We start from the raw sequence: 227,152 nt of genomic DNA, 5'->3' as shown, positions 1-227,152 counted from the left end.
TCCTTGACGGCGCGGATCGCCTGGTTGCCGATGTTGTCGGGATCCCAAGCGCGTTCGCAGCCATCCGTGCGCAGGTCGCTGTCGGAATGCGGGAAGATGCAGATGGCGGGGATGTTCAGCCGTGCCGCGCGTTCTGCGGCGCGCTTGACGCCGTCGATGGTCAGGCGGTCCACGCCGGGCATGGATGCGATCTCGCCCTCGGCGCCCTGCACCTCGGTGACGAAGATCGGCCAGATCAGGTTGGCGGGCGTCAGGTTCACCTCGGACACCATCGCGCGGATGTTGGGGCTGCGGCGCAGGCGTCGCAGGCGGCCTGCGGGGAACGGGGCGATGATCGGGTTGGCCATGGGGGCCTCCTGCCTTGGGGTGGGACAACCGGGCGGCTTTCCCTTGCTTGAAACCCGATCTAAGGTCACGCGCAGCCAAGGACAAGGAACTGCTCGTGCCGCAAGTCAACAGCCTGATCGGGTTTCTGGACAGCCGCTCATTCATGACGATCTGGTATTGGCTGGCGCTGGTCGGCCTGTGGTCGGCCACGGGCCGGACCATCATGGGTATCCCTTCGGATGTCGTGGCGCGTGCCCGCGCGGCGCTGGCGGCCGGGCAGGGCGATGATCCGGCGGTGCTGGGGCTGCTGGACTGGCTGTCGCTGGTGCTGCCACGCTGGCGCCTTGGACCGACCGAGGGCGCGGTCTTTCTGGGCCTGACATCCTTCGGCCTGACATCATTGGCAATGCTGGGCTTTGCCTTCTGGTTGGAACTGGCGCAGGCGATGTTCCTGCTGCTGATGCCCTTCTGGGTGTTGTTCTGGATGCGCGTCCGGTTGGCCCGCAATCTGGTGCCGCTGGTCGGCGACGCGCAACTGGGCCGGATCACCCCGGATCAGGCGGCACAGAAGGCCGCGCGGATGATGATCTGGCACCGTCGGTGGGTGACGGTCCTGTCGATGGTCTCGGTTCTGGCGACGGTGCTGTGGGGATCGGCATGGGCGATCATGCATCCCAATGGCCTGTGACGCGCTTGACTTCACGTTCCCGCAATATACCTGAGCACCCATGTCCCAGCAGTTGATCCTTTCCGGCGCCCCCGAAGGCTATGACGCGGCGCTGATCGCCCGCGAGGCCGCGCGCCCCGAAAACCACGGCGCCCCCGTGATCCATGTGGCCCGCGACGACCGGCGGATGGCCGCGACCCGCGCAGCGCTGGCCTTCATGGCCCCCGGTCTGGTCGTGCTTGATTTTCCGGCATGGGACACGACGCCCTATGACCGCGTCTCCCCCGCCCCCGAAGTGCAGGCCGCGCGCATGGCCACGCTGGCCGCGCTGGCGCAGGGGGCCATCAAGGGGCCGTTCGTCTTGCTGACGTCGCTGAATGCGGTGCTGCAACGCGTGCCGCCGCGTGATCTGGTGCGCGCGACGGCCTTCACCGCCCGCGTCGGCGACCGCATCGACGAAGAAGCGCTGCGCAATTTCCTGGTCCGCATGGGCTTCGTGCAAAGCCCCACCGTGACCGAGACGGGTGATTATGCCATCCGCGGCGGCATCATCGATATCTTCCCGCCCGGCGAAAGCGGCCCAATCCGGCTGGATCTGTTCGGCGACGTGCTGGACGGGGCGCGGCGTTTCGACGCGGTCACGCAGCTCACCACCGAGAAGCTGACCCGGATCGAGCTGGCCCCCATGTCCGAGGTGGTGCTGGACGAAGACGCCGTCACCCGCTTCCGCCAGAACTATCGCGCCGAATACGGGCTGGGAACCAACGACCCGCTGTATGAAAGTGTCAGTGCGGGTCGCAAGACCAGCGGCATGGAACATTGGCTGCCTTGGTTCCACAACCGGATGGAGAGTTTGTTCGACTATATGCCCGATGCCTCGGTCGTGCTGGACGATCATATCGGGCAGGTGGTCGATGCCCGCCGCACGATGATCCGCGAACAGTTCGAGGCCCGCTGCGCCGCCATGAAGGCCAAGGGCCGCAGCGACACCGTCTATAAGCCCGTGCCGCCGGATGCGATGTTCCCCACGGACGCCGAATGGAACGAATGGCTGTCGCCGCACCGGGTGCTGCGCCTGTCGGTCCTGAACCAGCCCCCCGGTCCGGGTGTGCTGGATGCAGGCGGCCGATCAGGGCGGAATTTTGCCCCCGAACGGCAGGCGGAATCCATCAACCTGTTCGGCGCGCTGGCCGATCACATCAAATCGCTGCGCAAGACCCACCGCGTGGTGCTGGCCAGCTTCTCAGACGGGGCGCGGGAACGTCTGGCGGGTCTGCTGAAAGACGAAGGGCTGACCGATACCATTTCCATCGGTGATCTACGTGACCTGCCCGACCGCAAGGGTGCATTGGGCCTGACCGTCTGGCCGTTGGACGAAGGCTTTGTCGCCAAGGGTCAGGCGCTTGGCGATATCGCGGTAATTTCCGAACAGGACGTGCTGGGCGACCGGATGATCCGGGGCGCCAAAAAACGCCGCAAGGCCGACAACTTCCTGAAAGACACCCAGACCCTGTCGCCCGGCGATCTGATCGTCCATGTCGAACACGGCATCGGGCGCTATACCGGGATCGAGACGATCACCGCCGCCAAGGTGCCGCATGACTGCGTGGCGCTGGAATATGCGGGCGGCGACCGGCTGTATCTGCCGGTGGAAAACATCGAGCTGCTGTCGCGCTATGGCCACGAAGAGGGCCTGCTGGATAAGCTGGGCGGTGGCGCATGGCAGGCCCGCAAGGCCCGCCTGAAGGAACGCATCAAGCTGATCGCCGACAAGCTGATGCGCATTGCTGCCGAACGTCTGTTGCGTCCCGCCCCGGTGCTGGAACCCGAAGAACACGAATGGCAGCAATTCGCCGCACGCTTCCCCTATAGCGAGACCGACGATCAGGCCTCTGCCATCGAGGACGTGCAGGAAGATCTGGCTGCCGGTCGCCCGATGGACCGTCTGGTCGTGGGCGACGTGGGTTTCGGCAAGACCGAGGTCGCCATGCGCGCCGCCTTCATCGCCGCCAGCCAGGGGATGCAAGTGGCCGTGGTCGCCCCGACGACGCTGCTGGCGCGCCAGCATTACCGCAGCTTTGCCGAACGCTTCCGTGGCACGGCCATCAATGTGCGCCCATTGTCGCGTTTCGTCACCGCCAAGGATGCGACGGCCACCCGCGCCGGTCTGGCCGATGGCAGCGTCGATATCGTCGTCGGCACCCATGCGGTGCTGGCCAAGCAGGTGCGGTTCAAGAACCTTGGCCTGCTGGTCATCGACGAAGAACAGCATTTCGGCGTCGCCCATAAAGAACGCCTGAAGGATCTGCGCAGCGACATCCACGTGTTGACGCTGACCGCAACGCCCATCCCGCGCACCCTGCAACTGTCGCTGACCGGCGTGCGTGACCTGTCGGTCATTGGCACGCCGCCGGTGGACCGTCTGGCCATCCGCACCTATGTCAGCGAATTCGACAGCGTTTCCATCCGCGAGGCGCTGCTGCGCGAGAAATATCGCGGCGGGCAAAGCTTCTTTGTCGTGCCGCGCCTGACCGATCTGCCCGATGTCGAACATTGGCTGACCGAAAACATGCCGGAGACCAGCTATATCGTCGCGCATGGTCAGCTGGCTGCGGGCGATCTGGATCAGCGGATGAACGCGTTTTACGACGGCAGCCATGATGTGCTGGTCGCCACGACAATCGTCGAAAGCGGATTGGACATTCCAACGGCGAACACGATGATCGTCTGGCGGTCGGATATGTTCGGCCTGTCACAGCTGTACCAGATCCGTGGTCGCGTTGGGCGGTCCAAGACGCGTGCCTATTGCTATCTGACGACGAAACCGCGCAGCCCGCTGACCCCGCAGGCCATGCGGCGGTTGAAGTTCCTTGGGTCCATCGACAGCCTTGGGGCGGGGTTCAATCTGGCGTCGCAGGATCTGGATTTGCGCGGTGCGGGCAACCTGCTGGGCGAGGAACAATCCGGCCACATCAAAGAGGTCGGGTTCGAGCTGTATCAAGCCATGCTGGAAGAAACGATCGCCAAGCTGAAATCCGGCGAGATCGAGGGCACGCCGGATGATGAATGGGCACCGCAGCTGAACCTTGGCGTCCCGGTCACAATTCCCGAAAGCTTCGTGCCCGATCTGGACGTGCGGCTTGGCCTCTATCGTCGTCTGGCCGAACTGACCACCAAGGTCGAGCTGGAGGGTTTTGCCGCCGAGCTGATCGACCGCTTCGGGCCGCTTCCGCGCGAGGTGAACACGCTGCTGCTGGTCATCCGCATCAAAGCGATGGCCAAGCGGGCCAACATCTCGCGGCTTGATGCCGGGCCAAAGGGCGCGACGATCCAGTTCCATCAAGACCGCTTCCCGAACCCCGCCGGTCTGGTCGATTTCCTGACCGATCAGCAGGGTCAGGCCAAGGTCACCGACAACAAGATCTTCGTGGGCCGGACCTGGAGTTCGGATGCCGAACGCATCAAGGGTGCCTTTGCCATCGCGCGTGATCTGGCGGCCAAGGCGAAGGCCGCTAAGTGAGCGGGCTTGTCCGGTTCGACCACGGGCCTTTGACGGGCGGCACGGCGTTTGTCGCACCGCAAACGGTGATCCGGGCCGATACCATCGCGGGTGTCGGCCCTGCGCTTGCCGCCATGCAGGCCGCGCAGGCGCGGGGGGCGTGGCTGGCGGGTTATCTGTCCTATGAACTGGGCTATGCGATGTCGCCCAAGCTGGCCCCGCTGATACCCGATGACCGGCAGATGCCACTGATCCTGATGGGGGTCTTCGACCACCCCCGTCCCGCCGATCCGCTGCCCGAACCGGCGGGCGTGACCATCGGTGCGGCGCAGCCCCTGTGGGACCGGGCGCGTTATGATGCTGCGATTGCGACCGTGCATGACTACATCACCGCGGGCGACACCTATCAGATCAATCTGACCTTCCCGGTCGAGGCGCAGGTCACCGGCGATCCGCTGTCCATCTATGCCGCCCTTGCCGCCCGCCAACCGGTCCCCGAGGGCGCATTCGTCGATCTGGGCGGACCGCAGATTTTGTCGCGCAGCCCCGAGCTGTTCTTTGCGATCGACGATCGGGGCGTCATCCGGACGAAGCCCATGAAGGGCACCGCCGCGCGCGGGGTGACGCCGGAATTGGACACTGCTGCCGCCGCAGGTTTGGCCGCATCCGAAAAGAACCGTGCCGAGAACCTGATGATCGTCGATCTGCTGCGCAACGATATCAGCCGCATCTGCCTGCCCGGCAGCGTGCGCGTACCGCAGCTGTTCCACATCGAGGAATATGCGACGCTGCACCAGATGGTCTCGACCGTCGAAGGGCAGCTGGCCCCCGGTGTGGGTCTCGCGCAGGTCTTGGGGGCGCTGTTCCCCTGCGGATCGATCACGGGTGCGCCCAAGATCCGGTCGATGCAGATCATTGCCGAATTGGAGGCCGCGCCCCGCGACGTCTATTGCGGGGCGATCGGCTGGATCGATCCCGCCGGACCCATGCGGTTCGGTGTGGCGATCCGGTCGCCTTGGATGATTGCAGCCGACCGGTTGCGTCTGAACGTCGGCGGCGGCATCGTGCACGACAGCGAAACCGGATCCGAATGGGAGGAGGCATTGTGCAAGGCCGCATTTCTGGACCTGTCCCCCAAGGGCTGACCCTGTTCGAAACCATGCGCGCCGAGCCTGATGGTACCATCCGCCGTTGGCCGCTGCATCTGGCGCGTCTGGAGCGGAGCTGTGCTGCGGTAGGGTTTCCGCTGAATGCGGATGAGGCGAATGCGGCAGTGGCGAACCTGCCGCAAGGACAGGCGCTGCGCGTTCGGCTGGTCGTGGATGGCAGCGGTGCGATCAATCTGACCCATGCCTCGGCCCCCGAAGCGCCCTCGGAGTGGCGAGTTGCGATATCGGCGGAAAGACTGCAGGCGGGCGATCCTTGGCTGGGCATCAAAAGCTCGGCCCGCGGGGTCTATGACGCAGCGCGCGCGGCGATGCCCGCCGTGGCCGATGAGGTGATTTTGCTGAATGACCAGGGGCAGGTCTGCGAAGGCAGTATTACCAACCTGTTCCTGCTGCGCGCCGGTAAGATGCTGACCCCGCCGGTCGCCTGCGGTCTGTTGCCGGGCGTCTTGCGTGCGGAACTGCTGGCAAGCGGCATGGCGCGCGAGGCGGTGCTGATGCCCAAGGATCTGTCCAATGGACGGCTGTTCTGCGGCAACGCCCTGCGCGGCCTGATCCCGGCACGCTTGATCTGAAGAGGCAGCGCGGACGACCCCCATCGAAGGGGTCATCCGCGCTTTGGTACAGGCCGCCGATGTCGCAAGAAAAACGCCCCGTCCCATTTTCAGGGGCGGGGCGTTTCAGGTTCATTCGGCGGTCAACAGCGGCGTCTTGGACTTGCCGATGCGGGGCGCTTCGGGGCCGGTGATGTCGAAGGCGGGCTTGTCGTCTTCGATTTTCACCCGCACGAAGCCACCCTTGGTCAGGCGTCCGAACAGCAGCTCTTCGGCCAGCGGCTTCTTGATGTGTTCCTGGATCACGCGGCCAAGCGGGCGGGCGCCCATTCGGTCGTCGTAGCCTCGTTCCGCCAGCCAATCCGCGGCCTGCGGGGTCAGTTCGATGTGGACGTTGCGGTCCATCAGCTGGGCTTCCAGCTGCAGGATGAACTTTTCGACCACATGGATGACCACCTCGCGTCCCAAGGCGGCGAAGCTGATGATCGCATCCAGACGGTTGCGGAACTCGGGCGTGAAGGTCCGCTCGATGGCGGCGGTATCCTCGCCCTCGCGGCGGTCGCGACCAAAGCCGATGGCCGCTTTCGCCTGATCCGCGGCACCTGCGTTCGAGGTCATGATCAGGATCACGTTGCGGAAATCGACTTGGCGACCGTTATGGTCTGTCAGACGGCCCGCATCCATGATTTGCAGCAGGATGTTGAAGACGTCCGGATGCGCTTTTTCGATCTCATCCAGCAGCAGCACGCAATGCGGGTGCTGGTCGACGCCGTCGGTCAAAAGACCGCCTTGGTCGAACCCGACATAGCCCGGAGGCGCGCCGATCAGACGGCTGACGGCATGTTTCTCCATGTATTCCGACATGTCGAAACGCAGCAGTTCCACACCAAGGGTCGAGGCCAACTGCTTGGCAACCTCGGTCTTGCCGACGCCCGTGGGACCGGCGAACAGATAGTTGCCGATAGGCTTTTCTGGTTCGCGCAGACCTGCCCGTGCCAGCTTGATGGCCGACGACAGGGTGGTGATGGCGGTATCCTGACCGAAGACCACGCGCTTGAGCGAGCTTTCCATGTCACGCAACACTTCGGCGTCGTTCTTGCTGACATTCTTGGGCGGAATGCGGGCAATCTTGGCGACGACAGCCTCGACCTCTTTCGGGCTGATGGTTTTGCGACGTTTGCTTTCGGCGACCAGATGCTGTGCGGCGCCAGCTTCATCGATGATGTCGATGGCGCTGTCGGGCAGCTTGCGGTCGTTGATGTACCGCGACGCCAGTTCCACCGCCGATTTGATCGCGTCATTGGTATAACGCAGGTCGTGGTGCTTTTCGAAATGCGGCTTCAGGCCCATCAGGATCTTGATGGCGTCCGGAACCGAAGGTTCGTTCACGTCGATCTTCTGGAACCGGCGCGACAGGGCGCGGTCCTTTTCGAAGTGCTGACGATATTCCTTGTAGGTGGTCGAGCCCATGCACCGAAGCTTGCCCCCGGCCAAGGCCGGTTTCAGCAGGTTTGAGGCATCCATCGCCCCACCCGAGGTCGCACCCGCACCGATCACGGTGTGGATTTCGTCGATGAACAGGATGGCATCGGGATGCGCCTCCAGTTCCTTGACGACGGCCTTCAGGCGTTCTTCGAAATCACCGCGATAGCGGGTCCCGGCCAGCAAAGCGCCCATATCCAGCGAAAAGATTGTCGCACCCGAAAGCACGTCGGGGATTTCGCCCCGCGTGATCTTCAGCGCCAGACCTTCGGCGATGGCGGTCTTGCCCACACCGGGATCGCCCACCAGCAGCGGGTTGTTCTTGCGGCGACGGCACAGAACCTGAATGGCACGCTCGACCTCGGAGTTGCGGCCGATCAAGGGATCGACGTCGCCCTTCTTGGATTTGACATTCAGATCGACGCAATATTTGCCAAGGGCGGTTTCATCCTTGGCCTCGGGGGCGTCTTCGGCCTTTTCGTGGTCGATAGGATCATCCGAGCCTGCGACATTGCGCGGTTCGTTGAAGGACGGGTTCTTCGCCACACCATGCGCGATGAAGTTGACCGCGTCGTAACGGGTCATGTCCAGTTCCTGCAGGAAATAGGCCGCGTTGGATTCGCGTTCGGCAAAGATCGCCACCAGCACATTGGCGCCGGTCACCTCGGAGCGACCCGAGCTTTGGACATGGATGGCCGCGCGCTGGATGACGCGCTGGAAGGCCGCCGTCGGAACGGCTTCCGAGCCTTCGACGTCGGTGATGAGGGTGGACAGGTCATCTTCGATGAACTCGGTCAGCGACTTGCGCAATTCGTCCAGCTCAACGTTGCAGGCCCGCATGACCTTGACCGCTTCGGGTTCCTCGGTCAGGGCCAGCAGCAGATGCTCCAGCGTTGCAAGTTCGTGGCGGTGTTCGTTCGCCAGCGCAAGAGCCTGGTGAATCGCCTGTTCCAGAGAGGTCGAGAAACTTGGCACGGTCGTCTCCTGTCAGTCGGCTGGCGGTATGGGCCCATCAACGGCCCACCTGCCCAGACTGTCACGATACAGTTAAGATTTGGTGGAATCCGGTCGGCATCAAGCCCTTTTTCGAAAAGATGCCAAGTTTTTCCCACGGTTGAGGCAAATGTGATGTCACGGTCGCCCGTTTTCAAGCACAAGGCCCCGACTGCGTCATTCGGTCTTGGCGCAGCGGGACGATGGCCCTAGAATTCGTCCTTCATCTTTCGCAGCCGTGCAAAGACCTGCGCATCATCCGCGCCCTGCATGTCCAACCGGCCGCGCAGGGCATTGACCCGCAGGAAGGGATTCGTCGCCTTTTCCAGCTCCAGCGTCGCGGGTGCACAGGGCGTGCGTGACGCCTGTACGTCGGACAGACGCTGCTGCAGTTCGGCATTCTCCGGATCGACCGACAGGGCAAAGGCGCCATTGGCCGCGCAATAGTCATGTCCCGAACAGATCAGCGTGTCGTTGGGCAGGGCGGCAAGGCGCGACAGGCTGGCCCACATCATGTCGGGGTCGCCTTCGAACAGGCGTCCGCAGCCCATGGCCATCAGACTGTCGGCGGTAAAGGCATGACCCGACTGCGGGAAATAAAAGGCGACATGGCCGACGGTATGCCCCGAGACGTCGATCACATCGATCTGCTGGCCCAGCAGCTGCAGGGACTGGTCGGGGCGCACCTGCTGGTCAAGGTGGGGCAGGCGGTGGGCGTCGGCCTCGGCGCCGATGACACGGGCACCGGTCTTGGCGACGATGGCTTCAACGCCCTGAATGTGATCGTCGTGGTGGTGGGTCAGCAGGATGGCGTCCAGACCCCAGCCCCGCGCCTCCAGTTCGGTCAGGATGGGCATGGCCTCGGGGGCGTCGATCAGGATCGTGCCTTCCGGTCCGTGCAGCAGATAGGCATAATTATCCCGCAGGCAGCGCAGCGTGACCAGTTCCAGCGGCATTGGCAAATCCCTTCGCGTGTGTTCACCTGAACCCTGACAAAAGCCGGACGCCTGCACAATGCACCATGACATCCACCAGCTGCGACGCTTCTATTACCAGAGGTCCTTGGGGCGGGTGGTGCAGCGTATTCTGCGCGACCGCCTGACAACGCGATGGTCCCCCGAAGGTTGCAGCGGCATGACCATTGCGGGCTTCGGCTTTGCGGCGCCCATGCTGCGGCCCTATCTGGCGCGGTCGCGGCGGGTGACGACGCTGATGCCCGGACCGCAGGGCGTCATGGCATGGCCCGCCGGAATGCCCAACCACAGCGTGTTGTGCGACGAAACGGCATGGCCCATCGAAACCGGCAGCATCGACCGGTTGGTCATGTTGCACGGGCTGGAAACCAGCGAACATCCGCGCGAACTGATGGCCGAGGCCTGGCGCTGTCTGGGGCCGGGGGGGCGGATGATGGTGATCGTGCCGAACCGGGCGGGCCTTTGGGCCGCGACCGACCGCACGCCTTTCGGCTTTGGCCGGTCATACACCACGGGGCAGCTGAACACCCAGATGCGGGCTGCGGGCCTGATGCCGGAATGGAGCGGGTCCGCCATCTACATCCCGCCCTCGGACCGCCGGTTCTGGTTGCGCAGCGCGCAGTTCTGGGAACGCACCGGCGCGCGGATCAGTCGCGTGCTGGTCGCGGGCGTGATTCTGGTCGAGCTGTCCAAGCAGACCCGCGCGCCGATCGGACCCGGCGTCAAGATCCACGTCCCCAGCCCGCTGGAGATCCTGGACGGTGTCGCAAGGCCCCGCCCGGCAGGTCCACAGCTGAACCGGGCAGGGGGTGTGCATGGGGCCGATCGCCTTGGCGACATTACGAAAAACCGCCATTGATCGGTGGTGACGGTCATCGCGTACGCGACTGTCGTTGCCGGCATGCGACAAGTTGCCACCTTCCGGGCAAGATGCACGGAACCGTGACCTTGAAGGTTGCCGCGCAACAAACGACCTGCTAGAGACAGCCCAGATTTGCGCACGACCCTCCATAAGCCGTGCGCCGCGACCCGCACCCCGTGACAGACCGGATGGAAATCCGGCCCGCCAACGGGGTTTGCGCAAACGTAAAGGATGACCGTGGCCAACTCTGTTTCCATGTCCCAGAGCATCGCCGGACGCTATGCGCAGGCCGTCTTCGAAATTACGAAGGACGATGGGGGGCTGGATGCCCTGGCCCAGCAGACCGCCGATCTGGATGCCGCGCTGAACGACAGCGCCGAGCTGCGCGATCTGATCGCCAGCCCCATCTATTCGCGCGACCAGCAGGTCCGGGCCATCGTCGGCATCGCCGACAAGATGGGCCTGTCCGCGGTCCTCAAGAACACGCTGCAGTTGATGGCGACCAATCGTCGCCTGTTCGTGCTGCCGCAACTGATCCACGCGCTGTCGCAGATGATTGCGGACCACCGCGGAGAGATGACGGCCGACGTCACCAGCGCTGTCGCGTTGGATGATGCGCAGCTGGAGCGTCTGAAGACGACCCTGGCCGATAAGACCGGCAAGAAGGTCAAGCTGAACACGCGCGTCGATGAGACCCTCATCGGCGGCATGATTGTCAAGTTGGGCTCGCAGATGATCGACAGTTCGGTCCGCTCGAAGCTCGCTTCCCTGCAGAATGTCATGAAAGAGGTCGGATAATGGGAATCCAGGCTGCCGAGATTTCGGCGATCCTCAAGGAGCAGATCAAGAATTTCGGTCAGGACTTCGAAGTTGCTGAAGTCGGCCAGGTGTTGTCGGTCGGCGACGGTATCGCTCGCGTCTACGGTCTGGACAAAGTCCAGGCCGGCGAAATGGTCGAATTCCCGGGCGGCGTCCGCGGCATGGTGCTGAACCTCGAGATCGACAACGTCGGTGTCGTGATCTTCGGCGACGACCGTCAGATCAAGGAAGGCGACACCGTCAAGCGCACGCGCTCGATCGTGGACGTTCCCGTCGGCAAGGGCCTGCTGGGCCGCGTCGTTGACGGCCTTGGCAACCCGATCGACGGCAAAGGCCCGATCGAGGCGACCGAGCGTCGCGTCGCAGACGTCAAGGCCCCCGGCATCATGCCGCGCAAATCGGTTCACGAACCGATGGCGACCGGCCTGAAGTCGGTCGACGCCATGATCCCGGTCGGCCGTGGCCAGCGCGAGCTGATCATCGGTGACCGTCAGACCGGCAAGACCGCGATCGCACTGGACACCATCCTGAACCAGGCGAACTACAACGGCCGCGAAGCCGAAGGCATGAAGACCCTGCACTGCATCTATGTCGCAGTCGGTCAGAAGCGTTCGACCGTCGCGCAGCTGGTGAAGAAGCTGGAAGAAACCGGCGCGATGGCCTATACGACCGTCGTCGCGGCCACCGCTTCGGACCCCGCGCCGATGCAGTTCCTGGCCCCCTATTCGGGCACGGCCATCGGCGAATACTTCCGCGACAACGGCATGGACGCCCTGATCATTTATGATGACCTGTCCAAGCAGGCTGTTGCTTACCGCCAGATGTCGCTGCTGCTGCGCCGTCCCCCCGGACGCGAAGCCTATCCGGGCGACGTTTTCTACCTGCACTCGCGCCTGCTGGAGCGTTCGGCAAAGCTGAACGAAGAATACGGTGCCGGTTCGCTGACGGCTCTGCCGATCATCGAAACCCAGGGCGGCGACGTGTCGGCCTTTATTCCGACGAACGTGATCTCGATCACCGACGGCCAGATATTCCTGGAAACCGACCTGTTCTTCCAGGGCATCCGCCCTGCCGTGAACACCGGTCTGTCGGTGTCGCGTGTTGGTTCGGCAGCCCAGACCAAGGCGATGAAATCCGTCGCGGGTCCGGTCAAGCTGGAACTGGCGCAGTATCGCGAAATGGCGGCCTTCGCCCAGTTTGGTTCGGACCTTGATGCCGCGACTCAGCGCTTGCTGAACCGTGGTGCGCGCCTGACCGAGTTGATGAAGCAGCCCCAGTACAAGCCGCTGACCAACGCCGAGATCGTCATCGTCATCTATGCCGGTACCAAAGGCTATATCGACAGCGTGCCGGTCAAGGAAATCGTCGCGTGGGAAGATGGCCTGCTCCAGTTCCTGCGCAGCCAGAAGTCGGACCTGCTGGACGACATGACCCGCAACGACCGCAAGGTCTCGGGTGACCTGGAAAATGCGATCAAGGCGGCGCTGGACGAATACAACCGCACGCGCGCCTGAGGGGGGATAGATGCCCAGTCTCAAGGATCTCAAGAACCGGATCGGAAGCGTCAAGAACACGCGGAAGATCACCAAGGCGATGCAGATGGTCGCCGCAGCGAAACTGCGCCGTGCGCAGGAAGCTGCGGAGGCTGCCCGCCCCTATGCCGACCGCATGGCCGCAGTGATGGCCGGACTGACCGCGAATGCCGCGGATCAGGCCGGCGCACCGCGCCTGCTGGCCGGTACGGGTGACGACAAGCGCCACCTGCTTGTGGTCATGACGGCGGAACGCGGCCTTGCCGGCGGCTTCAACAGCTCGATCGTCAAGCTGGCACGCCAGCATGCCGAACGGCTGCGGGGCCAGGGCAAGGACGTGGCCATCCTGACCGTGGGCAAGAAGGGTCGCGAACAGCTGAAGCGTGAATACGGCAGCCTGTTTGTGCATCACGTCGATCTGTCCGAGGTCAAGCGCATCGGCTATGAGAACGCGCGCCAGATCACCGATGAAGTCCTGTCGCGCTTCGACGGCGGCGACTTCGATGTGGCGACGATCTTCTACAACCGCTTCGAATTGGTGATCAGCCAGATCCCGACCGCCAAGCGGGTGATCCCGGCAGAGGCGCCTGAAAGCGCACCCGCCGCGAATGCGCTTTACGACTATGAGCCCGGAGAAGAGGCCCTGCTGGCCGAGCTTCTGCCGCGGTCGGTGGCGACGCAGATCTTCGCGGCGCTTCTGGAAAATGCAGCGTCCGAGCAGGGCGCGCGGATGAGTGCCATGGATAACGCCACGCGCAATGCGGGTGACATGATCGACCGACTGACGACCGAGTACAACCGCTCGCGTCAGGCTGCGATCACCAAGGAACTTATCGAAATCATTTCGGGCGCCGAGGCGCTTTGACCGTAACGCAGAGGTAACAACATGGCAGAGGCCACTGGTAAAATCACGCAGGTGATCGGCGCCGTCGTTGACGTGCAGTTCGAAGACCACCTGCCCGCGATTCTGAACGCGCTGGAAACCCACAACAACGGCAAGAAGCTGGTGTTGGAAGTTGCTCAGCACTTGGGCGAAAAAACCGTCCGCACCATCGCCATGGACGCGACCGAAGGTCTGGTCCGCGGCGAGGCTGTCACCGATACCGGCGGCCCGATCACCATTCCCGTGGGTGACGTCACCCTGGGTCGCATCCTGAACGTTGTGGGCGAGCCCGTCGACGAAGGTGCACCGCTGGAAGTGAGCGAGCGTCGCGGCATCCACCAGCCTGCGCCGGACTTTGCGGCACAGGCCACCAGCTCGGAAATTCTGGTCACCGGCATCAAGGTCATCGACCTGCTGGCACCCTATTCCAAGGGCGGTAAGATCGGTCTGTTCGGCGGCGCTGGCGTCGGCAAGACCGTTCTGATCATGGAACTGATCAACAACATCGCCAAAGTGCACTCGGGCTATTCCGTGTTCGCAGGTGTTGGTGAACGGACCCGTGAAGGCAACGACCTTTACCACGAGATGGTTGAATTGGGCGTCATCAAGCCGGACAACCTGGCCGAGTCGAAAGTGGCTCTGGTTTACGGTCAGATGAACGAGCCTCCGGGGGCACGTATGCGCGTTGCACTGACCGGCCTGACCTTGGCTGAACAGTTCCGCGACGCTTCGGGCACGGACGTTCTGTTCTTCGTGGACAACATCTTCCGCTTCACGCAGGCCGGTTCGGAAGTTTCGGCACTGTTGGGTCGTATCCCGTCCGCCGTGGGTTACCAGCCGACGCTGGCCACCGACATGGGCGCGATGCAGGAACGCATCACCTCGACGAAGAATGGCTCGATCACTTCGATCCAGGCCGTCTACGTTCCGGCCGATGACCTTACCGACCCTGCACCGGCAACGACCTTCGCCCACCTTGATGCCACGACCGTTCTGTCGCGCGCCATCTCGGAACTGGGCATCTACCCGGCTGTTGACCCGCTGGATTCGAACAGCCGTATCCTCGATCCGGGTGTCGTCGGCGAAGAGCACTATCAGGTCGCACGCGACGTGCAGGGCATCCTGCAGAAGTACAAGTCGCTGCAGGATATCATCGCGATTCTGGGCATGGACGAACTGTCGGAAGAAGACAAACTGACCGTGACCCGTGCGCGCAAGATCCAGCGCTTCCTGTCGCAGCCCTTCGACGTGGCCAAGGTCTTCACCGGCTCGGACGGCGTTCAGGTTCCGCTGGAAAAGACCATCGCGTCCTTCAAGGCGGTCGTTGCCGGCGAGTATGACCACCTGCCGGAATCGGCCTTCTACATGGTCGGCGACATCGATGACGTGAAAGCCAAGGCCGAGCGTCTGGCTGCCGAAGCCGCGTAAGGGGGCATCATGGCCGATACCATGCAGTTCGACCTCGTGTCGCCGGAGCGGAGCCTGGCTTCCGTTCCCGTGCGCGAGGTGCGCCTGCCGGGCACCGATGGCGATCTGACCGCCATGCCCGGCCACGCGCCGACGATCGTGACCCTTCGTCCCGGCATGGTCATCCTTGTCGGTGCCGATGGATCGCAAAGCGAATTCGCCGTCACCGGCGGCTTTGCCGAGATCAATGCCGATTCCGTCAGCCTGCTGGCGGAACGGGGCCACCCGCGTGAGGAAATGACGCAGGATGTCTTCAACGACATGATGCGCGATGCCCACCGTGAACATCGCAATGCACAAGAGCGTCGTGAACATGTGGGTGAAGAATTCGTCACTGCGACCGTCAAGATGCTTGGCGACATGCAGGCGATCGGCACCCACATCGGCTTGGACCCGAACCAGTCCACCGTGCCCGATTGATCACGGCTTGTGCCTGACCTTCACGATTGGACAGCCCCGGCGATCAGCCGGGGCTTTTCTTTTGCGGGCTTGGGCGGCTATCAATGTCCCGCCAAGAGGAACGTAAGACATGCTCAGATTTACCGCCAATGAAGTCGGCATCGATCAGGGAGAGCTGACGCTGGTCACCGATTTCGACACCCAGGGCCCGATGTGGACCGAGCAGGGCGAACGGACCGTCCGCCAGCGGATCGAATTCTCCGAACGGTTCCTGATGCCGCCCGTGGTCCATCTGTCGCTTGGGATGTGGGACCTTGACGTTTCTACGAACCAGCGCGGTGATCTGCTGGTCGAGAACGTGACATCGGCGGGTTTTGATTTGGCCTTCCACACCTGGGGCGACACGCGCGTCGCGCGGATGCGGGTGCAATGGATGGCGATCGGCGCGCTGCCGGATGATCAGGATTTCATTCTCTGACCATCCGACCCGATCGTGCTTCAGGCGCGATCCAGATTGACCGCAATCAGCCCTGCCACCTGTTCGGGGTGCGTGATGGGCAGCATATGCCCGGCACCCGGCACCTGCGCGCGTCCGACATCGGGCAGCCGCGCCGCCAAGGCATCCGCAATCGCGCCAATCACCGGCGGACTGTCCTGCCCCGAGATCAGCAGCACCGGCGCGTCGATCGCCTCCAGCCTGCCATCGCGCAGGGTGTTGGCGCGATCGTGGCGCAGCGTCGGACCGGTATCGGCCACCAGCCTGATCTGCCGTGCAACGACGGCTTGGGCGGACGCGGGCAGGGCGCTGACACCCTGACTGCCCCAGACCGACAGGAAGGCCTGCGCGGCGGCCAGATCGTCGCCGGCGTCCAGCGCGGCCTGCATCTGGGCGTCCAGCGCATCCTGCGCGGCGTCGGGGGCTGCGGCAAACAGCACCGGCTCGATCAGGGTCAGGCTGCGGACGGCCTCGGGGGCGGCGACGGCGATGCGCAGGGCGATGGTCGCGCCGATGCTGTGGCCGATCAGATCCAGCGGCCGCTCGATAAAGCTGGCGGCAAGGCGGGTGACGGCGGTGTGGTAATCCGGGTCGCCATCAGCAGGCAGCCAGTCGTCGCTGCGCCCGTGGCCCGGCATGTCGAAGCCCTGCAGATCGACCGCGCCGCCAAGCGCCGCCGCGATCGGCCCCCAATAGGACCCGCTGGCCATCATGCAGTGCAGCGCAAGGGCCGGGCGGTCGGGGTCGCCCGGCCAATGGCGCTTGTACAGGCCGCTCATGTGCGGGCCAGATGCCGGTCCAGCATCTCCAGCCGGTCCTGACCCCAGAAGCGTTCGTCGCTGTCGGTGACGATATAGAAGGGCGCGCCGAAGGCCCCCGCGGCCACCGCCTGTTCCAGGTTGCGGCCATAGATTTCGGCCCCGGTGAACAGCCCGCTGTCGGCCAGCTTGGGATCGAAGCCGTTCTTGGACAGCAGGTCGCGGATGACGTCGTCTTCGGCGATGTTGCGGTCCTCGACCCAGCAGGCGCGCAGGAAGCCCTGCACCAGCCCCGCCAGATCGCCGCCGCCCGCCGCCTGCGCCGCGATGATGGCATAGGACGAGGGTGCCATGTTCGTCGGGAAATGCGCAGGCTTCAGGTTGATCGGCATGTCCAGGTAGTCCGCCCAACGCGGCAGTTCCTGGTTGCGATAGGCCGTGCGGTTGGGGTGGCGCTGTGCGGGCGGCAGGCCGCCGGTGCGGTCGAACAACTGCATCAGGTCCAGCGGTTTGTAGGTGATCGTCGCGCCATGACGGGCGGCGATCTGTTCCAGCCGATCGCCCGCAAGATAGCACCAGGGGCTGATCGTCCCCAGATAATAGTCGATATTCGGCATGGGTTCGTCCTTCTAGGTTTGCCCGCAGGCTAGCCCGGTGCTAAGGCGTGTGCAATCTGACGCAACCCGCCAAAGGCCATTCCCACATGCCCGTCATGACCGAACCCAAGCTGATCTCTGGTAACTCCAACCGACCGCTGGCCAAGGCCATCGCACGCCGCATGTCCATGCATCGCGGGATGAGCGTCAGCTTGTTGGATGCCCGTGTCGAACGTTTCAACGATCAGGAAATCTTCGTCGAGGTCTATGAGAACGTCCGCGGCGAGGATATGTACGTCATCCAGCCGACTTCGAACCCGGCCAACGACAACCTGATGGAGCTGCTGGTCATCACCGACGCGCTGCGCCGGTCGTCGGCAGCGCGCATCACGGCCGTGATCCCCTATTTCGGCTATGCCCGTCAGGACCGCCGTGCCAAGGCCCGCACGCCGATCAGCGCCAAGCTGGTCGCGAACCTGCTGACCGAGGCGGGCGTCGACCGCGTTCTGACGCTGGACCTGCACGCGGCCCAGATCCAGGGGTTCTTCGACGTGCCGGTGGACAACCTCTATGCGGCACCGGTCTTTGCGCTGGATGTGCAACATCACTTCAAGGGCCGCATGGACGACCTGATGGTCGTGTCGCCCGACGTTGGTGGCGTGGCCCGCGCCCGCGAACTGGCCACCCGGATCGGCGCGCCGCTGTCCATCGTGGACAAGCGTCGCGAGAAGGCGGGTGAGATCGCCGAGATGACCGTGATCGGTGACGTGGCGGGCAAGGCCTGTATCATCGTCAACGACATCTGCGACACGGCCGGCACGCTGTGCAAGGCGGCGCAGGTTCTGACCGACAATGGCGCGACCGAGGTTCACGCCTATATCACCCATGGCGTCCTGTCGGGGCCTGCCGTGGAACGCGTCAGCAAGTCGGTGATGAAATCGCTGGTCATCACGGATTCGATCCAGCCGACCGAGGCGGTGAAGAACGCGCCGAACATCCGCATCGTGCCGACCGCGCCGATGTTCACCCAAGCCATCCTGAACATCTGGAACGGCACTTCGGTCAGTTCGCTGTTCGAGACCGATACCCTGCTGCCGATCTATGAGGGTCTGTACCAGACCGACTGACGGTCGCTTCCGTCGGGCAGGGCAGGTGCCTCCGGCGGGGTATTCGGAAACGAATGAAAGGGACCGGCGCGCCAGGGGTGCGCCGGTCCCTCTTCGTTCAAAGCGCGCGCCAGCCGATGTCGCGGCGGCAGAAGCCCTGCGGCCAGTCGATGGCATCGACCAGCGCATAGGCGCGCTCATGCGCCTCGGCCAGGGTGGCGCCGCGACCGGTGCAGCCAAGGACGCGACCGCCGGTGGCGACGATCTGGCCGTCTTTTTCGGCGGTCCCGGCATGGAAGGTCATCTGGAAGCTGGTCTGGGGCAGGTCGGACAGGCCCTTGATGGCGGTGCCTTTGACATAGCTGCCGGGATAGCCTTCGGCGGCCATCACGACGGTCAGGGCATGATCGTCGGCCCAGTTGGCGCTGACGCTGTCCAGACGGTTTTCCGCGCAGGCCAGCAGCAGATCAAGGATCTGCCCGCCAAGACGCATCATCAGCGCCTGACATTCCGGATCGCCGAAGCGGACGTTGTATTCGACCAGACGCGCCTGACCGTCCTTGATCATCAAACCTGCATAAAGCACGCCCTGGAACGGCATGTCCTGGCGCGCCATTTCGGCGATGGTCGGACGGACGATGCGGTCCATCACTTGATCTTGCAGGGTTTGGGTCAGCACGGGCGCGGGGCTATAGGCGCCCATGCCGCCGGTATTGGGGCCGGTATCGCCATCGCCGACGCGCTTGTGGTCTTGTGCAGTGCCGACGGGCAGGCAGTTCACGCCGTCGCTGAGGATAAAGAAGCTGGCTTCCTCGCCGTCCATGAATTCCTCGATGACGACGGACATTTCACCGAATTCGCCGTCGAAGATCAGGTCGATGGCGGCATGGGCCTGTTCGACAGTCTCGGCGACGGTGACGCCCTTGCCAGCGGCCAGACCGTCGGCCTTGACCACGATGGGCGCGCCTTGGGCGGTGACGTAATCGCGGGCCGAGGGGCCATCGGTGAAGCGTGCCCATGCGGCGGTCGGGGCACCGCAGGCGTCGCAGATTTCCTTGGTGAAGGTCTTGGATGCCTCGAGCTGGGCTGCGGCCTGACTGGGGCCGAAGACCAGAAAGCCCGCATTGCGTAGTGCGTCCGAGACACCTGCTGCCAAGGGGGCCTCGGGGCCGATGACTACGAAATCGATGGCGTTTTCCTGGGCGAACTCCAGCACCTCGGCGCGGGACTGGATGTCCAGCGCGGCGCATTCGGCCACCTCGGCGATGCCCGCATTGCCCGGCGCGACGATCAGCCGGTCGCATTTCGGGTTCTGTCGAATGGCCCAAGCCAGCGCATGTTCGCGCCCGCCACCGCCCAGGATCAGGATATTCATCTGCCGCCCTTTCGCTTGATCTTGCGGCGTTCTAGTCTGGCAGGCGAAAGGGAACAAGCCGCATGGATCTGATCGACGACGACCCGCAGCCCGGCAGCAACGCGCATGAGTTCACCGTGTCGCAGCTGTCAGGTGCCGTCAAACGCAGTATCGAGGACCAGTTCGGGCGCGTTCGCGTCCGCGCCGAGGTGGGACGTGTGTCGCGTCCATCCTCGGGGCACCTGTATTTCGACCTGAAGGATGACCGCGCGGTTCTGGCCGCCGTGACGTGGAAAGGTCAGGCCGCCAAGCTGGCCCAACGTCCCGAAGAAGGCATGGAGGTGATCGCCACAGGTCGCCTGACGACCTTCCCCGGCCAGTCGAAATACCAAATGATCGTCAACCAGATCGAACCCGCCGGTGAAGGCGCGCTGATGGCGATGCTGGAAAAGCGTCGCAAGGCGCTGGCCGCCGAAGGGCTGTTCGATCAGGACCGCAAGCGCGCCTTGCCGTTCCTGCCGCGCGTGATCGGGGTGGTGACCTCGCCCTCGGGGGCGGTGATCCGCGACATCCTGCACCGGCTGCGCGAACGTTTCCCGACGCGGGTGGTGATCTGGCCGGTCGTCGTTCAGGGCGATGGCTGTGCGCCACAGGTGACGGCGGCCATCGAGGGGTTCAACGCCATGCAGCCGGGCGGGCGGATCCCGCGCCCCGATCTGATCATCGTGGCGCGCGGCGGCGGGTCCTTGGAGGATCTGTGGGGCTTCAACGAAGAATCGGTCGTGCGTGCCGCTGCTGCCAGCCAGATCCCGCTGATCTCGGCGGTCGGGCATGAAACGGATACGACGCTGATCGACTTCGCCTCGGACAGGCGGGCGCCGACGCCGACGGCTGCGGCGGAAATTGCGGTGCCGGTGCGGGCCGATCTGTCCGCGCGTCTGGCCGAAACCGGCATCCGGATGATGCGGGCCAACGCCCAAGCCATCGACCGGCCCCGCCAGCGACTGCGCGATCTGGCCCGCGCCATGGGTCGCCCCGCGACGCTGACCGATGGGGCGCGGCAGCGGCTGGACCTGTGGGGCGTGCGGTTGGAACCGGCGCTGCGCAATCTGGTGCGCGCGCGGCGTCAGCATCTGGCATCGCGGCCCATGCCCGCCGCCACCCTGCGCCAGTTCACCGCAACCAAGCGTCATGACATGGACCGGCTTGGCACGCGCCTCGCCTCCGCCCGCAGCCGCCGGTTGGAGCGTCCGCGTGACCGGCTGACGCATCTGCAGGAACGGCTGGACAGCTCGATGAAGCGGGTCGAGGCGACGACCCGCCGCGCCATCGCCCAGCAGACCGACCGTCTGACGGACCTGCGCCAGCGGATGGATCGCGCCATGCAGCGGCGCGTAAAGCTGCGCCGCGAGGCGTTGAACCAGCTGGACCGCATGCGCCTGACGCTTGGGTATGAGGAAACGCTGAAGCGTGGCTATGCCGTCGTGCATGGGCCGGAGGGGCTGCTGACCTCGGCGCAGGATGCGCAGACCACCGCCCGCTTCGAGGTTCAGTTCAGCGATGGCCGCGTGGTCGTCCACCCCGAGGGGAAAGCCGCCAAGCCCAAGGGCCGCAGCCGCCCCAAGGACCCGCAGCAGAAATCGCTGCTATAGCGCCTTGGCGCTGCGGTCGCGCAGCGCCAGCCAGATCAGCGATGCCCCTGCCAATGCCAGCAGGGGCAGCATGGCCAGATTGACCGCGCTCCACCCGTCCTGGGCCGAGCCTCCGGCGCAGTTCATCAGCCCGCCGGACGACAGGGACGCCACGAAGACGCCGCCGAAGACCACAAGGTCGTTCATGCCCTGAACGCGACCGCGTTCTGCGGCGGTATGGGCGCGGGTCAGCATGGCGGTCGCGCCGATATAGCCAAAGTTCCAGCCAACCCCCAGCAGCACCAGCGCGCCGAAGAACTGCGGCAGTTCGGCCCCCGACAGCGCGACGCCACCCGCCGCCGCCAGAATCGCCAGACCGATGGCCACGATCCGCGTCGCGCCGAAGCGTGCGATCAGATGGCCGGTGAAGAAGCTGGGGCCGAACATGGCCAGCACATGGGCGCTGACGATATTGGCCGCGTCGGTGGGCGCATAGCCGCAGCCGACCACCGCCAAGGGCGTCGAGGTCATCACCAGATTCATCAGCGCATAGGAAACCATGCCGCAGATCATCGCGACGATGATGACCGGATTGCGCAGGATCTGTCCCATGGGGCGGCCCTGATCATCGCCGGGTTTGGGCACTGGCGGGCGCGGAATATCAAGGAAGGCGAAAAGGAACGGCCCCAGCAGGTTCAGCCCGATGACGGCGACATAGCTGGCCAGAAAGGGCACGGCCGTCAGATCGCTGGTCATGCGCACGATGGCCGGGCCGATGATGGCGGCGGCCAGACCGCCCGCCATGACCCAGCTGATGGCGCGGGGGGCCATCTCGTCGGATGCGGTGTCGGTGACAGCAAAGCGATAGAAGCCCTGCGCCGACATATAGATGCCCGTCAGCAGCGATCCCGCCATGAACAGCAGGAAAGACCCCGACCACAACCCCGCCGCCGCGATGGCCGCACCCAAGCCCCCCGCGCAGACCGCCAGCAGGAAGCCCGCCCGTCTGCCTCGCGTCTGCATGAAGCGCGCCAGCGGTCGCGCCGACAAAGCCGAGCCGAGGATGATCATCGACAGCGGCAGCGTCGCAAGGCAGGGGTTGGGGGCCAAGATCTGGCCCGCCAACCCGCCGATGATGAAGATGACCGACATCTGCGCGCCAAGAATGGCCTGCGCCGCCACCAGAATGATGACATTGCGCCGTGCGCGCGCCAGATCGCCGGTCATCCCGGGTCAGCCGCGCGGAAGGGCGGCTGCGGTGCGGGCGCGATCCTCGATCGCCTGCCAGTTGCCTGCGGCGACATCGGCGTCGGTCACGATCCAGCTGCCGCCGACGCAGATCACGTTGGGCAGCGACAGATAGCTGTTGGCGTTCTGGGGCGAGACGCCGCCCGTGGGGCAGAAGCTGACCTTGGGCAGGGGACCTGCCAGCGATTTCAGCGCGGGGGCACCGCCGACAGCCTCGGCCGGGAAGAACTTCAGCATGTCGAAGCCCGCGTCGGACGCGCGCATCACCTCGGATGCGGTGACGGCACCCGGCAGCAGCGGCAGGTCAAGATCGGCGCAGGCCTGGATCAGCTGGTCGGTCAGGCCCGGGGCGACGGCAAAGCTGGCGCCGGCATCCTTGGCGCGCTTGGCGTCATCGGGGGTCAGCACGGTGCCGGCACCGACATGGCCGCCTTCGATGCGGCTCATGGCGCGGATCGAATCCAGCGCGGCGTCGGACCGCAGGGTCACCTCCAGCACGGGCAGACCGCCGGAGACCAGCGCGCGGGCCAGATCGGCGGCATGGGCGGCGTCCTTGATGACGATCACCGGAACGACGGGGGCCAGTTGGCACAGGGCACGGGTTTTCTGCGACTGGATTTCGGGGGTCATGGCGCACCTTCGATATGTTGATTTGGGCCCGAACCTGAACCCGCGGCCCCCTTGATGCAAGCGAAACAGACAGCACGAGGGGCGTGATGTTACCGCTATCGTCCCCGAAGCCACAGCGCGGGGTGTGAATCCCCTTGCAATCGGACGGGGCAGGGGCTAATGCGCGCTCACTTCACAGGCAGGGGCGGGCCATTGCGGGAACATCCGCAAAGGTCCACCGGTTGGGGCATCCGCCCCTTGATCCCCTGCCAAGGCGCAAACCGGAAAGGAACTCCTCATGGCGCTTCCCGAATTCTCGCTGCGTCAGCTTCTTGAAGCTGGCGTGCACTACGGTCACCAGACGCAGCGCTGGAACCCCCGCATGGGTGAATACATCTATGGCGATCGCAACGGCATCCACATCATGGATCTGACGCAGACGCTGCCGATGTTGGACGCTGCCCTGCAGGTCGTCCGTGACACCGTCGCAAAAGGCGGCCGCGTTCTGTTCGTCGGCACCAAGCGCCAGGCACAGAAGTCGATCGCCGAAGCCGCTGAAAAGTCGGCTCAGTTCTACATGAACCACCGTTGGCTGGGCGGCACGCTGACCAACTGGAAGACCGTCAGCCAGTCGATCAATCGTCTGAAGGCGATCGACGAGACCATGGGCGGCGGCGCCGAAGGCCTGACCAAGAAAGAGCGTCTGCAGCTCGAGCGTGAGCAGACCAAGCTGCAAGCCAGCCTGGGCGGCATCCGCGACATGGGCGGCCTTCCCGACCTGCTGTTCGTCATCGACGTCAACAAGGAAGACCTGGCCATCCTGGAAGCCAAGAAGCTTGGCATCCCGGTCGTCGCCGTGGTCGACAGCAACTGCTCGCCCGAAGGCGTGGACTATATCATCCCGGGCAACGACGACGCTGCACGCGCCATCTCGCTGTATTGCGATCTGGTCAGCCGCGCCGCTCTGGACGGCATGTCGGCACAGATGGGCGCCGCTGGCGTCGACCTTGGTTCGCTGGAAGAAGCGCCCGAGGAAATGCTGGACGAAGCAGCCGCCGAAGCCTGATCCGCAGGGATCCGCGATTTCATGGAATTGTCGTCAGGCGGGGGTATGCCCCGCCTGACGCGTTGATCACAAGGAGATGAACATGGCAATCACCGCTGCGATGGTGAAAGAGCTGCGCGAAACCACGGGCGCAGGCATGATGGACGCCAAGAAGGCGCTGACCGAGAACGACGGCGACATGCAGGCGTCGATCGACTGGCTGCGCACCAAGGGTCTGGCCAAGGCCGCCAAGAAATCGGGCCGCGTTGCCGCCGAGGGCCTGGTCGCCGTCGCCGTCAAGGATGGCAAGGGCGTCGCCGTAGAGGTGAACTCGGAAACCGATTTCGTTGGCAAGAACGAAGAATTCCAGAACATGGTCCGCAAGATCGCGCATGCCGCGCTGAACGTGGACACGGTCGAGGAACTGCAGAACGAGCAGATCGACGGCAAGCCGGTTTCGGAAATCCTGACCGACGCCATCGCCAAGATCGGCGAAAACATGACCCTGCGCCGTATGGTCGTCGTGAACGCACCGCTGGTCGTCAACTATGTCCACAATGCTGTCGCTGACGGCATGGGCAAGATCGGCGTTCTGGTCGGTCTGGAAGGCGGCAACGAGGACATCGGTCGTCAGATCGCCATGCACGTCGCGGCCACCGCGCCCGCATCGCTTGGCGAAGCCGATCTGGACCAGGCCCTGGTCGAGCGTGAAAAGCAGGTCCTGACCGAGCAGGCACGCGAATCCGGCAAGCCCGAGGCCGTCATCGAGAAGATGATCGAAGGCCGCATGAAGAAGTTCTTCGAAGAGGTCACGCTGACCGGCCAGAAGTTCGTCATCAACCCGGATCTGACCGTGGCGGAAGCTGCTAAGGAAGCCGGCGCGACGATCACCGGCTTTGCCCGCGTCGCCGTCGGCGAAGGCATCGAGAAGAAGGAAGAAGATTTCGCAGCCGAGGTCGCCAAGACCCTCAGCGGCGCCTGATCTTCGATTTCTTTCGAAAAAACAAATGCCGGTCCTTTGGGGCCGGCATTTTTCGTTGCGGTCTGGAATATTCTGGGACGGCGCCGACCAAGGCAACCCGATCGGGCGCCGCCTGTTCCTGACACTTGCGTGCCACCACTCACGGAACCGGATGATGTGACCCAAGTCGGGGCCAAGATGAAACGGTGGAAAACCTTACCCTGACGGCAGGTGCATGGTCATCGGATAATAGGCCGGGTGGAACAGCTGATCGGTCACATGCGCCTTGAGCACCGCCTGCGGGGTCGTGTCCACGCCAAGCGCCTCGCGCGCAAGGCGCATGTGCTTTTCGACCGTGGCGGGGGTGATGCCAAGGATGGTGCCGATCTCACTGACGGTCTTGCCTGCAGACCGCCAGCCCAGAACCTCGCGCTGGCGGGAGGTCAGGGTCGTGATGCCATGATCGCGCGGCAGCGTCGCCACGCGCATATGCACCGTCCGCGCCAACAGCCACATATCGGCACCGTGCCGTTCCCACAGCTGCGCAAGATGGTCTTCGTCCAGATCACGCCCCGGCACCAACATGATCGCCCCGACGCTGTGGGTGACGATGTTGCGCAGGCTCAGCAACTGCACCGCCTGCATGCCGTTGCGCGCCGCCATCGCCAGCGATGGCGTCCTGTCGGCGCCGACCTGTGCGATCAGCTGGGCCGCATTGATGTCGCCGTCATTCTGCAGCACCCATTCCACCCAGGCATCACGGTTGATACCGTAGAGCCCTTCATTCTGTTCCAGCAGGTCGGCGGGCAGGTTGTTGAAGGTGACGGGCACGTCGCGCATGATGGACCGCGGCACACTCAGCGAAAAGCGCCCCGCATAGAAGGCATGGGCAAAGCCCGCCTGCTGCGTCGCTTGCAGGAATGTATCGCGAACATTGGCGACGTCTTTGCTGTCGACGATGGCTTTGATAAAATCGTTCATGAAACCGGTACTGTAAAAATGCTCTCGTTATATTGAGAATCAATTGCATGCATATTCCAAGCTTAATCTGTTTCGAATATTTAATATGTCAAACAAGGTAAATGCCCGCGTTGGTCCACGGACAGCGGATGCTGGACCTTCCGGGGGGGAATATGCCAAGGGTTGCCGACCTCATTCACGTCAGACCGGAAGAACCGCCATGCCCTTCATCATCGCCATCGATGGACCTGCCGCCTCGGGGAAGGGAACGATCGCCCGGGCCCTGTCATCGCATTTTGGCTTTCACCACTTGGACACGGGGTTGCTGTATCGCGCCACGGGTGCCAAGGGCGGCGATCCGGTGCTGGCGGCGCAGGGGCTTTGCGCGGATGACCTTGCCAGCCCCGATCTGCGCAGCGCCGAGGCGGGGCAGGCCGCCAGCCGCATTGCCGCCATCCCCCAGGTTCGTGCCGCGCTGGTCGAGTTCCAGCACCGTTTCGCCGCGCAGGAACCGGGTGCGGTTCTGGACGGGCGCGACATCGGCACGGTGATCTGCCCGCATGCGCAGGTGAAGCTTTACGTCGTCGCTTCGGACCGGGTGCGGGCGGAACGGCGGGCCGCGGAACTGGGCGCCGATCCGGCCGAGATGCTGGCGCAATTGCAGGAACGCGATCGGCGCGACAGCGAACGTGCCACCGCCCCCTTGCGTCCTGCCGATGATGCCGTCGTGCTGGATACCAGCACGCTGAGCGTCCAGCAGGCGATCGAACAGGCCATTCAGGCGGTCGCCAAGGCCCGCTGATCAGCGGGCGATGATCTCAAATTTCGTGACATCCACCATGCCGCGATCGGTGATCTTCAACGCGGGGATCACCGGCAGGGCCAGGAAGGCCAGCTGCAGGAAGGGTTCCTCCAGCGTCACATCCAGACTGCGGGCGGCGTCGCGCAGGACGACCAGACGGTCACGGACATCCTCGAAGCTTTCAAGGCTCATCAGGCCGGCGACGGGCAGGGGTAGCTCGGCGATGATCTGGCCGTTCAGGGCAACGACGAAGCCGCCCTCGATTTCGGAGAGGCGGTTCGCCGCCAGCGCCATGTCGGCGTAATCGGCCCCCACCACGGCGATATTGTGGTGGTCGTGGCAGACGGTCGAGGCGATGGCCCCGCGCGCAATGCCGAAGCCCTTTACGAAGCCCGTGGCGATATTGCCGTTCCTGCCGTGCCGCTCGATCACCGCGATCCGCATCAGGTCGCGCGCCGGATCGGGGCGCTTGTCGCCGTCCTGCGGGTCGATATCGATGGTCAGATGTTCGGTGATGATCTTGCCTTCAAGGATGCCGATCACCGGCGTTTCCGTGCGGTTGCCGGTATAGCGGAAATCCTGCGCGGCGACCTGCGGGGCTTTGACCGACTGCCGTGCGACCGGGGCGACATGGCCACGTGCGGCGAAGGCAGCATCATCGACGACGCGGCCCGCCGTCAGGACCAGTTGCGCGTTGCAGCCTTCAAGGCTGTCGATGGCGACGATATCGGCGCGCAGGCCCGGCGCGATCAGCCCGCGATCCTTCAGGCCGAAAGCCTCGGCGGCGGAGAGGCTGGCGGCGCGATAGGCGGCAAGGGGTTCGGTCCCCAGTGAAATCAGGCGGCGGATCATGTAGTCCAGATGCCCGTGTTCGCCAATATCCAGCGGATTGCGGTCATCGGTGCACAGGCACAGATAGGCGCTGGTGGCGGGCGTCAGGATGGGCTGCAGCGCGTCCAGATCCTTGCTGACCGAGCCTTCGCGGATCAGCACGCGCATGCCCTTGCGCAGCTTTTCCAGCGCTTCGTCGGCGGTGGTTGCCTCATGCTCGGTCCGGATGCCGGCGGCGATATAGGCGTTCAGATCGCGCCCCGACAGCTGCGGGCAGTGGCCGTCGATATGGCCGCCCTCGAACAGGCGCAGCTTGTCCATCGCCGCCGGATCGCGGTGGATGACACCGGGGTAGTTCATGAACTCGGCCAGACCGATGGCCGAGGGGTGGCCCATGACGCGGGCGATGTCATCCGCCAGAATTTCCGCGCCCGAGGTCTCCATATCGGTCGAGGGCACGCAGGAGGACAGCTGCACCCGCAGGTCCATCAGCAGATGTTCGGATGCGGCCTGGAAATAGCGGATGCCATCCAGACCGATGACATTGGCGATCTCATGCGGGTCGCAGATGGCGGTGGTGACGCCGCGGGGCGTGACGCAGCGGTCGAACTCGAACGGTGTTACGAGGCTGCTTTCGACGTGCAGATGCGTGTCGATGAAGCCCGGCACCAGCGTCAGGCCGGTGACGTCGATGATGCGTTCAGCCTCATAGCTGGCGCCGATGCCCACAATCCGGTCGCCGCAGATCGCGACATCGCCGCCGATCATTGCTCCCGTCACCAGGTCGAAGACCTGACCGCCGCGCAGGACCAGATCGGCCGGCATGTCGCCGCGTGCCTGTGCAATCCGCCGTTCAAACTGGTCCATTCTGCCGCTCCGATCATTTTTGGTGCGCCACATGACAGCAAAGCGGGGGTGGCGTCCAGAGGTGCTTGCCCTTGGGCGGGGCGCGTGGTTGCCTGCGACCCTCAAGCAGGGAGGTTACCCATGTCGAACGCCAGCGCCCAGAGCTATGCCCATGACGACCGCAACGATCGGGTGTTGGTGCATGTGAACGGCCAGCTTGTGCCGCGCGATCAGGCACGGGTGTCGATCTTCGATGCGGGCTTTGGTCTGGGCGACGGCGTTTGGGAAGGGCTGCGGCTGGTGCGCGGGCGTATCCTGTCGCTGGATGCGCATCTGGACCGTCTGTACGAGGGCGCACATTCCATCAGCCTCGATATCGGCATGGATCGTACGGCGCTGACCGGCTGCGTCATGGAGCTGCTGGCGGCCAACGGGATGCAGGATGGCGCCCATATCCGCCTGATGGTGACGCGCGGGGTCAAAACGACGATCAATCAGGACCCGCGTTTCACGGTCGGTGGGGCGACGGTGGTGATCCTGGCGGAATACAAGCAACCCAATGCGGCGCTGAAGGCGCGGGGGCTGCGGCTGATGACCTCGGCCATCCGCTGTTCGACGCCGGATGTCTTCGACCTGCGGCTGAATTCGCACAGCCGGCTGAACTTCATCCAGGCGCTGAACCAGGCGATCGGCATGGGTGCGGATGAGGCGCTGATGCTGGACGACCGCGGTTTTGTCGCCAGCTGCAATTCGACCAACTTCTTCATTGCGCGCGGGGATGAACTTTGGACCTCGGACGGGGCGTGCTGTTTCAACGGGATCACCCGGGCGACGGTGATGCGGTTGTGGCGGCAGGCGGGCGGGGTGCTGCGCGAGGGGAACTTTACGCTGGCGCAGACCTATGGCGCGGATGAGGCTTTTGTCACCGGCACGCTGGGGGGCATCACGCCGGTGGCCAGCATCGACGGGCGCGCCATGCGTGGCGGCGTCGGCGGGCCGGTGACGGCGCGGGTCGCAGCGCTTTACGGGGATTACGTCAGCGGCTGAGGTCGGGGTGGGGGGCTTCCGCCCCCATCCGGCCGGGGCCGGACTCCCCCGAGGGTATTTGCGGCAACCGAGACGCCCTTAGGGGTTCCAGCGCAGGAAGTTGGCGATCAGGCGCAGGCCGATCTGTTGCGACTTTTCGGGGTGGAACTGGGTGCCGATGATGTTGTCGCGCCCGACGACCGCCGTGACCGGACCGCCGTATTCCACATGGGCCAGGCGATGCGCCGGATCGGCGACCTCGAATTGCCAGCTGTGGACGAAATAGGCGTGATCGCCGGTGGTGATGCCGTCAAGCACGGGGTGGGGGTGGTCGATGACCAGATCGTTCCAGCCCATGTGCGGGACCTTCAGGCCGGGGGCGGCGATGGCTTGGACCTGACCGCCGATCCAGCCGAGGCCGGGGGTGGGGCGGTATTCATGCCCGGTGGTCGCCAGCATCTGCATGCCGACGCAGATGCCCATGAAGGGGATGCCGCGGTTGATGACGGCGTCCTGGATGGCCTCGGCCATGCCGTTGACCTCGCCCAGGGCGGTGCGGCAGGCAGGGAAGGCGCCGTCGCCGGGCAGCACGATGCGGTCGGCGCGGGCCGCCACCTCGGGGTCCGAGGTGACGATGACATCAGCGCCAGCGTCGCGGCCCATCAGCTGGAAGGCCTTTTCCGCCGAATGCAGGTTGCCGCTGTCGTAATCGACCAATGCGACCCGCATCACAGCGCGCCCTTGGTCGAGGGCAGGACGCCGGCCATGCGGGGGTCGGGTTCCACCGCTTCGCGCAGGGCGCGGGCGACGGATTTGAAGGCAGCCTCGGCGATGTGGTGACTGTTCAGCCCGTGCAGGCGGTCGACGTGCAGGGTGATGCCGCCATGGGTGGACAGCGCCTGGAAGAACTCGCGCACCAGTTCGGTGTCGAAACTGCCGATCTTTTCCGATGGGAAATCGACGTTCCAGACAAGGAACGGGCGGGCCGACAGGTCCAGCGCAGCGCGCACCAGCGAATCGTCCATCGCCAGCAGGAAGTTGCCGTAGCGGCGGATGCCCTTTTTGTCGCCAAGCGCCGCGACCAGCGCCTGACCGATGGCGATGCCCGTATCCTCGACCGTGTGGTGGTCGTCGATGTGCAGATCGCCCGTGGCGCGGATGGTCATGTCGATCAGCGAATGGCGCGACAGCTGGTCCAGCATGTGATCGAAGAAGCCCACGCCGGTCTGGTTGTCGTAGGTGCCGATACCGTCGAGGTTCAGTGTCACCTCGATCTGCGTTTCGGCGGTATTGCGGGTGATCGTCGCTTGGCGCATGGGATGTCCTTTCGTCGCGCGGGCCTTATAGGCCCTGCGGGGCGGTCAGCCAAGGTGAACCTGACCGGCGGGATAGCGCACCCGTGGCGTCGTGCGGGTGGCAAGGAAGAAACCAAGCGTCAGCGGACCAACACGGCCCAGGAACATCACCACCATAATGACGAGGCGCCCGAAGTCCGACAGCTGCCCGGTATAGCCGCGCGACAGGCCGGTGGTGCCGAAGGCCGAGGAAACCTCGAAGGCGATGTTGACGAATTCGCCGTCATGGCTGATCAGCAGCGCAAAGATCGCCGTCAGGATCACGCCCGATGCGATGGTCATCAGCGCCATGACCTTCAGCACGTCGCCCAAGGGGATTGACCGCCCGAAGGCCGTCACTTCGGTCCGGCGGCGCAGGAAGGCCACTGCGGCCAGCAGCATGACGAAGACCGTCGTGACCTTCAGTCCGCCCGCCGTCGATGTCGGGCCCGCGCCGATCACCATCAGCACCATATACATCAGCGAGGTCGAATCATGCAGCCCGCCGATGTCGGTCGAATTGAAGCCCGCCGTCCGCGTCGTGACGCCTTGGAACCACGCCACCGTCAGGCGTGCGGTGGTGCTGTCGAACTGGCCCAGCGTGCGGGGGTTGTTCCATTCAAGGAATGCGGTCATGCCGACGCCGCCCGCGATCAGCACCGCCGTGCCGATCATCATCATCCGCGTATGCAGCGACCAGCCGCGCCACACCGGCTTGCGCCAGATATCAGCGATGACGACATAGCCGATGCCCCCCGCAATGAACAACGCCGGGATGACCGTGTTCACAACGGGGTCCAGCGCGTAATCCGTCAGCCCCGCCGAGAATGTCGAAAACCCCGCGTTGTTGAAGGCCGAGACGGAATGGAAGATCGCGTGCCACAGCCCCTGCGCCAGCCCGTGGCGCGGCATGAAGGACAGGCACAGCAGCATGGCGCCTGCGACCTCGGCCATGATGACGATGCGCAGGATGGTCCAGACCAGTCGCGTCAGCCGGACATAGGAGGTCTGGTTCAGATCCTCGCGCAGGTAGTTGCCTTGCGTGATGCTCATGGGCAGGCCCAGCATCGACCACAGCAAGACGGCGAAGGTCATCAGGCCCAGCCCGCCCAGCTGCACAAGGCAGGCGATGATCAGCTCGCCCCAGAAGGTGAAGGTCAGTTCGGTATCGACCACCGCAAGGCCCGTCACCGTCACGGCCGATGTCGAGGTGAACAGCGCGTCCATTAGCGTGATCGGCGCACGTGCCATGGGCGGCAGCATCAGCAGCAGCCCGCCGACCACGATCAGCGTCAGATAGCCGACCGCCAGAACGGCAGGGGGTGGAGTGCGTGACAGCCAGCGACGCAGCGCGCGCTGGGGGGCCCGGGGGCGTTTCACAGCTTATCGCCGAAATTCGTCAGATCGACACGCTTGCCCAGCAACAGCAGGCGGTCGTTGGTTTGCAGGACCGGATCGTCGGATTTGACACAGCGATATTCGGTGCCGCGCATCATGCCCAGCATCTGGACCCCCGGTCCGGCATGCAGGTCGGACAGCTTGCGACCGGCCAGATGCTGGGGGATCATCAGGTTAACGACCGAAAACCCGTTGCCCAGACTGACATAGTCCTGAACGGCGGGGTTGTTCAGCATCTGCGCGGTGTGGCGGCCCATCTCCAGCCCCGGCATGATGACGCGATCCGCGCCGATCTTGGACAGGATGCGGTGATGCGTGCGGCTGTCGGCCTTGGCCCAGATATGGCCAACGCCGATCAGGCGCAGGTTCATGGCCGCGATGACGTTGCTTTCCAGATCGTTGCCGATGGACACCAGCCCCACGTCATAACGGTCGACCCCCGCCTCGCGCAGGGCGCCTTCGTCGGTGGCGTCCAGAATGACGGTGGCGGGCAGTTGTTCGGCAAGAGCCGCGACGCGGCGGGGGTCCTTGTCGACGCCCAGCACCTGGTTGCCGAAACGCGCCAGTTCCGCGGCCACGACGCTGCCGAATGCACCCAGCCCGATGACGACGAAACTGCGACTTACCTTGCCCATGAGATCCCCGTGAGATGGCAAAACCCGCGGATGCTGTAGCTTTGCGCAGGCCAAGGTCAAGCGATCTTTTGGGGGGACCGGCGGGGAACCTTTGCTGTCTGGTGGTCATTCTCATGAGATTGTGAGAAAACAAAAGTCATATGGCGGAAACCCGCCAAGGGTCCAAGGACCTCCACCCGATCGAAGATAATCAGAAAGGGACAGATGTCACAGACACCTCCGAAACCCCCCGGATCAAAGGGGACGCCCCGCGATCTGGCGCGCGAACGCGACGCCCTGCAGGGGCGGCTTGACCGTGAAAAGCCGAAACCCGCCCCCGAGCCCGTCCAGCAGGACCAGACTGAGGAGGGCGCCGAGCCGATCCCCGAACCCGAAGGTCCGACCGAGATCATCGAGACGGATTACACCATCGGCCAGGACAACATCGAAGGGCGCGCACCCTTCGCCTTCGACGTCCACAACCCGGTCTTCGGCATCTCGGCGTTGGCCGTGGTGGCCTTCACCGTCGTGACCATGATCTTCCCGACGCAACTGCAGCCGGTCTTCGAGGGCCTGCGTGATGCGATGACGGGCAATCTGGACTGGTTCTTCATGATGGCCGGCAACATCTTCGTGCTGCTGTGCCTTGTGCTGATCGTGCTGCCGCTGGGTTCCGTCCGTCTGGGCGGCCCCGATGCGACGCCGGACTTCAGCCTGACGGGCTGGTTCGCGATGCTGTTCGCCGCCGGCATGGGCATCGGTCTGATGTTCTATGGCGTCAGCGAGCCGCTGGGACACTTCCAGGCCGCGCTTGGCGGTCAGGTGGTCGAAAACGGCATCCGCACCGATTGGGCGCCCCTGGGTGCCGCCTTGGACGACCCCGAGGCCGCGCGCCGTCTGGGCATGGCCGCAACAATCTTCCACTGGGGTCTGCACCCTTGGGCGATCTATGCCGTGGTCGCGCTGGCGCTGGGGCTGTTCGCCTATAACAAGGGTCTGCCGCTGACCCTGCGCTCGGTCTTCTATCCGATCTTCGGCGAACGCATTTGGGGCTGGCCGGGGCATGTCGTTGACATCACCGCCGTGCTGGCGACGATCTTCGGTCTGGCGACCTCGCTTGGTCTGGGTGCCGAGCAGGCGACCGCCGGTCTGAACCACCTGTTCGGCCTGTCGGACGGCAACACCACCAAGATTGTGCTGATCGTGCTGATCACCATGGTGGCTGGCGCTTCGGTCGTGCTGGGCGTGGAAAAAGGCGTCAAGCGCCTGTCCGAGTTGAACATGATCCTGGCCATCATCCTGCTGGTCTTCGTCATCATCGTCGGCCCGACCATCGCCATCTTCACCGGCTTCTTCGGCAATCTGGGCGCCTATGCGCAGGAACTGATCCCGCTGTCGAACCCCTTCGGTCGTACGGATGACAACTTCCGTCAGGGCTGGACGGCCTTCTACTGGGCTTGGTGGATCAGCTGGTCACCCTTCGTCGGCATGTTCATCGCCCGCGTGTCGCGCGGTCGGACCGTGCGCCAGTTCCTGATCGCGGTGCTGATCGTGCCTTCGGTCATCTCGGTCCTGTGGATGACGGCGCTTGGTGGCACGGCCATCGACGAAACCTTGGGTGGTTTCGCAGGCATCACCGATGCGGCGCTTGAACTGAAACTGTTCGAGATGCTGGGTCAGCTGCCCCTGTCGGCCATCACCAGCTTTGTCGGTATCGTGCTGGTCATCGTGTTCTTCGTGACCTCATCGGATTCGGGATCGCTGGTGATCGACACGATCGCGGCAGGCGGCAAGGTCAACGCGCCCGTCCCGCAGCGGATCTTCTGGGTCAGCATCGAGGGGCTGGTTGCCATCGCCCTGATGCTGGGCGGGGGGCTTGCGGCGGCGCAGGCCATGGCGGTTTCGACCGGCTTCCCCTTCACCATCGTGCTGCTGGGGGCCTGCTATGCCCTTGTCAAAGGCCTGCAGGCCGAAAAGCGCGAACTGAAATGATGCACAAGGAACGGGCAGGGTTTTCCTGCCCGTTCTTGTCTTATCGCCCTCGGGGTGCGAAAACCGTTGGAATGACACCAAAGGACCGACGCACATGAGCGATATCTCTGCCAGCGAACGCCGGCTCAGCGCCGCGCTTGACCGTCTGGACCAGTTGCTGGACAGCCAGCCCGCACCCGCTTCCAGTGAAGATGCCGGTCAGATCCGTGACCTGACCCGCCAGCTGGAACAGCTGCAGGGCGAAAACGAACGCCTGCAACAGGCCGGCGCGGTTCAGCCGGAACGGGAACAGCCCCAGCCGTCGCAGGACATGGACGAAACGCGTCGGCAGCTGGATGAAGCCACGCAGCGCAATGCGGAAATGGCTGCTGCCAACGATGAATTGGCCAATGCCAACCGCAATCTGATCGAGGCGCAGGAAACCGGCGGCATCGGGGCCGATGAGGTTCGCGACGCCTTGGAAGCCGAGGTCAAGGCTCTGCGCGCCGCCCGTCAGGCCGAGATCGCCCAGATGGCCGAGATCATGGCCGAGCTGGAACGTCTGCTGAGCGATCCGCAGACCCCGGAACAGAACCTCGAACCCGCACCAACCCAAGAAGGGATCTGACATGGCCGAGGTCGAATTCACCATCGGACACAAGGAATACCGCGTCGGTGCCCAGGACGGCGAGGAAAACCTGCTGAAGCGCGCCGCCGCTATTCTGGACGGCGAGGCGCGCCAGATCCTGGAACAGGCGGGCCGCGTGCCCGAGCCGCGCCTGCTGCTGCTGGCGGGGCTGATGCTGGCCGATCGCTTTTCCTCGCTCGAGGATCGGGCCGAAAAGGCCGAGCGTCTTGCGGCGCGCTTGCAGTCGAACCCGCCGCGGGTCGAGGTTCCGGTCATCCCCGATGATCTGAAAGAGGCAATGGCCGAAATGGCCGCCCGGGCGGAATCGCTGGCCGACCGTCTGGAAGAACAGCGCAGCGGCGAGCCCGCATCTTAACGAAGCGTTAAGCAGTTTCAGGCCATTCTTCGGGAATGCGCCTGATTCTTCCTCTTTTCCTTGCCCTTGCGGGCTGTGCCTCTCCCTCGGTCGATTTCATGGGGGCCGCGCGCCGTGATGTGACCATGGACGGACTGCGATTCGCGGTCTTCCAACGCGATACCGAAGCCCAGATCATCCGGCTGGACCGTGTGTCGCGCAAGGATCGGGACGATCTTCCGATGCAAATGGTCCGCGCCGCCGAACAGGCGACCGGCTGTCAGGTCATTCCGGCCAGCATGACGACGCAGGCCCACGCGGCATCCGCCGTCGTCCGCGTCGATTTGCGCTGCCGCGATTAATCGCCGGTTCCGTCACCCAGAAATGCAGCCAGCGTCTCTGACACCGCCTCGGGGGCATCGGCATGCAGCCAATGGCTCGCGTTTTTCAGCGTCACGATGCGCACCTGCGGGAAGTGATGGCGCAGGGCGTCCTCTCCGGCGTCGGTGACGTAATCGGAAAGGGCGCCGCGCAGGGCCATGACCTTGCCGCTGAAATCGCCCGCAGGCAGGTCGTCGGGCCATCCGACGATCTGCGGCATGTATTCGCGCAGTGCGTTCAGGTTCAGCTTCCAGCCGTGCGGATCGGATTTCAGATCAAGGTTCTGCAACAGGAAGGCGCGGATTCCGGCCTCGGGGACCGATTCGGTCAGCGCGGCATCGGCCTGGCTGCGTCGGTCGATCCGCGACAGGTCCAGCCCCTGCATCGCGTCGATGTATCGGGTCTGGTCGTGAGCATAGGCGGTGGGCGCGATGTCCATGATCGCCAGCCTGCGAACCATCTGCGGATGGGTCAGCGCCAGCATCATCGCGGCCTTGCCGCCCATCGAATGGCCAACCAGGTTGACGCGGCCGCCCAGATCACGGATCAGCTGCGCCAGATCGCCCGCCAGCGCGGCATAGCTTGCGTCGGGGTCATGCGGGCTGTCGCCGTGATTGCGCAGATCGATGGTGACGACGCGACGGGTGGCGGCCAGCCTGCGGGCCTGCGCGCCAAGGTTGCGACCCTGCCCATAAAGGCCGTGGACCAGTAGGACGGGTGGGCCGCCGTCGGGCCCGATGATTTCGTGATGCAGCTTCATGCGATGCATCCTAGAGCGTCTGGCGCGTGGCTTCCATCCCGTCTATTCTGCGCGCCATGACCCGAACGCCCAGCAGTTTCGAAGATATCCCCGACATGGCCGATGAGGTCGCTGTCCTGATGGCATCCCGCTTTGGCGGTGCGCGCCGGGGCGAACGCCCGCCGCTGGTGCAGATGATGCGCCGCCGGGGCGGCGCCCTGCCTGCGGGACTGCGTCGTCGCGCAGCACGTCTGGCCGAGGCGGGCCGCATGTCCGCCCAGCCCAAGGTCGCGCGACAGCTGTCGCTGGATGATGTCGCCCGCGACCACGCGGCGCTGGTTGCCCATCTGCGCCCCTTGGGCGAGATTTCACGCTGGCAGGGGCGGGCGATCGGCTTTGCGGCCTCGGTGGTGCTGGGGTTGCTGGTGCTGGGGGGCGTCGCGCTGTGGGTGATGGTGCGTCGGGGGATGCTCTGAGGGCACATGCACGTGGTGCAACCCTGACCTTCGCAGCCCGCGTCTTGCCAAAGCCCGCCCAAGCTGTTTCGTGGCGTTGAAACCCAATCGCGCGCAGGACTGTCCGATGACCCAGAAATCAGAATTCCGCGCGGCGATCCTGTCGCTGTCGCTTGGCGCATTCGCCATCGGCACGTCAGAGTTCGCGGCGATGGGGCTGTTGCCCTTCTTCGCCTCGGATCTGGGCCTGTCGGACCCGCAGGCGGGCCATGTCATCAGCGCCTATGCGCTTGGCGTGGTGGTCGGCGCACCGCTGACCTCGATCCTTGGGGCCAAGCTGCCGCGGCGGCGGTATCTGGCGGCGCTGATGGCCTTTTATGGACTGGTGAACATGCTGGCGGCGATCATGCCGGGGCTGGCCAGCCTGACGGGCATGCGCTTCCTTGCCGGTCTGCCGCATGGCGGTTTCCTGGGGGTGGCGATGCTTTATGCCGCCGATGCGCTGCCACCGGGACAACGGGCACGGGGCGCTGCGCGGGTGCTGCTGGGCCTGACCATCGCCAATGTCATCGGCGTGCCGCTGGCGGGCTGGATGGGTCAAAGCATCGGCTGGCGGTGGGGCTTTGCGCTGCCGGGTGTGCTGGCGTTGGCTTCGGCCTGGGCAATTCTGCGCTTTGCACCGCGCGTGGGCGGCAACCCCGATGCGCGCCCTTGGGATGAACTGCAGGCGCTGCGCAATCCCCGCGTTCTCTGGGTGCTGGCCGTCGGTGCCATCGGCTTCGGCGGGCTGTTTTCGGTCTATGCCTTCCTGACGGCGGCGATTCTGGCGACGACCGATGCTCCTGCCTATGTGGTTCCGTTGACGCTGGCGGTCTTTGGCGTCGGCGGCACGCTTGGCACCTGGGGCGCGGGCCGCATGACCGAGGCGCTTGGCATCGACCGCGCCGCCTATGTCAGCCTGCTGGCGATGGCGTTGACGCAGGGCTTTGCCGCGCTGGCGGTGGGCAACTGGCCGCTGATGGTGCTGTCGTCCTTCCTGATCGCGGCGGGCGCGGGTCTGGTCATCCCGCTGCAGACCCGGCTGATGGATGTCGCCGGATCGGCGCAAAGCATGGCCGCCGCCATGAACCACGCGGCTTTCAACGCCGCCAACGCGCTTGGGCCCTTCCTTGCGGGGCTGGCGCTGACGGCGGGCTGGGGCTGGCGTGCGCCGGGGATCGTTGGCGTGCTGCTTACGATTGCGGGGGCTGTTGCCTGGACGCTGGCGCTGCGTCACGGCCGGAGAGCACAGGCGGCGGCAGCGACCGCAGGATGACCTGCCGCGAGGTGGAGGCGAATTCGCGCCTCCATGTCACCCACAGCACAATGGCGGTTCCCGCCAGCAGCCCCCATGACCCCGCCAGCCATCCAAGCGAGCCAAGGGCGAAATAGACGCTGCGCAAACCTGCGTTGAAGCTGCGGGCGGCGGTGATGTTCAGATCGCCCGCCTGCATCGCGCGGTCCATCGCATCGGGATGGTCGGGCTGATTGGGCACCGATGCCATCAGCACCGCGCAATAGCCGAACAGCCGGTGCGCCCAGACGAACTTCAGGAAGGCGTTGACGATGAAGAACATCGTCACCAGCAGGCGCAATTCCCAGCCTGTCTCGGCGGTGGGGTCGAACTCGAATTCGGCGGCAATGCCGCGCAGGCGTTCGGCGTTGCCGATCAGCGCCAGCAGGCCGCCCGTGGCGATCATGCAGGCCGATGCGAAAAAGGCCGTGCCTTCGCGCAGGCTGGACAGGATGTTGCCGTCGAAGATGCGCGGGTCGCGTTCGACGAACTGGCGCATCCATTCACGGCGGAACCGCGTCATCAGCACCGATACCGACGGGATCCCGGCAGGCGGTCGTTCGGTGAACCAGCCGATGCCGAACCAGGCCGTGAACAACAGGATCAGCGCCAGAAGGTCGGGCAGCGCCGGGGGATGGGTGATGATCAGGTCGATGGGGTTCATGCCGCGACCTTAGGACGAGGTCACGGCGCTTGAAAGCCCCCGGACAGGCTCCTATCGTCAAAATCGAACAGGCAGGTAGGGGAGGACCGGCCATGATGCAAATGCCCATACCCAATGCATCGGTGATGGCACGGCGGGGCGACATTGTCGCAAGGCTGCAGGCCGCCTTGCCCGGTGCCGTCATCGACGATCCGGCAGAAACCCGCGCCTATGAATGCGATGCGCTGTCGGCCTATCGCTGCGCGCCCTTGGCGGTGGTGCTGCCCGAAACCACGCAGCAGGTGTCGCGCCTGCTGGCGATCTGCCACGAATTGCGCGTGCCGGTGGTGCCGCGCGGGGCGGGGACCAGCCTTGCGGGCGGGTCCATGCCCACGGCGGATGCGGTGGTGATCGGGCTGTCGCGCATGACGGAGGTGCTTGAGGTGTCGTCTCAGGACCGCCTGATCCGCGTGCAGGCGGGGCGCACCAACCTGTCGGTATCGGCCGCGGTGGAAGGCATTGGGTTTTTCTATGCGCCCGACCCCTCCAGCCAGTTGGCCTGCGCGATCGGCGGCAATATCGCCATGAATTCGGGCGGGGCGCATTGCCTGAAATACGGGGTGACGACCAACAACCTGCTGGGCGTCACCATGGTCCTGATGGATGGCAGCGTGGTCGAACTGGGCGGGCCGATGGGCGAAAGCGGTGGTCTGGACCTGCTGGGGGTGATCTGCGGGTCCGAGGGCCAGATGGGCATCGTGACCGAGGCGACCCTGCGCATCCTGCCCCGTCCGGCGGGCGCGCGTCCCGTGCTGATCGGTTTCGACAGCAGCGAAACCGCAGGGGCCTGCGTTGCGGCCATCATCCGTGCGGGCATCATCCCCGTGGCCATCGAATTCATGGACAGCCCCTGCATCCGCGCGACCGAGGCACATGCCCATGCCGGCTATCCCGACGCCGAGGCGCTGCTGATCGTCGAGGTCGAGGGCACCGCCCCGGAAATCGACGAACAGCTGGCGCTGATCCGTGACATCGCCATGCGCTTCGATCCCGTCGAATTCCGCGAAAGCCGGTCCGAGGATGAATCCCGCCGCATCTGGCTGGGCCGCAAGTCGGCCTTCGGGGCGATGGGGCAGATGGGCGATTACATCTGTCTGGACGGCACGATCCCCGTAACGGCGCTGCCCAAGGTGCTGGCTGGCATCGGCGATCTGTCGCGGCAATACGGGCTGGCCGTCGCAAACGTCTTTCACGCGGGCGACGGCAATATGCACCCGCTGATCATCTATGATGCGAACGCGCCCGGCGATCTGGACCGGGCCGAGGCGCTTGGCGCCGACATCCTGCGCCTGTGCGTGCAGGTCGGCGGCTGTCTGACCGGTGAACATGGCGTCGGCATCGAAAAGCGCGACCTGATGAGTGCGCAGTTCGATCCCCCCGATCTGGAGGCGCAGATGCGCGTCAAGGATGCCTTTGATCCGCATTGGCTGCTGAACGCGGCCAAGGTCTTTCCCCTGGACGTCTCGGCCCCGCGCCGCGACCGCCGCCTGAACAGCAAGGCACCCGATGCGGCCTGAAACCGAAGACGAACTTGCCGCCCTGATCCGTGACGCAACCGGCCCGTTGTCGGTCATGGGGGGCGGCACGCGGCTGTGGCCCGGCGAAGGGCAGGGTGCGCGGCTGGACATGACGGCAATGACCGGCATCACGCTTTACGAACCCGAGGCACTGACACTGGTGGTCCGCGCGGGCACCCCCTTGCGCACCGTTCAGGACGCCTTGGCCGCCGAAGGGCAGATGCTGGGGTTCGAACCCGATGATCTGCCCGGTTCGACCATCGGCGGGGTGGCAGCGACCAATGCCTCAGGGCCGCGGCGGGTCCTGTCGGGGGCGGCGCGCGATGCGCTGATCGGCGTGCGTTTCGTGGACGGACAGGGGCAGATCGCCCGCAACGGCGGGCGGGTGATGAAGAACGTGACCGGATACGATCTGGTCAAGCTGATGGCGGGCAGCCGTGGCCAGCTGGGCGTCCTGACCGAACTGGCCTTCCGCACCACCCCCATTCCGCAGGTCACTGAAACATTGCAGATGCGCGACCTTGATCCCGTGACGGCGATCGCGGCGTTTTCGACGGCCCTTGGCGGCCCATTCGATGTCAGTGCCGCGCGCTGGACGCCCGACCACGGGGCGCTGTTCCGGCTGGAGGGGCTGCAGGCCTCGGTCGCCAGTCGCGCAACGGATCTGGGTCAACGGCTGCCGGCATTCGGGCAGGTTTCGCAATTGCCCGATCACCCTTGGGTGCAGACGGCGCGGCCCTCACCGGACGGCGATCTGTGGCGCATCATCTGCCGTCCGTCCGAGACACCGACCCTGCTGGCGCAGCTGCCCGCGCCGCTGTCGCTTGAGTGGGGCGGCGCGCTGATCCACGTCGTGATGCCCGTGGGGCAGTCCCCGGAATTGCCGCGTTTTTCAGGGAACGCGCGACGGATCACGGGCGCAGCGGGGCAGATCCTGCCACCCCCTGATCCCGTCACCGCGCGCCTGCAGGACGATCTGCGCGCGCGTTTCGATCCGCGTGGCATATTTCAGGGGAACAGCTGATGCAGACCAGTTTCACGCCAGAGCAGCTGTCCGATCCGGCCACGGCACATTCCAATGCCATCCTGCGCAGCTGTGTGCATTGCGGGTTCTGCACGGCGACCTGCCCGACCTATCAAGTGTTGGGCGATGAATTGGACAGCCCGCGGGGGCGCATCTACCTTATCAAGGACATGCTGGAATCGGGTCGCCCGGCGGATGAAAAGACGGTCAAGCATATCGACCGCTGCCTCAGTTGCCTCAGCTGCATGACGACATGTCCATCAGGGGTGAATTACGCCCATCTGGTCGATCACGCCCGCAGCCATATCGAGGCGACCTATCGCCGCCCCTGGCGCGACCGCGCGCTGCGCTGGCTGCTGAAATCGGTGATCCCCTATCCGGGGCGGTTCCGGCTGGCGCTGACGGGGGCGAAGCTGGCGCGGCCCTTCAAACGGCTGATGCCTGATGCACGGCTGCGGGCAATGCTGGATATGGCGCCCGCCAAGGTGCCTGCCGTCAGCCGCAACGATACGGGCCAGACATTTCAGGCCATCGGCCCACAGCGCGCCCGCGTCGTTCTGATGATCGGCTGCGCGCAGCGGGCCCTGAACACCGATATCAACGATGCTACCATCCGGCTGTTGCGCCGCGCGGGATGTCAGGTGGTGATCCCGCCGCAATTCGGCTGCTGCGGCGCGCTGACCCTGCATATGGGGCAGGAAAACGACGCGCGCGAACGGGCACGTGACAGCATCGCCCGTCTGCTGGCAGCCGAGGTCGAAGGGGCGTTGGATGCCATCGTTATCAACACCTCGGGGTGCGGGACGACCATCAAGGATTACGGGCATCTGTTCGCAGGCGACCTGATGGAGGATGACGCCCGCCGTGTCGCCGGTCTGGCCCGCGACGTTACCGAGTTTCTGGACCAGCTTGGTCTGCCGGATACTGTCGCGCCAGCGGGGCAGGGGATGCGGGTGGCCTATCATTCCGCCTGTTCGTTGCAGCATGGCCAGCAGATCAAATCGACCCCCAAGGATCTGCTGACCCGCGCGGGCTTTCAGGTGGTCGAGCCGACCGATCCGCATCTGTGCTGTGGATCGGCGGGGACCTACAACCTGTTGCAGCCCGAACTGTCGGCCCAGTTGAAGTCGCGAAAGGTTGCATCGTTGCAGGTGCTTGAACCGCAGGTCATCGCCGCGGGAAACATCGGCTGCATGATGCAGATCGGTGGTGGCACCGCGATTCCGGTCGTCCACACGGTCGAACTGTTGGACTGGGCAACAGGCGGGCCAAAACCTGCGTCATTAGGGTCTTGAACGGCGTCGGGGCGATCCTAGATCAGCAGTACCGGCGGCCATGATGGCGTCGGTATCTGCCCGCCCGGCATACGGGGGGCAAATGTTGACATCGCTTTGACGTAAGGATGTGACCTATGCGTAACTTTGACCTGACCCCGCTTTATCGCGCCTCGATCGGTTTTGACCGACTGGCCGACGTGATGGACCGGACCCTGTCTGCCGATGTGGCAGCCCCGACCTATCCGCCCTATAATATCGAAAAGACTGGCGAGGATGCCTATCGCATTTCCGTCGCCGTGGCCGGTTTCGGTGCCGACGATCTGAATGTCGAGGTCCGTGACGGCTCGGTCATCGTGTCCGCCCGCAAGGCGGATGAGGATGAGACCCGCACCTATCTGCATCGCGGCATCGCCACCCGTGCGTTCGAACGCAAGTTCACGCTGGCCGATCATGTCCGCGTCGAGGGTGCCAGCCATCTGGACGGCATGCTGCACATTGATCTGGTGCGCGAGATCCCCGAGGCGCTGAAACCCCGCCGGATCGAGATCGCCAAGACCGCAACCAAGATCGAGAAACTGGACGCCTGATCCTGCGTCCCGCGACGGCCGGGGGCTGACTGCCCCCGGACCCCCGTTCGCGTTCCGCCGATGTCGGGCGGCGTCTTGTCTAAAGGCGCCGTCTGGCGCGCAGGGCGGCGCTGATCGTGCCGTCATCCAGATAGTCCAACTCCCCGCCGATGGGCACGCCCTGGGCCAAGCCGGTGACCGAGATGTCGCTGTCCACCAGCGCGTCGGCGATATAATGCGCAGTCGTCTGGCCATCGACCGTCGCGTTCAGCGCCAGGATCACCTCGGAGATGTTTTCGCCGTGAATCCGGGCGATCAGCGCTGGTATGCCCAGCTCATCGGGGCCGATTTCATCCAGCGCTGACAGGGTTCCCCCCAGCACATGATAGCGGCCCTTGAAGGCCTGACCGCGTTCCAGCGCCCATAGGTCGGCCACATCCTGCACGACGCAGATTTCGCCAGTAGCGCGGGCGGGATCGGTGCAAATGGCGCATTCATCGCGGTCGGTGATGTTCCCGCAAATGGTGCATTCACGGGAATTTATTGCAACACGGTCTAGCAGCTGCGCCAGTTGCGTCATGTGCTGGCTGCGCTTGCGCACCAGTTGCAGCACGATGCGCCGGGCCGAGCGTGGCCCAAGCCCGGGCAGCCGCGCCATCAGCGCGATCAGCGCCTGAATGTCGTCGCTGCCCTGAGCCATGGATCAGAAGGGCATCTTCATGCCGGCGGGCAGGCCCAGACCTTCGGTCATCTTGCCCATTTCGGCCTGCATCTTTTCTTCGGCGGCGCGCTGCGCTTCCTTGATGGCGGCAAGGATCAGATCCTCGACGACCTCTTTTTCGGACGGCACGAAGATCGAGGGATCGATTTCCAGCGCGGTCAGTTCGCCTTTGACGGTGCAGGACGCCTTGACCAGACCCGCGCCGGATTCGCCGGTGACGGTGACGCTGGACAGGTCTTCCTGCATCTGCGCCATTTTCTCCTGCATCTCCTTGGCGGCTTTCATCATCTTGGCCATATCGCCAATGCCGCCCAAACCCTTGATCATATCTTAGTCCTCATCTTCGAATGGATCCCATTCTTCAACTTCGGCCACGGGGCCTTGGGTTGCATCATGGGGATTTGCTGCGCCTTCGGCCAGATCCTCGACCACGGTCGGGGGCGGGGCGGCGCGGGTGATATTGGTCAGGGTCGCGCCCGGAAAGGCGGCCATGACTTGTTGAACGATAGGCAGGGCCAGCGCGCGGTCGCGGGCGGCCTTGGCCTCGGCCGCGCGGGTTTCCGCGATGGTGGGGGCGCCGCCGGAATTGGTGACGGTCACGGCCCAACGCTGACCGCCGGTCCATCCGCGCAGGCGTTCGGCCAGACGCTGCGCCAGTTCGCGCGGCGGGTCCAGCCGCGGTTCGAACTCGATCCGGCCCGGGCTGTATTTCACCAGCGCGACATGGCGTTCGACCATGACCAGCAGGGTCATGTCACGCATGCGGCGGATCAGTTCCAAGACCGATTCGAAATCCGGATAGCCTTGCAGCACGTCGGGCGACACGGCCAGCGCGGTCGCCGCACCGGACGGCTGGACCACGGGGGCGGGTCGCGCGCGGCGCATGGCCTGCGGGGCGTGGTCTGGCACCTGTCCCTGAACGGCGGGGCCGCGGGCGAATTCGCCGGCATTCTGGGCCTGCTGGACGCGGCGGATCAGCGCCTCGGGGTCGGGTAGGTCGGCGACATGGGTCAGGCGGATGATCGCCATTTCCGCCGCCATCATGGCGTTCGGGGCAGCAGAGACTTCCTCTAACGCTTTCAGCAGCATCTGCCACATGCGCGACAGGACCCGCATCGGCAGGTTTTCCGACAGCTCCTTGCCGCGGGCGCGTTCGTCGGGGGAAATGGTCGGGTCGTCCAGCGCATCCGGTGTGATCTTCACGACCGAAATCCAATGCGTGATCTCGGCCAGATCGCGCAGCACGGCAACCGGATCGGCGCCGTCGGCATATTGCGATTGCAGTTCGGTCAGCGCACCCGCCGCGTCGCCGCGCAGGATCATCTGGAACAGGTCGATGACGCGGCCACGGTCGGCCAGACCCAGCATGGCGCGGACCTGATCGGCGGTGGTTTCCCCCGCGCCGTGGCTGATAGACTGGTCCAGCAGACTGGTCGCGTCACGGGCCGAGCCTTCGGCCGCGCGGGTGATCAGCGCCAGCGCGTCGTCGTTGATCTGGGCGTTTTCCGCGCCTGCGATGCGCTTCAGCAGATCGATCATCACCTCGGGCTCGATCCGGCGCAGATCGAAGCGTTGGCAGCGCGACAGGACCGTCACCGGAACCTTGCGAATTTCCGTGGTGGCAAAGATGAATTTGACGTGCGGGGGCGGTTCCTCAAGCGTCTTCAGCAGCGCGTTGAACGCGCTGGTGGACAGCATGTGAACCTCATCGATGATATAGATCTTATAGCGGGCCGAGGCCGCGCGGTAATGCACCGATTCGATGATCTCGCGGATGTCGCCGACGCCGGTGCGGGATGCGGCGTCCATCTCCATCACGTTAACATGGCGGCCTTCGCTGATGGCCACGCAATGTTCGCAGGTGCCGCAAGGTTCGGTCGTTGGGCCGCCTTCGCCGTCGGGGCCGATACAGTTCATGCCCTTGGCGATGATCCGTGCTGTGGTGGTCTTACCGGTCCCGCGGATGCCGGTCATGATGAAGGCCTGTGCGATGCGATCGGCGGCAAAGGCGTTCTTCAGCGTGCGCACCATCGCGTCCTGACCGACAAGATCGGCGAACGTCTCGGGCCGGTATTTGCGGGCCAGAACCTGATATGCGTTTGTCGTGTCGGTCATCGATCCCCCGGGCGTCGCGCCACCTTAGCGGCGCGTCCCATCTGCCACAACCGGATCACGTCAGGCGGCCAGCAATCCGATGCCGCGCGCACCCGCGATCAGGTCCTCGGCCATCAGATCGGCGTGATCGCCCGACAGCGGCGTCATGTCGGGCACCTGCACCACGGTCATGCCCGCCGCACGGGCGGCACGGGCGCCGATATCGCTGTCCTCGAAAGCCAGACAACGGGTCGGGTCGATGCCAAGGCGCTTTGCGGCCAGCAGATAGACGTCGGGCGCCGGTTTCGGGTCTGGCACGTCGCTGCGGGTCACCACGATGTCAAAGCTGTCGGTCAGGCCGGCGGCGGCCAGCTTTTCACGCGCCTGATCGCTGGTGCTGGACGTGGCGATGGCAAAGGGCAGGCCCATGTCGCGCAGTGCCGCCAGCAGATCGGCCACGTAGGGGCGCAGCGGAATGCCGTCACGGTCGCGGCGTTCGACCAGAGCTTCGGACCACAGGCGGTCCAGCTGGTCAAAATCGAAATCCGCGCCGATATGGTCGCGCAGGATCTTGCGGGCGCTTGGTTCATCCATGCCGACCAGCGAATGCAGCAGGCCCTCGGGGGCGGTCCGTCCCATGCGGTGCAACGCGGCCTCTTGCGTTTCGATGCCCATCTGTTCGGTGGCCAGCAGCGTTCCGTCCAGATCGAAGATCACGGCGTCGAAGCGGGGTTGCGTCATGGGGGGTCCTTTCTTCATGTCCGCCGCTAACATGGGGGCGGTCGCGGCATGTCACAAGTCGCATGGCGACATGACAGCTTTGCGTCGAAAGGAGGGCTGGGTGAGAGGCTGGACAGCGACCCAAGTGGATCCTGTTACGGCTGCTTCCTTCCGGACCTGACCGAGTTGGCAAGACACCTGCCCGCGCCAACCTCTCGACGCGACAAATAGGCAAAGCAGCGGGCGGATGCAAGCCCGCGCATGCGCATCACAGCGAAAGCCGCATCACCGCGAAACCCGCGTCATCCGTGCCCAGATGATCCAGCGGGACGGGAAGGGGGCGCGTCAGGGCGACGGGGGCGGTGGGGAACAGGACCGTCGTGCCGGGCATCGGGGCGAATCGCCAGTTGGGCACCTGCGGCACGCGGATCCTGCGCCGCGTCCGGACATAGCGGCGCAGCACGTCGAGGCTGAGGGCATCGCGGTCCAGCACGACCTCGTTCTGGTTGACCAACGGGCTGAACAACCCGCAGCTGGCCAGACGATAGGAATTGGTCGCCAGAATGAAATGGTCGCCATCCCCCACCGGACGCCCCCGCCAGCGCAGGTCGTGGATGCGGCGGGACGATGCATCGGCCAGACCGCCCTGCGGGGTGAATCGCGCCGGGGCCGACAGGTCGATGCACCATGTCACCCCGTCGATGACGTCGAAATTATAAGTGGGGAACTGCGGGTCCAGCAGGGCCGCGTCATGCGCGCCGGGGGTGATGGTGGCAAAGATGCTAGCCGAACGCTCCAACCATGCGCGCAGCTGCTGGCCGGTGATGCGGATCGCCGTGATCCGGTTGGGATAGGTATAGAGATCGGCCAGATGCCGCATCGCCAGCCGCCCCGCAGGCACGTCGGTATAGGCAGCAGGCCCGCCGCGCCCGCCAGCGCGATAGGGCGCGCTGGCCGACAGCACCGGCAGATCGGCCAGCGCCGTCCCTTGCAGCCGGTGCCGGACATGCCAGCGCTGCGCCATGTTCACCAGCCGCAGCCCGGCGTCATGGCCGATCACCGCGAAATGGCTGTTCAGCGGCGTCTCGGTCCGCCCGATCCGCGTCCCCAGCTGGCGCAGCGTGTCGCGATGGGCACGTGCCAACGGACGCGCCACCAAGGGCAGGCTGGGCGTGCTGGCGGCAATGGGGCGACATTCGACGTTGAAATTACGGATCGCCGGTCCCTGAGCGCCGATCTGCAGATCCAGGTCGATCACCCCCAGATGCGACCCGCCATAGCCCGGCATAACCGCGGGCTTGCCCATCAAGGTGCCGCGCGTGCCGTCCGTTCCGGGGTGGTTCTGCCAGCCGGGACCGGGGAAAACCTCATGCGTGTGGCCGGCGATGACGACATCGATCTGGGGCAGGGCGGCCAGGGCGGTGGCCGCATGCTCCATCCCCGGTTGCGGATCGGGACTGCCGATGCCGCTGTGGGCCAGCGCGATGATCAGATCCGCCCCTTCGGCCTTCAGACGGGGCAGCAAACGGCGCGCCGTTTCAATGATGTCATGGCTGCGCATCACCGGGCGCAGATCCTGATCCCATTCCTCGGTCTTGGGGGGCAGAAAGCCGACGACGGCGATTTGCAGCAGGTGGTCATGGCCCAGATCGTCGGTCAGCCAGCGGTCCAGCATGCAGTATCGGGCGAAATCCTGCCCGCGCGTCATGGTCAGATTGGCCGCCAGCACCGGAAAGCGCGCCTGTGCGACGCTGCGCCGCAGGAAAGGCAGGCCAAAGTTGAAATCATGGTTTCCAAGCGCCACCGCGTCATAGCGCAGCGCGTTCATCGCCGCGATGGCCGGGTGTGTCGCGCCTTTGGTGCCCTGCCGCGCGACGACGTCGCCCATCGGGGCGCCTTGCAGGAAATCGCCGTTGTCCAGCAACAGGCACTGACGGCCCTGCGACCGCAGCTGCTGGATCAGATCGGCCGTGCGCGACAGTCCAAGCCGGTCGCAGGGGCGGTCCGCCAGATAATCATGGGGCAACAGATGCATGTGCATGTCGCTGGTCGCCAGAATGCGCAGGCGCAGGCCGGTCGCGGTCCCCTGTCGGGGGCCGTCCGACCTGTCGGGCAGATGTCCGCCGTCAGGCATTCGCGTGGCTGGATGGGCGATAAGACAAGACGTCCGTCCCCTGTGTGCATGATGGGTCTGTCGCCCTTGGATAGCGCATCGGCGGATTATCGCACAATCAAAGATTGTTCTTGCCACGGGAACTCGCCCGACATCTGTTGCATCGCCGCCCCTGCGGGATGGGGGCGATCCGGGGATGCGGGCCATGGGGCCAAATGCGATGTGGCAGGTCCGGGCGGCGGTCAGACCGGTTGAAAGGCAAGCCTCTTCTGGACTATCACCATCAGGCGTGGAACTGTTCGGCGTGGCTATCTCTATATCGTCAGTGGGTTGTTTCCGATGAAATTTTCAACGCGCATAGATACGGATCTTCCGGCCGAGAAGCTTTTCGAGGCAATCGGCGACTTCGATGCGCTTGAGCGTATGCTGATCGGGCGGGGGGCCAGCGTCTCGCGGATCGATCCGTCGCAGGAACCGGGAATCACCATGGGCTGGAACGTGGGCTTCGACTGGCGGGGCCGTCGGCGCGATCTGCGGCTGGCCGTGACGCGCTTTGACCGTCCAGAACAGGTAACCATGGCAGGCCGATCGAACGCGCTGGACCTGCTGGTGAATGCCACCGTCGTCGCGCTGAGCCGCGTCAAATCGCGCCTGATCTTCGAAACCGAGATCAAGCCGCGCAACATGAAGGCGCGGCTGATGCTGCAGACGGCCAAGCTGGGCAAGGGTCAGATGGACCGCAGGTTCCAGCGCCGGGTCGAGGAATTCGTCAACCAGATGCGCGGCGACCACGGCTGACGCGCGTCATGCCTGCTGGCGCTGCGCCTCGCGCAGCGGGTCGGCGGGATAGACGCCCAGAATATCCAGCGAGGCCGTGAAATAACCCAGTTCGTCCAGCGCACGCTTGACGTTTTCATCCTCGGGGTGGCCTTCGATGTCGGCATAGAACTGGGTCGCGGTGAACACCCCGTCCACCATATAGCTTTCTAGCTTGGTCATGTTGACGCCGTTCGTCGCGAAACCGCCCATGGTCTTGTAAAGCGCGGCGGGAATGTTGCGCACGCGGAAGACAAAGCTGGTCAGCATCCGATCGGCGCGGCGGCTGTGATCGGCCTTTTGCGACATGATCAGAAAGCGCGTGGTGTTGTTCTGGCGGTCCTCGATTTCATCGGCCAGACGTTCCAACCCATAGATTTCGCCGGCCAGGGGCGCGGCAAGGGCTGCCAGCGACGGAATGCCGCGCGCAGCGACTTCCTTGGCGGAACCGGCGGTATCGGCACCCACCATCGGGCTGATCTGATGGTCGCGCAGGAAGCCGCGGCACTGACCCAGCAGGACCGTATGGCTCATGGCCTGACGGATTTCCGACAAGGGTGTTCCGGGCACGGCCAGCAGGCTGATGTGGACGCGGACGAAAGCCTCGTCGATGATCTTGAGGCCGGATTCGGGCAGCAAATGATGGATATCGGCGACGCGGCCATAGGTCGAATTTTCCACCGGCAGCATGGCCAGATCGGCCTCTCCGCCGCGCACGGCTTCGATCACATCCTCGAAGGTGGGGCAGGGCAGGGCCTCCATGTCGGGGCGGGCCGCGCGGCAGGCTTCGTGGCTGTAGGCGCCAAGCTCTCCTTGGAAGGCGATGCGATTCGTGGTCATGGCAAAGCCTCCGATTGTCCAAGAAAGTAAGCGTGCCGAGGTAACTATACCTTGATCACCCAAAGCGAAAGCGGATAGATGTCCCCCGAATTGACGAGCTTACCAAGGCGGGGACCGCACGCGATGTTCAACACCATGACCGTGACCAAGGCAGCCGGCGCCTTTATCGGCGCGCTGCTGTTTCTGATGCTGGCGAACTGGGCAGCCAGCGCGCTGTTCCATGTCGGACCTGCAGGTCATGGCGGCGAACACGGCGAAGAGGAAATCACCCAGGCCTATTCGATCGACGTGCCCGAACCCGCCGCTGGCGGCGATGAGGCCGAGGTCGAGGAGATCGACTTCGAGGCCCTGATGGCCGAAGCCGATGTCGCCGCCGGTGAAAAGCAATGGGCAAAGTGCCGGTCCTGCCACGCACTTGACGGCAGCGACGGCGTCGGCCCCCACCTGAACGGTGTCGTCGGTCGCGAGGTCGCCAGCATCGCGGGCTTCAACTACTCCGGTGCCATGACCGATCACGCCGCCGAGGTTCCGGTCTGGGACGTCGAGGCGATCCAGCACTTCATCGAGAACCCGCGCGGCGTCGTGTCGGGCACGGCCATGTCCTTCGGCGGTCTGAAAAAGCCCGAGGACCGCGCCAACGTCATCGCCTTCATCCAAAGCAATTCCTGATCGCTGAATCCGCGATTTCCGGACAAATGAAGCGGCGCGACTATGCAGGTCGCGCCCTTTTTCGTCGCATATGGCCCGTTCACGAAAACGCGGCTTGAAGGGTGGCGCCCCGCTGGCCTAGCCTGAAGCCTCTGTTTTCAAGGAGCTTGCCCATGCGTCCCACCGCCCTGCTTGCCACATTTCTTGCCAGCCTGACCCTGACGCAGGCCGCAATGGCGCAGGACGGCGATCAGGTGACGCGCACGCATGGCGTCTCGATCTTCGGCGATCTGGCGCTGCCCGCCGATTTCGACCATCTGCCCTATGTGAACCCCGACGCCCCCAAGGGCGGAGAGATGTCGCAGTCGATCCCGAACTCGATGGGGTTCGACAACTACAATCCCTATACCTTCCGCGGGCGGGCGGCGGCGCTGTCCACGGTGATGCTGGAATCCATCCTCGAAGCCCCCGCCGATGAGGTCGGCGCCGCCTATTGCCTGATCTGCGAAAGCTTGGAATATCCCGAAAGCCGCGATTGGGTGATCTTCAACCTGCGCCCCGAGGCACGCTTCAGCGATGGCACGCCCCTGACCGCTGATGACGTGTTGTTCAGCTATGAGACCCTGCGCGACAAGGGGCTCTCCAGCTTTCGCGTGATCATCAAACAGCAGGTGGCACAGGCCGAGGTGCTGGACGATCACCGCATCAAGTTCACCTTCACCCCCGATTACCCGCGCCGCGACGTGATCCAGTCGGTCGGCGGCCTGCCGGTCTTCAGCCGCGCCGATTTCGAGGCGAATGACCGCGATCTGGAACAGACCATGCAGGTTCCGCTGGTCGGATCGGGGCCTTACGTCTTCGACAATGCCGATCTGAACCGCAACATCACGTTCCGCCGCGACCCAGAATACTGGGGCGCCGATCTGCCGATCAACAAGGGTCGGCATAACTTCGACCGGCTGCGCTATGAGTATTTCTCGGATTACGATGCGGCGTTCGAGGCCTTCAAGGCCGGCGAATATACCTTCCGCCGCGAAGTCAGCAGCATCATCTGGGCCAACCGCTATGACTTTCCGGCCATCCAGAAAGGCTGGGTGAAGCAGGAAACCCTGCCCGACGGCAATGTCGCATCCGGTCAGGCCTGGGTGATGAACCTGCGCCGTCCCAAGTTCCAGGATGTCCGCGTCCGCGAAGCGATCGGGCTGATGTTCAACTTCGAATGGTCGAACAAGGCGCTGTTCTATGGGCTCTACGACCGCGTCAACAGCTTCTGGGAAAACAGCGATCTGGAAGCGACGGGAACCCCATCCGAAGGCGAACTGGCGCTGCTGGAACCGCTTGCCGCCGATCTGCCCGACGGTGTCCTGACCGCCGAAGTCGCCACCGCCCCCCTCAGTGGCGAACGCCAGACCGACCGCGGGAACCTGCGCAAGGCCGCGGCCCTGCTGAACGAGGCGGGTTGGGAAACCGGCAGCGACGGCTTGCGCCGCAACGCCGATGGTCAGGTCCTGACGCTGGAGATCCTGAACGACAGCCAGACCTTCGACCGCGTCATCAACCCCTTCGTCGAAAACCTGCGCGCCCTCGGCATCGATGCCCGCAACAGCCGTGTCGACAATGCCGAATATGAAAACCGCGCCCGCAGCTTCGATTTCGATGTCATCAGCGACCAACTGGGCCAGCCGGAAATTCCCGGTGCAGGGCTGCAGCAGGCCTTCGGGTCCGCCAATGTCGGCGATGTCTTCAACCCGGCGGGCGTCGCCAACCCCGCCATCGACGCGCTGATCACGCAGGTCGAGGCCGCAACCACCCAGGATGAGCTGAACACCCGCGTCCATGCGCTGGACCGTGCCCTGCGCAGCCTGCACTTCTGGATCCCGCAATGGTATAACGCCAACCACCTTGTCGCCTATTACGACCAGTTCGGCCGTCCGGACGACCTGCCGCCCTATGCATTGGGGGAAATGGATTTCTGGTGGTATGACGCCGACAAGGCGCAAGCTTTGCGCGATGCCGGAGCGCTGCGGCGCTAAGGCATTTCGCTTGATTTTCGATGCCCGATTGCCGACAAGACGGGCCAACGACAGAAGGGGCCGCCAAGGCCCGAATGACCCTGCAAGGGGGACGGAAGGGCAAGGCTGATGGGCGCCTATATCCTGCGGCGTTTGCTGCTGATCATCCCGACACTGGTCGGCATCATGCTGGTCAATTTCACGCTGACCCAATTCGTGCCGGGCGGGCCGATCGAACAGATCGCCGCCCAGATTCAGGGCGAGGGCGACGCCTTCCGCAATATTTCCGGCGGCGGTGCCGAGGCAGGGCAGGCCGCACCGTCGGGCTATGAAGGCGCGCGCGGCCTGCCGCCCGAATTCATCGCCCAGCTGGAACAGGAATTCGGTTTCGACAAGCCGCCGGTCGAACGCTTCTTCACCATGCTGTGGAACTACCTGCGCTTCGATTTCGGGACCAGCTGGTTCCGATCGATCAGCGTGGTCGATCTGGTGCTGGAAAAGATGCCCGTTTCGATCACCCTGGGGCTGTGGTCCACGGTGATCGCCTATGTCATCTCGATCCCGCTTGGCATCCGCAAGGCGATGCGGGACGGATCGCGGTTCGACACATGGACCTCGGGCGTGATCATCATGGCCTATGCGATCCCGGCCTTCCTGTTCGCGGTGCTGCTGATGGTGCTGTTCGCGGGCGGCAGCTATTGGCAGATCTTTCCGCTGCGCGGCCTGACATCGGACAACTTCGGGGACCTGACCGCCTGGGGCAAGATCAAGGACTATGCCTGGCACGCCACCCTGCCGGTGCTGGCCGCGACCATCAGCAGCTTTGCCACCCTGACCCTGCTGACCAAGAACAGCTTTCTGGACGAGATCAACAAGCAATACGTCATGACCGCCCGCGCCAAGGGCCTGACCGAACGCCGCGTGCTGTATGGTCACGTCTTCCGCAACGCCATGCTGATCGTGATCGCGGGCTTTCCGGCGATGTTCCTGGGCGTCTTCTTCGGATCATCCATCCTGATCGAGACGATCTTTTCGCTGGACGGTCTGGGCCGTTTGGGGTTCGAGGCGGCGGTCCAGCGTGACTATCCGGTCATCTTCGGGACACTTTACGTCTTTGGCCTGATGTCGCTGGTCGTCGGCATCCTGTCGGACCTGATGTATGTCTTTGTCGATCCGCGCATCGATTTCGAAAAGAGGGCAGGCTGATGGCGATGTCGGAACTCAACCGCCGCCGTTTGCGCAACTTCCGCCGCAACGGACGGGCCTTCTGGTCGCTGGTGATCTTTGCCGTGCTGTTCGTCGGCGCGATGTTCGCCGAGGTGGTGGCCAACGACAAACCCATCGTCGTCAGCTATCGCGGCGATCTGTTCTTCCCCGCCTATAACTTTTACCCCGAAACGGCTTTCGGCGGTGATTTCGGGACCGAGGCGATCTATCGCGACGAGGCCGTGCAATGCCTGATCGTGTCAGGGGGCCGCGAAGGATGCTGGGATGATCCCGAAGGGCTGATCGATGCGGTCAAATCGGGCAACAGCGATGTGCCCGATGCCGAGCAGGGCTGGATGATCTGGCCGCCCATCCCCTATCACTTCCGCACCATCAACAATGTCGGCACCGCGCCCAGTGCGCCCGACGGCGCGCATTTGCTGGGCACGGATGACACCGCGCGCGATGTGCTGGCGCGGGTGATCTATGGCTTCCGCACCTCGATCCTGTTCACGCTGATCGTGACGGTGGTGGCATCCACCATTGGCATCGCGGCGGGTGCGGTGCAGGGCTATTTCGGCGGGCGGACCGACCTTGTTTTCCAGCGTGTGCTGGAGATCTGGGCATCCACCCCCGGCCTTTATGTCATCATCATCCTGTTCGCGATCTTGGGGCGCAGCTTCTGGTTGCTGGTCTTCGTCACAATCCTGTTCGGCTGGCCCGCCTTGGTGGGCGTAGTGCGGGCGGAATTCCTGCGGGCGCGGAACTTCGAATATGTCCGGGCGGCGCGTGCGTTGGGGGTCAGCGATATGAAGATCATGTTCCGCCACATCCTGCCCAACGCGATGGTGGCGACGCTGACCATGCTGCCCTTCGTCGTTACCGGCACGATCAGCGGTCTGGCGGCGCTGGATTACCTTGGTTACGGCCTGCCCGCAGGGTCGGCCTCGCTTGGGGAAATGGCGTTGCAGGCCAAGCAGAACCTGCAGGCACCATGGCTGGCCTTCACCTCGTTCTTCACCTTCGCGATCATGCTGTCGCTGCTGGTGTTCATCTTCGAGGGGGTGCGTGACGCATTCGACCCCAGAAAGACCTTCCGATGACCGGACCTGACGACCAAGGCGAACTGCACCCTACCATTCCAGCCGCCGGTGCCGAAGCTGCCGTGGCCGAGGGTCACGGCGCATCCATGCCCGGCAGCGCCGATGGACATGCAACAGATGCGGGGCGGTCGGATGCAGTTCTGGATGTGCGCGACCTGAAGATCGGCTTTCGCAACGAAGGCAAGCTGTCGCTGGCCGTCAAAGGCGTCAGCTTCCATGTCGGGCGCGGAGAAACCGTGGCGCTGGTCGGGGAATCGGGGTCGGGGAAATCGGTGACGGCACTTAGCACGGTGCAATTGCTGGGGGCCTCCGCTGAAATCCAAGGCTCGGTCAGCTATGCGGGGCGGCAGATGGTCGGCGCGCCCGAAAAGACCCTGCGCGAGATCCGCGGCAACGATATCAGCTTTATCTTCCAGGAACCGATGACATCGCTGAACCCGCTGCACACGCTGGAAAAGCAGCTGTCGGAGAGCTTGGCGCTGCATCAGGGGCTGACGGGGGCCAAGGCGCGCGCGCGGATCGTGCAGCTGCTGGACCGCGTGGGCATCCGCGACGCCGAAAGCCGTCTGGCTGATTATCCGCACCAATTGTCCGGCGGGCAACGCCAGCGCGTGATGATCGCCATGGCACTGGCCAATGGGCCGGACCTGCTGATCGCGGATGAACCGACGACCGCGCTGGATGTGACCATTCAGGCGCAAATCCTTGAACTGCTGGCCGAACTGAAGGCCGACGAAGGCCTGTCGATGCTGTTCATCAGCCACGATCTGGGCATCGTGCGACGCATCGCCGACCGCGTCTGCGTCATGAAAGACGGAGAGATCGTCGAGCAAGGCCCCGTTGAACAGATCTTCGCCAATCCGCAGCACCCCTATACGCAAAAGCTGCTGAATGCCGCCCCGACGGGGCAGGCCGAGCCTTTGCCCGATGACGCACCGGTTCTGGTGCAGACCTGCGACCTGAAGGTCTGGTTCCCGGTCAAGCGCGGGCTGATGCGCCGCGTCGTCGGTCACATCAAGGCCGTGAACGGTGCGACGCTGGACCTGCGTGCGGGGCAAACGCTTGGGATCGTGGGCGAATCGGGCAGCGGCAAGACCACGCTGGCCTTGGCCATCATGCGGCTGATCGCCAGCGACGGGCCGATTCTGTACATGGGGCAGGACATTCAGGGCTGGGGCTCGAAACAGCTGCGCGCCCTGCGTCGCGACATGCAGATAGTGTTCCAGGACCCCTTCGGCAGCCTGTCGCCGCGTATGACCGTCGAGCAGATCATCACCGAAGGCCTGGGCGTCCATGGCATCGAAAAGGGCTGCGACCGCCGCCAGATGGTCGCCGAGATCATGACCGAGGTCGGCTTGCAGCCCGACATGATGCACCGCTATCCGCATGAATTCAGCGGCGGCCAGCGGCAGCGCATCGCCATTGCCCGCGCAATGATCCTGCGCCCCAAGGTGGTGGTGCTGGACGAACCGACCAGCGCGCTGGACATGACGGTGCAGGTGCAGATCGTCGATCTGCTGCGCAACCTTCAGCGGAAATACGGGCTGGCCTTCCTGTTCATCAGCCACGATCTGCGGGTCGTGCGGGCCATGTCGCATGAGATCATGGTCATGCGCGCAGGTGAGGTCGTCGAGCAGGGTAGCGCCGCGCAGATTTTCGATGCGCCGACCCATGGCTATACCATCAACCTGCTGAACGCGGCATTTCCACAGGGACGTCCGTGAAGATCCTGTTCGTCCACCAGAACTTTCCCGGTCAGTTTCCGCATCTGGCGGCGGAACTGCAGCGTCGCGGCCATGACGTGCTGGCGCTGACCGATGAAAAGAACCAGCGGGCCAGCCCTGTGCGGACCATGCGCTACAAATCGCCTGAGGGGGTCAAGACCGACAGCCCCCTTGGCCGGGTCTATTCCGAACATGCCGAACGCGGTCTGATGGCGGCGCGTGGTGCGCGGGCGCTGCGCGACCGTCACGATTATTCCCCCGACATCATCATCGGCCATCCCGGCTGGGGCGAGACGCTGTTTTTGCAGGAAATCTGGCCCAAGGCGCGCCTGCTGGTCTATGCCGAACTGATGTATCGCACCCACGGCCATGATGTCGGCTTCGATCCCGAAATCAGCCCGGCCTCGGACGAGGGTCGTTTCATGACCATCGCCCGATCCGCGCATCTGCTGCAAAGCGTGATTCAGGCGGATGCGGCCATTGCGCCGACGCGGTATCAGGCGGGCAGCTTTCCACCGGAATTGCGCGGCAAGATCAGCGTCATCCACGATGGCATCGACACGGATCGCGTCAGCCCCGACCCCTATGCCAGCCTGACCCTGCCCGACGGCAGCGTGCTGACCCAGCAGGACGAGGTGCTGTCATTCGTTTCCAGATCGCTGGAACCCTATCGCGGGTTTCACATCTTCATGCGCGCCCTGCCGCAGATCCTGAAGGCGCAGCCCAACGCCAAGGTTGTTCTGGTCGGGGCCGAGGGCGTCAGCTATGGCGGCAAGCCGCGCGACGCGGGCAGCTGGAAGGAAAAGCTGCTGGCCGAGGTCGGCAGCCAGCTGGACCTGTCGCGGGTGCATTTCCTGGGGCGGGTGCCCTATGAAACCTATCTGTCGCTGCTGCGCGTGGCGCGGGTGCATTGCTATCTGACCTATCCCTTCGTGCTGTCGTGGTCGCTGACCGAGGCGATGGCGGCGGGCTGTTACGTGGTCGGGTCAGACACGGAACCGGTGCGCGAATTGATCACGGATGGCGAAAACGGGCGGCTGGTGCCGTTCTTCGACGTTGACGCCTTGGCAAGCGCGCTGGTCCTTGGCCTGTCGGGCGATCCCGATGCCCCCCGTCTGCGGCAGGCCGCCCGCGATACGATCCTGCAAGGGTATGACCTGCGCACCCTTTGCCTGCCTGCCCAGATAGACTGGGTGGAAAGCCAGGGGGCGATGCGGTAAACCCTTTCGACTTCACGAAAGAGGCCCAGATGGTCCAGATCCGACTGACGAACACCCGCACGAAGCGCAAGGAGGACCTTGCGCCCATCGATCCCGAAAACGTCCGTCTGTATCTTTGCGGACCGACGGTCTATGACCGCGCGCATCTGGGCAATGCCCGCCCGGTGCTGGTTTTTGACGTGCTGGTGCGCCTGCTGCGCCATGCCTATGGCGCCGATCACGTCACCTATGTGCGCAATTTCACTGACGTGGACGACAAGATCAACGCCGAGGCACAGCGCCGCCGCGCCGCAGGCAGCGATCTGTCGCTGGAGGCGCTGATCGACGAGCGCACCGCCGAAACCATCGGCTGGTATCACGCCGACATGGACGCGCTTGGCGCGGCCCGCCCCGATCACGAACCCCACGCGACGCAATATATCGCCGAGATGATCGCGATGAACGCGGACCTGATCGCCAAGGGCCATGCCTATGAGGCCGAGGGGCATGTGCTGTTCGACGTGCGGTCCTTCCCCGAATACGGCAAGTTGTCGGGGCGCTCGGTCGATGACATGATCGCCGGCGCGCGGGTTGAGGTGGCACCCTTCAAGCGCGACCCGATGGATTTCGTGCTGTGGAAGCCCTCGTCGGACGATCTGCCGGGGTGGGATAGCCCTTGGGGCCGCGGGCGACCGGGCTGGCATATCGAATGCTCGGCCATGTCGGCGGCGCTGCTGGGCACGCATTTCGACATCCACGGCGGTGGCATCGACCTGCAATTCCCGCACCACGAAAACGAGATCGCCCAGAGCTGCTGCGCCCATCCGGGCGAGGGCTTCGCCAACATCTGGCTGCACAACGAGATGCTGCAGGTCGAGGGCAAGAAGATGTCGAAGTCGCTTGGCAACTTCTTCACCGTGCGCGACCTGCTGGACAAGGGGATCCCCGGAGAGGTCATCCGTTTTGTCATGCTGTCCACGCATTACCGCAAGCCGATGGACTGGACCGAAGCCAAGGCCGCCGATGCCGAAGCGGTGCTTCGGCGGTGGCATGGGCTTGTCGCGGGCATCGAGCCCGCGACAAGCCCGGCACCCTCGGTGATCGCGGCGCTTGCTGACGACCTGAACTCTGCGGGTGCCATTGCGGCCTTGCACGAATTGGCGGCCAAGGGGGACGGGCCGGGGCTGTTGGCCTCGGCGCGGATGCTGGGGCTGTTGCTGCCGGAACTGGCGGGATGGGCGCAGGCCGATGATGCGGCTTCGGTGCAGATCGAGGCGTTGCTGGCGGCACGGCTGGAGGCCCGAAAGGCCCGCGATTTTGCCCGTGCCGATGCGATCCGCGATGGCTTTGCCGCGGCGGGGGTCGAGGTCAAGGACACGCCCACAGGTCCCGAATGGTCGCTGGCCACAGGTTTTGACGCCGCACGGTTGGCCGATTTGGCGAAAGCCCATGGCGCATGACCATCGACGCTTGCAGTGAAATGCTGCGCCAGCAGGACCCCGACCGTTTCGGGGCCGTACTGGCGGCGGAACAGGCGGATCGGCCTGCGCTAGTCACGCTCTATGCGCTGAACCTTGAGATCGCCCGTGCGCCCTTCCAGTCGGCCGAACCGATGCTGGCCGAAATGCGCCTGCAATGGTGGGTTGACCGGCTGGCTGAGATGGGGCAGGGCACCGCGCCGCCCCTGCATGACGTGCTGACGCCGCTTTGGGAGGCTTGGGGGGCGCAGGCCGGGACGCTGGTGGATCTGGCCGAGGCCCGACGCCGCGATTGCGAACGCGAGCCCTTCCGTTCGACATCCGAGGTGGTCGATTACGTCGATACCACGGCGGGCGGGCTGGTCTGGGCGGCGGCGCATCGCTGCGGCGCCCCCGAAGGCACGCGCGAGATCGTGGCCCATCAGGCGCGCGGCGCAGGCATTGCCGCATGGCTGCGCGCCCTGCCGCAATTGCAGGCAATGGGGCTGGGGATGGACCGCCCCGATCCCGAACACCTAAAGGATCTGACGGCGCTTGCCCGCGAGGGGCTGCGGATGGCGGCACGTCAGCACCGCAAGTTGCCTGCCCGCGCGGCGGCCGCGCTTTATCCCGGCCCCCGCGTGCCGCGCCTGCTGAGCGAGATCGCCTCGGGGCGGGTGGATGCCTATGCCGAGACCATCGCGCTGACGCCCTTCCAGCGGCGGGCCTCGCTGGCGCGGCTGGCGATGACCGGGCGGTGGTGGCGCTGAAGAAAGCGCTTTTCCTTCTGCGGCAGCTATGGAAGGAATTGAGGCGAGGTCCGGCTGATCGGGCCGGACGGAAGGGGCGCGATGGCAAGGTTCGACGCAGAGGCAAGGGCGGGTCTGTCGCTGATCGCGCCGCCGTTTCTTTACGCGCTGGTCATCCTGGCGGCGCCGCTGCTGACCATCCTTGCCTATAGCTTTCTGACCGACGGCTATCTGGAAATTATCCGCGAATTCACTTGGGCCAACTATGCCGAGGTGATGACCGACCCCATCGTGCGCGTGGTCATGACGCGGTCGCTGATCGTGGCGATAGTGGTGACGGCGGTGACGGTCGCGCTGGCCTTTCCGGTCGCCTATTACGTCAGCTTCGTGGTGCGGCCCGAACGCAAGTCGCTGTGGCTGTTCCTGATCACCATTCCCTTCTGGACCAGCTATCTGATCCGGGTGTTTTTGTGGAAGGTGATCCTTGGCTATAACGGCGTGGTCAATTCGTCGCTGACGGGGCTTGGCATCATCGACGAGCCGCTGACCTTCATCCTGTATAACGTCAACTCCATCGTGATTACGCTGGCCCATGCCTATGCGCCCTTCGCCATCCTGCCGATCTTCGTGGCGCTGGAAAAGATCGACCGTTCCCTGCTGGAGGCAGGACGGGATCTGGGCGAAAGCCGGGCGATGACCTTCTGGCGGGTGACCTTGCCCTTGGCGATGCCGGGCGTGCTGGCGGCGGTGCTGATCGTCTTCATCCCCACCATCGGCGATTACGTCACCCCCGAGGTGATCGGCGGCGGCAAGATCCCGATGATTGCCAACATGATCCAGGTGCAGATGCTGGCGCTGGACAACCGGCCCCTCGGATCGGCGCTGGCGGTGACCGCCATGCTAATCGTCGCGGTCATCAGTGTGATCTTCCTGTTCCTGAACCGCCGTTTCCTGAAGGTGCGCCAATGAGCATCCATTCCAACGGTCGCGGCCTGCAGGCCTATGCGGTGCTCTATCTGCTGTTTCTGTACGCGCCGATCCTGCTGCTGCCGATCTTCGCCTTCAATTCCGGCACGATCATCGCCTTTCCGCTGCAGGGCTTCACCACCGAATGGTTTGCGCAGATGTGGGGCAATGCCACCCTGCGCCGTGCCCTGACCAATTCGCTGACCATCGCGGTCAGTTCCTCGGTTCTGGCGACCTGTCTTGGGGTGTTTGCAGCGCGCGCCTCGACCCGTTTCCGCTTTCCGGGCCGCGGGGGGATGATGGGGTTCATCATGCTGCCGATGGTCCTGCCCGAGATCATCGTCGCCATGTCGCTGCTGGTCGTGCTGCTGGGCATGGGGGTGCAGCTGTCGCTGCTGACGGTCATTCTGGGGCACGCGCTGATCTGCATGCCCTATGCCATCGCGATCCTGTCCACGGCCTTTTCCAGCCTTGACCGCTCGCTGGAAGAAGCCGCTTTCGATCTTGGCGAAAGCAAATGGGGTGCCTTCCGCCTGATCACCCTGCCGCTGGTCATGCCCGGCATCATCAGTTCGCTGCTGATCAGCTTTACCATCAGCTTGGACGAATTCATCATCGCCTTCTTCCTTGCGGGGAACGAGCCGACGCTGCCCACCTATATCTTCAGCCAGCTGCGCTTCCCGCGATCCATCCCCGTGATCATGGCGCTTGGGACGGTGCTGGTCGTGCTGTCGGTCGTCCTTCTGGCGATCGGCGAATATTTCCGCCGCCGGGGCAACGCCCGCATCGGTGGCGCACCGACCGGAGGGTTGCTGTGACCAAGGCCAAGGCAATGATCGAATGCCGTGACGTGCATAAATACTATGGCGATTACCACGCGCTGCGCGGCATCGACCTGACCATCAAGGGCGGCGAGTTCTTTTCGCTGCTTGGCCCTTCGGGCTGCGGCAAGACCACGCTTCTGCGGACCATCGCGGGGTTCGAGGATATCAGCAGCGGCGTGGTGCTGATCGACGATCGCGAAATGGGCGATGTGCCCGCCAACAAGCGCCCGACCAATATGGTCTTCCAATCCTATGCAATCTTTCCGCATCTGACGGTCGCGGAAAACGTGGCCTTCGGGCTGCGCCGCGACCCGCGCGGCAAGGCCGAGAAGGCCGCCGCTGTGGATGAGGCTTTGGCGATGGTCGGGCTGAAGGGCTATGGCGCACGCTCGGCCCATGCGCTGTCTGGCGGTCAGCGCCAGCGGGTCGCCTTGGCCCGGGCGCTGATCCTGAAGCCCAAGGTGCTGCTGCTGGACGAACCGCTTTCGGCGCTGGACCGCAAGATGCGCGAACAGATGCAGGTCGAGCTGATCAAGCTGCAGCGTCAGGTCGGCATCACCTTCGTTCTGGTCACCCATGATCAGGAAGAAGCCCTAGTCATGTCCGACCGCATCGCCGTCATGTTCGAGGGCGAAATCGCCCAGCTGGACGGCCCCGAGGCGCTCTATGCCCGCCCCGCCACCCGCCGCGTGGCCGATTTCATCGGGGTGATGAACTTCCTGCCGGCGCATATCGTGGCCGATATCGGTGGCATCGTCACCGTGGATGTTCCGGGTCTGGGTCAGGTGCAATTGCCGCAATCTCAGGTCAGCCGCGCCAACGACGATGACGAGGGCGCGATGATCGGCTTCCGCCCCGAAACCATGACGCTGGTTGGCGCGGGGGCCACGCATAACCAGCCGCGCGAAACCAATGCCACGATTGATGAGGTCGTCTATTACGGCGACATGACCTATTACGACCTGCGTCTGGACGGTGTCGCGCGCACGGATGGCAAATCGCGCACCGTGCGGATTTCCATGCGCAACGTCTTTGGCCGCGACGTGCAAGAGGTCGGCACCCGCACCCGTCTTGCTTGGTCGCCCGGATCGCTTGTGCTGTTCCGTTAATCGCGGGGCGTCAGCTTCAGCCAGATGCCATCCTTGGCCCTGATCGTCAGCCGCGCAACGGGGGTTGGCTGGCGGTCGGTCGTCTCCATCCGGTAGGCGCCGGTGATGGCGGCCAGCATCACCACGCCCTCGACCATGGCCAGACCTGCGCCGGGGCAGGCGCGGGGTCCGGCGGAAAACGGCAGATAGGCTTTGCGGGCACTGGTTTTGCCTTCAGGCGTGTCCCACCGCGCGGGGTCGAACTCATCGGGCCTGTCCCACAGCCGTTCGTGCCGGTGCAGATGCCAAGGCGACACAACCAACTGCGCCCCGCGCGGCACGCGGCGTTCGCGGAAGGTTTCAGCCTGCGTCGCCTCGCGCGCGAACATTGCAACGGCGGGGTACAGGCGCAGGGCCTCGCGGAAGACGGCGCGGGTGGTCTTCAGGGTGGAAACGCTGGCGAAATCATCGCTCAGTTGCGCGGCCTCTGTGGCGACACGGTCCTGCCATTCGGGATGCGCGGCCAGCAGCCACAAGGCCCAGGCCAGGACCGAGGCGCTTGTTTCATGCCCCGCCAAGAACATCACCGCGACCTGATCGATCATCTCGGCCCGCGCGAAGCAGTTTCCGGTCTCAGGGTCCGGCGTAACCATCATCTTGGTCGCCAGATCGTCGGGGGCGGTGCCATCTGCAATCTGCGCCGCGCGGGCATCCACCAGATCAGCGATCAGCCCGCGGATTTGCGCGGCGCTGGCGCGGGTGCGGCGGGAATGGGGCCGCGGCATCCAGCGCGGCAGGGGCAGCAGGGCGGCCAGATTGACCAGCGGCTGAGCCTCTTGATGGGCGCGGAAGGCGTGGAAGACCTGCGCGGCGATGGCATGTTCGACGGGCAGTGAAAACAGCGCGCGAAAAATCACATCGGCGGCGGCATGGGCCGCTTGCGGTTCGACATCCGTAACGCCCGCGGGCATCCGCGCCACCGCCGCCCGCGCCGCATCCAGAATGGCGGGATAGCTGTGACGCAGGCGACCGCCCTCGAATGCAGGATCAATAATGCGGCGTTGACGCGCCCAATCGGCGCCGTTGCTGATGAAGACGCCATTGCCCAGCAGAGGGGCCAGCCCTTCGCGCATCCGGTTCGATTTGGGGAAATCGGCGGGGCGGTCCTGCAGGATGGTCTTGAGCAGCGCGGGGTCGTTGCAGAAAAAGCTGTGGATGATGGGGGTGCGAAACTCGGCCATCCACGCGCGATAGAGGCGTTCGGGCAGCGCCCCCAAAAGGTCGCGCCGAAAGCCGCGCATCAGCGTGCGGATGGTTCCGCGACCTTCCGCACCTGTGGGGCGGGGGGCCTTCATGCGCGTTTGCCGACGGGGCGGGTGATGCGACCGGGTGAGGGGTTGCGCCCCACAAAACGCTGCGCCAGCGTCTGCGGACCGGCGGTGATAGCGAAATAATCGTAATCGCCGGGCTGATCGAAGGCGCAGAGGTATTGGAAATGCAGCCGGAACCAGCGGTTGCGGATGGCCTTCTGGCGTTCGGGCGACAGGGTCTGGGTGTAGGCGGCCGAGATCACCAGCGGCCATCTCTGGTCCGGCCCCGCCATGCCGCAAACCGCCACCGGATCACACAGCGCAAAGCAGCAGGCGTCCCCCGGCGCGGTAACATCCGTCCAGAAGATGCCTTCGGCCTGCGACAGAAAGGCCAAATCATCGCGCAGCCGGTCGGCACGCGGCAGGAACCCCGCCATCGGCACGACATGCCCAAGCGTCAGCAGCGACAGGGCGGGTCCATGCCGGGGCTGTTCGCGCAGCAGATCGGCCAGAGCCGAGACCGCCAGATACGCGCCCGAGGAATGGCCGACGATCAGAACCTCGTCCAGATCCTGCGCCAGAATGGTCTTCAGCCGGTCGCGGAACTGGGTGATGCGGGCTTCCAGCGCGGAGGGATAGGCGCCGTAATTCGCGCAGGTGAAAGCATAATCATGCATCAGGTAATAGGCGAACAGCCGGTGATCCAGCTGCCGCCCCAGTACCAGCACACCCCACGCCACAGCCAGCCCGAGCGGCAGGCCCCAAAGCCCGCCACCCATCGTCGCAATGCCCCATGTGACCAACCCGCTGGCCAGCAACGCCAGCAGCAATTGTGCCAGCAGCACCGCGATAGGGTAAAAGGCCGCGATCACCGGCCCTCGCCGCAGCCGCATCAGCCGCGTGATTGTGCCCGACGCGATATAGATCCACATCGTCCGGAACAGCTGCAGATAGGTCCCCGCGATCCCTGTCAACATGGACGCCTGCACGATATCGGACCAGAGCGCGACCTCGATGCGTGTTTCCACGTCGCGCCCCTCGACATGCGACCCCACGCGCCATGCAAAGCCGCCGCCATCGGGCTGGGCCTTTTTCATCCGCAACTTATGGCCGGATATCTGCGCCTGATCCGCCCCCTCGCGCCGGTACAATTCGCGATAGCGCCGGGGCGGAATGGGGTCGAAACCCGGCAGATAGAGGACATGGCGGCGAAAGGGGGCGGTCATTCGAGCCTCGGGTCGGTTCAGGGCCAGAATAGGGCACAAGCGTGGCGCGACAAGCCCTTGCGGGGTCAGTCCTGCTGCCAGCGGGCCTCATGCACCTCGATCGCGGCGATGCGTTTGGCGACGGGGGGATGCGACAGAAACCACGCCGGCGCACCGCGCCCCATCGCCCCTGTCAGGCGGTCCAGCTTCTGGAACAGCGATTTCTGCGGCGCTGTGCCGAACCCCGCTTTGATCATCAGGGCGCTGGCGAATTGGTCCGCCTCGAATTCGTCCTGACGCGACAGGCGGGCGGCGACGGCGGTGGCGATGGCATTGGCGATCCAGACGCCGATGCCGGGAAGAAACCGCCCCAGAATGCCCGCCAGCGCCATACGGATGGCGTTCTGTCCGGCGAAATCGATCATCCGGCGTCGGGAATGGCCAAGGCTGACATGGCCCAGTTCATGCGCGATGACGCTGGCCAGCTCTTCCGGCGTTACCTCGCAGGCGTCCAGCTTGCGGATGAAGCCGCGGGTCAGGAAGATGCGCCCGTCGGGGGCGGCAAGGCCGTTGACGGGTTCCACCTCATAGATATGGGCGCGGATCGGGGGCAGGTCCATCGCCGCGCCAAGCCGCTCCAGCATCGGCTTCAGACGCGGGTGGTTCAGCGGCGTGGCATGTTCGTTCAGATCCTTTTTCAGCCGCCAAGCCGAAAAGAACCACATCACGGCCAGATAGAGACCCAGCAGGATGAGCGGCGTGAACTTCAACATTGCATCTATATGGGGTCATTCTTGCGGCGGTGCCAGTAACGGTGTGCCAGCCAGATTGCCGCAGCAAGGGGCAGGGCGACGGCCAGCGCCTTCAGGGCGGCGGCCTCTTGGTGGCGAAAGCCGCGTCCGGCCAGATGGCCCGCGCCCAGATGCAGCGCGGCCCAGATCACCTCGCCCGGGATGCTGGCGATCAGAAAGCGCGGCAGGGTCAGTCCCGCCGCCCCCGCGACGTAATTGGTGGCCGGTCCAAGCGGCGTGACCAGCCAGCGCGATAGGAAGACGGCAACCATGCCCCGTCGCGCGACCAGCCTTTGCGCCCGCCCCAGCAGTGCCGCATGGCGCGACAGCAGCGGTTGCAACCAGCGTGCCAGCAAAAACGCGGTCAGATCGCCAAGGCTGGCTCCGATGACCGCACCTATGGCCAAGGGCACCAGATGCAGATGTCCGGTGCCAGCCAAAGCCCCCGCGCTGACCAGCAGCACCGAAGTCGGCACCGGCACCATCATGCAGGACAGAAACGCGCAACCTGCCAGCAGCCACGGCCCCCAGACGGGCAGCAGCCGGGCAAGTTCGCCCATCATCCCAGCAGCCGCATGGCCTGCGTCAGCCCGTCCAGCGTCATCGGCATCATCCGGTCGGGGAAAATCTGGCGGATCATGTCGATCGACTGGGTATAGCGCCAATGATCCTGTGGCACGGGGTTCAACCAGACATGATCGGGCCATGTCTCGGCCAGACGGCGCAACCAGACCTCGCCTGCTTCGGGGTTCATGTGTTCGTTCGCGCCGCCAGGGACCGCGATCTCATAGGGCGACATCGAGGCATCGCCGACCACGATGCATTTATAGTCGCGGCCGAAGCGGTGCAGAATGTCCCATGTGGGCGTCTGTTCGGCCCAACGGCGGCGGTTGTCCGTCCACACGCCTTCGTAAAGGCAGTTGTGGAAATAGAAGTGATGCATGTGCTTGAATTCGGCCCGCGCGGCGCTGAACATTTCATCCACCACGCGGATATGGTCGTCCATGCTTCCGCCGACATCCAGAAACAGCAGCACCTTGACGGCATTGCGACGCTCGGGGCGGGTCTTGACGTCGATATAGCCGTGATCGGCGGTCGCGCGGATGGTGGCGGGCAGGTCCAGTTCTTGGTCCGCGCCGTGCCGCGCCCATTGGCGCAGGCGTTTCAGCGCGACCTTGATGTTGCGGGTGCCCAGTTCGATCCGGTCGTCGAAATCGCGGAACTCGCGCTTGTCCCAGACCTTGACGGCGCGGCGGTGGCGGCTTTCGTCCTGACCGATCCGCACGCCTTCGGGGTTGTAGCCATAGGCCCCGAAGGGCGACGTCCCCGCCGTGCCGACCCATTTGTTGCCACCCTGGTGGCGGCCTTTCTGTTCGGCCAACCGTTCGCGCAGCTTCTGCATCAGGGCGTCCAGACTGCCCGAGCCTTGGATTTCCGCCTTTTCCGCATCGGTCAGCAGCTTTTCGGCCAGCTTTTCCAGCCATTCGCGGGGCAGGGCCTGTTCATTGACCAGCGCCTCGACCGGGATTTCGTCCAGCCCGGAAAATGTTTCCGAAAACGCGCGGTCAAATCGGTCCAGATGCCGTTCATCCTTGACCAGCACCAGCCGCGACAGGTCATAGAACCCGTCAACCTGCCAGCCCGCGATGCCCGCCTGCATTCCGGCCATTAGGTCCAGCCATTCCCGCAGTGAAACCGGCACTCCGTGGCGGCGCAGACTGTCGAGGAAGGGCAGGAACATCAGGCCATCCGGTCGATGAAGACGGTGATGAACAGGCCGACGATGCCAAAGACCACCGCAAAGGCCGCCGCATATTGCAGACGGTCGCGGCGGTTGCCCTCCAGCCTGCCAGCACGCCGCCAGCCCAGAAACGCACCGATGATAAAAGCAGCAATGACGATCATGACGGGCCTTCCGGTTGATCCTTGTACCCCATTGCAGATAGCGCCCCGCGCCTTGCGCCGCAACCGTCGCCCTTGCCGCCCGCGACACCGCGCCCTAGCGTCTGCCATGGGGACAGGAGGATAAGATGCAGGACTTGGGAACATATGATTACATCATCGTCGGCGCGGGATCGGCCGGTTGCGTGCTGGCCAATCGCCTGTCGGCGGACCCGAAGAACCGCGTCCTGCTGCTGGAGGCCGGGGGCCATGATAACCGCTTCTGGGTACATGTCCCCGTCGGCTATCTTTACGCGATGGGCAATCCCAAGCTGGACTGGTGTTATCAGACGGAACCCGAGCTGGGGCTGAACGGGCGGCGCCTGAACTATCCCCGCGGGCGGGTGCTGGGGGGATGTTCCTCGATTAACGGCATGATCTACATGCGCGGGCAGGCGGCCGATTTCGACCGTTGGCGGCAGGCGGGGAACACGGGCTGGGGCTGGGACGACGTGCTGCCCTATTTCCGGCGCAGCGAACGCCATTACGAACCCGCCTGCGATCTGCATGGCGATCAGGGTGAATTGCGGGTCGAACAGCAGCGGCTGAAATGGCCGATCCTTGATGCGGTGGCGCAGGCGGCGCAGGAACTGGGCCTGCCCGAATGCCGCGACTTCAACTGCGGCGATAACGAAGGCGTCGGCTATTTCCCCGTCACGCAGCGGCGCGGTTTGCGGTGGAACGCCCGCAAGGCCTTTCTGAACCCCGCGCGTGGTCGCCCCAACCTGCGGATCGAGACCGACGCCCAAGTGTCGCGCTTGACCTTCGACGGGCGGCGCTGCACGGGCGTCGACATCACCCAGAACGGCATCCTGCGTCATGCGCGGGCAGGGGCCGAGGTGATCCTCTCCGCCGGTGCCATCAATTCGCCCGCCCTGCTGGAGCATAGCGGCATCGGCCAGCCCGACCGGCTGGCGGCCTTGGGCATCGCGCCGCGCCACGATCTGCTAGGCGTGGGTGAAAATCTGCAGGACCATCTGCAACTGCGCACCGTGTTCCGCATCAAAGGCGCGCGGACGCTGAACGACCGCGCGGGCAGCCTGTGGGGCAAGGCGGGGATCGCGCTGGAATATGCGCTGCGCCGCACGGGGCCGATGGCGATGGCACCCAGCCAGTTGGGGATCTTCGCAAAATCATCCGAACAATATGCGACGCCGAACATCGAATATCACGTCCAACCTCTGTCGCTGGACAAGTTCGGCGACCCCTTGCACGATTTTCCGGGGCTGACGGTCTCGGTCTGCAACCTGCGGCCCGAAAGCACAGGGCATTGCCACATCACCAGCGCCGATCCGGCGGCAGCCCCTGCGATCGCGCCGCGATACCTGACGACGGAAAGCGACCGGCAGGTGGCCATCGACAGCCTTCGCCACGCCCGCCGCCTGATGGCCACCCAGCGCATGGCCGAATTCACCCCGCAGGAACTGAAGCCCGGCGCGCATCTGACCAGCGACGCCGAACTGGCGAATGCCGCGGCAGAGGTCGGCACCACTATCTTCCACCCCGTCGGCACCACCCGCATGGGCAGCGACCCCTTGGCGGTGGTCGATGACCAGTTGCGGGTTCACGGGCTGGCGGGGCTGCGGGTGGTGGATGCGGGCGTGATGCCCTTCATCGTGTCGGGCAACACCCATGCGCCCGCCACGATGATCGCCGAGAAGGCCAGCGACATGATTTTGGCGGCGGGGCGGGCGCGTCTGGCGGGCTGATCAGGCGGTCAGCATCTGCCGGAAGGCATGCCAGCTGTCCTTGGGGGTGCGGGCCATCGTGTCGTAATCGACATGGACCAGACCAAAGCGCGGCCCGTATCCCCAGCCCCATTCGTAATTGTCCAGCAGCGACCAGTAGAAGAAGCCGCGCAGGTCCACCCCCTGATCCATCGCCGATTTACAGGCCCGCAGATGGTCGCCGATGAACTGCACACGGCCCGCATCCGCCGTGACCGGATCGCCCGCCGCATGGGCCATGCCGTTTTCGGTCACGTAAAGCGGCAGGTCGCCCGTGTGGTTGTTCTTCAGCCGGACTAGGAATTCCGACAGACCCTCGGGGCGGATCTCCCAATCCATCTGGGTCTTGGGCAGCGGTCCCGGGACATCCGCCGCATTCGGCCAAAGCCCCGGCGCATGGGCGTTCAGGTGGCGGGTATAGTAATTCACCCCCAGCCAATCCAGCGGCTGGGCGATGGTGGCCATGTCATCCTGCCAGCCTTGGGGCAGATGCGAGCCGATCCCCTCCAATGCGGCGTCGGGATAGCCTTGGCCCATGATGGCGCGGATGAACCACTGGTTATAGATGGCGTCCTGCACCTTGGCCGCGCGCTGGGCGCCTTCGCTGTCATCGGCGGGGTGCTGGGTTTCGAAGTTCAGCACAATGCCAAGGTTTTTCGCACCTGCCGCCCGCAGTGCCTGCGTGGCGGTGCCATGCGCCAGCAACACGTGATGCATGGCGCGGCTGGCGGCGCGGATGTCGCGCAGGCCGGGGGCATGGTGGCCTAGGAAGTGGGACAGCCATGCCATGCACCACGGTTCATTCAGCGTCGCCGCGCTGGCAATGCGGTCGCCAATGCGCGCATGGATGGTGGTGCAGAGATCGGCGAATTTCGCGGCTACGTCGCGGTTCTGCCAGCCGCCCTTGTCGGCCAGCGCCGCGGGCAGGTCCCAGTGGTGATAAGTCAGGAAGGGCTTCAGCCCGCGTTCCAGCATCCCGTCCACAAGGCGGTCATAGAAATCCAGCCCCTCAGGGTTCACGGTCACGCCGTCGGGCATCACCCGCGCCCATGAGGTCGAGAAGCGATAGGCATCAAACCCCGCATCGCGGATCAGGTCCAGATCCTGCGGCCAGAGGTTCAGGTGATCGCAGGCGCGTGCCCCGTTGCTGTTGTCGATGATGTTGCCCGGTGTAGCGGCAAAGGTGTCCCAATGGGACGGGCCTGCGCCGCCTTGGGCCGACCCCTCGATCTGATAGGCCGAGGTGGCGGCACCGAAAGTAAAATCGGCGGGGAAATCTGAACGGGGTGGCAGCATCTGGTCTCTCCTCCTGCGGGCGGGTCATGCTGGCATGTTCCCGCGCCTCCTTGAAGGGCCTAGATGCGAACGCCGCGCGGTCCGGCGAACTGACGCCAGATGAAGGTTCCGACGAAGATCGCCGTCAGGATGACGATGATGGTGGGGGCGGGGGCGCTGTCCAGCCAGAAGCTGGACCAGATGCCCAGCACGGTCGCGCCCACCGCGACGCCCACGGCCACCGCCATCATCGCCTGCAGGCGGCGCGTCAGCAAAAACGCGATGGCACCGGGCGCGATCAGCAGGCCGACGGACAGGATGATGCCGACCGACGACAGCATTGCCACCACAGATGCCGCGATCATCGCCAACATCCCGTAATGCAGCCAGCCCGTTGCCAGACCCGCGACCCGCGCCTGCACCGGATCAAAGGCCTGCACGGCAAAGTCGCGCCATTTCAGTACCAGCACCAGCGTCACGATGATGGCGATGGGCAGGGCCTGCGCAAAATCCGCAGGTCCGATGCCAAGGATGTTGCCGAACAGGATGTGGTCCAGATGCACATTGCTGGGCATGGCGGTGAACAGGATCAGCCCGACCGCGAACATGCCCGCCATGACGATGCCAAGCGCGGTATCGGATTTGATGCGGCTGTTGGCGTCCAGCCACCCCGATGCCAGCGCGCAGATCATCCCCGCCACGAAAGCGCCGATGATCAGCGGAAAGCCAAGCGCATAGGCCAGAACGATGCCGGGCAGGACCGCATGGCTGATGCCGTCGCCCATCAACGCCCAGCCTTTCAGGACCAGAAAGCAGCTCAGCAAGGCTGCGGGGATCGCCACGATGACGGCGATCATCAGCGCGTCGGTCATCACCGGAAAGCTGAAAGGTAGAAGAAGGTTGGTCATTGGCGTCCCTCAATGGCGGCGCGGGCGCGGCGGCGGGATGCACGCAGCCCGTGGGTGGGGGCAAAGACGAAGGCGGCAAGGAACAGCAGCGTCTGCAACGTCACGATGATGCCGCCCGGTGCGCCATCCAGAAAGAAACTGGCATAGGCACCGATGGCCGAGGTCAGCGTCCCGATGGCGACCGACAGCATGATCAGCCGCGGGAAGCGGTCGGTCAGCAGATAGGCCGTGGCCCCCGGCGTCACCACCAGCGCGATGACCAAAAACGCGCCCACGGTCTGCATCGCGGCCACGGTCGATGCGGCCAGCAGGGTGAAGAACAGCGCCTTCAGCCGCGCGGGGTGCAGGCCGATGGTGCGGGCGTGGCTTTCGTCAAAGAACACCACCATCAGGTCGCGCCATTTGGCCAGCAGGATGATCAGGGATATGCCTCCGATCAGGGCCAATTGCAGGATATCAGCGGGGGCGATGGCAAGGATGTTGCCCATGGTGATGGCCTGGATGTCCACCGCCACGGGGTTCAGCGATGCCATGAACAGCCCGATGCCGAAAAAGCCGGTGAAGATCAGGCCTATCACCGCGTCCTGCTTCAGTCCCGTGCGGGTGTTCAGGAACAGCATCGCCAGCGCCGCAAGTCCGCCCGACAGGAAGGCCCCAAGCGCGAAGGGCAGGCCCAGCATATAGGCCCCCGCCACGCCCGGCACGATGGAATGGGACAGTGCGTCGCCGATCAGGCTCCAGCCTTTCAGCATCAGATAGGCCGACAGAAATGCGCAGACGCCGCCGACAAGGGCCGAGACCCAGATTGCCGTCGCCATATAGCCATAGGTGAATGGGGTCAGCAGGATATCCAGCATCAGCGGGGGTCCCCCGCGCGGTGGTGCTGGTCGTCGTAAAAGATCAGCGGGCGTTCGTCATCGGTGAAGACATCGACATTGCGTGCATCCTCGTCCTGATGCAGGTCGGTGCCGCCCAGAACGAAGTGGCGCAGCACGCCGCCAAAGGCGATGCGCAGGTTTTCCGGCGTGAAGGTGGTTTCGGTCGGGCCCGACGCCAGCACGGTGCCTTTGACCAGCACCACGCGGTCGCAATATTCCGGCACCGAGCCAAGGTCGTGGGTCGAAACCAGCATCACCCGGCCTTCGTCGCGCATCTGGCGCAGCAAAGCGATGATCGCCTGTTCGGTCTGCACATCGACACCGGTGAAGGGTTCGTCCAGCAGGATGACGCGGGCCTCTTGCGCCAGGGCGCGCGCCAGGAAGACCCGCTTCTTCTGGCCGCCGGAGAGTTCGCCGATCTGGCGGTGGCGGTAATCGCTGATGCCGACGCGGGCCATGGCGTCATCGACGGCCTTGCGGTCGGCGGGCTTCGCGCGGCGCAGGAACCCCATGTGACCATAGCGTCCCATCATCACCACATCCTCGACCAGCACCGGAAAGGACCAGTCAACCTCCTCGGCCTGGGGGACATAGGCGACAAGGTTCTGTGCCAGCGCCTGACGCACGGGCAGGCCCATGATCCGCACCAGCCCCGAGGCATGTGGCAGCAGGTCCATCAGCGCCTTGAACAGCGTCGATTTGCCCGCGCCGTTGACGCCGACCAGTGCGGTGACCGACCCTTGGGGTACCTCGAAGCTGGCATCGCCAAGCGCGGTATGGCCGTTGCGATAGGCGACGGTCAGGTCGCGCACCTGCAGGCCCAATGTGTCGGCGTCAATCATTCTCTAGCCCCGTGACGATGGTTTCGGATGTGACCCGCAGCAGGTCCAGATAGGTCGGCACCGGGCCATCGGCGGCCGACAGGCTGTCAACGTAAAGCACCCCGCCGTATTCCGCGCCGGTTTCCTGTGCGATGCGGCGCGCCGGACGGTCGGACACCGTGCTTTCGGAAAAGATGACCGGCGCCTTATCCTGCCGGATGTCGTCGATCAGGCGGCGCACCTGCTGGGGCGTACCTTGCCCGTCGGAATTGATCGGCCAGAGGAACAGTTCCTGCATGTCGAAATCGCGCGCCAGATAGGAGAACGCGCCCTCGGACGAGACCAGCCAGCGGCGATCTGCGGGCAGGGCGCGGGCGCGGTCGCGCAGGGGGCCGATGGTATCCGCGATCTGCTGTTTGTAGCGTTCGCCGTTGGCGCGATATTCATCGGCATTGTCAGGATCGGCCCCTGCCAGCGCGGTGGCGATGTTGTCGACATAGACCTGCGCCGAATCCAGCGCCATCCATGCATGCGGGTTCGGCAGCCCGTCGTAATCGCCGCCGCGAATGGAGATCGGCTGCACCCCGTCCGACAGCGTCGCCACCGGCACATCCCCGATGCGTGCCAGAAAGCGCTGCGCCCAGAGGTCCAGATTCATCCCGTTGACCAGAATGACATCGGCATTGGCGATGCCGATGATGTCGCCCGGCGTCGGCTGATAGTTGTGGATATCCGCCCCCGGCGGCGTGATCGAGTTCACCTGCGCCAGATCGCCCGCCACGTTGCGGGCCATATCGGCCAGAATCGTGAAACTGGTGGCGACCTTCAGCTGCTCGGCATGGGCCGTAACAGGCAGACAAAGCGCAAGAGCGGTCAGGAATCGGAACATGGGGTTCTCCTTGCCCTCGCTTATCTGCAAATCGTTCGCAACTGTCAACAGTTGCGAACCAGTTGCAACTGGCGCATCCCTGCGGCATGATGGCACCATGACAGGACGAGCGACCAGACTGGAAAAAGCCCTGCGGCAGGCGGGGGTGCGGGTGACGCGGCAGCGGGCCGCGCTGTTGCAGGTGATTGCGGCGGCGGAGGACCATCCCGATGCGGCAGAGTTGCACGCCCGCGCGGTGACGGCGGGGGCGGGGGTATCGCTGGCCACCGTCTATCGCACGCTGACGACGCTTCAGGCGCAGGGCGTGATCGAGAAGCTGGAATTCCAGGGCGAACCCGCCCGGTGGGAGGCCGCCGACCAAAGCCACCATGACCATATGATCGACGTGGACAGCGGCGAGGTGATCGAATTTACCAATGACCGCATCGAGCGTCTTCAGGCCGAGATCGCCGCCGAGATGGGCTATGACATCGTACATCACCGGCTGGAACTCTATGTCCGGCGGCGCTGAGATGCAGGTCTTCGACAAGATCATCTCGGACCGCGGGTCGCGTTATGCGGTGTCGGGTGCCGGGGTCACGGACGCGACGCAGATCAAGCAGGTGCTAACCGATTTGCGCCGTAACAAGCGTTTCGCCAAGGCCACGCATCACAGCTGGGCAGCGGTGCTGGACGACGGTCCGCTGAAAGAGGATGACGGCGAAAGCGGCGCGGGGGCGCTAATCCTGCAGATGCTGGAGCGGGCTGAATTACACGGTCACGTGGTGATCGTCACGCGCTGGTATGGCGGCAAGCATCTGGGGGGCGACCGGTTCCGGCATGTGATCGACGCGGTGCGTCACTATCTGCGCGAAACCGGCCATAAGGACGGCTGACCCCACGCGACGGGCGCGCGGGGTCGCAGGCCATCAGGGTTTGAACATGATCTTGCCATCACGGCCCGGCGTGGTGGCGGCATCGACGGCCTCGGCGGGCTGATCCAGCCCGAATTCGCCGCCCGAGGGCAGCTTCAGCTTGCCGTTCATCACCAGCCCGATCAATTCGCCGAACATGCGCTGCGCATCCTCGGGCTTGGTGGCGGCCATGACTTTGGACCCCCAGAAGCCCTTGACGGTCAGCTGCTTGAAGATCAGCTGGCTGCCCGGCATCTCCAGCGGACCATTGGTGGCGGTGCCGAAGGTGACCAGCAGGCCGTCTTCGCCCAACAGCTCGATCAGGCCGGGAACGATATCGCCGCCGACCGAATCGATGGCGGCCCGTGCGCTGTCATCGCCGATGAATTTGCGCGCCTGTTCGACCCAGTCGTCGCTGTCGGTCGAGATGACATTGGTGATGCCCAGTTCCGCCAGATCCTCGGCGGCGCCTTGGCGGCGGACCAGGTTCAACAGCTTGATGCCGCGCGATTCGGCCAGAACCGTCATGATCTTGCCAACAGCACCATTGGCGGCGGTCTGCACGACCCAGTCACCGGCCTCGACGTTCAGGAATTCCAGCAATGTGATGGCGCTGAAGGGCATGGCGATCAGCTGGGCGGCAGCTTCGTCGGGCATGTCTTCGGGAACCGGGATCGCACCCGAGGCCTGCGCCAGCGCGTATTCGGCCCATGAGCCCTGCAAGCCGGCGGCGGCGATACGCTTGCCCTTCAGAGCGGGGTCAACATCACGCCCCACGGCCTCGACGATGCCGACGGCCTCGCTGCCTGCGGTGGCGGGCAGATCGGGTTTGACGCCGTATTGGCCCTTGATGGTCCACAGGTCGTGATTGTGGATCGGCGACATGATGACGCGCATCAGGACCTGACCGGGGCCGGGTTCGGGGCGGGCGGTGTCGGTCATGCCCAGAACCTGTGCGGGTTCACCGAATTGGTCGTATCTGACGCTGCGCATTTCATATCCTTTCGTGATTTCTTCTGCACAGGACTTGGGAAGCCTGCTTCCTATCCGCCAGAGCGGTCGGGTAAATTCGCTGTCATCTCAATGCGTGCCAGCTTTTTCGACTGAAGTCGTGCCAGTTCACGCAGCACCTGATCGCTGCGCAGACCCTTGGCGCGATACTTGCGCCACAGCCGCAGGCAGGATGCCGGCGACCATGGCAGATCGGCATGTGCCACCCAGTGTCGCAGGGGCGGGGGCAGGGCATCGAAATCTGTCATCGGATCGGTGTTGCGATGTTTGAGGGGCACCGGCACATGGCCAAGATTGCCAGAAAGGGTTGGTCTGGATCGCTTCATCATGCCCTCCGCTGCGGAATGCAGGTTCGGTATGGTATAACATAACAAACCGCAACCGCGCTTGTGGCATTGACGACCCGCGCGGCATCGGTCATGCCCCGCACATGCTGCGTATAGATGACATCACATATAACGTGCAGGGCCGTCCCCTGTTTGTCGGGGCCTCGGCCTCTATCCCCGAAGGCCACAAGGTTGGTCTGGTCGGGCCGAACGGTGCTGGCAAGACCACGCTGTTCCGGCTGATCCGTGGCCAGCTGGGGCTGGATGGCGGGTCCATCGGCCTGCCATCGCGTGCCCGGATCGGGGGCGTGGCACAGGAATCGGCGGCCACCGACCGCAGCGTGCTGGAAACCGTGCTAGACGCGGATGAGGAACGCACCGCGCTGCTGGCCGAAAGCCAGACCGCGACCGATCCCCATCGCATCGCCGACATCCAGACCCGCCTGACCGATATCGACGCCTGGTCCGCCGAGGCGCGCGCCGCGACAATTCTGGACGGGCTTGGGTTCTCGACCGCCGATCAGGCGCGACCGACCAGCGATTTTTCGGGTGGCTGGCGGATGCGCGTCGCATTGGCGGGGGTGCTGTTCGCGCAGCCCGACCTGCTGCTGCTGGACGAACCGACCAACTATCTGGACCTTGAAGGGGCGCTCTGGCTGGAAAGCTATCTGGCGCGCTATCCCCATACCGTCATCATCATCAGCCACGACCGTGGCCTGCTGAACCGCGCGGTCGGGCATATCCTTCACTTGGAAAACAAGCAGCTGACGCTGTATACCGGCGGCTATGACAGCTTCACCCGCATCCGTGCGGAAAAGCGCGCCCTGCTGGCCGCCGAGGCCAAGAAGCAATCCGAGCGCCGCGCCCACCTGCAAAGCTTTGTCAACCGCTTCGGCGCCACCGCCAGCAAGGCACGTCAGGCGCAGGCCCGCGTCAAGATGCTGGCCAAGATGGAGCCGATCACCGCCCCCGAGGAAGCCAAGTTCCACCGCTTCACCTTCCCCCAGCCCGAAGAACTGTCCCCGCCCATCGTCGCGATGGAGGGGGTGTCGGTCGGCTATGGCGACCGCGCCGTGCTGCAAAAGCTGCATCTGCGGATCGATCAGGACGACCGCATCGCGTTGTTGGGTCGCAACGGGCAGGGCAAATCGACGCTGTCGAAACTGTTGGCCGAACGGCTTGGCACGATGTCCGGGCACATCACCCGGTCGAACAAGCTGCGCGTCGGTTATTTCGCCCAGCATCAGGTCGATGAACTGCATCTGGACGAAACGCCGCTGGATCACATCCGCACGCTGCGTCCGCATGAAGGTCAGGCCAAGCAGCGCGCCCGTCTGGCAGGTTTCGGCCTGATGGAGGCGCAGGCCGAAACGCTGGTCCGCCAGCTGTCGGGGGGGCAGAAGGCCCGCCTGTCGCTGCTGATCGCGACGATCGACGCGCCGCATCTGCTGATCCTGGACGAACCGACCAACCACCTGGACATCGAATCCCGCGAGGCCCTGTCCGAAGCGTTGAACGATTACACCGGCGCTGTGGTGCTGGTCAGCCACGACATGCACCTGCTGGGGCTGGTCGCCGATCGCCTGTGGTTGGTCAAGGATGGCAATGTCGGCCCCTATGAGGGCGATCTGGACGATTACCGCAAGTTCCTGCTGACGGGTGATGCGCCCGCCAAGCCGGTGACCGAGGCCGCCAAGCCCGCCGCCCCCAAGAAACCGTCGCGCGACGCGGTTCTGGCCCTGCGCTCCGAGGTGCGCAAATCCGAGGAGCGCGTCCAGAAGCTGACCGAGATGATGGGCAAGCTGGACGTCAAGCTGGCCGATCCGAACCTCTACAACGACCCCTATGAAGCCAAGAAGTGGGGCAGCAAACGCACAGAGGCCGTCAAGGCGCTGGCTTTTGCGGAGGAACTGTGGATGACTGCCCTTGAGAAACTGGATCGGGCCGAAAAGGGCTAGGCGCTGTTGCGAAAATGCGCCTACTCCTCATCCTGTCGGTTGGGGCGGTTGTGCCGATGCGGTTTCAACACCTAAATGGGGGTTAACGCCCCTTCAGTTTTTGGAATCGCCCGATGAAATACGCTCTGGCACTTGCCGTCCTGTTCGCGACCCCGCTGCATGCGCAGGACTTCGGCGCCGAGGGTGGGCGCACCTTCTCGGCCGAGATGGGGCTGGGCGTGTCGTACGGGCCCGATTACCCCGGTTCCGACGACGGCGAGGCCGGTCCCTGGATTATCTGGCGCAATGCCGGTTTCGGCACGCCGACGGGCGATCAGGCGCAGGGCTTTGCGATCGCGCCGTCGTTCGGCACCGAAGGCAAGCGCGACAGCAGCGACAACGACGATCTGGCGGGGCTGGACGATATCAATCGCGCCTATGAACTGGGTCTGCGCGTCAGCTATGGCGCTGGTCCTGTGACCGCCTATGGCACCGTGCGCCGCGGCTTTGACGGTCATGAAGGTCTGACCGGTGAAATCGGCGCGCGCTACCGCACCGACCTGAACGAACGCATCACCCTGTGGTCGGGCGCGCAGATCGGTTATGGCAACGACAAATACAACAACACCTATTTCGGCGTGACGGGTGACGAAAGCGCGACCAGCGGGTTGGACACCTATGCGCCCGGCGGTGGCATCAACGAAGCGGCCATCACCTTCGAGGCGCGCTACAAGCTGAACGAGACCACCTCGCTGTTGGGCGAAGTGCGTTATGGCAAGCTGATCGGCGATGCAGCGGATTCGCCGGTCGTTCAGGAGGAATACCAGCCCTCGCTGCGCTTGGGCGTCACGCGCCGCTTCTCGTTCGGGTTCTGATCGGGCGGGTTCTGATCCGAAGCGATATCAAATTGGAAACGGGGGCGCCTTTCGGCAGCCCCCGTTTTTCGTTTCAGCCCCCGGTCCGCACCCAGCAGCTGACCTGCTGATCAGGGCGCATCGGCACCAGATGCGGCCGGTCGGTGGCGCAGCGGGCCTCGCGGATCGGGCAGCGGGTGACAAAGGGGCATCCCTTGGGCGGGTCGATAGGGCTGGGCAGATCGCCCTCCAGCAGGATCGTTTGGCGGTTGCGTTCCGCGCGCGGGTCAGGCTGCGGGACCGCCGACAACAGCGCCTGCGTATAGGGATGTTCGGGGTTGTCGAACAAGGTCTGGGTATCGGCAATCTCGACGATATGGCCCAGATACATGACCGCGATCCGGTCCGCCAAATGCCGCACCACCGACAGATCATGTGAGATGAACAGCAACGCCAGCCCCAGATCCTGCTGCAACTTCAACAGCAGGTTCAGGATCTGCGACTGGATCGACACATCCAGCGCCGAAACCGGCTCGTCGCAGACGATCAGCTTTGGCTCATAGGCCAGCGCGCGGGCAATCACCACGCGTTGCCGCTGCCCGCCTGACAATTCGTTCGGAAAGCGGTCCCGCTGCGAGGGTTTGAGGCCCACCAGCTCCATCACCTCGGCCACGCGGGCGCGACGTTGGGCGGCGGGGATGCGCTGGATGGACAGCGGCTCCTCGATGGATTGGCCGACGGTGCGTTTGGGGTTCAGCGCCGAGACCGGGTCCTGGAACACCACCTGCAGGTCGCGCCATTGGGCGGCGCGCTCGGTGCGCGTCAGGCTGGCCATGTCGCGGCCCGCAAAGTCGATCCGGCCACTGGTGATCGCGTTCAGGCCAAGGATCGCATTGCCGGTGGTGGATTTCCCGCAGCCGGATTCACCAACGATCGCCAAGGTTTCCCCTGCGCGGACATCGAAGGACACGCCATCGACCGCCTTGACCATCGCCTGCGGTTTGCCAAAGCCCGAATTGCCGACCGGAAAATGCACCTTCAGATCTGTCACGCGCAACAGCGGGGCGGTGGTGTCGGTCATGGTCGGATCATCCCCTGAACGTCTTGCGAATGCCAGCAGGCGGCGCGATGGCCCTTGCCCGTGGGGGCCAGCGGCGGCGTCTGGCGGCAGACCTCGTCTGCCAAGGGGCAGCGGGTGCGAAAGCGGCAACCCTCGGGCCAATTGTCATGGTCGGGCACGGTGCCCGGTATCGAATAGAGCGGCTGTTTGCGCGGGCTGTCCAGCCGCGGGATCGTTGCCAGCAGCATCTTGGTATAGGGGTGGGCCGGGTTGTCGAACAGATCATCGACATCGGCCTGTTCCACAATGCGCCCGCCATACATGACGCAGACGCGGTCAGCCAAGGCAGCCACCACGCCCAGATCATGGGTGATGAACAGGATCGAGGTGCCGGTCTGGTCCCGCAGCCGCCGCATCAGTTGCAGGATCTGCGCCTGAATGGTCACATCCAGCGCTGTCGTCGGCTCGTCCGCAATCAGCAGTTCGGGCTGCGCGATCAGCGCGGATGCGATCATCACCCGCTGGCACATGCCCCCCGACAGTTCCGAGGGCAGCTGTCGCGCACGCTTTTCGGGTTCGGGAATGCCGACATCGCGCAGCATCGCGACCGCGGCGTCCCAAGCCGTCGCAGCATTGGCCTTGCCATGCGCCACAAGGCTTTCGCCCACCTGCGCGCCGACGCTTAGCAGCGGGTTCAGCGACGCGACCGGTTCCTGAAAGATCATGCTGATCTGCTGGCCGCGCAGCTTGCGCATGGCAGCATCGCTGGTGTGGTCGATGGTCTGCCCCGACAGGCTGATCGTGCCGCCCGCATTGCGCAGCTTGCCGCCCAGAAGCCCCATCACCGACAGCGCGGTCAGGCTTTTGCCCGAGCCGCTTTCGCCCACCAGCGCCACGATCTGGCCGGGCTGGACGGTGATATCCACCCCGTCGATGACCATATGCGGACCGACCTGAACCTGCAGACCGGCGATCTCCAGCGTCGGATCACTCATGCGGCACCGCCTGTTCGGATGCGCAGGCGGTCCATGGGCTGATCTGATGCGCCATCCCCGACCTTTGCCCCGTCACCGGGTCCAGCATCACCGCCGAGGGGATCGAGAAGTTCACCGGATGCAGCCCGTTCGGCGCCAGCCTGACCGGATAATGTTGCCCCACCGCGGCTGCCACCCCATCGGCGGCGGCGGTATCCACGGTGACAGTCGGCGTGCTGGCGTCGATGCGGGGGGCGTGGAAGGCGTCCTCCAGCGTCATGCCGCGATCCAGCACGTATGAGACCAGCTGCGTGATCGCCGGAAAGATCTGCCGCCCACCTGCCGCGCCGATGGCCATGACGGGGCGGTCGGCTTTCTTCAGGATGGTCGGGCACATATTGGCCAGCGGGCGGGCGTTCGGAGCGATAGCATTGGGCATGCCCGGACGCGGGTCGAACCACATCATGCCGTTGTTCATCAGGATCCCCGATGTGGGCAGCGTCACCTTGGACCCGAACCGCGACAGCAGGGTATTCGTCAGCGATACCATATTCCCCGCCGCATCGACGACCGACAGATGGCTGGTGCAATCCTTGCCGCCACGTCCGGCGTGCCCCATGGTCTTGAGCCGATCCTCATAGGCCGAACGGATGGCGCGGGCATAGGCGGCGGCGGCTTGCGCGTCATCGCCAAGCGGGCCTTTGGCGCGCAGTTGGGCAAAGCAGTCCAGCATGCTTGGCCCGCCGCATAACTCGCCCAAGACATGAATGTCATGCCCGCCATATCCGATGCTGGCCGAGGTTCCCCAGATCGGCTGGTATCCCGCCAGATCGGCGGCGGTCAGTTTTGACCCGCCATCGCGCAGGTCGCGGACCAGCCCTTGGGCCACCTGACCCTCATAGAAATCGCGCGCACCTGCACTGGCCAGTCGGCGCAAGGTGGCGGCCTTGGCGGGCATCGGGCAATAGGTTTGCACCGTGCTGTTCAGCGGCTTGCCGTCCTGCAGGAACAGCGCGGCGGAATGTTCGAATTGCGCCAGCCCCCGCGCATCAATGGCCAGACAAAGCGAGGTGAACCAGTCGACCAGCATCCCGCGTTCGGCCAGTTCGATCGCTGGCTGCAAGGCATCATGCCATGACAGCGTGCCGTGACGTGCCAAGGCATCGGACAGACCCGCAATTGCACCGGGAATACAGATCGAGCCATATCCGATCAGGTTGCGGTCATCCTTGACGGCAGGCCAGTCGAACCAGTCGCCATCCTTGCCGCCAACCAGCGGGTAATCATCCGAAACGAAATTCTGACCCGCGCGGACGTTGAAATCCAGCGTCTGCACCGGCCCGCCCTGCGCGTCGGCCCATAGCAGCAGACCGCCCCCGCCGATGCCGCTGAGCCAGGGTTCCACCACCGACAGGACCAAAGCCGCCACGACCGCCGCATCCATGGCATTGCCGCCGTCACGCAGGACCTTGGCACCGGCCTCGGCCGCTTCGAAATGCTGGCAGGCGATGATGCCCTTGTCGGATGTGACCTGCGGCTTATGGATATTCCAGTTCTGCATCACGCGCCTTTCCATGCGGGGTGGTCCAGCAGGCTGGCCGGAATTGTGGCCTCGACCGCGTCGCGGCCCTGCGCGTGGGCGCGGTGATGGGCTGCCAACTCGCCCGCCGTGGCGATCCAGATATCGGGTGTCGCCGTGACCTGCGCCAGCAGCTTGTCCAGCATCTGCGTCCGCACAGCTTTGCCCGAAATCCAGTCATGCACCGTCAGCATGAACAGCGTGCCATAGCGCTGGCTGGCCAGCAATTCTTCGGACCAGGCGCGGTGGATGGCGTCGGTGCCAAGGGGCGGGGCCATATCGCCGCCACCGCCCAGAAACTTGAAGAAGATCGCATCATCGGTGGACCAGCTGACGGGAATTTCCGTCACGCTATCGACGCTGTGGGGTGTTTCATATCCCATCAGCGAGGAATCGTAGAACCCCAATCTGCGGCATTCGGCCAGCATATGTGAGGTCATTTCCCACGCGGGCGACCGGAAGCCCTGCGGGGTCTTGCCGGTCTGGGCCACGAACAGCTCGATCGATTTTTCCAGCACATGGGTGAATTGCTGGTCTGATATCTGCGTGACCAATTCGTGGAAATAGCCGTGCAGCCCAACCTCGTGGCCCGCATCGACCAGCGCGGGCAGCATCCACGGATATGTTTCAGCCACGATGGCGGGGACAAAGAAGCTGCCCTTGATGCCATGGGCGTCCAGCAGCGCGGCCAGACGGGGAATGCCGACGCGGGGGCCGAAATTGCGCTGTTCCAGATGGCCCAGCAGTTGCGGCACGTCCTGTCGGTTGTTCCACATCCACGGCGAATGCGCGTCCACATCGACCGAAAAGCAAAAGGCCGATGTCTTGCCGGCAGGCCACGGATAGGTGGGGGCGGGGGAAAGCGCGCTCATAGCGGGGTCTTCTTGTCCTGATAGACATCCAGCGTCCCGATGGAATTGCCGCCATCGACGGTCAGCGTCGCGCCGGTGATATAGCTGGCGAAATCGCTGGCCAGATACATGGCGGCAGGGCCGATATCATCCATCGTGGTCGCACGTCCCAAGGGGATGGCCTTGGTCACGCGGTCGATATGTTCCTGCGACAGCTGGCTAACCTCGGACCCCGCAGAGAAGCCCGGCTCCAGTGCGTTCACGCGGATGCCGAATTGCGCCAGTTCCTGACCCATCGCCTTGGTCAGCCGGTCCAGCGCCGTCTTGGAAATGCAATAGGGCGCCGCCGTCAGCCGCATCTTGCGCGAGGCGCCCGACCCGATATTGATGACGCTGCCCTTGCGGCCATCCGCGATCATCTGCTTGGCAAAGCCGCGCGTCAGCACGAAGGGGGCGCGGAAATTCACGTCCATCATGCGGTCCCAATCCTCGATCTCCATGTCCAGCATGAAATGGCTGGGATAGATGGCGGCGTTGTTGATGACGATGTCGGGAGCGCCCCATTCGCGCCCGACCGCATCGATCAGCCCCAGCAGATCAGGGGTCGAGGTCAGGTCGCCCGCCACCGCCAGCGACCCCGGCGCGTCCAATTCGCGCAGCAGATCATCCAGTGCCGCCTGACCGCGATCGGTGACGCAGACCTTGGCACCGGCCGCCGCAAAGGTCTTTGCAAGGCCGCGTCCGAACAGGCCAAGTGCCCCGGTGATGACGACACCCTTGCCGTGGAAATGATCCTTGAAATCCATGATCTGCCTAACGTGTTTTCGGGTTGAGATATTCGCTGAGGCGGTCACCGATCAGGTTCACCGACAGCACAAGAAGGAACAGGCAGATGCCCGGGAATGTGGCGATCCACCACGCGCTGGTGACGTAATTGCGTCCGACGCTCAGGGTCGCGCCCCAGCTGGGGGTGGGGGGCTGGACGCCAAGGCCAAGGAAGGACAGGCCCGCCTCGAACAGGACCATCAGCCCGAATTCCAGCGTGGCGATGACGGCCATGGCGGCGATGATGTTGGGCAGGATGTGGCGCAGCAGGACGCGCGGCCAGGACGCCCCCATGGCGCGGGCCAGCCGGACATAGGGCATGCCCGCCACCGACAGCGTCTGCCCATAGGCCACGCGCGCATAGCGGGGCCAGCGGGTCAAAGCCAGCACCAGAATGACGTTGATGAAGCCCGGACCCAGCACGGCCACGGTGATGATGGCCAGCAGGATTGCGGGGATCGACAGGAAGATGTTGACCAGCCGCATGATGATCGTTTCCGTCCAGCCGCGCAGATAGCCCGCCGCCATGCCCAAGGCCGTACCGACGATCCCCGACAGCACCACCGACAACAGCGCGACCGACAGCGACACCCGCGCGCCATAGATGATGCGGCTTAACAGATCGCGCCCCAGTTCGTCCGAGCCAAGCAGGTACAGGATGCCGCGCGCCTCGGTCCCCGGCGGTTTCAGACGTCCCATCAGGTTCTGGGAATTCGGGTTGTTCGGCGCGATCCATGGCGCAAGAATTGCGATCAGCACCAGACCCAGCAGGATCAGCGAAAACGGCCCGACGATGCGATACAGCTTGGCTGTGCGCGATCCGGCACGGCGCAGGGCCGAGGGGGCCGACGGGGCGGTGTCGGTCATGGGCGGGACCCTCCAAGTCTGATGCGGGGATCGACCACGCTGTAGAGGATGTCGGCGGCGAAATTCACCGCGATGGTGACGAAGGCCCCCAGCAGGACGACGCCCTGCACGACGACGAAGTCGCGGCTGACGATGGCCTCGACCGTCAGCTGGCCAAGGCCCGGCCATGCAAAGACGGTTTCCACGATCACCGCGCCCGCCAGCAGCTGCGATATCTCAAGCGCGGTGACACTGATCACCGGAATGACGGAATTGCGCAGCAGGTGATGCGTGACCAATCGCCCCGTGCCGACGCCGCGGGCGCGGGCGCTGCGGATGTAGTCCTTGGACAGTTCATCCAGCACCGCGCTGCGGGCGATGCGGGCATAGGTCGCCATCGACAGCAGCCCAAGTGCAATCGACGGCATGATCAGATGCTGCAACGACCCCGCCCCTGATGGGGGCAACCAGCCCAGCCAGACGCCGAAGACCATGATCATCATGATCCCGCTCCAGAAGGTCGGCATGCTTTGGGCGGCCAGCACCAGACCCATCAACACACGGGTGATGGCAAAGCGGCGGCCAAGCGCAAGGATCAGCCCGATGGGCAGACCGATGGCCAGCGCCACGACCAGCGCGCCGCCCGCCAGTTGCAGCGTATAGGGCAGGCGCGAGGCGATGATCGTCGTGACCTTGACGTTCTGGACGAAGGATCGCCCCAGATCGAAATGGGCCATGTCCCACAGGAACCGCCCGTATTGGACCAGCAGCGGTTGATCCAGACCAAGGGTCCGGCGCATCGCCTCGATATCGGCCTGCGTGGCGGTTTCGGGAACCAGCAGATAGGTCGGATCGCCGGTCAGACGCTGGATGAAGAACACCAGCGTCATGACCCCGAACAGCGCGATCAGCGCCTGACCGATCCGTTTGACGATGAACACCTGCATCGCGCGGCCTTACTCGGACCAGGTCATGCGGTTCAGGAACAAGCTTTCATTCGCCGTCGGCGTCCAGTCCAGCTTGTCCGATCCACCATAAAGCGCGACGGCCTGATACAGCGGCAGGATATAGCGCTGATCCTCCATCCGGGTCTGGATCTGGCGATAGGCGTCCATGCGCTGATCCTCGTCCAGCGTGCCGCGTGCCTGTTCCAGCAGCGCATCGATTTCGGGATCGTTGACCCGCGACCAGCTGGAGGTCGAATGCAGCAGCGGGAAGATCACCCCGTCCACATCCTGACAGGCGCAGGACCAGCGGCCAAAGCCAAGGATCGGACGCTTGCTGCGGTCTTCCTGACGGCTGTCGCCCAGATAGGTCGCCATATCCACCATGTCGATGGATGCGTTGAAGCCCGCCTCGGACAGCATCTGCTGCAGGGCCTGAACGATGCGCTGGTCAAAGACCGGGGCGGTCTTGATGATCATCGGTTCCTGGCCGGCCTCACCCTTGGCCTCGACGATTTCGCGGGCGGCTTCGGGGTCATAGGGAATGGGCGCGACGTCGGGGATATATCCGAAATGCGCCGGCGTCGCCATCTGGTCGACAACCTGTTCGCCACCGCCCAAGATGCCCGCCACGATGCCCTCGCGGTCGATGGCCATGGCCACGGCCTTGCGCATTTCGGGGTCGTCCAGCGGCGCGCGCTGCGTGTTCAGCCCCATGAAGCCGATGCGTTCGGTCGGTGCCGACAGCACCTTGACGCCGGACGCCGATTCCAGTTGCATCACTTGGTCGCTGTCCAGCGAGACGACCAGATCGGCCGTCCCCGCCCGCAGGTTCGCCACCCGGGTCGAGGCATCGGGCACCGCCTTGAAGGCCACCTGTTCGAACGGCCCCTTGTCGCCCCAATAGTCGGGATTGACGTCCAGAATTACCTCGACCCCGCGGCGCAGGCTGCCGAACTTATAAGGGCCGCTGCCGACGGGGGCCTCGTTGAAGGCGTCATCGCCGACTTCCTCGACCGCATGCTGCGGCACGATGGACAGGTTCACCAGCTGCGCCAGCAACACCGGATAGGGGCTGGCGGTGGTCAGCACCACCGTCCGGTCGTCCTTGGCTACCGCGTCGGTGATCGAGTTGAACTGACCCAGCTGCGGGCTGCCCAGTTCCGGATCGGTGATGCGCTTGACAGAAAACGCCACGTCCTTGGCGGTTAGGGGCGTGCCGTCGTGGAAGGTGATGCCCTCGCGGATGGTCATCTGCAGTTCGGTATCCGACAGCTGTTCCCAGCTTTCCGCGACCTGCGGCACGATCTTGCCGTCATTGTCGCGCGTCACCAGATTGTCGAAGATGTTGCGATAGACGTAATAGCTGTCGGGGTTCCACTGCATATGCGGATCCAGCGACGAGGGTTCGTTCACCAGATCGACGGTGAAATCGACGGCCAGCGCCGGAACGGCGCAGGCCAGGCTAAGCGTCAGCGCGGTGGCGGCGCGCGCCAGTGTCATGCGGAATGTCATCCTATCCTCACTGTTGGGGTGGGGGCGTCCCGGCCTGTCTCGGCGGCGGGGGATGCCGTCTTGGTGGTGGCGGTCTTGGTGCCGCCCTTGATGGGGTGAAGGTCCAGTTCGTTGCGGGACTGCATCAGCCCGTCGGCGGCGAAATCTCGCAGCGCCTGCTGATCGGCGCGGCAGGATCGCGCCAGCGCATCCGCATCGCCCCTGATCAGAGCATCGCAGAAGCCCGCCATGTCGCGGGCGGGCAGGCGGGCATCTGTCGTTAGCTCAAGAAAGCGCCGGATGCGGTCGGCCTTGTCCCAAAGCGTCGTCAGCATCTGCCCGATCAGCGGGTTGATACGTTCGGCCGCCAGGTCCAGCGCCATGCGTTCATAGCCGCGCAGGCTGTCGCGTGCCGCAGGTTCGGGGCGGTCATGCAGGGTCTGGGCGATAGTGGCCAGTTCCTGCAGGCGGTCCTTGTCGCGCGGCGTCAGCGCCGCATCCGCCAGCGCGGCCTCGGCAAAGGCAAGGGCATGCAGCACCTGTCCGATATGGGCGCCCGTCATCGGCAGGACCCGCCAGCCAAGCCGCGGGATCGCCAGCATCAGCCCCTGCGCCGACAGCTTGGCCAACGCCGCCCGTGTGGCCGCACGCCCCAGTCCGAAACGATCGGCCAGATCGGCCTCGGGGGCCGTCGCGCCGGGGGCCAGCTGGCAATGCAACACGGCCAGCCGCAGTCGTTCCTCGGCCAGATCCAGCTTGGAACGTGGTTGCAAGGGGTCCGGTGCCGTGGTGAAGGGCGAGTGCGGGTCAAACATGAACATGTCCTGAATATCTTCTGAACATGTTCAGTCAGCTTTCCTGGGATGTCTAGAAAAACTTCCCTCTCTTTACCGATGTCAAACCGGATGCCACCAATTTCAGCGCAAAGGGCTGGTTGGATTGGCTAGGTTCTTATGATGCACGGAAGGTGACGGAGAGCAGTCGGGTCTTTGAACCCCATTGGCCATATTTGGACTGCATCCTGCTGCGATGGCCGCTGCTTGCCCGAGGGCAAAGTGCGGGGTGTCTGCCACCGCATGTCGGCGAAGATACTCGACCTGTCGCCAGCCGGGATGTTTGCCGACATGCCGTTCGATATTGTCGCAATGCGACGACCAGACGCCGATCAGAGCAAGCATGTGCGCTGGTTTGTCTGCGCGTGTCGCACCGGCCGGATGTCACCCCGGAAGCAGGACGTCTGAACGCAATCTTAAATAAAAGACGCTTTTATCCGGAACTTCGCAGTGACCGTCTGATGGAACGGAAAAGGCCCAATAACCCTGTTCGTCAAACGCACCCTGTCAACTGAAACCGTGATGGCGACCCCGGGAGGACTTGAACCCCCAACCCCAGACTTAGAAGGTCCGTGCTCTATCCAGTTGAGCTACGGGGCCGCGATGCGTTCCCTGACGGGGCGCTCGGGTTGTTTAGCCGCCTTCGGCGCGGCTTTCAAAGCCATATTGCAGTTCAATCCACCACACGTGTCATGAAGACCGAATTGGGATCGGGGCGGTAATCAGCGAAGGGGGGACATTCGCTGAAGCCTTCGCGCATATAGAGACCGCGTGCCGCCACGAAGGTCGGTTGGACGCCGGTTTCCAGCGACAGGCGGTTCAAACCCTGTTCGCGTGCATGGGCGACAAGGTGGTTCAGCATCATGCGCGACAGACCGCGACCGCGGTGTTCGGCCAGAACATGCATCGACTTCAGCTCTCCTTGGCCGTCGCCGTGATCCTTCAGCGCGCCCATCGCCATCGGGGTGCCGTTGTCGCGGATGACGAAGAAGGCGATCGAGGGATGCGCCAACCCCGAGGCCGGCAGCATGTGGATCGATTCGGGCGGGGTGTCGGCCTGCATGTCGGCGGTATGGCGCTGGAACAGCAGGTCCAGATCCGGGCCAAGCGGGCTTTCGCGGTGGATGGTCGGGGTCATTCAGGCGGCCTTTCGTGGCGCCGGACGCAAGGCGGTGACCCGCGTCCGGCGATGTTCCCGGTTACAACACCTTGTCGAAGACGGGCCGCAGGCGGTCAAGCGTGCCGTCCACGTCCTTCAACTTGTCCAGCCCGAACAGCCCGATGCGGAAGGTCGAAAAATCGGCCCCTTCCTCAATGGCCAAGGGGACGCCGGCGGCGATCTGGGTGCCTTGGGCCGCGAAGGCCTTGCCGGATTTCACCTGCGGATCGTCGGTATAGCTGACGACGACGCCCGGCGCCTGGAACCCCTGCGCCGCAACCGATGCGATGCCGCGTTCTGCCAGTTCGGCACGCACGGCGCGGCCAAGCGCCCATTGCGCGTCACGTGCGGTTTCCAGCCCGAAGTCGATGGTTTCCTGCATGGCATCGCGCAGGCCCAGCAGGGCATCGGTGGGCATGGTGGCGTGATAGGCGTGGCCGCCATCCTCATAGGCCTGCATCATCGCGCGCCATTTCTTCAGGTCCAGCGCAAAGCTGTCGCTGGTGGTGGCGGTCAGCCGTTCCGCGGCACGTTCCGACATCATCACCAGACCGGCCGAGGGCGAGGCCGACCACCCCTTTTGCGGGGCCGAGATCAGCACGTCGACGCCGGTGGCCCGCATATCCACCCAGACCGCGCCCGAGGCAATGCAGTCCAGCACCATCAGCGCGCCGACCTGATGGGCGGCATCGGCCATCGCCGTGATGTAATCATCGGGCAGGATCAGCCCGGCAGATGTTTCCACATGGGGCGCAAAGACGGCATCGGGCTTGGCCGCAAGGATCTTGGCCACGACCTCGTCGATGGGGGGCGGGGCATAGGCGGGCCGGGGCGCGTTGCCGGTGGGGCGGGCCATGACGACGGTGGTGTCGCGGGCAAAGCCGCCAGCCTCGAAGATCTGGGACCAGCGATAGCTGAACCAGCCGTTCCTGACGATCAGCGCATGGGCATCGCGTCCGAATTGGCGGGCGACCGATTCCATCGCATAGCTGCCGCCGCCCGGCACGATGGCCACCTGCGCCGCGCCATAGACCTGACCCAGCATCCCCGACAGGTCGCGCATGACCTGCTGAAAGCGTTGCGACATATGGTTCAGGGACCGATCGGTGAAAACGACCGAGAATTCGTCCAGACCCTCGGGGTCGATCTCGGGGCGCTGATGGGGCATGGGGCGTCCTTTCGTGGCTTTTGGCGAACCCTAGCGCGGCACACCCGCGCCCGCCAGAGCGCCAAAGGGCGCAGTGCCTCTTGCGCCCGCGCCATGCCCGCGACTAGGTTCAAGCTGTCAGCAACATCAAGGTTTTCCATGCGTATCGGCATACTTCAATGCGGCCAGTCGCCTGCCCAGTTGAAGGACAGCTTGGGCGATTATCCCGACATGTTCGTTCGCCTGCTGGGCGGACGGGGCTTCGACTTCGACATCTGGCACGTCGAGGACATGCAGTTCCCCGATGACATCGACGCGGCCGACGGCTGGCTGCTGACCGGATCGCGCCACGGCGCCTATGAGGATCACGCCTTCATCCCGCCGCTGGAAGATTTCATCCGCCGCGCCTATGCGGGCGGTGTGCCGATGGTGGGCATCTGCTTTGGCCACCAGATCATCGCGCAGGCGCTTGGCGGCACGGTCGTCAAGCATCCGGGCGGTTGGGCCGTGGGCACGCAGGATTACGATTTCGACGGCCAGCCCGTGCGTTTGAACGCATGGCATCAGGATCAGGTCGTGACCTTGCCCGAAGGGGCGCGGGTCGCGGGGCGCAATGCGTTTTGTGAAAACGCCGCGCTGATCTATGACGACCGCGCCTATACGGTTCAGGCCCATCCCGAATTCAAGGATGAATTCGTTCAGGGGCTGATGGACACCCGCGCCAAGGGCGTCGTGCCCGAAGACCTGTTGGCGCAGGCCGCGTCCCGCATGGGGCAGGCGCAGGGATCGGACCTGCTGGCCGACCGGATCGAGGCCTTTTTCAAGCAACCGCGCGCCCTGTCGCGCCCCGACACGCAAGGTGCCGCATGAGCGATTGGACCGACAAGTTTCCGCAGGCCGCCCGTGATTTCGTCGCAGGCCGCCGTCTGGACGAGGTCGAATGCATCGTGGCCGATATTGCCGGTGTGGCGCGGGGCAAGGCGATGCCTGCATCGAAATTCTCGCGGCAGGATCAGTTCTATTTGCCGAACTCGATCTTTTTGCAGACGATCACGGGGGAATGGGCCGACAATCCCTCGGGGGCATTCACCGAGCCCGACATGGTGATGAAGCCCGATTACTCGACCGCCTCGGCTGCGCCATGGACGGCGGATTGGACCATTCAGGTGATCCATGACGCGATGGACCAGCAGGGAAATCCGGTCCCCATCGCGCCGCGCAACGTGCTGAAACGTGTCGTCCAGATGTATAAGGACAAGGGCTGGAAGCCGGTCGTCGCGCCGGAAATGGAATTCTTCCTGGTCGCCCGCAACATCGATCCCAACCAGCCGATCATCCCGCCGATGGGCCGCACGGGGCGCAGGGCCGCCGCCAAGCAGGCCTATTCGATGTCGGCGGTCGATGAATACGGCAAGGTCATCGACGACATCTATGATTTTGCCGAGGCGCAGGGTTTCGAGATCGACGGCATCCTGCAGGAAGGCGGCGCGGGCCAGGTCGAGATCAACCTGAACCATGGCGATCCCGTCGCCTTGGCCGATGAGATCTTCTTCTTCAAGCGCCTGATCCGCGAAGCCGCCCTGCGCCACGACTGTTTCGCCACCTTCATGGCCAAGCCGATCGAGGGCGAACCGGGCAGTGCGATGCATATCCACCACTCGATCACCGATCTGGAAACCGGAAAGAACATCTTTTCCAACGATCAGGGCGGCGAAACCGATGCCTTCATGCATTTCATCGCCGGGATGCAGAAGCACCTGCCCGCGGCCATCGCGCTGCTGGCGCCCTATGTAAACAGCTATCGCCGCTATGTCCCTGACTTTGCCGCGCCGATCAATCTGGAATGGGGCCGTGACAACCGCACCACCGGTCTGCGCATCCCCATCTCCGGACCCGAGGCGCGGCGGGTGGAAAACCGCCTGGCGGGGATGGATTGCAACCCCTATCTGGGCATCGCCGCCAGCCTTGCCTGCGGCTATCTGGGCCTGCTGGAACAGGAAAGCCCGCGCGCCGAATGTCTGGGCGACGCCTATATCTCTCAGGACGATCAGCTGCCTTACAACCTTGGCGACGCCTTGGACCTGATGTCCGAAAGTACCGCCATGCGCAGCGTGTTGGGCGAGGAGTTCGCCGACGTCTACGAGGCCGTGAAGCGCAATGAATACAAAGAGTTCCTGCAGGTCATCAGCCCGTGGGAACGCGAACACCTGCTGCTGAACGTATGAACCTGCTGCACCTGAACGACAGGGCGGGGGAATATCCGCCCAGCCTCTATGCCGGTGATGCTGACAGTGGGCGTCTGGACCCGCTGCAGGGGGACGCGCGCGCCGATGTCGTGGTTGTGGGCGCGGGCTATACCGGCCTGTCGGCGGCGCTGCATCTGGCGCGGCGGGGTCTGTCAGTCAAGGTGCTGGAGGCGCAGCGGGTGGGTTTCGGCGCATCGGGCCGCAACGGCGGTCAGATCGGGTCGGGCCAACGTCAGGAGGTCAACTGGCTGGAAGCGCAGATGGGCCGCGACACCGCCCGTCGCCTGTGGAATCTGGCCGAGGAAGCCAAGGCACTGGTCCGCGATCTGGCGCAGGCAGGCGGCGTGCCCGTCCGCGATGGCATTGCCCATGCCTGCCGGTCCGAGTCCGAGGTGACCCACGCCCGCCACATGGCCGACCATCTGGCGCAGCATTACGATTACGACCGCGTGGTCCCGCTGGACCGCGATGGCATGGCGTATGCCTTGGGCAGCGATGCCTATGTCGGTGGCGATCTGGATCAGGGCGCGGGACATGTCGATCCGCTGGCCCTGGTCCGTGCCATGGCCGCGCAGGCAGAGGCGGCGGGCGTCACCATCCATGAAGGCAGCGAAGTCATCCGCATCGACCACGCCACCCATGCCAGCGGCCAGTCGCGCGTGGAAACCGCGCAAGGCAGCGTCAGTGCCGATCATGTCGTGCTGGCCTGCAACGGCTATCTGGGCAAGCTGGATGGCCATGTCGCCGCGCGGGTCATGCCGATCAACAATTACATCGTCGCGACCGAACCCTTGGGCGACAGCAATCCGGAAATCCTGCCCGACCGCATCGGCGTGGCCGACACGAAATTCGTGGTGAATTACTGGCGGATGGACGACCAGCGCCGCCTGATCTTCGGCGGAGGCGAGACCGTCACCTATCGCTTTCCGCGTGACATCATGGGCGTGGTGCGCCCGCATCTGCTGTCGGTCTATCCGCAGTTGGGCGACGTCAAGCTGACCCATGCATGGGGTGGCACGCTGGCGATCACCATGAACCGCATGCCCTGTTTCGCACGCCCTGCGCCCAACTGCCTGTCGGCCAGCGGCTTTTCCGGCCACGGTGTCGCCATGGCGACCCTTGCGGGCCGCCTTATGGCCGAGGCCGTTGCAGGTCAGGCCGAACGCTTTGACGTCATGGCATCCGTCCCCACGCGTCCCTTCCCCGGCGGGGCGATGCTGCGCGGTCCACTGCTGGTGGCAGGCATGGCCTGGTACGGGTTGCGCGACCGCTTGGGCTTCTAGCCGCGCGGCAGGCCCATCCGGTCCAGCACCTGTTGCCGGATCAGCGCCGATTGCTGATCGGGCACGCCCAGCAGACCGGCCACCAGACGGATCAGGCTTTCTTCGTCCGCAGCGCGGGTTTCATCGGCATAGGCGACCTCCCACAATGCGGCCAGAACGCCCGCGCGGTCTTCCAGCGCGATGCGGTCCTTGATCTGGCGGGTGAAACGCACGGTGTCGCTGGCCTGCGATTCAAGCTGCTCGGCCTCGGCGCGGCGGTCGGCGGCTTCTTCGGGGGTCAACCCGTGGCGGCGGGCCAGCACGCGGTCGATGCGCATCCGTTCGGCGTCGTCGTAATTGTCGTCCGACCGCGCGACCCGCACCAGAAGCGCCGCGATGGCCAGCTCGGCCTGCTGGCTGCCCATGGGTTCGGGGTTGGGGGCATCGCCCATCAGCAGGTTCAGGATATCCTTGAACATGATCCGTCCTTTCCGGGGGCCTCAGCCCGCCCAACCTTCGACGATGATGACATCGGCCTGCGACACGGGATCGCGCAGCGCTTTGGCCGCCTGATATCCGGCGCTGTGATAACAATCCTGCGCCGCTTGCAACGATGGGAACTCGATCACGACGCTGCGCGGACGCATCTGTCCTTCAACGGTTTCCTGCGGTCCGCCACGCACCAGAAAGCGCGCGCCATATTCCGCAAAGGGCGCGGCATTGGCGCGGCGATAGGCGTCATAGGCATCGGGGTCGTCGATCGTCACATGGGCGATCCAATAGGCTTTGGTCATTCCGCCTCCGGGATGGTGATGCGCCCTTCAGCCACGCGAACCGCGCGACCCGACACATGAACGGCGGCCAGTTTGCCCCCCTGAACGGTGACGCGCAACCCGATGCGGGATGGGCGGCCCATCTCTATCCCCTGGCGCAGGGTCAGCTGCGTCTCGCCCTCGGGCAGGACGCCTGCCGCCAGCAAGGGCGCGGCCAGTGTCGCAGAGGCCGATCCGGTGGCCGGGTCTTCGGGAATGCCATTGGCGGGGGCGAACATGCGGGCGCGGAAGCCGTCACCATCGGGGGCATAGGCATAGAGCTTGGGCGTCTCGGCGGTCAGCGCCTCGAAGGCGGTGCCCGAGGGACGGGCCTGCGCCAAGGCGTCCAGATCGCGCAGGGGCGCAAAGATGAACCCCGGTCCGGCATGGGCGACCACGGGGCGATGGGGCCCAAAGCCCACCTGATCGCGCGACAGGCCCAGACCCGCGGCCACCGCCGCCGGATCGACATGCCCCCCCAGTTCGGGCAGCACCGGCGCGCGGAATTCGGCCAGCCCGTCGGTGATCTGAACGGGGACCGGACCGGCCGTTTCCTCCAACACCAGATGTCCGTCCTGACCGCCGCACAAATGCAGCGCGCAGCCGATGGTGGGGTGGCCGGCAAAGGGGATTTCGGCCAGTGGCAGAAAGATGCGGACGCGGGCGCGATGGGCGGGGTCGGCGGGACGCATGACGAAGATCGTCTCGGACAGGTTGAACTGGCGTGCGATCGTCTGCATCTGCGCGCCGCTCAGATCATCGGCCCCCATGACGATGGCCAATGGGTTGCCGCTGAAGGCGCGGTCGGTGAAGACGTCATAGACATGATATTCCAGCATCCGCGCCCTTGTCCTTTGTGCAGGTGAGCCCCCTAATACTTCTGCGGCACGTAGAGGTCCCGCGGCAAGACCTCGCGTTCGTAATCGGGGTTGAAGACGCGGTCAGGCAGGCGGACTTCATCGTGGGGGACGTCGCCATAGGGGATCATCCCCAGCAGGTGGTCGATGCAGTTCAGCCGCGCGCGCTTCTTGTCATTGCCCGGAACGATGTACCAGGGCGCTTCGGGAATGTTGGTGCGTTCGAACATCTCTTCCTTGGCCTTGGTATAGGCCTCCCACCGGACGCGGGACTGCAGGTCCATGGGCGACAGCTTCCACTGCTTCAGCGGATCATGGACGCGCATCTGGAAGCGCATCTGCTGTTCTTCGTCAGTGATGGAAAACCAGTATTTCACCAGCCGGATGCCCGACCGCACCAGCATCCGTTCGAATTCCGGAACATCCTGGAAGAACTGTTCGACCTGATCCTCGCCAGCAAAACCCATAACGCGTTCGACGCCAGCACGGTTGTACCAGCTGCGGTCGAACAGCACGATCTCGCCGCCCGCAGGCAGATGGGGGACATATCGCTGGAAATACCATTGGGTCTTTTCGCGGTCGGACGGTGCGGGCAGCGCCGCCACCCGCACGATGCGCGGGTTCAGCCGTTGGGTGATGCGCTTGATGGCACCGCCCTTGCCGGCGCTGTCGCGGCCTTCGAAGACGACGACGACCTTTTCCTTGTGATGGCTGACCCAATCCTGCAGCCGGATCAGTTCGGACTGCAGGCGCAGCAATTCGCGGAAGTAGGTCTTGCGCTCCATCCGGTCCGGGTGATGGGCGCGATAGATGCGGCGGATCTCCGCCGAGAGCATCGCGTCTTCAAGCTCCAGCTCGATATCCTCGTCCAGGGTCTCCTGCAGCTCGGCCTCGAGCCAGTCCTTGTAGGTGTTGTCCATCGCGGCCTCCTGCGTCGTTCCTGCGCGGTCTATGCCAGAATTGTAACGGGTTCGCGTCATTTGCCGAACTGCCGCACACATTGTTGCGTCACGGCCAGAACGAAGCTGCCGTCGCGCAGGTTGTTGACGGTGCCGCACCATGTGCCGCTGGTGGTGAACAGGCTTTGCGTCCCGCGCGCCGGGCGATAGGCGACGCGGCGACCGTTGACGTCGAACAGGTTCAGCACGCCGCCCGCGTTACGCGCGTAATATCCCAGCACATCGCCCTGCGCGGTGAAGATCAGCCGCTTTTCGTTGGCCGGGTTCGAGGGCCGGTTTTCCCAGGCCGCCGACGAATTGGCGGTGTTGCCCGCCGAATTCCATGCCGCATGCGGCGCATTGCCGGGGCGCGACGGGCTGTTGGCCGGATTGCCCGGTCCCACGTCGAAGGGCAGCTGCGTGCGGTCCAGCACGATCAGCGGCGCATCCGCCAGCACGGGCGTGGCAAGACAGCAGAGTATCGAGAGCAAGCGGATCATGGCGGGCCTGTGCGTGGTTCCTGTCCGGTGCATCATGCCCTGTCGCGCGACGTGATGACAGCCTTGCGGATGGGTTGTTGCGCCATGCCTGCTGCGGGCCTAATGCCAAGGGGGCAGGCCGCCGCGTCATGATGGTGCGGGCCGGTCCGGCGGATGAAAAGGGGCTGATCATGGCCGATGACGACTATGTCTATGACGATGTGACGGGCGAATGGCGTCCCGCCTCCGAAATCGCGGCCGAGGCTGCCGCCGGTCAGGTCGTTCGCGACAGCGCGGGCACGGTTCTGGCCGATGGCGATCAGGTGACGCTGATCAAGGACCTGAAGGTCAAGGGCACAAGCACGGTCCTGAAACAGGGCACGGTCATCAGGTCGATCCGCCTGACCGCCGACCCCGCCGAGGTCGATTGCCGTCACGACGCCGTCAAAGGCCTTGTGCTGCGGACCGAGTTCCTGCGCAAACGCTAGGGCTGCAGCGCCGCGATGACGCGGTCCCATTCCGCGCGATTGCCCGGCACGCCAAGCCGCAACCATCGCGTGGAATAGGGGAAGCGCCGCGACCAGATCTGCGCGCGGGCCAGCTTGGCCTGCGCCGCCGCCGCATCCGGCGTGGCATACAGCCGGAACAAATGCGTCCCGCCCGCCTGTTCCCATCCCGCACCGACCGCCAGCCGGTCCAGGCGCAGGGATGCCTCGGCGTGATAGCCGATGGTGTTGTCGGCCCAAGCCAGATCGGCCATCGCCGCCGTCGCGATCTGCAGGGCCGGACCGTTCACAGACCATGGCCCCGCCACCTGCGCCAGCTGCGCCAGCAGATCGGGCGCGCCGATTGCGAACCCCAACCGCACCCCCGCCAGCCCCCAGAACTTGCCGAAGCTGCGCAGCAGGGTGCAGTTCCGGGGCAGGTCGCGGGCCAGCGACAGGTCGGGTCTCGGATCGGCAAAGCTTTCATCGACGATCAGATGGCCGACCCTGCCCGCCAGCTCGCGCAGCACCTGCGGCTGCCATTCCCGCCCGTCGGGGTTGTTGGGGTTCACGACGACCGCCAGATCCGCGCCCTGCATATCGGCCAGCGCGGGGCAGGGGGTGACCTGCCAGCCCGCCGCCGCCAGACTGGCCGCGTGTTCGTTATAGGTGGGCGTCAGCACCGCCGCGCGACCTGCCGGAAAGACCCGCGGCAACAGCTGGATCGCCGCCGATGCCCCCGCCACCGCCAGCAGGTTTTCGACCCCGCAGCCGTACCATGATGCGGCCACCTCAAGCAGCCGCGATTCGGCCTGACGTGTCGGCAAATCGCGCCATGCGCGGTCCGATATGGCAGGGACCGGCCAGGGGCGCCGGTTGATCCCTGTGGACAAGTCAATCCAAACCCCGGGACCGAAGCGCATTTGCGCCTCGTCCAGATTGCCTCCGTGATCGCGCTGCATCTTGGATTCCCGCCTTAATTCCCGCGCCGAGTGCTAGGGCAGAACTTATCCCCATGCAATCCATCCCCAGAAACCGACTTTACAGGAATGGCCCCTGTCGCCACGATATGTGGTAATCGAAAGGCGTACAGACGCCCTGTGTTGTGTTTTTACCAAGCGGCCATGCCTGATCCGGGCGCGGCCATCCAGAAGGCAGACGATGTCACTTACCCGCGCCTATATCGCCAGCGACGAGATCCATCCCATCGACATCGTCGAAGCGGTGGCCAATCATCATGATTGGGAATTCGACCGTCTGGCCGATGACGAGATCACGATGGTCGTCGAGGGTCAGTGGCGCAACTATGTCCTGACGCTGGCCTGGGTCGCCAAGGACGAGGTCCTGCGCCTTGCCTGCAGCTTCGACCACGATCCCCCCGAAGGGCGCTTGCCGCTGATCTATGAAACGATCAATCTGGCTAACGATCAGGTCTGGGATGGCGGCTTCACCTATTGGGACGGCGAACGGCAGATGGTCTGGCGTTACGGGCTGGTGCTGGCGGGCGACATCATCGCCTCGACCCGACAGGTGGACCAGATGATCGCCAGCGCGCTTGCCTCGTGCGAGCGGTTCTATCCCGCCTTCCAGCTGGTCGCATGGGGGCAGACGGCGCCGCGCCCGGCGCTGGACATTGCCTTCGGGGAAACCTACGGCAGGGCATGACGGCGGGAACGCCCGCCTGCCACATATGGGGGAAGCGGATGAGCGATTTCGACGATATCAACGCACGCGGGCTGGTGCTGGTCGGCTGCGGCAAGATGGGCGGGGCCATGCTGAAGGGCTGGCTGGCACGGGGCCTTGATCCGGCATCCGTCACCGTCATCGACCCCAAGCTGGCGCCCGAATGGCAGGACAAGGGTCTGAACGTGAACGGCGATCTGCCGTCCGATCCGGCGGTGGTGGTGCTGGCCGTCAAGCCGCAGATGATGGGCGACGCCTTGGGCCAGATGCGCGACCTGTCGGGGGCGCTGGTGATCTCGGTCGCGGCAGGCACGATGATCGCAACCTTCGAAGATGCCTTCCCCGGTGCGCCCATCGTGCGCGTCATGCCCAACACCCCCGCCGCCATCGGGCAGGGCATTTCCGCGATGATCGGCAATGCCGCAACCACCCCCGCCCAGCTGGATCTGACGGAAACGCTGATGCGTGCCGTGGGTCGCGTCGTGCGGCTGGAGAGCGAGGACCAGATGGATGCCGTCACCGGCCTGTCGGGCAGCGGTCCGGCCTATGTCTTCCACATGATCGAGGCGATGGCCCAAGCTGGCGAGGCGCAGGGCCTGTCGCCCGATCTGTCGCTGGAACTGGCACGCATGACGGTCGCGGGTGCGGGCGCGCTGGCCATCGATGCCGATGAAGACCCGGGCGTGCTGCGCCAGAACGTCACCTCGCCCAACGGGACCACGGCTGCCGGGCTGGCGGTGCTGATGCAGGAATTGCCCGACCTGATGACCCGCACCGTCGCCGCCGCCGCCGATCGCGGCCGCGCCTTGGGACGGGGCGAAACATGACCATCAGCTTCGACGATTTTGCCAAGGTCGATATCCGCGTGGCCACCATCACCCGCGCCGAACCCTTCCCTGAGGCCCGCAAGCCCGCCATCAAGCTGTGGCTGGACTTGGGTGATCTGGGGGAACGCAAATCCTCGGCCCAGATCACGCGGCATTATGATCCCGAAGCGCTGGTCGGCAGGCAGGTGCTTTGCGTGGTGAATTTCCCGCCCCGCCAGATCGGTCCCTTCATGTCCGAGGTGCTGGTCCTTGGCGTGCCCGACCCCGACAACGAAGTGGTGCTGATCCGCCCCGATCAACTCGTCCCGAACGGAGGAAAGCTGTTTTGAAACTGCTGGTCACTCGTCCCATGACGGCCCGTGCGCGGGCCGCGATCATGGCGGAATTCGACGCGACATTCCTGGAAAACACCAAGCTGGATGCCACGCAGGCCGCCCAGGCCATGCGGGATTACGACGCGATCATCCCCACCATAGGTGACGCCTTCACCGCGCAGGCTTTCGACGGCACGCTGCGCTGCAAGGTGCTGGCGAACTTCGGTGCGGGCTTCAACCATATCGACATCGCTGCCGCCAAGCAGGCGGGCATCACCGTCACCAACACCCCCGAGGTCGTGACCGATGCCACCGCCGACATCGCCATCACGCTGATGCTGATGACGCTGCGCCGCGCCTCCGAAGGGGAACGTCTGCTGCGGGCGGGCGAGTGGATCGGCTGGAACCCCACGCAGATGCTGGGCCGCCATATGTCGGGTGCCAAGGTCGGCATCATCGGCATGGGCCGCATCGGCAAGGCCATCGCGCGCCGCTGCCATTTCGGTTTCGGGATGGAGGTGGTGTTCTTCAACCGCTCGACCGTCACCGATCTGGACCATCCGGCCCGGCAGATCCCCGATCTGCATGACATGCTGCGCGAATGCGACGTGGCCGTCATCGCGGTGCCGGGTGGCGATGCGACCCGTGGCATGATCGGGCAGGACGAATTGGCAGCCTTGGGGTCGGACAGCTTCCTGATCAATATCGCGCGCGGCGATGTGGTGGATGAAGACGCCCTGATCGCGGCGCTTCACGCGGGGACGATCGCGGGGGCCGGGCTGGACGTCTATGCCAAGGAACCGCATGTGCCGCAGGACATGATCGACGCGCCGAACACCGCGCTGCTGCCGCATCTGGGGACCGCCACGGATGACACCCGCACCCAGATGGCGCTGCGCGCACTTGGCAATCTGACAGCCTTTGCTGCGGGGCAGGAACCGCCCGACCGCGTCGCCTGATCACGACCAGTTGTGGGAACCGCCCCGCCGGACCGCGTGTTGTTCAACCAGACGCACACGATATGCAAGGAGCGCATCATGAACTGGGATATCATCCAAGGTAAGTGGAAACAGCTCAGCGGTCAGGCCCAGCAGAAATGGGGCGAGTTGACCAATGACGATCTGGATCAGATCGACGGCAACAAGGACCAGCTGGCAGGTAAGCTGCAGGAAAAATACGGTTGGTCCAAGGAAGAGGCCGACAAGGAAATCAACGACTATTTCGCGGATAAGTAACCGCGGGTTGACTTGACCGGTCGATTTGAAAGGGTGCCCCAAGGGGGCGCCCTTTTTGCATATGGGGGATGGATGCGCGGACGGGTATTGGAACTTTTGCAACTGGGGGTCCGGGCGGCCGATCCGCGTGCGGCGGTTGATCGGGCCTTGCCGGATCTGGCGGATGGCGGAAAGGGCTGGCACATCGTGGCGGTGGGCAAGGCCGCCCGCGCGATGACGCAGGCGGCGCTGGCGCATCTGCCCGGCGCACCGGCGCTGGTCATTACCAATCGTGGCAATGACATGCCTTTGGCCGGCGCGACGGTCCTGCGTGCGGGCCACCCCCAACCCGATCAGGACGGCCTGTCCGCTGCCCGCCAGCTTGAGGAATTCCTGTCGGCCATCGGACCTGATGACCGGGTACTGGCGCTGATCTCGGGCGGTGGGTCGGCCATGCTGCCCGCGCCGGTCGAGGGGTTGGACCTTGCCGACCTGCAGGCTGTGAATGCGGCGCTGCTGTCGTCAGGGGCCGATATCACACGGACCAACCTTGTGCGCCAGTCGCTGGACCGTCTGAAGGGGGGCGGCTGGTTGCGGCTGACGCCCGCCCCGGTGGCGGCACTGATCCTGTCCGATGTGCCCGACGATGACCTGCGGGTCGTCGCCTCGGGTCCGACGGTGGCGCCCATCGGGACGCCAGCCTTGGCGCGACAGGCGATGCAGCAGCTGGGCATCTGGGACGGGTTGCCGGTGCGGGTCCATGACGCGTTGGACCGCGCCGAGGTGACCCGTGACACGCCAGCCGCGCGCAATATTCTGGTCGGCTCGAACGGCATCAGCCTGCAGGCCATGCTGGACGCCGGTGGTCAGGATGGGGGCGCCGCGCTGACCGGCGATGTCGAGGAATGCGCCCTGACCCTGCTGCATGCGGTTCAGGATGCGCCCATCGGCGTGCCGCTGGTCTTCGGGGGGGAAACCACCGTGCGGCTGACCGGCAAGGGCATGGGCGGGCGCAATCAGGAACTGGCGCTGCGCTTTGCCCGCCATGCGCGTGATCTGCCCGGCAATTGGTGCTTTGCCGCCATGGGGACGGACGGACGCGATGGCCCCGGTGATGCGGCGGGCGGTATCGTCGGCCATCGGACGCTGTCAGCACTGCGCGACGACGGCATCGATCTGGACGACGTCTTGCGGCGCAATGATGCCACGCCCGCCCTGCGCGCTGTTGGCGGGTTGATCATGACCGGCCCATCGGGCACCAACGTCGCAGATCTGGCGGTCTTCGTCCGCTACGCCTGACCCCAGCAGGAGCTTGCCCATGCATTACGCCTATGTCGCCGAGGGCAATCGTCTGATCCAGATGCCGCAAGGCGAAGATCTGCGGAACGCGATGTGGATCGACCTGATCCAGCCAACCGACGCGGAAATGGAGATGCTGCGCCAGCTGGGCTTCATTCTGCCGTCCTTGGCAGAGATGGAGGAGATCGAGCTGTCGAACCGGCTCTATCGCGAAGAGCTGATGGATTACATGACCGCCATGCTGCCCGGCGAGGTCGCGGGCGGGGGCCGTCAGTCGATGCCCGTGACCTTCGTGCTGTCGGACCATCAGCTGGTCACGGTGCGCCACCATTCGCCTAAGCCCTTTCTGACCTTTCCGACGCGGGCCGAACGTTCGACCCTTGGCTGCATGACCGCCGACCGGCTGTTTCTGGGGCTGGTCGAGGAGATTATCGCCCGCCTTGCCGATATTCTGGAAGGATCGGGGCGGACGCTGGATGCCACCACATCGGGGGTCTTCGATCCACGGGCGGCGGGTGCGGCCTCGGACGATCTGCAAGGGGCGCTGCAGGCCGTTGGCCGCGAGGCCGAGACAATGGCGCGCGTCAGGTTGGGCCTGTTGACCATTGAACGGATGTTGGCTTTCTTTACCGCCCTGATCGAGGATCGCCCGGAATCAAAACGCCTGCGCCCCGTCGCACGCGCCCAGATGCGCGACGTTCAGGCGCTGGAGGTTCACGCCGATTTTCTGGGCAGCCGCGTCAGCCTGGCCGTCGATACCACGCTTGGCATGATCAACTTGCAGCAGAACAACACCGTGCGCATCCTGTCGATCATCGCGGCACTGTTCCTGCCGCCGACCCTGATCGCCAGCATCTATGGCATGAACTTCGCCAATATGCCGGAATTGCAGGCGGCTTGGGGGTATCCCTATGCCCTGCTGCTGATGGGGGCCACGACGCTTGGGACCTATCTGTTCCTGCGCTGGAAACGCTGGCTGTAAGGGGGCGCGAACGCCCCCTTACAGGCATCACGAAATGCGCTTGCCGGTATCCTTGTGGAACAGATGCAGCGCTTCGGGGCGATAGGACAGGTTCATGCTGTCCGACAGCGGCGCATCCGAGGGCAGGGTGATGGTGATCCGCTCACCACCCGTCTGACCGTGGACCAGACGCTGCGCGCCCAATTCCTCGACCGCCAGCACATTCATGGTGATGGGGCCGTCGGGGGTGACGGTCAGATCCTCGGGGCGGATGCCGATCTGGCCGGCGTGGGCGCTGCCCGGCAGTTGCGGGGCGGCACTGCTGCTGATCAGGTTCATGGCCGGGCTGCCGATGAAGCTGGCCACAAAGGCCGAGGCCGGCTTGCGATACACCTCCAGCGGGGTGCCGATCTGTTCGACCTGCCCGCCGTTCAGCACGACCAGACGGTCGGCAAGTGTCATCGCCTCCAACTGGTCATGGGTCACATAAAGCGATGTCGTGCGCAGGCGTTTTTGCAGTTCCTTGATTTCCAGTCGCATGGCGACCCGTAGTTTGGCATCAAGGTTCGACAGTGGTTCGTCGAACAGGAAGGCTGCCGGTTCGCGCACGATGGCACGACCCATGGCGACGCGCTGGCGCTGACCACCCGACAGGGCGGCGGGCTTGCGGTCAAGGAATGGCCCGATCTGCAAGATCTCGGACGCTTGGTTCACGCGCTTTTCGATCTCGGCCTTGGGCGTCTTGCGGTTCTTCAGACCATAGGCAAGGTTCTGGCGCACCGACATATGCGGATAGAGCGCATAGTTCTGGAATACCATCGCGATGTCGCGGTCCGCAGGCTCGACCTTGTTGACAACGCGGTCACCGATGCGGACCTCGCCCTCGCTGATGCTTTCCAGACCGGCCACCATGCGCAGCAGCGTCGATTTTCCGCAGCCCGAAGGCCCGACCAGCACGATGAATTCGCCATCTGCAATGTCGATATTGACGCCGCCCACGGCGCGGGTGCCGCCGGGATAGACCTTGCCAAGACTGTCTAGGGTAATGGAAGCCACGTTATTTCTCCGTCTCGACAAGACCTTTGACGAACAGGCGCTGCATGCCCACGACCACCGCAACGGGCGGCAGCATGGCCAGCATCGCGGTCGCCATGACCAGATGCCATTGCGGCAGACCGTCCACGGCATCCGCCATGCGTTTGATCCCCGCAACGATGGTGTAATAATCCGAGCTGGTCGTGATCAGCAGCGGCCAGAGGTACTGGTTCCAGCCATAGATGAACAGGATCACGAAAAGCGCGGCGATATTGGTGCGCGACAAGGGCAGCAGGATGTCGCGGAAGAATTTCATCGGACCGGCGCCGTCGATGCGGGCCGCCTCGGTCAACTCGTCCGGGATGGTCAGGAAGACCTGCCGGAACAGGAAGGTCGCGGTCGCCGATGCGATCAGCGGCACCGACAGACCGGCATAGCTGTTCAGCAGCCCCAGATCGGCCACCACCTGGAAGGTGGGAACAATGCGCACCTCGACCGGCAGCATCAGCGTGATGAAGATGCACCAGAAGGCCAACCCGCGGAACGGAAAGCGGAAATAGACCACCGCAAAGGCCGAGAGGATGGAAATGGCGATCTTGCCGATGGCAATCGACAGCGCCATGATCAGGCTGTTCAGCATCATCGTGCCGACGGGGGGCGTGCCGCTGGTGGACACGCCTGCGCCCAGCATCTTGCTGTAGTTCTCGACCAGATGCGGTCCGGGCCACATCGGGATGGTGCCCGACATAAAATCGGTCGGGCCATGAGTGGATGCCACGAAGGCCACCCAGACGGGCAGGGCGACGATGCAGACCCCCAGGATCAGCGTGGCATGGGCCAGAAGGTTCAGGCCGGGGCGGTTCTCGATCATCAGTAGGCCACCTTCTTTTCGACAAAGCGGAATTGCACCACGGTCAGCACCAGAACCAGCATCATCAGCACCACCGATTGCGCGGCCGAGCTGCCGATGTTTTGTCCAATAAAGCCATCGAAATAGACCTTGTAGACCATGATATTGGTGGCCTGTGCGGGGCCGCCCTCGGTCGTGGCGTCGATGACGCCGAAGGTGTCGAACATGGCATAGACGATGTTGACGACCAGCAGGAAGAAGGTCGTCGGCGACAGCAGCGGGAAGGTAATGTCGAAGAAGCGCCGCACGGGGCCCGCGCCATCAATGGCGGCGGCTTCGCGCAGGCTGCCGGGGATGGATTGCAGGCCTGCAAGGAAGAACAGGAAGTTATAGCTGATCTGCTTCCACGCGCTGGCGATCACCACCAGCATCATCGCATCCGTTTTGCTGCTGATGTGGTTCCAGTCGTATCCGACCTGCGCCAGCACATAGGGCATGATGCCGATGGTCGGGTTGAAGATAAACCACCACAGGATACCGGCGACCGCAGGGGCCACGGCATAGGGCCAGACCAGCAGCGTGGTATAGACCCGCGTCGATTTGATCATCCGGTCGACCGCGATGGCCAGCAACAGCGCCATACCCATCGACAGCACGGTGACCGACACGGAAAACACCGCCGTCACCTTGAGCGAGTTGAAATATTCGGGGCTTTTCAGCAGGTAGGCAAAGTTTTCCAGACCTACGAAGGTCGAACGGGTGCCGAAGGCATCCTCGCGCAGAAAGCTTTGACGAACTGCCTGCGCCGCTGGCCACAGGAAGAATATGAAGGTGATGATCAGCTGTGGTGCCAGCAGAAGCCATGGCAGAAGCTGATTGCTGAAGATAGTGCGCTTCATCGGGAACCCGGTTCGGGAAGGGGGCATCGCTGCCCGAAAAATGGCGACAGGGCCGCGCGGATCGCGCGGCCCCTTTCGATTGTTCGACGTTTACTGGTTCTGGGCCTGGAATTCTTCCAGCAGGGCATCGCCGCGTTCGACGACGCTGTCCAAGGCGCCTTGGGCATCCTTGTCACCCGACAGCATCTGTTCGAATTCCTCGTCGATGATGCCGCGGATCTGGACATAGTTGCCGAAACGCAGACCTTTGGAGTTCTCGGTCGGTTCGTTCAGCGTGATCTGCTTGATGCCGGTATCCGCGCCGGGGTTCTGGGCATAGAAGTCCTGCATCTGGTCACCCGCCGCCGAAGTGATCGGCAGATACCCCGAGAAGGACGCCCAATCGGCCTGAACCTCGGGCGAAGAGAGGTATTTAAAGAAGGCGGCAGCCGCGTCATATTCCTCGTCGGATTTGCCCGACAGGACCCAAAGCGTTGCGCCCCCGATGATCGAGTTCTGCGGCGCACCCTCGACATCGTCGTAATAGGGCAGCATGCCGAAGCCCAATTCGAAGTCGGTGGCATTGGCGATCACGCCCGCACGGCTGGCCGAGCTGTTCATGATCATCGCGCAATCCTGCGAATAGAACATCGGCGGGGCGTTGTCGCCGCCGACCGGGCCGCCGTACTTGAAGATGCCCTCATCGGCCCATTTCTTCAGGTTGCCCCAATGCTTGACCTGCACCGGTCCGTTGACCGACAGGCGTGCATCAAGACCGCCGAAGCCGTTTTCCATCGTGCCGATCGGCTGGTTGTGCCAGGCGCTGAAGTTCTCGGTCTGGATCCAGCTGATCCAGCCGGTGGTGAAACCGCAGGACGCCGCATCGGATTCCATGATCTTCTTGGAGAACTCTTCGACCTCGGCCCATGTCTTGGGGGGCGTTTCGGGGTCCAGGCCCGCCTTTTCAAAGACGGTCTTGTTGTAATACAGGATCGGGGTCGAGCTGTTGAACGGCATCGACAGCATGTTGCCTTCGCTGTCGGTGTAATAGCCGACGACCGAGGGCAGGAAGGCGGAAGGATCGAAGCCTTCGCCATGTTCTTCCATCAGCTGATAGACGGGAACGACGGCGCCCTGTGCGGCCATCATCGTGCCGGTGCCGACCTCGAAGACCTGAACGATGGCGGGCTGCTGTTTCGCACGGAAAGCTGCAATCGCGGCGGTCATGGTCTCGGGATAGGTGCCCTTGTAGGAGGGGACGACCTTGTAGTCTTCCTGGCTGTCGTTGAAGTTTTGGACGATTTCCTCAAGCTTGGTGCCCAGTTCGCCGCCCATGGCATGCCACCAGTCGATGGTGGTCTCGGCGTTTGCGGCCCCAAGCGACGCAATCAGCGCCACCGCGGATGCGGTGCTGTAACGGATCATGGTTTTCCCCCCATTGGAGTTGCGTTGTGATCATCGCCTAACTCCTCCGGACGACAATCACGCAACATTGATGTAAGGGAAATGTGACAGTCTTTGACTGGTCGGTCAATCGCGCTGTCACGTTCCGGGACGTTTGCCCTAAGTCTTGGTAAATCGGGCCATCAACGGCGCGATTGTGGCGTCGATCACCGGGTTCAGGACCTTGGTGACGATGGGCAGCAGCGCCAAACCAAGGATCAGACCGACGATGCCGTCGAAGAAGGCCGTGGTCACCCATTCGGCAATTCCGGCGATGGCGGGCACGGCTTCGGCTGCGGCGACGGCCATGTGATGGATGGTGTCGTAAGGCATGTGCCAGCCCAGTTCGTGCAGGCCGTGGACGATGATCTGACCGCCGACCCAGATCATGGCCGCGGTGCCCACGATCATCAGCAGATTCATCAGATGTGGCATGATATGAACGATGCCGCGCCCAAGGGCGGCCAGCGCGCCCGTCTTGCTTTGGGCCAGATGTAGGCCAAAGTCATCGGCCTTCACGATCAGCGCGACCGAGCCATAGACCGCCACCGTCACGCCGATGGCAACAACCGCCAGGATCAATGCCTTGGTCAGCAGTGCGTCCGATGCGGGAATGGTTGACAGCGCGATGGTCATGATCTCGGCCGACAGGATGAAGTCGGTCTTGATCGCGCCCGCCACGCGTTTTTCCTCAAGCGCGGCACCGGGTTTTTCGGTGTTGGTATGCTTTTTTGTGTCATGCGCGTCGGTATGGTGGAACAGCGATGCGACCTTATGAGCGCCTTCGTAACACAGATAGGCGCCACCCAACATCAGCAGGGGCGTGATCAGCCAAGGTGCAAAGACCGTCAGCAGCAGCGCGATGGGCAATAGGATGACCAGCTTGTTGAACAGCGATCCGCGCGTGATCTTCCAGACGATGGGCAATTCGCGGCTGGCGTCGAAACCGTGGACGTATTTCGGTGTGACGGCCGCATCGTCGATCAGCGCGCCCGCAGCCTTGGCTCCGGCCTTGGCAGCCTGCCCCGCAACGTCGTCGATGGACGCCGCCGCGACCTTCGAGATGGCTGCAACGTCGTCGAGAAGTGCGATCAGGCCGCTCATATGTCCAGTCCCCTTAGGATATGTCGTGTCTGGCACTCTGGGCGATGCCGTCTGGAAAATGCAACGCCGTCAATATGGTTCCGGTTCACCGGACATGAAAAAGGCCCGCGCATGAGGGGGGGGTGCGCGGGCCGTGGGGCCGTCCGATCGGGGGAACAGACGGCCCCAATGCCGCCGGAAGATCACATAGCGGGCAGCATGACCGTGTCGATGACGTGGATGACACCGTTCGACTGATCGACGTCGGGAATAGTGACGGTGGCGACCGAACCGTTTTCATCGGTCAGTTGCAGCGCATTGTTGTCGGGGTTGATCGACGCGCTGAGGGTGCAACCGCCCAGGGTCGGGACGTCATGCGCACCGCCGTCATCCATGATCATCTTGCCGATTGCGGGCGACATCGCATCCGCGGCAACGACGTGGCAGGTCAGGATCTTGACCAGCTTGTCCTTGTTTTCCGGCTTCAGCAGGTCATCGACGGTGCCTGCGGGCAGTTTGTCGAAGGCTGCGTTCGTGGGTGCGAAGACGGTGAAAGGGCCTTCGCCCGACAGCGTTTCGGCCAGACCGGCGGCCTGAACGGCAGCAACCAGCGTCGTGTGATCGGCCGAGTTCACGGCGTTTTCGACGATGTTTTTCTCGGGGAACATTTCTGCGCCGCCAACCATCGTGTTTTGTGCCAGCGCGGGGGCGCTGAATGCAACGGTGGCTGCAAGGATCGAGGCGCCGACTTTCGTGAAGTTGCTGAACATGATCTTCCTCCGGGTTGTCTTCATGGACGCAGACTTGCGCCCTGTGCCTACAACCACGCAGAGGTGGGCGGGTAAGTTGCACCCGCCCTGCATCTTTTTCAGTTCACGAACGCGTGAGGTCGGAAATTGCGACGACAGGACCCGTCGCCTGACCGGTCGGCGATCCGCCAAGCGGTTCATCCGAAAGAGCAATCTTGATGTCATCGGCCGGGTCCAGCCCTTCGGGCAGTATCATGCGCAGATTTCCGTCGCGCGGTACCAATCCGATAGAAATCGGCGCCGAGCCGTCCGGTTTGATCCACCAGATCTCAAGATCGCGGTCAACGGGAGGCGTGCCACCCTCCATCGCGATCTCCATTTCGCGGCCATCAAGGCGGGCGGCGACGCGCATGTTGCTGTCCTGCACCTGCAGTTCCGCCTGAAACCCGGGCTGCGGGACGGGGTCCTGACCGGGCAGGATGAACAGCACCGCCAGCGCGGCGGCGCCCAGCAAACCGCCGAATGCCCCCATGGGGCCGCGCCACCAGGCGCGGCGTTCGGTCGGATCATTGGACAGGGGCGGGCTGGCGTGTCCCAGCCTTTCGCGGATGGCGTGGCGGGCGCGGGCCGGGGCCATGACGGGGGTCAGGTTCTCGGCCATGCCGGCCAGCCGTTCGTGCCAGCCGCGCACGGCCTGTGCAAAGGCGACATCCTGCGCCATGCGGTCGTTCGCTGCGGCAAGGTCGTCACCTTCCAGTAGGCCAAGCGCCAGCTCGGCCGCCAAAGCCTCGTCTTCTTCCAGCGGGGTCAGCGGGGCGTCTTCGGTCATTGGCTAACACAGTCTTTCAGGCGCAACAGGCTGCGGCGCAGCCAGCTTCGCACGGTATTGATGGGCATCCCCTCGCGCTGTGCGAGGTCCGCATAGGTCACGCCTTCCAGATAGACGGCGCGCACGGCACCGGCCTGCGCATCGGCCAGCCGTGCCAGACATTCGTCCAGCATCCGGCGTTCCTGCGCCATGATCGTCGCCGATTCGGGGCTGGGTTCGTCCGACGGCACGGCCGCCGCGGCATCTTCGGGGGCGGTGCTGGGGCGCGAATTGCGCGCGCGCAGCTTGTCGATGGAACGGTTGCGGGCGATGGTGATCAGCCAGGTCATCGGCGACAACCCGTTCGAGGCATAGCGCGACGCGCTCTGCCAGATGCGGATATAGACCTCCTGCAAGGTCTCCTCGGCTTCGGGGCGATCGCGCAGCACGGACAGGCAGACCGCGTGCAGCTTGGCCGAGGTTGCGTCGTAAAGCGCATCAAAGGCATCCCGGTCGCCAAGCGAGATGCGCGAGATGAGGCGTTCAAGCTCTGTTCTGCGTGCGTCGGTCAAGGGCCGCGTATCCTGCTGTGGATGAATATGTCTGATTTCTGAGGTCACCTTATGGTTGCTGCGGCAAGGCGTCAACGCGCGCCCGCTTGCACGTCCGGCACGAATGCGCGATCAATGCGCGGACGCGATGAGAGAGGCCGGACGAATGCTGGACATGAACGCCAAACCCACCGAAGAGATCGACCTGCGCGAGGTGTTCGGTCTGGACAGCGACATGAAGGTGAAGGGCTTTGCCGAACGCACCGACCGTGTCCCCGAGATCGACAGCACCTACAAGTTCGATCCCGACACCACGATGGCGATCCTTGCGGGCTTTGCCTACAACCGCCGTGTGATGGTCCAAGGCTATCACGGGACGGGCAAATCGACCCATATCGAACAGATCGCCGCGCGGCTGAACTGGCCCTGCGTACGCGTGAACCTGGACAGCCACGTCAGCCGGATCGACCTGATCGGCAAGGACGCCATCAAGCTGGTGGATGGCAAGCAGGTCACGGTCTTCCACGAAGGCATCCTGCCTTGGGCGCTGCGCAACCCGACTGCGATTGTGTTCGATGAATACGACGCGGGCCGCGCCGACGTGATGTTCGTCATCCAGCGCGTGCTGGAGGCCGACGGCAAGCTGACCCTGCTGGACCAGAACGAGGTCATCACCCCGAACCCGTTCTTCCGCCTGTTTGCCACCGCGAACACCGTGGGCTTGGGCGATACGACGGGTCTCTATCACGGCACGCAGCAGATCAACCAAGGCCAAATGGACCGTTGGTCGCTGGTCGCGACGCTGAACTATCTGTCGCATGATGCCGAAGCGGCGATCATTCTTGCCAAGAACCCGAATTATAACACCGAGAAAGGCCGCAAGGTCATCAACCAGATGGTGACGCTGGCGGATCTGACCCGCACGGCCTTCATGCAGGGTGATCTGTCCACCGTCATGTCGCCGCGCACGGTGCTGTCATGGGCGCAGAACGCGCGCATCTTCGACAATGTCGGCTATGCCTTCCGTCTGACCTTCCTGAACAAATGCGACGAACTGGAACGCCAGACGGTGGCCGAGTTCTATCAGCGGCTGTTCGACGAGGAACTGCCCGAAAGCGCGGCCAGCATCGCCGTGTGACCCGCCTTGGCGGGCGGGCATGACGCCCGCCCCCGACATCCGACAGCCGCCGCGTGGGGAGAAGACGTGACATGAACAAGCCCACTGACAATCCCGCCGATCCCTTCAAGAAGGCATTGACGCAAGCCACGCGGGCGATGGCGGATGAACACGAGTTGAACGTCACCTTCACCGCGGACCCCGCGGGCATGTCGGGCGACACGATGCGCTTGCCGCAGATCAGCCGCCGCATGGGCCGGGAAGAGGTTCTGCTGGCCCGTGGCACCGCCGATGCCTTTGCCATGCGCATGCGCCACCATGATGCCGCAACCCATGCCAAATACGCCCCCGCAGGCCCGATGGCCCGCGAGCTGTACGAAGCCATGGAAACCGCCCGCTGCGAGGCGCTAGGCGCCCGTGACATGCCCGGCGCGCTGTCCAACATCGACGCACGCATCGGCGCTGATGCCGATAAAAAGGGCTATGCCCAGATCAGCGCCCCTGCCGATGCGCCGCTGTCGGTGGCGGCGGGTTACATCGTCCGTCAGGCGGCGACGGGCCGTCCCTTGCCTGCCGGTGCGCAGAATGTGGCCGATCTGTGGCGTCCCTTCGTGGAAAGTCAGGCGGGCGGGACGCTGTCGGACGTCAACGAGGCGCTGGCCGATCAGTCCAGCTTTGCCCGTCTGGCGCGCCAGATCATCACCGATCTGGGCTATGGCGACCAGCTGGGCGAAGACCCCGACCAGCCCGAAGACGACGACGCCGAAGACAACGCCGAGCAGGATGAGGAATCGGGCGACAACCAGTCGCGCGAACAGGATGACGGCGAGGAATCCGAAGCCAGCTCCGAACGCAATCAGGAACAGACGCAGGACGAACAGCAGGCCTCGGTCAGCATGGACGACCAGTCTGAGGACGATATGTCGGACGAGGCCGAGATGCCCGAATCCGACGCGCCCCCCGACCAGCCGCCCCCCGTCAGCGACGCCAGCCCCGATTACACCGTCTTTGCCCAGAATTGGGACGAGGAGATCCGCGCCGAGGATCTGGCCGACGAGGCCGAATTGGAACGGCTGCGCGCCTATCTGGACAAGCAGCTGGACCCCCTGCGCGGGGCCGTCAGCCGTCTGGCGAACAAGTTGCAGCGCCGCCTTCAGGCACAGCAGAACCGCAGCTGGGAATTCGACAAGGAAGAGGGCGTTCTGGACGCGGGACGTCTGGCGCGTGTGGTGGCGAACCCGACCATGCCGCTGTCCTTCAAGATCGAGAAGGACACCGAGTTCCGCGACACGGTCGTCACGCTGCTGATCGACAATTCGGGATCGATGCGGGGCCGTCCGATCAGCATCGCCGCGATTTGCGCCGATGTGCTGGCGCGCACGCTGGAACGCTGCAACGTCAAGGTCGAGATCCTGGGTTTCACCACCCGTGCCTGGAAGGGCGGTCAGGCCCGCGAGGCGTGGCTGGCGGCAGGACGCCCCGCTCAGCCCGGTCGCCTGAACGACCTGCGCCACATCATCTATAAATCCGCCGACGCGCCTTGGCGTCGGGTGCGGCCCAACCTTGGGCTGATGATGAAGGAAGGCCTGCTGAAGGAAAATATCGACGGTGAGGCGCTGGAATGGGCGCACCGTCGTCTGGCCAAGCGGTCCGAGGCGCGCAAGATCCTGATGGTGATTTCCGATGGTGCGCCGGTCGATGATTCGACCCTGTCTGTGAACCCCGCGAACTTCCTTGAACGGCATTTGCGCGACGTGATCGCCATGGTGGAAAAACGCCGGGCGGTCGAACTGCTGGCTATCGGTATCGGCCATGACGTGACGCGGTATTACGAGCGCGCGGTGACCATCACCGACGCCGAACAGCTGGCAGGGGCGATCACCGAACAGCTGGCGGCTTTGTTCGACAGCGATCCCCGCAAGCGTGCGCGTGTCTTGGGCATGGCGTCCCTGCGGCGCGGTTGATCTGCGTCCCGCGACCGCCGGGGGCCGGCCCCCCGGACCCCCCGCTGGCGCGCTTTGTGTCAGGCGTGTTCCTCGGCTGCGGTTTCGGCCAAGGCACGGTTCAGGGTCCGCAGCGCATCGATGTGATACACGACGCCGATGATCTGAGGTTCAGCGTCGGTATCGGGGTCTGGCTGCGACATGACCGGCAGGAAGGCGGCCTTGGTGCGATCGAATTCGTGCAGCGCCTGCTCCAATGTCATGCCTTGGGTCAGCGTTTCGCCCGATGCGGCGATGTTGCGGACCAGGTCGGTCGCCGGGGCGGCCTCGCTGTCCAAAGCACGGATGACGGGGGTGATGCGCAGGTTGCGGGGCAGCCAGATGTGCGGCCCCTCGGCCAGATGGATGCCGCGGTTTTCCAGCTGGCTGAAGAAGAAAGACCGCCGCACCAGCCGCGATGCAAGGGCCGAGCTGAGCGAAATGGCCGTCATCACCGCGATGCCGGTCTGCCAATCGCCCGTCATCTCGAACACGATCAGCGCGGTCGAGATCGGCGCACCTAGCACCGCCGCCCCGACGGCGCCCATTCCTGCAAAGGCATAGACGTTGACATTGCCGGAAAACGACGGGACCAGGCCCGTCGCGATGATGCCGAAGGCCAGTCCCGTCAGCGACCCCATGACCAGCGCTGGTGAAAAGACCCCGCCGCCCATGCGCCCGCCAAGGGTGATGGCCACTGCCAAGGCCTTGACGGTGGCCAGAAGCACGGCTTGCGACAGACCGATCTGACCCGACAGCGCGGCGGCGGTGGTTTCATAGCCGACGCCGATGATATGCGGGAAGGGGATGGCGATCATGCCAAGGCAGAGACCCGCGATGGCGGGGCGCGACCAGCGTGGCCAGCCAAGGCGCGCCATGATCGCGGTGCCCGTCCGATCGGCGCGGAAGATGCCGCCCATCATCGCCGCGGCGACCAGCGCGCAGACCAGTCCCAGCAGCATAAAGGCGGGAAGTTCGACATAGAAACCGATGTCCATACGCTCGGGCAGGGTGAACTCGGTCAACCCGCCGAACTGCATGCGGTTGATGACGGTCCCGGCAACGGCGGCGATGGCGATGGGGGCGAAGGCGTGGACGGCGAAATGGCGCAGCACGACCTCATGCGCGAAAAGGGCGCCGGCGATCGGGGCGTTGAAGCTGGCAGCGACGGCCCCCGCGACCCCGCAGCCCAGCAATTCGCGCCCCGTGATGGGGCTGGCTTTGATGCGCGTGGCGACCGCAGTGGAAATCACGCCTGCCAGATGCACGACCGGCCCTTCGCGGCCCGAACTGCCGCCAGTGCCAAGTGTGATCAGCGATGCGGCGGCGGATGCCAGCCCCTCGCGGGTTTCGACGCGGCCGCCGTCCAGCGCCGCGCCCTCGATCACGTCCGAGACGGCGCGGACGCGCGCGTCGGGGGTGAAGCGGTCGAGGATCAGCCCGACCGCCAGCCCGCCCAGCATCGGCACGATCAGCACCCAGGCCCAGGGCAGGTTGCCCGCCGTGCTGGCCAGCGTCACGTCATCGGCACCGTAAACCGCCCGCTGCACCGCCGAGATCCCCAGCCGGAACCCCACCGCCGCAAAACCCGCCCCCGTTCCGATCAGCAACGCCAGCATCCAGAACTGCGCCTGACTGGGGCCGCGGTCGCGCATCAGGCGCATGATGTCGCGCAGCCTGTTGCGCAGAGCGGTCAGGGGGCGGGCTTTCTTCGGGTCCGGGGCAGGGGGCATGGCTGGGTCCGCGATGCATGTCGGGCCTTTACCCGATCACATATCTGCGACCGGGTCCAGCGCGCCCCCCCTGCCAGTGATGCGGGGATGGTTGCCTTCGTGGTCATGGGGCGTAATCTGCGCGCACATGAACGAAGGAACATCCGATGCCATTGCCCGAAGCCCTTATCAGCGACCTGTCGACCCTGCTGGGGGCACGATTTGCCACGGGGCGCGGTGATCGCGACCAACATGCGATGTCGGAGAGCTTCCACACGGCGCCGCCGCCCGATGCCGTCGCCTATCCCGAAAACACGGCCGAGGTCTCGGCCATCGTCAAGGCCTGCGCTGCGGCTGATGTGCCGGTGATCGCATGGGGGACGGGCACTTCGCTGGAAGGGCATGCTTTGGCCAGCCAGGGGGGTGTGACGCTGAACATGGGACGGATGAACCGCGTGTTGGACATCCGTCCCGAGGACATGCAGGTCACCGTCCAGCCCGGCGTCACGCGTGAGGCGCTGAACGCCGATCTGCGGGCGACGGGGCTGTTCTTTTCCGTCGATCCGGGCGCGGATGCCAGTCTGGGCGGGATGGCCGCCACGCGGGCGAGCGGCACGACGGCGGTGCGCTATGGCACCATGCGCGACAACGTCATGGCGCTGGAGGTGGTGCTGGCCGACGGTCAGATCATCCGCACCGGATCGCAGGCCGCGAAAAGCAGTGCGGGCTATGATCTGACGGCGCTGTTCGTGGGGTCCGAGGGCACGCTGGGGATCATCACCGAACTGACGCTGCGGCTGCATGGACAGCCCGAACAGGTGGCCTCGGCGGTCTGCGGCTTTGCCGATCTGCGTGCGGCGGTGGAATGCGTGACCATGACCATCCAGTCGGGCATCCCGATGGCGCGGATCGAATTCGTCGATGCGTTGACGGCGCGGGCGTTCAACCAAAAATCGGGAACGAACCTGCCGGAAACGCCGCATCTGATGATCGAATTCCACGGCTCGGAAAGTGCCGTCGCGCAGGACGCCGAGAACTTTGGCGAGATCGCACGAGAATTCGGGGCCTCGGGCTTTGACTGGGCGACCACCCCCGAGGATCGGGCGCGTCTGTGGCGGATGCGGCACGGCGCCTATCACGCGGCCTTTGTCCTGCGGCCGGGGGCGGTGGGCGTGGTGACCGACGTCTGTGTCCCGATGTCGCAGCTGGCCGATGCCGTCGAACGCGCCGCATCCGAGATCGAGGCCGCCGGCATGGTCGGTCCCATCGTCGGCCACGTGGGGGACGGCAACTTCCATGCGCTGTTGCTGGTTGACCCGGAAGCGCCCGAGGAAGTCGCACAGGCCAAGCAGCTGGCGCGGCGGATGGCCCAGCATGCGTTGACCGTGGGCGGCACCATCACAGGCGAACATGGCATCGGCGTCGGCAAGCGGTCGCTGATGGCGGACGAACATGGCGGCGCATGGCAGGTGATGGGGGCGATCAAGGCCGCGATGGACCCGCGCAACATTTTGAACCCCGGCAAGCTGGTCCCCGACCGCGTCGAAAGCTGACGGCGGCATGGGAACCGGTCCATCGGGGGGGCGTTTGCAGATCAGATGAACGCCCCAACCGAACCCCGCGGAGGAAACCATGTCCCATAACGATCAAGATCCCGGCCACGAGGCCAGGAACCACAAGCCCGCAATCATCGCCATTGTGGTGGCGCTGATCGTGGCGGCGTTGGTCTTCGTGGTCTTCCAGCCCGGCACTACCGAACCGGAAGGTGACGGCATTGCCACCACTGCCCCGCCGTCGGACACGCCGGTTACCGAAGCCGAAGGCGTCACCGGCGACGACGAGGCACCGGGCGCGCCGGGTGCCGAGACCCCGGCCGATGCATCGCCCGAGGCCACGACCGAGGATTCGGCCCCCGAGGACGCCGCCCCCGCCAACTGATCGCTGCGCCCCATAGTCAAACACATGTCCCGCAAACGGGCCCGCCATGTCGGGTCCGTTTCTTTTCATGCGATTTCATGTCTGACGGACTCGTGACCGCCGCGGCCCGATGACAAAGCCTCACGGTTTTGCGATAACGCGAAACAATGGCACGCAGGAAGCGGCCGCGGTCGACGCAGAAAACGATGGGGCAGGCATGAACATCTTCAGGAAATTGCTGTTGGGATTGATGGTGGTGACATTCGCCATCTCGTGTTCCCGCACGCCGCCCAGTGGCGGAGGCTATCGCAATGCTCCGGGCCCGGGCGCCAATCCGCAGCTGGGCGACAACCGGCCGCACAACTGGCAGAACGGCAGCCCCTATGGCCATGCGGTCCATGGCATCGACATCTCGCGCTGGCAGGGCGATATCGACTGGAGCCGCGTGCGCAGGTCCGGGATCAGCTTTGCCTATATCAAGGCGACCGAGGGTGGCGATCACGCAGACCCCAACTTTATGCGCTACTGGCGCGAGGCGGGGCAGGCGCGCATTCCGCGCGGGGCCTATCACTTCTATTACTTCTGCCGGTCGGGTGCGGAAAACGCCTATTGGTTCATCCGGAACGTCCCGCGCGAGGCAGGGTCGCTGCCGCCGGTGCTGGACATGGAATGGTCCAATTCGCGCAACTGCCCCCGCCGCCCGCCCGCCTATGAGGTCAAGCGCGAGGCCGAGATCTTCCTGCAGATCGTCGGGCGTCACTATGGCCAGCGGCCGGTGATCTATACGACCGTCGATTTCTATCGCGACAACCGCATGGGCGACATCCGGACCGAGTTCTGGCTGCGCTCGACCGCCGACCACCCCAGCCGGACCTATCCGGGTCAGCGGTGGGGCTTCTGGCAGTATACCGGCACAGGGTCGGTTCCCGGCATCTCGGGTGATGTGGACCTGAACGCCTTTGCGGGCTCGGCTTCGGATTGGGCACGATGGTTGCAGACACGCATGGTGCGGTAAGGCCGCACCGCTGGCTGAAGGTCGAATTCGCGGCGCTCTATTTCGGGGCGCCGCTGGCCATGGCGCTGTTCCTGCCCAAGGGGATGTTGTTCCCGGCGCTGGTGCTGTTCAGCATCGGAGGGATGATCCTTCTGTGGCTGACTGGCGGCTTCCGCTGGCGCATTCTGGTGCGCGGCTGGCGGCGGATGCCTTGGCGTGAGATTGCAGGCATCGCGCTGGTCACGCTGCTGACCTGCTGGGCGATCCTGGTGATGACCCGCCCGGGCGCGCTGTTTTCCACGCCGCGCAACAACCCCGGCCTGTTGCTGGCGATCTGGACGCTTTATCCACTGCTGTCGGCCCTGCCGCAGGAGCTGATTTTCCGCCCGCTGTTCTTCCATCGCTATGGCGCGATCCTGCCGCATGGCCGTGCCGCCATCGCCCTGAACGCCGTCGTCTTTTCCTTTGCGCATCTGATGTACTGGTCCTGGATCGTCGCCTTCATGACCTTCTGCGGCGGCTGGATCTTTGCGCGCGCCTATCTGCGACACGGCTTTCCGGCCGCATGGGCGCTGCATGCGGTGGCAGGAAATGTCCTGTTTGCCGTGGGGATGGGCGTTTATTTCTATACCGGGAATGTCCAGCGACCGTTCTGAGCGGTTGACTTCCCGTCCATCCCGCGCTTTGTGCGAGGGTCAATAAATGGGGACTGATCATGCACGCCTATCGCAGCCACAAATGCGGCGATCTGAAAGCCGCCAATGCCGGTGAAACCGTCCGCCTGTCGGGGTGGGTCCACCGCGTTCGCGACCACGGGGGCGTGCTTTTCGTTGACCTGCGCGACCATTACGGAATGACCCAGGTTCTGGCCGACAGCGACAGCCCGGCCTTTGCGGCCATGGAAAAACTGCGCGCCGAAACCGTGATCCGCATCGACGGCCGCGTGAAACTGCGCGACGCCAGCCTGGTCAACCCCAAGCTGCCGACCGGTGAGATCGAGGTCTATGCGACCGAGCTGGAGGTTCTGGGCGCGGCTGACGAACTGCCGTTGCCGGTCTTCGGCGATCAGGATTATCCCGAAGAAACGCGTCTGGCCTATCGCTTCCTGGACCTGCGCCGCGACAGCCTGCACAACAACATCATGCTGCGCAGCAAGGTCGTCCGGTCGATCCGCAACCGCATGTGGGATCAGGAATTCACCGAATTCCAGACGCCGATCATCACCGCCAGCAGCCCCGAAGGCGCGCGCGACTTCCTGGTGCCTTCGCGTCTGCATCCGGGCAAGTTCTATGCCCTGCCGCAGGCACCGCAGCAGTTCAAACAGCTGATCATGGTCGCAGGCTTCGACAAGTATTTCCAGATCGCGCCCTGCTTCCGCGATGAAGACCCGCGCGCCGACCGCAGCCCGACGGACTTCTATCAGCTGGACATGGAGATGTCCTTCGTCAGCCAGGAAGACGTCTTTGCCAACGTCCAGCCCGTCATTCAGGGCCTGTTCGAGGAATTTGGCGGCGGTCGCCGCGTCGATGCCGAATGGCCGCTGATCCCCTATGCGGAATTGCTGCTGAAATACGGCACCGACAAGCCCGACCTGCGCAACCCGATCGAGATGCAGATCGTCAGCGAACATTTCCGCGGTTCAGGCTTCGGCATCTTTGCCAAGCTGCTGGAGCAGGACGGAACCGAGGTCCGCGCCATCCCTGCGCCGACGGGCGGCAGCCGCAAGTTCGCCGACCGCATGAACGCCTTTGCCCAACAGCAGGGTCTGCCCGGCATGGGTTACATCATCTGGCGCAAGGCCGAGGACGGCAACACCGAAGCCGCCGGTCCCATCGCCAAAGCGCTTGGTGTCGAAAAGACCGAAGCCATCCGTGAACAGCTGGGTCTGGCCCAAGGCGACGCGGCCTTCTTCCTTGGCGGCAAGCCCGAAAGCTTTGAAGGCGTCGCTGGCCGTGCCCGCACGGAAATCGGCCGCGAATTGGGCCTGATCGACGAAAACCAGTTCAAATTCGCCTGGATCGTCGATTTCCCGATGTACGAGAAAACCGACGACGGCAAGATCGACTTCAGCCACAACCCGTTCAGCATGCCGCAGGGCGGGATGGAGGCGCTGGAAGGCGATCCGCTGAAGGTGCTGGGCTATCAGTACGACCTGGCCTGCAACGGCTATGAACTGATCAGCGGCGCGATCCGGAACCACAAGCCCGAGATCATGTTCAAGGCGTTTGAACTGGCAGGCTATCCGGCATCCGAGGTTGAAAAGCGCTTTGGTGGCATGGTCAAGGCGTTCCGCTATGGCGCGCCGCCGCACGGTGGTTGTGCTGCCGGTATCGACCGCATCGTGATGCTGCTGGCAGACGAACAGAACATCCGCGAGGTGATCATGTTCCCGATGAACCAGCGCGCCGAGGATCTGATGATGGGCGCCCCGTCGGAACCCACGAACGAGCAGATGCGCGATCTTCGCCTGCGCGCCTTGCCGAAAGAGTGAACTGACAGGCGGGCCCCCGCATGGCAGGATGCTGCAAAGCAGCACCCTGTCCGGAGCCCGCCTTCATGCCCTTGCCCTACGAACAGCTTGCCGCCATCCGGCTTGGTTTCGGACTGTCGCCGCGCGGCCAACTGCCCACCGACCCCGCGCAGGTCGCGCGGCTGGTTTCGGAATCCGGTCCCGAACCCGATGGCATCACGCTGGACAAGCTGCGCGAATGGCAAAGCGAAGGCAAGGCGCTGACCCAGAAGGCCCGCAACGGCACCAAGGAACAGAACAAGGCCAACCGCATGCACAAGCAGCGGATGCGCGCGCTGTTTCAGGCCGCCGTCCTGCGCCGCTTCGCCCGCGCGGTCGATGATCCGACAGGCTTCGGCGAAAGGCTGGTCTGGTTCTGGGCCGATCACTTCACGGTCACGGGCGGCAGCATCTATTACAACCTGATGTCGGACGCGATCGTGCAGGACGCCATCCGTCCGCATCTGGCGGGCAACTTCGCGGATATGATGTTCGCCGCCGAAACCCACCCAGCCATGTTGCGATATCTGGACCAGACGCGATCTGTCGGGCCGAATTCGATGATCGCCCAGCAAAAGCCGGACAAGGCGCTTGGTCTGAACGAAAATCTGGCGCGCGAGATGATCGAACTGCACAGCATGGGCGTCGGCGCCGATTACACGCAGTCCGACGTCGAGGAACTGGCACAGTTGCTGACGGGTCTGACCTATAATCCACGCCAGCCGACCGTGTTCCGCCCCCGCCGCGCCGAACCGGGCGCCGAGACCGTGCTGGGGGAAACTTATGGCGGCGAGGGCAAGGCCTCGATGGGCGACATCCGCGCGGTCATCGCCAACCTGGCCACGCAGGAGGCGACGGCCCGCCATATCGCCCGCAAGATGGCCGTGCATTTCGTGGCCGACGATCCGCCGCAGGGGTTGGTCGACCGGCTTGCCGGGGTGTTTTCGGATACGGGCGGCGATCTGGGGGCAATGAACCTGGCCTTGGCCCAAGCGCCCGAACTGGAACAGAACCTGCGCAGCAAGATGCGCCAGCCGTTCGAATTCCTGGTCGCTTCGATGCGCGGTCTGGGGATGACCGGCCAGCAGGTCGATGCCCTGCGTCCTGCCGCGCTGCGTCGTCACCTGCTAAACCCGATGGCGATCATGGGCCAGCCTTGGGCCGCGCCCGATGGCCCCAACGGCTGGCCCGAGCGTGCCGAGGATTGGGCCAGCCCCCAAGGCATCGCCATGCGCATCAACTGGGCCATGACCAGCCCGCCCGAGCTGCTGGGCCAGCTGCCCGATGCCCGCGACCTGCTGCGCGATGCGCTTGGCGATACCGCCTCCGAGGCCGTCGCATGGGCGGTGCCGCGTGCCGAAAGCAACCCCGAGGGCGTGGCGCTGGTCCTTGCCTCGGCCGACTTCAACAGAAGGTGACGCGATGCTGACCCGACGCCTGTTCCTGAAATCCACGGCGCTGATCGGCTGTTCGGCCGCCGCCAGCCCGCTGATGTCCACGGCATCCTTCGCCAGTGCGCCGGGTGAAAACCGCCTTGTGGTCATCATCCTGCGCGGCGCGATGGACGGCATCGACGCCTTCCAGCCTTACGGCGACAAGAACCTGCGGGCGTTGCGCCAGACGCTGTCGTTGGGCCCCGATCACGGCGCGACCGATCTGGACGGTTACTTTGCGCTGCATCCCGGCCTGTCGGACCTGCTGCCCTTGTGGCAGGCGGGGCAGCTGGCCTTTGCGCCTGCGGTGTTGACGCCCTATCGCGACAAGCGCAGCCATTTCGACGGGCAGAACATGCTGGAGGCCGGAACCGGCACCGATTTGGATCTGGCCGACCAGCAGGACGGCTGGCTGAACCGCCTGCTGCAGGTGATGCCGGGGCAGACCTCGGAAACCGCCTATTCCGTCGGGATCGAGAAGATGCTTATCCTGCAGGGTAAGGCGCAGGCGAAAAGCTGGACGCCCGAGGCATCGATGACGCTTGGGCCGCAGGCCGAGCGGCTGCTGATGAAGATCTATCACGACGATCCGCTGTTCCGCGACGCAAGTGCGCAGGCGCTCGAGATCGTGGCGGGTCTGAAGAACGCACCCGCCCCCGATGCCAAGCAAGAGGAACACATCGCGCTGGCCCGTTTCGCCGCCGACCGCCTGAACGGCGATACGCGGATCGCCAGTTTCTCGCTGGCGGGCTGGGATACCCATTCGGGGCAGTCGGGGTCGCTGAACCGCAGTCTGGGACGGCTGGCGCAATCCATCCTGGCGCTGAAGGCGGACCTTGGGAAGAACTGGGACACGACCACCGTCATGGCCATGACGGAATTCGGACGCACGGCACGGGAAAACGGGTCGGCCGGAACGGATCACGGGACCGGGGGCGCGATGCTGGTCACCGGGGGCGCGGTCCGTGGCGGTCGGGTCTTGGGCGACTGGCCGGGTCTGGCCGAGGGCGATCTTTATGACGGACGCGATCTGATGCCGCAGCGTGACATCCGCGCCTATGCGGCATGGGCGATGCACGCCAAGTTCGGCATCGACAAGGCGGTTCTGGAGGGCAGCGTCTTCCCCGATCTGGAGATGGGCAGCGACCCGCGGATGCTGGCCTAGACCTGCGCGACTTGCGCCAGACGGTCCTGCACCATGCAACTGAGATGCGTCAGATCGGCAGCGATATTGCCGCTGCGGTCCTGCGACAGGGCGGTGGCGGCTTCCTCCAGCGCGGGATCATGCGATGACCGCGCCACCCCAGCCAGAAAGCGGGTGATATAGTCGATGACCTCGGTGTCGCTGGCATCTGACAGGACCTGTGCCGCATGGGCCAGATCATCGCGTAATCCGGCCTGATCGGGCTGGATCATGTCGTCGGGCAGCGCACGCAGCAAGCTGCCGCGCGCCTCGGGGGGCAGGGCGCCAAGGATGGTCTGCTGGAAGACCGCAAGGCTCTCGACGGGTTTGGGCAGAAAGCCATCGGCACCGGCATCCGTCGCGTGACCGGCCAGATCGGGGTCGCCGGACATGCCAAGGATCACCGGAACGCGCGGCGTCGCCTGATGCAGGTCATGGATCAGACTGGCCCCGTCACCATCCGGCAGTCCCAGATCGACGATGACCACGGCCGGGCGATAGGCCGCCAGATGGCGTCGCGCGGATCGCAGGCAGTCCGCGCGGCGAATCCGCGCACCGGACTTCAGACACAGCAGGCGGACGGCCTCGCTGGCAAAGCGCGAATCCTCGATCACCAGCACGGTCAGTCCGGTCAGCGGGCGACCCGGCAGCGATAAACGCCATTGCGGCAAGGGTTTGTCATGGGTCGTCGCGAAATCTGTCGGCATGTCTGATCCCCGTTCCATTGTCCCTGACCTCAGTTAGCCGCGGAATGCTGAACAGAGGGTTAACGACGATGCTTTTCCTTTCACCAGCGCCCGAAAACCCCTAGATATGGGACGAAAGCGGAGGCACCGATGATCGGACGATTGAACCATGTGGCCATTGCCGTTCCCGACCTGCAGGCGGCGGCAGCGCAATATCGCGACACGCTTGGCGCCCATGTGGGTCCGGCGCAGGACGAACCCGATCACGGCGTGACCGTCGTCTTCATCGAACTGCCGAACACCAAGATCGAGCTGCTTTATCCGCTTGGCGATGACAGCCCGATCCGGGGCTTTCTGGACAAGAACCCGTCGGGTGGCATCCACCACATGTGCTTCGAGGTCGCCAATATCCTCGAGGCGCGCGACAAGCTGAAATCCGAAGGCGCGCGGGTTCTGGGCAACGGCGAACCCAAGATCGGCGCGCATGGCAAGCCGGTGCTGTTCCTGCACCCCAAGGACTTCAACGGCTGCCTGATCGAACTGGAGGAAATCTGATGAATCTGACCGGCGGTATCGTCCTCTTTGCCTCGATCTGGTTTCTGACGCTGTTCGTGGTTCTGCCTTTCGGCCAGCGCAGTCAGGCCGATGCCGGGTCGATCGTGGCGGGCACCCACGCGGGTGCGCCTTCGGATCTGGCATGGCGGCGCAAGCTGGTGATCACCACGCTGGTGACCACCGCGATCTGGGGCGTCATCGCCTTTGTCATCTTGGGCGATTACATCACCCGCGACGATATTTCCCAGCTGGACCATCTGATCCGCTGACTGCCTGAAACAGGTGGGTGAAGGCGGCGGCCGCCAGCAGGGGCAGCATGATGTTGACCAACGGCACCGCCAGCCCCAGTGCCACCAGCACCCCCGTCAGGGTCACGCGGAGGCTGTTGGCCCGACGCAAATCATTGGCCTGCACCGCATCCATGTGACGGCGGGCGGCCATCTGGAAGAACTCTCGACCCAGAAGCCAACCGTTCGCGCCGAAGAACAGAACCGGCGCCAAGGGGCCCAGAAACGGCGTCAGCAACAGACTGGCCAGGCTGACCGCCAGAACCGCCACAACCACCGCCAGCGATTCCAGCAGCCCGTCCAGAAAATCGACCGACTTGCCCCGCCTGCGGGGATAGTGGATCTGTTCCACCGCATCCGCGACCTGTTCGGCGAACAGACCGGAAAAGCCTGCGGCGACCGGGGCCATCAGGAAAATTCCCATCAATGGGAACAGCGCCAGCGACCCCCATGACAGCACGTGGGACAGCTCGATCTGGCCGATCCACGGCAGAGTGAACCCTCCCGGCAGCCAAAGCCGGATCACCCAGAAGATCGCCGCCTGCAGCGCCACGAACAGCCCGATGGTCAGCGCGACACCCAGCAGCACCAGCCGCAGGATGCGCGGGCGCAACAGGTCCGCCCAACCGCGCGTCAGGGCAACGACCGGCATCATGGCAGGAATTGCGTCTTGGCGGCAATATCGGGACGCGGGCGTTCGGGCGGTGTGGTGCCGGGGGTGCCGATATGGATCAGGCCGGCGACCCGTTCATGCGGCGCGACACCCAGATGGTCCTGCGCGAAGCCTTGGTTCAGTGCGGCAAAACCCGACAGCCAGGCCGCCGCCCACCCCGAGGCCAGCGCGGCGTTCACCAGCCCCAGACAGACGGCACCCGACGACAGCATCTGTTCCCATTCCGGCACCTTGGGGCTGACCACCGGCGAATGGATCACCGCCACGATGACGGGCGAGGCGAATGCGGACGCGGCCTTGTCAGCCGCCGCCTGATCCTGTCCGTCGGCCAGAACCGCCGCATGCAGGCGCGGCGCCAGATCGTCCAGCGTTTGTCGGCCCAAGACGACGAAGCGCCAAGGCTCCAGCTTGCCGTGGTCGGGAACGCGGGCGGCAAGGGTCAGCAATTCGGTCAGTTGGTCTCGGTCGGGGGCAGGGCCGGTCATCAGCTTGGGCGGATGGGACCGGCGGGTTGCCAGAAACTGCAAGGTGGGCGTGGTCATGTCATTCTCCTGTCCGGCAATGTCCGGGGGATGTTGCGGATCGGCGGGCAATGCGCAAGCGGACTTGCGCGGGGTGGCGCGGGCGTGGTCCAAGGCGGTATGGACGATCTGACCCATATGGCAGTGCCGGGAACGGTTTTCACCCTGCGCGCGACCCCCGGGGCACGTCGTAACAGTATCGTGGTTCAGGACGGCATCCTGCGGGTCCATGTCACCGCCCCGCCCGAGGACGGCAAGGCGAATAAGGCGATCCTGAAGCTGCTGGCCAAGGCGCTTAGCGTGGCGCCGTCGCGGCTGGTGCTGATGCGCGGGGCGGGCGCGCGTGACAAGCTGGTCCGTCTGGATCAGCCCGCGTCGGGTTCCAGCCGATAGTTGCCTTCGGGCAGGTTCAGGGCCAGCCGCAATTCGGTCAGCTGGTGCATGGTCAGGCTGATGCGGACGACCTCGTCGCCGTCCTCGCTCATCTGTTCCAGAACGACGCGATCCTCGAAGTTCAGGATCACGACGTCCTCGTTCAGCGGGCGGGTGTTCGGCTCGGCCTCGTCGATCAGGGTGATCACGGTTGCGTCGAAGTCGTGTTCGATGGTGAACATCCGGAATCTCCTTGGGAAGGCCCGACAATCGCGTGAAGTTCGCGGTGCGACAAGCGGGCGGGGTTTACGCGGCCACGGGGCAGGGTAGACTGCAAAGCAAGGCGGCGGCAAGGTCGGCGGAACAGGCATCGGGTACGGGGCAGCGCAGATGGTCAAACTATTCAAATCCCGCAGGACGGCTGTGGTCACGGCGGTTCTGCTGGCACTGGCGGGCTGTGCCGTCCCCGTGGACGGCCCCCCGGTGCAGCAGGTGCCGACGAATGCCCCCGCGCCTGCGCCGGTCAGACCGCTGCCGGTGGCATCGGCCCCCTATGACGCGACGCCCAGCAACGCCGCGCGGACCTTCGTGCAGGTCATGCGCCGGATGGAACCCGCGGTCGAACGCGAATGCATCAACCGCCGCACCCGCCCCATCAACTGCGATTTCGCCTTCATCGTCGACGACCGCCCGGGGCTGGAGCCGAACGCCTTCCAGACCGTGGACAAAACCGGCCGCCCCATCGTCGGCTTTACCCTGTCGCTGATCGCCCAGACCCGCAGCGCCGATGAGATCGCCTTCGTCGCGGGGCATGAGGCCGCGCACCATATCCTGAACCATCTTGACCGCAAATCCGGTGCGGCGACGACGGCATCGGTGGTGCTGGGGTCGATCGCTTCGGCCTATGGCGGGGATGGCAATGCCGTGGCCCGCGCGCAGGAGATCGGCGCTTCGGTCGGGTCCCGCTATTATTCCCGCGATTGGGAGCTTGAGGCGGATTACCTCGGTTCGATCATCGCGCTGAACGCCGATTTCGACCCGATCAACGGGGCGCGCCTGTTCGAGCGTATTCCCGACCCCGGCAACCATATCCTTGGCACCCATCCGTCGCGCGCGCAGCGTCTGGCGCAGGTGCGACGCGCCGTGTCCGACGTTCAGGCCGGCCGGATCCGCTGATCGATGGCACGCAAGGGGCATGTCGGACGGTTCCAATGGCGGTTGCGTGAGCTGCTGCAGCGGCTGTGGGTCCGGGTCACGGCCTTCGCGGTTCTTGGGCTGGTCACGGCCAGTCTGGGATACCTGCTGAAGGACACCATTCCCGACGGGCTGGCCGGCAAGGTCGGCGCGGATGCGATCGGTCCGATCCTGTCGATCATCGCGTCCAGCATGCTGACGGTCACGACGTTTTCGCTGTCGATCCTGACGGCGGCCTATGCCACCGCCAGCAGCAGCACGACGCCACGCTCGGTCCAGCTGCTGGTCAAGGATTCGGTCAGCCAGACGGTGCTGGCGACGTTTATCGGCGCGTTCGTCTTCAGCCTTGTCGGGCTGATCATGCTCAAGACCCAGCTTTACGGCGATGGCGGGCGGGTCGCATTGTTCGTCGCCACGCTGCTGATCGTGCTGATCGTCGTCGTGTCGCTGCTGCGCTGGATCAACCGCTTGGGGGAACTGGGCCTGATCGGTGACATGATGACAAGGGTCGAAGATACGACCATCAAGTCGCTCTCGAACCGGTTGCAATCGCCGTGGATGGGGGCAAATCCCCTGCGCGGATCGCCGCCCCCCGACAGCCTTGTGGTGCCCGCGCCCGTGGTGGGCCACGTCCAGAATTGCGATATGGAGACCCTGTCCGAGCTGGCCGAAAAGCATCAGCTGATCGTCTATGTCACCGCCACGCCGGGCGATCTGGTCCATTTGCGAAGTGCCCTGTTCCACGTCCGCAACCTGCCGATGGATCAGGATCAGGCCGAGGCGATCCGTTCGGACCTTGTCGCCTGCGTCACGGTCCGCCCAACGCGCAGCTTCGAACAGGACCCGCGCTTTGGCTTCACCGTGTTGTCTGAGACCGCGCAGCGGGCATTGTCGCCTGCAGTGAACGATCCGGGGACGGCGGTTTCGGTCATCACCCGCATCTTGCGAATTCTGTCGGTCTGGCAGGAAAAGTACCAGCCGGACGTGGATTATCCGCGCCTTTATGCCGCCGAAATGAATGCCGAGGATCTGTTGCGCGACAGTCTGCTGCCGCTGGCCCGCGACGGGGCATCCATTTTCCAAGTCCATATGGCGATTCAGGACTGTCTGCTGGCCCTGACCCATCTGGCACCCGAGGTTTTCGGCGAGCCCGCAGTTCGTTTATCGGCCGAATGCCTTGAATATGCTGGGGATGGGCTGCAACTTCAGCGTCATCGCGACCAGATCCGCCAGCGTGCCGAAGAACTGGGCGATGCAGCTGCCGCGGTTGTGACCATCAGGTAACAAGGCAACCGCAAGATGCATAAAAGTTCCGTGTGATATGAAAAAAGCTGGCATATCGGCGGATTTATGCTTTAGTCCAATTAGGTTCATACAAATGGACAGTTTTTGTCCATATCACATCGCGCGTTTAGGGCGATTCTGTAAAAGGGGCGCCCATGATCGGCGTTGTCGTCTGGAGCAATATTTCGCGCGAAAAAGCGATCATCTGGTGTGAAGACCAGGCCACTCTGGCCTATCTTCAAGGTCGGGCGAATTTGATCGACCCCGACAAATGGCCCGAGCCGGGCGATCTGGTCGAACTGGAAACCGAAACCGTTGGCAACCTGCGTCATGCGCTGAACGTGTCGATGATTTCCGAACAGGCCTGCCCGGAACTGCCGCGGATGCTGTCCGAAGCTGCGCAGACACCGCGCCAGCCGCAACTGCGGGTGGTCAACGGCGGTGGCGGAGATTGCGGGCAGAAATCACAAGGGGCGATGGCGGGTGGAATGCCTGGCTATCACGATGTCCCTAGCCATGTGCGGCCGCGCAGCAGCGCCGCCAGCTGAGGAAGACTTGCGGAATTTGCAAGGCGCGGACCCGATCGGTCCGCGCCTTGCAATTCAGACCCCGCGCGACAGCGCAGCAAGGCCGGTGCGGGCCAGATCGATCAGGCCAAGCGGGCGCATCAGTTCGGCAAAGGCATCCAGCTTGGACACCGGGCCGACCAGCTCGAACACGAAGCTTTCCAACGTCGAATCGACCACATTGGCGCGGAAGATCTCGGCGATGCGCAGGGCTTCGACCCGCTTTTCGCCCTGACCCTTGACCTTGAACAGGCCAAGCTCTCGTTCGACGACCGGACCCTCGACGGTCAGGTCGTGAACCTCGTGGACGACGACGATGCGGCCCAGCTGCGCCTTGATCTGTTCGATCACCGCAGGCGTGCCGCGCGTCACCACGGTGATCCGCGAACGGTGACCCAGATGATCGACCTCGGCCACGGTCAGGCTGTCGATGTTATAACCGCGACCCGAAAACAGGCCGATCACGCGCGCCAGCACGCCCGGTTCGTTTTCGACCATGATCGCCAGCGTATGGCTTTCTTCGATCTGACCGTTGGGGTCCTTCAGGTCATAGGCAGAATGGCTGGACATGCCCTTCTGGATGTTCAAAGCGTTCATGGCAAAGCCCTTCCTATTGCAGCACGGATGATGGCGGGGCTGGTCACACCAGCACCGCACCGTCCAATTCGATGACGCCCAGGGTTTCAGCCTCGCCCAGCAGCATTTCGTTATGCGGCTTGCCCGAGGGGATCATCGGGAAGCAGTTTTCGTGCTTTTCGACCAGCACATCCAGAATGAACGGGCCGTCGTAATCCAGCATCTGCTGAATGGCGGCGTCCAGATCCTTGGGGTCGCGGACCTGCGCGCCCTTGCAGCCGAAGGCATCGGCCAGCTTGACGAAATCGGGCAGGCTGTCGGACCACGACTGGCTGTAGCGTTCGCCGTGAAGCAGCTGCTGCCACTGGCGGACCATGCCAAGACGTTCGTTGTTCAGGATGAACTGCTTGACCGGCAGGCGGAACTGAACGGCGGTGCCCATTTCCTGCATGTTCATCAGCCAACTGGCATCGCCCGCCACGTTGATGACCAGCGCCTCGGGATGGGCCGCCTGAACGCCGACCGATGCCGGCAGGCCATAGCCCATGGTGCCCAGACCGCCCGAGGTCATCCAGCGGTTCGGTTCCTCGAAGCCCAGATATTGCGCGGCCCACATCTGGTGCTGACCGACCTCGGTCGTGATATAGCGGTCACGGCCCTTTGTCAGCGCCTCAAGCCGCTGCAGCGCGTGCTGCGGCTTGATGATGGTTTCGCTGCCGCGATAGGCCAGACAATTCTTGGCGCGCCATTCGTCAACCTGGCCCCACCAGTTCTTCAGGCCGGCACTGTTCAGCTTGCGGCCGCGCGATTTCCAGACCTTCAGCAGGTCCTCCAGCACATGGCCGACATCGCCGACGATCGGCAGTTCGACCTGCACGACCTTGTTGATCGAGGACGGATCGATATCGATATGCGCCTTGACCGAGTCGGGGCTGAAATCGGCGATGCGACCGGTAATGCGGTCATCGAAGCGCGCGCCGATATTGATCATCAGGTCGCAGCCGTGCATCGCAAGGTTGGCTTCATACGTGCCGTGCATCCCCAGCATGCCCAGCCAGTTCTTGCCCGACGCCGGATAGGCGCCCAGACCCATCAGGGTAGAGGTCACGGGAAAGCCCGTCGCCTCGGCCAGTTCGCGCAGCAGCTGGCTGGCGGCCGGACCCGAATTGATGACGCCGCCGCCGGTATAAAGGATCGGGCGTTCGGCCTGTTCGATCATCTCGACCAGACGGGTGATCGCCTCAAGATTGCCCTTCTTGACCGGCTGATAGGGACCGGTATCGACCTGCTTGGGGCCGACATAGGCGTCGCTGGCAAATTGCACGTCCTTGGGAATGTCGACCAGCACCGGACCCGGACGGCCCGAGGTGGCAACATGGAACGCCTTGTGGATCGTCTCGGCCAGCTTGCCCGTGTCCTTGACCAGCCAGTTGTGCTTGGTGCAGGGGCGGGTGATGCCGACGGTGTCCGCCTCTTGGAAGCCATCGGTGCCGATCATGAAGGTCGGGACCTGACCCGACAGCACGACCAGCGGGATCGAATCCAGCAGCGCGTCGGTCAGACCCGTCACGGCATTCGTCGCACCCGGACCGGATGTGACCAGCACGACGCCCGGCTTGCCGGTCGCACGGGCATATCCTTCGGCCATGTGGACCGCACCCTGTTCGTGGCGCACCAGAATATGGGTGATGTCGTTTTGCTGGAAAATCTCGTCATAGATGGGAAGGACGGCCCCGCCCGGATAGCCGAATACGGTATCGACGCCCTGATCGCGCAGCGCCTCGACCACCATTCTCGCACCCGTCATCATTCGGGACATCGTTCTGCTCCATCAAAAATGCATCTCGCATCGGCCGAAATTGGCCTCCGCGTCGGCGCAAACTAGGATCGGGGCAGGGCAGGGTCAATGGGGTTCGGCGGATAAAGTGACGCAGTCACGCCAATTTTTGAAATTTTGTTTCGCGACTTGTTCGGCGCTATCGGTCGAATTGCGGCAAGGCGATGCGGGCGACCTGTTCGACGATCGGATCTACAGACAGGGGGTGTGCTTCGTTCGAATGGTCGTGCGGGTCACCGATGTCCTGCCAGACGCCGCCCTTGTAGATTTCCAGCGCGTTGAAGCGGGCCTTGTAGTCCATCTTGCGGCTGCCCGGCACCCAATATCCCAGATAGACATAGGGCAGGCCAGCGGCGCGCGCGATCTCGATATGGTCCAAAATCACATGGGTGCCAAGGCTGGCCGGGCGGAACGCCGGATCATAGAAGCTGTAGACGAGGCTCAGCCCGTCATCCAGCACGTCCGTCAGGCAGACCGCGACCAGATGGTTGTCACCGCGCACCATGTTGTGGGGATCATCGGACCCGCAGCGGTATTCGATGACGCGGGTCTTGATCGGCGTTTCCTCAATCATGGCGGCGAATTCGAAGATATCCATATCGGCCATGCCGCCATCGGCGTGGCGGCGGTCCAGATATCGGCGGAACAGATCGAACTGCTCCTCGGTTGCCCAGGCACTGGTCGCCAGCCGTTGCAGCGCGACATTGCGCTTGAGGATGCGGCGTTGCGTCCGGCTGGGGGCGAAATCGGCCACGCGGATGCGCGCCGACATGCAGGCCACGCAGCTTTCGCAGCTGGGACGGTACAGCACGTTCTGCGACCGGCGAAAGCCTTGGCGCGACAGGGCATTGTTCAGTTCCGGGGCGTTGTCGCCCTGCAGGGCGGTGAACAGCTTACGCTCGGCGCGGCCATGCAGATAGGGGCAGGGCTGCGGCGCCGTTACATAGAACTGGGGCGCATGGGGCAGGGTATGACGCATCACACGCGCCCCTTGCGGCAGCTGATCGGGTCAGGGCTGTTCATGCGGATCTTGCAATATCCGGTGTGTCGGTTGTGTCAGGGTCGCGCAAAGCCTAGCAACGTTTCCCTGACAGGCCAAGCATGGAAAGGCCCCGCCGGTCCGATCCGCCCCCCGTTCGGCGCGTTGACGCAGCACGGCCGACCGCTAAGGTGTCGGGCATGAGCTTTTGCGACCGTATCACCCGCCATCCGCTGCCCGTCGATCCTGCCCGCGCGCAGGATGCGACGGCGCTGTTTCCCGACGCGCCCGCGCCGCTGCGCGACCTGATCGCGGGGGTCGCGGGCAGCAGCCCCTTCCTGGCGGGGCTAATCCGGCAAGAGGCCGACTGGCTGCCCGATGCGCTGGAACATGACGATGTGGTCGCGCGCGAGACGGCGGGGTTTGAGGACCTGTCGCCTGATGATCTGGGCGTGGCGCTGCGACGGGCCAAGCGGCGGGTGGCGCTGCAGGCGGCGCTGGCCGATCTTGGCGGGGTCTGGCCCTTGGCGCAGGTGACGCAGTCGCTGTCTGATCTGGCCGATCGCGCGGTCGATCTGGCTTTGCGCGCCCATGTCGCCACCGAAGTGCGGCGCGGCAAGCTGCCTGCCACGGATGCCGATGCGGGGGGCATCTTTGCGTTGGCCATGGGCAAGGGCGGCGCGGGCGAGCTGAACTATTCCTCGGACATCGATCTGATCGTGCTGTTCGACGAAACCGCCTATGCCGAAGCCGACCAGATGGAGGCCCGCGCCGCCCTGATCCGCGCCACCCGCAGGATGGCCGCGACCCTGTCGGATGTGACCGACCACGGCTATGTCTTCCGCACAGACCTGCGTCTGCGGCCCGATGCATCCGTCACGCCGGTCTGCATCTCGACCGCCGCCGCGCTGGCCTATTACGAGGCCGAGGGGCGCACATGGGAACGCGCTGCCTTCATCAAGGCGCGGGCGGCTGCCGGCGATATCGCAGCGGGCGAACGGTTTTTGGCCGAGTTGCGGCCCTTTGTCTGGCGCAAGCATCTGGACTTCGCCGCCATTCAGGACGCCCATGACATGCGCCTGCGCATCCGCGACCACAAAGGTCTTGGCGGACGGCTGGAGGTTCCCGGCCATAACATCAAACTGGGCCGCGGCGGCATCCGCGAGATCGAGTTCTTCACCCAGACCCGTCAGCTGATCGCCGGTGGGCGTGACGTCAGCCTGCGGATGCGCGACACGGTGGGCGGGCTGGCGGCCTTGGCGGCCAAGGGCTGGATCCCCGCCGATGTGGCGCAGGAACTGACGGATCACTATCGCGAACATCGTGACATCGAACACCGCATCCAGATGGTGAACGACGCCCAGACCCACAGTCTGCCCAAGGATACGCATGGCCTGCGGGTCGTCGCCGCGCTGATGGGATCGGATGATCCCGACGCGTGGCAGACCCGCTTGAAGACGCGGTTGGCCCGCGTCCACGAGCTGACCGAGGAGTTTTTCGCCCCCGACGAGATCAAGGCCGAGCGTCCCGATCTGTCGCCCGAATCGCAGGCCATCATCGACCGCTGGCAGGGCTATCCGGCGCTGCGGTCCGATCGCGCCCTGCAGATATTCCGCCGGATCGAGGTGCCGCTGCTGGACCGCATGTCCCGCGCCAGCCATCCCGCCGAGGCGCTGGCGCGTTTCGACAGCTTTCTGGCAGGTCTGCCTGCGGGCGTTCAGCTGTTTTCACTGTTCGAGGCCAATCCCCAGCTGATCGACCTGATCGTCGATATCTGCGGCACGGCGCCTGCACTGGCCGCCTATCTGGCGCAGCATCCGGCGGTTCTGGATGCGGTGTTGGGGGGCAGCTTTTTTGCGCCTTGGCCCAAGGAAGCGGGGTTGCGGGTCGAACTGGAACAACTGCTGCGGACCGCGGTGACCAGCGGTGGCTATGAGGCCGCCTTGGATGCCGCGCGGCGTTGGGCGCATGAATGGCACTTCCGCATCGGTGTGCATCATCTGCGCGGGTTGATCGACGCAGATGAGGTCGCCGGTCAATATGCCGATCTGGCCGGGGCCTGCGTCTGTGCGCTGTTTCCCGTCACGGCGGATGAATTTGCCCGAAAGCACGGGCCCGCGCCGGGGCGGGGGGCCGTGGTGCTGGGCATGGGGTCCCTTGGCGCGCGGATGCTGAATGCCGGGTCCGATCTGGACCTGATCGTGATCTATGATGCGGATGGCGTCGATGCCTCGGTTGGGCCGCGCCCGCTGGCGGCGCGTCCCTATTACGCGCGGCTGACGCAAGCGATGGTCACGGCGCTGTCGGCGCCCACCGCCGAAGGTCGTCTTTACGAGGTCGACATGCGGCTGCGGCCCTCGGGGCGGCAAGGGCCGGTTGCGACCTCGGTCCAAAGTTTCGAGACCTATCAGATGTCCGAGGCCTGGACCTGGGAACATCTGGCCCTGACCCGCGCCCGCGTCGTGGCACAGACCGGCGCCGATGCCTCCGCTCTGGCCGACCAGCTCGAGGCGCTGCGCATGCAGGTCCTGCGCCAGCGCGGTGCCGATCCGCGCGTCATGCCCGATCTGGCACAGATGCGCGCGCGGTTGTTCGCGGCCAAGCCGGCGGCGGGTCCTTGGGACGTGCGCAACGATGCGGGTCGCCTGCAGGACATCGATCTGCTGGCGCAGGCCTGCGCGCTGCGGGCGGGCGACCCGGCACGGGGCACCTTGGCGCAACTGCGGGCTGGCAAGCGTGCCGGTCTGCTCGAGGCTTCCGCGACCGAGGCACTGTCGTCGGCTTGGCGGGTCTTCTGGCGGCTGCATGCGGCGGGACGGCTGCTAACCGATCGCCCACTGGACAACGCCGAGATCAGACGCGGCGCCCAAGACTTCCTGCAGCGAGAGCTTGACGCCCCGGACAGCGACACGATTACTGACCGCATCCGCGATCAGGTGACGCGCGCGCAGACCCTGATTGCTGCGCAGTTCCCGGACTAATGTCCTATCCCGAGGCGACATTCCGTTCGGGACGTTCGGGCAGGATGTCGGCAACTTCGGGACGGACCTGTTCGACGCTGGTCTGCAGGTCTGCGGCAACCTCGGACAGGGACCGCCCGCCGATCTGGCCCAGAACCGGGATCGAGACCAATCCGGCGGGCAAGGCCGGTGCGGGCATATCGGGGGCCTCGACGAACAGCCCATGGGCGGTCTTGTCCCAGTAGAACGGCTTGGTCACCACCTCGCAGATGGCTTTCCAGCCGGCCAGACAGCCAAGCGGGAAATACAGGTGCAGCGTCGGCACCCAAGCCAGCAGGTGCCGGTGCTTGGCCCCGCTGACCGCCCGCATGCCCACGAAGATCGACAGCAGTTCCGAGGCGACGAACAGGGTGAACAGCGCGGGCACGGCCCAAGTGCCCAAGGCCTCCAGAGGGCCGCGCAGGGGGTGGGGCAGGCCAAGGCTCAGCAGCCAGAAGCTCCAGAGGACCGGAGCCAGCAGGTATTGCGACACCGCGCCGAAGAACTGGACCTGGAACCACCAGAAGCGCCACGCCCCCAGTTCGCGGTGCAGCTGCATCGGGTTGCGCATATGGACCGCCCAGGTCAGGGCATAGCCCTTGAGCCAGCGTGACCGCTGCTTGACCCAAGGCATGGCGCGGCAGTTGGCTTCCTCATCCGTGGTGGTGTCGATGATCTGGGTGCGATAGCCGCGGCGGTTCAGGCGCACGCCCAGATCGGCGTCCTCGGTGACGTTCCAGCTGTCCCAGGCACCGACCTCTTCCAGGATGTGACGGCGGAAAAACAGCGTCGTGCCGCCCAAGGGGACGACCAGCCCCAGACGGGCGACGCCAGGCAGCAGGACCCGGAACCATGCGGCGTATTCGATGGTGAAACAGCGGGCCAGCCAGTTGGTACGCGGGTTATAAAAATCCAACGCGCCCTGCAGGCAGGCGACATCCGCGGGTGCGAAATGGAACGCGCGGGCGACCTTGTGCAGCTGGTCGGGATCGGGGCGATCCTCGGCGTCCCAGATGCCCACGATCTGCGATTTGCAGAAGTTCAGCGCATAGTTCAGCGCGCGCGGCTTGGTCTTGATGGGACCATCGGGAACACGCACGACGCGGATCCAATGGGGCAGGGTGACGCCATGCAGCGCGGCCTCGGTCACATCGTCGCTGGCCTCGATCACCAGAAGGATGTCCGTCAGTTCGCGCGGATATTGCAGGCGGGCCAGGCGTCCGACCAGCTTGCCCGCGACATCGCTTTCCTTGAACAGCGGCACCATGACCGAGATCATCGGCAATGGCACGTCCACGTCCGAAGGCAGCAGCTGCCCCTGCGCCACCGCCTGTTGCAGTTCCTGATTTTCGCTGCGGGCGCGACGGAAGCCGGTAAAGGCCAGCAGCTTCAGCGCCGATTGAGACAGCAGCGTCAGCACAGCCCAGGCCGTCAGCACCCAAGCCAGCAGGACGGGCGCGAAGACGATCCCCGCCAGCACCATCAGCACCAGGGCAAATGCCAGTTGGCCGGTGCGGGCGTGGTTCTGGGTGCGGCAGCTTTCGGCGGCGGGGACGCGGCACTCGGCCTCGCGGATCAGGCGGGTGCGGCGCCAGTCGAGGACACCGGATTGGACCTGCTCCTCGCTGGCCAGCAGCATGCGGACATGGCCGTATTCGCGCGGCAGACGACGCAGCAGAGCCTCGAACGCCTCGGGGCGGGCGGTGGCGATCCATGTGACCCCGCCGATGCGCCGCCACGGCAGAATGGCATGGGTCAGGCAGAAACCTGCCCCGGCAAGGTCGATCAGGCGCGGGTCGGCGGGGCTTTGGTCGGGGTCGATGGCGGTGGTGCGCCACTGGCGCGATAGGGCGCGTGCCATGGCATCGGGCTGGACCATCCGCTGCGCCAGCAGAACCTGTGCCAAGGGCTGACACTGTTTCTGGCTGATGACAGTGGCCTTCAGCAGGTCGGCCGGATCGACGGCGCCGTCCTCCAGCAGGATCTGACCCAAAGGACGCAAGGTCCGCGGCGCGATCGTGGGACCGCGCAGCACGATGCCGCCTTCGTCGTTCAGATTTGCCGGCTGTGGCAACGGCGCAAGCATGGCCATAGACGATTCCCCGTTGAGCGTCCTCGTCATGCCATGAATGTGATTAACGGAAGGTTAAGGCGCAAGGGCGGCGCAGGGGTCAGACCCCCGCGCCGCCCCTGACGTGGCCTTTATGCACGCCTTGCGCGCATCGAGTTGGTGAAGCGCTTGAACAGATACATGCTGTCCTGCGGACCGGGCGATGCCTCGGGGTGGTGCTGGACCGAAAAGACCGGACGATCCGTCATGCGGATACCGCAGTTGCTGCCGTCGAACAGGCTGACATGGGTTTCCAGCACGCCTTCGGGCAGGGTCTGCGAATCGACCGCGAACCCGTGGTTCATCGAGGTGATCTCGACCTTGCCGGTTTCCATGTCGCGCACCGGGTGGTTCGCACCATGATGGCCGTGGCTCATCTTGACGGTCTTTGCGCCAAGCGCCAGCGCCAGCATCTGGTGGCCAAGGCAGATGCCGAACATCGGCAGATCCTTTTCCAGCAGCGACTGGATCATCGGCACGGCATAGACGCCGGTCGCGGCCGGATCGCCGGGGCCGTTGGCAAGGAAGATGCCCTCGGGTTCGTGGGCCATGATCTCCTCGGCGGTGGCGGTGGCGGGCATGACCGTCACATCGGCACCATGCGACACGAGCGACCGCAGGATGTTGCGTTTGGCACCATAGTCGATGGCGACGACCTTGAAGGGCTTCGCCTCGGGCGAGGTGCCGAAGCCCGTGCCCCATTCCCACGTCCCCTGATCCCATTTGTAGGTCTGGGCGCAGCTGACGGTCTTGGCCAGGTCCAGCCCGACCAGACCCTGCCAGTCGCGGGCCTTGGCGACCATCGCCTCGATGTCGAAATTGCCGTCCGGATCGTGGGCCAGCACGACATGAGGCGCGCCCTGCTGGCGGATCGCACGGGTCAGGCGGCGTGTGTCGATGGCGCCGATGCCGATGCGGCCAAGGCGGGTCATCCACTCGGTCAGTTCGGCGGTCGTGCGCCAGTTCGACGATTGCGTCGGGTCCCACCGCACGACGATGCCGCTGGCCACCGGATCCTGCGCTTCGTCGTCTTCCGTGGTCACGCCGGTATTGCCGATGTGGGGGAAGGTGAAGGTCACGATCTGGCTGGCATAGGAGGGATCGGTCATGATCTCCTGATAGCCAGTCATGGCGGTGTTGAAGACCAGTTCGGCGACAACTTCGCCCGTGGCGCCAAAGCCCTGGCCGTAGAAAACGGTCCCGTCGGCAAGCGCAAGGCAGGCAGTCGGTTTTACAGCCATATCGGCACCTCTGGATCTGAAATCTTGGGGTGAATAAGGGGCGCAGGTCCCAAGGTCAAGCGGCCCTGATGGTCACGGGCGCTTGAATTGCACCGCACATGGCCCTAGATCGCAGTCTTTCCGGCGCATCCCGCGCCTGCAACGGAGACGCGATCATGGAACTGCGCAGCAAGCTGCAAGCCGCGACGAAGGAAGCGATGAAGGCCCGGGACACCGCCCGCCTGTTAACGCTGCGCCTGATCGGCGCTGCCGTCAAGGACCGTGAGATCGCGGCACGTGGCGGCGACGGCGACGGCGCCCTGACCGAAGCCGATCTGATCGCGATCATGTCGCGCATGGTCAAGCAGCGTCAGGAATTGGCCAAAGCCTATGAAGAGGCCGGTCGCCTCGAGTTGGCATCCAAGGAAGAGGATGAAATCACCGTCATCCAGGAATTCCTGCCCCGCCAGATGGATGCCGACGAAACCCGCGCCGCCATCGACAAGGCCATCAGCGATCTGAATGCCGAAGGCATCCGCGACATGGGCCGCGTCATGGCCGCGCTGAAGGAACGCCACGCCGGCCAGATGGACTTTGGCGCCGTCGGTCCGGCGGTCAAGGATCGCCTGCTGGCGTGAACCCTGCGCGGTCGGGCGCGTTTGCTGGCAGGAGGTGACCCATGCCAGCAAAATCCAAGGCCCAGCAACGCGCTGCCGGTGCGGCCCTGTCCGCCAAGCGCGGCGAAACCAAGGTCGGCGACCTGCAAGGCGCGTCCAAGGACATGTATGACAGCATGACCGAGGATGAGCTGGAAGACTTCGCGTCTACAGACCACGACGATCTTCCCGATCACGTCGAAGGCGACTGAGATACGAACCATAAAGGGCGGGCAGGGGAAATCCTGCCCGCCCTTTCGTCAACCTCGCGCGCGGGCGATGGCGCGGGTCAATTCCTCGCAAAGCGCGCGACGTTCGGGCGGTGTCAGGAAGACGCCCAGCTCGATCTCGCGGCTGCCGTCGGTCAGGGTCAGATAGTCCTGAACCGGCCCCTTGCGGATCTGCGCGCGCACCCAATAGCTGTTGGTGTCCCAATCGCGCGGTGCCTTGCCCGGATCAAGACGACGGACATGCAGACGCTGGCGGTTCAGCGTCAGTTCTTCATGCGTCTGGCCGGTGCGATAGCTGTGTTGCAGCGCGAACCAAATCCCCGCAACGACGATCGCCCCGAAGGGCAGCAGCCCCCACAGGATGGGCGACCCCAGCATGGCGACGATCGGCAGCGACAGCAGGATGGCCGTCGTGGCGATGAACCAGACGAAGCCTTTGCGCGGCAGCGACCGATGTGGCCAGAGGGTCAGTTTTTGCAGAACGGCCCCGGAATCATCCGGGGCCGTCTGTGTCCATTGATATGGCATCTTTGGATCGAACTCAGTGGGCCGGGCTGCGATCCCAGTCTTCGCGCTTGGGCAGCTGCTCGAACGTATGTTCGGGCGGGGGCGAGGACAGGGTCCATTCCAGCGTATCGGCGTATTCGTTCCAGTAGTTGTTCTGGGTCACGCGCTTGCCCGCAAACAGGGTGTAGGCCATCACGCCGAAGAAGAACAGGAACGAGGCGAAGGACAGGTAAGCCCCAAGCGAGCTGATATTGTTCCAATACGCAAACTCGACCGGATAGTCGATATAGCGGCGCGGCATGCCCTGGCGACCCAGGAAGTGCTGCGGGAAGAACGTCAGGTTGGCGCCGATGAACATCATCCAGAAGTGCAGCTTGCCTGCCCATTCGGGATACTGACGGCCCGACATCTTGCCGACCCAGTAATAGATACCGGCAAAAATCGCGAAGACCGCACCAAGCGACATCACATAGTGGAAGTGGGCCACGACATAATAGGTGTCGTGATACACACGGTCCAGCGGCGCCTGGCTGAGGACCACACCGGTCACACCGCCGACGGTGAACAGGAACAGGAAGCCGAAGGCCCAGAGCATGGGTGTCTTGAACTCGACCGAGCCGCCCCACATCGTGGCGATCCAGCTGAACACCTTGATGCCCGTGGGCACGGCGATGGTCATGGTCGCCAGCATGAAATAGCTCTGCTGGGTCAGCGACATGCCGACGGTATACATATGGTGCGCCCAGACGACGAAGCCCAGAACACCGATCGCGGCCATGGCCAGAACCATCGGCAGGTAACCGAAGATCGGCTTCTTCGAGAAGGTCGCGATCACGTGGCTGATGATGCCGAAGCCGGGCAGCACGATGATATAGACCTCGGGGTGACCGAAGAACCACAGGATGTGCTGGTACAGGATTGGGTCGCCGCCGCCTGCGGGATTGAAGAAGTTGGTCCCGAAGTTGCGGTCCATCAGCAGCATGGTGATGGCACCGGCCAGAACCGGCAGGGCCAGAACGATCAGCCATGCGGTGATGAAGACCGACCAGGCGAACAGCGGCACCTTGAACATGGTCATGCCGGGGGCACGCATGTTCAGGAAAGTGGTGATGATGTTGATGGCACCCACGATGGACGATGCGCCCGAGACGTGGACGGCGAAGATCGCCAGATCCATCGAATAGCCGCCTTCAGTGGTCGAAAGCGGTGGGTAAAGCACCCAACCCACGCCCGAACCCCACTGCTGGTTACCGCCCGGCGTCAGCAGGGATGCGATGCCAAGGGCCAGACCCGCGACATACAGCCAGTAGCTGAGGTTGTTCATGCGCGGGAAGCTCATGTCCGGCGCGCCGATCTGCAGCGGCATGAAGTAGTTGCCGAAGCCGCCGAACAGCGCCGGAATCACCACAAAGAACATCATCAGGACACCGTGATAGGTAATCATGACGTTCCAAAGGTGACCGTTGGGGGTACATTCCCGCGCCGAATCCGCAATGAAGCGTGCGCCTTCAAGGCACATGTACTGGACGCCGGGGTGCTGCAGTTCCATCCGCATGTAAACGGTGAAACTGACCGAGATCAGACCGGCCAGCGCAGCAGTGAATAGATAAAGAATACCAATGTCTTTGTGATTGGTAGACATGAACCAGCGGGTGAAGAACCCACGGTTGTCATGGTGGTCGTCGTGGCCGTGTGCGGCTGCGTCTGCCATACCCGAACTCCCTGCAAGATCTCGTCGAGCCGGCCTGGCAGACCGGCATTATCACGCTTTCTTTAGACCACCCGTGATGACCGGGCAATGCGTCACGGTGGCCTAGTCGCGCGCCTCTGCCAGAATATCACACCGGGCAGAGGCCGATCACGTGGCGGATGCGGCAGATTGCCGCAGCTAAGATCACTCGGCCGGTGCGTCCGGCGACACGCTGGTCAGATAGGCGGCGACATCGGCCTGATTGCGGTTCAGCTTGAAGGTCATCTTGCTGCGCGCACCGTCATCGCCGGATTTTTCCTTCACCCAATCACCGGGATCGGTGACATAGGCGATCAGTTCCTCCTCGGACCAGACCATGTCCGGATTGGCCTCGGCCGCGGCCAGAATGCCGTCGCCATAACGGAAGCCTTCGCGCGACGCGATCTTGGCGCCGATGATGTTGTAAAGGTTCGGGCCGACCGCGCCGCCCTTGACGATATCGGTGCCGTCGTCATCCTGGATCATGTGGCAGGCGCGGCACTTGCGGAATTCCTTTTCGCCGGCTGCGGCATCGCCGGCATCCTGTGCGACGGCGGGAATGGCTAGGGTCGCGCCGATGAAGGCGCCGACAATGGCTGATTTCATGTTGTTTTCCTCGCTCGGCCCTGTCCAAGGGCATGTCTCCGATCCGACCCTACAGGCAGGATGCGCCGGAAATCCACCTACCGAAAGGTCGCAGCGAAAGAATTGATCAGTTTTCGTCGAAGGTCGCGACGAAAGCCTGTCGCAGGGCGTTATCCAGATCGTCCATCCCGACCGGCAGACCCAGGTCCACCAGCGACGTGATGCCATGCCCGCTGATGCCGCAGGGCACGATGCCATCGTAATGCGACAGGTCCGGTTCGACGTTGATCGAGATGCCGTGGAAGCTGACCCATCGGCGCAGCTTGATGCCGATGGCCGCGATCTTGTCTTCCCGGGTGGTGCCATCGAACAGCGTCGGCTTGTCGAGGCGCTGAACCCAAACACCCACGCGACCTTCGCTGATCCGTCCCGACACGCCGAATTCGGCCAGCGCGGCGATCACCCATGCCTCCAACTGCGCGACGAAGGCCCGGACGTCGCGACCGCGCTTGTTCAGGTCCAGCATGACATAGACGATTCGCTGGCCCGGACCGTGATAGGTGTATTGCCCGCCGCGCCCCGTGGGATGCACCGGAAAGCGAGGGTTCAGCAGGTCCTGCGGTTTGGCGCTGGTGCCGGCGGTATACAGCGGCGGGTGTTCGACCAGCCAGATGCATTCATCGGCATCGCCTGCCAGAATGGCGGCGACGCGTGCCTCCATGAAGGTCACGGCCTGGTCGTGGCCGGTCAGGCCGTCGCTGATGATCCATTCCACCATGGCGTGGATGTGGCGCGGCGGGGGCGTTTCGTCAATGGCTTTCAGGCATCTTGGGGCAGGGTGCAAAAAGCGCTTTTCTTTGGCGCATGGCTCGGCTATCAGGCGCTTACCTCAAGATGCGGCCGTGGCGGAATTGGTAGACGCGCAGCGTTGAGGTCGCTGTTCCTTAACCGGAGTGGAAGTTCGAGTCTTCTCGGCCGCACCAGAGATACCCCAAATGAAAAAGCGCCGCACTGGTTGATCCAGCGCGGCGCTTTTCCTTTGTCCGGCAGGCTGATGCGGGGGCGGCGCGACACCGCCCCCGATCGCTCAGTTGGCGATGGCCGTCACGGCTGCGCCTGCGCCCGTGGCGATCTGCAGTGACGCCCATTCCTTGGATGCATCATTGCGTGCCGATGCCGCAGCAAGACGTGCCGAGGCGCGCTGGCGGTCGGCGTCCAGCAGGTTGACCAGCGCCAAGGCCCCGGCCTCGAAGTTGGTGCGGGCCAGCGAATAGGCGCGGTCGTAAGATGCCGCAGCGCGGTCCAGCGTGGCGACGCGCTGACGATAGCGGCGCAGGTTCGACTGGCTGCGCTGCACATCCTCGACCGCGGAGGCGATCTGGCTGCGATAGGCCAGATCGGCCGAGCGGGCCTCGGACACCCGACGCGACCGCGTTGCCTGCAGGATGCCCTGGTTCGCAACCGGCAGCGAGATGCGCGGACCGAAGGCCCAGTTGTTGGACCCCGCCGCATCGCTGATCGACCCCGAGAGCGACAGCGACGGCAGCATATCCGCAGTGGCGACACCGACGGCGGCCAGCGCCTGCGCCAGATCCTGCTGGCTGGACCGGATATCGGGCCGGTTGCGCAGCAGGTCCGCCGGAACGCCGGTGCCGGGACCCGCGGGCGTGCGCAGCGCGGACGACCCTGACGACATTCGCGACATCACACCGTTCGCCTGCTGGTTCAGCAACGTCGACAGGCGATAGATCTGGGCGTTGTAGAGCGCCTCGTAGTTCGGCAGATCGGCGCGGGCGGTTTCCAGCAGGGCCTGGGTCTGGGCGGTGTCGTAATCGGTCGCCAGACCCAGCGACAGCATGTTGTTGGTGACCTGCAGCGTGCTTTCGCGCGCTTCGATGGTGTCGCGGGTCAGCGCCAGCGCCTGCTGATAGAAGCGGGCGTCGGAATAGGCGCCGATGACCTCGGCCAGCCAGGCAAGGCGGGTGACCTGCGCTTCGGCCTCGGCCGAGGCATAGGCCGCCGCCGCCCCTTCGCGCGCCCGGCGTGCGCCGCCGAACAGGTCGAAGACGAAGCCCGCCGACAGATTGGCGGTGCTGGTATAGCCGGTGGGCTGGTTGTCGCCGCCGTTGCGGGTGCGGCTGGCGGATGCCGCTTCGCCGGTGACCTGTGCGGCCAGAGGGGCGGTGGCGCGCAGGTCGGCTTCGGCTGCGCGGATGCGTTCGTTGGCCGCCAGAATGTCCAGGCTGTTGCCCAGACCGTCCGCGATCAGCTGCGACAGTACCCGGTCCTGATAGTTCGACCAGAAGGCGGTCTTGGTCACCTGGGCGGGGGCCTGACCCTCGCCCTCGGCAAAGCTGGCGGGGACCTTGGCGTCGGGCAGGTCGGTGGGATCGGGCCCCACCGCCGCACAGCCCGAGATGGTCAGCAGCGCGGTCAGCGACAACGCCGCCAGTCGGGATTTACGTGGAAACATCACGAGGTCTTATCCTTTCGCGTCACCAGATTGCGCGTTTTCAACACGGCGACATAGAAGACCGGCACCAGGAAGATCCCGATCACGGCCGAGGTGGTCATGCCGCCCAGAACGCCGATACCGATCGAGTTCTGCGCACCCGCACCGGCACCCGATGCGATGGCCAGGGGCAGCACGCCCAGCATGAAGGCGAATGTGGTCATCAGGATCGGGCGCAGACGCTGACGTGCGGCGACCAATGCCGCATCCAGCAGGGACTTGCCCTCCTTGATCTGCGCTTCGGCGAATTCCACGATCAGAATGGCGTTCCTTGCCGCCAGACCGATCGTCGTCAGCAGGCCGACCTTGAAGTAGACGTCGTTGCTTTGGCCGAACCACAGCGCGGCTGCCAAGGCCCCCAGGATGCCGATGGGCACGGTCATCATCACCGAGATCGGCACCGACCAGCTTTCGTAAAGGGCGGCCAGCGACAGGAAGACGACCAGCGCGGACAGGGCGAACAGGATCGGCGCCTGATTGCCTGACAGGCGTTCCTGATAGGACAGACCCGTCCAGGCGGTGTCGTAATTGCCCTCCAGCTCGCCGACCATTTCCTCCATCGCATCCATGGCGGCGCCCGATGACAGGCCTTGAACGGCGGCGCCGCTCAGTTCCAGCGCGCGGCTGCCGCCGTAACGGGCCAGCGCCTTGGGTTCCTGTTCCCATTCCTGGGTCGAGAAGGCCCCGAAGGACACCATCTCGCCGGCCGAATTGCGGGCATACCAACTGTTAATGTCGTCGGGCTGGGACCGGTTGTCTGCCTCGCCCTGAACGACGACGGGACGCAGGTCGTTGCCAAGCGCGAAATCGTTCACGTCGCGCCCGGCGAAGATCACCGACAGCATCGAGTTCACATCCGAGATCGACAATCCGAAGGCGGCTGCCTTCTGCTGGTCGATGTCCAGACGCAGCGCGGTCTGGGTCTTGCTTTCGTTGCCGCGCAGGTTGGTCACGCGACCGTCCGCCTGTGCGTCCGACACCAGCGTATTGGCCGCCGCCATCAGCGCATCCTGACCCTGGCCGCCCTGATCGACCATATACATGGTGAAACCGGACGAGTTGCCAAGCCCCTGGATCGCGGGCGGTTGCAGCACGAAGATCTGGCCCTGACGGTTCGTTCCGAAGAAATATCCGTTCGCGCGGTTCACCAGCGATGGCAGGTCATGACCGTCGCGTTCCTCGTATTCTTTCAGCTTCATAAACAGGATGGCGTTGTTCTGACCCGTCCCCGAGAAGCTGAAGCCAAGGGCTGCAAAGACGGATTCCACCGTCTCGGTTTCCTGGTTCAGCAGATAGTTCTCGACCTTTTCGACCAAAGCCTGGGTCTGCTGGGTCGTCGATCCGTCGGGGCCCTGCACGATGACCAGCGCAACGCCCTGATCCTCATCGGGCAGGAACGAGCCGGGCAGGCGGCCATACAGCACGACCACGCCCGCGACGATCACCGCCAGAACGATCAGCAGGCGGAACGGGCGTTTGATCAGACGCCCGACAACCCCGGCATAGCCGTTGGTCGCGCGGTCCAGATTACGGTTGAACCAGCGGGCGGGCGCAATGCCGTCACCATGCTTGCGCGGGCGCAGCAGGCTGGCACACATGGCGGGCGTCAGGATGACGGCGACGCCAAGCGACAGCACCATGGCCGTGATGATCGTGACCGAGAACTGTCGGTAAATCACACCCGTCGCACCGGTCATGAAGGCCATCGGCAGGAAGACCGCCGACAGGACCAGCACGATGCCGACCAGCGCCGAGGTGATTTCATCCATGCTTTTCTCGGTGGCCTCGACGGGGCCGAGGCCCTCTTCCTCCATCACGCGTTCGACGTTTTCCACAACGACGATGGCGTCATCGACCAGCAGGCCGATGGCCAGCACCAGTGCGAACATGGTCAGCGTGTTGATGGTGAAACCTGCCGCCGCCAGCACCCCGAAGGTGCCCAGCATGACGACCGGAATGGCGATCACCGGAATGATCGTGGCGCGCCAGCTTTGCAGGAAGGCCAGGATCACGAAGAAGACCAGCACCACGGCCTCGGCCAGGGTGTGATAGACTTGGTTGATGGATTCCTCGACGAAGGGCGAGGTGTCATAGGGATAGACGACCTCGACCCCCTCGGGCAGGGCGCTTTCCAGATCGGCGATGGTTTCACGCACAGCGTCGGCGGTATCGACCGCGTTGGCGCCGGTCGCAAGGTTCACGGCGAAACCGGCGGCGGGATTGCCGTTGTGGCGCGACGATCCTCCGTAGGATTCCTGGCCGATCTCGATCCGGGACACATCGCCCAGGAAGACGGTCGAACCGTCGGGGTTGACGCGCAGCAGGATGCTCTCGAATTCCTCGACGGTCGACAGCTGCGATTGGGCCGACAGCGAGATGGTGATCCGCTGACCCTCCATCGCGGGCTGGGCACCAAGATCGCCGACGGTGACGTTGGTGTTCTGGGCCGCCACGGCCGCGGTGATGTCCGAAGGCGTCACCTGATACTGGTTCATCTTCATCGGATCCATCCAGATCCGCATGGCATAGCCCGACCCGAAGGTATTGATCGAACCGACGCCCGGCGTCCGCTTGACCGGATCCTCGATCAGCTGGCCCACAAGATCGCCCAGTTCCAGTGACGAATATTCGCCGTTGGGTGCGGTCAGCGCCCCCACCAGCAGGATCGACGAGGTCGATCGCGACACCTGCACGCCGTTCTGCTGAACGATGTCGGGCAGTTGCGGCGTCACCAGCTGCAGCTTGTTCTGCACCTGCACCTGCGCGATGTCGGCATCGACCGTGTCATCGAAGGTTAGCGACACCGAGGTCGATCCCGGCGTCGAGGCCGAGGTCATATAGGTCAGGCCGTCCAGACCCGTCATCGCATCCTCGATGACTGTGGTCACGGATGCTTCGACGATCTCGGCCGAGGCGCCGGTATAGCCGGCGCTGATCCGCACCGTCGTCGGCGCGATCTGCGGGTATTGTTCGATGGCCAGACTGTTCAGGCCGATCGCGCCGACCAACATGGTGATCAGCGCCAGCACCCACGCAAAGACGGGGCGGTGAATAAAGAAACGTGCCATGCGCGCTTACTCCGTCGCGTCGGCGGGCTGGGCCGCGTCGTCTGCTGCATCGGCTTCGTCGGCGGCCTTGGCTTCGGCATCGGCGGGCTTGTCCTGCGGGATCTCGCGGATGACACCCTGTTCGTCGAAGGTCACCGGAACGGTCACGACATCCATGCCTTCCTGCAGACCGGTCAGGCCGTCGGCGACCAGCGTGTCGCCGTCCTCCAGCCCTTCGGTCACGATCCACTGCTGCTGATAGCTGCCTTCCTCGGTCAGCTGGCGCTGGCTGGCCTTGCCGTCCTTGACGACCCAGGCCGACAGATTGCCGACCTTGTCGCGCTTGGTCGCCGATTGCGACACCAGGATCGCCGAGGTGGTCCCCAGTTCGACCTGACCGCGCAGGAACATACCCGGCAGGATCAGGTTGTCGGGGTTTTCAAAGCGGAAGCGCGTATCGATCGACCCGGTCGAGGTCGAGACGGTGACCCCCGGCGCGACCATTTCGCCCACGGCCTGATAGGTACGGCCGTTTTCCAGCGTCAGCGTGGCGTTCAGCGTTTCGCTCAGCGTCAGGCTGCCGTCGCTGATGTCATCCAGCACGTTCAGGATGCGCGACGAGGGTTCGTACATATCGACCTCGATCGGGTCCAGCTGCGTCACGGTCGCCAGTGCATCGGCCTGATTGGCGGTGACCAGATCACCGACCGAAATGGCGGCGACGCTGGCGATGCCGGCGATGGGGCTGGTGACGGTGGTCCAATCCAGATCGGCCTGCGCCAGCGTGCGCGAAGCTTCGGCCGATTGCAGCGTCGCCTTGGCCTGATCCAGCGTCGCAAGGGCGGTTTCCACCTGCGCCTGCGTCGTGCCTGATCCCAACAGCTTGCGGGTCCGGTCATAGGACGACTGCGCCTGCGTCACCTGCGCCTGCGCCGAGGATACCTGCGCCTCGGCGCTGGCGAGATTGGCCTGATAGGTGGTGTCTTCGATGGTGAACATCGGGTTGCCGGCATCGATGCGCTTGCCGGGGTCATAAAGGATGTCGGTCACGATGCCGCTGACGCGGGGACGGATTTCGGCATCCGATGCCGCCACGGCCCGTCCCGGCAGTGTGACCAGACGCGGCACCTCCTGCAGTTCCAGCGTGACCACGCCCACCTGCTTGGGGGGCATGCCGCCCGGGGCCTGCGCGGCCGCCGGCCAGGCAAGGAGCACGGCAGCCGCCATGGCGGCGCCGGTCGAGAGTTTGATCTTGTGCATCGTCCGATGTCCCGAATTCTGCCCGCCATGGGCGCCACTGTTGGGCGCTGATTGCATATAATTGCTGAGTGTGCAATGTTTGCTTTCGCCGCATAGGGGGAATGCACAGAAAATGACCACAGATCTACGTGACAAGCGTCGGCGCCAGACTGCCCGCGACATCCAGCTGGCGGCCCTGCGCTTGTCGATCAGGCAGGGCTATGCTTCGGTCACGACCGAGGCCATCGCGACCGAAGCCGGAACCAGCCCGCGCACATTTTTCAACTATTACAATAACAAGCAGGCTGCAATTGTCGGTGAACCCCCGGTCCTCAAGGCCGAGGGCAATGAATGGATCATCACTTCGGGCGAACCGCTGATCGAGGATCTGGTGAAGATCATGTCCGGTCTGCTGTTCAACGAGATCCCCGACCGCGACATGATCCGCATGATCCGTAAGCTGTCCGAGGCCGCGCCCGAACTGACGGTCGTGTTCCGCGATTCGATGGACCAGATCGCGCGCGTGCTGGCTGGGCTGCTGGAACAGCGACTTGGCCCCGATCGGCGGATCACCGCACAGCTGTTGGGCGACTTGTCGCTGCGCGCCTTCTGCGAGGCGGTGATGGAATGGGGCCAGAATGAGGCGATCACCACCGACCAGATCCCCCAGATGGTACGCCACCATCTGCAACAGGTCCGCGACATGCTGGGGTAGGGCGCCCTAGCTAGAGGCGCCCTTGAATTCCAGCCGCGTGCGACGGCATCTGGACGTCTGTTCGATGTCCAGCGCACTGCCGACCTGCGCGGCTGCCCCCTCCAGCAAGACCGAGCCGAAACCGCCGCCTTCGCCGGGTTCCGGCTGGTCGCTGTCATAGGTTTCGGCCCATTCCAGCGTGATCTGGCCGTCCGTCTGCTGCCATGTCACCGACAGCGTTCCGTTGACGCTGCCCAGAACCCCGTATTTGAAGGCATTCGTCCCCAGTTCGTGCAGGATCAGCGACAAGGGCACGACCTGCTTGGGTTGAACCACGGTTTCATCGCCGTTCAGTTCGACGCGCGCCCCACGATAGGGGGCCAGCGTGGTCTGGACCAGACTTTCGATCAGCACATGTTCGTTCTTGCCGCGTGCGGTGGTCAGCCCGTGGGACCGTGAAAGTGCATTGATGCGGCTGGACACTTCGGACACGACCTCTTGGGCGTCGTCGGTTTCGCGCGCCGCCATCCGCAGCATGGCCGAGATCTGGGTGAAGAGGTTCTTGACCCGGTGATCCATCTCGGAAATCACCGCCTCGCGCAGCTTGGCTGCCGATTGTGCCGAGGTGACATCGACCATCACCCCCAATACGCGGGGCTTTTCGCCTTCCGAGCCGAAGACCTGGCCCGAAGCTTCCAGCAGCACATCGGACAAGGCGTTCGACGACGGCGCGATGACCCTGCGGAAATCGCGACCCTTGCCGCAGGCGGTCAGGTCATCGACCAGACCGTCGCGATCTTCGGGGGCGATCAGTCCCGCAAAGGCCGAGAGCGGCAGCTCTGCCGTCCGCCCGACCCCCAGAAGGTCCGAGCTGTCATCGATGGTCAGCATCTGCGTCTTGGTATCGAACTGCCAAACCGCAATGCGCGCCAGCGAGCGGACGGATTTCAGGCGTTCTTCCTGACGCTCGATCTCTACCCGCAGATCGCGCAGGTCGCTGACGTCCTCGAAGACCAGCATGGCGCCGTCCAGATGGCCGTCGGGTCCGCGATAGGGCTTGGCATCGACCCGCCAGACGCGATCATGCTCGGCCTCGGTCAATTCAGTACTGGCGGCATCGCCCGTCGAGGCGACCTCGCTGGCCATCCGCAGCAAGGTGTCGCTGGCAAAGACGTTGGACACATCGGCCAGCGGCCGCCCGTGGTCGGATTTCCGCAGCGGAAAGATCTGCGTCGCGGCCGAGGTGAAATTGCGCACCCGCACGTCGCGATCCACCACCAGCAGCGGGATCTTGGTCGCAAGGAAGAAGTTCTGCAGGTCCGAATTCGCCGCCGTCAGATCGTCGATCTTGGATTTCAGCTCGTCGTTGACGGTGCTCAGTTCCTCGTTCGTGGACTGAAGCTCCTCGTTCATCGACATCATTTCTTCGTTCGAGCTTTTCAGCTCTTCGTTGGTGGTCTCCAACTCCTCGACGGTGCCGTTCAGTTCGACCTGCATCCGGCGCAATTCTTCTTCCAGCAGGTCGTTGCGCGATTCCCGGACGTGCAATTCGTCCAGATCGTCGGTCTCGGGCGCGGCGCGGTAATCGCCGGTTTCCGAAAAGACCAGCAGCGTGCTGCGATCGGCCAGCGGTTCGGCAAACAGGGTCACAGGCTGCGCCCCCACGTCCGATCGTGCCGACAGGTCCCGCACCACGACCGCACGTCCGGTCGAATTCACCTGTTCGAGCGCCTGCGACACGGCATCCTTCAGCCCCGAATGCACGATCGAGTTCGCCAGCACCGGCTTGCGCGCCGTCGGATCGACCGAAAGGAAACGGCCAAGGCGCCCGGCGGTCCACAGAACCTCGCCCGAGCGGGACACCTGCAGCGAGGCGGGCGCAAAGCGGTCCAGCACCCGACGCTGCGCGCCCTGCGCCTGACGGTCCTGCGACACGGGTTCGCGCAAAGGCTGGGCAGCGGCGCTGCGGCTGCGGTCGCTGGCTTCGTGGCGCGAAAGCGGCAGGTCCATGGGCAACCGCGCGACACTGTCGTCCCGCTGGAACAGCCGGGCAGGGCGGTCCAATTCGGTGAAATGCACGGATTCGCGGCGCACCCCTTCGGACGGACCAAGGAACAGGAAGCCCTCGGGGCGGATGGCGTAATGGAACAGCGGCAGGATGCGCGACTGCAGCGGTTCATCCAGATAGATCAGCAGGTTCCGACAGGAAATCAGGTCCACCCGCGCAAAAGGCGGGTCGCGCAGCACGCTGTGCAGCGAAAACCGGACGCGGTCGCGCAACTGCGGCGTGATCTGCATCATCGCGTCGCGGTGGGTGACATAATCCTGGCGGAAATCCTCGGGGATGTCGGCCAGCGCGCTGATCGGATAGGTGCCCGCCCGCGCCATGTCGATCATCTTCTTGTCGATGTCCGAGGCAAAGACCGTAAAGCGCGGCCGCACGCCCGCCGCACGCATTTCCGCGTCGATCAGCATGGCGACGCTGTAAGCCTCTTCGCCGCTGGAACAGCCGGGGACCCAGACGCGGATCTCCTCGCCGTCGGCGGCCTGCACCATGGGCCGGATCGCTTTTTCGCGCAGCGACTGGAACATCTCGGGGTCGCGGAAGAAGCGCGTGACGTTGATCAGGAATTCGTTCAGCAGCGCTTCGCATTCATCGGGGGTGCGGGTCAGATGGCGCAGGTAATCCTTGGTGCTGGTCATGTTCAGCACCTGCAGGCGTCGCCGGATGCGGCGCACCAGAGTTGACATCTTGTAGCCCGAAAAATCATGCCCGGTCTGGTCCAGCAGGTGCTGGCAGATGTCGCGGGCATCGGCCAGCATCGCATCCTCGGCCAGTTCGGTGTCGCTGGACTGGAAGAACTGCAGGATGGCGGGGACGATGCGTTCGGGCGGCAGAACGAAATCGACCAGCCCGGTGGATTCCGCCGACAGCGGCATCCCGTCGTAACGGGCGGTGCGCGGTTCCTGCACCACGCACATGCCGCCGTTTTCCTTGATTGCGCGCAGGCCAAGTGTGCCATCTGCGCCCGTGCCCGACAGGATCACGCAGGCCGACGCCGGGCCCATGTCCTTGGCCAGACTTTCGAAGAAATCGTCAATGGGGCGGCGCAGCCCGCGCGGCTGGTCGAATTCCGTCAGGTGGATGCAGCCTTCACGCAGGGCCATGCCGACGCCGGGCGGAATGGTATAGACGCATCCCGCCTGCAGTCGCGTGCCCTCGGTCGCCTGCTGCACCGACAGGGCCGTGCGGCGGTCCAGCAGTTCGGCCAATACGCTGTCATGGGTCGGGTCCAGATGCTGGATGATGACATAGGCCGCCGGATCCTCGCGGCGCGCATCGCGCAGCAGGTCCTGCAATGCCTCCAGCCCGCCCGCCGAGGCGCCGATGCCCACGACCGCGAAACTTTGGCGCTGCTGCGACCAGGTGGGAGTGGCGTCATTCATCTCGGATCGTGATCCTTGCTAGTGTCGTGATCGACCGTGCGATCAGCTCGGCGGAATCCGCCATGATCAGGCCCAGCTGTCCGGCTGCGCGCCTGACGTCGTTGACGTTGCGCGCAAGGCTGGCGTCATGTTCGACCTGCTGGCCGCGCCGCTGCGCCTTGTCCAGATCGAACTGCGAGGCCAGCACGAAGGCCAGTTCGCCCGTCGCCCGACGCAGTTTGGACAGGAACACCAGATTCATGAAATCCCGCCCGTCCCGCGTCCGGTTCAATACGGGAAAGCGCCCGTCGTCGGCATGGTCATCGCGCAGGAAGTCGCGGATGGACGATACCTGTTCGGCCGGCGTTTCGGGCGTTTGCAGAAAACGGCAGTTGCGCCCCTGCACCTGATCCTGACCATATCCCGACAGGGTCGTGAACCCTTCGTTGACCAGACACAACGGCATGTCCTTTTGCGCCGTCGCAAGCGACAGCGCGATATGCGACTTGGTGAACTGCGCCCGCAACGTGTCGGGGATCTGCGCGGCTGGCATCTGTATCCTGTTCCGGCTGACACGGCGTCATCCGTGCGGCAAATGTAGAAACTTGGGCTATTGGCGACAAGCTATCAATTGTTAGATAGTTGTCGGGGGCGGCGCGGTGCTGGCGCGTTCCAGCAGTTCGACGTCCAGCATCACCGTCTGCCGGTCGTCGTCGCCCTGCATTCGGGCCAGCAACAGCTCGGCCGCGCGGCGTCCAAGGCGGGTGCGGTACTGGCGGACGGTGGTCAGCGGCGGCAGGCAGTAACCCGACATCTCGATGTTGTCGAAGCCCATGACCGAGATCTGGTCGGGCACGCCAACGCCGGCCATGGTCAGTCCGTGGATGACGCCGATCGCCATTTCGTCGTTGTCGCAGAAGATGGCCGTGGGGCGCGGGTCCATCGTCAGGATGTGCGGCACGGCATCCAGCCCCGATCGCGTTTCGAAGTCGCCCCGGATGCTGTCGGCAGGACCGGGTTCCGGCAGGCCCGCCTGCGCCAGCCCCTGCAGGAACCCCTGCCGCCGCGAAGCGGTCAGCGAATTCTGCGCGGGCCCCGTCACATGCAGGATACGGCGATGCCCCAACCCGGTCAGATGCTGTGCCGCAATGCGCCCGCCGGTGATGTTGTCGGCCAGAACGCGCGGGGCATCCAGCCCCTCGATCCATTCGCAGGCCTGCACCACGGGCGGACAGCCGGGACGGGTGAACAACTGGGGATCAAGGCTGCCGTCCAGCACGATCACGCCATCGGACCGCGACCGGTTCAGATAGGGGCCCAACACCGCCAGCGCCGGTTGATCGCCCACGGCGGTCGTATCCATCACCAGCAGGCTGAGCCCGCGCTGACGCAGCACCGTCGAGATACCCGCAAGGATCTGCGAAAAGAAGGGGTTGGCGATATTTGGCACCAGCGCCAGCACGCCGCCCACCTGCTGCTGCCGCAGGTTCCGCGCCGTCAGGTTCAGGGTATAGCCGGTCGCCGCGATCGCATCCTCAACCGCCTTTCGCGTCGCATCCGAGACGATGGCAGGGTTGGACATGGCGCGGCTGACCGTTGCGACCGAGACCCCCGCCAGTTTGGCGACATCGTGGATGCGGGGTGGCCGGGATTGGTCTGACACGCGGGCAAGGCTCCTGCTGAAAGGGGATCAGGGATAGCGCAAAAATTGCTGTTGTAAACCATTTCAGTCTATGAGAGCGTTGATGAAACCGATTACATCACGATGTGCGGTCAAGGGAGGACATATGCAGACGATGAAGGGCCCCGGCCTGTTTCTGGCGCAATTCGTGGGGACGTCCGCGCCATTCCACAGCTTCGACGCGATCACCGCATGGGCGGCGGATTGCGGATATCGGGGTGTGCAGGTGCCATCGGGGGCGACATCGCTGCTGGATCTGGACCACGCCGCGCAATCACGGGATTACTGCGATGAACTGGCGGGGCAGGCGGTTGCCAATGGCGTCGTCATCACCGAACTGTCGGCCCATGTGCAGGGGCAGCTGGTCGCCGTCCATCCCGCCTATGACGAAATGTTCGACGGCTTTGCGCCTGCATCCCTGCGCGGGAACCCCAAGGCACGGCAGGAATGGGCGGTCGATCAGGTCATGAAGACCATCGATGCCTCGGCCAATCTGGGGCTGGACCGGATGGCGGCGTTTTCGGGGGCGCTGGCATGGCCCTATCTGTACCCATGGCCGCAGCGCCCCGCCGGTCTGGTCGAGGCTGCGTTTGACGAACTGGCCGCCCGTTGGCGTCCCATTCTGGATCATGCCGACAGCCGCGGCGTTGACATCTGCTTCGAAATCCACCCCGGCGAAGACCTGCATGACGGCACCACATTCGAGATGTTCCTTGACCGTCTGGATCAGCATCCCCGCGCGATGATGCTTTATGATCCGTCACATTACCTGCTGCAGCAGCTGGATTATCTGGCCAATCTGGACATCTATGCCGACCGGATCGGCATGTTCCACGTCAAGGATGCCGAATTCAATCCGACAGGCCGTCAGGGCGTCTATGGCGGCTATCAGTCGTGGGTCAACCGTGCGGGCCGCTTCCGCAGCCTTGGCGACGGGCAGGTGGACTTCAAGGCGATCTTTTCCAAGCTGACGACGATGGGTTTCGACGGTTGGGCAGTGGTCGAATGGGAATGCGCGCTGAAGCACCCTGAAGACGGTGCCCGCGAAGGGGCTGCCTTTGTGCGCGACCACATCATCCGCGTCACCGACCGCGCCTTTGACGATTTTGCCGATGGCGGCACCAATATGGCCGCCAACCAACGGATGCTGGGGTTGGGGGCATGACCATGGACCGACATATCCCTATTCGCCTTGGCATGGTCGGCGGCGGTGCAGGTGCCATGATTGGCAATGTGCACCGCATCGCAGCGCGTCTGGACGGGCAGTTCGATCTGGTGGCGGGCGCGTTGTCCTCGACCCCGGAAAAGGCCGCGGCCAGCGCGGCGCAGGTCGGCATTCCCCGCAGCTATGACGATTACGAAGCCATGGCAAAGGCCGAGGCTGCCCGCCCCGACGGCATTCAGGCCCTGTCGATCTGCACCCCGAACCACCTGCATTTCCCGGTCGCCAAGGCATTTCTGGCCCGAGGCATCCATGTCATCTGCGACAAGCCGATGACCGCGACGCTGGATCAGGCGCGCGAACTGGCCGAGGCTGCCCGCGCGTCCGATGCGCTGTTCATCCTGACGCATAACTATTCGGCCTATCCACAGATCCGGCAGGCGCGCGCCATGATCGCCCGTGGTGATCTGGGGCAGATCCGTCTGGTTCAGGCCGAATACGCGCAGGACTGGCTGACCGAGGATACCACCAGCAAACAGGCCGAATGGCGCGGTGATCCCGCCAAGGCCGGTGCGGGCGGGGCGATCGGTGATATCGGCACCCATGCATTCCAGCTGGCGCGGTTTGTCACCGGCATGCTGCCCGAACGGCTGGCAGCTGACCTGTCCAGCTTTGTTCCCGGTCGCAGGCTGGATGACAACGCGCATATCATGATGCGCTATGCCGGTGGGGCCAAGGGGACGCTTTGGGCCTCGCAGGTCGCGCCGGGGACCGAAAACGGGCTGAAGCTGCGGGTCTATGGCGACAAGGGCGGGTTGGAATGGGCCCATGAAACCCCTGAAACGCTGTGGTTCACCCCTTTTGGCAAACCTACGCAGAAACTGCGCCGCGCAGGCCCCGGCAGCCTGGTCGAGGGAAGCCGCGTGCCCCCCGGCCACCCCGAGGGATATCTGGAAGGTTTTGCCAACCTCTATTCCGAAGCCGCCGCCGCGATCCGCAGTGGACAGCGCCCCGACACCCTGCCGGGCATCAAGGACGGGCTGGAGGGGTTGTATTTCATCGACGCTTGCATCCGCTCGAACGATGCGGACGCGGCCTGGGTGCAGGTGATGCCATGACCGATCCCGTTCTGGCGCTGAAGGGCGTCACCAAATCCTTTGGTCCCATCGAAATTCTGCACGGCGTCGATTTCGCCCTGCGCCCCGGCGAGGTTCACGCCCTGATCGGCGAAAACGGTGCGGGCAAATCGACAACGATGAAGATTTTGGCCGGTTATCTGGACCCCACGGGCGGGCAGGTCGTGCTGGACGGCAAGCCCATTACCTTTGCCGGTTCCGATCAGGCCGAGGATCTGGGCGTTATCATGATCCACCAGGAATTCAATCTGGCCGAGCATCTGTCGGTCGATCAGAATGTCTTTCTGGGCCGCGAGCTGAAAAAAGGCTGGCGGCTGGATCACAAGGCCATGCGCGACCGCACCTCCGAATTGATGGCCCGCCTGCAATGTCGGGTGGACCCCGGCGCGCGTGTTTCGGGGATATCTGTCCCCGACAAGCAGATGGTGGAAATCGCCAAGGCCTTGTCGCGCAAGGCGCGGGTGTTGATCATGGACGAACCCACCGCCGTTTTGACCGAGCGCGAGACCGAAATCCTGTTCGAACAGGTCGAACGTCTGCGCGCGGAAGGCGTGGCGATCCTTTACACCTCGCACAAGCTGAATGAGGTCAAGCGTATTGCCGACCGCGTTACAGTGCTGCGCGACGGCACGATGGTGCGGTCCGACCTGACGGCCGATGTGACCGAGGATGACATGGCCGCCGCCATGGTCGGGCGCGAACTGTCGGACCTATTCCCGCCCAAGGTGACAGGCAGCGACGAACCGATCCTGACCGCGCGCAACATCACCGTGCCGGGCATCGTCCACGACGCCAGCCTGACCCTGCACAAGGGCGAGGTTCTGGGCATCGGCGGGCTGGTCGGATCGGGCCGCACGGAACTGGCCGAGGCGATCGCAGGTCTGCGTCCCCGCAGCGGCACCGTCACGCTGATGGACCGCGACCTGCCCGCAAATGACGTGGCGCAGGCGATGAACGCGGGGCTTGCCTATCTGACCGAAGATCGCAAGGGTGCGGGTCTGCTGCTGGACAAGTCGCTGCGCGAGAACCTGACGCTGCCGCTGCTGGAAACCTTTGGCAGCCCGCTGATCGACCGCAAGCGCGAGGAAGCGGCGCTGGACCGCGCCATCGAGGATTTCGCCATCCGTGCCCCTGCACGTGACATGGCGGTGGGCGACCTTTCGGGCGGCAACCAGCAAAAGCTGCTGCTGGCCAAGACGCTGCTGTCGGACCCGCAGGTCGTCATCATCGACGAACCGACGCGCGGCATCGATATCGGCACGAAACAACAGATCTATACCCTGATCGCCAAGCTGGCCGCTGAAGGGCGCAGCATCATCGTCATCTCGTCTGAAATGCCCGAACTGATCGGCCTCGCCTCGCGCGTGGTGGTCATGCATGCGGGCCGGATCGCGGGCGAACTGGCGGGCGATGACGTCACCGAAGGCGGCATCGTGCGGCTGGCAATGGGCATGGACGGAACAAAGGACAGTGCAGCATGAGCACCCTTCGCAATATTCGGCAGAACCTGCCGGTCATCGCGCCCGTCGTGGCGCTGGGCGTGCTGATCCTGATCGGGATCGCGCTGAACCCGAACTTCCTCAGCTATGCCAATATCACCAACGTGCTGGCGCGGTCGGCCTTCATCGGCATCATCGCCATCGGCATGACCTTCGTCATCACCGCGGGCGGGCTGGACCTGTCGGTGGGGTCCATGGCGGCCTTTGTCGCAGGCCTGATGATTTTGGTGATGAACCTGCTGACCGACAGCATGGGGCAGGGGCTGCCGGTCATCCTGATCGGCATCGCGCTGGCGCTGGGCGTGGGCATTCTGGCGGGCTTCATCAACGGCATCCTGATCACGCGGGCAGGGATCGAGGCTTTCATCCTGACCCTTGGCACCATGGGTATCTATCGCAGCCTTGTCACCTGGCTGGCCGATGGCGGCACGCTGTCGCTGGGATACGAGATGCGCGAGATGTATCGCCCTGTCTATTACGACGGCATCCTTGGCATCAGCTGGCCAATCATCGTCTTTGCCGCTCTTGCCGTCATCGGTGAAATCACCATGCGCCATACCGCCTTCGGCCGCCATTGCGCCGCCATCGGCTCGAACGAAAAGGTGGCGCGCTATTCCTCGGTTTCGGTGACGCGGGTCAAGCTGGCGACCTATGTCCTGCTGGGGCTGCTGGTGGGCATCGCGGTCGTCATGTACGTCCCGCGCCTTGGGTCCGCATCCGCCACCACCGGCCTGTTGTGGGAGCTGGAGGCAATCGCCGCCGTCATCATCGGGGGTACGCTGCTGAAGGGGGGCTTCGGCCGCGTCTGGGGCACCGTCGTCGGCGTGCTGATCCTGTCGCTGATCGGCAACCTGCTGAACCTGACCGATGTCGTCAGCCCCTATCTGAACGGTGCCATCCAGGGCGTCGTCATCATCCTTGCCGTCGTGCTGCAAAGAAACACCGGCACCGCGCGCTAAGACATCCGATTTTCATCTGTGGGAGGAGAGACCACCATGAGAAAGACCCTGATTGCCACCACCGCCCTGATCGGCATGACCGCCATGCCCGCCCTGTCGGAAACCATCGGGATTTCCATCCCGGCGGCGACCCATGGCTGGGCCGGGGCGTTGAACTTCCATGCCGAACGCACGGTCGAGCGGTTGAAGGAGGCCAACCCCGACATGGACTTTGTGCTGACCACCACGTCCGATCCCGGCCAGCAGGTGTCGGACTTGGAAGACATGGTCGCCACCCGCGGCATCGACGCGCTGGTCGTGCTGCCCTTTGAATCCGAACCGCTGACCGGCCCGATCCAGCGCATCGCCGATAGCGGTGTCTGGGTGACGGTCGTTGATCGCGGTCTGGCGCAGGACGGGATCGAGGATCTGTATGTTGCGGGCGACAACGACAGCTTTGGCCGCACCGCCGGCAGCTATTTCGCCGAAACGCTGGACGAAGGCGCCAAGATCGTCGTCATGCGCGGCATCGCCTCGACCGTGGACAATGAACGCGTCGCGGGCTTTGAATCGGCGCTGGATGGGTCTGGGGTCGAGGTTCTGGCCATGGATCACGGCAATTGGAACCGCGACACCGCCTTCAACCTGATGCAGGATTACCTGTCGCGCTTCCCTGAGATCGACGCGGTCTGGGCCGCCGATGACGACATGGCCGTCGGTGCCTTGGCTGCCATCGAACAGGCAGGCCGCAATGACGAGATGATCGTGGTTGGCGGCGCAGGGATGAAGGAAATGGTTGACCGCATCCGCAACGACGACAAGACGGTGCCGGTGAACGTGACCTATCCGCCCGCAATGATCTCGACCGCCATCGAGATGACGGTGCTGGGCCTGACCTCGGGGGCGCCCTTCAGCGGCGATTTCATCATCGCCTCGCAGTTGATCACGCCCGAAAACGCCGATGATTTCTATTTCGAGGACAGCCCTTACTGATCCTTTGCCAATCTGCGGCGCGGGCCATCCGCGGCGCAGGGACCGGACCCTTGGAGGAGGGGACGTCCACCTTGTGATGTAAACGGTTACAAGCGAATGGACCAAGAAGGGAGGATGACATGACCGATCTGTCGGACCGTATTTCTGCATCTGCGGGGCTAAGCCGTCGCCACCTGTTCCAGGGTGCTGCGGCCTTGGGTGCGGGACTTGCCGCCACTGGCACGGCCCATGCGCAAACCACCGCGCTAAAGGGCGATATCAACCATTCCGTCGCACGTTGGACCTTTGGCGACATGCCGCTGGCCGATGTGTGTGTCATGGCCCGCGACATGGGGCTGAAGGCCATCGATCTTTGTGGCCCCGATGACTGGCCGGTGTTGAAGGAACACGGGCTGGACAGCTCGATGTGCAACGGCGCCGAGATCAGTCTGGAAGCGGGCTGGGCCGATCCCGCCAACCATGACGACCTGATCCGCCGCTATCGCGATCACATCCGGCTGGTTGCCGATGCGGGCTATCGCAACCTGATCTGCTTCAGCGGCAATCGCGGTTCGATCAGCGACGAACAGGGGCTGGAGAACTGCGCCAAAGGCCTGGCGCAGATCCTGCAGCAGGCGGAACAGGCCGGTGTCACCCTGGTGATGGAGCTGCTGAACAGCCGCGTCGATCACCCCGACTATATGTGCGACCGCAGCGCATGGGGCGTGGCGCTGTGCGAACGGCTGGGGTCGCCGAATTTCCGGCTGCTCTATGACATCTATCACATGCAAATCATGGAGGGCGACGTGATCCGCACGATCACCGACCACCACCAATGGTTCGCCCATTACCACACGGCGGGCAATCCGGGGCGGCATGAACCGGATGACACTCAGGAACTGAACTATCCGGCGATTTGCCGGGCCATCCGCGACACGGGCTTTCAGGGCTATGTGGCGCAGGAATTCATCCCCTCGGGCACGGGACAGCAGGCGGCGGACGCGTTGCGCGACGCCGTCCGCGCCTGTGACGTCTGAGGCATCAAGCAATTTCGAAAGGACAGCCAGATGGCAGATAACATGCATTACGACGCGATCGTCGTAGGTTCGGGCATCAGCGGCGGTTGGGCCGCCAAGGAACTGACCGAAAAGGGCCTGAAGGTCCTGATGCTGGAACGCGGTCGCAATATCGAACACCTGACCGACTATGTGAATGCCGACAAAGAGGCATGGGACTATCCCCATCGCGGCAGTGCCACGGTCGAGATGAAGGACAATTATCCGGTCCTGCAGCGCGACTATCCGCTGAACGAACAGACCTTCGGCATGTGGGCCAACGAACAGGAAAACCCTTATACCGAGGAGAAGCGCTTCGACTGGTTCCGCGCCTATCACGTCGGCGGGCGGTCGCTGTTGTGGGGGCGTCAGACCTATCGCCTCTCCGACATCGACTTTGCCGCCAACGCCCGCGAAGGCATCGCGACCGATTGGCCGATCCGCTATGCCGATATCGCGCCGTGGTACGACCATGTGGAACGCTTTGCCGGGATTTCAGGCCAGAACGAAGGGTTGGAGCAGCTGCCCGATGGCCAGTTCCTGCCGCCGATCCCGCTGAACATCGTCGAAAAGGATGTGGCCGCGCGCATCCAGAAGGCCTTTGGCGGCAAGCGCCACCTGATCAATTCGCGCTGCGCCAACATCACCGAAGCCAAGCCTGAACAGAACCGCGTTGCCTGTCAGTATCGCAACAAATGCTGGCTGGGTTGCCCCTATGGCGGTTATTTCAGCACGCAATCCGCGACGCTGCCGGTGGCGATGGCGACGGGGAACCTGACGGTGCGGCCATTCTCGATCGTGCGTCAGGTGATCTATGACAAGGATGCCAAGCGCGCCAAGGGCGTCGAGATCATCGATGCCGAAACCAACCTGACCTATGAATACACCGCCGATGTGGTCTTCCTGAACGCGTCCAGCTTCAATTCGACCTGGATCATGATGAATTCGGCCACGGATGTCTGGGAGGGTGGCCTCGGGTCGTCCTCGGGCGAGCTGGGCCACAACGTCATGGACCACCATTTTCGCGTCGGTGCCGAGGGCCGGGTCGACGGGTTCGACGACAAATATTACTTCGGTCGCCGTCCCGCCGGTTTCTATATCCCGCGCTTCCGCAATCTGGGCGGCGAGGAACGCCCCTATACCCGTGGCTTCGGCTATCAGGGATCGGCCAGCCGTCAGGGCTGGAAGCGCGAGATCGCCGAGCTGAACATCGGTGCCGACATGAAGGAAGCCCTGTCCAAGCCCGGCAATTGGACCATCGGCATGACCGGTTTCGGGGAAATGCTGCCCGATCACGCCAACCACATCGCGCTGGACCATTCGGTCACCGACAAATGGGGCATGCCCGTCCTGAAGATCAGCGTCGAGCTGGGCGAGAACGAGCGCCAGATGCGCAAGGACATGCAGCAGGACGCCGTCGATATCTTCGAGGCGGCAGGCGTCAAGGACGTCCGCCCGACCGAAAGCGATTACGCCCCCGGCATGGGCATCCATGAAATGGGCACGGCGCGGATGGGGAACGACCCCAAGACCTCGGTCCTGAATGGCAACAATCAGGTCTGGGACGCGCCGAACGTCTATGTGACGGACGGGGCCTGCATGACCTCGGCCAGCTGCGTGAACCCCTCGCTGACCTATATGGCGCTGACCGCCCGCGCGGTCGATCACGCCGTCAAAGCCCGCAAAGCAGGAGATCTGTGATGAACCGCCGCCAACTTCTGACCATGATCGCCGCCATGACCGGCACCGCGATGATCGGCACCAACCGTGCCTTCGCCTATCTGCCGACGGAAACCGGCAAGAACATCTTCACCGATGAAGACGCCGCCTTTCTGGATGAGGTGGCCGAGGTCATCATCCCCGCCACCGACACCCCCGGTGCCAAGGAAGCGGGCGTTGGCGCATTCATGACCGTCTTTGTTAGCGATTGCATGACCGCCGATGAACAGGCCGATTTCCGCGCCGGGATGAAGGCGCTGAAATCCGAGGCAGAGGTGACAGGCACGGCATTTCTGGACATGACCGCCGAAGAACGGCTGGCCTTCCTGCAAGGCGTCGTCCCGCAGGCCCGTGCGCAGGCCAAGGTGGTGGAAGCGGCCAAGGAACGCGCCAAGCAAAGCCAGGATATCCAGCCCAATGCCGATCAGGCGGGCGAGGCGGCTGCCGCCGACATGGCCGACGCCTTGCCCAAGCTGCATTGGTACACGCCCTTGGAACAGTTGACCCTGTTCGGCTTCTTCACCTCCGAAAAGGGCGCGACCGAGGTGCTGAAATACGAACCGGTGCCGGGCGAATATATCGGCGACGCGGATTACGATGGCGGCCCCGCATGGGCCACCTGATGCACATCCTTGAAAGGTCCACCATGAACACCAAGATCATCATCGCCGCCAGCATCGCCCTGACCGGCTCGGTCGCCGTCGCGCAGGAAACCCGCGAGGAACGCGTCGCGAAATCCGCCGTGACCGAGATATGGGAGCCTATCCCCGAAACCGTCCAGACCCCCGAGGGCGCGCCACCATCCGATGCGGTGGTGCTGTTCGACGGCACGGGTCTGGACGCATGGCAGGCGAAAGAAGGCGGCCCCGCCGAATGGCTGGTCGAGGACGGCGTCATGTCCGTCGCGCGCGGCAAGGGCGACATTCGCACCAAGGACAGCTTCTGCGACGTGCAGCTGCATGTGGAATGGCGCTCGCCCGCCAATGATCAAGGGCATGACGGACAGGATCGTGGCAACAGCGGCGTTTTCCTGCAGGAACGCTATGAGGTGCAGGTGCTGGATGGCTCCGACAACCCGACCTATGTGAACGGCCAGCCGGGATCGATCTATAAGCAGCACCCGCCGCTGGTGAATGCCGCGCGCGCGCCGATGGAATGGCAAAGCTATGACATCATCTTCCAGGCGCCGATCTTTGGGGACGAAGGGGATTTGCGGCGTCCGGCCTATGTGACGGTGCTGCATAACGGCGTTGTCGTGCAGAACCATGCGCAGCTCCAGGGCCCGACGGAATGGATCGGTTATCCCGCCTATCAGGCGCACGATTGCGCACCGATCTCGCTGCAGGATCATGATGCCGATGTCAGCTATCGCAACATCTGGGTCCGCCCGATGTAAGCCACGAAAAGGGGCCGCGCATCATGCGCGGCCCAAGTGACCTGTCCGGCAGGGAGGATTCTCAGCGCGTCGCGCCGTCCGGCAGGTGTTCGGTCAGGAAGGTGGCCCCGGTCATCACGACCTGTGCCGCATCGATCGGCTGGTCATGTTCAATGATGTACCAATCCACTCCGGTTTCCTCGGCTGCGGGCAGGATCGCGTCCCAATCCAGCACGCCTTCGCCAAGCGCCTTGAAGCCACGTTCGTCTTCAGCCTCGCCATCGGGGGCGTTATCCTTGGCGTGGATGGCAAAGACGCGATCATCGAAGCGGCCCAGATATTCGACGGGATCGTGCCCGCCGCGTGCGACCCATGCCAGATCCAGTTCGGCCATGATGTCGTCGCCCGCCGCCTCGAACAGGATTTCCAGCGCGGTTCGGCCGTCGAATTCGACCATCTCGAAATCGTGGTTGTGATAGGCCAGCGTCATGTCCTGATCGTCCAGCTTGTCGCTGATGCCCGCCAGTTCCTGACCGAACGCGGTCCAGCCCGCGGCGTCGGTGGGGCGCTGGTCTTCGGCCAGATAGGGGACGGTGATCACATTGTTGCCGATGGCCTTGTTGAAGGCGATCACGGCATCCAGATCGCCGCGCAGATCGTCCAGCTGGGCATGGGTCGAAATGGCGCTGATGCCATGCGCGTCCAGTGCCGCCTTCAGGGTTTCGGCGTCGCTGTCCTGCATGCCGACGGTTTCCACCGCGGTAACGCCCGCCGCCTGCACTGCCGCCAATTGTTCGTCCAGCGTGCCATGATCGCGCAGCGTGTACATCTGGGCGGCGATCGGCAGCGTGCCGGTTTCGCGGGCCTGCGCCAACGGTGCGGCCACGGTCATGGCCAACAGCGCGATGCTGCCAAGCCGGGCATATGCGGTGATCGTCATCTGTATCCTCCTCGATTGGCCCCTCTCCTCAGGGGGTCGGCTCAATGTAATGGATTTCATCCGCCCTGAAAAGGATTACATTGCAGGTAGTAAACCCCATGTTTCGCCGCGCAGGGACGGGTGTCCCGCGCGGTGCGACGTGCTAGGCTTGCCCCTTGGCGCGACTTGCTGAACGTCACAGGTTGATCATCCGCCCAATACGCCCTAGGCACCCGCTGCCCCATACCCTCGAGGACATCATGGCCCAGAACGACCTTGAAGCCCGCCACCTGGATACGCTTGACCGCGACCTTGGCAGATTTTCCAACCTGGAACTGGCGACGGCCTATGTATCCCGGCCATTGGTCGCGCCGGGGATCGCATTGGTCTTCGTGCTGCTGGCGGGACTTGGCGCTCTGATGGCCTTCGGGGCTGCCAGCAATGGGCTGATCGTGGCGATGGCGGCGATCTTCGGGGCCTATATGGCGCTGAACATCGGCGCCAATGACGTCGCCAACAACATGGGTCCGGCGGTGGGGGCCAATGCGCTGACCATGGGCGGCGCCATCGCCATCGCCGCCATCTTCGAAACCGCAGGCGCGCTGATCGCTGGCGGCGATGTCGTCGGCACCATTTCCAAGGGCATCATCGCGCCCGAAAGCATCGGCACCCAGCAGATCTTCATCTGGGCGATGCTGGCGGCGCTGTTGTCCTCGGCGCTTTGGGTCAATCTGGCCACATGGGTCGGCGCGCCGGTGTCGACCACGCATTCGGTCGTCGGCGGCGTCATGGGCGCAGGTATCGCGGCGGCGGGTTTCGCGGCGGTGAACTGGTCGATGATGGGTAAGATCGCGGCCAGCTGGGTGATCTCTCCGCTGCTGGGCGGTCTGATCGCGGCCGGCTTCCTGTGGTTCATCAAGGCGCGCATCATCTATCGCGATGACAAGATCGCCGCGGCACGTGTCTGGGTGCCGGTCCTGATCGGCATCATGGCGGGCGCGTTTTCTGCCTATCTGGCGCTGAAGGGGCTGAAGAAGGTCATCGACGTTTCCTTCGGCATGGCCCTGCTGATCGGGCTGGCGATGGGCATCGGATGCTGGCTGGCGATGATCCCGATCATCCGCCGTCAGTCGCGCGGGCTGGAGAACCGCAACAAGTCGCTGAAGGTGCTGTTCGGCATTCCGCTGGTCGTTTCTGCGGCCCTGCTCAGCTTTGCGCATGGGGCCAATGATGTGGCCAATGCCGTCGGTCCGCTGGCGGCCATCGTGCAGGCCTCGAAGTCGGGTCTGGTCAACGGTGACGTCACCATCCCGTTCTGGGTCATGCTGATCGGTGCGTTCGGCCTGTCCTTCGGGCTGTTCCTGTTCGGACCCAAGCTGATCCGCATGGTCGGCAGCCAGATCACCAAGCTGAACCCGATGCGCGCCTATTGCGTGTCGCTGTCGGCGGCGCTGACAGTGATCGTGGCCAGCTGGCTGGGCCTGCCGGTCAGCTCGACCCACATCGCGGTTGGCGCGATCTTTGGCGTCGGTTTCTTCCGCGAATGGGACGCGGAACGCCGCCTGCGTCGCACCCAGGGCGACATGCCCGAACGTCCCCGCGTCGGCTCCGAGGAACGCCGCCGTCGCAAGCTGGTGCGTCGTTCGCATGTCATGACCATCGCGGCGGCCTGGGTTGTCACTGTGCCTGCGGCAGCCGCGCTGTCGGCGGCGCTGTTCCTGGGGCTCAGCGCGATCGGCGGCTAAGCCTGGCGGCAGGCGTCCAGCCAGCGGTTCAGCACCGCAAGGGCAGGCGCCTCGTCCAGCCAAGGGATATGGGCGCGGTCGGGCACCTGCGCCAGCAGCATGTCGGGGCGGTGCCGCTGCATCCGCGCAGTGGTTTCGGGCGAAAGCAGGTCGGAATTCGCCCCCCGGATCAAGGCGACCGGCATCCCCGCGGTCGCATCCCAAAGCGGCCAGAGATCGACTGGCGCCCCTGAAAACGCGGCCAGAAAGGCATCGCGCAGCGCAGGGTCATAGTTGATCCGCAATCCATCATCGCTGACGTTGTAATGACGCTGCACGTCCTGCAGCCAGCGACCTTCGGGGACGTTGGCAAAGCCCGCCATCAGGTCCGGCAACCTGTCCGCCAAGGCCTGCGGCGTTCTGGCCGAGGGGTTGCGGCCCAGATAGTCGAATATCCGCTGCAGACCGCTTTGCGCGATCTCGGGTCCGACATCGTTCAGGCACAGGCCCAGCATCCGGTCATGCGCGGTGGCCGCCATCAGCAGCCCGTTCAACCCCCCGCGTGACGTGCCAAGCACGGCAGCGCGGTCGATGCCCAGATGGTCCAGCAGCTCGATCGCGTCACGGGATTCGCGCGGGACGGTATAGGTGTCGGCACCCGTCCATTCCGATGTGCCGCGTCCGCGGTAATCCATGCGGATCATCCTGGCATCGGTCAGATACGGCGCGACATAGTCGAAATCGGCCATGGTCCGGGTCAGGCCGGCAAGGCACAGGACGGGCAAGCCGTGCCCTTGGTCGTCAAAGGCGATCCTGGCCCCGTCGCTGGCATGAAAATACGGCATTCTGTCACCTTTCCATATGTCGCGTCGGGGCCGGTCGTCTTGTTACAAATTCTCGGACTGCGGCATGCCCAAGACGTGATATCCGCCGTCAACGGTCACGATCTCACCGGTGGTGCAGGCACCCCAGTCAGACAGCATCCAGACCGCCGTCCCGCCGATCGCTTCCAGCGTGGCATTGGCGCGCATGGGGGCGTTTGCCTCGGTGTGGCGGAAGGTCTTGCGCGCGCCACCGATGGCGGCACCGGCCAGCGTCTTCATCGGGCCGGGGCTGATGGCGTTGACACGGATGTTGTCCGGACCCAGGTCGTTGGCCAGATAGCGCACGCTGCTTTCCAGCGCGGCCTTGGCGACACCCATGACGTTGTAGAAGGGCGTCACGCGGTTCGACCCGCCATAGGTCAGCGTGATGATCGACCCACCTTCGGCCATCAACGGATGGGCGCGGCGTGCCACCTCGATCAACGAATAGCAGCTGATTTCAAGGCTGTGCTTGAAGTTGTCGCGGCTGGTGTTCATGAACCGGCCGGTCAGTTCGTTCTTGTTGGAAAAGGCGATGGCGTGGATCACGAAATCCAGCTTGCCCCAACGTTCGCCGATGGTGGCGAAGGCCGTATCCAGCGAGGCGTCGTCGGTGACATCGACATCCACCAGGAAATCCGACCCGACGGATGCCGCAAGCGGTTCGACGCGCTTGCCGAAAGCCTCGCCCTGATAGGAAAAGGCCAGTTCGGCCCCCTCCGCTGCGGCGGCTTTCGCGATGCCCCATGCGATGGACCGCTCATTGGCGACCCCCATCACAAGCCCGCGCTTGCCTTTAAGAAGATCGCCCATGACCGGCTCCAATGTTCTTTTTGCTGTTATTCCTGATAGCGGGACATCAGCAAGGATGCGTTCGTCCCACCAAAGCCGAAGCTGTTCGACAGGATCGAATCCAACCCTGCGTTGTCCACACGACTGGTCGCAATCTCGCCCGATTGAATCTCGGGGTCCAGAGTCGTCACGTTTGCCGATGCTGCAATGAAGTCATTTTGCAACATAAGCAGGCTGTAGATCGCCTCATGGACGCCGGTCGCGCCAAGCGAATGGCCGGTCAGGGATTTGGTCGAGCTGACGGGCGGCGTGCTGCTTTGGCCAAAGATGCGGCGGATGGCCTGAATTTCGCCCAGATCGCCCACCGGGGTCGAGGTGCCGTGCGCGTTCACATAGCTGACCTTGCGGCCTTCGGGCAGGGTATCCATGGCCACGCGCATCGCACGTTCGCCGCCTTCACCCGACGGGGCCACCATGTCGTAACCGTCGCTGGTCGCGCCGTATCCGGTAACTTCGGCATAGATCTTGGCGCCACGCGCCAGGGCGTGGGACAGTTCCTCCAGCACGACGACACCGCCGCCGCCCGAAATCACGAAGCCATCGCGCGACGCGTCATAGGGGCGCGATGCGGTTTCTGGCGTGTCGTTATACTTGGACGACATCGCGCCCATCGCGTCGAACAGGCACGACAGGGTCCAGTCCAATTCCTCGCCGCCGCCGGCAAAGACGATGTCCTGCTTGCCCATCTGGATCTGTTCGACACCATTGCCGATGCAATGCGCCGAGGTCGCGCAGGCCGAAGTGATCGAATAGTTGACGCCCTTGATCTTGAAGGGCGTCGCAAGGCAGGCCGAATTGGTTGACGACATGCAGCGGGTCACCATGAAGGGCCCCATGCGTTTGGGTGCGCCTTTTTCGATGACGATCCGATGCGCCTCGAAGAAGTTGCTGGTCGAAGGACCGCCCGAGCCCATGATCAGGCCGGTGCGCGGGTTCGAGACGTCGCCGTCTTCCAGCCCGCTGTCCTTGATCGCCTGCTCCATGGCGATGAAGTTATAGGCCGCACCCGGGCCCATGAAGCGCAGGTTGCGCTTGTCGATGTGATCTTCCAGCGTGATCTGCGGCATGCCATGGACTTGGCTGCGGAAGCCGTGTTCGGCGTATTCCGGCGCAAAGACGATGCCCGATTTGCTGTTCTTCAAGCTTTCGGTCACCTCATCGGCGTTGTTGCCGATGGGTGAAACGATCCCTAGCCCGGTGATGACGACGCGTCGCATGGGGGCCTCCTTAGATGTGAATGGTGTCAGCTGGCCGACAGGGCCACCTTCATGTCCTTGACCAGATAGATGACCTCTCCGTCGGCCTCCACCTTGCCATCCGCCACGCCCATGGTCAGACGGCGGGTCTGCACGGCCTTGGTGAAATCGACGGTATAGCGCAGCATCTTGCGATCGGGGCGGACCATGCCGGTCAGCTTGACCTCTCCGACGCCCAAGGCATAGCCGCGGCCTTCCCAGCCACGCCAGCCAAGGTTGAAGCCGGTCAGCTGCCACAGACCGTCAAGGCCAAGGCAACCGGGCATGATGGGGTTGCCGGGGAAATGGCAGCCGAAGAACCACAGGTCCGGGTTGATGTCGAATTCCGCCACGATATGGCCCTTGCCATGTTCGCCGCGGTCTTCGGACACATCGGTGATGCGATCCATCATCAACATCGGCGGTTCGGGCAGCTGCGCATTGCCGGGGCCGAACAGCTCTCCGCGGGCGCAGGCGAGCAGATCGTCGCGGTCGAAGCTGGTCTTGGTCATCGCCATGCGTATCGTGCCTTCCATGTTCGGCCCTTGGGCCGGTCGTGTTTTCTGGTTGCCGAAGCGTCTATCATCTGGGGTCAAGATGGCGCAAGGGCAAGCAAATTGCCATCAGAACCATTGCCCCGGCTCCATCAGGCCCAGATCCATCAGCTGCTGACCCCGCCAATCGAAGCGATGGGAGTTGCGCCAGGTCATGTCGCGGATGACATCGCGCGACCCCGGATTGGTCGCCAGCGCCTTGGCCACGCGGAAGGATGCGATGGCGGCTGTCAGGTTGTGATGCCAGGGGCAGGCGTAAGTATTGTATTCCTCGACCGAGAAACGGTGATCGGCGGTGACCTTCAGGTCAGGCGCGGCGCGGAACAGTGCGATGCGGTCGATGCGGCGGCGATCGGCGGGCAGGAATTCCTCGTAGCGCCAGCGCAGGCCGCCGTGGAAATCCAACTGCCGCTGCCGGTCGTGCCCGTCGGGTCCCTTGCGACCAAGCGCGTAATATCCGGTCCGGTCGAACATCGCATTCTCGGGGTTGACCGCATTCGGCGTCCGCGTCAGGTCCGGCGCATAGAGGTCGATTACATAGGTCAGCATGGCGCTGCGGCGTTCTTCGGTGTGGAAAGCCAGCATTTCACCGACGGTGCGGCTTTCGCTGAAGGGATAGAACAGGAATTCCGCGTTGAAGCCGTAATACAGCCAGGTCCCCGGCGGCACCGCCTTGATGATGGCATTCACGCCCGCGACATGGGCGTCCGGGCGCAGGGTCTCGTAGGACAGCTGGGTGACGCGGGGCAGCATGTCGTCCGGCAGATCGATCGACATGCGCGACAACAGCAGGATGTGGCGGAACCCGATCTCAAGGTGATGGCGGACGGTGCGCTGCACCTCGACATCGTCTTCGACCAGGATGATGGCGATGGGCCCCTTGGACAGCGCGGCAGGCTTGCGGGACAGGAAGGCTTCGAAATCCTGAACGGGCAGCACCGTCATCAGCGCATCACCTGCTTGACCTGCTCCAGGGCGGCACGCAGCAGTTGCGGATTGTCGCCGGCGGTTTCGATCAACCGGCGCAACGTGGCCTTCTGCGCATCGGAAATCGCGGACTGATCGATCATGTCGCGAACGCCGGCGGCATCGAAACCCTGCGGGGTCAGCAGGGATTCGATCTGGGCGGCAACGGCTGCGGCATCGGCGGTTTCGGCGGTCGCTTGGGCGGCATCCTGCGCGGCATCGGCGGCAGCTTGAGGATCGGGGTTTTCGGCTGCGGCGCGGGCGGCGGTATCGGCGGCGTCGATGGCGGCCTGCGCTGCATCTTCGGCGGCCTGAGCGGCGTCGCTGGCGGGGTCGATGTTGGTTTCCTCCGACGCGCGGGCAGCTTCGGCCGCGGCATCGGCGGCGATGGCTGCGGCATCGGCTGCGGCGTCGGCGGCCGCATCGGCTGCGGCCTGGCTTTCGTCGGTGGCGGCTTCCTGAGCGGCGGCATCTGCGTCATTGGCGGCCTGATCGGCCACGACGGCAGCTTCGCCCGCAGGCGTGGCGGGCACATCGGTCATGGCCGTGCGATCAGCCGCCGGGGTCTGCCCCTGCATCCAGTACCAGCCCCCCGCAACGGCCAGCAGAAGAATCACGACGATCGGCAATATTTTTCGCATTCCGCACCCCTGAACCGGAAAACCCCGTTCTTTCGTCATCTATGACACAGCCCCCGCAGCCAGAAAAGCCGCGCAAGCCCGCAGGAACGGGCGTCCGGGCACAAAACATGCCCATTTGCGCGCTGATAGCGTCAATTCCGGTTGTATCGGCGGGGTTGCGCCCTTATTTTCCTGTCACCCTTCGTATTGGCTATAAAAGGAGCACCGCCATAGCCCGTCAACCGCATAATGCACCGCCCACCCGTGACACCGGCCCCCGCGTCAATGACCGCATCCGCGTGGCCGAAATCCGCCTGATCGGCGCTGAGGGAGAGAACGTCGGCGTCGTCACGCCTGCCGTCGGCCTTCAGATGGCCCAGGACGCCGGGCTGGATCTGGTCGAGATTTCGCCGAACGCGGCCCCTCCGGTCTGCAAGATCATGGATGTCGGCAAATTTAAATACGAACAGCAGAAGCGTGAAGCCGAAGCGCGCAAGAAGCAGAAGATCATTGAAGTCAAGGAAATCAAGTTCCGTCCCGGGACCGACAGCCATGACTACGACGTCAAGATGCGCAGCGTGCTGAAGTTCCTGGAAGGTGGCGACAAGGTCAAGGTGACCCTGCGCTTCCGTGGCCGCGAGATGGCCCACCAGGATCTTGGTCTGGAACTGCTGCACCGTGTGCGCGCCGACGTCGAGGAACTGGGCAAGGTCGAATCCATGCCCAAGCTCGAAGGTCGCCAGATGGTGATGATGATCTCTCCGCGCTGACATTCGGCAGCGACGTGTCAATTCGGGGGCCGCGTGGGGATTGCCGCGCGGCCTTTGCTTTTGCAAGGTGGCCCCAAGATGACCCAGATACCCCAGATCCAGCTGATGCGGCTGCCCGATGCCGACCCCGCGCTGCCCTTGCCCGCCTATCAAAGCCCGGGCGCTGCGGGGGCCGATCTTTGCGCGAATTTCCCGGATGCCCTGCGTGATGCGGGAATCACCCTGCCGCCGCTTGGCCGCGCGCTGATCCCGACGGGCCTGGCCATGGCCATCCCCCAAGGGTGGGAGGTTCAGCTGCGCCCCCGTTCTGGGCTGGCGCTGAAACATGGGGTCAGCCTGCTGAACACCCCCGGCACCATCGACAGCGATTATCGCGGCCCCTTGGGCGTCATCCTGATCAATCTGGGCGATCAGCCCTTCACGGTGGCCCATGGCGACAGGATTGCGCAGATGGTCGTGGCACCGGCGCCTCAGGCCCGCTTTGCGGTGGTCGACAGCCTTGACCGGACGACCCGCGGAGCAGGCGGCTTTGGATCGACCGGAGGGCGCGGCTGATGCTGGGCCTGTGGATCATCGCGCTGCTGCTGATCTTTGCGCGCATCACGCGGCTGCCCGGCCGGGTGGTCTGGGCGATGGTCGGCGGCGTCTGGCTGCTGATGCTGGCGCTGCAACTGGCGGCGCCTGACAGCGGTGCCGCGCGGGTCATGGGCGGCAATGCCGCCGGCTGGCTGGTGCTGGGCGCGCTGGTCGCGCTGGTCTTTGCCTATCGCGCCGGACTGCGGCGGTTGCGGCAGCGGGCGACGCCCGAGGATACGCCCGCCCCGCAAACGGACGTCATGACGGAGGGTGAACTGGACCGCTATGCCCGCCATCTGGTGCTGCATGAAATCGGCGGCGCGGGCCAGATGCGGCTGCGTCAGGCGCGCGTGCTGATTGTCGGGGCAGGGGGGCTGGGATCGCCCATCTGCCTCTACCTGGCGGGTGCGGGCGTCGGGCATGTCACGCTGGCCGATGACGATACGGTCAGCCTGTCGAACCTGCAACGGCAGGTGATCTTCCGTGACGATCTGCGGGGCGAGCCCAAGGCCTATGCCGCCGCCGAGGCGATGCTGCGCCTGAACCCGCATCTGGACGTCACCCCCCTGATCCGCCGCATCACCGCTGATGATCGTGACCTGATCGCGGAACATGACCTTGTCATCGACGGCACCGACAGTTTCTCGGGCCGCGCCGAGATCAACGCCGCCTGCGTGGCCGCCGGTGTGCCGCTGCTGTCGGGCGCCATCGGCCAGTGGGAGGGGCAGGTGACCCTGTTCGACCCCGCGCGCGGCGGCCCCTGCATGGCCTGTCTGTTCCCCACCGCCCCCCAACGCGACGCCCCCTGCGCCGAGGCGGGCGTCGTCGGCGCGCTTCCCGGCGTCATCGGCAGCATGATGGCACTTGAGGCGATCAAGCATCTGTCCGGCGCGGGGCAGGGTCTGCGGGGACGAATGATGATATTTGACGGGCTTTATGGCGAAAGCCGGATGATCGGAACGACGCGCAGATCCGACTGCCCGGTTTGCGGCGGGCAATAGGGCTGGAACCAGTGGCGCGCCGCTTCTAGGGTGTCGCCAACAAGGAGATCCCGATGAACCCAGAGCTTCTGCAATGGTCCGGTCCCGAGGGACTGCCGCGCTTCGACCTGATCCAGGACAGCGATTTCGCACCCGCATTCGACCAGCAACTGGCCGCCGCCGAGGCTGCTGCCGAAGCGATCGCGGCCAACCCCGATGCCGCGACCTTCAAGAACACCGTCGCGGCGATGGAAACCGCGGATGAGGGTCTGAACCGGCTGCTGTCCATCTTCTACACCTTGGCCTCGGTCGATTCGAACCCGGCAAGGCAGGCCCTGCAGCGGGATTTCGCACCAAGGCTGGCAGAATACGGCAGCAAGATCAGCATGGACCCGCGGTTGTACAAACGGGTCAGAAAAGTGGCCGACAATGTCGCCGGCCTGTCGCCCGAAGATGCCCGGATCACCGAGCTGGCCCTGCGTGATCTGACCCGTGCCGGTGCGGGGCTGGATGCCGACGCACGCGCCCGCATGGCGCAGATCCGCAGCCGCATGGCGGTGCTGACCACGGAATTCACCCAGAACGTGCTGACCGATGAGCGCGATTTCGTCATGGCGATCCCCGATGACCGCCTGCAGGGCCTGCCCGACTGGCTGCTGCGCGCGATGCGGGCGGCGGCCAGGGAACGCGGCATGACGGGGCAGGTGGTGACGCTAAACCGCTCGCTGATCGTGCCCTTCCTTGAGAACGCCAGCGACCGCGCCTTGCGGGAAACGGCCTTCAAGGCTTGGACCGCGCGCGGTTCCGGGTCCGGCGCGGGGGGCGAGGCGACCGACAACCTGCCCTTGGTGGCCGAGCTGCTGGCCCTGCGCCATGAACGCGCGCAGCTGCTGGGCTATGCCGACTTCGCGTCCTGGAAGCTGGAAACCCAGATGGCGGGAAATGCCGACCGCGTGCAGGACCTGCTGTCGCAGGTCTGGACGGCCGCCAAATCGCGCGCCGATCAGGATGCCGACAAGCTGACCGCGATGCTGCATGAAGATGGGGTCAACGGTGGGCTGGCCGCATGGGACTGGCGTCTTTACGCGGAACGTCTGCGTCGCCGCGACCATCAGATCGACGCCGATCAGGTCGCGCCCTATCTGACGCTGGATGCGATGCTGGGGGCGGTCTTCGACGTCGCGCACAAGCTGTTCGGGCTGGAATTCCAGCCGGTGCAGGCCCCTTTGTGGGACGACATGGCGCGTGCATGGCGGGTCACCCGCAATGGCAAGCTGATGGCGATCTTTATGGGCGACTTCTTTGCCCGCCCGGCCAAACGGTCGGGGGCCTGGTGTTCATCGCTGCAGGTCCAGCACAAGCTGGATGGCGGGCAGCGTGCCATCGTGGTGAACGTCTGTAACTTCACACCGCCCGAAAAGGATGGCGCGCCCGCCTTCCTGTCATGGGACGATGCCCATACGCTGTTCCACGAATTCGGGCATGCCACGCATCACATCCTGTCGAATGTGACATGGCCATCGATTTCGGGAACCTCGGTCGCGCAGGACTTTGTCGAACTGCCCAGCCAGCTTTACGAACACTGGCTGGAACAGCCCGCCGTGCTGGACGCCCATGCCCGCCACCATGAAACGGGCGAGGCCCTGCCCGCCGATCTGCGCGACCGGATGCTGGCCGCTGGCAAGGCGGATGCTGGGTTCTCAACCGTGGAGTACCTGGAGAGCGCGCTGGTCGATCTGGCGTTCCACCGAGGCGCGCCGCCTGCCGATGCGATGGCGAAGCAGGCACAGGTGCTGCAGGATTTGGGCGGTCCCGAGGCCATTCCCATGCGCCATGCCACGCCGCATTTCGCGCATGTCTTCGCAGGCGACAGCTATGCCAGCGGATATTACAGCTATATGTGGTCCGAGGTGATGGACGCCGATGCCTTCGCCGCCTTCGAAGAGACGGGCGACATCTTCGATGCCGCCACCGCCCGCAGGCTGGAGGAGACGATCCTGTCGCGCGGCGGATCGGCCCCTGCGGATCGACTGTGGATGGCGTTCCGGCAGCGGATGCCGGGCGTCGATGCGCTGCTGAAAGGTCGCGGATTGGCGTGATGGCAACGGGGTGTGCCGACCGATGGTCGGCGTGCTGCCGCCCGGGCCGGGGGCGCGCCGCTGACGCGGCGCGCGGGCGGTCGCGATGTCAGTCGCGCAGTTCCCCCGCATCGACGCCCCAGATCGAGGTCTTGGGCACCCAGCCCCGCTGACCCCCGCCCGAGACGCGGCACCAGTCGGGTTCGCATTCGTTCAGCCGCAGGATGGCGCCCAGTTCAGCACGGGCGACCATGTCGGCATCCAAATGCGGGCGGGTGCGCAGGGGCAGCATATCCTCGGTCACCAGGGCGGTGCGGACGCCCGACAGCAGGGCATAGTGGACCCAGCCTCCGGCACCATCCTTATCCTCGACCCGACGCCAGTGGCCGAATTCGGCAACGACCCGCAACGGCATGCCCGCGTGGCGGAAGACCCAGTCGATCCGGTGCGACAGGCTGGGACCGCGGCGGGCGTTGCCCTCGCTGCCCTTCAGGCTGACGTAGCGGGGCAGGGGCAGGTTCGTGACCGCGCCGCGCTGCACCTGCGCGTCCTGTTCGGGCAGAGCAGGGGCGCTGCTGTCCTGGGCAATGGCCGGGCCCGCCGCCGCCATCACAATCGCAAGTGCGATGGCGCGCATCGCGCCCCGTCCCATGTCCGTCACTGATGTCATCGCCTGTCCGTTCCTGTTTTTCCTTGCGGTACAGCCTGCCCGATACCGGGTCCGGTGCTGCACCCTACTGGGGTCTTGTGCCTGCCCCTCATCGCGGGCAGTTTGCCAAAAGCGATCCGCCATTGGAAGTGCGGCCCTGCCACGACTTCGAGAAAGTGAGGTGACCCATGTCCGTCAGCCCGACCTCTGCCCGCCAGAAGCTGCGCGTGGCCGTGACACGCCGTCTGCCCGAGGCCGTCGAAACCCGGATGTCGGAACTGTTCGACGTGGTCCTGCGCGACGATGACAGCCGCCTGTCGCGCGACGAACTGGTGTCGCTGATGCAGGGCGTGGACGTGCTGGTGCCGACGGTCACCGACCAGATCGACGCCAACATGCTGGCCCGTGCGGGTGAGCGGCTTAAGCTGATCGCGAACTTCGGGGCCGGGGTGGACCATGTCGACGTGCTGTCGGCCCGTCAGCGCGGCGTCCTGGTCAGCAACACGCCCGGCGTCGTGACCGAGGATACCGCCGACATGACGTTGGCGCTGATCCTGGCCGTCACCCGCCGCATTCCCGAAGGCATGGCCGAGATGCAGTCTGGCCGCTGGCAGGGCTGGGCGCCCACATCGCATCTGGGTGGTCGCGTCGGTGGTCGCAGGCTGGGGATTCTGGGCATGGGGCGCATCGGTCAGGCCGTCGCCCGTCGCGCCGCCGTATTCGGCATGCAGGTCCATTACCACAACCGCCGTCGCCTGCGCCCCGAGGTCGAGGCCGAGCTGGGCGCGACCTATTGGGAAAGTCTGGACCAGATGCTGGCGCGCATGGACGTGGTCAGCGTGAACGCACCGCATACGCCCTCGACCTTCCACCTGCTGAACGCGCGACGGCTGAAGCTGATGAAGCCAAGTGCGGTCGTGGTGAACACCTCGCGCGGCGAGGTCATCGACGAAAACGCCCTGACGCGGATGCTGCGGGCGGGTGAGATCGCGGGCGCCGGTCTGGACGTTTTCGAGCACGGCCACGAGATCAACCCGCGTCTGCGTGAACTGCCCAATGTGGTCCTGCTGCCGCATATGGGGTCGGCCACCGTCGAAGGGCGCGCCGAGATGGGCGAAAAGGTCATCATCAACATCAAGACATTCGCCGACGGGCACCGGCCGCCGGATCTTGTCGTGCCCTCGATGCTCTAATCGATGCGCCTGTCGTTTCGGGCGGCGGTATCGCTGCTGTTCTTCGTCAACGGCATGACCATCGGCAGCTGGGCGCCCAAGTTGCCGACGCTGATGGCGCGGTTGCAGATTTCGGAATTGGTGGCGGGGCTGATCGTGCTGTGCCTTGGCGCGGGGTCGATGTGCATCATGCCGGTCTTTGGCGCGATGGTGGCGCGGCGCGGGTCGGCGCGGGCGGTCAGCCTTGCGGCTTGGCTGTCGGCACCGCTGCTGCTGTTGATCTCGCTTGCGCCCGATATCTGGACCGTGGCTGCGGCGGTCTTCCTGTTCGGCGGATTTCTGGGCGGCATGGATGTGGCGATGAACGCCAATGCCGTCGTGGTCGAGCGGGTCCGCAGCCGCGCCATCATGTCATCCTGCCACGGCTTCTGGAGCATGGGGGCCTTCGTCGGCGCGGCGGGCGGCGGTATGGCGATCCAGCATTGGGGCGAACTTGCGCATGGGGCGATCGTGCTTGCCGTCTTTGCGCTGGCACTGGTCGCGGCCTTGCCGCGTCTGGTTCAGGACGCCCCGGCCCGGGATGCCCCGCGCACGCCGCTGCGCCTGCCCGCATCGCCGGTGCCCTATCTGCTGGGGGTGATGGCCCTGACTGCGATGATCCCCGAAGGCGCGATCCTTGATTGGGCCGCCGTCCATCTGCGGCAGGACATGGGCAGCTCGCTGGCGGTGGCAGGCTGGGGGTTCGCGGGCTGTGCGGCGACCATGGCGGTCATGCGGTTTCTGGGCGACGGCATCCGCGAGCGCCTTGGAGCGGTGATTACGCTGCGCCTGTCGGCGGTGATCGCGATGGCGGGGCTTGCCGTCGCGGGTCTGGCGGGATCGGCGGGCGTGGCCATCGCGGGCTTTGCGCTGGCGGGCATCGGCATCGCCAATATGGTGCCCATCGCGTTTTCGGCCGCGGGCAACATGCCGGGGTTGGCGGCGGGGATGGGGCTGTCGGTGGTCACGATGATGGGCTATTCCGGCATCCTGCTGGCGCCCGGTCTGATCGGCTGGCTGGCCGAGCGGATCGGCCTCGGCCCGATCTATGTCGGGCTGGCGCTGCTGCTGCTGGTGCCGCTTGCGCTGTCACGCCTGGCCCGCAGCGCCGATTTCGACGCCGGATGAACCCGTCTCAGCGATAGACCTGCTCGTCGCCGGGGAAGCTGCGGTCGCGGACGGCGGCGGCATATTCGGCGATGGCATCCTCGGTGCGGGGGCCCAGATCGCCGAATTTTTTGACAAAGCGCGGTATGCGGCCCGACAGTCCCAGCATGTCGTCCAGCACCAGAATCTGCCCGTCACAGCGCGCAGATGCGCCGATACCAATGGTGGGGACGCTGATGGCATCGGTGATGCGGTCGGCCAAAGGCTCCATCACGCCTTCCACGACCACGGCGAAGGCCCCGGCATCGGCGACATCGACGGCGTCCTGGATATGGGCCGCCCATGTCGCCTCGTCCCGTCCTTGGGTCTTGAAGCCGCCCATGACATTCGTCGATTGCGGGGTCAGGCCGACATGGCCCATGACGGGAATGCCGCGTTCGACCAGAAAGGCGATGGTCGGGGCCATGCGGGTGCCACCCTCCAGCTTGACGGCGCCGCAGCCGGTTTCGCCGATGATGCGGGCGGCGTTGCGGAAGGCCTGCTGGGGGCTTTCCTCGTAGCTGCCGAAGGGCATGTCCACGACGACCATCGCCCGCTGCGATCCGCGCATGACGGCCTGACCGTGCAGGATCATCATGTCCAACGTCACCCCGATGGTCGAGGGCAACCCGTGGATCACCATGCCAAGGCTGTCGCCCACAAGGATGAAGTCGGAATGCGCATCCACCATCGCCGCCATCGGCGCGGTATAGGCGGTCAGCGACACGATGGGCGTCCCGCCCTTGCGGTCGGCGATCTGCGGAACGGTGATGCGCTTGATGGGGGCTTGGGCGGACATGGGCTGGCCTTCCGGTTACGGGTGGGCGACGCGCTGGTCGATCAGCAGGACGTCGCCAAAGCGGACGGCCAGCAGGATGACGACGGGGCGCAGGATGGCGTCCGGCTGGGACAGATCGACGGCGTCGCGGATGTCGATGCTTTCGGTCCGGGCGCGGGGCTGTGACGCCAGCGTAGCCTGCAGCGCAACATGCACCGCCTGCAGGTTAACGCCTTGGGCGACCATGGCCTGCGCTTGGTCCAGCGCGCGCGACAGCACGATCGCGGCGGCGCGATCCTCGGGCATCAGGCGCAGGTTGCGCGAAGACATGGCAAGGCCGTCGGCCTCGCGCATGGTGGGGACGGGCAAGACCTGCACCGGAATGTCCAGATCGGCGACCATCTGCCGGATCAGGGCCAGCTGTTGGTAATCCTTTTCCCCAAAGGTCGCGGCCTGCGGCTGGACGATGTTGAACAGCTTGGTCACCACCGTCGCGACGCCGCGGAAATGACCCGGACGCAGCTGTCCCATCAGGATGCTGCCAAGATCCTCGACCTCGACATGGGTCTGGGCGCCGGGGCGATAGATGTCCGGAACCTGCGGCAGAAAGACTGCATCGCAGCCCGCCCCGCGCAGCAGGGCCAGATCGCCCTCTTCGTCACGGGGATATTTCGCCAGATCCTCGGTCGGGCCGAATTGCGTCGGGTTCACGAAGATCGAGGTCACTACCCGCCCGCCGCCGTTCCGGTCCAGCCAGTCGCGGGCATGGGCGACCAGCGACAGATGCCCCGCGTGCAGCGCGCCCATGGTCGGCACCAGCACCACTTGTCCGGCGTCACGGCGCCAGTCGCGCATGGCCTGCGTGCTGCGGCAGATCTGCATTTGCGGTCGTCCCCCCGGTGAAATCGTGACGGGCAACCTAACTTCCGGGGCAGGGGCAGGCAAGTGCCGCGCCGCGGCATGTCGTTTTTCGCCCGCATTGGTCGGGCCGACCTGACGCGACGTTTCGCCGATCATGCATCAATTGGCCAAAGAAGGCCCAGCAGGAGTCGGGGAATGAAGTCGCAGGTCAAGGTTCTGGTCGTCGGAGGCGGTGCGGTCGGTTGCGGCATCGCGCTGCATCTGGCGCGCGCGGGGTGGGATACGCTGCTGGTCGAACGCGATGAACTGACGGCGGGGTCAACCTGGCATGCCGCCGGTCTGCTGCCGCTGTTCAACATGGGTTATGCCACCAGCCATATCCACGATTATTCAGTCAAGCTCTATGCGGGCCTAGAGGAGGCGACCGGCCTGAACGCGGGCTTCACCCGTTGCGGCAACCTGCGGATGGCCCAGACTGATGCGCGGATGGATGAATACATGCTGTATTCCGCCACCGCCGAAACCGTCGGGATCGAACATGAATTCCTGACGCCCGCGCAGATCCGCGACCGCTGGCCGCTGGTGCGCACCGATGATCTGAAGGGCGCGCTGTTCCACCCGACCGACGGTTATATCAACCCCGCCGATGTCACGCAGGCGATGGCCAAGGGCGCGCGGATGGCGGGCTGTGCGATCGAACGCAAGATCCAGGTCAATGCCTATGCGTGGACTGGATCGGAGTGGATCGTCACCTGCGAACGCATGGTGGAAAAGGGCGGTAACCTGATTCCGTCGGGCGAGACCTTTGAAATCCGCGCCGAACATGTCGTCACCGCCACCGGCAACCACGCACAGCGCACCGCGCGCCTGCTGGGCATCCGCATTCCGGCGATCCCGGTCGAACACCAGTTTATCGTGACCGAACCCGACCCCGCGCTGTTGAAATGGCGCGCCGATGGCAACCCCGAACACCCCGTTCTGCGCGACGCCGATGCCAAATGGTATGTGCGCGAGGAACGCGGCGGCTGGATCCTTGGCCCCTATGAGAAAGGTGCGCCCGCGCGCTTCCCCTATGGCGTGCCCGACAGCTTCCGCGCCGATCTGTTCCCCCTGGATCTGGACCGGATCGAGGAGGAATACATGGCGATGATCCACCGGATCCCGACTTCGGAAACGGTGGGGCTCAAGGACGATTTCAACGGCCCGATCTGCTATACCCCCGACGGCAATCCGCTGGTCGGCCCCGCACCGGGCCTGCGCAACATGTGGCTGGCCGAGGGCTTCAGTTTCGGCATCACGGCGGCGGGCGGCGTTGGCCACTACCTTGCTCAGCTGATGACCGAAGGCGAGGCCGAGATCGACATGGCATCGCTGGACCCGCGCCGTTTCGGGTCGTGGATGACCACCGAATATGCGGTGAAAAAGAACGAAGAAGCCTATGAGAACGTTTTCGTCCTGCACCACCCTGACGAAGAACGCACCGCGGCACGTCCGCTGCGCACCTCGCCCGCCTATGACCGTCAGGCTGCGCGCGGGGCGCAATTCGGACAGGTGAACGGGTGGGAGCGTCCGAATTACTTCGGCCCTGCCGATGCGTCCGCCGATTTCGACCATGACGCCCGCAGCTTCCGTCGTGGCGGCTGGTGGCAATATGCCAAGGCCGAGGCCGAGGCCATCCGCAACACCGCCGGTCTGATCGATGCCACGGCCTTCGCCAAACACGTCGTGACAGGGCCGGGGGCGACGGCGTTCCTTGACTGGTTCACCACCAACAAGCTGCCCAAGGTCGGTCGCATCAACCTGACCTATGCTCTGACCGAGGCGGGCACGACCCGTACCGAATACACCATCGTCCGGCGGGCCGAGGATGATTACTATCTGGTGTCAGCCGGTGCATGGACGGATTACGACGCCGACAACCTGATCAAATCCGCACAGGATTTTATGGCTGCGGGCGGTGCCTATGTCGCTATTCAGGATGTGACCACGCAATGGGGCGTCTTTGCCATCGCAGGGCCACAGTCGCGCGCGGTTCTGGCGAAATTGATTCGCGATGCCGAACCCGAAACCGCCCTGTCGAACAAGCGCTTCCCCTGGCTATCCTCGCGCCGGATCGAACTGGGCATGGTGCCGGTGCAGGCGATCCGCGTGGCCTATACGGGCGAATTGGGCTGGGAATTGCATCACCCGATCGAGATGCAGAATCACCTGTTCGACCAGCTGATGGCTGCGGGCGAACCCCTTGGGCTGAAGCTGGTCGGTGCGCGGGCGCAGAACTGGCTGCGGCAGGAAAAATCCTATCGCGCCTTCGGCACCGAGCTGGGCCGCGATGCGACCCCGTTGGAGGCTGGTTTGGATCGATTCGTCGATCTGTCCAAGGATTTCAAAGGCAAGGACGCCATGCAGGCTAAGGGTATCCGGTCGCAATGCGTCACGCTGTTGATCGATGGCCCCGACGATGCCGATCCCTGGGGCCGCGAGGGTCTGTTTCTGAATGGCACCCGCGTGGGTCGCCTGACCTCCGGCGGGTATTCGGTGGGCTTTGGTAAGCAGATCGGCATGGGCTATGTCCGCCCCGATCTGGCCGTTCCGGGCACTAGGCTGCAGGTGCGGATGTTCCGCCAGCTGTTCGACGCCGTTGTGGCCGAGGACAGCCCTTTCGATCCGCAAAACGCGCGCATCCGTATCGACGGGTGACGACGGTGCGGCATCCCTTCGGGGGTGCCGTCATCTGTTGAACTGGAACACTGAAATGGCAAAGGCCGGATCCGAAGATCCGGCCTTTTGTTATCTGGAGCGGGCGAGGCGATTCGAACGCCCGACCCTAACCTTGGCAAGGTTATGCTCTACCCCTGAGCTACGCCCGCTCCGTTCCGTCTGCATCCCGCTTCCGGTCTGCCTTCGGTAAGCGGTGATTTAAGGAAAGCGATCGCGGCCTGCAAGAGGGGGGCGGCCAAGATTTCGCCCGATAATCGTAATTTTTTCGACGATCCAGATCAGCGAATTGCGGGGGGCTGACATGACAAAGGCCAGATCCGAAGATCTGGCCTTTTGTTTATCTGGAGCGGGCGAGGCGATTCGAACGCCCGACCCTAACCTTGGCAAGGTTATGCTCTACCCCTGAGCTACGCCCGCTCCGTTCCGTCTGCGACCCGTTTCCGGCCCGCCTTCGGTAAGCGGTGATTTACGGAAAGCGGCAGCGGGCTGCAAGGGGAAAAATTGCCCTTTCGCGTTTTTTATCGGTCTGCCTGCCCGATCCGGCCCAGATGCGTGTCGTGAAAGCCGGTCCCCTGCTTCAACCCGTAACCCATGGCGCGATCCGCACCGACATGGACCAGCCAGACAGCGCCCAAGGCGATCAGCACCGGCAGGCCCGATACCACGCCAAGCAGCGCCAGCAGCAGGCCGGCCCCGTAAAGATGCATCAGGTTATAGGTGAATGCCCCGACGCGCGGCCCGGCCAGATAACCCGCAGCCCCCAGATCGGGCGCCAGCAGCACCAGCGGCCAGACCCAAAGCGGCCAGCCGTTTTGCGTCAGCACCGCCAAGGGCAGGGCGCCCAGAACGATCAGGGCGCCCTCGGTCCGTTGCCAGGAAACCGGCGTCATTCGGCGGCGCGGATGCGGGCGGAGGCCAGCATGTCGCCAAGGTAGCGGCCCGTATGGCTGGCCTCGACCTTGGCAACGGCCTCTGGCGTGCCGGTGGCCACGATGAAGCCGCCGCCATCGCCGCCCTCGGGGCCGATATCGATCAGCCAGTCAGCGGTCTTGATGACGTCGAGGTTATGTTCGATCACCACCACCGTGTTGCCCTGTTCGACCAGTTCGTGCAGCACTTCCAGCAGCTTGCGTACGTCTTCGAAGTGCAGGCCGGTGGTCGGCTCGTCCAGGATATACAGCGTTCTGCCCGTGGATTGGCGCGACAACTCCTTGGACAGCTTCACACGCTGCGCCTCACCACCCGACAGGGTCGTCGCCTGCTGGCCGACCTTGATATAGCCAAGGCCCACCTGCATCAGCGCATCCATCTTGCTGCGGATCGACGGCACGGCGGCAAAGAAGGTCTGTGCGTCTTCGACCGTCATATCCAGCACATCGGCGATGGATTGGCCTTTGAACGTCACCTCCAGCGTTTCGCGGTTATAGCGTTTGCCCTTGCAGGTCTCGCATTCGACATAGACGTCGGGCAGGAAGTGCATCTCGATCTTGATGACACCGTCACCCTGACATGCCTCGCAGCGGCCACCCTTGACGTTGAAGCTGAAGCGACCGGGTTTATAGCCACGCGCCTTTGATTCGGGCAGACCGGCGAACCAGTCGCGAATCGGCGTGAAGGCGCCGGTATAGGTCGCCGGGTTCGACCGCGGCGTGCGGCCGATGGGGCGCTGGTCGATGTCGATGACCTTGTCCAGATGCTCCAACCCCTTGATGGTTTCGCAAGGGGCAGGGGTCTGACGCGCCCCGTTCAGGCGCAGGCTGGCGGTCTTGAACAGGGTCTCGATGGTCAACGTCGATTTGCCGCCGCCGGACACACCCGTCACGCAGACAAATTTGCCAAGCGGAAAGTCGGCTGTGACCTTTTTCAAGTTGTTGCCGGTGGCTTTGACAACGGTGACCTTCTTGCCATTACCCTTGCGACGGGACGTGGGCACCGCAATCGAACGCGCGCCCGACAGATATTGGCCCGTCAGGCTGTTCTGATCCGCAGCCACCTGATCCGGCGTGCCGTGGCTGACGACCGTGCCGCCGTGGACGCCCGCACCGGGGCCCATGTCGAAGACGTAATCGGCATGGCGGATCGCGTCCTCATCGTGTTCGACGACCAGCACCGAGTTTCCCTGATCGCGCAGGTTCATCAGCGTGGTCAGCAGGCGGTCGTTGTCGCGCTGGTGCAGGCCGATCGAGGGTTCGTCCAGCACGTAAAGCACGCCGGTCAATCCGCTGCCGATCTGGCTGGCCAGACGGATGCGCTGGCTTTCGCCGCCCGACAGCGTGCCCGCCGCGCGCGACAGGGTCAGGTAATCCAGGCCCACATTGACCAGGAAGCCAAGGCGTTCGCGGATCTCCTTCAGGATCGCTGCGGCGATCTCATTGTTCTGCTTGGACAAGTGGTTCGGGGCATCCTCGATCCATGCCAGCGCATCCTTGATCGACAGTTCGACCACCTGGCCGACGTGATCGCCGGCGATCTTGACCGCCAAGGCCTCGGGCTTCAGACGATAGCCGCTGCAGGCGCCGCAGGGACGGTTGTTCTGGTAACGCTCGAACTCATCCCGGACCCATTGGCTGTCGGATTCGCGCAGGCGGCGTTCCATGTTCGGGATGACACCTTCGAAGACGCGGGCGATCTCATAGACGCGACCGGCATCGTCAAAGCGGAACTTGATCTCCTCGGCGCCGGATCCGTGCAGGAACATGTCACGGGCGTCCTGTGGCAGATCCTTCCACGCAGTTTTCTTGTCGAAACCGTAATGCTTGGCCAGCGCGTTCACGGTCTGGGTCAGATAGGCCGATTTCGACTTGGCCCAAGGCCCGATGGCGCCCTTGTCCACCGACAGCGCCGCATCCGGCACGATCAGGCGTTCGTCGAAGAACAACTCGACCCCAAGGCCATCGCAAACCGGGCAGGCACCGAATGGGGCGTTAAAGGAAAACAGCCGCGGTTCGATTTCCGGGATGGTGAAGCCACTGACGGGGCAGGCGAATTTTTCGCTGAAGGTCAGGCGCTCGGGGTCGCCCTCGGTCGGTGCGGTTTCCAGATGCGCGATGCCGTCGGCCAGATCCAGCGCGGTGCGCAGACTGTCGGCCAGACGCGTCTCCATGCCTTCGCGCACGACGATGCGGTTGACGACGACGTCGATGTTGTGGCGGAACTTCTTGTCCAAGGTCGGCGGTTCGTCCAGATCGTGAAAATCGCCGTTGACCTTGATGCGCTGGAACCCCTGCTTGCGCAGTTCCAGAAACTCCTTGCGGTATTCGCCTTTGCGGTCGCGCACGATGGGGGCCAGCAGAAAGGCGCGGGTGCCGTCGGGCAGGGCCATGATGCGGTCGACCATGTCCTGCACCTGCTGCGCCTCGATCGGCAGGCCGGTCGCGGGGGAATAGGGCGTTCCGGCGCGCGCGAACAGCAAACGCATATAGTCATAGATCTCGGTCACGGTGCCCACGGTCGAACGCGGGTTCTTGGACGTCGTCTTCTGTTCGATGCTGATGGCAGGGGACAGACCACTGATGTGATCGACATCGGGTTTGCCCATCATGTCCAGAAACTGCCGCGCATAGGCCGACAGGCTTTCGACATAGCGTCGCTGCCCCTCGGCATAGACGGTGTCGAAGGCCAGTGACGACTTGCCCGACCCCGAAAGTCCGGTGATCACCACCAGCTGGTCGCGCGGGATGTCCATGTTGACACCCTTGAGGTTATGTTCGCGCGCGCCGCGCACTTCGATAAACTTCTGTTCCATGCGGTGTCCCTGATGCCCAAGCGTGTCAGATATGAATGCACAGCGGAAAAGCAAGTTCACTTTGCGAACATTCGGGGAACATGCAAGCCTTGTGCAGGGATCGCTGGCAATCTGTCGCGGCCTGCCCCAATCATCGGCGAAGATTTTTCTGCGATGACGTCAGTTAACGCTAACACTTGCGCTGCAGTGCGGCGGCGCTAGGATGCTGCCAAATCGACAAAGGGGGCTTTCGCATGTTTGAGAAGATTCTGGTCGCGAACCGGGGGGAAATCGCGATCCGCGTCATGCGCGCCGCGAACGAGCTGGGGAAACGCACGGTCGCTGTCTATGCCGAGGAAGACAAGCTGGGCCTGCACCGCTTCAAGGCCGATGAGGCATATCGCATCGGCGAGGGGCTTGGACCCGTCGCGGCCTATCTGTCCATTCCCGAAATTATCCGCGTCGCCAAGGAATGCGGCGCCGATGCGATCCACCCGGGCTATGGCCTATTGTCCGAAAACCCCGAATTCGTCGATGCCTGCTTTGACGCGGGCATCACCTTCATCGGTCCCAAGGCCGAAACCATGCGCGCGCTTGGCGACAAGGCCAGCGCCCGTCATGTTGCCATCAAGGCCGGCGTCCCCGTCATTCCTGCCACCGAAGTGCTGGGCGAAGATTTCGACGCCATCAAGAAAGAGGCCGCCGAGGTTGGCTATCCACTGATGCTGAAGGCCAGCTGGGGCGGGGGTGGTCGCGGCATGCGCCCGATCAACAACCCCGAAGAGCTGATCGAAAAAGTCCGCGAGGGCCGCCGCGAAGCCGAGGCCGCCTTTGGCAATGGCGAGGGTTATCTGGAAAAGATGATCATCCGCGCCCGCCACGTCGAGGTCCAGTTGCTGGGCGACACGCATGGCGGTCTGTATCACCTGTTCGAACGCGATTGCACCGTGCAGCGCCGCAACCAGAAGGTCGTCGAACGCGCCCCCGCGCCCTATCTGACCGAAGAACAGCGCGCCGAGGTTTGCGGTCTTGCGCTGAAAATCGGGCAGGCAGTCGGATACCAGAACGCCGGCACCGTCGAATTCCTGATGGATATGGACGATGAGAAATTCTACTTCATCGAGGTGAACCCCCGCGTTCAGGTCGAACACACCGTGACCGAAGAGGTCACCGGCATCGACATCGTCCAAAGCCAGATCAAGATTGCCGAAGGTGCGACGCTGGCCGCAGCCACGGGTCATGACAGTCAGGACCAGATCACCCTGTCGGGCCATGCGCTGCAATGCCGCGTGACGACGGAAGACCCGCAAAACAACTTCATCCCCGATTACGGCCGCATCACCGCCTATCGCAGCGCGACGGGCATGGGCATCCGTCTGGACGGCGGCACGGCCTATTCGGGCGGTGTCATCACGCGCTATTACGATTCGCTGCTGGTCAAGGTCACGGCCTGGGCGCAGACCCCCGATCAGGCGATCAAGCGGATGGACCGTGCCCTGCGCGAATTCCGTGTGCGTGGCGTCAGCACGAACATCGATTTTGTCATCAACCTGCTGAAGCACCCGACCTTCCTTGATGACACCTATACCACCAAGTTCATCGACACGACGGACGCGCTTTTCACCTTCAAGAAACGTCAGGACCGCGCGACCCGCATCCTGACCTATCTGGCCGACATCAGCGTCAACGGGCATCCCGAAACCACCGGTCGTGCCCTGCCACCCGCGCAGGCGCGTCAGCCGATGGCGCCCGCCGCTGTGGCCGAACCCACCGCTGGCACCCGCCAGTTGCTGGAAAGCCAAGGCGCGCAGGCCGTTGCCGACTGGATGGGCGCGCAGAAGCAACTGCTGATCACCGACACCACCATGCGTGACGGTCACCAGTCGCTGCTGGCCACCCGGATGCGGTCGATCGACATGATCCGCGTGGCGCCCAGCTATGCCGCCAATCTGCCGCAGCTGTTCAGCGTCGAATGCTGGGGTGGGGCGACCTTTGACGTGGCCTATCGCTTCTTGCAGGAATGTCCGTGGCAGCGGTTGCGCGACATCCGTGCGCATATGCCCAACCTGATGACGCAGATGCTGCTGCGCGCCAGCAATGGCGTGGGTTACACCAACTATCCCGACAATGTCGTGCAATCCTTTGTGCGTCAGGCCGCCGAAACCGGCGTTGATGTCTTCCGCGTCTTCGACAGCCTGAACTGGGTCGAGAATATGCGCGTCGCCATGGATGCGGTGATCGAATCGGGCAAGGTTTGCGAAGGCACGGTCTGCTATACCGGCAACATGCTGGACCCTGATCGGGCGAAATACGACCTGAAGTATTACGTCAAGACGGCGCAGGATCTGAAAGCCGCGGGCGCGCATGTTCTGGGTCTGAAGGACATGGCCGGCCTGCTGAAGCCCGCCGCGGCGACCCAGCTGATCAAGGCCTTGAAGGAGGAGGTCGGCCTGCCGATCCACTTCCACACGCATGACACCAGCGGCATGGGCGGCGCGACCATCCTTGCCGCCGCCGAGGCAGGCGTCGATGCCGTCGATTGCGCCATGGACGCGCTGTCGGGCAATACCAGCCAGCCGACCATGGGTTCGGTCGTCGAGGCGCTGGCCCATACCGACCGCGACACCGGTCTGGACATCGGCCACATCCGCGCGATCAGCAATTACTGGGAGCGGGTCCGCGAAAGCTATGCCGCCTTCGAAAGCGGCCTGCAGGCCCCCGCGTCCGAGGTCTATCTGCATGAAATGCCGGGCGGTCAGTTCACCAACCTGAAAGCGCAGGCGCGTTCGATGGGGCTGGAAGATCGCTGGCACGAGGTTGCGCAGGCCTATGCCGATGTGAACCGCATGTTCGGCGATATCGTCAAGGTGACGCCATCGTCCAAGGTGGTCGGTGACATGGCGCTGATGATGGTGGCGCAGAACCTGACGCCGGAACAGGTCATCGACCCTGCTGTCGATGTCAGCTTCCCCGACAGCGTCGTCAACATGATGCGGGGCAATCTGGGCCAACCCCCCGGCGGCTGGCCGCAGGCGATCCAAGCCAAGATCCTGAAGGGCGAGCAGCCCTTCACCGACCGTCCCGGCGCGCATCTGGAGCCCGTCGATCTGGAAGCCGTGCGTGCCAAACTGTCCGAAGAACTGGATGGCAAGGTCATCGATGACGAGGATCTAAACGGCTATCTGATGTATCCCAAGGTCTTCACCGACTATATGGCGCGTCACGAAACCTATGGCCCCGTCCGCACCCTGCCGACCCGCAACTTCTTCTACGGAATGGAGCCGGGTCAGGAAATCAGCGTCGAGATCGACCCCGGCAAGACGCTGGAGATCCGCCTGCTGACCCTGGGCGAGACCGACGAAAAAGGCGAGATGAAGGTCTTCTTCGAACTGAACGGCCAGCCCCGCCAGGTCCGCATCCCCAACCGCAAGGCCACCGGCACCGCCGCCGCCCGCCCCAAGGCCGATCCGGCGAATGCGGGTCATGTCGGCGCGCCGATGCCCGGCGTTGTGGCATCGGTGGGTGCGGTCGCAGGTGCCAAGGTCAGCCAGGGCGACCTGCTGCTGACGATCGAGGCGATGAAGATGGAAACCGGCCTGCATGCCGACCGCGACGGCATCATCAAGGTCGTCCATGTGACGCCCGGCCAACAGATCGACGCCAAGGATCTGCTGGTCGAAATCGAATAGAATCAATCCGGGGCAGGGAGCCTTGCGTTTCCTTGCCCCGGTCCGGCCCAAGGCCGCCATCAAATCCGGCAGCCTGTGTCCTAAAGGTCAGATTGCTGCGATTAGCCGCAGCATCGCCACGTCCGAGCCGTTGACCCCGATGCTTGGCGGGTCTAAACCGCAGACAGCCAACCCGTCGCGAGGTGAGCCAATATCCCCGCGACCGACAAGGGGATCAAAGCCCGTGGAAAACCTTTTGCAGGATTATCTGCCCATTCTCGTTTTTGCGGGGATGGCGTCGGCACTTGCACTGCTTCTGTTGCTGTCCGCCATTCTGATTGCCGTGCGCAATCCCGACCCCGAAAAGGTCAGCGCCTATGAATGCGGCTTCAACGCCTTCGACGATGCGCGCATGAAGTTCGACGTGCGCTTCTATCTTGTGTCGATCCTGTTCATCATCTTCGACCTTGAAGTTGCGTTCCTTTTCCCTTGGGCCGTCAATTTCCAAAGCCTCAGCGATGTGGCATTCTGGTCTATGATGGTCTTCCTGGGGGTTCTGACCGCAGGCTTTGCCTATGAATGGAAGAAGGGGGCGCTGGAATGGGCGTGATGACAGGGGCGAATACCGCCGGGTCCGACCGCGACGTCGCGACCGCCGCGCTGAACAGCGAACTGCAGGACAAGGGCTTCCTGCTGACCACGACCGAAGACATCATCAACTGGGCGCGCAATGGTTCGCTGCACTGGATGACCTTCGGTCTGGCCTGCTGCGCCGTCGAGATGATGCAGACCTCGATGCCGCGCTATGATTTGGAACGCTTCGGGACCGCACCGCGCGCATCGCCGCGCCAGTCGGACCTGATGATCGTCGCAGGCACGCTGACCAACAAGATGGCCCCCGCGCTGCGCAAGGTCTATGACCAGATGCCGGAACCGCGTTACGTCATCAGCATGGGCAGCTGCGCCAATGGCGGCGGATACTATCACTACAGCTATTCCGTCGTGCGCGGCTGCGACCGCATCGTGCCCGTGGACATCTATGTCCCCGGCTGCCCGCCGACCGCCGAAGCGCTGCTTTACGGCATCCTGCAACTTCAGCGCCGCATCCGGCGCACCGGAACGCTGGTGAGGTAACGATGGCGATCTATCCCGACATGGACGCGCTGGAACAGCTGGCCGAACACATCAAGATGCGTCGCCCCGGCGAGGTTGTGGACGCCACCGTCGCCTTTGGCGAACTGACGGTGACGGCCACGGCCAGCGGCATCCTGGACCTGATCGAGTTCCTGCGCAGCGACAGCAGCTGCCGTTTCTCGACCCTGGTGGACATCACCGCCGTTGACCATCCCGAACGTCAGCAGCGTTTCGACGTGGTCTGGCACTTCCTGTCGATGTACCAGAACCACCGCATCCGCGTGAAGACGGCCATCCGCGAGGATGAGATGCTGCCGACGCTGGTCAAGATCCACCCCGCCGCCAATTGGTTCGAGCGCGAGATCTTCGACATGTTCGGCATCCTGTTCACGGGCCATCCCGACATGCGGCGTCTGCTGACCGACTATGGCTTTTCGGGCCATCCGCTGCGCAAGGATTTCCCGACGACCGGCTATGTCGAGGTTCGCTATGACGAAGCCGAGAAGCGCGTCATCTATGAACCTGTGAATCTGGTGCAGGAATATCGCCAGTTCGATTTCCTCTCTCCGTGGGAGGGCGCGAAATACGTCCTTCCCGGCGACGAAAAGACCAAGGGGTAAGGCCATGGACGGCGATATCCGGACCAACAGCTATGACGACGGCAGCCAGGATCTGCTGACCGGCGAACAGCGCATCCGCAACTTCAACATCAACTTCGGTCCCCAGCACCCGGCAGCGCACGGCGTGCTGCGCATGGTGCTGGAGCTGGACGGCGAGGTGGTGGAACGTGCCGACCCGCATATCGGCCTGCTGCATCGCGGCACCGAGAAGCTGATGGAAAGCCGCACCTATCTGCAGAACCTTCCGTATTTCGATCGGCTGGATTACGTGTCGCCGATGAACCAGGAACATGCCTGGTGCATGGCGATCGAGCGTCTGACCGGCACCGTGGTGCCACGTCGCGCCAGCCTGATCCGGGTGCTGTATTCCGAAATGGGCCGCATCCTGAACCACCTGCTGGGTCTGACCACGGGTGCGCTGGACGTGGGCGCGCTGACGCCGCCCCTCTGGGGTTTCGAGGCGCGCGAAGACCTGATGATCTTCTATGAACGGGCCTGTGGCGCGCGTCTGCACGCGGCCTATTTCCGTCCCGGTGGCGTCCATCAGGACCTGCCGCCCGACCTGCTGAACGACATCGAAGCCTGGTGCGAGAAGTTCCCCAAGGTTCTGGACGATCTGGACACCCTGCTGACGGAAAACCGCATCTTCAAGCAGCGTCTGGTCGATATCGGCATCGTCTCCGAACAGGATGCGCTGGACTGGGGCTTCTCGGGCGTCATGGTCCGCGGGTCGGGCATGGCTTGGGACCTGCGTCGCAGCCAGCCCTACGAATGCTATGACGAGTTTGACTTCAAGATCCCGGTCGGCACCAATGGCGACTGCTATGACCGCTTCCTCTGCCGGATGCAGGAGATGCGCGAATTGACCAGCATCATGAAGCAGGCGATCACCAAGCTGCGGGCCGAACCCGCGGGCGACGTGATGGCACGCGGCAAGCTGTCGCCGCCCAAGCGCGCCGATATGAAGCGCGACATGGAAAGCCTGATTCACCACTTCAAGCTCTACACCGAAGGCTTCCGCGTTCCGGCGGGTGAAGTCTATGCCGCCGTCGAGGCGCCCAAGGGCGAATTCGGCGTCTATCTGGTCAGCGACGGGTCGAACAAACCCTATCGCGCCAAGCTGCGCGCGCCGGGCTTCCTTCACCTGCAATCGATGGACTGGATGTCCAAGGGCCACCTGCTGGCCGACGTCCCGGCCTTGATCGCCACCCAAGACATCGTGTTCGGAGAGGTTGACCGCTGATGCTGCGCCGCCTTCACCCCGTCCAGCCGGACAGTTTCACCTTCACGCCTGCGAACCTTGAATGGGCGCAGGCGCAGATCACCAAATATCCGGAAGGTCGCCAGCAATCGGCGATCATCCCGCTTTTGTGGCGTGCGCAGGAACAGGAAGGCTGGCTGTCGCGTCCGGCCATCGAATATGTCGCCGAATTCCTGGGCATGGCCTATATCCGTGCCCTGGAGGTTGCGACCTTCTACTTCATGTTCCAACTGCAACCCGTAGGGACTGTGGCCAATATCCAGATCTGCGGTACCACCACATGCATGATCTGCGGCGCCGAGGATCTGATCGAGGTCTGCAAGCGCAAGATCGCGCCGACCCCGCATACGCCTTCGGCCGATGGCAAATTCAGCTGGGAAGAGGTCGAATGTCTGGGTGCCTGCGCGAACGCGCCGATGGCCCAGATCGGCAAGGATTATTACGAGGATCTGACGCCCACCTCGCTTGAGGCACTGATCGACCGCATGTCGGCGGGCGAGGTTCCGCAGGCGGGATCGCAGACCGGGCGCTTTGCCTCGGAACCTGCGACGGGTCTGACCAGTCTGGAAGATGCCAAGGGCGGCCATGATCATAATGCCAGCGTGCAGTTGGCCACTGATCTGGGTGAAACGCTGAAGCGTATCGACGGAACCGAGGTTCCGATTCTGACCAAATGGCGCCGCGACCAGCCCAAGGCGGCAGTGGACGACCAGACCGGTCACGACATGACCCCCGAAGACGAACCGCGCCCCGCCGATGGTGAACCCGCCGATAAGACCGGTGTGACCGAGCAGGAGGCGCAGGCCAGCTCGGCTGCGCGTCCGGTTTCGGATCGTGAACCGGCGGGCGTGCGCGGCGAAGAGGCACAGGCGCAGGAAGAGACCGACAGCAAGAAGGACTGATCGTCAGAACGGCCAAGGGCCGGTGAACAGCAGAAAGGTAACCGTCACGATGCAAAGCTTGAGCCGCATGACCGCGTTGGGAACATTCGTTCTTGTGACCTTCGCGCTTGGGATTTCGGGTGCAACGGGCTGGTTGGCTGCAATGTTCATCGGGCTGGTCTTCGCGGCTTTTCTTGGCGCGGTGATCTTCTGGATGGCGGAAATGGGAACACAGGCGATGGAAGCTTCGGATCTGGGTGCGGCAATGCCGTCGGATCTGCCGGGCGCCGCGCCCATGGCCGAGGCGCTTGCCGACCCAGAGGTTGCCGCCGAAGTGACCGAAGAGATCGCGCCTTCGGGTGATGCCCAGTTCGCGACCGAGCGTGCGGAGATGGCCGAAGGTCGCAGCATCTATGGTGACCGCGATGCGACTGTCGCGGTCGATGCAACGCCGGACGATCTGCAGGCGATCAAGGGTGTGGGCGTCAAGATCGCCGAGGCCTTGAACGAGGCCGGGGTGACGCGCTTCGACCAGATCGCGGCCTGGGACGAGGAAACGATCGACGCATTCGCCAGCCGGATCGGGCGCGGAGCCGCGCGCATTCGGGGTGATGACTGGGTCGGACAGGCCAGGGAACTGGCAAAAGAAAACCGGGGCGTTGCGTGATGGCCGCGCCTGCGGACAAGGATGCCAAGCAGATGCGGCTGGTTGCGATCGTGATCGCCGTTGCAATGCTGGTCTGGCTGGCCATTCAGGCGATTGGCCAGGAATATGAGTGGGCGGGACGATGGGCCTATCTGGCCGATCTGGCCGCCATCGGCGCTTTTGTCTGGTCGCTGATCGTGACCTGGCGTATCTGGCGGCGCAGGAATGTGTGACGCCCGGATGAGAGGATCGAGGAACGGATGCTGAAAGACCAGGATCGCATTTTCACCAACCTCTATGGGATGGGTGACCGCAGCCTGAAGGGCGCCCAATCGCGGGGCCATTGGGATAACACGTCCGAGATCATCGGACGTGGGCGTGAGAAGATCATCGAACAGATGAAGGCATCCGGCCTTCGCGGTCGTGGGGGCGCTGGCTTCCCGACGGGCCTGAAATGGTCGTTCATGCCCAAGGAATTGGATGGGCGTCCGTCCTATCTGGTGATCAACGCAGACGAATCCGAACCCGCGACCTGCAAGGACCGCGAGATCATGCGCCATGATCCGCACACCCTGATCGAGGGTGCGCTGATCGCCAGCTTCGCGATGAACGCGCATGCCTGCTATATCTATCTGCGCGGCGAATACATCCGCGAGAAAGAGGCCCTGCAGGCCGCCATCGACGAATGCTATGACGCGGGAATGCTGGGCGCGAATGCCGCCGGTTCCGGTTGGGACTTCGACGTCTATCTGCACCATGGTGCGGGTGCATATATCTGCGGTGAAGAAACGGCGCTGCTGGAAAGCCTGGAAGGCAAGAAGGGCATGCCGCGGATGAAGCCGCCGTTCCCTGCCGGTGCCGGTCTTTACGGCTGCCCGACGACGGTGAACAACGTCGAATCCATTGCCGTCGTTCCGACGATCCTGCGTCGTGGGCCGGAATGGTTCGCGGGCTTTGGCCGTCCGAACAATGCGGGCATCAAGCTGTTCGGCCTGACGGGCCATCTGAACGCGCCTTGCGTGGTCGAAGAAGCCATGTCGATCCCGATGCGCGAGCTGATCGAAAAGCACGGCGGCGGCGTTCGCGGCGGTTGGAAGAACCTGAAAGCGGTGATCCCCGGTGGCGCATCCTGCCCGGTCCTGACGGCCGAGCAATGCGAAAACGCCATCATGGATTACGACGGCATGCGCGATCTGAAGTCCAGCTTCGGCACCGCCTGCATGATCGTGATGGATCAGGATACTGATGTCATCAAGGCCGTCTGGCGTCTGTCCAAGTTCTTCAAGCATGAGAGCTGCGGCCAGTGCACGCCCTGCCGCGAAGGCACCGGCTGGATGATGCGCGTCATGAGCCGCCTTGTATCGGGCGAGGCCGAAGTCGAGGAAATCGACATGCTGCTGGACGTGACCAAGCAGGTCGAAGGTCACACGATCTGCGCGCTTGGCGACGCGGCTGCATGGCCGATCCAGGGTCTGATCCGCAACTTCCGCGGAGAGATCGAAGATCGCCTGAAAGCCAAGAAGACCGGACGCATGGGGGCGATGGCAGCGGAATGATGGGCTTGGGTCGCCATAACGCTCACGCGTGGGACACGGCATCTTGTCGAACCATCCGCGCCGGCGATGATTATGTGGGGACACATCATCATCGCAAGGAGCGTTTCATGACCCGTCCCATCTTTGCCGCCATGGCAATCGCCGCATCGCTGATCGCAGGTCCCGCCGCCGCGCTGGAGCCGCTGTCCAGCGAAGCCTATGTCAACGACCGCCTGGTGCAGGCGCGCGTGGCCGACATGCTGCGCAAGGGCTGCCCCAGCATCGACGCCCGACTGATCCGGGCCTTTTCCGAAGCGCGGGCGCTCAAGCGCTATGCCTCGGACAAGGGATACAGCGACGATCAGATCGACGCGTTTCTGGACAGCAAGGCCGACCGCAAGCGCATCTATGCCGCGGCCGACCGCTATATGGTTGAAAACGGCGTCGTGAATGGACAGCCGGAAACATTTTGCCGCCTCGGGCGGGACGAAATCGCACGGCAGACGGTCGCTGGATCGCTGCTGAGTGCCAGGTAAGGAAGAAATCATGGCCGACTTGCGGACAATCAAGATCGACGGCAACGAGATCGATGTCGATCCCAACATGACCCTGATCCAAGCCTGTGAGCAGGCCGGGATCGAGATCCCGCGCTTCTGCTATCACGAGCGGCTGTCGATCGCCGGCAACTGCCGCATGTGTCTGGTCGAAGTCGTGGGCGGTCCGCCCAAGCCCGCCGCAAGCTGTGCCATGCAGGTCAAGGATCTGCGGCCGGGGCCTGAAGGTGCCCCGTCCGAGATCCGCACCAACAGCCCGATGGTCAAGAAGGCCCGCGAAGGCGTGATGGAATTCCTGCTGATCAACCACCCGCTGGATTGCCCGATCTGCGACCAGGGCGGCGAATGCGATCTGCAGGATCAGGCCATGGCTTACGGCGTCGATTTCAGCCGCTATCGCGAACCCAAGCGCGCCTCCGAGGAGTTGAACCTCGGCCCGCTGGTCGAAACCCACATGACGCGCTGCATCAGCTGTACCCGTTGCGTGCGCTTTACCAGCGAAGTCGCGGGCATCCACCAGATGGGTCAGACCGGTCGCGGCGAAGACAGCGAGATCACCAGCTATCTGAACGAAACGCTGGCCTCGAACATGCAGGGCAACATCATTGACCTCTGCCCCGTCGGCGCGCTGGTCAGCAAGCCCTATGCCTTTACCGCCCGTCCTTGGGAACTGACCAAGACCGAGACGATCGACGTCATGGACGCACTTGGCAGTGCGATCCGCGTGGACACCAAGGGTCGCGAAGTCATGCGCATCCTGCCGCGCAACAATGACGACGTGAACGAGGAATGGATCAGCGACAAGACGCGCTTTGTCTGGGACGGTCTGCGTCGCCAGCGTCTGGACAAGCCCTATATCCGTGAAAACGGCAAGCTGCGCGCGGCCACATGGCCCGAGGCGCTTGCGGCCACGGCGCGTGCCATGACCGGCAAGAAGGTCGCCGGTCTGGTCGGCGATCTGGCTTCGGTCGAAGCGGCGTTCAGCCTGAAAACCTTGATCGAGGGTCTGGGCGGCAATGTCGAGTGCCGCACCGATGGCGCCAAGCTGCCCGCGGGCAACCGTTCGGGCTATGTCGGCAATGCGACGATTGCGGATCTGGATACCGCGTCCTCGATTCTGCTGGTCGGGACGAACCCGCGCGAAGAGGCTCCTGTCCTGAATTCGCGCATCCGCAAAAACTGGGTGCGTGGCGCAGATGTCACGCTGGTCGGCCAGGCGGTCGATCTGACCTTCGACTATACCCATGCCGGCACCGACCGCGCAGCACTGTCCAAGCTGCTGGACGATGCGACCGCCGCCGAAGAACCCGGCGTGATCATCGTGGGGCAGGGCGCGCTGCGCGAGGCTGATGGCGAGGCTGTCTTGGCCACCGTCATGGCGCTTGCCGAAGCGACGAATGCCCGTGTGATGGTCCTGCACACCGCCGCGTCCCGTGTCGGCGCGATGGATGCGGGTGCGGTGACGCAGGGCGGTCTGGATGCGGCCATCGATGGCGCACAGGTCATCTTCAACCTTGGCGCGGATGAGGTGGAAATTGCTGCCGGCGCCACGGTCATCTATCAGGGCAGCCATGGTGATCGCGGGGCGCATCGCGCTGACATCATCCTGCCCGCCGCCTGCTATACCGAGGAAATGGGCCTGTTCGTGAATACCGAAGGTCGTCCCCAGCTGGCCATGCGCGCGAACTTCGCACCGGGTGAGGCCAAGGAAAACTGGGCGATCCTGCGGGCGCTGTCTGCCGAACTGGGTCAGACCCTGCCGTGGGACAGCGTCGCGCAGCTGCGTCGCAAGCTGATCGAAACCGTGCCGCATCTGGGCCAGATCGGTGCCGTCGTGGAAAGCGATTGGCAGCCCCTGCCGCAAAAGGATCTGGGCCGTGCCGATTTCGTGAACCCGGTCAAGGACTTCTATCTGACGAACCCGATCGCGCGCTGTTCGCCCCTGATGGGCGAGCTGTCGCGCATGGCGGCGGCACGGCAGGCCTCCGCAGTAGCAGCGGAGTAGGCCGATGAAGCATGTCCCCGGAACCATTCGTCTGACGGCCCTTGCCGTGCTTGGCACGCTGGCCTTGGCCGCCTGCCAACCGGTGGCCGATGCCGCTGACGGTCGCCCCAAGGCCAAGCCCGCACAGGTCAGCGCACGGGTCGTGGCACCGGGCAGCAAGGCCGGCAGCGGCGCGCTGACGCGGGCACGCATTTCGACCAAATCGGGCGAGATCCTGATTCTGGAAGAAGACGGCAGCGTCACGACGATGGATCTGGACAGCCCCGAGGGGCAGGACGCCTTCACCATCAGCGAGGCCGATCTGGCCGTGTTGAACGCCAACCTTGATCTTGATTTCGGCGGTCTTGTGGCGGCCCGTCTGCCCAAGGAAAAGACCGCGCAGGAAAAGGCGCTCGAGGCGTTCGCCGCCCGCAGCCAGCCCGCCCTGCCAACTCTGAGCGAGACCCAGACCATCGCGCCCGAACAGTTCATCGCCGCCAAGGTCGAGCCGATGAACCGCGGACGCGCCACCGATCTGGTCGAGGTTACGGCAAATCTTCGCGAAGGGGTGGACGCCGATATCGCCTTTTCGTATGCCACCTGCGCGCTTGCCGGGTGGGCCAAGAACAACGGCACCCCTTACGGGCGCCACATCCGCACCCTGCAGGCCGAACGAAACGGCAAGCTGCTGATCGGGTCCGCCTTCATCTTGTCGCAGGACAAGCCGATGGGACTGCGGGTCATGGAAACGAACGAGACCTTGCGTGAATGCAAGGCGCGCGGCATCCCCGCGGCATAAGGAAGAGGAACAGGCATCATGGCTGATTTTTGGACATCTTCCTGGGGCATCGCGATCATCCTGCTGGCGCAGGGTCTGGCGGTCATCGCATTCGTGATGCTGTCGCTGATCTACATGGTCTATGGCGACCGCAAGATCTGGGCGGCCGTGCAGATGCGGCGCGGCCCGAACGTGGTCGGCCCGTGGGGCATCCTGCAGACCTTTGCGGATGCGTTGAAATTCGTCGTCAAGGAAATCGTCATTCCAGCGGGCTCGGACAAGTTCGTGTTCTTCCTGGCGCCTTTCCTGTCGATGATGCTGGCGCTTCTGGCCTTCGTGGCGATTCCCTTCGCGCCCGGATGGGTGATGGCCGACATCAACGTCGGCATCCTGTTCATCTTTGCGGTCTCCTCGCTCGAGGTTTACGGCGTGATCATGGGAGGCTGGGCCTCGAACTCGAAGTATCCCTTCCTGGGGTCGCTTCGTTCGGCGGCGCAGATGATCTCCTATGAAGTCAGCCTGGGCCTGATCATCATCGGGGTGATCATCTCGACCGGCTCGATGAACCTGACCGCCATCGTCGAGGCGCAGCGCGGCGCGGGACTGCTGTCCTGGTACTGGCTGCCCCACCTGCCGATGGTCGTGCTGTTCTTCATCAGCGCATTGGCCGAAACCAACCGCCCGCCCTTCGACCTTCCCGAAGCAGAATCCGAACTGGTTGCGGGCTTCATGGTCGAATATTCCTCGACGCCCTATCTGCTGTTCATGGCCGGTGAATACATCGCCATGTGGCTGATGTGCGCGCTGATCAGCCTGTTGTTCTTCGGTGGCTGGCTGTCGCCCATTCCCGGCATTCCCGACGGTGCGCTGTGGATGTTTATCAAGATGGTCGGCTGGTTCTTCATGTTCGCGATGGTGAAGGCGCTGGTCCCGCGCTATCGCTATGACCAGCTGATGCGGATCGGTTGGAAGGTCTTCCTGCCGTTGTCGCTGGCCTGGGTCGTCATCGTCGCCTTCCTGGCACGGTTCGAGGTTCTGGGTGGTTTCTGGGCCCGTTGGGCAGGGATGTGATCATGGCCAATTCCAACAAGATCGCCGACATGCTGGCCCGTGCCAGCGAACAGGACAAGGCAGAGTTCGCCCATTTCCTGGCCAACAATCTGGACACGGCCGAACAGGCCCATGACAGCGCCAGGGTGCGCGACTACGTGGCGGCCTTCGACCGCTTCGCCGCACCCAAGCAAGGAGAGCAGTTCTGATGGCTTTCGACATCGCACGCGCCACCAAGTATTTCCTGATGGTGGACTTCCTGAAGGGCTTCGGTCTTGGCATGCGCTATTTCTTCGCGCCCAAGGCGACGTTGAACTATCCGCATGAAAAGGGCCCGCTGTCGCCGCGTTTCCGCGGTGAACACGCCCTGCGCCGTTATCCAAACGGCGAGGAACGCTGCATCGCCTGCAAATTGTGCGAGGCCGTCTGCCCCGCGCAGGCCATTACCATCGATGCCGAACCGCGCGACGACGGCTCGCGTCGCACGACGCGCTATGACATCGACATGACCAAATGCATCTATTGCGGGTTCTGTCAGGAAGCATGCCCGGTGGACGCCATCGTGGAAGGTCCGAACTTCGAATTCGCGACCGAAACCCGCGAAGAGCTGTTCTATGACAAGGAAAAGCTGCTGGACAACGGCGCCCGTTGGGAAGCCGAAATCGCCCGCAACCTAGCCATGGATGCGCCCTACAGATGACCGATGCATTCCAGAAGATGTTCCAGCAGATGATGTCCCAAGGGCAGGAAATGGCGCGGGCCTTCAACCCCGCGGTGGAGCATTTCAATCCCAAGGCATTCGAGAAGATGTTCCCGACCATGCCTGCGGACATGCTGGAGATGTGGTTCGGCAAGACCTTCAACCGTGACGGTCTGGATGCCAAGACGCGGATGCTGGTCACCATTGCCGCAATGACCGTGCAGGGTGCGCTGGCCGAGCCTCAGCTGCGCCTGACCATCCGCCACGCGATGGAAGCCGGCGCCACCCCGCGCGAGATCGCCGAGGTGATCTATCAGATGGGGATGTTCGGCGGCCTCCCTGCGATGCAGAAGGCGCTGGAAATCGCCCAGGGCGTCTTTACCGAATCCGAAGGGAGCAGCCCGGAATGATGACCTTTGCCTTTTACCTTTTCGCCATCTCGGTCTGCGTCGCGGGCTTCATGGTGGTGCTGTCGCGCAACCCGGTCCATTCGGTGCTGTGGCTGATCTTGGCCTTCCTGTCGGCTGCGGGCCTGTTCATCCTGCTGGGCGCAGAATTCGTCGCCATGCTGCTGGTCATCGTCTATGTCGGCGCGGTCGCGGTTCTGTTCCTCTTCGTCGTGATGATGCTGGACGTCGATTTCGCCGAGCTGAAGGGTGAGCTGGCCCGATATCTGCCGCTGGCAGGTCTGATCGCGCTGGTGCTGCTGGCGCAGCTGGCCGTGGCCTTCGGTGGCTGGGAAAGCGCCGATCAATCCGCCGCCCTGCGTGCCGTTCCCATCGAAGGGGCGCCGATGAACACCAATCTGATCGGCACGGTCATGTACGACCGCTATCTGCTGCCGTTCCAGATCTCGGGTCTGATCCTGCTGGTCGCCATGATCGGCGCAATCACGTTGACGATGCGTCACCGCCGCGACATCAAGCGTCAGAACGTGATCCACCAGATGCATCGCGATCCTGCCAAGGCGATGCAACTGCGCGACGTCAAGCCCGGTCAGGGGCTGTAAGTTGGGGGCGCATCGCGCCCCCGGCCAACGGAATTTCAACGGGTGCGAGAACCCGGAGGGACTGAAAAGATGATCGGATTGACACATTACCTTGTCGTGGGGGCGATCTTGTTCGTCGCCGGGATCTTCGGCATCTTCGTGAACCGCAAGAATGTCATCGTCATCCTGATGTCGATCGAGCTGATGCTGCTGGCGGTCAATATCAACTTCGTCGCCTTTTCGGCCCATCTGGGCGATCTTGGCGGCCAGATCTTCACCATGTTCATCCTGACCGTCGCCGCAGCCGAGGCTGCCATCGGTCTGGCGATCCTGGTCGTCTTCTTCCGCAACCGTGGCACGATCGCGGTGGAAGATGTCAACGTGATGAAGGGATAAGGGAACATGCCGCAATTCATCCTTTTCGCACCGCTGCTGGGCGCGCTGATCGCAGGCTTCGGCTGGCGCCTGATTGGCGAGCGTGGCGCGCAGGTCCTGACCACCGGCATCCTCTTTGCCGCGGCAGCTCTCAGCTGGATCGTGTTCCTGACCTTCGATGGTCAGTTGCAGCATCTTCCGGTCATGGATTGGATCGTCTCGGGCGATTTCACCAGCCAATGGGGCATCCGTCTGGATCGCCTGACCGCGATCATGCTGATCGTGATCACTTCGGTCTCGGCCTTGGTGCACCTCTATAGCTTCGGCTATATGGCCCATGACGAAAACTTCGGCGACGATGAACCCTATCGCGCCCGCTTCTTCGCCTATCTGTCCTTCTTCACCTTTGCGATGCTGATGCTGGTGACCTCGGACAACCTGCTGCAGATGTTCTTCGGATGGGAGGGCGTGGGGGTCGCGTCCTATCTGCTGATCGGTTTCTACTTCAAGAAACAGTCGGCCGGTGCCGCCGCCATGAAGGCCTTCATCGTCAACCGCGTCGGTGACTTCGGCTTCCTGCTGGGCATCTTCGGGTTGTGGTGGATGACCGGCACGATCCAGTTCGACGAATTGTTCGCTCAGGTGCCGATGCTGGCCGATAGCCAGATCAGCTTCCTGTGGACCGAATGGAATGCTGCGAACCTGCTGGCAATCCTGCTGTTCATCGGCGCGATGGGCAAATCGGCGCAGCTGTTCCTGCACACCTGGTTGCCCGACGCGATGGAGGGTCCGACGCCGGTGTCGGCCCTGATCCACGCCGCAACCATGGTCACCGCCGGCGTCTTCCTGGTCTGCCGGATGTCGCCGCTGTTCGAATTCGCACCTCAGGCCAAGGCGTTCATCGTGATCGTCGGCGCCTCGACCGCATTCTTTGCGGCAACGGTGGGTCTGGTGCAAAACGACATCAAGCGCGTCATCGCCTATTCGACCTGTTCGCAGCTGGGCTATATGTTCGTGGCTGCTGGCGTCGGGGTCTATTCGGTCGCCATGTTCCACCTGCTGACGCATGCCTTCTTCAAGGCAATGCTGTTCCTTGGTGCCGGTTCGGTCATCCATGCGATGCATCACGAACAGGACATGCGGAATTACGGCGGCTTGCGGAAGAAGATCCCGCTGACCTTCTGGGCAATGATGATCGGGACGCTGGCCATCACCGGCGTCGGCATTCCACTGACCCATATCGGTTTTGCAGGTTTCCTGTCGAAGGATGCCGTGATCGAAAGCGCGTTCGCGTCCGGCTCGGGTTACGCTTTCTGGATGCTGGTCATTGCGGCGGCTTTCACCAGCTTCTACAGCTGGCGCCTGATGTTCATGACCTTCTTCGGCAAGCCGCGCGGCGATCATCATGCGCATGACCATGCTCATGAAAGCCCGCGCGTCATGACGATCCCCCTTGGCGTTCTGGCGCTTGGGGCGATCTTCTCGGGGATGGTCTGGTACAACAGCTTCTTCGAAACCGAAGGCGTGCAGAAATTCTTCGGCATGCCCGAAGTGGCTGCAGCGCATGGCGATGGCCATGGCGAGGTCGAGGCTGGCCACGCCGAACCCGAAGACCACGCTGCCGCCGACGACCATGCCGCACCGGAAGATGGGGAGCATGCCACCGTCGTCGATCCGGCAACCGTGGGGCAGGGGGCGATCTATATGCACCCCGACAACCACGTGATGCACGAGGCGCACAATGTTCCGGCATGGGTCAAGGTTTCGCCCTTCATCGCGATGCTGTCGGGTCTGGCTCTTGCCTGGCTGATGTATATCCGCAACCCTGGCGCACCGGCCAAACTGGCCGCCCAGCAACCGGGTCTGTATCAGTTCCTGCTGAACAAGTGGTATTTCGACGAAGTCTACAACGCCGTCTTCGTGCGTCCGGCCCGCTGGATCGGTGCCAAGCTGTGGACGGCCGGTGACGGAGCCGTTATCGACGGCGCCATCAACGGGGTCGCCATGGGAATCATTCCCCGGATGACCCGCTTTGCCGGGCGCGTTCAGTCCGGTTATCTGTTCCATTATGCCTTCGCGATGGTCATCGGCATCGTAGGCTTGCTGATCTGGGTGATGCTGCGGGGCGCGCAATAACATGACGAACCTTCTTTCAATCATCACCTTCCTGCCCATCGTCGCGGCGGGGATCCTGGCACTGTTCCTGCGGGGCGACGATGCCGCCGCGCAGAAGAACGCCAAATGGCTGGCGCTGATCGCCACCAGTGCGACCTTCCTTGTGTCGCTGTTCCTGCTGGCGGGTTTCAATGCCGCCGATACGGGATTCCAGTTCGTAGAAGACCACGCTTGGATCATGGGCCTGCGCTACAAGATGGGCGTGGACGGCATCTCGATCCTCTTTGTGATGCTGACGACCTTCCTGATGCCGCTGACGATCCTGTCCACCTGGGAGGTCAACACCCGCGTCAAGGAATACATGATCGCCTTCCTGGTGCTGGAGGGGCTGATGATCGGCGTCTTCACGGCGCTGGATCTGATCCTGTTCTATCTGTTCTTCGAGGCCGGCCTGATCCCGATGTTCCTGATCATCGGCATCTGGGGCGGGGCCAACCGCATCTATGCGGCGTTCAAGTTCTTCCTCTATACCTTTATCGGCTCGGTTCTGATGCTGGTGGCGATGATCGCCATGGCACGCATGGCGGGTACGACCGATATCGTCCAGCTGCTGGCCTTCGACTTCCCGTCTGAAACCACGCGCATCTTGGGCTTTACCGTCGTGGGTGGCGTTCAGACGCTGCTGTTCCTGGCCTTCTTCGCCAGCTTCGCAGTTAAGATGCCGATGTGGCCGGTCCACACCTGGTTGCCTGATGCGCACGTTCAGGCACCGACCGCGGGTTCGGTCGTGCTGGCCGCCGTGCTGCTGAAGATGGGCGGCTATGGCTTCCTGCGCTTCAGCCTGCCGATGTTCCCGGTCGCTGCGGATCAGTTGCAGGGGCTTGTAATGTGGATGTCGGCGATTGCCATCGTCTATACGTCGCTGGTGGCGCTGGCACAGTCGGACATGAAAAAGCTGATCGCCTATTCGTCCGTGGCCCACATGGGTTACGTGACGATGGGGATCTTTGCGGCGAACCAGCAAGGCGTCGATGGCGCGATCTTCCAGATGCTGTCGCATGGCTTCATTTCGGGCGCGCTGTTCTTGGGCGTGGGCGTCATCTACGACCGCATGCACACGCGCGAGATCGACGCCTATGGCGGGCTGGTCAACCGGATGCCGGTCTATGCGCTGATCTTCATGTTCTTCACGATGGCCAACGTCGGCCTGCCGGGGACCTCGGGCTTTGTCGGTGAATTCCTGACGCTGATGGGGGCGTTCCACGCCAACACCTGGGTGGCATTCGTCGCCGCGACCGGCGTCATCCTATCGGCAGCCTATGCGCTGTGGCTCTATCGCCGCGTGACGATGGGCGCGCTGATCAAGGAAAGCCTGCGGATGATCACCGACATGACGCCGCGCGAAAAATGGATCTTTGCGCCACTGATCGCCATGACCCTGATCCTGGGCGTCTATCCGCGCCTTGTGACCGACATCACCGGACCTGCGGTTCAGGCGATGCTGGTGAATGTAAACGACGCGCTGCCCGAAGAGGCAGCCACCGACGACATGGCTTCGGCCGCCGTCAGCCATTGAGGAAAGCCAGATGAACGCGCTCGATATTTCGACCATCCTGCCCGAACTCTGGCTTGCCATCTATGCGCTGGCTGCGCTGATGGCGGGGGCCTATTTCGGACAGGACAAGATCGCTCGCCCGATCCTCTGGGCCAGCGTGCTGGCCCTGCTGGTGGCTGGACTTTACGTCGGTATGGCCGACCGGCCCGAACAGACGGCATTCTTTGGAATGTTCATCGACGACGCCTTTGCGCGCTTTGCCAAGGTGACGATCCTGCTGTCGGGCGCTGCCGTTCTGGCCATGAGCGCCGACTACATGGATCGCCATGGGCTGATGCGCTTCGAATATCCCATCCTGATCGTGCTGGCGACCGTCGGCATGATGGTGATGGTCTCGGCGGGTGATCTGCTGTCGCTCTACATGGGACTGGAACTGCAATCGCTGGCACTTTACGTCGTGGCCGCCATGCGCCGCGAAAGCGTCAAGTCGTCCGAGGCGGGCCTGAAGTATTTCGTGCTGGGCGCGCTCAGCTCGGGCCTGCTGCTTTACGGCGCTTCGCTGGTTTATGGCTTTGCGGGAACCACCGGCTTTGCGGGGATCATTCAGGCGGTGAACGCCGACGTCATGCCGATGGGTCTGCTGTTTGGTCTGGTCTTCCTGCTGGTCGGTCTGGCCTTCAAGGTCTCGGCAGTGCCCTTCCACATGTGGACGCCCGACGTCTACGAAGGGTCGCCTTCGCCCGTGACCGCCTTCTTTGCCACCGCGCCCAAGGTTGCGGCGATGGCGCTGATCGGCCGTCTGGTCTTTGACGCCTTCGGCAATGTCATCACCGATTGGAGCCAGATCATCGCGGTTCTGGCCGTTCTGTCGATGCTGCTGGGCTCGATCGCGGGTATCGGTCAGACAAACATCAAGCGTCTGATGGCCTATTCCTCGATCGCGCATATGGGCTTTGCCCTTGTCGGTCTGGCTGCGGGCACGGCCTATGGCGTGCAGGCGATGCTGCTCTATATGGCGATCTATGCGCTGATGAACGTCGGCACCTTTGCCTTCATCCTGTCGCTGGAACGTGACGGCCGGCCGGTCACCGATATGGCCAGCCTGAACCGTTTCGCCCAGACCGAGCCGCTGAAAAGCTTTGCCGTGCTGTTCCTGATGTTCAGCTTGGCAGGCGTGCCGCCCTTCCTCGGCTTCTTTGCGAAATACGGCGTGCTGACGGCTGCCGTTGACGGCGGTCTCAGCTGGCTGGCCGTGATCGGCGTGATCGCCTCGGTCATCGGTGCCTTCTATTATCTGCGTATCGTCTATTACATGTTCTTCGGCGCCGAGGTCGAACCCGTTACCAGCCGCATGGGTCTGGTTCAATATGGCGCGCTGATTGTGCCGGCGGCGGCCTTGCTGCTGGGCGCGGTGACGATGCTGGGCATCGACGAAGCGGCGGCCACTGCGGCGCAATCGCTGGTCAACGACACGGTTGCCCCCATTGCGGGTGAGTGACCACGATCCGGCCAACTGGCCTCAGGGTGTGGCACGCCACATCCTGGACCGGGTGGACAGCACCAATGCCGAGGCTTTCCGGCTGGCCCCTTCGCTGAACGGGTCAGCCTGGATTCTGGCACTGCGACAAGAGGCTGGCCGCGGCCGTCGCGGTCGTGCGTGGACCGACCCTCCGGGCAATTTCGCCGCAACGCTGGTTCTGCGCCCCGAGGGTGGTCCTGCCGATGCGGCGCGTCTGTCCTTCGTGGCGGCGCTGTCGGTGCATGACGCCCTACGCGCCCTTTGCGGACCGTCGCTGAATGTGGCGCTGAAATGGCCGAACGACGTGCTGCTGAATGGTGGCAAGCTGTCGGGCATCCTGCTGGAAAGCACGGGCGCGGCGGGGCAGGTGGCGACGCTGGCGATCGGTATCGGCATCAACCTGACCTCGGCCCCCGATCCGGCGCAGGTCGAAACGACAGCGACCCGTCCCGTCAGCCTGTTGGGCGAAACCGGTCTGACCGTCACCGCTCAGGATATGCTGGACGCGCTGGCGCAGCAGTTCGACGCATGGCAGGGGCAGATGCGTGCCTATGGCTTCGGACCCATCCGCAATGCCTGGATGGCGCGGGCTGCCAAGCTGGGCGAGACCATCATTGCCCGCACCGGCACGACGGAAACCACAGGCCGCTTCGACGGCATCGACGACACGGGCGCGTTGATCCTGACCGGCCCGCGTGGTCGTCATGCGATCCCTGCGGCCGACATATATTTCAGCGGGTCCTGACATGCTGTTGTGCATCGATACCGGCAATACGAACACGGTCTTCTCGATCTGGGACGGCGGCAAGTTCCTGGCGCATTGGCGCATCCGCACCGATCACCGGCGGACGGCGGATGAATATTTCGTCTGGCTCTCGACGCTGATCTCGGTCCAGAAATTCGATCTGAAGATCGACGCCTGCATCATCAGTGCCACGGCGCCGCGGGTGGTCTTCAACCTGCGCGTTCTCTGCAACCGCTATTTCGACACGCGCCCGCTGGTGGTGGGCAAGCCCGACTGCCAGCTGCGCGTCCCCCCGCGCGTGGATGAGGGCACGACCGTCGGCCCCGACCGGTTGGTCAATACCGTCGGCGCCTATGACCGCCACGGGCCCGATCTGATCGTGGTCGATTTCGGAACCGCGACGACCTTCGATGTCGTCGATGTGGACGGCGCCTATATCGGTGGCGTCATCGCCCCCGGCGTCAACCTGTCGCTGGAGGCTTTGCACATGGGCGCGGCATCGCTGCCTCATGTCGATGTGACGATGCCCGCGAAGGTCATCGGCACGAATACGGTTGCATGTATACAGTCGGGCGTGTTCTGGGGATATGTAGGATTGGTCGAAGGTATCGTGCGCCAGATACGCGCCGAACGTGACCGACCGATGAAAGTAATAGCGACCGGCGGGCTTGCGCCGCTGTTCGATCAGGGTTTCGACCTGTTCGATGCAATAGAAGACGACCTCACGATGCATGGATTGCGTCTAATTCACGATTACAACAAGGAGATGGGCAATGGCTGAGCGCCTGATCTATCTGCCGCTAGGCGGCGCGGGCGAAATCGGCATGAACGCCTATGTTTATGGCTATGGTGCGCCCGGCAAGGAACGACTGATCCTGGTCGATCTGGGTGTTACCTTTGGTGACATGGACGGAAGCCCGGGTATCGACCTGATCATGCCGGATCTGACGTGGCTGGAACAGAACAAGGACCGGCTTGATGCGATCTTCGTGACCCACGGGCATGAAGACCATATCGGTGCCTTGGGGCACCTTTGGGGACGTCTGCAGACCCCGATCTATGCGCGCCGCTTCACGGGCACGCTGGTGCGTCTGAAGATGGAAGAGATGGGTCTTCCGGCAGCCGAGGCGGTGAACATCACCGAAGTGCGCCCCGCAAAGACCGAAGTGGGTCCCTTCACGGTGCAATTCGCGCCGATCAGCCACTCGATCCCCGAAAGCAGCGGGCTGATCATCGATACGCCCGCGGGCCGTATCGTGCACACCGGCGACTTCAAGGTCAACGTGACCCCGGTCGTGGGCGATGCCTTCGATCCGGTCATGTGGAAACAGGTCGCGACTGAAAACGGTCCGATCAAGGTTCTGGCCTGCGACAGTACCAACATCTTCTCGACCCACCCGGGCCGGTCCGAGGCCGTTCTGGCCACGCCGATCATGGAATGGGTCGGCGCGCAGAAGAACATGGTGGTCGCCACGACCTTCGCCAGCAACATTGCGCGCCTGAAGACGCTGGCCGATGCCGCCATCGCCTCGGGCCGCAAGGTCTGCCTGCTTGGCCGCGCGATGCGTCGCATGGTCAGCGTCGGTTTCGACAGCGGCATCCTGACGGATTTCCCCGAAACCATCGGTCCGGACGAAGCATCCAAGCTGCCGCGCAACCAGGTCATGCTGATCGTCACCGGTAGCCAAGGCGAACGCCGCGCCGCCAGTGCGCAGCTGTCGCGGGGCCGCTATCTGGGCCTGTCGCTGAAGGAAGGCGACAGCTTCCTGTTCAGCTCGAAGACCATCCCCGGCAACGAAAAGTCGGTCGGTCGCATCATGAACGCGCTCTCGGAATCCGGGGTCGAGGTTTATGACGCGGATGACGGTCTGTACCACGTTTCGGGTCACGCCAACCGTCCCGACATCGAGGTGATGCACGACATCCTCAAGCCGCAGACTGTCATCCCGATGCATGGCGAACACCTGCACCTGCGCGAACACATGATGCTGGCCCGCGCCAAGGGCATGCGTTCCGAGGTTGTCGTCAACGGCCAGATGATGGAGCTGTCGGGCGACAAGCTGCGCGTCGTCGATCAGGTCCAGACCGGACGCCTGTATCTGGATGGCAACATCCTGATCGGTGCTATGGACGGCGTCGTGCGCGACCGGATCCGCATGGCGCTGAACGGTCATGCCATGGTCAGCGTCATCGTCGACGAAGATGACAAGGTTCTGCCCGATGCATGGGTCGAGCTGATGGGTCTGAACCAGACCACCCGTGGCGGCACCGATCTGGCCCGTCATATTGAAGGCGAGATCGCCGAATTCCTGGAACGCGCCGATGCGCGCACCGTGAAGAACGACGACAAGATGGACGAGGCGATCCGCAAGATCGCGCGTCAGGTCTCGATGGAGGAAATCGGCAAGAAGCCCGAGGTCACCGTCATCATTAGCCGCCTGACGGCCGACTGACCAAACGGGGCGCGCGGGCAACCGCGCGCCCTTTTTTCCGCAAGGTCCCCGCGCGGCGGGGCTTGACCGGAACGCAGGCTTGCGGCACTTGCCCCTGCATGAGCGATAAACCCACATCAGATTTTGACCCGAACCCGCCGCGCCGCAACTTTTACGGTCGCCGGAACGGCAAGACCCTGCGCCACAGCCAGAAGGGCTATCTGTCCGAGGATCTTGGCGATCTGCGTCCGCGCAATGTGACGCTGCAGGAAAACCCTGACCGCACGCCGATCAACCCCAAAGCGATCTTTGGCGATGACCGCCCCATCTGGCTGGAGGTCGGCTTTGGCGGTGGCGAGCATATGGTTCACATGGCCAAGACCTATCCGGACATGGGGATCATCGGCTGCGAACCGTTCATCAACGGCGTTGCGATGCTGTTGGGCAAGATCCGGGCAGCGGGCGTCACCAATGTCAGCGTCCATCCCGGTGATGCGCGCGATCTGATGGATGTGCTGCCCGATGCCTGCATCGAGCGTGCCTTCCTGATGTATCCCGACCCTTGGCCCAAGGCGCGTCACCATCGCCGCCGCTTTGTGACGCCGGAACATATGATCCCATTGGCGCGCGTGATGCGTCCGGGCGGCATCTTCCGCGTCGCCAGCGACATCCCCGATTATATCCGCCAGACCCGTGAGGAAGTCCCCCCTGCGGGCTTCGAGATGATCGCCGATACCGATCAGGCGTGGGACGACTGGATCAGCACGCGATACGAACAAAAGGCGCTGCGCGAGGGTCGCCCCCCGCATTACGTCACCTTCCGCCGCACGTGAAAAAAGGCCCGCCGTGTCGGCGGGCCTTTCGCTTATTCGACCGTGACGGATTTCGCCAGATTTCGCGGTTGGTCCACATCGGTGCCTTTGGCGACGGCGGTGTGATAGGCCAGATATTGCATCGGCACCGCATAAAGCATCGGCTGGAAGAGGCCGCCGCCCGTGGGCAGCGTCAGTGACGCCGTGACGCCTTCGCCCGCCGCCTTGATGCCTGCCGCATCTGACACCAGCAGGATCTGCCCATGGCGGGCCATGACCTCCTGCATGTTGGAAATGGTCTTGTCGAAGAGCGCGTCATAGGGCGCCAGCACCACGACCGGCACATCGCCGTCGATCAGCGCGATGGGGCCATGTTTCAATTCGCCCGAGGCATAGCCTTCGGCGTGGATATAGCTCAGCTCCTTCAGCTTCAGCGCGCCTTCCAGCGCGACGGGATACAACGAACCGCGCCCCAGATACAGAACGTCGCGCGCTTGGGACAACCATTCGGCTTGGGTCCGGCATTCGTCGGACATCTGCAGGGCCTGGCTCAGCAGCCCCGGAATGGACCGCAGGTCGCGCAAATGGGCCGCCAGACCCGCATCGTCGATCCGGCCACGGTCATGCGCGGCCTTCAACGCCAGCACCCCCAGCACCGCCAACTGGCAGGTGAAGGCTTTGGAGGAGGCCACGCTGACCTCGATCCCCGCAAGGGTCGGCAGGGCGAAATCGCTGTCGCGCGCGATAGCGGAGGTGCCGACGTTCACCAGCCCGATGGTCTGGCTGACATGAGGCTTGGCGTAATGCAGGGCCGCCAGCGTGTCGGCGGTCTCGCCCGACTGGCTGATGGCGATGAACCAGCTGTTGGGCGACAAAGGCGGCTCGCGATAGCGGAACTCGGATGCGACATCGATATCGACGGGCAGGCCGGCCAGCTGCTCGAACCAGTACTTCGCCACATGGCCCGCCAGATGCGCCGTCCCGCAACCGACCAGTGAGATGCGGTCGATGCCCGCGAAATCCAGACCCTCGGGCAGGACGATCCGGTCGCCCTTGACGTAATGGTTCAGCACGTCGCCGATGACGACGGGCTGCTCGGCGACCTCTTTGGCCATGAAGTGGCGATAACCGCCCTTGTCGATGGCCGTGGCGCCGACGTCGATGCGCGATTGCGGGCGCTGCGTCTGGTTGCCGTCCACGTCGAAGATCTGAGCGCCTGCGCGGGTCAGGACGGCATGGTCGCCATCCTCGAGGTAGGTGATGCGGTCGGTATAGGGGGCCAGCGCCACCGCGTCCGATCCGACAAACATCTGCCCGGCGCCGTGACCGATGGCCAGCGGGCTGCCCTTGCGGGCGGCGACCATCAGATCGCCCTCGCCGTCGAACAGGAAGGCCAGCGCAAAGGCGCCCTGAAGGCGGGCCAGTGTGGCACGGGCGGCCTCGACCGGCGACATGCCCTGATCCATGCAGTGTGCGGTCCACAGGGCCACGGTTTCCGTATCGGTCTGCGACTGCGGCTGGATGCCCAGTTCGGCCAGATCGGCACGCAGGTCACGGAAATTCTCGATGATGCCGTTATGGACGACGGCCACGCGGCCCGATTGGTGGGGGTGGGCGTTTTCCTCGGTCGCGGCGCCATGGGTGGCCCAACGGGTGTGGCCGATGCCGGAATGTCCGGTCAGCGGTTCATGGACCAGCTTGTCGGACAGGTTGACCAGCTTGCCCACCGCCCGCCGGCGGTCCAGACGACCGCTGGCGTCAACTGTGGCCACACCCGCGCTGTCATAGCCGCGATATTCCAGACGGCGCAGACCGTCCACCAGTTGGGGCGACACTTCGTTCAGCCCCAGAATGCCGATGATTCCGCACATGTTACTTGGCCTCTTTCTTGGCGCGCAAGGCGGCCATCAGGCGGGTTGCAAGGCCGGGCTTGTTGGCTTGGCGGGCACGACCGATGGCCAAGGCGCCGTCGGGCACGTCCTGCGTGATCACCGACCCCGATCCGGTCATGGCATCGTCGCCGACGCGCACGGGCGCCACCAGCATCGTGTCGCTGCCGATGAAGGTGCGGGCGCCGATCTCGGTCCGGTGCTTCAACACGCCGTCATAATTACAGGTGATGGTGCCCGCGCCGATATTCGTCGCCTCGCCGATATGGGCGTCGCCCAGATAGGTCAGGTGGCCGACCTTGACGCCCTCATCCAGAACCGAGTTCTTGATTTCGACGAAGTTGCCAACATGCACATCGCCGCCCAGTTCCGCACCGGGGCGCAGGCGGGCGAAGGGGCCGACCGTTGCGCCCGAGGACACATGGCAGCCTTCCAGATGGCAGAAGGGCAGCACCTCGGCCTCGGATTCGATTGTCACGCCGGGACCGAAGACGACGTTCGGGCCGATGATCGCGTCGCGCCCGATAAAGGTGTCCAACGCGAACCAGACGCTGTCGGGATCGGTCAGGGTGACGCCATCCTCCAGCGCGCGGGCGCGGGCGCGGGTCTGGAAAGTGCGTTCGGCCTGCGCCAGTTCGGCGCGGGTGTTGATGCCGAGGGTCTCATCCTCGTCGCAGATGACGACATCGGCGCGGCGGCCTTCGGCGCGGGCAAGCGCCACAAGGTCGGTCAGGTAATATTCGCCCGAGGCGTTTTCGTTCGACAGCTTGCCGATCAGCTGGCGCAGCAGGCTGGCATCAAGCGCCATGACGCCGGAATTGCACAGCGCGATGTCACGGGTGGCGGCATCCGCATCCTTGAATTCGACAATGCGTTCCAGACCCCGGTCGGTGACGATCAGGCGGCCATAACGGCCCGGGTCGGCAGCCTCGAAGCCCAGCACCACCAGATCGCTGCCGTGGCTGGCTATGGCGGCAAGGGTTTCCTCGCCGATGAAGGGGGTGTCTCCGTAAAGGACGACGACCTTGCCCTCGAAGCCCTCCAGTTCGGGCAGGGTCTGGCGGACGGCATGGCCAGTGCCCAGCTGTTCTTCCTGCAGGACAGTGCGGGCCTCGGGGTCCAGCTTGGCCAGCGCCTTGGTGACGCGCTCGCTACCGTGGCCGGTGACCACGATCACCTGTTCGCACTCCAGACTGCGGGCGGCGGCCAGTGCATGACCGAACAGGGGCACGCCGCCAAGGCGGTGCAGAACCTTGGGAAGGTCCGACTGCATCCGGCTGCCCTGACCTGCGGCCAGGATCACCACCGCTACTGCATTTTCCGCCATTCCGCCCTCATCGTCTGTTTGCATTCGTTCCTTGGCGTTCTAATCGGGTGGGGGCGCGCTGGAAAGGCCCGGCGCGGTCACCTTTGTTTTCGAAACATTTCGCGGGGGATATTCATGGCTGGCACGGTGGTCTTCGATCTGGACGGGACTTTGGCGGATACCTCGGGGGATCTGATCGCGGCGGCGAATACCTGTTTTCGCGCGCGGGGCTTGGGTGACCTGCTGGATCCGGTCGGTGATGCGCTGATCGCGTTCCATGGCGGCAAGGCGATGCTGCGTGCGGGGTATGACCGGATGCCTGCCGATACCCTGCTGCCGCCGGGCGCCGAGGATCAGGATTACCACAGCCTGCTGGGCCATTACGGTGACAGCATCGCGGTGCATACGAAACTGTATCCCGGTGTGCTGGATGCGCTGGACCGGTTGGACGATCACGGTTTCAAGCTCGCGATCTGCACCAATAAGCCTGGCGCACTGGCCGAAAGCCTGTTGCGCGAATTGGGCATCCGCGATCGTTTCGCGTCGATGATCGCGGCCGACACGCTGCCGGTCAGAAAGCCCGATCCGCGGCCCTATCAGGCGGCGGTAGAACGGGCAGGGGGCACGGTCGCCGCGTCCTTCCTGGTGGGCGACACGGAGACCGACCGCAAGACGGCTGCGGCTGCGGGCGTCAAGGTGGCGCTGGTGGCCTTCGGTCCCGAGGGCGAGGCGATTTCGCGGCTGGCCCCCGAGGCCCTACTGGCCCATTTCGACGATCTGCCGGAACTGGCGCGCGATTGGTTGGCATGAAGCCGGGGGGCAGTGCGCCCCCCGATCAGATCATTCGGCCTCGGGCGAGGGCTTGGCGTTGAGCTGGCCATAGTTCTGCGCGCCGATGGTGTCATGCAGCGACAGCTGGGTTTCGAGGAAGTCGATATGGCCTTCCTCATCCGCGATCAGTTCTTCAAACAGGATCTTGCTGACGTAATCGCCGACGCTGTCGCAATGGTCGCGCGCCTCGATGTACAGGTTGCGTGCGTCATGTTCGCCGGCCAGATCGGCCTCCAGCGTTTCCTTGAGGTTCTGGCCGATGCGCAGCGGGTCCAGTTTCTGCAGGTTCGGGTGGCCCTCAAGGAAGATGATGCGCTTGATCAGGCGATCGGCGTGATTCATCTCTTCGATCAACTCGGCGCGGGATTTATCGGCGATACGGCCGAAGCCCCAGTCTTCCTGCAAGCGATAGTGCAGCCAGTACTGGCTGACGGCGGTCAGTTCAGACCGCAGCGCGGCGTTCAGATATTCGATGACCTTGGCGTCGCCCTTCATGGGGGAATTCCTTCTTGCTGTCTGTTCTGGCCCGCAAAATCGGCGGTGCGACCCCTACCTTATCGCAGGCGCGCATGGTGTCCAGAAACAGCGGCATGCACCCGCCGCAATCGGCACGTTTCCCAAGGGCGTGATAGATCTTGCCGGGCGTGATGATCGTTTCGGGGTCCGCGCTGCGCATCCAGTCGATGGCTGCGATGATGTCGCGGTCTGAAATTCCGGTGCATTGGCAAACGATCATGCGGGCCTCCTGTCGGGCGGTAATCTGACCGAATTGGTTGGTCATGTAAAGTCCGACTTTTTTGGTGGGTCATCACGGGTGCTTGACGGATTGCGCGCATCGTCGCAGAAGCCGCTGCATGAAACTCTCCGATTTCGATTTCGACCTGCCCGAGCATCTGATCGCCACGCGGCCCGCCAAGCCGCGCAGTTCGGCGCGACTGCTGTTGGCGCAGGGTGACGACATTTCCGACCGCCGCGTCAGCGACCTGCCCGATATCCTGGGGCCGGGGGATGTGCTGGTCCTGAACGACACCAAGGTCATCCCCGCCCGCCTGACCGGCACGCGCCATCGCAGCACTGCGCAAGGCGATGTCAGCGCAAAGATCGAGGTCACCCTGCTGGAACCCGCATCCGAAGGCTGGCGCGCCTTGGCCAAGCCCCTGCGCAAGCTGCAGCAGGGCGAGGTGATCCGCTTTGGCGACGACCTGTCGGCCACGGTCGCGGAAATTGCCGATGGCGGCTTGCGGCTGGTCTTCGACGCTACGGGCGATGCCTTCGATGCGGCGCTGGCGCAGGTGGGGGCGATGCCCTTGCCGCCCTATATCGCCACACTGCGCGCGCCCGACGCGCAGGATCATCAGGATTACCAGACGGTCTGGGCCGCCAACAGCGGCGCGGTCGCGGCACCGACGGCCAGCCTGCATTTCGACGACGAACTGCTGGCGTCGCTGCGGGCGCGGGGCGTGGAATTCGTCCATGTCACCCTGCACGTCGGCGCGGGCACCTTCCTGCCGGTCAAGGTCGAGGACGTCACGACTCACCGCATGCACGCCGAATGGGGCGAGGTCAGCGCCGATGCCGCCGCCGCCATCACGCGCGCCAAATCCGAAGGCCGCCGCGTCATTCCGGTCGGCACCACGGCGCTGCGGCTGATCGAATCGGCGGCGACGGCGGATGGGGTGGTGTCGCCGTTTCAGGGCACGACCGACATCTTCATCTATCCCGGCCATCACTTCCGGGTGACCGATGCGCTGATGACGAACTTCCACCTGCCGAAATCGACGCTGATGATGCTGGTTTCCGCCGTGATGGGGCCGGAAAAAATCAAGGCGATCTATGGACATGCGGTCGGACAGGGGTATCGCTTCTTCAGCTATGGCGATGCGTCGCTGCTGATCCCCTGAGGTCGCTTTCCTGCTGGCATCATGGGCCTTTGCAGAATAGGGCAGCGTCTTCGACCTGTCCCACCCCTGACGAACGAGACCCGTGATGATTTCGGTGTTGCGCACCACATGGCCCCTGCTTCTGGGCATTCTGTTGCTGATGGTCGGCAACGGCATGCAGGGAACGCTGCTGGGTATCCGCGGCGGCATCGAGGGCATTCCGACCTTCCTGATGTCGGTCGTCATGGCGGGTTACTACGGCGGCTTCCTGTTGGGCAGCCTGACGGTTCCGGCGCTGATCAAGAACGTCGGTCACGTGCGGGTCTTTGCGGCGCTGGGGTCGCTGATTTCCGCAGCCCTGGTGCTTTACGCGGTCGAGCCGCATTGGATCAGCTGGACGCTGCTGCGTTTTCTGCTGGGGTATTGCTTCTGCGGCGTCTACGTCACGGCGGAAAGCTGGCTGAATGCCGGGTCCAGCAATGAAAACCGCGGGCAGGCGCTGTCGCTCTACATGATCGTCCAGCTGCTGGGCATCGTGGTGGCGCAGGCGCTGCTGAACGTCGGCGACCCTGCGGGCTATCTGCTGTTCATCATTCCGTCTGTGCTGGTCTCGCTGGCCTTCACGCCGATCCTGCTGTCGGCCCAGCCCGCCCCCCAGTTCGAGACGATCAAGCGGATGTCCTTTGGCGATCTCTATCGCGCATCGCCGCTGGGCTGCGTGGGGATCTTCCTGATGGGGGGCGTGCTGGCATCGCTGTCGGGCATGTCCTCGGTCTGGGGGGCGGTGATCGGACTGTCAGTGGCGCAGATCTCGGTCTTCGTGGCGGCGATCTATGCGGGCGGTCTGGTGCTGCAATACCCCATCGGCTGGATTTCCGACCGCTATGACCGGCGTCGTCTGGTGCTGATGCTGGCGGCGGCGGGTGGCGTCGTGTCGCTGGTCGTCGTGGCCATGCAGCCGGGCACCTTAGGGTTGATCATCGCGGGCGCTGCAATGGGCGGCATGGCGAACCCGATCTATGCGCTGCTGCTGGCCTATACCAACGACTATCTGGACCAGTCGGACATGGCGGCGGCCTCGGCGGGGCTGCTGTTCATCTATGGCCTTGGGTCGATGGGCGGTCCGATCATCACCGGTTGGCTGATGGGCGTAGTCGGGCCGGACGGCTACTGGATTTACATGGGCGTTCTGCTGCTGGCCCTGACGGTCTATGCCGGTTGGCGTTCGACGCAGCGCCGCGCGCTGACCCCCGATGAACAGGGCAGCTATGCCGTCATCAGCACCACCGCCACGACCATCGCGGTCGAGGCGGTCCTGGACGAGGCGCAATCGGACAGCGATGCGTCCGACCGTGATGATGTTCCCGATGCGGACGCCCACGACCCGCGCGACGACCGCTGACCCCGCCGCTTGCCGCCTTGCGGCAAATGGTTTAACGCTGAACTATTCTTAGTCAGCCGGGGGACATGATGGCCCAGAATTTCGATATGGTGGTGATTGGCGCCGGACCGGGCGGTTATGTCGCCGCGATCCGCGGCGCGCAGCTTGGTCTGAAGGTGGCCTGCGTCGAGCGTGAGCATCTGGGCGGCATCTGCCTCAACTGGGGCTGTATCCCCACGAAGGCCATGCTGCGCAGCGCCGAGGTGTTCCACCTGATGGAACGCGCAAAGGATTTCGGTCTGTCCGCGGAAAAGATCGGCTATGACCTGCCTGCCGTCGTGAAACGGTCGCGCGGCGTCGCCAAGCAACTGTCGGGCGGCATCGGTCACCTGTTCAAGAAGAACAAGGTCACGACCATCATGGGCGAGGCGACGCTGTCCGGCAAAGGCAAGGTCACCGTCAAGACCGACAAGGGCACCGAGGAACTGACCGCCAAGTCGATCATCCTGGCCACCGGCGCACGCGCCCGCGAACTGCCCGGGCTGGAACCGGATGGCAAGCTGGTCTGGAACTACAAGCACGCGCTGAACCCGCCGCATATGCCGAAAAAGCTGCTGGTGATCGGCTCGGGTGCCATCGGCATCGAATTCGCCAGCTTCTTCAACACGCTTGGCGCCGATACCACCGTGGTCGAGGTCATGGACCGCGTCCTGCCGGTTGAAGACGCCGAGATCAGCGCCTTCGCGAAAAAGCAGTTCGTCAAACAGGGCATGACGATCCGCGAAAAGGCGACCGTCAAGAAGCTGGACCGCAAGGGTGACAAGGTCACCGCCCATATCGAGGCGGGCGGCAAGACCGAAACGATGGAATTCGACACCGTGATCTCGGCTGTCGGCATCGTCGGCAATACCGAAGGCCTGGGTCTGGAAGCGGCTGGCATCAAGGTCAACCGGACCCATGTCGTCACCGACGAATACTGCCGTACCGGCGTCGAGGGTGTTTACGCCATCGGCGATCTGGCAGGCGCGCCCTGGTTGGCCCATAAAGCCAGCCACGAAGGCGTCATGGTGGCCGAACTGGTCGCGGGCGGTCATCCGCATCCGATCAAGCCGGGCAGCATCGCCGGTTGCACCTATTGCAACCCGCAGGTCGCTTCGGTGGGTCTGACCGAGGCGAAGGCCAAGGAGGCCGGTCTGGATATCAAGGTCGGCCGTTTCCCCTTCGTCGGCAACGGCAAAGCCATCGCGCTTGGCGAGCCCGAGGGTATGGTCAAGACCATCTTCGACGCCAAGACCGGCGAACTGCTGGGCGCGCATATGGTCGGTGCCGAAGTCACGGAGCTGATCCAAGGCTATGTCATCGGGCGCCAGCTTGAGACGACCGAACAGGACCTGATGGAAACCGTCTTCCCGCATCCGACGCTGTCGGAAATGATGCATGAATCGGTGCTGGACGCCTATGGACGCGCCATCCATTTCTGATCCTTTCGGGATCCGGGAATGCGAACGGGGGGCCTTGGCCCCCCGTTTTGCGTTTTAGGTTCGGTCGTTCATTGCTTGGGGGTCAGATGTGTCACGCCGGTCGCCGCCGCGCGTGCAAGCTGGGGGTCCAGCGACATGCCGATGTATTCGCCCCGCCGCCACAGGCCCGACAGATCGTCGTAATGGCGTGATAACGGGTGGCCAGATTGCCCCGTCGAGACGATGAAGACCGAACTGTCGGGATCGGCCAGATCATAGACCCCGCGGAAGCCCGCCCCGCCGTTGGCGCGGAACGGATCGCCGCCATCCCCCAGCAGGCCGCTTTGCGCGATGGTGAAATCTCCGCCCGAAATGGTCTGGCGGATGTTCATGATCCAGCCGAGCGCAGGCAGATCGCCAAGCCCGGGGTGGACGTGGACCGCCTGATGCAGATCGCCCCAACGCCAGCTGGCCACATCGGGGCCGAAACGCTCGGTCAGGTCCAGAATGGCACGGTCCAGCGCCTGACGGGCGATGGTGGTGCAATCCTCGGTGGCGGCGCTTTGGGCGATGTCGCACCAGCGCGCGGCGCCGTTGCGGTTGCGGAAGACCGCTTCGATGAAGCCGGGCTGGATGCGGGTGATGTCATCGGTCAGCGGCCCGATCTGGTCGCGGATCAGCCGGTCCTGCAGCGCGGCCATCCATGCGGTATAGATCACCGGCTCGGGCAGGTGCTCGCTCATGGCGCCGTCCCATTCGGCCAGCAGCGACAGCGCGTCCTGGCGCTGGCGTTCGGGGGTGCCGGGGGCTGCGGGATCGCCGGTGAACCACAGATCGGCCCCGACCAGCGGCAACAGGCGGCGTGCGGCGGGGCTGACGACGTCCAGCTGGGCGGCGATGAAGCTGTCGCGGGAATGCACCTCCCGGTCGTCCATCAGGCGTTCAAGACGGGTCAGGCGGATCTGATCGCCGGGTGCCTCTTCGGTGCCGAAGGACACGCCGGTATCGGGCTCCTGCGCCTGACCCGCCAATGAGGTCGCCCCCTGCCATGCCGTTTCCGGCAGCCAGCCGGGGCTGGGCAGCGCACCGCCCGTGGGGTGATCGGCGCTGCGGGTGGGCAAGGCGCCCGCCATGACGTGCGACACATGACCCTGATCGGCCAGCGTGACGTTGATGGCGGGGGCCACAACTCCGGCCAGCGCACGCGCCGCCTGATCGGGGGTCTGCGACCGCATCATGCC

217 protein-coding genes, 4 tRNA genes and 1 other RNA gene (2 of these 222 cut by a window edge) are annotated in these 227,152 nt (G+C 64.2%); 121 read left to right on the top strand and 101 right to left on the bottom strand.

Translation table 11 applies throughout. The features are described 5' to 3' along the window. Positions 1 to 347 carry the start of a porphobilinogen synthase gene (hemB, locus tag SJY40_RS10360; RefSeq protein ID WP_378945934.1) on the bottom strand. It extends 649 nt beyond the left edge of the window, so the window shows 347 of its 996 coding nt (coding positions 1-347); its start codon is at positions 345 to 347; its stop codon lies beyond the left edge, outside the window. A gap of 95 nt (positions 348 to 442) precedes the next feature. Between hemB and SJY40_RS10355 the strand changes: the two genes are divergently transcribed. Genes SJY40_RS10355 through SJY40_RS10340 form a run of 4 tightly spaced genes read left to right on the top strand, consistent with a single transcriptional unit; the run spans position 443 to position 6,234 of the window. After that, the gene (locus SJY40_RS10355) at positions 443 to 1,015 is read left to right on the top strand and encodes a hypothetical protein (protein ID WP_378945931.1); all 573 of its coding nucleotides are present in this window, start codon (positions 443 to 445) and stop codon (positions 1,013 to 1,015) included. 40 nt (positions 1,016 to 1,055) lie between these two features. Then, positions 1,056 to 4,514 carry a transcription-repair coupling factor gene (mfd, locus tag SJY40_RS10350; RefSeq protein WP_378945929.1) on the top strand — a complete coding sequence of 1,153 codons (3,459 nt, stop codon included), beginning with the start codon at positions 1,056 to 1,058 and terminating at the stop codon, positions 4,512 to 4,514. Next, a complete protein-coding gene (locus SJY40_RS10345; protein ID WP_378945926.1) occupies positions 4,511 to 5,638 on the top strand; it encodes an aminodeoxychorismate synthase component I in 1,128 nt (375 codons plus the stop codon). The genes mfd and SJY40_RS10345 overlap by 4 nt, the downstream gene beginning before the upstream one ends. Next, complete coding sequence (locus SJY40_RS10340) at positions 5,599 to 6,234, top strand: aminotransferase class IV (protein WP_378945923.1); 636 nt, start codon at positions 5,599 to 5,601, stop codon at positions 6,232 to 6,234. Before SJY40_RS10345 ends, SJY40_RS10340 begins: the two co-directional genes overlap by 40 nt. A 111-nt stretch (positions 6,235 to 6,345) precedes the next feature. Here the strand turns inward: SJY40_RS10340 and clpA are convergent, their stop codons facing one another. Further along, entirely contained in the window at positions 6,346 to 8,670 is a 2,325-nt protein-coding gene (clpA, locus tag SJY40_RS10335) for an ATP-dependent Clp protease ATP-binding subunit ClpA (protein ID WP_378945920.1), read from the bottom strand. A gap of 227 nt (positions 8,671 to 8,897) precedes the next feature. Then, positions 8,898 to 9,644: a hydroxyacylglutathione hydrolase gene (gloB, locus tag SJY40_RS10330; protein ID WP_378945917.1), complete on the bottom strand. Its 747-nt coding sequence runs from the start codon at positions 9,642 to 9,644 to the stop codon at positions 8,898 to 8,900. Between the two features lie 58 nt (positions 9,645 to 9,702). On the opposite strand from gloB, the gene SJY40_RS10325 reads away from it, so the two are divergent. From SJY40_RS10325 to SJY40_RS10295, 7 genes are all read left to right on the top strand, one after another. After that, complete coding sequence (locus SJY40_RS10325; protein ID WP_378945914.1) at positions 9,703 to 10,521, top strand: class I SAM-dependent methyltransferase; 819 nt, start codon at positions 9,703 to 9,705, stop codon at positions 10,519 to 10,521. A 234-nt stretch (positions 10,522 to 10,755) separates the two neighbouring features. Then, positions 10,756 to 11,322, top strand: coding sequence for a F0F1 ATP synthase subunit delta (locus SJY40_RS10320; RefSeq protein ID WP_378945912.1), 567 nt, complete (start codon positions 10,756 to 10,758; stop codon positions 11,320 to 11,322). Beyond that, entirely contained in the window at positions 11,322 to 12,857 is a 1,536-nt protein-coding gene (atpA, locus tag SJY40_RS10315) for a F0F1 ATP synthase subunit alpha (protein WP_378945910.1), read from the top strand. Before SJY40_RS10320 ends, atpA begins: the two co-directional genes overlap by 1 nt. Before the next feature lie 10 nt (positions 12,858 to 12,867). Then, on the top strand, positions 12,868 to 13,740 hold the full coding sequence (locus tag SJY40_RS10310) for a F0F1 ATP synthase subunit gamma (RefSeq protein ID WP_378945908.1): 873 nt from the start codon (positions 12,868 to 12,870) through the stop codon (positions 13,738 to 13,740). Between the two features lie 21 nt (positions 13,741 to 13,761). Then, positions 13,762 to 15,186 carry a F0F1 ATP synthase subunit beta gene (atpD, locus tag SJY40_RS10305; RefSeq protein WP_378945906.1) on the top strand — a complete coding sequence of 475 codons (1,425 nt, stop codon included), beginning with the start codon at positions 13,762 to 13,764 and terminating at the stop codon, positions 15,184 to 15,186. A 9-nt stretch (positions 15,187 to 15,195) separates the two neighbouring features. Next, positions 15,196 to 15,645: a F0F1 ATP synthase subunit epsilon gene (locus SJY40_RS10300; RefSeq protein WP_378945904.1), complete on the top strand. Its 450-nt coding sequence runs from the start codon at positions 15,196 to 15,198 to the stop codon at positions 15,643 to 15,645. Positions 15,646 to 15,754: 109 nt separating this feature from the next. Continuing rightward, positions 15,755 to 16,102: an H-type lectin domain-containing protein gene (locus tag SJY40_RS10295; protein WP_378945901.1), complete on the top strand. Its 348-nt coding sequence runs from the start codon at positions 15,755 to 15,757 to the stop codon at positions 16,100 to 16,102. Between the two features lie 20 nt (positions 16,103 to 16,122). Here the strand turns inward: SJY40_RS10295 and SJY40_RS10290 are convergent, their stop codons facing one another. Next, positions 16,123 to 16,899 carry an alpha/beta fold hydrolase gene (locus SJY40_RS10290; protein WP_378945898.1) on the bottom strand — a complete coding sequence of 259 codons (777 nt, stop codon included), beginning with the start codon at positions 16,897 to 16,899 and terminating at the stop codon, positions 16,123 to 16,125. Next, positions 16,896 to 17,495, bottom strand: coding sequence for a 2-hydroxychromene-2-carboxylate isomerase (locus SJY40_RS10285; protein ID WP_378945895.1), 600 nt, complete (start codon positions 17,493 to 17,495; stop codon positions 16,896 to 16,898). The genes SJY40_RS10290 and SJY40_RS10285 overlap by 4 nt, the downstream gene beginning before the upstream one ends. An 86-nt stretch (positions 17,496 to 17,581) precedes the next feature. On the opposite strand from SJY40_RS10285, the gene SJY40_RS10280 reads away from it, so the two are divergent. Then, positions 17,582 to 18,601 carry a ribose-phosphate pyrophosphokinase gene (locus tag SJY40_RS10280; protein WP_378945892.1) on the top strand — a complete coding sequence of 340 codons (1,020 nt, stop codon included), beginning with the start codon at positions 17,582 to 17,584 and terminating at the stop codon, positions 18,599 to 18,601. 97 nt (positions 18,602 to 18,698) lie between these two features. On the opposite strand, the gene purD is transcribed toward SJY40_RS10280, so the two are convergent. Then, entirely contained in the window at positions 18,699 to 19,955 is a 1,257-nt protein-coding gene (gene purD, locus SJY40_RS10275) for a phosphoribosylamine--glycine ligase (protein ID WP_378945889.1), read from the bottom strand. 62 nt (positions 19,956 to 20,017) lie between these two features. On the opposite strand from purD, the gene xseA reads away from it, so the two are divergent. Then, positions 20,018 to 21,586, top strand: a complete 1,569-nt coding sequence (gene xseA / locus SJY40_RS10270; RefSeq protein WP_378945886.1) for an exodeoxyribonuclease VII large subunit — start codon at positions 20,018 to 20,020, stop codon at positions 21,584 to 21,586. On the opposite strand, the gene SJY40_RS10265 is transcribed toward xseA, so the two are convergent. Both SJY40_RS10265 and eda read right to left on the bottom strand, forming a co-directional pair. Beyond that, positions 21,581 to 22,792, bottom strand: a complete 1,212-nt coding sequence (locus tag SJY40_RS10265) for an MFS transporter (RefSeq protein ID WP_378945883.1) — start codon at positions 22,790 to 22,792, stop codon at positions 21,581 to 21,583. The two genes, xseA and SJY40_RS10265, sit on opposite strands and share 6 nt — an antisense overlap. 6 nt (positions 22,793 to 22,798) lie before the next feature. Continuing rightward, on the bottom strand, positions 22,799 to 23,443 hold the full coding sequence (gene eda, locus SJY40_RS10260) for a bifunctional 4-hydroxy-2-oxoglutarate aldolase/2-dehydro-3-deoxy-phosphogluconate aldolase (protein WP_378945881.1): 645 nt from the start codon (positions 23,441 to 23,443) through the stop codon (positions 22,799 to 22,801). A 277-nt stretch (positions 23,444 to 23,720) separates the two neighbouring features. Between eda and rpsB the strand changes: the two genes are divergently transcribed. Both rpsB and tsf read left to right on the top strand, forming a co-directional pair. Continuing rightward, positions 23,721 to 24,488 (top strand): 30S ribosomal protein S2, encoded by a 768-nt coding sequence (rpsB, locus tag SJY40_RS10255; protein ID WP_378945878.1) that lies wholly within the window; start codon positions 23,721 to 23,723, stop codon positions 24,486 to 24,488. Between the two features lie 82 nt (positions 24,489 to 24,570). Beyond that, positions 24,571 to 25,449 carry a translation elongation factor Ts gene (gene tsf / locus SJY40_RS10250; RefSeq protein WP_378945876.1) on the top strand — a complete coding sequence of 293 codons (879 nt, stop codon included), beginning with the start codon at positions 24,571 to 24,573 and terminating at the stop codon, positions 25,447 to 25,449. A 195-nt stretch (positions 25,450 to 25,644) separates the two neighbouring features. Here tsf and SJY40_RS10245 read toward each other — a convergent pair whose 3' ends face one another. Further along, complete coding sequence (locus SJY40_RS10245; protein WP_378945873.1) at positions 25,645 to 26,409, bottom strand: helix-turn-helix transcriptional regulator; 765 nt, start codon at positions 26,407 to 26,409, stop codon at positions 25,645 to 25,647. Positions 26,410 to 26,608: 199 nt separating this feature from the next. Between SJY40_RS10245 and SJY40_RS10240 the strand changes: the two genes are divergently transcribed. After that, the gene (locus SJY40_RS10240) at positions 26,609 to 27,190 is read left to right on the top strand and encodes a (d)CMP kinase (protein ID WP_378945870.1); all 582 of its coding nucleotides are present in this window, start codon (positions 26,609 to 26,611) and stop codon (positions 27,188 to 27,190) included. On the opposite strand, the gene ade is transcribed toward SJY40_RS10240, so the two are convergent. Continuing rightward, positions 27,191 to 28,888: an adenine deaminase gene (ade, locus tag SJY40_RS10235; RefSeq protein ID WP_378945868.1), complete on the bottom strand. Its 1,698-nt coding sequence runs from the start codon at positions 28,886 to 28,888 to the stop codon at positions 27,191 to 27,193. 120 nt (positions 28,889 to 29,008) lie between these two features. Between ade and SJY40_RS10230 the strand changes: the two genes are divergently transcribed. After that, the gene (locus SJY40_RS10230) at positions 29,009 to 29,914 is read left to right on the top strand and encodes an aminotransferase class IV (protein WP_378945865.1); all 906 of its coding nucleotides are present in this window, start codon (positions 29,009 to 29,011) and stop codon (positions 29,912 to 29,914) included. 78 nt (positions 29,915 to 29,992) lie between these two features. On the opposite strand, the gene hisH is transcribed toward SJY40_RS10230, so the two are convergent. Genes hisH through SJY40_RS10210 form a run of 4 tightly spaced genes read right to left on the bottom strand, consistent with a single transcriptional unit; the run spans position 29,993 to position 33,260 of the window. Beyond that, a complete protein-coding gene (hisH, locus tag SJY40_RS10225; RefSeq protein WP_378945862.1) occupies positions 29,993 to 30,622 on the bottom strand; it encodes an imidazole glycerol phosphate synthase subunit HisH in 630 nt (209 codons plus the stop codon). Next, entirely contained in the window at positions 30,622 to 31,209 is a 588-nt protein-coding gene (gene hisB / locus SJY40_RS10220; protein WP_378945859.1) for an imidazoleglycerol-phosphate dehydratase HisB, read from the bottom strand. Before hisB ends, hisH begins: the two co-directional genes overlap by 1 nt. 45 nt (positions 31,210 to 31,254) lie before the next feature. Next, positions 31,255 to 32,607, bottom strand: a complete 1,353-nt coding sequence (locus SJY40_RS10215; RefSeq protein WP_378945856.1) for a TrkH family potassium uptake protein — start codon at positions 32,605 to 32,607, stop codon at positions 31,255 to 31,257. Further along, entirely contained in the window at positions 32,604 to 33,260 is a 657-nt protein-coding gene (locus SJY40_RS10210; RefSeq protein ID WP_378945854.1) for a potassium channel family protein, read from the bottom strand. The genes SJY40_RS10215 and SJY40_RS10210 overlap by 4 nt, the downstream gene beginning before the upstream one ends. Positions 33,261 to 33,464: 204 nt before the next feature. Here SJY40_RS10210 and SJY40_RS10205 point away from each other — a divergent pair, with 204 nt between their 5' ends. From SJY40_RS10205 to SJY40_RS10190, 4 genes are all read left to right on the top strand, one after another. Further along, positions 33,465 to 35,231 (top strand): BCCT family transporter, encoded by a 1,767-nt coding sequence (locus tag SJY40_RS10205; RefSeq protein ID WP_378945851.1) that lies wholly within the window; start codon positions 33,465 to 33,467, stop codon positions 35,229 to 35,231. Positions 35,232 to 35,325: 94 nt separating this feature from the next. Next, positions 35,326 to 35,838 carry a hypothetical protein gene (locus SJY40_RS10200; RefSeq protein WP_378945850.1) on the top strand — a complete coding sequence of 171 codons (513 nt, stop codon included), beginning with the start codon at positions 35,326 to 35,328 and terminating at the stop codon, positions 35,836 to 35,838. Position 35,839: 1 nt separating this feature from the next. After that, positions 35,840 to 36,214: a cell division protein ZapA gene (locus SJY40_RS10195; protein ID WP_378945847.1), complete on the top strand. Its 375-nt coding sequence runs from the start codon at positions 35,840 to 35,842 to the stop codon at positions 36,212 to 36,214. 35 nt (positions 36,215 to 36,249) lie between these two features. Continuing rightward, positions 36,250 to 36,555 (top strand): hypothetical protein, encoded by a 306-nt coding sequence (locus SJY40_RS10190; RefSeq protein ID WP_378945844.1) that lies wholly within the window; start codon positions 36,250 to 36,252, stop codon positions 36,553 to 36,555. Here the strand turns inward: SJY40_RS10190 and SJY40_RS10185 are convergent. Next, positions 36,552 to 37,334, bottom strand: coding sequence for an alpha/beta fold hydrolase (locus SJY40_RS10185; RefSeq protein ID WP_378945842.1), 783 nt, complete (start codon positions 37,332 to 37,334; stop codon positions 36,552 to 36,554). The two genes, SJY40_RS10190 and SJY40_RS10185, sit on opposite strands and share 4 nt — an antisense overlap. A 56-nt stretch (positions 37,335 to 37,390) precedes the next feature. Here SJY40_RS10185 and SJY40_RS10180 point away from each other — a divergent pair, with 56 nt between their 5' ends. Continuing rightward, a complete protein-coding gene (locus SJY40_RS10180; protein ID WP_378945839.1) occupies positions 37,391 to 37,789 on the top strand; it encodes a hypothetical protein in 399 nt (132 codons plus the stop codon). Positions 37,790 to 37,895: 106 nt separating this feature from the next. Further along, complete coding sequence (locus SJY40_RS10175) at positions 37,896 to 39,083, top strand: MFS transporter (RefSeq protein WP_378945837.1); 1,188 nt, start codon at positions 37,896 to 37,898, stop codon at positions 39,081 to 39,083. Here SJY40_RS10175 and SJY40_RS10170 read toward each other — a convergent pair. Further along, positions 39,001 to 39,765, bottom strand: a complete 765-nt coding sequence (locus SJY40_RS10170; RefSeq protein ID WP_378945834.1) for a DUF599 domain-containing protein — start codon at positions 39,763 to 39,765, stop codon at positions 39,001 to 39,003. The two genes, SJY40_RS10175 and SJY40_RS10170, sit on opposite strands and share 83 nt — an antisense overlap. A 95-nt stretch (positions 39,766 to 39,860) precedes the next feature. Here SJY40_RS10170 and SJY40_RS10165 point away from each other — a divergent pair, with 95 nt between their 5' ends. The 4 genes from SJY40_RS10165 (at position 39,861) to SJY40_RS10150 (ending at position 44,209) form a co-directional block, all read left to right on the top strand. Beyond that, positions 39,861 to 41,321 (top strand): FAD-linked oxidase C-terminal domain-containing protein, encoded by a 1,461-nt coding sequence (locus SJY40_RS10165; protein WP_378948376.1) that lies wholly within the window; start codon positions 39,861 to 39,863, stop codon positions 41,319 to 41,321. Continuing rightward, entirely contained in the window at positions 41,311 to 42,345 is a 1,035-nt protein-coding gene (locus SJY40_RS10160; protein WP_378945831.1) for an FAD-binding protein, read from the top strand. Before SJY40_RS10165 ends, SJY40_RS10160 begins: the two co-directional genes overlap by 11 nt. After that, positions 42,345 to 43,640 (top strand): glycolate oxidase subunit GlcF, encoded by a 1,296-nt coding sequence (gene glcF / locus SJY40_RS10155; RefSeq protein ID WP_378945828.1) that lies wholly within the window; start codon positions 42,345 to 42,347, stop codon positions 43,638 to 43,640. Before SJY40_RS10160 ends, glcF begins: the two co-directional genes overlap by 1 nt. 116 nt (positions 43,641 to 43,756) lie before the next feature. Continuing rightward, a complete protein-coding gene (locus tag SJY40_RS10150) occupies positions 43,757 to 44,209 on the top strand; it encodes an Hsp20 family protein (RefSeq protein WP_378945826.1) in 453 nt (150 codons plus the stop codon). A 79-nt stretch (positions 44,210 to 44,288) separates the two neighbouring features. Here the strand turns inward: SJY40_RS10150 and recR are convergent, their stop codons facing one another. The 6 genes from recR to SJY40_RS10120 form a co-directional block, all read right to left on the bottom strand. Continuing rightward, entirely contained in the window at positions 44,289 to 44,888 is a 600-nt protein-coding gene (gene recR, locus SJY40_RS10145) for a recombination mediator RecR (RefSeq protein WP_378945823.1), read from the bottom strand. Between the two features lie 3 nt (positions 44,889 to 44,891). Then, entirely contained in the window at positions 44,892 to 45,236 is a 345-nt protein-coding gene (locus tag SJY40_RS10140) for a YbaB/EbfC family nucleoid-associated protein (RefSeq protein ID WP_378945821.1), read from the bottom strand. A 3-nt stretch (positions 45,237 to 45,239) separates the two neighbouring features. Then, positions 45,240 to 47,024: a DNA polymerase III subunit gamma/tau gene (locus tag SJY40_RS10135; protein ID WP_378945818.1), complete on the bottom strand. Its 1,785-nt coding sequence runs from the start codon at positions 47,022 to 47,024 to the stop codon at positions 45,240 to 45,242. Positions 47,025 to 47,084: 60 nt separating this feature from the next. Beyond that, on the bottom strand, positions 47,085 to 47,744 hold the full coding sequence (locus tag SJY40_RS10130; protein ID WP_378945815.1) for an HAD family hydrolase: 660 nt from the start codon (positions 47,742 to 47,744) through the stop codon (positions 47,085 to 47,087). Between the two features lie 99 nt (positions 47,745 to 47,843). Continuing rightward, positions 47,844 to 47,940: signal recognition particle sRNA small type (gene ffs, locus SJY40_RS10125), an RNA gene on the bottom strand. A 51-nt stretch (positions 47,941 to 47,991) separates the two neighbouring features. Continuing rightward, on the bottom strand, positions 47,992 to 49,857 hold the full coding sequence (locus SJY40_RS10120; protein ID WP_378945812.1) for a bifunctional 2',3'-cyclic-nucleotide 2'-phosphodiesterase/3'-nucleotidase: 1,866 nt from the start codon (positions 49,855 to 49,857) through the stop codon (positions 47,992 to 47,994). A 318-nt stretch (positions 49,858 to 50,175) separates the two neighbouring features. On the opposite strand from SJY40_RS10120, the gene SJY40_RS10115 reads away from it, so the two are divergent. Continuing rightward, positions 50,176 to 50,634 (top strand): SRPBCC family protein, encoded by a 459-nt coding sequence (locus tag SJY40_RS10115; RefSeq protein WP_378945809.1) that lies wholly within the window; start codon positions 50,176 to 50,178, stop codon positions 50,632 to 50,634. Between the two features lie 6 nt (positions 50,635 to 50,640). Here the strand turns inward: SJY40_RS10115 and SJY40_RS10110 are convergent, their stop codons facing one another. Further along, the gene (locus tag SJY40_RS10110) at positions 50,641 to 51,492 is read right to left on the bottom strand and encodes a prephenate dehydratase (RefSeq protein WP_378945806.1); all 852 of its coding nucleotides are present in this window, start codon (positions 51,490 to 51,492) and stop codon (positions 50,641 to 50,643) included. 123 nt (positions 51,493 to 51,615) lie between these two features. On the opposite strand from SJY40_RS10110, the gene SJY40_RS10105 reads away from it, so the two are divergent. The 11 genes from SJY40_RS10105 to SJY40_RS10055 all read left to right on the top strand — a co-directional run bounded on the left by SJY40_RS10105 (position 51,616) and on the right by SJY40_RS10055 (position 64,489). Continuing rightward, complete coding sequence (locus tag SJY40_RS10105; protein WP_378945803.1) at positions 51,616 to 52,161, top strand: c-type cytochrome; 546 nt, start codon at positions 51,616 to 51,618, stop codon at positions 52,159 to 52,161. 152 nt (positions 52,162 to 52,313) lie between these two features. Further along, positions 52,314 to 54,173 (top strand): extracellular solute-binding protein, encoded by a 1,860-nt coding sequence (locus SJY40_RS10100; protein WP_378945800.1) that lies wholly within the window; start codon positions 52,314 to 52,316, stop codon positions 54,171 to 54,173. Positions 54,174 to 54,281: 108 nt separating this feature from the next. Next, the gene (locus SJY40_RS10095) at positions 54,282 to 55,358 is read left to right on the top strand and encodes a microcin C ABC transporter permease YejB (RefSeq protein ID WP_378945798.1); all 1,077 of its coding nucleotides are present in this window, start codon (positions 54,282 to 54,284) and stop codon (positions 55,356 to 55,358) included. Further along, the gene (locus SJY40_RS10090; protein WP_378945795.1) at positions 55,358 to 56,461 is read left to right on the top strand and encodes an ABC transporter permease; all 1,104 of its coding nucleotides are present in this window, start codon (positions 55,358 to 55,360) and stop codon (positions 56,459 to 56,461) included. The genes SJY40_RS10095 and SJY40_RS10090 overlap by 1 nt, the downstream gene beginning before the upstream one ends. An 86-nt stretch (positions 56,462 to 56,547) precedes the next feature. After that, positions 56,548 to 58,185: an ABC transporter ATP-binding protein gene (locus tag SJY40_RS10085; protein ID WP_378948373.1), complete on the top strand. Its 1,638-nt coding sequence runs from the start codon at positions 56,548 to 56,550 to the stop codon at positions 58,183 to 58,185. Beyond that, positions 58,182 to 59,405 (top strand): glycosyltransferase family 4 protein, encoded by a 1,224-nt coding sequence (locus tag SJY40_RS10080; RefSeq protein WP_378945792.1) that lies wholly within the window; start codon positions 58,182 to 58,184, stop codon positions 59,403 to 59,405. Before SJY40_RS10085 ends, SJY40_RS10080 begins: the two co-directional genes overlap by 4 nt. 29 nt (positions 59,406 to 59,434) lie before the next feature. After that, positions 59,435 to 60,844 (top strand): cysteine--tRNA ligase, encoded by a 1,410-nt coding sequence (gene cysS / locus SJY40_RS10075; protein ID WP_378945789.1) that lies wholly within the window; start codon positions 59,435 to 59,437, stop codon positions 60,842 to 60,844. Continuing rightward, complete coding sequence (locus SJY40_RS10070; protein WP_378945786.1) at positions 60,841 to 61,611, top strand: squalene/phytoene synthase family protein; 771 nt, start codon at positions 60,841 to 60,843, stop codon at positions 61,609 to 61,611. Before cysS ends, SJY40_RS10070 begins: the two co-directional genes overlap by 4 nt. A gap of 81 nt (positions 61,612 to 61,692) precedes the next feature. After that, positions 61,693 to 62,559 (top strand): ABC transporter permease, encoded by an 867-nt coding sequence (locus tag SJY40_RS10065; protein WP_378945783.1) that lies wholly within the window; start codon positions 61,693 to 61,695, stop codon positions 62,557 to 62,559. After that, positions 62,556 to 63,374 carry an ABC transporter permease gene (locus tag SJY40_RS10060; RefSeq protein ID WP_378945780.1) on the top strand — a complete coding sequence of 273 codons (819 nt, stop codon included), beginning with the start codon at positions 62,556 to 62,558 and terminating at the stop codon, positions 63,372 to 63,374. Before SJY40_RS10065 ends, SJY40_RS10060 begins: the two co-directional genes overlap by 4 nt. Positions 63,375 to 63,388: 14 nt before the next feature. Then, a complete protein-coding gene (locus SJY40_RS10055; protein ID WP_378948370.1) occupies positions 63,389 to 64,489 on the top strand; it encodes an ABC transporter ATP-binding protein in 1,101 nt (366 codons plus the stop codon). Here the strand turns inward: SJY40_RS10055 and SJY40_RS10050 are convergent. From SJY40_RS10050 to SJY40_RS10025, 6 genes are all read right to left on the bottom strand, one after another. After that, on the bottom strand, positions 64,486 to 65,823 hold the full coding sequence (locus SJY40_RS10050; protein WP_378945777.1) for a cytochrome P450: 1,338 nt from the start codon (positions 65,821 to 65,823) through the stop codon (positions 64,486 to 64,488). The genes SJY40_RS10055 and SJY40_RS10050 overlap by 4 nt on opposite strands. Further along, a complete protein-coding gene (locus tag SJY40_RS10045; protein ID WP_378945774.1) occupies positions 65,820 to 67,004 on the bottom strand; it encodes a hypothetical protein in 1,185 nt (394 codons plus the stop codon). The genes SJY40_RS10050 and SJY40_RS10045 overlap by 4 nt, the downstream gene beginning before the upstream one ends. 65 nt (positions 67,005 to 67,069) lie before the next feature. Next, entirely contained in the window at positions 67,070 to 67,756 is a 687-nt protein-coding gene (locus tag SJY40_RS10040) for a M48 family metallopeptidase (RefSeq protein ID WP_378945771.1), read from the bottom strand. 5 nt (positions 67,757 to 67,761) lie between these two features. Next, entirely contained in the window at positions 67,762 to 68,334 is a 573-nt protein-coding gene (locus SJY40_RS10035; protein WP_378945768.1) for a DedA family protein, read from the bottom strand. Next, positions 68,334 to 69,515, bottom strand: coding sequence for a VWA domain-containing protein (locus SJY40_RS10030; protein ID WP_378945765.1), 1,182 nt, complete (start codon positions 69,513 to 69,515; stop codon positions 68,334 to 68,336). The genes SJY40_RS10035 and SJY40_RS10030 overlap by 1 nt, the downstream gene beginning before the upstream one ends. Beyond that, on the bottom strand, positions 69,515 to 69,679 hold the full coding sequence (locus SJY40_RS10025; RefSeq protein ID WP_378945762.1) for a hypothetical protein: 165 nt from the start codon (positions 69,677 to 69,679) through the stop codon (positions 69,515 to 69,517). Before SJY40_RS10025 ends, SJY40_RS10030 begins: the two co-directional genes overlap by 1 nt. 125 nt (positions 69,680 to 69,804) lie before the next feature. Between SJY40_RS10025 and SJY40_RS10020 the strand changes: the two genes are divergently transcribed. Next, a complete protein-coding gene (locus SJY40_RS10020) occupies positions 69,805 to 71,424 on the top strand; it encodes a GMC family oxidoreductase (RefSeq protein WP_378945759.1) in 1,620 nt (539 codons plus the stop codon). Here SJY40_RS10020 and SJY40_RS10015 read toward each other — a convergent pair whose 3' ends face one another. From SJY40_RS10015 to SJY40_RS09995, 5 genes are read right to left on the bottom strand one after another with little or no spacing between them, the layout of a single operon-like run. Then, on the bottom strand, positions 71,425 to 72,738 hold the full coding sequence (locus tag SJY40_RS10015) for a GH1 family beta-glucosidase (RefSeq protein ID WP_378945757.1): 1,314 nt from the start codon (positions 72,736 to 72,738) through the stop codon (positions 71,425 to 71,427). A gap of 59 nt (positions 72,739 to 72,797) precedes the next feature. Further along, complete coding sequence (locus tag SJY40_RS10010) at positions 72,798 to 73,625, bottom strand: metal ABC transporter permease (protein WP_378945755.1); 828 nt, start codon at positions 73,623 to 73,625, stop codon at positions 72,798 to 72,800. Then, positions 73,622 to 74,482 carry a metal ABC transporter permease gene (locus SJY40_RS10005; protein ID WP_378945752.1) on the bottom strand — a complete coding sequence of 287 codons (861 nt, stop codon included), beginning with the start codon at positions 74,480 to 74,482 and terminating at the stop codon, positions 73,622 to 73,624. The genes SJY40_RS10010 and SJY40_RS10005 overlap by 4 nt, the downstream gene beginning before the upstream one ends. Further along, entirely contained in the window at positions 74,482 to 75,345 is an 864-nt protein-coding gene (locus SJY40_RS10000) for a manganese/iron ABC transporter ATP-binding protein (RefSeq protein WP_378945750.1), read from the bottom strand. The genes SJY40_RS10005 and SJY40_RS10000 overlap by 1 nt, the downstream gene beginning before the upstream one ends. After that, positions 75,338 to 76,213, bottom strand: a complete 876-nt coding sequence (locus SJY40_RS09995) for a metal ABC transporter substrate-binding protein (RefSeq protein WP_378945747.1) — start codon at positions 76,211 to 76,213, stop codon at positions 75,338 to 75,340. Before SJY40_RS09995 ends, SJY40_RS10000 begins: the two co-directional genes overlap by 8 nt. Before the next feature lie 97 nt (positions 76,214 to 76,310). On the opposite strand from SJY40_RS09995, the gene SJY40_RS09990 reads away from it, so the two are divergent. Both SJY40_RS09990 and SJY40_RS09985 read left to right on the top strand, forming a co-directional pair. Continuing rightward, on the top strand, positions 76,311 to 76,724 hold the full coding sequence (locus SJY40_RS09990) for a Fur family transcriptional regulator (protein ID WP_378945745.1): 414 nt from the start codon (positions 76,311 to 76,313) through the stop codon (positions 76,722 to 76,724). A 1-nt stretch (position 76,725) separates the two neighbouring features. Next, a complete protein-coding gene (locus SJY40_RS09985; protein WP_378948367.1) occupies positions 76,726 to 77,088 on the top strand; it encodes a YigZ family protein in 363 nt (120 codons plus the stop codon). 33 nt (positions 77,089 to 77,121) lie between these two features. On the opposite strand, the gene SJY40_RS09980 is transcribed toward SJY40_RS09985, so the two are convergent. Beyond that, a complete protein-coding gene (locus tag SJY40_RS09980) occupies positions 77,122 to 78,099 on the bottom strand; it encodes a zinc-binding dehydrogenase (RefSeq protein WP_378945742.1) in 978 nt (325 codons plus the stop codon). A 50-nt stretch (positions 78,100 to 78,149) separates the two neighbouring features. Then, positions 78,150 to 78,443 carry a DUF6525 family protein gene (locus SJY40_RS09975; protein ID WP_378945740.1) on the bottom strand — a complete coding sequence of 98 codons (294 nt, stop codon included), beginning with the start codon at positions 78,441 to 78,443 and terminating at the stop codon, positions 78,150 to 78,152. Positions 78,444 to 78,547: 104 nt separating this feature from the next. Here SJY40_RS09975 and SJY40_RS09970 point away from each other — a divergent pair, with 104 nt between their 5' ends. Then, entirely contained in the window at positions 78,548 to 80,401 is a 1,854-nt protein-coding gene (locus tag SJY40_RS09970) for an ABC-F family ATP-binding cassette domain-containing protein (protein WP_378945737.1), read from the top strand. Positions 80,402 to 80,514: 113 nt separating this feature from the next. After that, positions 80,515 to 81,255 carry a MipA/OmpV family protein gene (locus SJY40_RS09965; RefSeq protein ID WP_378945734.1) on the top strand — a complete coding sequence of 247 codons (741 nt, stop codon included), beginning with the start codon at positions 80,515 to 80,517 and terminating at the stop codon, positions 81,253 to 81,255. A 73-nt stretch (positions 81,256 to 81,328) separates the two neighbouring features. Here the strand turns inward: SJY40_RS09965 and SJY40_RS09960 are convergent, their stop codons facing one another. The 12 genes from SJY40_RS09960 to SJY40_RS09905 form a co-directional block, all read right to left on the bottom strand. Further along, positions 81,329 to 82,315 (bottom strand): ABC transporter ATP-binding protein, encoded by a 987-nt coding sequence (locus tag SJY40_RS09960; protein WP_378945732.1) that lies wholly within the window; start codon positions 82,313 to 82,315, stop codon positions 81,329 to 81,331. Then, complete coding sequence (locus tag SJY40_RS09955) at positions 82,312 to 83,289, bottom strand: ABC transporter ATP-binding protein (RefSeq protein ID WP_378945729.1); 978 nt, start codon at positions 83,287 to 83,289, stop codon at positions 82,312 to 82,314. Before SJY40_RS09955 ends, SJY40_RS09960 begins: the two co-directional genes overlap by 4 nt. Continuing rightward, entirely contained in the window at positions 83,282 to 84,829 is a 1,548-nt protein-coding gene (locus SJY40_RS09950) for a gamma-glutamyltransferase (protein ID WP_378945727.1), read from the bottom strand. The genes SJY40_RS09955 and SJY40_RS09950 overlap by 8 nt, the downstream gene beginning before the upstream one ends. Continuing rightward, the gene (locus SJY40_RS09945; protein ID WP_378945724.1) at positions 84,829 to 85,719 is read right to left on the bottom strand and encodes a polysaccharide deacetylase family protein; all 891 of its coding nucleotides are present in this window, start codon (positions 85,717 to 85,719) and stop codon (positions 84,829 to 84,831) included. Before SJY40_RS09945 ends, SJY40_RS09950 begins: the two co-directional genes overlap by 1 nt. Then, positions 85,716 to 86,504 carry an SDR family NAD(P)-dependent oxidoreductase gene (locus SJY40_RS09940; RefSeq protein ID WP_378945721.1) on the bottom strand — a complete coding sequence of 263 codons (789 nt, stop codon included), beginning with the start codon at positions 86,502 to 86,504 and terminating at the stop codon, positions 85,716 to 85,718. The genes SJY40_RS09945 and SJY40_RS09940 overlap by 4 nt, the downstream gene beginning before the upstream one ends. A gap of 7 nt (positions 86,505 to 86,511) precedes the next feature. After that, positions 86,512 to 87,390 carry an ABC transporter permease gene (locus SJY40_RS09935; protein ID WP_378945719.1) on the bottom strand — a complete coding sequence of 293 codons (879 nt, stop codon included), beginning with the start codon at positions 87,388 to 87,390 and terminating at the stop codon, positions 86,512 to 86,514. Beyond that, a complete protein-coding gene (locus SJY40_RS09930) occupies positions 87,387 to 88,316 on the bottom strand; it encodes an ABC transporter permease (RefSeq protein ID WP_378945716.1) in 930 nt (309 codons plus the stop codon). Before SJY40_RS09930 ends, SJY40_RS09935 begins: the two co-directional genes overlap by 4 nt. A gap of 9 nt (positions 88,317 to 88,325) precedes the next feature. Then, a complete protein-coding gene (locus tag SJY40_RS09925; protein WP_378945714.1) occupies positions 88,326 to 89,816 on the bottom strand; it encodes an ABC transporter substrate-binding protein in 1,491 nt (496 codons plus the stop codon). A gap of 8 nt (positions 89,817 to 89,824) precedes the next feature. Then, on the bottom strand, positions 89,825 to 90,622 hold the full coding sequence (locus SJY40_RS09920; RefSeq protein WP_378945711.1) for a GntR family transcriptional regulator: 798 nt from the start codon (positions 90,620 to 90,622) through the stop codon (positions 89,825 to 89,827). Positions 90,623 to 91,163: 541 nt separating this feature from the next. Beyond that, positions 91,164 to 91,240, bottom strand: a tRNA-Arg gene (locus SJY40_RS09915). 73 nt (positions 91,241 to 91,313) lie between these two features. After that, the gene (locus tag SJY40_RS09910; protein ID WP_378945709.1) at positions 91,314 to 91,778 is read right to left on the bottom strand and encodes a GNAT family N-acetyltransferase; all 465 of its coding nucleotides are present in this window, start codon (positions 91,776 to 91,778) and stop codon (positions 91,314 to 91,316) included. A gap of 61 nt (positions 91,779 to 91,839) precedes the next feature. Beyond that, the gene (locus SJY40_RS09905) at positions 91,840 to 92,967 is read right to left on the bottom strand and encodes an aminotransferase class V-fold PLP-dependent enzyme (RefSeq protein ID WP_378945707.1); all 1,128 of its coding nucleotides are present in this window, start codon (positions 92,965 to 92,967) and stop codon (positions 91,840 to 91,842) included. Positions 92,968 to 93,105: 138 nt separating this feature from the next. Here SJY40_RS09905 and SJY40_RS09900 point away from each other — a divergent pair, with 138 nt between their 5' ends. From SJY40_RS09900 to SJY40_RS09890, 3 genes are read left to right on the top strand one after another with little or no spacing between them, the layout of a single operon-like run. After that, on the top strand, positions 93,106 to 93,816 hold the full coding sequence (locus SJY40_RS09900; RefSeq protein WP_378945704.1) for a type 1 glutamine amidotransferase: 711 nt from the start codon (positions 93,106 to 93,108) through the stop codon (positions 93,814 to 93,816). Beyond that, entirely contained in the window at positions 93,813 to 95,171 is a 1,359-nt protein-coding gene (locus SJY40_RS09895; protein ID WP_378945701.1) for a glutamine synthetase family protein, read from the top strand. The genes SJY40_RS09900 and SJY40_RS09895 overlap by 4 nt, the downstream gene beginning before the upstream one ends. Further along, entirely contained in the window at positions 95,168 to 96,475 is a 1,308-nt protein-coding gene (locus tag SJY40_RS09890; RefSeq protein WP_378945699.1) for an NAD(P)/FAD-dependent oxidoreductase, read from the top strand. Before SJY40_RS09895 ends, SJY40_RS09890 begins: the two co-directional genes overlap by 4 nt. On the opposite strand, the gene SJY40_RS09885 is transcribed toward SJY40_RS09890, so the two are convergent. Genes SJY40_RS09885 through SJY40_RS09865 form a run of 5 tightly spaced genes read right to left on the bottom strand, consistent with a single transcriptional unit; the run spans position 96,472 to position 99,561 of the window. After that, positions 96,472 to 96,933, bottom strand: coding sequence for a TerB family tellurite resistance protein (locus SJY40_RS09885; protein ID WP_378945696.1), 462 nt, complete (start codon positions 96,931 to 96,933; stop codon positions 96,472 to 96,474). The genes SJY40_RS09890 and SJY40_RS09885 overlap by 4 nt on opposite strands. 21 nt (positions 96,934 to 96,954) lie before the next feature. After that, positions 96,955 to 97,248 (bottom strand): DUF1330 domain-containing protein, encoded by a 294-nt coding sequence (locus SJY40_RS09880; protein WP_378945693.1) that lies wholly within the window; start codon positions 97,246 to 97,248, stop codon positions 96,955 to 96,957. After that, positions 97,245 to 98,105: a PhzF family phenazine biosynthesis protein gene (locus SJY40_RS09875; protein WP_378945690.1), complete on the bottom strand. Its 861-nt coding sequence runs from the start codon at positions 98,103 to 98,105 to the stop codon at positions 97,245 to 97,247. The genes SJY40_RS09880 and SJY40_RS09875 overlap by 4 nt, the downstream gene beginning before the upstream one ends. Positions 98,106 to 98,137: 32 nt before the next feature. Continuing rightward, positions 98,138 to 99,043: a polyphosphate kinase 2 gene (ppk2, locus tag SJY40_RS09870; protein ID WP_378945688.1), complete on the bottom strand. Its 906-nt coding sequence runs from the start codon at positions 99,041 to 99,043 to the stop codon at positions 98,138 to 98,140. 56 nt (positions 99,044 to 99,099) lie between these two features. After that, positions 99,100 to 99,561, bottom strand: a complete 462-nt coding sequence (locus tag SJY40_RS09865; RefSeq protein WP_378945685.1) for a hypothetical protein — start codon at positions 99,559 to 99,561, stop codon at positions 99,100 to 99,102. A 170-nt stretch (positions 99,562 to 99,731) separates the two neighbouring features. On the opposite strand from SJY40_RS09865, the gene SJY40_RS09860 reads away from it, so the two are divergent. Further along, complete coding sequence (locus SJY40_RS09860) at positions 99,732 to 100,028, top strand: alkylphosphonate utilization protein (protein ID WP_378948364.1); 297 nt, start codon at positions 99,732 to 99,734, stop codon at positions 100,026 to 100,028. Here SJY40_RS09860 and cobD read toward each other — a convergent pair. Continuing rightward, entirely contained in the window at positions 100,025 to 100,987 is a 963-nt protein-coding gene (gene cobD, locus SJY40_RS09855) for a threonine-phosphate decarboxylase CobD (RefSeq protein WP_378945683.1), read from the bottom strand. The genes SJY40_RS09860 and cobD overlap by 4 nt on opposite strands. Before the next feature lie 199 nt (positions 100,988 to 101,186). On the opposite strand from cobD, the gene SJY40_RS09850 reads away from it, so the two are divergent. From SJY40_RS09850 to SJY40_RS09820, 7 genes are all read left to right on the top strand, one after another. After that, entirely contained in the window at positions 101,187 to 101,690 is a 504-nt protein-coding gene (locus tag SJY40_RS09850) for a YbjN domain-containing protein (protein ID WP_378945681.1), read from the top strand. A gap of 38 nt (positions 101,691 to 101,728) precedes the next feature. Then, positions 101,729 to 102,535: a pyrroline-5-carboxylate reductase gene (gene proC, locus SJY40_RS09845; protein ID WP_378945678.1), complete on the top strand. Its 807-nt coding sequence runs from the start codon at positions 101,729 to 101,731 to the stop codon at positions 102,533 to 102,535. Beyond that, a complete protein-coding gene (locus SJY40_RS09840; RefSeq protein WP_378945676.1) occupies positions 102,532 to 102,864 on the top strand; it encodes a tRNA-binding protein in 333 nt (110 codons plus the stop codon). Before proC ends, SJY40_RS09840 begins: the two co-directional genes overlap by 4 nt. Further along, positions 102,861 to 103,808 carry a 2-hydroxyacid dehydrogenase gene (locus tag SJY40_RS09835; protein ID WP_378945673.1) on the top strand — a complete coding sequence of 316 codons (948 nt, stop codon included), beginning with the start codon at positions 102,861 to 102,863 and terminating at the stop codon, positions 103,806 to 103,808. The genes SJY40_RS09840 and SJY40_RS09835 overlap by 4 nt, the downstream gene beginning before the upstream one ends. Before the next feature lie 78 nt (positions 103,809 to 103,886). Beyond that, positions 103,887 to 104,084: a CsbD family protein gene (locus SJY40_RS09830; RefSeq protein WP_378945670.1), complete on the top strand. Its 198-nt coding sequence runs from the start codon at positions 103,887 to 103,889 to the stop codon at positions 104,082 to 104,084. Between the two features lie 87 nt (positions 104,085 to 104,171). Next, on the top strand, positions 104,172 to 105,362 hold the full coding sequence (locus tag SJY40_RS09825; protein WP_378945667.1) for a glycerate kinase: 1,191 nt from the start codon (positions 104,172 to 104,174) through the stop codon (positions 105,360 to 105,362). A gap of 19 nt (positions 105,363 to 105,381) precedes the next feature. Then, the gene (locus SJY40_RS09820) at positions 105,382 to 106,344 is read left to right on the top strand and encodes a magnesium transporter CorA family protein (RefSeq protein WP_378945664.1); all 963 of its coding nucleotides are present in this window, start codon (positions 105,382 to 105,384) and stop codon (positions 106,342 to 106,344) included. A gap of 27 nt (positions 106,345 to 106,371) precedes the next feature. Here the strand turns inward: SJY40_RS09820 and SJY40_RS09815 are convergent, their stop codons facing one another. From SJY40_RS09815 to SJY40_RS09780, 8 genes are all read right to left on the bottom strand, one after another. Next, positions 106,372 to 107,379, bottom strand: a complete 1,008-nt coding sequence (locus SJY40_RS09815) for a sn-glycerol-3-phosphate import ATP-binding protein UgpC (protein ID WP_378945661.1) — start codon at positions 107,377 to 107,379, stop codon at positions 106,372 to 106,374. A gap of 1 nt (position 107,380) precedes the next feature. Continuing rightward, the gene (ugpE, locus tag SJY40_RS09810) at positions 107,381 to 108,229 is read right to left on the bottom strand and encodes a sn-glycerol-3-phosphate ABC transporter permease UgpE (RefSeq protein WP_378945659.1); all 849 of its coding nucleotides are present in this window, start codon (positions 108,227 to 108,229) and stop codon (positions 107,381 to 107,383) included. Beyond that, positions 108,229 to 109,107: a sn-glycerol-3-phosphate ABC transporter permease UgpA gene (gene ugpA / locus SJY40_RS09805; protein ID WP_378945656.1), complete on the bottom strand. Its 879-nt coding sequence runs from the start codon at positions 109,105 to 109,107 to the stop codon at positions 108,229 to 108,231. Before ugpA ends, ugpE begins: the two co-directional genes overlap by 1 nt. 90 nt (positions 109,108 to 109,197) lie before the next feature. Further along, positions 109,198 to 110,511 carry a sn-glycerol-3-phosphate ABC transporter substrate-binding protein UgpB gene (ugpB, locus tag SJY40_RS09800; RefSeq protein ID WP_378945653.1) on the bottom strand — a complete coding sequence of 438 codons (1,314 nt, stop codon included), beginning with the start codon at positions 110,509 to 110,511 and terminating at the stop codon, positions 109,198 to 109,200. Between the two features lie 138 nt (positions 110,512 to 110,649). Beyond that, positions 110,650 to 111,633 carry a DUF808 domain-containing protein gene (locus SJY40_RS09795; protein WP_378945650.1) on the bottom strand — a complete coding sequence of 328 codons (984 nt, stop codon included), beginning with the start codon at positions 111,631 to 111,633 and terminating at the stop codon, positions 110,650 to 110,652. Between the two features lie 182 nt (positions 111,634 to 111,815). Further along, complete coding sequence (locus tag SJY40_RS09790; protein WP_378945647.1) at positions 111,816 to 112,382, bottom strand: fasciclin domain-containing protein; 567 nt, start codon at positions 112,380 to 112,382, stop codon at positions 111,816 to 111,818. Positions 112,383 to 112,485: 103 nt separating this feature from the next. Beyond that, positions 112,486 to 113,190: an anti-sigma factor domain-containing protein gene (locus SJY40_RS09785; RefSeq protein ID WP_378945645.1), complete on the bottom strand. Its 705-nt coding sequence runs from the start codon at positions 113,188 to 113,190 to the stop codon at positions 112,486 to 112,488. Continuing rightward, a complete protein-coding gene (locus SJY40_RS09780) occupies positions 113,187 to 113,741 on the bottom strand; it encodes a sigma-70 family RNA polymerase sigma factor (RefSeq protein ID WP_378945642.1) in 555 nt (184 codons plus the stop codon). The genes SJY40_RS09785 and SJY40_RS09780 overlap by 4 nt, the downstream gene beginning before the upstream one ends. A 145-nt stretch (positions 113,742 to 113,886) precedes the next feature. On the opposite strand from SJY40_RS09780, the gene cobS reads away from it, so the two are divergent. Both cobS and cobT read left to right on the top strand, forming a co-directional pair. Then, on the top strand, positions 113,887 to 114,858 hold the full coding sequence (cobS, locus tag SJY40_RS09775; RefSeq protein ID WP_378945639.1) for a cobaltochelatase subunit CobS: 972 nt from the start codon (positions 113,887 to 113,889) through the stop codon (positions 114,856 to 114,858). A 71-nt stretch (positions 114,859 to 114,929) separates the two neighbouring features. Next, the gene (cobT, locus tag SJY40_RS09770) at positions 114,930 to 116,801 is read left to right on the top strand and encodes a cobaltochelatase subunit CobT (protein WP_378945636.1); all 1,872 of its coding nucleotides are present in this window, start codon (positions 114,930 to 114,932) and stop codon (positions 116,799 to 116,801) included. Between the two features lie 59 nt (positions 116,802 to 116,860). Here the strand turns inward: cobT and SJY40_RS09765 are convergent, their stop codons facing one another. After that, the gene (locus SJY40_RS09765; protein ID WP_378945633.1) at positions 116,861 to 118,552 is read right to left on the bottom strand and encodes a chloride channel protein; all 1,692 of its coding nucleotides are present in this window, start codon (positions 118,550 to 118,552) and stop codon (positions 116,861 to 116,863) included. A 146-nt stretch (positions 118,553 to 118,698) separates the two neighbouring features. On the opposite strand from SJY40_RS09765, the gene SJY40_RS09760 reads away from it, so the two are divergent. The 7 genes from SJY40_RS09760 (at position 118,699) to SJY40_RS09730 (ending at position 126,549) form a co-directional block, all read left to right on the top strand. Next, positions 118,699 to 120,084: an FAD-binding oxidoreductase gene (locus tag SJY40_RS09760; RefSeq protein WP_378945630.1), complete on the top strand. Its 1,386-nt coding sequence runs from the start codon at positions 118,699 to 118,701 to the stop codon at positions 120,082 to 120,084. A gap of 79 nt (positions 120,085 to 120,163) precedes the next feature. Further along, on the top strand, positions 120,164 to 120,469 hold the full coding sequence (locus SJY40_RS09755; protein WP_378945627.1) for a hypothetical protein: 306 nt from the start codon (positions 120,164 to 120,166) through the stop codon (positions 120,467 to 120,469). Positions 120,470 to 120,698: 229 nt separating this feature from the next. Continuing rightward, positions 120,699 to 121,463, top strand: a complete 765-nt coding sequence (locus SJY40_RS09750) for a GH25 family lysozyme (RefSeq protein WP_378945624.1) — start codon at positions 120,699 to 120,701, stop codon at positions 121,461 to 121,463. Continuing rightward, entirely contained in the window at positions 121,436 to 122,098 is a 663-nt protein-coding gene (locus tag SJY40_RS09745; protein WP_378945621.1) for a CPBP family intramembrane glutamic endopeptidase, read from the top strand. The genes SJY40_RS09750 and SJY40_RS09745 overlap by 28 nt, the downstream gene beginning before the upstream one ends. A 59-nt stretch (positions 122,099 to 122,157) precedes the next feature. Continuing rightward, complete coding sequence (gene aspS / locus SJY40_RS09740) at positions 122,158 to 123,933, top strand: aspartate--tRNA ligase (protein ID WP_378945619.1); 1,776 nt, start codon at positions 122,158 to 122,160, stop codon at positions 123,931 to 123,933. Positions 123,934 to 123,998: 65 nt separating this feature from the next. Further along, complete coding sequence (locus SJY40_RS09735; protein WP_378945616.1) at positions 123,999 to 125,369, top strand: DUF1800 family protein; 1,371 nt, start codon at positions 123,999 to 124,001, stop codon at positions 125,367 to 125,369. A 4-nt stretch (positions 125,370 to 125,373) separates the two neighbouring features. Continuing rightward, a complete protein-coding gene (locus SJY40_RS09730; RefSeq protein ID WP_378945613.1) occupies positions 125,374 to 126,549 on the top strand; it encodes a DUF1501 domain-containing protein in 1,176 nt (391 codons plus the stop codon). On the opposite strand, the gene SJY40_RS09725 is transcribed toward SJY40_RS09730, so the two are convergent. Then, a complete protein-coding gene (locus tag SJY40_RS09725) occupies positions 126,546 to 127,274 on the bottom strand; it encodes a response regulator (RefSeq protein ID WP_378945611.1) in 729 nt (242 codons plus the stop codon). The genes SJY40_RS09730 and SJY40_RS09725 overlap by 4 nt on opposite strands. A gap of 129 nt (positions 127,275 to 127,403) precedes the next feature. Here SJY40_RS09725 and mce point away from each other — a divergent pair, with 129 nt between their 5' ends. Beyond that, positions 127,404 to 127,808, top strand: a complete 405-nt coding sequence (gene mce / locus SJY40_RS09720; RefSeq protein WP_378945608.1) for a methylmalonyl-CoA epimerase — start codon at positions 127,404 to 127,406, stop codon at positions 127,806 to 127,808. Next, positions 127,808 to 128,077 carry a DUF1467 family protein gene (locus SJY40_RS09715; protein ID WP_378945606.1) on the top strand — a complete coding sequence of 90 codons (270 nt, stop codon included), beginning with the start codon at positions 127,808 to 127,810 and terminating at the stop codon, positions 128,075 to 128,077. The genes mce and SJY40_RS09715 overlap by 1 nt, the downstream gene beginning before the upstream one ends. Here SJY40_RS09715 and SJY40_RS09710 read toward each other — a convergent pair. Next, on the bottom strand, positions 128,034 to 128,747 hold the full coding sequence (locus SJY40_RS09710) for an EI24 domain-containing protein (protein WP_378945603.1): 714 nt from the start codon (positions 128,745 to 128,747) through the stop codon (positions 128,034 to 128,036). The two genes, SJY40_RS09715 and SJY40_RS09710, sit on opposite strands and share 44 nt — an antisense overlap. Continuing rightward, positions 128,747 to 129,310, bottom strand: coding sequence for a nitroreductase family protein (locus SJY40_RS09705; RefSeq protein ID WP_378945601.1), 564 nt, complete (start codon positions 129,308 to 129,310; stop codon positions 128,747 to 128,749). Before SJY40_RS09705 ends, SJY40_RS09710 begins: the two co-directional genes overlap by 1 nt. 99 nt (positions 129,311 to 129,409) lie before the next feature. Between SJY40_RS09705 and SJY40_RS09700 the strand changes: the two genes are divergently transcribed. Continuing rightward, positions 129,410 to 129,682 carry a DUF167 domain-containing protein gene (locus tag SJY40_RS09700; RefSeq protein WP_378945598.1) on the top strand — a complete coding sequence of 91 codons (273 nt, stop codon included), beginning with the start codon at positions 129,410 to 129,412 and terminating at the stop codon, positions 129,680 to 129,682. Here SJY40_RS09700 and SJY40_RS09695 read toward each other — a convergent pair. Beyond that, positions 129,655 to 129,903: a hypothetical protein gene (locus SJY40_RS09695; RefSeq protein WP_378945595.1), complete on the bottom strand. Its 249-nt coding sequence runs from the start codon at positions 129,901 to 129,903 to the stop codon at positions 129,655 to 129,657. The genes SJY40_RS09700 and SJY40_RS09695 overlap by 28 nt on opposite strands. Before the next feature lie 148 nt (positions 129,904 to 130,051). Here SJY40_RS09695 and SJY40_RS09690 point away from each other — a divergent pair, with 148 nt between their 5' ends. The 3 genes from SJY40_RS09690 to SJY40_RS09680 all read left to right on the top strand — a co-directional run bounded on the left by SJY40_RS09690 (position 130,052) and on the right by SJY40_RS09680 (position 132,687). Beyond that, positions 130,052 to 130,837: a M48 family metalloprotease gene (locus SJY40_RS09690; protein ID WP_378945592.1), complete on the top strand. Its 786-nt coding sequence runs from the start codon at positions 130,052 to 130,054 to the stop codon at positions 130,835 to 130,837. A 3-nt stretch (positions 130,838 to 130,840) separates the two neighbouring features. Continuing rightward, positions 130,841 to 132,139, top strand: a complete 1,299-nt coding sequence (locus SJY40_RS09685) for a DUF2254 domain-containing protein (RefSeq protein ID WP_378945590.1) — start codon at positions 130,841 to 130,843, stop codon at positions 132,137 to 132,139. Between the two features lie 155 nt (positions 132,140 to 132,294). Continuing rightward, positions 132,295 to 132,687, top strand: coding sequence for a hypothetical protein (locus SJY40_RS09680; protein ID WP_378945587.1), 393 nt, complete (start codon positions 132,295 to 132,297; stop codon positions 132,685 to 132,687). A 54-nt stretch (positions 132,688 to 132,741) separates the two neighbouring features. Here the strand turns inward: SJY40_RS09680 and ilvN are convergent, their stop codons facing one another. The 3 genes from ilvN to SJY40_RS09665 all read right to left on the bottom strand — a co-directional run bounded on the left by ilvN (position 132,742) and on the right by SJY40_RS09665 (position 136,097). Next, a complete protein-coding gene (ilvN, locus tag SJY40_RS09675; protein WP_378945585.1) occupies positions 132,742 to 133,302 on the bottom strand; it encodes an acetolactate synthase small subunit in 561 nt (186 codons plus the stop codon). A gap of 43 nt (positions 133,303 to 133,345) precedes the next feature. Continuing rightward, positions 133,346 to 135,100 carry an acetolactate synthase 3 large subunit gene (locus tag SJY40_RS09670; protein ID WP_378945582.1) on the bottom strand — a complete coding sequence of 585 codons (1,755 nt, stop codon included), beginning with the start codon at positions 135,098 to 135,100 and terminating at the stop codon, positions 133,346 to 133,348. A 157-nt stretch (positions 135,101 to 135,257) separates the two neighbouring features. Next, positions 135,258 to 136,097 carry an arginyltransferase gene (locus SJY40_RS09665; RefSeq protein ID WP_378945579.1) on the bottom strand — a complete coding sequence of 280 codons (840 nt, stop codon included), beginning with the start codon at positions 136,095 to 136,097 and terminating at the stop codon, positions 135,258 to 135,260. Positions 136,098 to 136,297: 200 nt separating this feature from the next. Here SJY40_RS09665 and SJY40_RS09660 point away from each other — a divergent pair, with 200 nt between their 5' ends. Continuing rightward, entirely contained in the window at positions 136,298 to 139,078 is a 2,781-nt protein-coding gene (locus SJY40_RS09660; RefSeq protein WP_378945576.1) for a glutamine-synthetase adenylyltransferase, read from the top strand. A 4-nt stretch (positions 139,079 to 139,082) separates the two neighbouring features. Here the strand turns inward: SJY40_RS09660 and SJY40_RS09655 are convergent, their stop codons facing one another. Further along, entirely contained in the window at positions 139,083 to 141,182 is a 2,100-nt protein-coding gene (locus SJY40_RS09655) for a glycosyltransferase family 2 protein (RefSeq protein ID WP_378945574.1), read from the bottom strand. A gap of 116 nt (positions 141,183 to 141,298) precedes the next feature. Next, entirely contained in the window at positions 141,299 to 142,447 is a 1,149-nt protein-coding gene (gene carA / locus SJY40_RS09650; protein ID WP_378945571.1) for a glutamine-hydrolyzing carbamoyl-phosphate synthase small subunit, read from the bottom strand. Positions 142,448 to 142,602: 155 nt separating this feature from the next. Here carA and SJY40_RS09645 point away from each other — a divergent pair, with 155 nt between their 5' ends. Next, on the top strand, positions 142,603 to 143,064 hold the full coding sequence (locus SJY40_RS09645; RefSeq protein WP_378948361.1) for a GatB/YqeY domain-containing protein: 462 nt from the start codon (positions 142,603 to 142,605) through the stop codon (positions 143,062 to 143,064). A 41-nt stretch (positions 143,065 to 143,105) separates the two neighbouring features. After that, positions 143,106 to 143,294, top strand: coding sequence for a DUF3008 family protein (locus SJY40_RS09640; RefSeq protein ID WP_378945568.1), 189 nt, complete (start codon positions 143,106 to 143,108; stop codon positions 143,292 to 143,294). Positions 143,295 to 143,342: 48 nt separating this feature from the next. Here the strand turns inward: SJY40_RS09640 and SJY40_RS09635 are convergent, their stop codons facing one another. From SJY40_RS09635 to lipB, 4 genes are all read right to left on the bottom strand, one after another. Next, a complete protein-coding gene (locus SJY40_RS09635) occupies positions 143,343 to 143,840 on the bottom strand; it encodes a DUF2244 domain-containing protein (protein WP_378945567.1) in 498 nt (165 codons plus the stop codon). Positions 143,841 to 143,853: 13 nt separating this feature from the next. Next, positions 143,854 to 145,530: a cytochrome c oxidase subunit 1 gene (locus SJY40_RS09630; RefSeq protein WP_378945564.1), complete on the bottom strand. Its 1,677-nt coding sequence runs from the start codon at positions 145,528 to 145,530 to the stop codon at positions 143,854 to 143,856. 183 nt (positions 145,531 to 145,713) lie between these two features. Further along, positions 145,714 to 146,154, bottom strand: coding sequence for a c-type cytochrome (locus SJY40_RS09625; RefSeq protein WP_378945562.1), 441 nt, complete (start codon positions 146,152 to 146,154; stop codon positions 145,714 to 145,716). A gap of 106 nt (positions 146,155 to 146,260) precedes the next feature. Then, positions 146,261 to 146,911, bottom strand: a complete 651-nt coding sequence (lipB, locus tag SJY40_RS09620; RefSeq protein ID WP_378945559.1) for a lipoyl(octanoyl) transferase LipB — start codon at positions 146,909 to 146,911, stop codon at positions 146,261 to 146,263. A gap of 118 nt (positions 146,912 to 147,029) precedes the next feature. Here lipB and SJY40_RS09615 point away from each other — a divergent pair. Beyond that, a tRNA-Leu gene (locus tag SJY40_RS09615) sits at positions 147,030 to 147,116 on the top strand. A 104-nt stretch (positions 147,117 to 147,220) separates the two neighbouring features. Here the strand turns inward: SJY40_RS09615 and SJY40_RS09610 are convergent. Genes SJY40_RS09610 through SJY40_RS09600 form a run of 3 tightly spaced genes read right to left on the bottom strand, consistent with a single transcriptional unit; the run spans position 147,221 to position 152,952 of the window. Continuing rightward, complete coding sequence (locus SJY40_RS09610) at positions 147,221 to 148,606, bottom strand: efflux transporter outer membrane subunit (protein WP_378948358.1); 1,386 nt, start codon at positions 148,604 to 148,606, stop codon at positions 147,221 to 147,223. Next, complete coding sequence (locus tag SJY40_RS09605) at positions 148,606 to 151,713, bottom strand: efflux RND transporter permease subunit (protein ID WP_378945556.1); 3,108 nt, start codon at positions 151,711 to 151,713, stop codon at positions 148,606 to 148,608. Before SJY40_RS09605 ends, SJY40_RS09610 begins: the two co-directional genes overlap by 1 nt. A gap of 6 nt (positions 151,714 to 151,719) precedes the next feature. Next, entirely contained in the window at positions 151,720 to 152,952 is a 1,233-nt protein-coding gene (locus tag SJY40_RS09600) for an efflux RND transporter periplasmic adaptor subunit (RefSeq protein ID WP_378945553.1), read from the bottom strand. Between the two features lie 112 nt (positions 152,953 to 153,064). Here SJY40_RS09600 and SJY40_RS09595 point away from each other — a divergent pair, with 112 nt between their 5' ends. Continuing rightward, positions 153,065 to 153,646: a TetR/AcrR family transcriptional regulator gene (locus SJY40_RS09595; protein WP_378945550.1), complete on the top strand. Its 582-nt coding sequence runs from the start codon at positions 153,065 to 153,067 to the stop codon at positions 153,644 to 153,646. Between the two features lie 6 nt (positions 153,647 to 153,652). On the opposite strand, the gene SJY40_RS09590 is transcribed toward SJY40_RS09595, so the two are convergent. The 3 genes from SJY40_RS09590 to SJY40_RS09580 form a co-directional block, all read right to left on the bottom strand. Continuing rightward, entirely contained in the window at positions 153,653 to 157,072 is a 3,420-nt protein-coding gene (locus SJY40_RS09590; protein ID WP_378945548.1) for a chemotaxis protein CheB, read from the bottom strand. Continuing rightward, the gene (locus SJY40_RS09585; RefSeq protein WP_378945545.1) at positions 157,065 to 157,604 is read right to left on the bottom strand and encodes a PAS domain-containing protein; all 540 of its coding nucleotides are present in this window, start codon (positions 157,602 to 157,604) and stop codon (positions 157,065 to 157,067) included. The genes SJY40_RS09590 and SJY40_RS09585 overlap by 8 nt, the downstream gene beginning before the upstream one ends. Positions 157,605 to 157,685: 81 nt before the next feature. Beyond that, on the bottom strand, positions 157,686 to 158,714 hold the full coding sequence (locus SJY40_RS09580; protein WP_378945543.1) for a LacI family DNA-binding transcriptional regulator: 1,029 nt from the start codon (positions 158,712 to 158,714) through the stop codon (positions 157,686 to 157,688). A 124-nt stretch (positions 158,715 to 158,838) separates the two neighbouring features. On the opposite strand from SJY40_RS09580, the gene SJY40_RS09575 reads away from it, so the two are divergent. The 9 genes from SJY40_RS09575 (at position 158,839) to SJY40_RS09535 (ending at position 168,609) form a co-directional block, all read left to right on the top strand. Continuing rightward, complete coding sequence (locus tag SJY40_RS09575; protein ID WP_378945540.1) at positions 158,839 to 159,897, top strand: sugar phosphate isomerase/epimerase family protein; 1,059 nt, start codon at positions 158,839 to 158,841, stop codon at positions 159,895 to 159,897. 2 nt (positions 159,898 to 159,899) lie between these two features. After that, on the top strand, positions 159,900 to 161,012 hold the full coding sequence (locus SJY40_RS09570) for a Gfo/Idh/MocA family protein (protein WP_378948355.1): 1,113 nt from the start codon (positions 159,900 to 159,902) through the stop codon (positions 161,010 to 161,012). Continuing rightward, the gene (locus SJY40_RS09565; protein ID WP_378945537.1) at positions 161,009 to 162,511 is read left to right on the top strand and encodes a sugar ABC transporter ATP-binding protein; all 1,503 of its coding nucleotides are present in this window, start codon (positions 161,009 to 161,011) and stop codon (positions 162,509 to 162,511) included. Before SJY40_RS09570 ends, SJY40_RS09565 begins: the two co-directional genes overlap by 4 nt. Continuing rightward, a complete protein-coding gene (locus tag SJY40_RS09560; RefSeq protein ID WP_378945534.1) occupies positions 162,508 to 163,488 on the top strand; it encodes an ABC transporter permease in 981 nt (326 codons plus the stop codon). Before SJY40_RS09565 ends, SJY40_RS09560 begins: the two co-directional genes overlap by 4 nt. Positions 163,489 to 163,524: 36 nt before the next feature. Beyond that, positions 163,525 to 164,460 carry an ABC transporter substrate-binding protein gene (locus SJY40_RS09555; RefSeq protein WP_378945531.1) on the top strand — a complete coding sequence of 312 codons (936 nt, stop codon included), beginning with the start codon at positions 163,525 to 163,527 and terminating at the stop codon, positions 164,458 to 164,460. Positions 164,461 to 164,579: 119 nt separating this feature from the next. After that, a complete protein-coding gene (locus SJY40_RS09550) occupies positions 164,580 to 165,476 on the top strand; it encodes a hydroxypyruvate isomerase family protein (RefSeq protein WP_378945528.1) in 897 nt (298 codons plus the stop codon). A gap of 30 nt (positions 165,477 to 165,506) precedes the next feature. Continuing rightward, positions 165,507 to 167,195, top strand: coding sequence for a GMC oxidoreductase (locus SJY40_RS09545; RefSeq protein ID WP_378945526.1), 1,689 nt, complete (start codon positions 165,507 to 165,509; stop codon positions 167,193 to 167,195). Continuing rightward, positions 167,195 to 167,836 carry a gluconate 2-dehydrogenase subunit 3 family protein gene (locus SJY40_RS09540; RefSeq protein WP_378945524.1) on the top strand — a complete coding sequence of 214 codons (642 nt, stop codon included), beginning with the start codon at positions 167,195 to 167,197 and terminating at the stop codon, positions 167,834 to 167,836. Before SJY40_RS09545 ends, SJY40_RS09540 begins: the two co-directional genes overlap by 1 nt. A gap of 23 nt (positions 167,837 to 167,859) precedes the next feature. Beyond that, a complete protein-coding gene (locus SJY40_RS09535; RefSeq protein WP_378945521.1) occupies positions 167,860 to 168,609 on the top strand; it encodes a DUF1080 domain-containing protein in 750 nt (249 codons plus the stop codon). A 61-nt stretch (positions 168,610 to 168,670) separates the two neighbouring features. Here SJY40_RS09535 and SJY40_RS09530 read toward each other — a convergent pair whose 3' ends face one another. Beyond that, positions 168,671 to 169,528 carry a sugar phosphate isomerase/epimerase family protein gene (locus SJY40_RS09530; protein ID WP_378945518.1) on the bottom strand — a complete coding sequence of 286 codons (858 nt, stop codon included), beginning with the start codon at positions 169,526 to 169,528 and terminating at the stop codon, positions 168,671 to 168,673. A 239-nt stretch (positions 169,529 to 169,767) separates the two neighbouring features. Here SJY40_RS09530 and SJY40_RS09525 point away from each other — a divergent pair, with 239 nt between their 5' ends. After that, on the top strand, positions 169,768 to 171,252 hold the full coding sequence (locus tag SJY40_RS09525; RefSeq protein ID WP_378945516.1) for an inorganic phosphate transporter: 1,485 nt from the start codon (positions 169,768 to 169,770) through the stop codon (positions 171,250 to 171,252). Here the strand turns inward: SJY40_RS09525 and SJY40_RS09520 are convergent. The 6 genes from SJY40_RS09520 to SJY40_RS09495 all read right to left on the bottom strand — a co-directional run bounded on the left by SJY40_RS09520 (position 171,249) and on the right by SJY40_RS09495 (position 176,342). Continuing rightward, a complete protein-coding gene (locus SJY40_RS09520; RefSeq protein WP_378945513.1) occupies positions 171,249 to 172,076 on the bottom strand; it encodes an alpha/beta fold hydrolase in 828 nt (275 codons plus the stop codon). The two genes, SJY40_RS09525 and SJY40_RS09520, sit on opposite strands and share 4 nt — an antisense overlap. 42 nt (positions 172,077 to 172,118) lie before the next feature. After that, a complete protein-coding gene (locus SJY40_RS09515; protein WP_378945510.1) occupies positions 172,119 to 172,907 on the bottom strand; it encodes an enoyl-ACP reductase in 789 nt (262 codons plus the stop codon). Between the two features lie 26 nt (positions 172,908 to 172,933). Then, entirely contained in the window at positions 172,934 to 174,163 is a 1,230-nt protein-coding gene (gene fabB, locus SJY40_RS09510) for a beta-ketoacyl-ACP synthase I (RefSeq protein ID WP_378945507.1), read from the bottom strand. Positions 174,164 to 174,189: 26 nt separating this feature from the next. Next, on the bottom strand, positions 174,190 to 174,699 hold the full coding sequence (gene fabA, locus SJY40_RS09505) for a bifunctional 3-hydroxydecanoyl-ACP dehydratase/trans-2-decenoyl-ACP isomerase (RefSeq protein ID WP_378948353.1): 510 nt from the start codon (positions 174,697 to 174,699) through the stop codon (positions 174,190 to 174,192). A 105-nt stretch (positions 174,700 to 174,804) separates the two neighbouring features. Further along, entirely contained in the window at positions 174,805 to 175,680 is an 876-nt protein-coding gene (locus SJY40_RS09500) for a glycosyltransferase family 2 protein (protein WP_378945504.1), read from the bottom strand. Further along, entirely contained in the window at positions 175,680 to 176,342 is a 663-nt protein-coding gene (locus SJY40_RS09495; RefSeq protein ID WP_378945501.1) for a hypothetical protein, read from the bottom strand. The genes SJY40_RS09500 and SJY40_RS09495 overlap by 1 nt, the downstream gene beginning before the upstream one ends. Positions 176,343 to 176,551: 209 nt before the next feature. On the opposite strand from SJY40_RS09495, the gene infC reads away from it, so the two are divergent. From infC to SJY40_RS09475, 4 genes are all read left to right on the top strand, one after another. Beyond that, positions 176,552 to 177,091 (top strand): translation initiation factor IF-3, encoded by a 540-nt coding sequence (infC, locus tag SJY40_RS09490; protein WP_378948350.1) that lies wholly within the window; start codon positions 176,552 to 176,554, stop codon positions 177,089 to 177,091. 78 nt (positions 177,092 to 177,169) lie between these two features. Beyond that, positions 177,170 to 177,646 (top strand): dUTP diphosphatase, encoded by a 477-nt coding sequence (gene dut, locus SJY40_RS09485; RefSeq protein ID WP_378945499.1) that lies wholly within the window; start codon positions 177,170 to 177,172, stop codon positions 177,644 to 177,646. Continuing rightward, positions 177,646 to 178,668, top strand: coding sequence for a HesA/MoeB/ThiF family protein (locus tag SJY40_RS09480; protein WP_378945496.1), 1,023 nt, complete (start codon positions 177,646 to 177,648; stop codon positions 178,666 to 178,668). The genes dut and SJY40_RS09480 overlap by 1 nt, the downstream gene beginning before the upstream one ends. Positions 178,669 to 178,721: 53 nt before the next feature. After that, a complete protein-coding gene (locus tag SJY40_RS09475) occupies positions 178,722 to 180,746 on the top strand; it encodes a M3 family metallopeptidase (protein WP_378945494.1) in 2,025 nt (674 codons plus the stop codon). Between the two features lie 88 nt (positions 180,747 to 180,834). Here the strand turns inward: SJY40_RS09475 and SJY40_RS09470 are convergent, their stop codons facing one another. Continuing rightward, positions 180,835 to 181,395, bottom strand: coding sequence for an SH3 domain-containing protein (locus SJY40_RS09470; RefSeq protein WP_378945491.1), 561 nt, complete (start codon positions 181,393 to 181,395; stop codon positions 180,835 to 180,837). A gap of 167 nt (positions 181,396 to 181,562) precedes the next feature. Here SJY40_RS09470 and SJY40_RS09465 point away from each other — a divergent pair, with 167 nt between their 5' ends. Next, the gene (locus SJY40_RS09465) at positions 181,563 to 182,567 is read left to right on the top strand and encodes a 2-hydroxyacid dehydrogenase (protein ID WP_378945489.1); all 1,005 of its coding nucleotides are present in this window, start codon (positions 181,563 to 181,565) and stop codon (positions 182,565 to 182,567) included. Between the two features lie 3 nt (positions 182,568 to 182,570). Next, entirely contained in the window at positions 182,571 to 183,713 is a 1,143-nt protein-coding gene (locus SJY40_RS09460) for an MFS transporter (protein ID WP_378945486.1), read from the top strand. Positions 183,714 to 183,720: 7 nt separating this feature from the next. Here SJY40_RS09460 and panB read toward each other — a convergent pair whose 3' ends face one another. Together panB and panC are read right to left on the bottom strand one after the other, a co-directional pair. Continuing rightward, on the bottom strand, positions 183,721 to 184,530 hold the full coding sequence (gene panB / locus SJY40_RS09455; RefSeq protein WP_378945483.1) for a 3-methyl-2-oxobutanoate hydroxymethyltransferase: 810 nt from the start codon (positions 184,528 to 184,530) through the stop codon (positions 183,721 to 183,723). A 15-nt stretch (positions 184,531 to 184,545) separates the two neighbouring features. After that, positions 184,546 to 185,391, bottom strand: a complete 846-nt coding sequence (gene panC / locus SJY40_RS09450; protein ID WP_378945480.1) for a pantoate--beta-alanine ligase — start codon at positions 185,389 to 185,391, stop codon at positions 184,546 to 184,548. A gap of 174 nt (positions 185,392 to 185,565) precedes the next feature. Between panC and SJY40_RS09445 the strand changes: the two genes are divergently transcribed. Then, entirely contained in the window at positions 185,566 to 188,067 is a 2,502-nt protein-coding gene (locus SJY40_RS09445) for an FAD-dependent oxidoreductase (protein WP_378945477.1), read from the top strand. Between the two features lie 95 nt (positions 188,068 to 188,162). Here SJY40_RS09445 and SJY40_RS09440 read toward each other — a convergent pair. From SJY40_RS09440 to uvrA, 4 genes are all read right to left on the bottom strand, one after another. After that, a tRNA-Gly gene (locus tag SJY40_RS09440) sits at positions 188,163 to 188,237 on the bottom strand. Between the two features lie 193 nt (positions 188,238 to 188,430). Continuing rightward, positions 188,431 to 188,505 (bottom strand) — tRNA-Gly (locus tag SJY40_RS09435). Between the two features lie 101 nt (positions 188,506 to 188,606). Further along, positions 188,607 to 188,978, bottom strand: coding sequence for a DUF4260 domain-containing protein (locus SJY40_RS09430; protein ID WP_378945474.1), 372 nt, complete (start codon positions 188,976 to 188,978; stop codon positions 188,607 to 188,609). Then, positions 188,975 to 191,833 (bottom strand): excinuclease ABC subunit UvrA, encoded by a 2,859-nt coding sequence (gene uvrA, locus SJY40_RS09425; protein WP_378945471.1) that lies wholly within the window; start codon positions 191,831 to 191,833, stop codon positions 188,975 to 188,977. Before uvrA ends, SJY40_RS09430 begins: the two co-directional genes overlap by 4 nt. Positions 191,834 to 192,066: 233 nt before the next feature. On the opposite strand from uvrA, the gene SJY40_RS09420 reads away from it, so the two are divergent. The 25 genes from SJY40_RS09420 to SJY40_RS09300 all read left to right on the top strand — a co-directional run bounded on the left by SJY40_RS09420 (position 192,067) and on the right by SJY40_RS09300 (position 217,185). After that, positions 192,067 to 195,501, top strand: a complete 3,435-nt coding sequence (locus tag SJY40_RS09420; RefSeq protein ID WP_378945468.1) for a pyruvate carboxylase — start codon at positions 192,067 to 192,069, stop codon at positions 195,499 to 195,501. A 223-nt stretch (positions 195,502 to 195,724) separates the two neighbouring features. Next, positions 195,725 to 196,090 carry an NADH-quinone oxidoreductase subunit A gene (locus SJY40_RS09415; RefSeq protein WP_378945466.1) on the top strand — a complete coding sequence of 122 codons (366 nt, stop codon included), beginning with the start codon at positions 195,725 to 195,727 and terminating at the stop codon, positions 196,088 to 196,090. Next, a complete protein-coding gene (locus SJY40_RS09410) occupies positions 196,081 to 196,614 on the top strand; it encodes a NuoB/complex I 20 kDa subunit family protein (RefSeq protein WP_378945463.1) in 534 nt (177 codons plus the stop codon). The genes SJY40_RS09415 and SJY40_RS09410 overlap by 10 nt, the downstream gene beginning before the upstream one ends. Before the next feature lie 2 nt (positions 196,615 to 196,616). After that, on the top strand, positions 196,617 to 197,234 hold the full coding sequence (locus SJY40_RS09405) for an NADH-quinone oxidoreductase subunit C (RefSeq protein WP_378945460.1): 618 nt from the start codon (positions 196,617 to 196,619) through the stop codon (positions 197,232 to 197,234). 4 nt (positions 197,235 to 197,238) lie between these two features. Next, positions 197,239 to 198,477, top strand: coding sequence for an NADH-quinone oxidoreductase subunit D (locus SJY40_RS09400; protein WP_378945458.1), 1,239 nt, complete (start codon positions 197,239 to 197,241; stop codon positions 198,475 to 198,477). Beyond that, a complete protein-coding gene (gene nuoE, locus SJY40_RS09395; RefSeq protein ID WP_378945455.1) occupies positions 198,477 to 199,397 on the top strand; it encodes an NADH-quinone oxidoreductase subunit NuoE in 921 nt (306 codons plus the stop codon). The genes SJY40_RS09400 and nuoE overlap by 1 nt, the downstream gene beginning before the upstream one ends. 67 nt (positions 199,398 to 199,464) lie before the next feature. Continuing rightward, positions 199,465 to 200,043: a hypothetical protein gene (locus SJY40_RS09390; protein WP_378945453.1), complete on the top strand. Its 579-nt coding sequence runs from the start codon at positions 199,465 to 199,467 to the stop codon at positions 200,041 to 200,043. After that, positions 200,043 to 200,255: a DUF5337 domain-containing protein gene (locus SJY40_RS09385; protein ID WP_378945450.1), complete on the top strand. Its 213-nt coding sequence runs from the start codon at positions 200,043 to 200,045 to the stop codon at positions 200,253 to 200,255. Before SJY40_RS09390 ends, SJY40_RS09385 begins: the two co-directional genes overlap by 1 nt. A gap of 27 nt (positions 200,256 to 200,282) precedes the next feature. Then, positions 200,283 to 201,578 (top strand): NADH-quinone oxidoreductase subunit NuoF, encoded by a 1,296-nt coding sequence (nuoF, locus tag SJY40_RS09380; protein WP_378945447.1) that lies wholly within the window; start codon positions 200,283 to 200,285, stop codon positions 201,576 to 201,578. 107 nt (positions 201,579 to 201,685) lie between these two features. After that, on the top strand, positions 201,686 to 202,093 hold the full coding sequence (locus tag SJY40_RS09375; RefSeq protein ID WP_378945444.1) for a DUF5333 domain-containing protein: 408 nt from the start codon (positions 201,686 to 201,688) through the stop codon (positions 202,091 to 202,093). Between the two features lie 10 nt (positions 202,094 to 202,103). Continuing rightward, positions 202,104 to 204,116, top strand: a complete 2,013-nt coding sequence (gene nuoG / locus SJY40_RS09370) for an NADH-quinone oxidoreductase subunit NuoG (RefSeq protein WP_378945441.1) — start codon at positions 202,104 to 202,106, stop codon at positions 204,114 to 204,116. Between the two features lie 4 nt (positions 204,117 to 204,120). Continuing rightward, complete coding sequence (locus SJY40_RS09365) at positions 204,121 to 204,894, top strand: hypothetical protein (RefSeq protein ID WP_378945439.1); 774 nt, start codon at positions 204,121 to 204,123, stop codon at positions 204,892 to 204,894. Between the two features lie 18 nt (positions 204,895 to 204,912). Beyond that, positions 204,913 to 205,944 carry an NADH-quinone oxidoreductase subunit NuoH gene (nuoH, locus tag SJY40_RS09360; RefSeq protein WP_378945437.1) on the top strand — a complete coding sequence of 344 codons (1,032 nt, stop codon included), beginning with the start codon at positions 204,913 to 204,915 and terminating at the stop codon, positions 205,942 to 205,944. 2 nt (positions 205,945 to 205,946) lie between these two features. Further along, positions 205,947 to 206,132 (top strand): hypothetical protein, encoded by a 186-nt coding sequence (locus SJY40_RS09355; protein ID WP_108501126.1) that lies wholly within the window; start codon positions 205,947 to 205,949, stop codon positions 206,130 to 206,132. Further along, complete coding sequence (gene nuoI, locus SJY40_RS09350) at positions 206,132 to 206,623, top strand: NADH-quinone oxidoreductase subunit NuoI (protein WP_108501127.1); 492 nt, start codon at positions 206,132 to 206,134, stop codon at positions 206,621 to 206,623. Before SJY40_RS09355 ends, nuoI begins: the two co-directional genes overlap by 1 nt. Next, complete coding sequence (locus SJY40_RS09345; RefSeq protein ID WP_108501128.1) at positions 206,620 to 207,033, top strand: carboxymuconolactone decarboxylase family protein; 414 nt, start codon at positions 206,620 to 206,622, stop codon at positions 207,031 to 207,033. Before nuoI ends, SJY40_RS09345 begins: the two co-directional genes overlap by 4 nt. Beyond that, on the top strand, positions 207,030 to 207,632 hold the full coding sequence (locus SJY40_RS09340; protein ID WP_378945432.1) for an NADH-quinone oxidoreductase subunit J: 603 nt from the start codon (positions 207,030 to 207,032) through the stop codon (positions 207,630 to 207,632). The genes SJY40_RS09345 and SJY40_RS09340 overlap by 4 nt, the downstream gene beginning before the upstream one ends. Positions 207,633 to 207,701: 69 nt before the next feature. After that, complete coding sequence (gene nuoK, locus SJY40_RS09335; RefSeq protein ID WP_042248542.1) at positions 207,702 to 208,007, top strand: NADH-quinone oxidoreductase subunit NuoK; 306 nt, start codon at positions 207,702 to 207,704, stop codon at positions 208,005 to 208,007. 6 nt (positions 208,008 to 208,013) lie between these two features. Then, entirely contained in the window at positions 208,014 to 210,122 is a 2,109-nt protein-coding gene (gene nuoL / locus SJY40_RS09330) for an NADH-quinone oxidoreductase subunit L (RefSeq protein ID WP_378945427.1), read from the top strand. 1 nt (position 210,123) lies between these two features. After that, positions 210,124 to 211,677 (top strand): NADH-quinone oxidoreductase subunit M, encoded by a 1,554-nt coding sequence (locus SJY40_RS09325; RefSeq protein ID WP_378945424.1) that lies wholly within the window; start codon positions 210,124 to 210,126, stop codon positions 211,675 to 211,677. A gap of 10 nt (positions 211,678 to 211,687) precedes the next feature. Next, the gene (gene nuoN, locus SJY40_RS09320; RefSeq protein WP_378945421.1) at positions 211,688 to 213,154 is read left to right on the top strand and encodes an NADH-quinone oxidoreductase subunit NuoN; all 1,467 of its coding nucleotides are present in this window, start codon (positions 211,688 to 211,690) and stop codon (positions 213,152 to 213,154) included. Beyond that, on the top strand, positions 213,147 to 213,920 hold the full coding sequence (locus tag SJY40_RS09315) for a biotin--[acetyl-CoA-carboxylase] ligase (RefSeq protein ID WP_378945418.1): 774 nt from the start codon (positions 213,147 to 213,149) through the stop codon (positions 213,918 to 213,920). The genes nuoN and SJY40_RS09315 overlap by 8 nt, the downstream gene beginning before the upstream one ends. 1 nt (position 213,921) lies before the next feature. After that, the gene (locus SJY40_RS09310; protein WP_378945415.1) at positions 213,922 to 214,701 is read left to right on the top strand and encodes a type III pantothenate kinase; all 780 of its coding nucleotides are present in this window, start codon (positions 213,922 to 213,924) and stop codon (positions 214,699 to 214,701) included. Continuing rightward, entirely contained in the window at positions 214,694 to 216,373 is a 1,680-nt protein-coding gene (locus SJY40_RS09305; RefSeq protein WP_378945412.1) for a ribonuclease J, read from the top strand. The genes SJY40_RS09310 and SJY40_RS09305 overlap by 8 nt, the downstream gene beginning before the upstream one ends. Before the next feature lie 98 nt (positions 216,374 to 216,471). After that, the gene (locus SJY40_RS09300; protein ID WP_378945409.1) at positions 216,472 to 217,185 is read left to right on the top strand and encodes a tRNA (guanine(46)-N(7))-methyltransferase TrmB; all 714 of its coding nucleotides are present in this window, start codon (positions 216,472 to 216,474) and stop codon (positions 217,183 to 217,185) included. Positions 217,186 to 217,217: 32 nt separating this feature from the next. On the opposite strand, the gene glmS is transcribed toward SJY40_RS09300, so the two are convergent. After that, positions 217,218 to 219,035, bottom strand: coding sequence for a glutamine--fructose-6-phosphate transaminase (isomerizing) (gene glmS, locus SJY40_RS09295; protein ID WP_378945406.1), 1,818 nt, complete (start codon positions 219,033 to 219,035; stop codon positions 217,218 to 217,220). A 1-nt stretch (position 219,036) separates the two neighbouring features. Then, positions 219,037 to 220,380, bottom strand: a complete 1,344-nt coding sequence (glmU, locus tag SJY40_RS09290) for a bifunctional UDP-N-acetylglucosamine diphosphorylase/glucosamine-1-phosphate N-acetyltransferase GlmU (protein ID WP_378948347.1) — start codon at positions 220,378 to 220,380, stop codon at positions 219,037 to 219,039. Between the two features lie 114 nt (positions 220,381 to 220,494). On the opposite strand from glmU, the gene SJY40_RS09285 reads away from it, so the two are divergent. Beyond that, complete coding sequence (locus SJY40_RS09285) at positions 220,495 to 221,169, top strand: HAD-IA family hydrolase (RefSeq protein ID WP_378945403.1); 675 nt, start codon at positions 220,495 to 220,497, stop codon at positions 221,167 to 221,169. Between the two features lie 30 nt (positions 221,170 to 221,199). Here SJY40_RS09285 and bfr read toward each other — a convergent pair whose 3' ends face one another. After that, the gene (gene bfr, locus SJY40_RS09280) at positions 221,200 to 221,685 is read right to left on the bottom strand and encodes a bacterioferritin (protein ID WP_378945400.1); all 486 of its coding nucleotides are present in this window, start codon (positions 221,683 to 221,685) and stop codon (positions 221,200 to 221,202) included. Then, positions 221,633 to 221,926, bottom strand: a complete 294-nt coding sequence (locus SJY40_RS09275; RefSeq protein WP_378948344.1) for a bacterioferritin-associated ferredoxin — start codon at positions 221,924 to 221,926, stop codon at positions 221,633 to 221,635. Before SJY40_RS09275 ends, bfr begins: the two co-directional genes overlap by 53 nt. A 118-nt stretch (positions 221,927 to 222,044) precedes the next feature. Between SJY40_RS09275 and queA the strand changes: the two genes are divergently transcribed. The 3 genes from queA (at position 222,045) to lpdA (ending at position 225,932) form a co-directional block, all read left to right on the top strand. Next, on the top strand, positions 222,045 to 223,091 hold the full coding sequence (gene queA, locus SJY40_RS09270) for a tRNA preQ1(34) S-adenosylmethionine ribosyltransferase-isomerase QueA (RefSeq protein ID WP_378945398.1): 1,047 nt from the start codon (positions 222,045 to 222,047) through the stop codon (positions 223,089 to 223,091). Positions 223,092 to 223,176: 85 nt separating this feature from the next. Then, a complete protein-coding gene (locus SJY40_RS09265; RefSeq protein WP_378945395.1) occupies positions 223,177 to 224,472 on the top strand; it encodes an MFS transporter in 1,296 nt (431 codons plus the stop codon). A gap of 65 nt (positions 224,473 to 224,537) precedes the next feature. Beyond that, positions 224,538 to 225,932 carry a dihydrolipoyl dehydrogenase gene (lpdA, locus tag SJY40_RS09260; RefSeq protein WP_378945392.1) on the top strand — a complete coding sequence of 465 codons (1,395 nt, stop codon included), beginning with the start codon at positions 224,538 to 224,540 and terminating at the stop codon, positions 225,930 to 225,932. Between the two features lie 68 nt (positions 225,933 to 226,000). On the opposite strand, the gene SJY40_RS09255 is transcribed toward lpdA, so the two are convergent. Further along, positions 226,001 to 227,152 carry the final stretch of a penicillin acylase family protein gene (locus tag SJY40_RS09255; protein WP_378945390.1) on the bottom strand. The gene runs 1,251 nt beyond the window's last position, so only the last 1,152 of its 2,403 coding nucleotides appear in the window; its start codon lies beyond the right edge, outside the window — the gene reads right to left on this strand; it ends in the stop codon at positions 226,001 to 226,003.

The organism is Paracoccus sp. R86501, assembly GCF_042466435.1.
GTDB lineage: Bacteria > Pseudomonadota > Alphaproteobacteria > Rhodobacterales > Rhodobacteraceae > Paracoccus.
The sequence above is the reverse complement of the archived record's forward strand: the minus strand, read 5'-3'. Positions and strand labels throughout refer to the sequence as shown.

Coding starts and splice junctions, on each gene's coding strand:
- xseA (WP_378945886.1), top strand. CDS start 20,018: ATGGATCTGATCGACGACGACCCGCAGCCCGGCAGCAACGCGCATGAG.
- dut (WP_378945499.1), top strand. CDS start 177,170: ATGACCCAGATACCCCAGATCCAGCTGATGCGGCTGCCCGATGCCGAC.
- SJY40_RS09885 (WP_378945696.1), bottom strand. CDS start 96,933: ATGTTCAAGGATATCCTGAACCTGCTGATGGGCGATGCCCCCAACCCC.
- atpD (WP_378945906.1), top strand. CDS start 13,762: ATGGCAGAGGCCACTGGTAAAATCACGCAGGTGATCGGCGCCGTCGTT.
- SJY40_RS09540 (WP_378945524.1), top strand. CDS start 167,195: ATGAACCGCCGCCAACTTCTGACCATGATCGCCGCCATGACCGGCACC.
- SJY40_RS09960 (WP_378945732.1), bottom strand. CDS start 82,315: ATGACCGACACCACCGCCCCGCTGTTGCGCGTGACAGATCTGAAGGTG.
- ugpE (WP_378945659.1), bottom strand. CDS start 108,229: ATGATCGAGAACCGCCCCGGCCTGAACCTTCTGGCCCATGCCACGCTG.
- SJY40_RS09955 (WP_378945729.1), bottom strand. CDS start 83,289: ATGAGTGATCCGACGCTGGAGATCGCCGGTCTGCAGGTTCAGGTCGGT.
- nuoL (WP_378945427.1), top strand. CDS start 208,014: ATGCCGCAATTCATCCTTTTCGCACCGCTGCTGGGCGCGCTGATCGCA.
- SJY40_RS10295 (WP_378945901.1), top strand. CDS start 15,755: ATGCTCAGATTTACCGCCAATGAAGTCGGCATCGATCAGGGAGAGCTG.
- SJY40_RS09920 (WP_378945711.1), bottom strand. CDS start 90,622: ATGTTTGACCCGCACTCGCCCTTCACCACGGCACCGGACCCCTTGCAA.
- tsf (WP_378945876.1), top strand. CDS start 24,571: ATGGCAATCACCGCTGCGATGGTGAAAGAGCTGCGCGAAACCACGGGC.
- SJY40_RS09390 (WP_378945453.1), top strand. CDS start 199,465: ATGACCGCGTTGGGAACATTCGTTCTTGTGACCTTCGCGCTTGGGATT.
- SJY40_RS09715 (WP_378945606.1), top strand. CDS start 127,808: ATGAATCTGACCGGCGGTATCGTCCTCTTTGCCTCGATCTGGTTTCTG.
- SJY40_RS09695 (WP_378945595.1), bottom strand. CDS start 129,903: ATGTTCACCATCGAACACGACTTCGACGCAACCGTGATCACCCTGATC.
- SJY40_RS09570 (WP_378948355.1), top strand. CDS start 159,900: ATGGACCGACATATCCCTATTCGCCTTGGCATGGTCGGCGGCGGTGCA.
- SJY40_RS09305 (WP_378945412.1), top strand. CDS start 214,694: ATGGCTGAGCGCCTGATCTATCTGCCGCTAGGCGGCGCGGGCGAAATC.
- panC (WP_378945480.1), bottom strand. CDS start 185,391: ATGCAGATCTGCCGCAGCACGCAGGCCATGCGCGACTGGCGCCGTGAC.
- lipB (WP_378945559.1), bottom strand. CDS start 146,911: ATGGTGGAATGGATCATCAGCGACGGCCTGACCGGCCACGACCAGGCC.
- SJY40_RS10115 (WP_378945809.1), top strand. CDS start 50,176: ATGAAATTTTCAACGCGCATAGATACGGATCTTCCGGCCGAGAAGCTT.
- glmS (WP_378945406.1), bottom strand. CDS start 219,035: ATGTGCGGAATCATCGGCATTCTGGGGCTGAACGAAGTGTCGCCCCAA.
- SJY40_RS09365 (WP_378945439.1), top strand. CDS start 204,121: ATGAAGCATGTCCCCGGAACCATTCGTCTGACGGCCCTTGCCGTGCTT.
- SJY40_RS09300 (WP_378945409.1), top strand. CDS start 216,472: ATGAGCGATAAACCCACATCAGATTTTGACCCGAACCCGCCGCGCCGC.
- SJY40_RS10025 (WP_378945762.1), bottom strand. CDS start 69,679: ATGATCGTCATTGCTGCTTTTATCATCGGTGCGTTTCTGGGCTGGCGG.
- SJY40_RS10210 (WP_378945854.1), bottom strand. CDS start 33,260: ATGGGCAAGGTAAGTCGCAGTTTCGTCGTCATCGGGCTGGGTGCATTC.
- nuoG (WP_378945441.1), top strand. CDS start 202,104: ATGGCCGACTTGCGGACAATCAAGATCGACGGCAACGAGATCGATGTC.
- SJY40_RS10070 (WP_378945786.1), top strand. CDS start 60,841: ATGACCATCGACGCTTGCAGTGAAATGCTGCGCCAGCAGGACCCCGAC.
- cobS (WP_378945639.1), top strand. CDS start 113,887: ATGCTGGACATGAACGCCAAACCCACCGAAGAGATCGACCTGCGCGAG.
- SJY40_RS10005 (WP_378945752.1), bottom strand. CDS start 74,482: ATGCTGGATATCCTGCTGACCCCATTCACCTATGGCTATATGGCGACG.
- SJY40_RS09325 (WP_378945424.1), top strand. CDS start 210,124: ATGACGAACCTTCTTTCAATCATCACCTTCCTGCCCATCGTCGCGGCG.
- SJY40_RS09640 (WP_378945568.1), top strand. CDS start 143,106: ATGCCAGCAAAATCCAAGGCCCAGCAACGCGCTGCCGGTGCGGCCCTG.
- ugpB (WP_378945653.1), bottom strand. CDS start 110,511: ATGATCCGTTACAGCACCGCATCCGCGGTGGCGCTGATTGCGTCGCTT.
- rpsB (WP_378945878.1), top strand. CDS start 23,721: ATGGCGCTTCCCGAATTCTCGCTGCGTCAGCTTCTTGAAGCTGGCGTG.
- SJY40_RS09530 (WP_378945518.1), bottom strand. CDS start 169,528: ATGACGATCACCGCATATGCCCGGCTTGGCAGCATCGCGCTGTTGGCC.
- panB (WP_378945483.1), bottom strand. CDS start 184,530: ATGTCCGCCCAAGCCCCCATCAAGCGCATCACCGTTCCGCAGATCGCC.
- SJY40_RS10200 (WP_378945850.1), top strand. CDS start 35,326: ATGAGCGATATCTCTGCCAGCGAACGCCGGCTCAGCGCCGCGCTTGAC.
- SJY40_RS09785 (WP_378945645.1), bottom strand. CDS start 113,190: ATGACCGAAGACGCCCCGCTGACCCCGCTGGAAGAAGACGAGGCTTTG.
- SJY40_RS09660 (WP_378945576.1), top strand. CDS start 136,298: ATGAGCTTTTGCGACCGTATCACCCGCCATCCGCTGCCCGTCGATCCT.
- SJY40_RS09680 (WP_378945587.1), top strand. CDS start 132,295: ATGATCGGCGTTGTCGTCTGGAGCAATATTTCGCGCGAAAAAGCGATC.
- SJY40_RS09790 (WP_378945647.1), bottom strand. CDS start 112,382: ATGTTCAGCAACTTCACGAAAGTCGGCGCCTCGATCCTTGCAGCCACC.
- SJY40_RS10240 (WP_378945870.1), top strand. CDS start 26,609: ATGCCCTTCATCATCGCCATCGATGGACCTGCCGCCTCGGGGAAGGGA.
- SJY40_RS10165 (WP_378948376.1), top strand. CDS start 39,861: ATGCAAATGCCCATACCCAATGCATCGGTGATGGCACGGCGGGGCGAC.
- lpdA (WP_378945392.1), top strand. CDS start 224,538: ATGATGGCCCAGAATTTCGATATGGTGGTGATTGGCGCCGGACCGGGC.
- nuoN (WP_378945421.1), top strand. CDS start 211,688: ATGAACGCGCTCGATATTTCGACCATCCTGCCCGAACTCTGGCTTGCC.
- SJY40_RS10095 (WP_378945798.1), top strand. CDS start 54,282: ATGGGCGCCTATATCCTGCGGCGTTTGCTGCTGATCATCCCGACACTG.
- SJY40_RS10285 (WP_378945895.1), bottom strand. CDS start 17,495: ATGCCGAATATCGACTATTATCTGGGGACGATCAGCCCCTGGTGCTAT.
- SJY40_RS10130 (WP_378945815.1), bottom strand. CDS start 47,744: ATGACGCAACCCCGCTTCGACGCCGTGATCTTCGATCTGGACGGAACG.
- SJY40_RS09385 (WP_378945450.1), top strand. CDS start 200,043: ATGGCCGCGCCTGCGGACAAGGATGCCAAGCAGATGCGGCTGGTTGCG.
- SJY40_RS09965 (WP_378945734.1), top strand. CDS start 80,515: ATGAAATACGCTCTGGCACTTGCCGTCCTGTTCGCGACCCCGCTGCAT.
- SJY40_RS10170 (WP_378945834.1), bottom strand. CDS start 39,765: ATGAACCCCATCGACCTGATCATCACCCATCCCCCGGCGCTGCCCGAC.
- SJY40_RS10265 (WP_378945883.1), bottom strand. CDS start 22,792: ATGACCGGCGATCTGGCGCGCGCACGGCGCAATGTCATCATTCTGGTG.
- SJY40_RS09710 (WP_378945603.1), bottom strand. CDS start 128,747: ATGCCGGTCGTTGCCCTGACGCGCGGTTGGGCGGACCTGTTGCGCCCG.
- SJY40_RS09795 (WP_378945650.1), bottom strand. CDS start 111,633: ATGAGCGGCCTGATCGCACTTCTCGACGACGTTGCAGCCATCTCGAAG.
- SJY40_RS10290 (WP_378945898.1), bottom strand. CDS start 16,899: ATGAGCGGCCTGTACAAGCGCCATTGGCCGGGCGACCCCGACCGCCCG.
- SJY40_RS09990 (WP_378945745.1), top strand. CDS start 76,311: ATGACAGGACGAGCGACCAGACTGGAAAAAGCCCTGCGGCAGGCGGGG.
- recR (WP_378945823.1), bottom strand. CDS start 44,888: ATGGCTCAGGGCAGCGACGACATTCAGGCGCTGATCGCGCTGATGGCG.
- SJY40_RS10015 (WP_378945757.1), bottom strand. CDS start 72,738: ATGCTGCCACCCCGTTCAGATTTCCCCGCCGATTTTACTTTCGGTGCC.
- SJY40_RS10325 (WP_378945914.1), top strand. CDS start 9,703: ATGCACCATGACATCCACCAGCTGCGACGCTTCTATTACCAGAGGTCC.
- SJY40_RS09600 (WP_378945553.1), bottom strand. CDS start 152,952: ATGCACAAGATCAAACTCTCGACCGGCGCCGCCATGGCGGCTGCCGTG.
- SJY40_RS09925 (WP_378945714.1), bottom strand. CDS start 89,816: ATGACACTGGCGCGCGCCGCCACCGCGCTGACGCTTAGCCTGGCCTGC.
- eda (WP_378945881.1), bottom strand. CDS start 23,443: ATGACCCCCGAAATCCAGTCGCAGAAAACCCGTGCCCTGTGCCAACTG.
- SJY40_RS09840 (WP_378945676.1), top strand. CDS start 102,532: ATGACCATCAGCTTCGACGATTTTGCCAAGGTCGATATCCGCGTGGCC.
- SJY40_RS10020 (WP_378945759.1), top strand. CDS start 69,805: ATGCAGGACTTGGGAACATATGATTACATCATCGTCGGCGCGGGATCG.
- ilvN (WP_378945585.1), bottom strand. CDS start 133,302: ATGAACGCTTTGAACATCCAGAAGGGCATGTCCAGCCATTCTGCCTAT.
- SJY40_RS09760 (WP_378945630.1), top strand. CDS start 118,699: ATGCCATTGCCCGAAGCCCTTATCAGCGACCTGTCGACCCTGCTGGGG.
- SJY40_RS10140 (WP_378945821.1), bottom strand. CDS start 45,236: ATGATCAAGGGTTTGGGCGGCATTGGCGATATGGCCAAGATGATGAAA.
- SJY40_RS09480 (WP_378945496.1), top strand. CDS start 177,646: ATGCTGGGCCTGTGGATCATCGCGCTGCTGCTGATCTTTGCGCGCATC.
- SJY40_RS10245 (WP_378945873.1), bottom strand. CDS start 26,409: ATGAACGATTTTATCAAAGCCATCGTCGACAGCAAAGACGTCGCCAAT.
- SJY40_RS09375 (WP_378945444.1), top strand. CDS start 201,686: ATGACCCGTCCCATCTTTGCCGCCATGGCAATCGCCGCATCGCTGATC.
- SJY40_RS09495 (WP_378945501.1), bottom strand. CDS start 176,342: ATGCGAAAAATATTGCCGATCGTCGTGATTCTTCTGCTGGCCGTTGCG.
- SJY40_RS09470 (WP_378945491.1), bottom strand. CDS start 181,395: ATGACATCAGTGACGGACATGGGACGGGGCGCGATGCGCGCCATCGCA.
- SJY40_RS09400 (WP_378945458.1), top strand. CDS start 197,239: ATGGACGGCGATATCCGGACCAACAGCTATGACGACGGCAGCCAGGAT.
- SJY40_RS10050 (WP_378945777.1), bottom strand. CDS start 65,823: ATGAAGGCCCCCCGCCCCACAGGTGCGGAAGGTCGCGGAACCATCCGC.
- SJY40_RS09285 (WP_378945403.1), top strand. CDS start 220,495: ATGGCTGGCACGGTGGTCTTCGATCTGGACGGGACTTTGGCGGATACC.
- hisH (WP_378945862.1), bottom strand. CDS start 30,622: ATGCGGGTCGCATTGGTCGATTACGACAGCGGCAACCTGCATTCGGCG.
- SJY40_RS09565 (WP_378945537.1), top strand. CDS start 161,009: ATGACCGATCCCGTTCTGGCGCTGAAGGGCGTCACCAAATCCTTTGGT.
- SJY40_RS10135 (WP_378945818.1), bottom strand. CDS start 47,024: ATGACCGACACGACAAACGCATATCAGGTTCTGGCCCGCAAATACCGG.
- proC (WP_378945678.1), top strand. CDS start 101,729: ATGAGCGATTTCGACGATATCAACGCACGCGGGCTGGTGCTGGTCGGC.
- cobT (WP_378945636.1), top strand. CDS start 114,930: ATGAACAAGCCCACTGACAATCCCGCCGATCCCTTCAAGAAGGCATTG.
- SJY40_RS10055 (WP_378948370.1), top strand. CDS start 63,389: ATGATCGAATGCCGTGACGTGCATAAATACTATGGCGATTACCACGCG.
- fabB (WP_378945507.1), bottom strand. CDS start 174,163: ATGCGACGCGTCGTCATCACCGGGCTAGGGATCGTTTCACCCATCGGC.
- SJY40_RS09625 (WP_378945562.1), bottom strand. CDS start 146,154: ATGAAATCAGCCATTGTCGGCGCCTTCATCGGCGCGACCCTAGCCATT.
- SJY40_RS10150 (WP_378945826.1), top strand. CDS start 43,757: ATGCGTAACTTTGACCTGACCCCGCTTTATCGCGCCTCGATCGGTTTT.
- ugpA (WP_378945656.1), bottom strand. CDS start 109,107: ATGAAGCGCACTATCTTCAGCAATCAGCTTCTGCCATGGCTTCTGCTG.
- SJY40_RS09730 (WP_378945613.1), top strand. CDS start 125,374: ATGCTGACCCGACGCCTGTTCCTGAAATCCACGGCGCTGATCGGCTGT.
- SJY40_RS09745 (WP_378945621.1), top strand. CDS start 121,436: ATGGTTGCAGACACGCATGGTGCGGTAAGGCCGCACCGCTGGCTGAAG.
- SJY40_RS10060 (WP_378945780.1), top strand. CDS start 62,556: ATGAGCATCCATTCCAACGGTCGCGGCCTGCAGGCCTATGCGGTGCTC.
- SJY40_RS10180 (WP_378945839.1), top strand. CDS start 37,391: ATGACCCGAACGCCCAGCAGTTTCGAAGATATCCCCGACATGGCCGAT.
- SJY40_RS09655 (WP_378945574.1), bottom strand. CDS start 141,182: ATGCTTGCGCCGTTGCCACAGCCGGCAAATCTGAACGACGAAGGCGGC.
- SJY40_RS09820 (WP_378945664.1), top strand. CDS start 105,382: ATGCATTACGCCTATGTCGCCGAGGGCAATCGTCTGATCCAGATGCCG.
- bfr (WP_378945400.1), bottom strand. CDS start 221,685: ATGAAGGGCGACGCCAAGGTCATCGAATATCTGAACGCCGCGCTGCGG.
- SJY40_RS10310 (WP_378945908.1), top strand. CDS start 12,868: ATGCCCAGTCTCAAGGATCTCAAGAACCGGATCGGAAGCGTCAAGAAC.
- SJY40_RS09900 (WP_378945704.1), top strand. CDS start 93,106: ATGCGTATCGGCATACTTCAATGCGGCCAGTCGCCTGCCCAGTTGAAG.
- SJY40_RS09430 (WP_378945474.1), bottom strand. CDS start 188,978: ATGACGCCGGTTTCCTGGCAACGGACCGAGGGCGCCCTGATCGTTCTG.
- cysS (WP_378945789.1), top strand. CDS start 59,435: ATGGTCCAGATCCGACTGACGAACACCCGCACGAAGCGCAAGGAGGAC.
- nuoI (WP_108501127.1), top strand. CDS start 206,132: ATGGCTTTCGACATCGCACGCGCCACCAAGTATTTCCTGATGGTGGAC.
- SJY40_RS09850 (WP_378945681.1), top strand. CDS start 101,187: ATGTCACTTACCCGCGCCTATATCGCCAGCGACGAGATCCATCCCATC.
- SJY40_RS10040 (WP_378945771.1), bottom strand. CDS start 67,756: ATGTTGAAGTTCACGCCGCTCATCCTGCTGGGTCTCTATCTGGCCGTG.
- SJY40_RS09550 (WP_378945528.1), top strand. CDS start 164,580: ATGACCGATCTGTCGGACCGTATTTCTGCATCTGCGGGGCTAAGCCGT.
- SJY40_RS10100 (WP_378945800.1), top strand. CDS start 52,314: ATGCGTCCCACCGCCCTGCTTGCCACATTTCTTGCCAGCCTGACCCTG.
- SJY40_RS09405 (WP_378945460.1), top strand. CDS start 196,617: ATGGCGATCTATCCCGACATGGACGCGCTGGAACAGCTGGCCGAACAC.
- SJY40_RS10205 (WP_378945851.1), top strand. CDS start 33,465: ATGTCACAGACACCTCCGAAACCCCCCGGATCAAAGGGGACGCCCCGC.
- SJY40_RS09685 (WP_378945590.1), top strand. CDS start 130,841: ATGGCACGCAAGGGGCATGTCGGACGGTTCCAATGGCGGTTGCGTGAG.
- SJY40_RS09590 (WP_378945548.1), bottom strand. CDS start 157,072: ATGAATGACGCCACTCCCACCTGGTCGCAGCAGCGCCAAAGTTTCGCG.
- SJY40_RS09525 (WP_378945516.1), top strand. CDS start 169,768: ATGGCCCAGAACGACCTTGAAGCCCGCCACCTGGATACGCTTGACCGC.
- SJY40_RS10160 (WP_378945831.1), top strand. CDS start 41,311: ATGCGGCCTGAAACCGAAGACGAACTTGCCGCCCTGATCCGTGACGCA.
- nuoH (WP_378945437.1), top strand. CDS start 204,913: ATGGCTGATTTTTGGACATCTTCCTGGGGCATCGCGATCATCCTGCTG.
- nuoE (WP_378945455.1), top strand. CDS start 198,477: ATGCTGCGCCGCCTTCACCCCGTCCAGCCGGACAGTTTCACCTTCACG.
- SJY40_RS09940 (WP_378945721.1), bottom strand. CDS start 86,504: ATGGATTTCAAGGATCATTTCCACGGCAAGGGTGTCGTCATCACCGGG.
- SJY40_RS10300 (WP_378945904.1), top strand. CDS start 15,196: ATGGCCGATACCATGCAGTTCGACCTCGTGTCGCCGGAGCGGAGCCTG.
- SJY40_RS10175 (WP_378945837.1), top strand. CDS start 37,896: ATGACCCAGAAATCAGAATTCCGCGCGGCGATCCTGTCGCTGTCGCTT.
- SJY40_RS09905 (WP_378945707.1), bottom strand. CDS start 92,967: ATGCCCCATCAGCGCCCCGAGATCGACCCCGAGGGTCTGGACGAATTC.
- SJY40_RS09860 (WP_378948364.1), top strand. CDS start 99,732: ATGGCCGATGACGACTATGTCTATGACGATGTGACGGGCGAATGGCGT.
- SJY40_RS09890 (WP_378945699.1), top strand. CDS start 95,168: ATGAACCTGCTGCACCTGAACGACAGGGCGGGGGAATATCCGCCCAGC.
- SJY40_RS09970 (WP_378945737.1), top strand. CDS start 78,548: ATGCTGCGTATAGATGACATCACATATAACGTGCAGGGCCGTCCCCTG.
- SJY40_RS10110 (WP_378945806.1), bottom strand. CDS start 51,492: ATGACCACGAATCGCATCGCCTTCCAAGGAGAGCTTGGCGCCTACAGC.
- mce (WP_378945608.1), top strand. CDS start 127,404: ATGATCGGACGATTGAACCATGTGGCCATTGCCGTTCCCGACCTGCAG.
- SJY40_RS09865 (WP_378945685.1), bottom strand. CDS start 99,561: ATGATCCGCTTGCTCTCGATACTCTGCTGTCTTGCCACGCCCGTGCTG.
- SJY40_RS10280 (WP_378945892.1), top strand. CDS start 17,582: ATGCCCGTCATGACCGAACCCAAGCTGATCTCTGGTAACTCCAACCGA.
- SJY40_RS10320 (WP_378945912.1), top strand. CDS start 10,756: ATGACCGTGGCCAACTCTGTTTCCATGTCCCAGAGCATCGCCGGACGC.
- SJY40_RS09465 (WP_378945489.1), top strand. CDS start 181,563: ATGTCCGTCAGCCCGACCTCTGCCCGCCAGAAGCTGCGCGTGGCCGTG.
- SJY40_RS09830 (WP_378945670.1), top strand. CDS start 103,887: ATGAACTGGGATATCATCCAAGGTAAGTGGAAACAGCTCAGCGGTCAG.
- SJY40_RS09975 (WP_378945740.1), bottom strand. CDS start 78,443: ATGAAGCGATCCAGACCAACCCTTTCTGGCAATCTTGGCCATGTGCCG.
- SJY40_RS09950 (WP_378945727.1), bottom strand. CDS start 84,829: ATGCAGAACTGGAATATCCATAAGCCGCAGGTCACATCCGACAAGGGC.
- SJY40_RS10090 (WP_378945795.1), top strand. CDS start 55,358: ATGGCGATGTCGGAACTCAACCGCCGCCGTTTGCGCAACTTCCGCCGC.
- SJY40_RS09910 (WP_378945709.1), bottom strand. CDS start 91,778: ATGACCCCGACCATCCACCGCGAAAGCCCGCTTGGCCCGGATCTGGAC.
- nuoK (WP_042248542.1), top strand. CDS start 207,702: ATGATCGGATTGACACATTACCTTGTCGTGGGGGCGATCTTGTTCGTC.
- SJY40_RS10035 (WP_378945768.1), bottom strand. CDS start 68,334: ATGGGCGAACTTGCCCGGCTGCTGCCCGTCTGGGGGCCGTGGCTGCTG.
- fabA (WP_378948353.1), bottom strand. CDS start 174,699: ATGGCGATGACCAAGACCAGCTTCGACCGCGACGATCTGCTCGCCTGC.
- SJY40_RS10065 (WP_378945783.1), top strand. CDS start 61,693: ATGGCAAGGTTCGACGCAGAGGCAAGGGCGGGTCTGTCGCTGATCGCG.
- SJY40_RS10030 (WP_378945765.1), bottom strand. CDS start 69,515: ATGTTCCTGCCCTTCCTCGACAGTCTGCGCCGCCACGGAGTGCCGGTT.
- SJY40_RS09555 (WP_378945531.1), top strand. CDS start 163,525: ATGAGAAAGACCCTGATTGCCACCACCGCCCTGATCGGCATGACCGCC.
- SJY40_RS09980 (WP_378945742.1), bottom strand. CDS start 78,099: ATGCGCAGCGTCAGATACGACCAATTCGGTGAACCCGCACAGGTTCTG.
- SJY40_RS09690 (WP_378945592.1), top strand. CDS start 130,052: ATGGTCAAACTATTCAAATCCCGCAGGACGGCTGTGGTCACGGCGGTT.
- SJY40_RS09475 (WP_378945494.1), top strand. CDS start 178,722: ATGAACCCAGAGCTTCTGCAATGGTCCGGTCCCGAGGGACTGCCGCGC.
- SJY40_RS09595 (WP_378945550.1), top strand. CDS start 153,065: ATGACCACAGATCTACGTGACAAGCGTCGGCGCCAGACTGCCCGCGAC.
- SJY40_RS09445 (WP_378945477.1), top strand. CDS start 185,566: ATGAAGTCGCAGGTCAAGGTTCTGGTCGTCGGAGGCGGTGCGGTCGGT.
- SJY40_RS09420 (WP_378945468.1), top strand. CDS start 192,067: ATGTTTGAGAAGATTCTGGTCGCGAACCGGGGGGAAATCGCGATCCGC.
- SJY40_RS09345 (WP_108501128.1), top strand. CDS start 206,620: ATGACCGATGCATTCCAGAAGATGTTCCAGCAGATGATGTCCCAAGGG.
- SJY40_RS09635 (WP_378945567.1), bottom strand. CDS start 143,840: ATGCCATATCAATGGACACAGACGGCCCCGGATGATTCCGGGGCCGTT.
- purD (WP_378945889.1), bottom strand. CDS start 19,955: ATGAATATCCTGATCCTGGGCGGTGGCGGGCGCGAACATGCGCTGGCT.
- SJY40_RS10190 (WP_378945844.1), top strand. CDS start 36,250: ATGCGCCTGATTCTTCCTCTTTTCCTTGCCCTTGCGGGCTGTGCCTCT.
- hisB (WP_378945859.1), bottom strand. CDS start 31,209: ATGCGCCAAGCGACGATCACCCGCAATACCGCCGAAACGCAGATCGAG.
- SJY40_RS09265 (WP_378945395.1), top strand. CDS start 223,177: ATGATTTCGGTGTTGCGCACCACATGGCCCCTGCTTCTGGGCATTCTG.
- SJY40_RS09410 (WP_378945463.1), top strand. CDS start 196,081: ATGGGCGTGATGACAGGGGCGAATACCGCCGGGTCCGACCGCGACGTC.
- SJY40_RS09500 (WP_378945504.1), bottom strand. CDS start 175,680: ATGACGGTGCTGCCCGTTCAGGATTTCGAAGCCTTCCTGTCCCGCAAG.
- SJY40_RS10000 (WP_378945750.1), bottom strand. CDS start 75,345: ATGATTGACGCCGACACATTGGGCCTGCAGGTGCGCGACCTGACCGTC.
- SJY40_RS09935 (WP_378945719.1), bottom strand. CDS start 87,390: ATGACCGACACCGCCCCGTCGGCCCCCTCGGCCCTGCGCCGTGCCGGA.
- SJY40_RS09930 (WP_378945716.1), bottom strand. CDS start 88,316: ATGCAGGTGTTCATCGTCAAACGGATCGGTCAGGCGCTGATCGCGCTG.
- SJY40_RS09355 (WP_108501126.1), top strand. CDS start 205,947: ATGGCCAATTCCAACAAGATCGCCGACATGCTGGCCCGTGCCAGCGAA.
- SJY40_RS09995 (WP_378945747.1), bottom strand. CDS start 76,213: ATGTTCCGATTCCTGACCGCTCTTGCGCTTTGTCTGCCTGTTACGGCC.
- queA (WP_378945398.1), top strand. CDS start 222,045: ATGAAACTCTCCGATTTCGATTTCGACCTGCCCGAGCATCTGATCGCC.
- SJY40_RS09605 (WP_378945556.1), bottom strand. CDS start 151,713: ATGGCACGTTTCTTTATTCACCGCCCCGTCTTTGCGTGGGTGCTGGCG.
- SJY40_RS10185 (WP_378945842.1), bottom strand. CDS start 37,334: ATGAAGCTGCATCACGAAATCATCGGGCCCGACGGCGGCCCACCCGTC.
- SJY40_RS09945 (WP_378945724.1), bottom strand. CDS start 85,719: ATGAGCGCGCTTTCCCCCGCCCCCACCTATCCGTGGCCTGCCGGCAAG.
- aspS (WP_378945619.1), top strand. CDS start 122,158: ATGCACGCCTATCGCAGCCACAAATGCGGCGATCTGAAAGCCGCCAAT.
- SJY40_RS09765 (WP_378945633.1), bottom strand. CDS start 118,552: ATGCCCCCTGCCCCGGACCCGAAGAAAGCCCGCCCCCTGACCGCTCTG.
- SJY40_RS09630 (WP_378945564.1), bottom strand. CDS start 145,530: ATGGCAGACGCAGCCGCACACGGCCACGACGACCACCATGACAACCGT.
- SJY40_RS09560 (WP_378945534.1), top strand. CDS start 162,508: ATGAGCACCCTTCGCAATATTCGGCAGAACCTGCCGGTCATCGCGCCC.
- SJY40_RS10105 (WP_378945803.1), top strand. CDS start 51,616: ATGTTCAACACCATGACCGTGACCAAGGCAGCCGGCGCCTTTATCGGC.
- SJY40_RS09725 (WP_378945611.1), bottom strand. CDS start 127,274: ATGCCGACAGATTTCGCGACGACCCATGACAAACCCTTGCCGCAATGG.
- SJY40_RS09875 (WP_378945690.1), bottom strand. CDS start 98,105: ATGCTGGAATATCATGTCTATGACGTCTTCACCGACCGCGCCTTCAGC.
- SJY40_RS09610 (WP_378948358.1), bottom strand. CDS start 148,606: ATGTTTCCACGTAAATCCCGACTGGCGGCGTTGTCGCTGACCGCGCTG.
- SJY40_RS09750 (WP_378945624.1), top strand. CDS start 120,699: ATGGTGGTGACATTCGCCATCTCGTGTTCCCGCACGCCGCCCAGTGGC.
- SJY40_RS09645 (WP_378948361.1), top strand. CDS start 142,603: ATGGAACTGCGCAGCAAGCTGCAAGCCGCGACGAAGGAAGCGATGAAG.
- SJY40_RS09585 (WP_378945545.1), bottom strand. CDS start 157,604: ATGCCAGCCGCGCAGATCCCCGACACGTTGCGGGCGCAGTTCACCAAG.
- SJY40_RS09670 (WP_378945582.1), bottom strand. CDS start 135,100: ATGTCCCGAATGATGACGGGTGCGAGAATGGTGGTCGAGGCGCTGCGC.
- SJY40_RS09705 (WP_378945601.1), bottom strand. CDS start 129,310: ATGACCACGCCCACCTTGCAGTTTCTGGCAACCCGCCGGTCCCATCCG.
- SJY40_RS09700 (WP_378945598.1), top strand. CDS start 129,410: ATGGACGATCTGACCCATATGGCAGTGCCGGGAACGGTTTTCACCCTG.
- cobD (WP_378945683.1), bottom strand. CDS start 100,987: ATGCAGCGCGATCACGGAGGCAATCTGGACGAGGCGCAAATGCGCTTC.
- SJY40_RS09310 (WP_378945415.1), top strand. CDS start 213,922: ATGCTGTTGTGCATCGATACCGGCAATACGAACACGGTCTTCTCGATC.
- SJY40_RS09535 (WP_378945521.1), top strand. CDS start 167,860: ATGAACACCAAGATCATCATCGCCGCCAGCATCGCCCTGACCGGCTCG.
- ade (WP_378945868.1), bottom strand. CDS start 28,888: ATGGACCAGTTTGAACGGCGGATTGCACAGGCACGCGGCGACATGCCG.
- SJY40_RS10230 (WP_378945865.1), top strand. CDS start 29,009: ATGTCGAACGCCAGCGCCCAGAGCTATGCCCATGACGACCGCAACGAT.
- uvrA (WP_378945471.1), bottom strand. CDS start 191,833: ATGGAACAGAAGTTTATCGAAGTGCGCGGCGCGCGCGAACATAACCTC.
- SJY40_RS10195 (WP_378945847.1), top strand. CDS start 35,840: ATGGCCGAGGTCGAATTCACCATCGGACACAAGGAATACCGCGTCGGT.
- carA (WP_378945571.1), bottom strand. CDS start 142,447: ATGGCTGTAAAACCGACTGCCTGCCTTGCGCTTGCCGACGGGACCGTT.
- SJY40_RS09460 (WP_378945486.1), top strand. CDS start 182,571: ATGCGCCTGTCGTTTCGGGCGGCGGTATCGCTGCTGTTCTTCGTCAAC.
- SJY40_RS09665 (WP_378945579.1), bottom strand. CDS start 136,097: ATGCGTCATACCCTGCCCCATGCGCCCCAGTTCTATGTAACGGCGCCG.
- SJY40_RS09515 (WP_378945510.1), bottom strand. CDS start 172,907: ATGGGCGATCTTCTTAAAGGCAAGCGCGGGCTTGTGATGGGGGTCGCC.
- SJY40_RS09275 (WP_378948344.1), bottom strand. CDS start 221,926: ATGATCGTTTGCCAATGCACCGGAATTTCAGACCGCGACATCATCGCA.
- SJY40_RS09985 (WP_378948367.1), top strand. CDS start 76,726: ATGCAGGTCTTCGACAAGATCATCTCGGACCGCGGGTCGCGTTATGCG.
- SJY40_RS09880 (WP_378945693.1), bottom strand. CDS start 97,248: ATGACCAAAGCCTATTGGATCGCCCATGTGACGATCGACGACCCCGAT.
- SJY40_RS09340 (WP_378945432.1), top strand. CDS start 207,030: ATGATGACCTTTGCCTTTTACCTTTTCGCCATCTCGGTCTGCGTCGCG.
- glmU (WP_378948347.1), bottom strand. CDS start 220,380: ATGGCGGAAAATGCAGTAGCGGTGGTGATCCTGGCCGCAGGTCAGGGC.
- SJY40_RS10120 (WP_378945812.1), bottom strand. CDS start 49,857: ATGCCTGACGGCGGACATCTGCCCGACAGGTCGGACGGCCCCCGACAG.
- SJY40_RS09545 (WP_378945526.1), top strand. CDS start 165,507: ATGGCAGATAACATGCATTACGACGCGATCGTCGTAGGTTCGGGCATC.
- nuoF (WP_378945447.1), top strand. CDS start 200,283: ATGCTGAAAGACCAGGATCGCATTTTCACCAACCTCTATGGGATGGGT.
- SJY40_RS09575 (WP_378945540.1), top strand. CDS start 158,839: ATGCAGACGATGAAGGGCCCCGGCCTGTTTCTGGCGCAATTCGTGGGG.
- atpA (WP_378945910.1), top strand. CDS start 11,322: ATGGGAATCCAGGCTGCCGAGATTTCGGCGATCCTCAAGGAGCAGATC.
- SJY40_RS09735 (WP_378945616.1), top strand. CDS start 123,999: ATGCCCTTGCCCTACGAACAGCTTGCCGCCATCCGGCTTGGTTTCGGA.
- SJY40_RS09895 (WP_378945701.1), top strand. CDS start 93,813: ATGAGCGATTGGACCGACAAGTTTCCGCAGGCCGCCCGTGATTTCGTC.
- gloB (WP_378945917.1), bottom strand. CDS start 9,644: ATGCCGCTGGAACTGGTCACGCTGCGCTGCCTGCGGGATAATTATGCC.
- SJY40_RS10045 (WP_378945774.1), bottom strand. CDS start 67,004: ATGACCGCCCCCTTTCGCCGCCATGTCCTCTATCTGCCGGGTTTCGAC.
- glcF (WP_378945828.1), top strand. CDS start 42,345: ATGCAGACCAGTTTCACGCCAGAGCAGCTGTCCGATCCGGCCACGGCA.
- SJY40_RS09520 (WP_378945513.1), bottom strand. CDS start 172,076: ATGCCGTATTTTCATGCCAGCGACGGGGCCAGGATCGCCTTTGACGAC.
- ppk2 (WP_378945688.1), bottom strand. CDS start 99,043: ATGGACAACACCTACAAGGACTGGCTCGAGGCCGAGCTGCAGGAGACC.
- SJY40_RS09755 (WP_378945627.1), top strand. CDS start 120,164: ATGTCCCATAACGATCAAGATCCCGGCCACGAGGCCAGGAACCACAAG.
- mfd (WP_378945929.1), top strand. CDS start 1,056: ATGTCCCAGCAGTTGATCCTTTCCGGCGCCCCCGAAGGCTATGACGCG.
- SJY40_RS10010 (WP_378945755.1), bottom strand. CDS start 73,625: ATGACCAACCTTCTTCTACCTTTCAGCTTTCCGGTGATGACCGACGCG.
- SJY40_RS10085 (WP_378948373.1), top strand. CDS start 56,548: ATGCCCGGCAGCGCCGATGGACATGCAACAGATGCGGGGCGGTCGGAT.